Below are 216,118 nucleotides of genomic sequence, written 5' to 3' on the forward strand. Positions count from 1 at the left end.
TTTTATTGGCAACAACATCCGATTGGACCCCTGCAATGGCAGTATCAGTTCCGGCTTTGTTGGAATCAACCGTAGTTTGAACCGAATTGATATTCGTTTGCAAAGTGGTATCCGCTAAATCGCTTGCCGTTTTATTGGCAACAACATCCGATTGGACTCCTGTAATGGCGGTATCGGTTGCGGCTTTGTTTGAATCAACGGTAGTTTGAACTGTATTGATATTCGAATGCAAAGCAGTATCAGCTGAAGCTCTTGTTCCAGTTTCTGTTGCCAAGTTAGCGGCAATTGTAGTTTCTGCTGCGGTAGCTCTGGTTAATTCTGTAGTTAAATTTGTTCCTAACGCAGTATCAGCTGAAGTTCTTACTCCAGCTTCTGTTGCCAAGTTAGCACCGATTGTTGTTTCTTCAGATTTAGCTCGTGAGATTTCCGATTCTAAACCTAAATTATTTGTTGAAACATTAGCGTCTACATATTCTTTTACTGATTTTACACTTGGATATTTTACATCAGAATCACCGTCAACAATAACATTTGTACTTTTATTTGAACTATTTTCTTTTGAACTTAATGCATTTAGCTCTGCTAAACTAAGAGGTTTATTTAAATCACTTGTATTATCAATATTTTCAATAACTAAATTCTTTCTTGCATCCAGAAGAGTCGTTGCATTTGTACCACCATTTTCAATAGAAACAACACCTACGACATTAGTGGCATTTATCGATGAATAGGCAAAAGGAACATAAGTAAATGGTTGATTGCTTATTTCTGTAAATGAAGAACAATTTCCATTTGTACTTATACCAACTACTAAACTTTTTTTCATGGAATCCCATAAAATAGTTTCAAAAGAAGTCGCATAACCATCTGTTTGTGATCCGGTTCCTATGATTAAATTGACCATACCGTATTGATCTGTTTTCGTTTGAATAACTTCTTGATATTCTAATTTTGAATATTCATCATAGAATTTAAACAATATACAAACATCCTTACTAACAAGTGGTGTATTTGAATTTACATCTGGTAATTGTTTATCATTAGGATTTAAAATTACAGCTTGATAGGTAATCCCATTGGTTTGTGCAAAACTTTTGGCACCTAAAAAAAGTATAAAAAGTAAAATTATTTTTCTCATAATTTAAATGAATTATTGTTAAAATGAATGCCGTGATAAAGTTGATTGGTATTGAATAATAACCTTCCTTAATTGTTTTTAGGTATTCTAAACTTGTATATAAAGTCAAGAATAAATCAAAAGAAAATGTGAAATTACACCTCAAATCTTATTCATAATTAATAAGATTTCCAGAAATTAATTTCTAGTTGAGATAATTTTATCGGAAAAATAATCGGGTGCAGTAATCAAAATAGTAAGTGGAAAGTAGTTTTTTATCATCGTTTTATAATTTTAGTATAATAATTGAAGTTATCCGTATTTAATCGAACTAAATATTCTGAACTAGGTAGTGACGGTAAATGAATAGTCAAAATAGTATTATTGGGTTTAATCTTTTGTTCAAAAACCAAATGCCCACTTATATCAAAAACATTTATGTTTATTAATTGATTAATTGGTTTTGAAAATTCAAAACTAACAGTTTCAATAAATGAATTTGGGTAAGTTGTCGTCTTGATATCATCTAATAAATTTGAAGAAATATATTTGCCCCAAACACTTTGCTGAAATCCCTGCATAACCACATACTTGTTACTAGAAGTACCTATAAGACTTTGTTGACCAATAGTCTGTGTTACGATCAAACCGTCTGGTATTTTTTTAGAGATTCCTTGTGAGGAAAGCATTTGGTGATGCAATACTTGACCATGGAAAGTTATAGTAAAAAATATAAGTAAATACCTCATAAAAATTATTTTTATCAAATTTAAGCTATATTATTTGCCGTTCATCGATAAAAATAGAAATGACTGATAATAACCATAATCAGTAACAGTTTTTCAGTTTTTAGTAACTAAAAACTGAAAATAAGTAGTTTAAAGACTCTTTCTATATCTGAGAACATAAAAATTAGGCGATATTTCATCTGTCCTTCTTAAAATATATAGCTTTAAAATAATTAGATATTCATATATAAATTATCTATTTTTAAAACATTAAAATTAAATATTTAAAATGCTGACAAATTTACTTTTCATCATTACTGGCCTTATAGGTTTACTGACCATTACCTTAATTTACAATAATTACGAATCAAATAAGATTATGAACTTTTATATAGTCTTACTGATAATCATAATGTCTTTACGGTTTTTCTTAAATGGGTTGACCTATTTTGTATCAGACTCCTCTTTTAAAAACATCTACTTTACCTATTCTAACTTTTCATCAGTTGTAATCCCACTTTGTTATTTGTATTTCAAAAATTTATTTGCAAATGAAAAAGTATTTAATACTAAGGAGTTATATCATTTCATATTCCCTTTGTCTTTTTCCATATTAGGGATTATACTTAATAATCAAGGTTTTCCAATACTTGGTTTAAAACTTTTTCTATATGCCGTCTTTATTTCATTTGTTGTTTTTTATAATGTACTATCATATCGAATATTAAAAAAAAATATTTGGTCAAAAAAAGGTGTAGTAAAAGTAATTATGAAACAAAATAAAGTGATTAATAACTGGGCTTCCTTTTTACTTATTGCACTTGTATTGATATCAATTAGACTTATCACAGCTCTTTTTATAGATCTATATTACAATCAAAGTATGAAAGGATTTAACTACCAATGGATCTCCTCTTGTATTTGGTTATTAATTTTAATTAAAATACTAATTACTCCAGAAATACTATATGGCTACAATGCGCTTAACAAGAAAATAAATGAAAATAAAAAAACTGATTTAGTTCTAAATGAAATTTGGAAAATAACTCCTAATATCAATTTAAATAATAGTCAACATAGTATTTTAAAAGAAAAAATAGACAAAAATATTCTAACATATATAGATCATATTGAAAAGTTATCTTTTGAATATGAAACTTTTAGAGACTCAAAAATGACACTTACTGATTTTTCTAACAAACTGAATATCCCAAAAAGTCATATTTCTTATATATTTAAATACCATTCAACAATTTCCTTTTCTGAGTATAAAAAAGTAATCCGAATTCACGATGCCATAAAGCATATAGAATTAAACTATTTAAAAACCAACACCTTAGACTCCCTATCAAAAAAGGTTGGATTTACTTCATACAATCCATTTTTTACTAGTTTTAAAGAGATATCTGGTGTTTCACCATTAGAATATTATAAAATGGTAAAAGTCGAATTTAACGAATAAAAAAAAAGGTTCAACAATAAAGTTGAACCTTTTTTATAGAATTAATCCAATTCTTATTTCTTATAATACTTTCTGTATTTTGGATACGAAACAGCTCCAAATAAAGCAATTGTACCTAATGAATACCAAATCCAACTCAATGACTTAGCTTCACCACTTGCGTACGAATGCAATCCTACCAAGTGAAAATTAACGCCATAATACGTAAACAAAATGGATACAAAAGCAAACATACTCATCAGGTTAAAAATCCATTTACCTCTTAAAGAAGGAACAAATCTGGCATGAATCACAAAAGCGTAAACCATAATACTGATTAAAGCCCAAGTTTCTTTTGGATCCCATCCCCAGTAACGACCCCAACTTTCATTAGCCCATTGACCTCCAAGGAAGTTTCCAATGGTAAGCATGATTAAACCAATAGTTAAAGACATTTCATTGATATAGGTAATTTCCTGAATATTCAAGTCCATCTTAACTTTGTTTTTTTCATTGGTAAACAAAATCAACAGAAGAGAAACAGTTCCTAAAATCATTCCTAATGCAAATGGACCATAACTCGCAACGATTACCGCTACGTGAATCATCAACCAATATGAATTAAGAACGGGTTGTAAATTAGCTATTTCAGGATCAATCCAGTTCATAAAAGCCGCAAACAAAATCATAGAAGTTACAAAAGCCGAAGCAGCAACAGTAAGTTTTGATTTTCTGTCAAAAGCCAAACCAAAAAACATCGTCGCCCAAGCCACATATATAATCGATTCATAAGCATTACTCCAAGGTGCGTGACCAGAAATAAACCATCTGGCTATTAACCCAATAGTATGCAACCCAAATAATATCCCAATGATTATATGAAAAGAATTAATTACAATACGTAAGGTCTTTTTTTCGAAAATGATATTAAGAATCGTAAACACAAGCATTAAACAGCCAATTGTAAAATAAGCCATGAAAAGATTCTTGAAAATATCGGATTTATTATACAAGATTTCCAATGAAATTTTATATTCACTTGGTCTTACTTTAGCTCCAAATTTTTTCTGAAAACCGTTTATACTTTCTAATAGCTCATTTGCCGTTTTATAATCTTTAGTATCAGCCGCGGCGTTTAAAGTTCCAAAATATAATGGTAATACACTTTTAGTATAAGTGGCATCCATTCCTTTCATTCCAGATTCATTCAATTCTAAATAGGAAATCCATTTGTTATTCGCATTATTCGGAATAGGGAAAATCTTAAGAATTCTTCCACTCAAAGCTGATTCCATTAGATTTACTTTCTTATCCGTCTCGATAAAATCCTTTTGAAATTGATCTGGATTTGCAGTTTTGAATGCATCATCCAAATAAGAAGACAGTTTATAATTTCCTTTCTCATCGAAAAAAGAGATAAAAGGAGCGTATTTTGCTTCCTTATCAATTCCTATAATCTTACGAATGCTATCATTACCTGCTTTAATATAAATAATAGGAACTTCAATCCAAACTTTAGCATATTGTGTCATAGACAATAATACCTGATCAGAATTCATGCCTTTATAGGTTTCCATATGACTTACTTTTCGAAGCAATTCAGATGAAAAAGTATTCACCGGTTTCATTCTTCCTCCAGCATCCTGAATAATTAATCGTCCAAATTTAGCTGCATGATCTTCAGGAACTTTGTATTTATTCAATAACGAATCAATTTGTTTCTCATTTGGAACTTGATGTTGATGCTCCTCATGGTTTTGAGAAAAACCATTAAAACTGAATAGCAAAACCAAAATAGTCAATAGGGTAGCCTTCTTCGTTTTTATGCTTTCCAGTTTTCTTTTCAAATCAGCAAAACGAGAATATTTGGTAAACATAATCGACATCATTGCAAAAAACAACATAAAATAACCGCTGTAAGTGATGCAGGTTCCCCAGAAATCGTGGTTTACAGATAATATCGTTCCCTTCTCGTCAGGATCAAAACCCGATTGAAAAAAGCGAAACTGCTTATAATCTAGAACATGATTCATATAAATTTGGGCATCAAATGAGTTTGTGGAATCCTGAACAGTAACTTTACTTTCAAACGAAGAATAACTTTTTTCTGTTCCTGGATACTTCTTAGCAAGAAATTTATTCAGTTTTATCTTGAATGGCAAAACGTAAGCTTTGCTTCCATAGAAAAAAGTATAATCTATATTTCCTATTTTTACTGTTTTAGATTCACCTATTTTTCCTTTGGAACCTAAAATTGTAACTTCTTTTTCTTTTCCGTCAGCCGTAACACTTAAAACCAAAGCATCTTCATGATTCTTAGCTTTAAAATCATTTTTAGATTGATAATCTATTACTCCTTTAACTGCTGGATCAGGAAATACAAAACGCATTTCGCCAATAGTGTATAAAGAACGCATCATTAATGGCTGCGCATCACCTTTAGTTACTTTTCCTTGCATTTTATCAATCATACGCATAAAATTACCTTCAAATGGCGTTTGGATAGTGCTGGTATTACCAGTAATAGTGATGTTTATTGCACCCTCAGTATATTTATTCAATGAAAATAAAACGTTATGGATATTTTGTATTTCACCTTCTTTCAGCATGTGTTCATGACGTCCGCCATCACCGGCTTCAACAATTTTGAAATATAAAGAACCTTTAGGGTCCGGTTTAATATATTCAGTAGCGCCCATAATGAAGTTTTTGTATTTTACTTCAAAATTAGTGTTGGCAAATTTATCTGAAATTGTAAAATTATTATTGGTAACAGGCGAAAGCAACAATGATTTTTCAAAAACTCTACGTTTCATTTCCCCTTTGTAATCTCCGTCAACAAAAACAGTAAGAAAGGTTTTATCTGAAAAAACTTGATTTTCTGCTGCGCCTTCGCGAATGGGCATCATTCCTTCATAACTGATATATCGGGTTACGAAAGCTCCCAAAAGGATAAATACGAAAGACAAATGAAGCAATAATGTAGCCCATTTTTCTTTTTTCAACAATTGATATCTTTTAATATTTCCAATGAAATTAATCATGAAAAAGACCATTATAGCTTCAAACCACCAAGCATTATAAACCAAAATTTTAGCAGTATCAGTGTTGTATTTACTTTCGATAAAAGTTCCTGTACCCATTGCGATTGCAAATGTTAAGAAAAGCATGGCCATTAATCGAGTAGAAAACAAAATAGAGGATATTTTTTTAATCATTTGTAAGGGATTACGTTTTATTAAAGTGCGACAAAAGTACTTAAAAATGTTGACTTCTATATTCGTACAATTGTTAATTTAATCCAAAAATACCCCTTTCTGTTTTTTGATAAAAAAGCATATTTCATTGCTAATTTCGGTTTATAAGCTATCCCAAATTCGAATAAAACTCTTAATATTTTTTTGCTAATTTTGTCAAATGATTAAAGTAATAATTATTGGCTCTGGAAATGTAGCGCAACATTTGATTGCGGCATTTCAGGATTCTCAAAATTTGGGATCAGAAATCGAATTGGTTCAAGTCTTTTCAAGGCAGACTGCGAATTTGTCGCACGTACTTGATTATGATAAAATCGCTGATGATTGGAATGCTTTGGTAGAAGCTGATTTGTATATCATAGCCGTTTCGGATGATGCAATTGCCGAGGTTTCTTCCCAACTTCCGTTCAAAAATCGTTTGGTGGTTCATACTTCCGGAAGTGTTTCTTTGAATGCTTTGGATGATAATAATCGAAAAGGCGTTTTTTATCCCTTGCAAACATTCACCAAAAATAAAGCCGTTGATTTTAAAACTATTCCAATTTGTTTAGAAAGCGAAAATGCAACTGATTTTCAATTATTGGATAAAGTGGCAAAAGCAATTTCTGACAAAGTTTTCGCTATCAATTCAGAGCAACGCAAAGCATTACATGTTGCTGCAGTTTTTGTAAATAATTTCACCAATCATCTGTACCAAATAGGAAGCGAAATTTGCCAGGAACATCAAGTTCCATTTGAAATTTTAAAACCTCTTATTGCCGAAACTGCCCAGAAAATAATGGTACTTTCACCAGAGGAAGCGCAAACTGGACCTGCAAAACGTAATGATAGTGCTACTATTGAAGCGCATGAAGCCTTTTTATCCAATGAAAATTATCTAAAAATTTATAAAACACTAACACAATCAATACAGCATAATGGCAAAAAGTTATAAAGAAATAATGAATGATATTACTACGTTTATATTTGATGTAGATGGCGTCCTTACTGATAGCTCCGTTTTTGTAACCAATGAAGGAGAAATTCTGCGCACCATGAATATTCGTGATGGTTATGCCATGAAAGCAGCTGTAGAAAGCGGTTATAATGTTTGCATTATTTCAGGAGGAAGCAATGAAGGTGTCAGAGTTCGACTAAGAAATCTAGGGATTACTGACATTCATTTAGGGACACCAAATAAAGTGGAAACATTTGATGAATACACTGATGTTTACAATATAAAGCCTGAACATGTTTTATACATGGGAGATGATATTCCTGATTATCACGTCATGAAATTAGTGGGATTACCTGCTTGTCCACAAGATGCAAGTCCCGAAATTAAGGCCATTTCAAGGTATATTTCACATAAAAATGGTGGGAAAGGTGCCGCTCGTGATGTAATCGAGCAAGTGATGAAAGCGCAAGGAAAATGGATGGCACATTTTGATGGGAAACACGATTGATTAGTAATCAGTGATTAGTTTTTTAGTAATCAGTTGCGATGATTAATAAAAAGTAATTTATTTCAATTTTATATGAACAATAAAAACTGACCACTGAATACCAGCTCCTCCTATCTGGACACTAAAAAACTAATCACTGAACACTAATATGAAGTTCCTAAAACTCATTCGATACCAAAACCTACTCATGCTTGCTTTTATGCAGTTTGTTTTTAGGTATGCTTTTTTTAAATTTCAGAATATTTCTTTGACTCTAAATGATTGGCAATATGGATTATTAGTCCTGTCTACCATTTTACTAGCAGCCGGCGGATATGTTATTAATAATATATTTGACCAAGATACGGATACCATAAACAAACCCAATAACGTAATTGTTGGTAAAAGTATTTCTGAAGCAAAGGCTTACAATATATATGTTGTCCTTAATTGCATTGGTGTTGGTATTGGTTTTTATTTATCGAATGTTATACAGAAACCTGGCTTTGCTTCCATCTTTATTTTAATTGCCGCAACACTTTATTTTTATGCTACAAGTTTAAAAAAAATGATACTCATTGGGAATGTTATTGTTGCTTTATTACTCGCGTTTAGTGTAATTATCATTGGTATTTTCGATTTATATCCAGCAACTTATGAAGGCAATCAACAGGAAATGGCAGTGATTTTTTCCATTCTTCTTGATTATGCTTTGTTTACATTTATTCTTAATCTCATTAGGGAAATAGTGAAAGATTTAGAAGATGTAAATGGCGATTACAATCAAGGAATGAATACATTACCTATTGCAATAGGAATCAACCGAACTTCAAAAATAGTTTTTGCGTTAAGTTTCATTCCTGTTTTAGCTATTCTTTTTTATATAAACAATTATCTTTTTCAGTTGCAGTTTACCACACTTTATTTAATGCTTTCAGTATTAGGACCGCTTCTTTATTTTACTTTTAAAATTTGGAATGCAAAAACAAAAAAAGACTTTTCTCAATTGAGCTTATTACTAAAATGGATTCTCTTTTTCGGGATTGTATCCATTGTTATTATTACCATAAATATGAAATATAATGCTTAGAAATAAATTAAAAAAATACAACCTGATTCTAGCTTCCGGTTCTCCAAGACGCCAACAGTTTTTCAAAGATTTAGATTTAGATTTTGAAATCAAGTTAAAAGAAATCGAAGAAATTTATCCTCCTGAACTAAAAGCGGCGGAAATCACTGATTATTTGGCTGAATTGAAAGCCAGTGCTTTTGAAGGTGAATTGCAACCCGGAGATATTCTAATAACAAGTGATACGATTGTTTGGCATAATAATAAGGCTTTGGGTAAACCAAAAGATCAACAAGATGCTTTTGAAATCCTAAAATCATTATCCAATACTACCCATGAAGTAATTACCTCGGTTTGTTTCAAAACTACTTTAGCAACAACGGTTCTTAATGAACTGACAAAAGTTACTTTTAATGAATTAAGTGATGAAGCCATTCTCTATTATCTTGAAAATTACAAACCGTATGACAAAGCGGGTGCTTATGGAATTCAGGAATGGATTGGTTTTATTGGTGTTTCAAAAATTGAAGGATCCTATGCCAATGTTATGGGTATGCCAACCGATAAAGTTTATGAATATTTTTGTAAATTAGCATCAAAACCGGAAATATGATTTTTTTAAATGATTTTACACGAGAACTAATTGGAACTGGAATTGTTTTAGTTTTTTTAATTTCATTGCGAATTATCTCTACAAAACTGGTAAGACGCTATGCTAAATCTAGTCATACTATTGAGCATCGAACTAATTTAGTTATCAAATACATTCATTTATTAATTAATATCCTCACGGTAAGTGCTTTAATAATAATATGGGGAGTTCAAACTAAAGATATTTTCATTGCACTTTCCTCTGTTACAACCATTGTTGGAGTTGCAATGGTTGCCCAATGGTCCATTTTGAGTAACATCACATCTGGTATTATTTTGTTCTTTTCTTTTCCGTTTAAAATTGGTGATGTAATAAAAATTCATGATAAAGATTTTCCTATTGAAGCTGAAATTCAAGATATTGGGGCTTTTCATGTCTACTTAAGAACCCATGATGGAGAAATGGTCATCTTTCCTAATAATTTGCTTTTGCAAAAAGGAATTTCAATTATGAAAAATCATTTTGATGATAAAGAATTCATAGATTAATTTTACTTTAAATACTTCACTCTTATTCACTCTATTACTGAATTTATAGTTTTATAAGTGTAAATTATATAACTATTTTAAAAAAATCTATAATGCTTTAGATTTTTTATTCTATCATATTTGCTTGTTAAATTTAGAAATAGTTTTAACATCTATAAAAAACTAAAATATGAACGAAATAATAAAACTCCCTTTCTACGCAAAGCTTGCATTGGTATTATTAAGCTTAATAAGTCTTACCTATATTTTTTATATCGGCCAAAACATATTAATCCCAATATTGATGTCGTTTTTATTTGCTATATTATTAAGACCAATCGCTCTTTTTTTTAAAGTCAAATTACGTTTTCCTCATGTTTTAGCAGTAATGATTTCAGTACTTCTTTTTGTGGCTGTTATTATAGGTGTTTTTACATTTATATCTTTTCAAATAAGTACAATCATTGATGATTTTGATAAAATTGAAAAAAACATTACAATACATTTTAGCCATATTCAACAATTCATAAAAGAGAATTTTCAAATCAGTTCCAGAGAACAAAATAAGTACCTTGATAATGCTACTAAAGATTCAATGGAAAAAGGAAAAGAAATTATAGGAACGACCTTATTATCTTTTACTGATACCCTTTTGAATATAACTTTAATCCCTATTTATACTTTTTTAATCCTTTTGTATAGAACTCATTTTATGTTTTTTTTATCCAAATTATTTAAAAAAGAATATCATACTGAATTGCAGGACATCTTAAATCAAATTAAAGTTGCTGTAAAAGGGTATATCGTAGGTTTAATTTTAGAAATGATAGCTGTTTCTGCATTAACGACTTTAGGATTTATGATTATTGGTGTCAAATATGCTATTCTATTAGGAATTATTACTGGAATTCTAAATCTTATACCATATATAGGAATTCTTTTTGCCGGAGTTTTAAGCATTGTTGCCTCACTTACCGGCACTCCTGATTTGTCTATTATGATTGGTGTTATCGTTGTAAATATAATAGTTCAATTAATAGACAACAATATTCTTGTTCCAATGATTGTAAATTCAAAAGTAGAAATCAATGCTTTTGTTTCTATAATAGGCATTATCATTGGCGGTACAATTTCAGGGATTTCAGGAATGTTTTTAGCAATTCCAATATTAGCTATTTTAAAAGTAATTTTTGACAGAATTGAATCCTTAGAACCTTGGGGCTATTTAATGGGTGATCATTTACCCAAAACCTATACGTGGCGCAATATAAAATTACCCCTTTTTGATTCAGATTCATCGACAGAAACAATCATAATTAAAACAGATATTGCGGTTCCAATATTTACGGAAACAACGACAGAAACGACGACAGAATCTGATATAAATCGGACTGAAAACTAGGCGCTTAAATTTAAAAATCTATTTTAAAGTTAATTTTTTTAAGATGCTTCAAAAACAAAAACTGATTTTATTTTTTTTACTTTTTTGTAGCTTTCAGATTTCTTTTTCGCAGGTAAATAAGCCCAAAAAAGATTCTTCTGAAGTGTACAAGGATATTCAAACCTATTCCAAAAAAAGAAAGTTCACAAATATGTTGCATCATTTAATTTTTGAACCCGTTAATGTAAAAACTAAAAAGAAAAAAGTAATACACAAAAAGTACCTTGCTTTTGAAGGTAGAACCATTAGAAATATAAACATTACAACGCTTGATCCGTTTGGATTTTCAGAAATTGATTCTACCAGAGAAGCTCGAAATTGGGCAGAAAGAAGCGGAAACAGAATACACATTAAGACAAATAAACTGGCAATTCAAAATTTATTGCTCATCAGAGAAAATGAACCATTGGACTCCTTATTAGTAAAAGAATCAGAACGTTTGATTAGAACTCAAAGATTCGTTAGCAGAGTTAGTATAACGCCTCAATTAATTAAAAACAATCCTGATTCAGTTGATGTTTATATTCGGGTATTGGATACTTGGAGCATTATTCCAAAAGGATCCATTTCTAATTCCAGAGCAACTTTCGAATTAAATGAACGAAACTTTTTAGGATCTGGCCATGAAATTGACAATGAATATAAAACCAGGTTCAGCGATGGAAAAAAAGCTTATAGTTTAACTTATAGTATTCCCAACATTAAGAATACATTTATCAAAACTACTTTTAATTATCATATTGATTTAGATAATTATTATGGTAAAAGTGTGAATATTGATCGTCCATTTTATTCTCCTTTTGCAAAATGGGCCGCTGGAATTTACATTGATCAGCAATTTAGGAAAGATACACTTCAGGATTCCAATTTGATATATGCCAAACAAAATTTTAAATACAATTCACAAGATGTATGGGTGGGACACGCTTTTAAAATTTTTAAAGGAAACACTGAGGGAGACAGAACCACAAATCTAATTTTATCAGGGCGCTTTTTAAATATAAAATACATAGAAAGTCCTACAATAGTATATGATCCAATCGATTTCTATTCTGGAGAAAAATTTTTTCTTGCTGGAATCGGTGTTACTTCACGACTATTTGTTGAAGACAAATATATTTTTAAAAATGGAGTTATAGAGGATGTTCCCATTGGGAAAATTTATGGAATAACCGGCGGGTATCAATATAAAAATAACACTGGTCGATTCTATCTGGGTTGTCGAGCTGCTTTTGGGAATTTTTACAAATGGGGCTTTTTAAGTACCAATATGGAACTAGGTTCTTTTTTTGATAAATCGACCACAAACCAGACAGCTTTTTCTTTTCAGGCAAATTATTTCACTAATTTAATTGACATTGGAAAATGGAAATTAAGACAGTTTATTAAGCCTCAACTTATTTTAGGGATAAACCGGTTAAATTCTATTGGAGATAAGTTATCAATTAATGAAAATAATGGACTAATTGGTTTTACAAGTGCTGAATATGGTACTCAAAAAGCAGTGTTGACTTTACAAACTCAAGCGTATTCTCCCTGGGATTTATGGGGATTTCGGGTAAATCCATATTTTAACTATTCAATTGCTATGCTTGGAAATTCTCAAAAAAGACTTGGAGAAAATAAAGCATATTCAAAAATTGGGATTGGTTTTATTATAAATAATGATTATTTAGTATTTAGTTCTTTCCAAATATCACTTTCTTATTATCCATCAATTCCAGATATCGGAGAAAATGTGTTTAAAACTAATTCTTTTGAGACTACTGATTTTGGTTTTCAGGATTTTGAATTAGCAAAACCTCGCACTGTCATTTATAAATAATAAAAAACACAACCCACTAATTAAAAGGGAATTACAAAAATTAAATATTTCCATTTCTAAAGTGTGAATTATATAATTTAATACAATAATTCTATAAGTCCCTTATTTCAGTTTCGCTTTATCTTTACATTAATAAAAAACATATCAACTAATCCTAAAAAAAACAAGATGAAAAAAGTTACCTTTTATTTAATGATGATGGTATTATCATTAAGTGCAATTCCAACCACTACTTTTGCTGCTGAAAAAAATCCAATTACAGTAACAAGCAATACAAAAGAAATTCCAGAAAACGTTAAAACAATGCTTTCTCGTTTAGATGAAATTAAAGCAATGGATAAATCATCTATGAAATCATCAGAGAAAAAAGCCCTTCGTAAAGAAGTTCGTGCCATTAATGCTGAGTTAAGATCAACTGGAAACGGTGTTTATCTATCAGTTGGTGCAATTATAATCGTTATCCTTTTATTGATCCTTTTATTGTAATCCGGTTTCCAAAATAAAATTTAAAGAGAAGCTATATTACTTCTCTTTTTTTATGAAAACTAAAAATCCAATAATAGATTATCCATTTTAAACTGGCACAATTGTTGGATTTACACAAAAAGTATTGACTTAAATAGTGAATATAAAATAATTATTAATTAAATATTTGAAGAATGAAAACATTAAAATTAATTGCGGCAGGAATAATCCTTTTAGTAACAAGTTCGATACATGCACAAGTTTCAGTAAATGTAAATATAGGTACAGCTCCGTCATGGGGTCCCTCAGGATATTCTAATGTAGATTATTATTACTTACCTGATGTAGAAGCTTATTATGACATAAGAGCAACACAGTTTATTTATTTTAATGGAGGAAGATGGATCCGTTCAAGATACTTACCTGGACAATACAGAAACTACGATCTGTACAATGGATACAAAGTTGTATTGAATGATTATCATGGTTCAAGACCTTACAGTTACTTTAAAAATCATAAAGTAAAATATTACAAAGGATATCATGGTGCTCCTCAAAGAGCTATAGGTTCAAGAGGGAATAACAATAATAAAGCATATAAAAATAACGGTAATAATGGCAACCACGGAGATAACGGAAATCAAGGTGGCAGAGATGGTGGTCATGAAAAAGGAAATGGAAAAGGAAATGAAAAAGAAAATGGTGGCCATGGAAATGGGAAACATTAAGACTGATTCATACAATCAAAAAGAGAGTCCCAAATTGGGACTCTCTTTTTGATACAACCTCTAATAAAATGATTTAAAAGTGGTCCTTTAATTTTTAGCCTATTACTATCGATATTCTTTTTTTTAGTTTTGAAAATATTATTTTGACATACAATTATATGAAATTTATTATTAATTATTTTTTATATTTACAGGAACAATAGTGTTTAATCAAAAACAGAAACAAGATGAAAAAAGTTACCTTTTATTTAATGATAATGGTACTATCATTAACAGTTATTCCAACCAATAGTATTGCTGCCGAAAAAAATCCAATTGCAGTAACAAGCAATACAAAAGAAGTTCCTGAAAATGTTAAAACGTTGCTTTCTCGTTTAGATGAAATAAAAGCAATGGACAAATCTTCAATGAAATCTTCAGAGAAGAAAGTACTTAGAAAAGAAGTTAGAGCCATTAAAGCTGAGTTAAGATCAACTGGAAACGGTGTTTATTTATCAGTTGGAGCTATTATAATTATAATCCTTTTATTGATCCTTTTACTATAATTAAATTTTAAAAAATAGAATCAAAAGAGAAGCTTTACCGCTTCTCTTTTTTTTAGCAATCAAATCTTAATTAAATGTTAAAAAATCTATATTGGCACAGTTGTTGGCTTGACTAAAAAGTATTGACAAATTGAGTTAATATAAAATTATTACTAATTAAATATTTGAAAAATGAGAACATTAAAATTAATCGCCGTAGGAATTATACTTTTTGCATCCAGTACAATACATGCACAAGTTTCAGTAAGTTTAAACATTGGTACACGGCCAGATTGGGGTCCTTCAGGATATGCCGAAGCTGAGTATTATTATTTACCAGATGTTGAAGCTTATTATGATGTAAGAGCAACTCAGTTTATTTATTTTGGAGAAGGAAGATGGATTCGATCAAGATATTTACCGAGACAATATAGAAATTACGATTTATATGGTGGATACAAAGTAGTCTTAAATGATTATCACGGTTCAAGACCTTACAGAAACTTTGATAATGATAGATCAAGATATTACAGAGGGTACCGTGGTAATGATCAAAGAAATATAGGTTATAACAATAATCGCAGAGAATATGACAATCGCAGAGACGATGATAACAGAAGAGACGATCGTAGAGAACATGATAATCGCAGAGACCACGATAACCGTAGAGGTAATGAAGGTAATGGACGAGGAAATGGTAATGGACACGGAAGACACTAATACTTTATAAGTTATCAAAAAAATGATCAAAAAAGAGAGAGCCAAAATTGGTTCTCTTTTTTTTATTAAATCAAATTTTTATTTTAAAGAAAACCAAAAACATTTCAGAAAAAATTATTTAATTCCTACATTTGAAGCTATTGCAAATTAAATTCAAAATAATGCAAAAAAAACACCTGCAAGCGATTCTACTATTTCTTTTTTGTTTTCAAATAGCAATCGCTCAACAACCTCAAAAATTAAATTCTGTTGAAATTTATAATCAAATTCAAAAACTTAATTTTTTAGGCTCAGTACTTTATATAGCTGCTCATCCTGATGATGAAAATACCCGCTTGATTTCTTATTTATCAAATGAGACTAAAGCAAGAACTGGCTACTTATCACTAACGCGAGGTGATGGAGGGCAAAATTTAATAGGTCCACAATTGCGCGAATTATTAGGAGTAATAAGAACTCAAGAACTTATAGAAGCCAGAAAAATTGATGGTGGTGAACAATTCTTTTCCCGTGCCAATGACTTTGGTTTTTCTAAAAATCCAACTGAAACATTAGAAATTTGGGACAAACAAAAAGTACTCTCTGATATAGTTTGGGCTATTCGAAAATTTCAACCTGATGTAATCATCAATCGGTTTGATCATCGTTCTCCAGGAACTACACACGGTCATCATACTGCATCGGCAATGTTGAGCGTAGAAAGTTTTGATTTAGCCAATAATCCAACCATTTTTCCGGAACAATTAAAATTAGTGCAACCTTGGCAACCCAAACGCCAGTTTTTTAATACCTCATGGTGGTTTTATGGTAGCAAAGAAAAATTTGATGCCGCTGATAAATCAAATTTGATGGAGATGCAAATAGGCACTTATTTTCCATCAATTGGAAAATCAAATCAGGAAATTGCCGCTTTAAGCCGCAGTCGCCATCAATCACAGGGTTTTGGCAGTACCGGAAGTCGTGGTGAGGAAACCGAGTATTTAGAATTTATAAATGGCGAACCATTAAAAAATAAATCTTCAATTTTTGAAGGAATCGACACGAGTTGGAACCGTGTAAAAGGCGGGAAACCTATCGGAGAATTATTGACAACCATCGCCTCTCAGTTTGATTATACAAATCCTTCGGCCAGTATTCCAAATTTGGCGAAAGCCTATACGATGATGCAATCTTTAGACGAAAAGCATTGGACCACATTAAAATCTTCTGCAATAAAAGAAATTATTGCTGCTTGTTCCGGATTGTATCTTGAAGCAGTTGCCCAAAACCAGGAAGCAACTCCCGGTAGCATTGTAAAACTAAAAATTGAAGCAATAAATAGAAGTATTATTCCGATACAATTAATGAGTGTCACCACTTTACCGGAAGAGAAAAACACGCCTCAAAATGCAGCTTTAAATACTAATATTTTAAAAAACATCAACCTCGATTTACAATTACCGACAACAATAGCATACACACAACCATATTGGTTAAAAGATAATGGAACAGTAGGAATGTACACGGTAGATGATCAAAAGAACATTGGAATTCCTGATATCATTCGGGAAGTAAAAGTGGTTTTTAACATGCAAATCAATGGAATTGATATTCCTTTTGAGCGAACCGTTGTCTATAAATACAATGATGGCGTAAAAGGCGAAATGTATAATTATTTAGATATAGTTCCTGAAATAACCACCAGTATTCTGGATAAAGTAGCCCTTTTTAAGGATAACAAAAATAAAACTGTAGCAGTAAAAATCAAAGCTGGAAAAGATGCCGTAAAAGGTAATTTACAACTGGAATTACCAAGTAACTGGATGGTTTCTCCAAAAATAATTCCTTTTAATTTAGAAAAAAAGGGAATGGAGCAAATCGTTTATTTTGAGGTTACTCCACCAAATCAGCCCAGTGAAGCTGTCGCCAAAAGTATTGCTGTCATTGACAATACACAATATGATAAGGACCAAATCATAATCGATTACAATCATATTACCAAGCAACAAGTTTTGAAACCAGCTGAAGCAAAATTTATCAAACTGGATTTAAAAACGAATGAGGAACGCATTGGTTATATCATGGGAGCCGGCGATGAAGTTCCAAAAAGCTTATCGCAAATGGGCTATAAAGTAACACTGCTAAAACCCGAAGAAATAACTCCTGAAAAATTAGCTTATTTTGATGTAGTGATGACTGGAGTTCGTGCATATAATACAGTTAAATTATTGGCAAACAAACAAAGTATTCTTTTTGATTTTATCAAAGAAGGGAAAACAATGATTGTACAATACAATAACCCAAATGATCTTGTAACCCCAAACATAGCGCCTATCGCCCTAAAAATTTCTGGAGACAGAGTTACCGAGGAAAATGCTGAAGTTCGATTTTTAGCACCAAATCATCCTATAATGAATTTCCCAAATAAAATCACTTCAAAAGATTTTGAAGGCTGGAAACAGGAACAAGGATTGTATTATCCTAATGAATTTGATAAAGCCTTCACTCCTATTTTATCATCAAATGATAAAGGGGAAACACCAAAAGATGGCGCTTTATTAGTCGCTCCTTATGGAAAAGGGTATTATATTTATACCGGTTTAAGTTTGTTCAGAGAATTACCTGAAGGTGTTCCGGGCGCTTTTAGATTAGTATCAAATATGATTTCGCTGAAATCGCCCGTGACCATTCCTGCTCAAAAAATCAAGAATTAAAACAATCCAAAATGGAAACAAAAAAAATAAAAACTTGGAAAAAAAACTATACATGGGTTCTCGTAGCCAATGTTATCTATATTTTGATTTTTTATCTAATAATGGAAATATACTCTTAAACTATGCAACTATTTGATTGGATTGTACTTATAGTCACTTTACTATTTATTGTAATTTATGGCGCTTGGAAAACAAAAGGAAGTAAAAATGTAGAAGACTTTATTCTGGGCGGTAATGAAACACCTTGGTATGTGGTTGGTCTTTCGGTTATGGCCACACAAGCCAGCGCGATTACTTTTCTTTCAACTCCAGGGCAAGCCTATCATGACGGAATGGGATTTGTACAATTCTACTTTGGATTGCCAATTGCCATGGTGGTTATTTGTGTCACTTTTATCCCAATATACCACAAATACAAAGTCTATACTGCTTATGAATACCTCGAAAAACGATTTGATTTAAAAACCCGCTCGCTTGCCGCAATACTTTTTTTATTTCAAAGAGGTTTAGGAACTGGTTTAACCATTTATGCACCAGCTATCATTTTGTCCGCAATATTGGGTTGGAACCTTACCGTAATGAATATTATTATTGGTTTATTGGTAATCATATACACCTTTTCCGGAGGGACGAAAGCCGTAAACGTAACTCAAAAACAGCAAATGTTTGTGATTATGTCCGGAATGTTAATCACCTTTTTTCTGATTTTACATTATTTGCCAAATGATATGACTTTTAGTAATGCAATGCATATTGCTGGTGCAAATGATAAAATGAACATTGTTAGTTTTTCAACTGATCCAGAAGAAAAATACACATTTTGGAGTGGAATAACTGGAGGTTTTTTCTTGGCATTAGCCTATTTTGGCACCGATCAATCTCAGGTAGGACGTTATTTATCAGGAAAATCAGTTCGGGAAAGTCAAATGGGATTGATTATGAATGGGTTATTAAAAGTACCTATGCAATTTTTCATTTTGCTTACTGGAGTTATGGTTTTTGTTTTTTTCCAATTCAATCCAGTACCTTTGAATTTTAATCCAAACAATAAAATAATTGTTGAGAAATCCCAATACAAAGGCGAATATCATGTTTTAGAAAAAAAACTGGATGCTTTATCCGAAGATAAAAAGGTGATTAATTTATTGTATATCGATCAACTCAATCAGGATTATGATAACCCGATTCTTCGAAAAGAATTAGTAGCCTTATCTAATAAAGAAAAAGATTTGAGAGATCGCGCCAAAGAAATTATCCTAAAAGCTGATATTCATAGTGAGACCAACGATAAAGATTATGTGTTTTTTCACTTTATTCTTAATTATTTACCCAAAGGACTTATTGGTTTATTGCTTGCCGTGATTATTTCTGCAGCCATGTCATCTACAGCTTCTGGACTAAATGCATTAGCATCGACTACAGCGATAGATATTTACAAACGCAATTTAAAGGCAGAAAAATCAGAAAAGCATTATCTTAATGCTACGAAGTTTTTTACACTGGTTTGGGGAGTTATTGCCATTCTTTTTGCTTGTATAGGCACGTTATTCGAAAATTTAATTCAATTGGTAAATATCATTGGTTCCATATTTTACGGCACCGTTTTAGGGATTTTCTTAGTTGGTTTTTATATCAAACAAGTTCATGCTAAAGCCATTTTTAGCAGTGCCATTTTTAGTCAATTAACCATTTTTATAATTTATTATTTTGCTATTTACATTTACCCAAGTGGAGAAGAAAAACTCGGCTATTTATGGCTCAACTTCATTGGTGCGATGTTAACTATTGTGATTTCGTTACTTTTACAATGGACCATTTTCAGAAAGCAAAAAGAATTAGTTATTGATTAGCTCAAACAAAAAAATCCCGTCTAGAAATAATCAAGACGGGATTTTTTTATTAAACCGAGTGAAAATTTATTTCTTACTCCACTCTGTTATGCTTTCCTTATTCATTTTAACATAGTCTTGATTTTTAGCAATTTCAGCGGCAGCAAGTGAAACTTTAGCCGTTTCAATAGCACCTTTTTTATCCCCTTGTTTGGCTTGAATCAAAGATTTCAAACGATAATAATAGAATGGTTTATCTTGATTCATATCTAAAGCTTTATCAACATAAGTTCTTGCTTTTGTAATATCACCATTGGATTGAAATAAAAATTGTGCTGCAGAGAAATAATCTCCGGCAGTTGGACCTGCTAATGCCTTTTCTATGTTAGCAGTAGCCGTTTTTTGAGTAGGAACCTCAAATTTTAAAGCCGCATAAGAATTCTCCCAATATAATTCTAAAAAAGCAAAATTATTATCTAAATTACTTATTCCTAAAGTAAATGTTTCTACCTTTTTGGTTAACGTTTCTGGTTTAACAGTAGCTTTAAGGACCACATTAGCCTCATTCCACTCCGCTGGATTTCCCCAATTATCAGTAGTTTTATAAAAAATTATATCCCAACTTTCAATTTTAGGATTAGTATACAAAGCATATTTTCCTTTTTTCAAAGTCTTGCCATCAATAATCACATCATCACTAAATGATATCGTTGTGTTTTCATTTGCTCCAGTTCTCCATACTTTCCCAAAAGGAACCAAATCACCAAAAACTGCTCTTCCTCTGGCACTTGGTCTTGAATAATTAATCTCTACATCCGTCAAACCTATTGTTTGGCTGATTATAGCTCTTGGACTGGATTGTGGCGTTTTCACTTGAGCCTCAATCGTAAAATTTGCAATAATAATAGCAAATGCAATTAGAATATTTTTCATAGTATTGGTTTTATGTTTTCCAAATTTACAAATTCAGGTATTCTTAAATGTTAATTATTCCTTAATTTGGAATCAATATTTTTCACTTTATCAAAACCTAATTCATCGAAATTATTGATCACTACATCTGCTTCCGATAAATCCTGGTCTTTTGAATGAACGCTATTATAGCCCACACAAAAAATCCCCGCAGCTTTTGAAGCTTTAATCCCATTGGTACTGTCTTCAATTACAATACAGCTTTCTTTTGGAGCAATCGATAAACTCGCAGCGTGCTCAAAAATGGCAGGATGTGGTTTTGATTTAGGAAAATCTTCTCCACTCACAACATGAGTAAAATATTCATGCAGTTTAAAACGACTAAAAACACGCTCGATAGTCACTTTTGAAGCTGAGGAAGCCAAAATCAATTGGATTCCGTTTTCGTGTAGTTCTTTTATTAATTTTCCTACACCTTCTAATAATTCTAAATCTTCTTTACTATCAAAAGCATCATTAAAAATGGATCTTTTTCTCAAAATTAAATCCTCTACCTCTTGGTCAAGATTAAATTTTTCTTTTAATTTCTGGAATATATTCCGAGTGGAATTCCCTGTAAATGATGTATACAAGTCTTCCGAGACTGCAATATTCAATTCGTCAAATTGTTTGAAATAGGCATAACGGTGTACCGGTTCGGTGTCAACAATTACACCATCCATGTCGAAAATTACTGTTTGTATCATTTATTTTAGATTATTAGATTTTAAGACTTCTTAGATTTTTAGTTCTGAAGTTTCGGGATTAGATTTTTTTTTCTAGCTTTTAGAACTGAATACTACAAAACTGAAAACTGAAAACTATTTCTTAAGTAAATACCGAATCACGGTTTCTGCAGCATACAATCCAAATAATCCTGGCATATAGCTGTTCGTTCCGTAAAATGATTTTTTAAAATTAGAACCGTCAGTCATTTTTAAACTGGATTCATCTTGAATCTCAGAAGAAAATACCACTTTCAATTTGTCAATTTTCACTTCTTTCAATCGTCGTCTGATTGTTTTTGCAAAGAAACAATTGACAGTATTGGTAATATCGGTCACTTTTACTTTAGAAGCTTCCATCTTTCCGCCAGCACCCATACTGCTGATGATTTTAACTCTTTTTCTTTTGGCCGCAATAATCAAATTCAGTTTTGGGGTTACACTGTCAATACAATCCAAAACATAATCAAATTCCTCCGAAATAATTTCGAAAGCGCGCTCTGGCGAAAGAAATTCCTGCACGCGTGTCAATTTCAATTCTGGATTAATATCCATCAATCTGTCTCCTACTACGGTAACTTTGGGTTGCCCCACGGTAGAATGCAAAGCAGGCAATTGTCTGTTTATATTGGTAATATCAACTACATCGCCATCTACAATTGTCATTTTCCCCACTCCTGCTCTCGCCAAAAATTCGGCAGCAAAGGATCCTACACCACCAAGTCCTACGACTAATACATTTGCATTTTGCAATTTATTTAAACCTTCTTTTTTAAATAAAAGTTCGGCTCTTTCTGTCCACTCTGCCATAATAAAAGTTTATTCGTTAATTTGGTTATCTGTTTATTTGTTTAAAAATAGTATCAAAATTACTATTCACCTGTTTTTGAATTTCTTCTACTGAAACTCCTTTGTATTTTGCTGCCAAAGCATAAACGGTAGCCAAACTTTCTTCCGCAGTATCGGTTTCCAAGAAAAATCGATCATTCGGCATGCTTTTAAAAACCGTTTCCAGCTCGGGATTTAACAATAAATATTTCCCAAACGAAATATAAAATCCGTTTTCCAATAACTGTTTCGCTAACTGTTCACTTTTGGAAAACCCATGAATAAGTATTGGAACCGTTATATTCAATTTTTTTGTAATTTCAATCAATTCCTGAAAAGCGGCAACACAATGAATCACAACTGGTTTCTGATATTTCTGCGCTAAAATCAATTGCTTTTCGAAAACCAATTGTTGTAATTCCATTGGAATTGCTATTCGTTTATCCAATCCGCATTCGCCCACAGCAAGACAACTTGGCTCCTGTAATTGGCCCTCGATTATCGCAAAATCAGATTCCAATCGTTCTTCAACAATAAACCAAGGATGAATTCCAATAGAATAAAATGGAATCTCAGCATCAAATTCCCATGGGTATTGATTCACTAACTCCAGCACATCAGGTTGATTCGTGAATTTATGGGTATGTAAATTAAAGAACTGCATTAGTCGTGAAATTTTTTAACTCCTGCTTTTATTTCGATATTCAAATCGTTTTCCAAAGGTACTTTTGGACAGGAATATTTATGACTATAAGCACAATACGGATTATACGAAGTATTAAAATCGATTACAATTGCATCTCCTTTTGGGATTCTCAAATCGATATATTTTCCACCTATATAACTTTCATTTCCCGAAGTCAAATCAGAAAAGGGTAAAAATAAATAGTCTTTATAAGACGCTTTTTTCGAAAGTTCAATATTCCTGTACACATTCAATTTTAATTCTTTTCCATCAAGCGTAAAAAAAACTTCTCCATATTTTACATACAACGGTTTTCTGTCCGTCGAGGTTTTCATCTCAAATGGTTTTTCTTTTTTTGTCCTAACAAATTTAGCAATCACAAAAAAATGTTCATTCACAGGATAAAAATCCAACGCTTTAAATACAGCCAAATCTTCGGTTGTCAAAGGACTCTTTTTCACATCTGCATATTCTGTATTTAAATCCTTTTGAAATTTGGCAACAGCCGAAACATCGAATTGCTCCTGGCCAATGCCAAAATTAAACTGCACTAAAAAAAACAAAGCGAATAGTGTTCTCATATTTATATCTTTTTGACTTTCCGCTTTAATAATAATCGGATTATTTTTGTCATTAAAAATAAAGTTATTTTCTCTGGAACCATTAAGAAATTAAGGTTCATTAAGAATAAAACTTAATTTCTTAATGGTAAAAAAAAATATTTTGTCTTCTTTGCGGATAGTCCTATATAATTTTAAGCAAAAATAGTTTAAAAGTTACAATGCTACAAAGACGCATCGCTACAAAGTTTTCTACCTTTGCAAAATTAGAACTTTATATATGCTCCAAACCGCTTTCCAACGCTACATTAACAATTTTAAAGGATTCACAAGAGAAGTATGGATTCTTACCTTGATTACTTTTATCAATCGCGCTGGCACGATGGTTTTGCCTTTTTTATCCAAATATTTGAAAGAAGATTTACAATTTTCCTACGCTCAAGTAGGATGGATTATGGTTTCTTTTGGTTTTGGATCCATGTTGGGTTCCTGGCTTGGCGGTAAATTATCTGATAAAATTGGGTTTTATAAAATCATGGTTTTCAGTTTATTTACCAGTGGAATTCTGTTGTTCGTAGTGCAATACATCCGTACTTTTTGGGGCTTGTGTATTGGAATGTTTGTTATCATGACCGTAGCCGATATGTTTCGTCCAGCCATGTTTGTTTCCCTGGGTACATATGCAAAGCCCGAAAATCGCACCAGAGCATTGACTTTAGTACGATTAGCGGTTAATTTAGGTTTTACTGCCGGACCGGCTTTGGGAGGTTTAATCATCATGAATTTGGGATACAGCGGACTTTTTTGGGTCGATGGAAGTTCTTGTATTGTCTCCATTTTGATTTTTGCTTTATTGGTAAAAGAACGCAAAAAACCTGCTGATTTAAACACCCTTAGTAGTGAAACCGAAATACCTGCTTCGGTTTTTAAAGACAAAATATTTTGGATATTCCTGTTTGTATGTTTTGCCACAGCCATGCTATTTTTTCAACTTTTCACCACTTTACCCTTATACCACAATGAGAAATTTGGGCTTACGGAATTTCAAAGCGGACTTTTATTATCCCTGAACGGATTATTAATTTTCTTTTTGGAAATGCCTATTGTCAGTTTCAGCCAAAGAAAAGGCATTGAAAAACTCAAAATTATCCTTTGGGGCTGTTTACTCATGTCCATTAGTTTTTATCTCCTTTTGATCAACACTTGGGCGGGAATATTAGTAATCAGTATCATCATAATCACTTTTGGGGAAATGTTTATCTTTCCTTTCTCTAATTCTTTTGCGTTAAGCAGAGCTCCAAAAGGGCATGAAGGACGTTACATGGCGTTGTTTACCATGAGTTTTAGCTTAGCTCACATTGCAAGTTCCAAAACTGGACTGGAACTCATAGCCCATTTTGGTTACCAAACCAATTGGTTTTTCATGGGCAGCTTAGGCGTTCTTTCCGTTTTAGGTTGTGTTTGGCTGCAAAAACTCGTTCAAATAGAACATAAATAATCCTATTTTAAGACTTTGGGCGTGACAGCCTTGATAAAAGGGGCAAACTAACTAGATGGTTAAACTGCCCCTTTTATCAAGGCGGTCGGGCTATACGCGCTACTTTGGCAGCTAGCTTTTATCCCTCACGCAAACTCATTTTCAAAACAATTCCCCTGAAAATCAGTGATTTTATCTTTCCAAAAGAACTTGATAAACAAGTCAAAATAATTTAAAAACTAAAAAATTAGTTAAATAACTATATTCATAGTTGCGTAACTAAAAATATAGTTGTACGTTTGATTCAAATAAAAAACTCATGCAAAAGTTAACCAATAAAGAAGAAGAAATCATGCACATTATATGGAGGCTCAAAAAAGCTTTTGTAAAAGAAGTCATGGCCGAAATTACTGAAGAACAGCCTCATTACAACACGCTTTCCACTATTGTGCGTAATCTGGAAGAAAAAGGGTTTGTTTCTCATAATGCTTTTGGGAATACCCATCAATACTACCCTATCGTTAGTTTAGAAGAGTACAGAAAGCGTTTCATGAATACAGCAATCGACAATTACTTTAATAGTTCATATAAAAACATGGTATCCTTTTTTGCCAAAGAAGAGAAAATTTCTGCTGCCGAATTACGCGAGATTTTAACGATGATTGAAAATCAGGAAGAAGAGAAATAATTCTTTATCAAGAGCCATTTTATAACAGCAGAAAAAAGTAATAAACTAGAATAAAATATAATATATAGCGTATGGAAGCACTGTTTATTTATCTCATCAAATCCAGTGGACTAATCGTCCTATTTTATTTAGCCTATTTTTTAATGCTGCGAAAAGAAACCTTTTTCAACAGTAATCGTTGGTTTTTATTGGCTGGATTAATCACTTCAGTTCTTTTACCATTTGTTTTTATCACAAAAATAATCTGGATAGAACCAACTACAACTCCTATTAATTGGTCAAATGTCACCATGCCGAATTATACGCCAGAAAAAACATTTGAAGATTATTTACCCATGCTTACGACTCTTACTTATGGAATTGGAATACTTCTTTTACTAGGCAAATTTGCCTTTGATTTTTATAGTTTGAATGCTGTTCTAAAAGGAAAATCCATTCAGCAACAAGCTGATTTTAAATTTATAGATACTAAAGAAAATGTAGCTCCATTTTCCTATTTCAATACCATCGTTTACAATTCCGCTTTATACACCGCTTCCGAATTAGAAAATATTTTAGAGCATGAAAAAGTACACAGCGAACAAAATCATACCATTGATGTATTGATTTCGAGATTGTTTTGTATTGTATTTTGGTTCAATCCATTCATTTGGCTGTACAAAAAAGCGATTTTACAAAACCTTGAATTTATTGCAGACAGTGAAGCCACGAAGAAAATATCCGACAAAAAAGCCTATCAAATCACGCTTTTAAAAATAACAACACACGAGAATTGTGTTGCCATCACCAATCATTTTTATCAATCATTAATCAAAAAACGAATCGTTATGTTAAACAAAAATCAATCAAAAAAATGGAATTCCTGGAAGTATGCTTTAATGCTTCCTGTATTAGTCGCATTTGTATTTTTATTCCAAATCAAAACCATTGCGCAGGAAAAAACGAATGAGAATGTGTCAAAAAATGTACTGGATGTCGTGACAACGATCAACAAGAATTTTTCAGATGAAGAATTAAAAAAGAAAGCCGAATTTTTCAAAAAAGAATTTAATTGTGATTTAGTATTCTCTGAAATAGAACGCAATTCCAGTAATGAAATCACAGGAATAACGGTCAATTACAATGGGAATTTATATGGTAACGGAACATATAAGCAACATAGCACTAACACAATCAAAGATATCTACATCAAGTATGAAGGAGGTAAAATTAATATCAGCGATGCCAAAATCGATGCGAAAATTAAAAATGATAAAAGAACGGCATCATCAGATAAAACGCTTTCTATTGACAAAGAAATTTTCATTAATGGAGAAAAAGTAAGTCAAAATGATATGGATAAATTAGATCCTAATGAAATTGAGCGCATGGATGTAAATAAAAAAAATAATCAACAAGAAATCAGAATAGTTACAAAAAAATTCCACAAAACAATTACTGAAAATGACATTTATATCGATGGCGAAAAAGCAGATAAAAATGAATTATTACAATTAGACCAAAATACAATTGACAAAATGGATATCAATAAAAAAGAAAAAACAATCCATATTACAACCAAAAACAGAACGTATATTCAAGAAAAAAATATGCCAGTTCCGCCAGTACCTCCAACTCCTCCAGTAATGAAATTTAATGCTCCTGTTGCTCCTGCATTTCCAAAAGCACCCAAAGTTCCAAAAGGAGATCCTGTAAATGGAGATAAAAAAGCATGGAAAGAGTTTGAAAAGAAAATGGAAGATTATGATGCTAAAATGAAAAAACTAGAACCTCAAATGGAAGCTTTTGACAAACAAATGGCCGAATTTGATAAACAAATGGAACCGTTCAATAAAGAAATGGAAGCTTTTGATGAAAAAATGAAAATTTTTGATAAACAAATGGAAGAATATCAGTCCAATTTGGATAAAGAAAATAAATAATTACACAACTAATCAAAGAAAAGACGGTCACTCATCAAGACCGTCTTTTTTATATCTTTGAAAAAAAATTATCTATGTTTAAAATTTTAGCTCAAATTAACAAAGTCATCCTTCCAAGTTTCACCAAACAGCGATTGGACTTGGCAAAAGCCAAGAAATGGCAAATGGCAATTATTGGCTATAGATATTATGTAACAACCCGCGCTTTGGATTAATACCTAATTGCTGCAAAAATGGCATTACCCTTAATTTTTGCTCTTCCATTAAGAAAAGCCAATTCCATCAAGAAATTGCATTGTACAATTTCACCTCCCAATCTTTCTACCAATTCGCATACCGCTTTAGCCGTTCCTCCAGTTGCCAAAACATCATCGTGAATTAGAATTCGGTCTCCTTTTTGAATCGCGTCAACATGAATTTCTAAAGTATCCGTTCCATATTCTAAATCATAAGTAGCTGAAATGGTATCATAAGGCAACTTGTTAGGTTTTCGAACCGGAATAAAACCAACATTTAATTCTTGTGCGATAAGCATTCCAAAGAAAAAACCTCGACTCTCCACTCCTATTACCTTGTCTATTTTTTTATCTTTAAGTGCTGAAACCAATATTTCAAGGCATTTATTCCTTGCTTCGGGGTTAATTAGTAAAGGAGTAATGTCTTTAAATAAAATTCCTTCTTTTGGAAAACCCTGAATATCACGTATGTAATTATTAAGTGGCATATTTTTTTATTTTTTTATAAATTTAGACTTGCAAATTACACAATTATACCTATATTTGCACCCGCAATAAGGCGCTTTATTAAGCCCTTCAATAGCAAAAAAAGGCCTTGTGGCGCAACTGAATAGCGCACTTGATTACGGCTCAAGAGGTTACTGGTTTGAATCCAGTCAAGGTCACTTTACGGGACAAAGAAGAAAAATCTTCTTTTGTCCCTTTTTTTTTGCTGTTTAATTTATGTTAATCAAATAAATACGACTGGCAATTTCATTGACTCGAGCGGTTTGTAAATAGTTATTTCGAAAAATGAAATTTTCGGATAATTTAAACAAATCATCTCTCTTCTCTCAGATAAATTAGTATTTGTATAAGCAAAATTAAGCTGTGTTAATCTCTTGATCGCCATATTTAATAGGCCTTCAATACTTTGTTTGTCATCTGAGATATTGTTTAGCTGGATTTTTAAACGGTTTAAAATTTGTTATACTCCATTTTCATCTTTTGATAATCGTCTACATCGATCTATGAAGTTACAAGAAGTTCCCTGGCAATAGACTATCTCTTTTCATAATTATTAATCTGTGTCAATAATTCCCATTTTTCATCTTTAGCTGCTTTTGTATTACTCCTATAAGATTCCAAAATCAATGAAGCATATAATTCCATTTAATAACAAAATGAAATTATAAATAATAGAAACAATTACTGCTAAATTTAATAAATTAATTAAAAGAATGAAGCTTAACTTTACCTCTGCGTTTTGACTACAAAAAGTTTAACTAACAATGACAATGAAAGAATCTATAATATATCTTGATAATAATGCTACGACTCAACTTGACAGTCGTATCTTACAAAATATGCTGCCTTATTTTACAGAGAAATATGCTAATGCTTCAAGTGAACACCTGTTCGGTTTATCCGTAGGTGAAGTAGTTGATTTTTCTAGAGATCAAGTTGCAGATTTAATCAATGCAAAACCGAAAGAAATTACTTTTACTTCTGGTGCTACTGAAGCAATAAACTTAGCCTTTAAAGGATTAATACATCATAAGAAAAAGCACATAATTACAGTGTTAACCGAACATAAGGCTGTATTAGAAACCTGCAGTTTTATGGAAAGTTGTGGTTTTGATGTTACTTATCTAAATATAGATAAAGATGGCCACATAAATTTAGATATTCTAAAAGCAGCAATAAGAATTGATACATTAATAATTTGTATTATGCTAGCCAATAACGAAACTGGAGTCTTACAACCATTAAAAAAAATAGGTAAACTTGCTAAGTCTAAAGGTGTAATATTCATGACTGACGCAACGCAGGCAGTTGGTAAATTACCTATTAATGTTTCTGAATTAGGCATTGATATGATGCCTATTTCTGCCCATAAATTTTATGGCCCAAAAGGAATTGGTGCATTGTATGTTTCGGAAGCAGCCAAAATAAAATTAGACTCGCAGATACACGGTGGCGGACAAGAACGTAAAATGCGTAGCGGCACGCTCAATGTCCCAGGAATTGTAGGACTGGGAAAAGCCTGCGAAATAGCATCATTAGAAATGGACGGTAATAGAATTCAAATTACTATTTTAAGAAACCTTCTAGAGAATGAACTTTTAAAAATTGAAAATACTTTTGTAAATGGAAGTATTGAAGATAGATTATATAACACAACCAATATTTGTTTTCCTGGAGCAAATTCTGAAAGGCTGATAATTGGTTTGCAAAACATTGCTGTTTCGAGCGGTTCTACTTGTTCTTCTGTAACAAATGAACCATCATACGTTTTAAAAGAGCTAGGGTTGTCTGATGCTGATGCTTTGAGCTCAATACGTTTTAGCTTGGGGAAATTTACCACAAAGGAAGAAATCAATATTGTCATTGAAAAAGTAACAAAACTTGTTGCAATCTTAAGACAGGATAATTGTTAATGAGCTAGGTCTTGTAAAAAAAAGATTTGTTTTTCTGTTTTCTATTCATAAGCGACCGGTAAGTACAGCTTCGATTATCCAAATAACACTTATTTAAAGCTATGATATTTGATTAATAAGGTTATTATAATCGTCTAAAGTATCGATATCTATAGCTCCTTTTTCGAAAATTACAGATGCAACATCTTCTTTATAGTACTGAAGCATTTTTTTAGCTCCTTCATTTCCTTTAAGGTTTAAAAGTTCATTAAAATAGCGACTGCTAAATAATACTGGCGTACCTAATGTATCTGCATATTCCGAGGCCACAATGCCCTTTCCTGTTTTATTGTGCTGCTCAATCAAATCCTCAAAGACTCCCGCCGTGACATAGGGCTGATCACATACGGCAAAAATGCAAAAATTTAAATTTGGTTTCAGCATACATAATCTATCTAGTCCAACTGAAATTGATGAAGCCATACCCATTTCCCAATTCGGATTATGAACAACTTGAACCTCAAGTAAATCAAGATTTTTCTCTATAACTACTTTATAAGCACCTGTCACAACTAGTACAAAAGTATTGTGTAACAAATTTGCCTGCAGTAGTGTTTCCCGCAACAAAGTATTGCCATTATATTGTAATAATTGCTTAGGTTTTCCTAATCTCGAAGAATTACCAGCTGCCAGAATTATTATGCCAAAAGCTTTTTCCATATTGTCATCCAATAGTTATCTTGCTTTGGTTTTCTATACTAAGCGGTATTCTCAAATAATCGTGCACATGACGAAAGTTATTCTGAATCATATTTACTCTTTTAAACTACCATTGTTGCAGGGTGTATTTTTTCTTTTTTATATTTTAATGATAACCCCTCTTTTCCACTTATGACTGCTTTAATTTCTGATACTATAGAAAGTGCAATTTCTTCAGATGTTTCTGCTCCAATATCCAACCCAACAGGTCCGTAAATACGATTAAGTTGTTTTTCCGTTAGCACAATACCATTGTCTTTTAAGTCCGCAAGCATACGATTAAGCTTTGTTTTAGGTCCAAGAATTCCTATATAGACACAATCTGTTAGTACTAAAAATTTAAGCATAGCCAAATCATATTTGTAGTTATGGGTCATCAATACAAAGAATTTTCTATCATCTACAGATACGTTGTTTAACACTTCTTCTGGTTTTGCAATAGAAACAGCAGTAGCCTTTGGAAACCTTACGGCTGTAGCATGAGTTGCACGACCGTCAACCACAATAGTTTCCCATCCTAAAAGTGAAATCATTTCTACAAGTGGCTTTACGTCATTTCCAGCTCCGCATATTACTAAAGATATTGGTGGAGCAATAAAATCTATCAATGCTTCATAAGAAGCATTTTTAAACTCAACTTTTTTTATTATTGAAGTCTTATTTTCTAATACTTCCTTACTATAGGATGATAATATCGCGTAAGGATTATTTGCCTTTAATATTGCACTAGCTCTGTCAAACAAAACGGTTCCAGGTTGAAGCGAATTTCTATTTTGAGAAAACAGTGTTATAATAACGGCATCTTTTCTTTCTTTTTCTAATTCCTGTAAAAGTTCTATAGGGTTATTATTTTTAGCAGAATCTATATATTCAAAAAGAATATGCACTATACCATTACAACCTAGCTGAACACCAAATTCAATATCATCCTCATTACTGGTGTCATAGGTTATAAGCTTATTTTGTTGCTGATTGATGGCAAGTAATGCTTTTCGCAAGGCATCACCTTCAAGACAACCTCCACTGATAGCACCCGTTAATTCGCCATCTTCACTTACAAGCATTCGTGCTCCAGGTTGTCTGTATGAAGAACCTTCAACCTTTACTACTGTTGCAAGAGCAGTTTTTTTTCCTGCTTTGGTAGCTAAAAAATAGGCTCTAAGTATATCTTTGATTTCTTTCATGTACAAACTGATTTCCTATAATAAAACACAATTCTGTAAAGTATATTTTATAATAATTGAACTATACTTCATCCAAATTAAAAGGAAGTTTTCTAATTCTTTTTCCTGTCAAATCAAAAATTGCATTGGTCAGTGCTGGTGCAAAAGGAGGTAAAGCAGGCTCACCTACTCCTCCCGCGTCGGCATCATTTTCAATTATATGTACTTCCATTTCAGGCATATCATATATACGTGGCATGTTGTATTCGTAAAAATTCTTTTTATCTGCCATCCCATCGGTAAAGGTCATCTCATGGAATGCTGCTGCTCCTAGTCCCATTATTATAGAACCCTCTATTTGGGCTTGAATAATATCTGGGTTTACATACCAACCACAATCCATTACTGCCCATACCTTATCTATTTTTACCCCGCCGCCTTGCTTTGCAGAAACTTTTACAATCTGCCCAACTGTACTATCAAAACATTCTGTTATGGCGACGCCAAAACCTTCATTTTTCTTTCTAGACTTCCATCCTGATACTTCTTCTAGTTTATCAATAAGTTTTTGAAGGCGTTCCTCTATTAAATATTTTCTTCTAAAATCTAATGGATCTTTTCCTGCTTCATGCGCCATTTCGTCCATAAAACTCTCATAAGCAAAACCATTAGTAGATGCATAAACAGACCTCCACCACAGCACTGGTATGGGTGTTTCAAACGGAATATCCGAAAAACTTATATTTTTAATAGATTCAAAATAAGGAGCTAAAAAACCTTCTGTAGTACTTCCGTTAGGTTTTCCTCTTTTATCAGACATCCAGTGATCGATGTTTTGCCCAGCCATTCTGAATTTTATTGCAGCAATTTCACCATTTTCTATTACCCCTTCACCTCTATAAGAAATTCCTGGTCTAAAAGGTCCTTGTGTTGCATCATCTTCTCTTGACCAAACTACCTGTACTGGCCCATTTATCTCTTTTGATATTACAACGGCTTCATGACAAAAGTCTGTAAATGCTTTTCTTCCAAATCCACCACCTAAAAAGGTCATATTCACTATTACTGACTCTAAAGGCAATCCGAAACTTTTGCTTACACTTTCTTGCATCCAATCTGGTGCCTGTAAAGGACCCCAAATTTCAATTTTATTCCCTTGATAATGCGCTATGCAATTTACAGGTTCCATTGCATAATGCGATTGGTAAGGCGTCTCATAAACTACATCTAATTTTTTTTCAGCTGAAACAATAATTTTATTGGGATCGCCTTCTTTTTTAAAAATCAGTCCTTCTTCTTTTTGCAGTAATTCTAACTTTCGTTTAGCTATTTCTGGAGAACTTAAATGTTCAAATCCACTATCATCCCAAACAACTCTAAGTGCTTTTTTACCTTGTAAAGCAGCCCAGCTGTTATCTGCTACAACAGCAATCCCATCTCTCAAAGTGTTATGAACTTGCATTTGTATCTTAAATACTTTTTTAACACCCGCAATTTTTAAAGTTTGTGAATCATCATAACTGACTAATTTTCCTCTTAGTCTTGGATTACGTTCCACCGCTGCAAAAAGCATCCCATTAATTCTTTTATCAAGACCGAATATGGCTGCTCCATTGGTTTTTAACTTCGTGTCAATACGGCGAATACCTTTACCAATAAGCTTATAGTCTGAACGTTTTTTTAGTTTTACATCTTTAGGAGTAGGCAGTTTAGATGCTTTTTCGGCCAGCTCTCCATAATGTAAACTCTTTCCTGATGGTTTATGAATTATGTGACCTGATTGCGCGAAACATTCTGTCGCCGAAACAGACCAAACATTAGCCGCAGCAGTTATTAGCATTTCTCTGGCAGTGGCACTAAGTTTCAAAAGATTTTTATAAGAACCCCGTATCGTAGAGCTACCACCGGTTATCTGACCACCATATTTTTTACTTCCCTGAGCAAATATTACATTAATATCTTTTAAATCAACTTCAAGCTCTTCTGCTATAATCTGAGGTACTGAGTGATAGGAACCTTGTCCCATTTCTGCACGATGATCTACCAAAGTTACTTTTCCACTTTCCTCAATAATAATCCACGCATTCAACTCCACTTTATTGAGTGCCGTAAATTCTGGATTTACTATACTTGCTGAAGCACCTTCACTACTAAAAATACCCAGATAGAAAGCTGTTCCTCCTATACCTGCTAATTTAAGAAAACCTCTGCGTGAAACGTTTGGTACTATATTTGACTCTGACATGATTTTTAAATATTTTAGTGTAAATTTCAATATTATTATTTGGCTGGTGCATAAGCACCAGTTTTAATCCAGGTAATCCAAGCTTTCTTAAATTCGCTATGACTTATTGGCGGCATTGAATGCCCTTGTGCAGGTTTCCAGCCAGATAGTACTAATCCATCATCAGCATGCTCTAGGAGTTGTTTAATATTTTTATTCCCATTTTGTTTTAGGTTTACAAGTTGCTTGGCAAGCTCATGAGCAGATTTTCCTTGAAAAACCATTTTCATATTTGCTGGAGGTAAATGCCAATTTGGAGCTCCTGGAGGCGCGTGTGGACCAGCCGTATTCTCCAATTGATGACAATTCGCACACTTCATGGCATAAAGTCCCTTACCATCTACTCCACGTTTTGGAAACATTTTATGGATATGGCTGTCATCTCCTTGAAGAGGTACATTTCCTATTGGATGGCAATTGACACACCTTGGACTCATTAGCACAGAATAAACTTTCTCAAAAGCCTTTACAGAGACTATACTATCCTTCTTTACAATTGCTTTTGGAATAGCTGTGTATACATTATGCAAGTTGTATCTTTTGCTAAAACTAAATGCTACTATTGAAAGCAACATTAAGAGCAAAGCAGCAATTTTTACAGCTTTATTTCTAACAATATTTACCATCTTTTGTGAATACCAATTTTTCATCATAGTGAATTATTCAAAAGTTGTATGAATTTATAATCTTTATTATCTACTAGGATTTGTTTTCAGAATCGCGTTGTATTTCGGCCGCCATGTGTATGGCTTTTCGAATTCTTGGATACGTTCCGCAACGGCAAATATTACCTGACATTGCGTTATCTATATCCTCATCGGTAGGGTTCTTATTTTCTCGAAGTAATACCGCCGCCGACATTATTTGCCCTGAATGACAATAACCACACTGCGGAACATCAATATTCTGCCATGCCTGTTGTAAAGGGTGGTCATTATTTAAGGATAATCCTTCGATTGTAGTAATCTTTTTACCTTCAGCTCGGCTGACTTTCGTAACACAAGAACGCACAGCTTCTCCATCAAGATGCACAACACAGGCACCACATTGCGCCACACCACATCCATATTTTGTACCTGTTAATTGAAGAATATCACGTAAAGCCCAAAGCAGCGGCATGTCATTACTGATATCACAATCATAGGATTTATTGTTTACATTTAATTTAATCATTTTTAAATTAATTTATCGTTTACTCAAAATTAAGTATAAATAGCTTAGAATAATTTTTAATTTATAAAATTAATCCAACTGATGCATAGAAAATTACTGAATTCAAACTATTAGTTAAGATAATCAAACATAAAGAGTGAAAATGGCTTGGACGCTGCCATGTATTACAACTAAAATGCTCACCAAATCCCTAAGATAACTGGAAGATGATAAATTAATCATCCGGAAAATGTATCACAAGATTCCATCAAAAGTAGAATATTCACTTAGTAACACAAGTCTGGAATTAATACCGCTTATAGAGCATGTATATGAATGAGGAAAAAAGCAATTGGAAAATGAACCTTCAATTCGTTAATACGGACAACACGAACCATTATTAATAATTGCCAAGTTTCAAATCTCATAAGACAAAATTCTAAACTTTTACTTCAAGATTTGAAGCTTATGAATCAAATTCTTTAAAAAAATTTAATATTCTTATATTGTTTTCTATTGTAGTTCAAAAGTTATACTAAAATTTCCATTACCCAGTACCACAGTTAATCTTGTTGCATCATCAATACGACCCAACCTAGTATAACTATATGAGGTAGAAAATGTTTTGTGAAAAAGCACTTATGTTCTATTTCCATAGAGCATTAAATCTCCTGTTTGTATAATAGAAGAATTAGATGCATTGGTTGTTAAAGCATTGGCGAAATCATAAAACTTTTCATTGCTATTCAAATCGCTCATGTTAATTGTTATCGGCAACATTGCTTTAAATTCTGTTACAGTAGCATTGTTCGAAAGTGTAATATTAAAGGCACTTGAACCAATCTTAATTCGGATTTTTTCATTCATCATTTCATTAATATTTTCCGAAGAAGATTTATGAAACCTCAGGCAAAAGCCCAAAGTAGTGTACTATTCAAGTATGTTCAGTCCGTAAAAATTGCAATCTGAAGGATGTCTGACAGATAAAACACTTTTCAAGTTGCTATTTCTTACCAGATATAACCTATTTATACAAAAAATTACGTAAAAACCGAAACCATTATTCAGTTCTCATTAGAGTTTCCGAAATATATTTATTCTATATGTTTTAGAGATTCGAATCATAATAATTTACAAGCCTCACATTCCTAAATTCAATAGTCCGTTCCACTCAATTTTATCAAATCAGCTAAAAAAAAGGTTCGAAAATTGTCCGGCAAGGTCACAAAAATAGAATCCCATTTCTATTTCGTTTTGGGATTTTATTTTGTCTTTTTCAGTATATTCAACGACCTTTTTGTTAGATCAGATGCAAAACCCAATTGTACGGATGCAATAACTAACTTATTTTATCAGTACACTTCTATATTTAGGTATGTTTTTTAAGACAGTACCAGTACCTCTAACCACGGCTCTTAAAGGATCTTCAGCAATATAGACTGGCAAATCCGTCTTCAGCGAAATCCTTTTATCAAGACCGCGCAGCATTGCCCCTCCCCCTGCGAGATACAAACCCGTATTATAAATATCCGCAGCCAGCTCTGGTGGTGTCAATGAAAGCGTTACCATAATCGCGTCTTCAATTCTCTGTATTGATTTATCTAAAGCTCTTGCAATTTCTCTAAAGGTAATCCTGACCTCCTTAGGTTTCCCGGTAAGCAAATCCCTTCCACGAACCGTTATGTCATCAGGAGCCTCCTCAAGTTCTTCCATGGCCGCGCCAACATCAATTTTTATTCTCTCAGCAGAAGCATCTCCAATATACAAATTATGCTGCGTTCTCATATAAAATAATATATCATTGGTAAAAACATCTCCAGCAATTTTTATAGATTTGTCACAAACTATTCCTCCAAGGGCAATAACTGCAATTTCCGTAGTTCCTCCTCCAATATCAACGACGAGATTTCCCTTGGGTTCCATCACATCTAAACCAATTCCAATAGCGGCAGCCATAGGCTCATGAATTAAATACACTTCTTTCCCGTTTACCCGTTCGCAAGACTCCTTTACGGCTCTCATTTCCACCTCGGTAATACCACTGGGAATACATACAACCATTCGAAGTGCGGGAGTAAAGAAATTTTTCTTTATTTCAGGTATATTTTTTATAAACCAGCTGATCATTTTCTCTGATGCATCAAAATCTGCAATAACCCCGTCTTTAAGTGGCCGGATTGTTTTAATATTCTCGTGCGTCTTACCCTGCATTAAACTGGCCTCTTTACCTACCGCAATAATTTTCCCATTTCTAATATCCCTGGCCACCATAGAAGGGCTATCCACTACTATTTTTCCGTCATAAATTATTAAAGTATTAGCCGTCCCTAAATCCATAGCTATTTCCACTATCATAAAATCAAATAAGCCCATAATATAGTTTTGCTTTTAAGAACGTTATTGTTGCTGTTTTATTCTCTATAAAGATGAAAATACCCCGAAGAAGATGGAAGAAACCTCCGGCACAAGCCCAGAGTACTGTACTATTCAAGAATGCTCAGTCCATAAATAAAAATTATTTTTTCTTCAAATGTGGAAAGCCGTAAAAGAAAATTTTTTGGTACACGTAAGTTTACAACAAGTTTAAAATTCAATAAGAATATTAAAATTTTATCATGCTAAAAAACCTACTGTTGCTATCCATTATCTTAATTACAAATATAATTTACTGCAATCCTATCTTCGCATAATTACCAAACAAGTAACTTTTAAAGAAGAGTCTAGTACAAATGATACAATTATTAACTCCTAAAACCAAAAAACTTAAATCTTTATTATCTCTTGAAACTAAAAATGACTACTATAATTTTACATACATGGTTTAGAAGTTTTACATTGTTTCACAATAAAATTATTAATTCCTAAATATTCAGATTTGTTTTCACAATATTTTACATATATATATTCAAAAACCTCCAATTTATTTTAATTATTGCTGGGCGTTTTTTTTAAGATTCTCTTTCGTAAAAGAAAAAAAATAGAATTACTATATCTAAACTACAATACTGAATATATTTTTGAAAATTGTTTAATCATAATCAACTATAGATTTAGAAATGAATTATGGTATCGATTTGGAAAACATAAAACTTTAGATAAGCAAATCAAAATATTTAATCTCAATAACTTTGATCACGAATTTGATCTTGTTGTATATGGCTTTTTCAAAAGAAAGTATTCAAACTGAAATTTGAACAGAAAATTACTTTAGAAAGCTCCAATTTTAAAACGGATTTATTTAATCTTAAAAATGATTTTGAATTTAAAACCATTCCAAATTTATCGACTCAAAACTTTAAGGTTGAATTAGTAGAAATTGAAAAAGATAATATTGGTTATTTTATAATTAAGGGATTGGTTTTAATGAGCTTAGTCTTTTCTTTAATAACCATTTTTGAACATTTTTCACGATGGTTTAACCCTGTAGTTGACACCCCTTTTTATAATTAAAATCTAAGTAATAAATAATTCTATCATTAAAATTATTTTATCTATTCTACTAATGGCATGTCTTCTCTACATGCCATACGGTTATTATCAATTCGTGCGTTTTACCAAAATATTAAATCGAAAAACTCCATCTTTCCAAACATTCATAATAGTACTAAAACTTATATAATTTTGGTTTTCTGGCAATTAAAAATCCTACTCCCTTCCAAATAAGTTGTTTTGACTATCTTTAAAAAACTTTAAAAGAAAATCATGGAAACACAATCTTATAAAAATCATATTCGGTATTATCCGCCTCATCATTTTGTTTATTATCCCATAATAATGACATTTCTGGTCTTCAGTTTGTATTTTAGTTGCACCACCGAAGATAAACTGATTTGGGCTTTTATCAGCGGTATTTTTGTTGTTCTGTTTTGTCTGGCTTTCATGTTGCGCCAACATTATGCATTGACTTTGCAAAACCGAATTGTACGATTAGAGCTTCGGTACCGCTATTTTTCTATTACAGGAAAAAGATTGGAGGATTTTGAACACCAATTAAATGATGACCAATTGTTTGCCTTACGATTTGCGCCAGATGAAGAACTTTCTATACTTATGGAAAGAACGTTGAATGAAAATCTTTCGGGAAGAGCAATTAAAAAAGCCATTATTAATTGGAAAGCAGATTTCGACAGAGTTTAAATTTTTTAAAATAATTATTCCAAATTCTGAATTGTATAGCTATAGAATTTTGTTTCTTTGTTGCGCAAAATAATCGCCTTAAACCTGAATTTAAAACCCATAAATGCCAGAATATTTTCTAGATATTGAATACAACAACATCATTTACAGCGAAGAAGAAGTCAATTTTAAGGAATTTGAGTGTTGTACTTTTACGAATTGTAATTTCTCCCAATGCATATTTCTGGATGTCACTTTTATTGACTGCACCTTCAATGATTGTACTTTTAGCAAAGCAAAAATAAATTATGTCGCCTTTAGAACGGTAACTTTCAATCGCTGCGAAATCAAAGAAGTAAATTTTGCCATGTGCGATAAATTAATTTTCGAAATTACTTTTAATGATTGTATTCTGGATTTCTCCAAGTTTTACACTTTAAAAATTAAAGGAACATCCTTTACCAATTGTAGTTTAATTGCAGCCGATTTTATGGCTACTGATTTGACCGAAGTCCTATTTGAAAATTGCGATTTATACCGTTCTGAATTTGCAAAAGCAATTGCCAATAAAGCGAATTTTAAAACAAGCTACAACTACACTATTGATCCAACCAAGACAAGATTAAAAAAAGCTATTTTCTCTTTAGAAGGTCTAAAAGGATTGCTTTACAAACACGAAATTATAGTTAAATAAGCCGTTACTAAATTACTTTCCCATCTTCCATAGTAATGATTCTATTAGTCCGTTCAGCAAAATCAGTGTCGTGCGTAACAACTAATAAAGTCTGATTTTGTTCTTGAGTCAATTTATTAAAAACATCAAAAACCAAATCGCTATTTTTCTTATCTAAATTTCCTGTAGGCTCATCACCCATAATAATCAGCGGATCATTTATTAAAGCCCTGGCTATAGCCACACGTTGTTTTTGCCCTCCACTTAATTGATTTGGCATTTTTAAGGCTTGGTCTTCCATATCCAATGTTTTCAAATGTTTCATCGCTCGATGTTCGATTTCCTGATTAGAGTATTTACCCAATTTCATTCCCGGAAGCATGACATTTTTCAATACATTATATTCCGCAAGCAAATAATGAAACTGAAATACAAAACCTATCTTCTCATTCCGTATTAATGCTAGTTCTTTGTCGGTTTTTCCAGTAACAAGTTCATTATGAATAAATATTTTACCGTCATAATCCGTATCCATCGTAGAAAGCAAATACAACAAGGTCGATTTTCCGCAACCCGATTTTCCTACGATTGAAACAAACTCACCATGATTAATACTCATGTTAATTTCTTTTAGGACCTGAAATTTTACAGGGTCATAAAAATATTTGCTCAAACCAACCGCCTCTAAAACTTTATTATTCTCCATCGTTATTTTCCTCTGATTATTTCTACTGGATCAACTTTACTAGCTTTCAAAGCAGGAAAAAGTCCTGCAATTGTGGTGGTAAATAATGCAAAAGTAATTCCGATAACATAAAATAAGGGATTGTAATTTATGGGATAGGTCTTTATTGTGGGCAACGCAGCGGTTTCAAATGGAATTACATCTATAATGGAGGAGAAAATATAGCCAAATAACAATCCAAATAATCCTCCGGCAAGTCCAATAATAATAGAAAGTGAAACAAAAATCCATTTGACATCATTCCCTGAAAAACCTGTTGCTTTTAGAATTGCTATACTATCCATTTTTTCATAAATCATCATATTTAGGATATTATAAATCCCAAAACCTGCCACAATAAGTAACACTACACCTACTGCATAGGAAATAATACTCCGTATTGTACTTCCGGTTTCAAACTGTGAATTTGCTGTTTGGTAATCGATGGTGTCCAAGTTGAATTTATCCCTAAACTCTTTTGCAACAGCAGGAGCCGAAGTCATATCAAAAAGTTTAATTTGAATATCAGTAATATAATTTGTGGGTTCCCCTAAGATTTTTTGGGCTGTGGCCAATGACGTATAACTCATCGTATTATCAATTTCAGCAATACCAATTTCAGAGATTCCAACAATTTTTAAAGAGGCCAATTTTCCTTTAGAAGTAGTGATTTTAATAATATCTCCTTTGGAAAGCAACATCTTATCTGCCAATCCTTTTCCTATGATAATACTGTTATTCTGAAGCAAATCAGCTACTTTCCCTTCTATTATATAATCGCTGATTTTAAATAATTTTTCTTCCGGCAAAACATCAATACCGTTGACTATCCCTGAAATTTCAATAGTTCCAGAATTAAAAAAAACTGGAGTTGTCACTTTTGGCGCAACATCAATAATACGTACATCTTCTTTTAAAACTTTAATAATCGTTTTACCATTGTAAATTGATTTCCCTCTGTCTTTTGGTTTTATAGAATGAATAAAATTGACGTTATTTTTATAATCATCAGCTAATGAAACAGGTTGATTTTCAGAAGGTTTAATTTCGTTATACAAAAGAACATGAGGAGTTCTATTGAGCATTAATCCATCCAATAAATCATTTAAACCATGCATAAAACTAACCAAAGAAATAAACATGGCGATACCAAAAGTTACTCCAACGGCCGCAACAATTGTTTGTTTTAGTCTGGCTCGAAGCAAATGTAGCGCAATATTTAAAATTAATTTGAAGTTCATTATTTAGGCATATAAATTGTTTCATCCGCTTTTAATCCTTCTAGAATCTCCACTTTCTGATAATCACTCAAACCTATTTTTACTTCTCGTTTTTCATCTTTATTCACCAAAACATATTTGTTTTGAATTAAATAAGACTTAGGAATCGTGATTGTATTTTTCTTAATCTGAATGATAATATTCGCTTCAGCGGTAAGGTTAGGGTATAATTTATCAGGCGATTTTATAAAATGAGCTTCGATTTTAAAAGTACGGGAACGCTCATCCATGATAGGATAAATTTTATCGACAACTGCGTCAAAAACCTGACCTTTATAACTGTCCATCGTTACCAGTACTTTTTGCCCCAGCATAACGTGTACCATGTCATTTTCATCGACTTCTAATTCCAATAAAAAAGAATCCGCTTTACCTATGATTGCCAAAGGAGTTTGCGGAGTAATCAAACTTCCTTCTTTCACCAACACATCAAATAATTCTCCTGAAAAGGCACTTTTAACACTAAAATCGCTTTGTGATTTTTGATTGATTTTAAGATTAATGCGATTGCGATTTTGGTCGTTTTCTAATTGTGCTTTGAGTTGGCCCAATTGTTTTTTGGCAGATTCATAATTGATTTTAGAACTTTTAAAAGTTAATGCTACTCTTTCAAAATCAACTTCTGAAATTCCACCTTGATTTTTAATGTTCTTGTTCCTGTTATAAATTGATTCGTCTAAGGTTAATTTATCTTTGGCAGATTCTACTTTCATTTCCATTTCGGAAATTTTATCTTGAATGTAACGGTTACTTTGCTGGCTCAATTGATACGCTAATCGGGCATTTTCAGTATTCAATTCTGCTTTATCACTTTCCAGTTCAAATAATGATTGCCCTTTAATTATGGATTGACCCGCAACTACATTTACTTTTTGCAAGGTTCCGTTAACTGTAGAAAAAACGGTATATTGACCATCAGCTTTAATAACGCCTGATGCATAAACACTTTCCGTTACATTACCCAAAGTGGGTTTTGTTTCTTGATTCTCTTTTTTTGAACAGGATAGAATGGCAAAAAGCAATAAATAAAATAATGATATTGATTTAAAACTCATTTATTTTTTTATTTAACATTATAAGTTACTATAAATTCTTTCTATCAAATGTACGATAATATACATTTTAATATTAAATCACAGGTACTTAATTATATAATAAAAAGTGTTTTTTGTAAGAGAAAATCCAGCAATAAATTACAAGTCTTTTTGCATAATATAATCTTCCATCAAATAGCCGTTCCCAATTTCGGTATCATACTCATCTACAATTTTAAAACCTATTTTTTGATAAAAGGTAAATGCTTTATTAAATTTATTCACATTTAAGGAAATAGCAACCGAATGGTTTTCTTTTGCCAAATTTTCGATGGTATCAATCAATATTTTCCCTGCTCCTTTTCCTTGTGCTTCAGGAAGTAGATAGATTTTGTGCAGACGGGTTACATTTTTGTTTAAGTAATTGTGTTCGTATGAAGCAAATCCTAGGCAGACAGTTCCATCAAAAGCCAATAAAAAGAAATGTCCTTTATTAGTCATGTTATCAATCAAAACATCTGACGTATACCATAAATTAAGCATGAAATCGATTTGCTCCTGCGAAAGTATAGCGCCATAAGTATCGGGCCAAGATTTATAAGCAATCCCTTGAATTGCATTTAAGTCTGCTATTGAAGCTTCTTTTATTGTAATCATTATAATTTATTTATTGAAATTAAAGCAAATCCCCTTTAGGAATAAAAACATAAAATTTAGCCCCTACTCCAGGTTCTCCTTTTACTTTTATGAAACCTTTGTGGTTCTCTACAATTCTATTACAAATCGCCAGACCAAGTCCAGTTCCTGCGTATTTAGGATCCGTTTCTAAACGTTTGAACAAAAGAAATATTTTTTCGGCATACTCCTGTTTGAAACCAATTCCGTTATCTTCTATAACAATTTTATAATAATCCGCTGCATTCGTTATTTTATAATCCAATACTTCTTTTTCAGTAATTTCTTTAGAAGCGATACTTATTTGAGGTGGTATATCATCTTTACTGTATTTAAGAGAATTGGAAATTAAGTTTATAAAAAGCTGCTTCATCTGAAACGGTATTACTTTGATTGTTGGTAAATTTCCCGTTTGAATAGTAGCTTTTTTCTCTTCAATAGTAGAGGATAAATCTTGAAGCGTTTCATCTACCACTTTGTTTAAATCTGTTTCTACAAAAACCTTATCTCCTTTTATTGTTCTGGAATAATTGACTAAATCTATTAATAAGGTCTGCATTCTATTGGCCGCAACACGAATTTTAGAAAAATATTCTTTTCCTTGATGGGTCAGCAAATCCAATTCTTTTTCTTCTAATCTGGAAATAAACATTTGAATCTTACGAAGTGGTTCCTGCAAATCATGACTTACTATATTGTTAAAAGCTTCGAGTTCTTTATTGATATATTTAAGCTCTTTATTATTTTCCTCTAATTCAAGTGTTTTTTTGTATTGGTTTGTAATATCACAATTCACACCTATTTTAATTAAATTTCCATTTCCATCATTAGTGAAACTTCCTACACCTAAAATGTATTTCACTTCTCCTTTTGGTGTTAAAAATCTAAATACCATCGAAGTAGACTGGTGATTTATTAAAGAATCTTTATGTACTTTTGTTACATAAGCTAAATCATCAGGATGAATAAATTTAATTGTATTTTTTATATTGGGTTCAAATTCATTGGGTTCAACCCCCATTAGACGAAACAAATTATCTGAAAAAGTATAGGTATTGCTTTCCAGATTAACCATCCAATGCCCGAAACCAGCAGTCATTTCAGCAGTATTATACGACTCGTTAAGCAGTTTTAATTTATCATTTGCTTTTTTGAGTTCATCAATATCTACATTCATTTTATTGAACGATAACAACAATATTAAAAGAGAAAGGATAACTAATAAAAAAGCCGTTATTATGGAGTCCCGCAATTCAAATTGATGGCTGTCATTTTGAAATTTTGTTTTGGCACTTTCTGAAAAGATTATTTTAGTGACAAAAGATTTCATCCTATCAGTAACTTCACTACTTTCCAGCAACTTAGCGTTTAAGTATATTGGTCCTGAATTTTTACTTTTAGCAATAATTAAGGTTTGTCGGAACAGCTTGAATCGGTAATCAATAATTTTTTCAAGTCGGTAAATATCCTGATTTCTGGCTGGATTCTTCGAAGTCAACTTTTTTAATTTGGTTAAGTTTTCTTCGATTTTACCTCTGCTCAAAAACCGGTTTGCTATATACGATTCCTCTTTTGTGATAATATAACTTCGTAAACTCGTTTCATAAATACTAATTACCGATAAAAGTTTTTCTAATTCAAGTTGAGTCTCATTTGAATTCGCAATTAATTCAACCGTTGAGTCAAGATTTTTCATTTGGGAATAAAACATCGAAGCTATATAGCAAACCACGACAATTGCAATAGCTAAAGCTATTTTAAACACTTGAGAGTTTTTATATAGTCCAAGAATTTTCATTTATTCCCTGATTATACGCTAAAGAAAAAAGTTTCTATATTTAAACCCGAAGTATGAAATTGCCAATTCATATTTACCACTTCCTTAATTACTTTTTTCAACATAGAAAAATCGTTTGGTTTTTTGATGTAAATATTAGCGCCTTCTATAAACGTATCTTCAATATCTTTTTCTGATGAAGAAGTAGAATATATGGCAATTGAAACCTCTTTAAAACGAATATTTGCTCTGATTTCTTTTAGACAATCGATCCCCGTTTTTCCTGGCATATTTAAATCCAGAAATAAAACATGCGGCAGCCTAATATCGGGATGTACTAAATAATCCATTAGATCTTTACCATCTTTGAATAGAGTCAACTTATTATTCATTTTAAGCTCCTGTATAGCTTCACTAAAAAAGGTGCGATCATCTTCGTCATCGTCAGCTAAAAGAATATGCATTGAATCTTGGTGTGAAATCATAAAATATCGGGGTTATTTTGTCTTTTTACTACTTCATTATTACTTAACTCTCTTCTTTTACCTACAATTCTTTTAAACATCGAAGGCGTTAATCCTGTTACTTTTTTAAATTGAGTAGATAAATAAGCGACACTACTATAATTCAGTTCATGAGAAATCTCAGTTAAAGTCAGCTTCTCTTCAATTATTAATTTCTTTGCTCTTTCAATCTTTTGAATAATAATAAAATTCTCAATTGACGTATGTGTATATTCCGAAAAAACATTGGTGATATATCCGTATCGTAAGTTCAATTTATCCGATAGATACTGAGAAATTGTTATGTTAGGAAATTTATCTTTTTCATAGACAATTTCAATTATTGCATCTTTAATTTTTTGAATTAATTGCCCTTTTGGGTTATCTATAATATGAATCGCATATTTCTTTAAACTATCTTGAAGTGCTGTAAAATTCTCTTCCGAGACATCGTCACTAATTTCAATTTGTCCTAAATCCAACAGTTGATATTTAATATCTAATTTTTCTAATTGATCTTGCAATATCGCCCTGCAAGCAATATTTCCATCATAATTAAAATTGACCTTCATAGCATTAAGCAATTGTTAAAGTTAAAATTAAACGCTAAATGTAAATCAAAAATTATTAATGTGTAGCAAATAATTTACTTTAAATGTTAAACATTGTTTTCTTTAAAATACAAAAAACATAAAAACCTGATTATTAATACTCTTAAATAAATCCTGTTTATTCCAAAAAATAGCATACTTAAAGTTATCCGTGAATCGTTTCACTTTTACCGTAATTTGTTATAATATTTTCTTCGAATTCAAGCCATTCTCTCCACCGTTTTTCCACATCAATTCCTACGCCATATTTCCTTGCGTAGGTTATAAAAGTCGTATAATGACCCGCTTCACTTTCCATCAAATCTCTATAAAATATGGATAATTCTTCGTCTTGGATGTTTTCCGAAAGGACTTTGAACCGTTCACAACTTCTCGCTTCTATCATAGCTGAAAACAACAACCGTTCCACTAAACTGGAAACTCTGCTTCCGTTTCCGCTTTTTTTCATATACAAATACAATTCATTGACATAATCATCTTTTCGTTCGCGTCCTAACTTCAAGCCGCGTTTAATAATGATGTTGTGAACTTGCTCAAAATGGTCGATTTCTTCTTTGGCCAAAGCCAACAAATCCTTCACTAAATCCTGATGTTCCGAGTTGTTAGTGATAATTGTTATGGCATTTGTAGCTGCTTTTTGTTCACACCAAGCATGATCCGTCAAGATTTCCTCAATGTTTTTCTCAACAATATTCACCCATCTCGGATCGGTTGGCAATTTTAATCTCAGTACTGACATTACAAAATTTGTTTAAAGTTTGAAAATAGTTTACCGTTTAAAGTTCCGTTAAAAAAGAAAAAGTTTAAAGTTCAAAATTTTGTGATACCTTTTCGAAACACAAAACTTTAAACTTTAAACTTTAAACCTTTAAACTTTAAACTAAAAAAATTAATATACGAAAATAGCTCTTTCGCTCATCATTTCATTTACTTCAGCAGCTACCGCTTCGATAACATCTTCGTTAGTATGATCCACTAGCACTCTATCAATTAAAGCAACAATAGTTTCCATATCTTCTTCAAGCAAACCACGAGTGGTAATCGCTGCAGTTCCTACACGAATTCCTGAAGTTACAAATGGTGATTTATCATCAAATGGAACCATGTTTTTATTTACCGTAATTTCTGCTTTTACCAATGCATTTTCAGCATCTTTTCCAGAAATATTTTTGTTTCTTAAATCTATCAACATCATGTGGTTATCTGTCCCGCCTGAAATGATTTCATAGCCTCTTTTTACAAAAGCATCTGCCATTGCGTTAGCATTTTTTTGTAATTGTAAAGCATAAGTGAAAAATTCATCATTTAATGCTTCGCCAAATGCAACCGCTTTAGCAGCAATAATGTGCATTAATGGACCCCCTTGATTTCCAGGAAAAACAGCTAAGTCTAGTAAAGAAGACATCATTCTGATTTCTCCTTTTGGAGTCGTTAAACCAAATGGATTTTCGAAATCTTTACCCATTAAAATTAAACCGCCACGAGGACCACGTAATGTTTTGTGTGTTGTAGTCGTTACAATATGACAATGAGGCAATGGATCATTCATCAACCCTTTTGCAATAAGACCAGCAGGATGAGAAATATCCGCTAGTAAAATAGCGCCAACACTATCCGCAATTACTCTGAAACGCTCAAAATCCATATCACGAGAATAAGCCGAAGCTCCTGCGATAATTAATTTTGGTTGCTCTTTTGTTGCTATTTCTTGAATTTTATCGTAATCTAATCTTCCTGTTTCCTTGTCTACACCATAGAAAGAAGGTGTGTATAAACGTCCAGAAAAGTTTACAGGAGAACCATGCGTTAAGTGTCCACCATGTGATAAATCAAAACCTAAAATTTTATCTCCTGGTTTGATACAAGCATGATAAACCGCTGTATTCGCTTGTGAACCAGAATGTGGCTGCACATTTGCGTAAGCAGCACCAAATAATTCTTTGGCTCTGTCAATAGCAATTTGCTCAATAACATCAACTACTTCGCAACCGCCGTAGTATCTTTTGCCAGGATATCCTTCGGCATATTTATTGGTTAAAACAGAACCGGCTGCTTCCATTACTTCGTCACTTACGAAGTTTTCCGAAGCGATAAGTTCTAATCCGTGTATTTGTCTTTCTTGTTCTTCTAGAATAAGGTCAAAAATTTGTTCGTCGCGTTGCATTTCTTTGATTTTGGTTAATTTGATGCAAAAATACAAAAAAACGTTTGGTTAATAGTTAGATTATAATATATTTGATGAGTAATTTTCAACAAAATAATTAACATCAATATGCCTATAACAGCCAACAATACTAAAAGAAAATCATGGTTAGAAGTAGCTACAAGCAGCGATTTTCCCATTCAAAACATTCCTTTTGGTGTTTTTCTTACCAAAGAAAACATAGTGACTGTAGGGACTAGAATCGGAGATTTCGCTATTGATTTGGGAGCTTTACAGCAATTAAATTATTTCGAAGGTATTGAGCTGACGGATGATATGTTCATGCAAGACACTTTGAATGATTTTATTTCGGATGGCAAAAAAACATGGCGATTGGTTCGAAATCGTATCGCTGAAATTTTTGACGAAAAAAATCCAAAATTAAGAGATAATACAAAAGACAGAGATATTGTCATCTTCAAAATGGAAGATGTAGAAATGCAATTACCGGTACTAATAGGCGATTATACAGACTTTTATTCCAGCAAAGAGCATGCAACTAATGTAGGAAAAATGTTTCGCGACCCAGAAAACGCGTTATTACCTAACTGGCTTCACATCCCTGTGGGCTATCACGGAAGAAGTTCTACTATTGTTCCTTCTGGAATTCCAGTGCATAGACCAATGGGACAAACCTTGCCAAATGGCGAAACTACGCCTGTTTTTGGACCTTCCCGTTCGGTAGATTTTGAATTGGAAACTGCTTTTATAACAACCGATGTCAATATTATGGGAGAAAATATTCCTATAAATGAAGCCGAAGATTATATTTTCGGAATGGTTTTATTGAATGACTGGAGCGCCCGCGATATTCAAAAATGGGAATATGTTCCACTGGGGCCATTCTTGTCCAAAAACTTTGCTACCTCAATCTCACCTTGGATTGTTACGATGGATGCGTTGGAACCATTTAGAACCAAAGGTCCAAAACAAGAGCCTACTCCGTTACCGTATTTACAACAAAAAGGAAAGCATTCTTTCGATATTAATTTAGAAGTGGCAATTCAACCTGAAAATGCCGAAGAAACTGTTGTTTCTCATTCTAATTTTAAATATTTATATTGGTCAATGTGCCAACAATTAGCGCATCACACCTCTAATGGTTGTCGCGTAAATTCGGGTGACATGATGGGATCAGGAACAATCTCAGGACCAACCGAAGATAGTTTTGGCTCCATGCTGGAATTAACCTGGGGAGGGAAAAATCCAATAAAAATGAATGACGGGACAGAACGTAAATTCATCAATGATAACGACACTGTAATAATGAAAGGATTTTGTCAAAACGGACAGGTTCGCATTGGTTTTGGCGAAGTTTCCAGTAAGCTACTTCCACCATTCGTAAGAAAATAAAAAATTAAAAATATACTTTTAAAAACCTAACATTTGTTCTATTTTTGTTAGGTTTTTTTGTGGCATTATTTTTGAAATTTGAATATTAAAATAGGATTACAGCTTCAAATAAACACCTACTTACTTTTTTGCTTATGAAAAAAATTACTCTTTTATTATCGTTGTTTATTCTTGTTTCGTCTTGTGGCGTAAAGCAAACTCAAAACTTATTAAGCTCCGGAAATTACGATCCAGCAATTGATAATGCCATTTCAAATTTACAATCCAATAAAGATAAAAAAGGCAAGCAGGATTATGTTTATTTACTCGAAGAGGCTTTCGCCAAAGCCAAAGAGCGTGATTTAAACACCATAAACTTATTAGCGAAAGAGGCAAATCCAACGCAATTAGAAAAAACATACACTACTTATATCCAATTGAATAACCGTCAGGAAAAAATCAAACCGATACTACCTTTAAAATTAATTAAAGAAGGCAGGAACGCAATTTTTCCTTTTGACAATTATAACAACAAAATTGTAGACAGCAAAAATGCCTTATCCGCTTATTTATATGCTAATGCAAAAAAATTAATGCTGACTTCAGACAAGATGAATTTCCGCAAGGGGTATGATGATTTGGATTATTTGAATCAAATAAATCCAAATTACAAAAATGTTTTGCAACTCATGGACGAAGCTAAATTCAAAGGTTCTGATTATGTTTCGGTTTACACCAAAAATGAAACCAACATGATTATTCCAGCTCGTCTGCAAAATGATTTATTGGATTTTAGCACCTATGGGTTAAATGATAAATGGACCATTTACCACAGTAACAAACAAAGGGGAATTGATTATGATTATGGTATGATGATTAATTTTCGCCAAATTTATATTTCACCAGAACAAATCAAAGAAAGAGAATTTGTAAAAGAACGCATCATAAAGGATGGGGTAAAAAAACTGATTGACGCTAACGGAAGAGAAGTTTTAGACGAAAAAGGAAAAGTGGTTTTGGTTGATAATCTTAGAACCGTAAACGCCCGTATTTATGAATCGAGACAATTTAAATCCTGCCAGATTACCGCAAAAGTAGATTATGTAAACTTGAGAAGCAATCAACTCATCCAGTCCTTTCCTGTGACAAGTGAGTTTACTTTCGAAAATATCTATGCAACCTATAAAGGAGACCGACGCGCTTCTGACGATAATTATTACTCTTATTTTGATAAAAGAGCAGTCGCTTTTCCTAGCAGTGAACAAATGGTTTATGACACTGGAGAAGATTTGAAAGCCAAGTTAAAAGATATCATTAGTCGAAATAGATTTCGAAATTAATTAGATAAATTAACAGAAAAAGAACAACTCCTTGAAATTAAATTATTTCAGGGAGTTTTTTACTTGCATAAAACAAACATTGTATTAAAATTTTGTTACAAAAAACAAAAAAAGTATTCTGTTTCCAAAATAATTGTATTTTTGCACCCATGAATAATATAAGTGTACATATAACTTCTATATCACGGACAAACAGACCTACGGCTTCTCCCGAAGTACGGATGCTATAATATAGTACCCACAACGTGTTTTGTTTTTGTTTTTTATTCATTTCTCATTTATACCGTTTTGAAATTATCCCAGTTAACCATTGGATTAATATATCCTAAAAAAACTATATTTTCTTGTTCATTAGCCCACACAACGCTATGTTCAGGATCAATGTCTTTTTATGCATCTATTTTAATTGATTGGTATAACGCTGGTTTTTCGAAACTTGAATCCAACTCATTTTTTAACTCAAAATAATCTCTTGAAATGAACATTTCTATCATTGTAACTCAGGAAGAACATTATAAGTATTCGCAGGAAATATGCGATACTATTGAATCGTCCGCCTTATTGAGAGGTACTGGGATTGCTAAAAGAACTCCTGAATACATCCAAAAAAAGATGGAAAGCAAAGATGCTGTCATTGCATTAGACAATGGCAAATTTGCTGGTTTTTGCTATATCGAAAGTTGGCAACACGGGAAATTTGTGGCACATTCTGGTTTGATTGTACATCCTGATTACAGAAATTTAGGTTTAGCCAAAAAAATCAAATCATTTGTTTTTGATTATTCATTGGAAAAATATCCAGATGCTAAAGTATTTGGAATCACAACTGGTTTGGCGGTAATGAAAATCAATTCAGATTTAGGCTACAAACCTGTACCTTTTTCAGAATTGACCAGCGATCCAAGTTTTTGGAAAGGATGCCAAACGTGTACCAATTATGAAATCCTAAAAAGTAAAGACAACAAAATGTGCTTGTGTACCGGAATGCTTTATGACCCAAAAGAAAAGCCTAAAGACCCGCCTAAACACCCATTTAACGTTAGAGTGTTAAACAGATTAAAATCAATTAAAGAAGCCTTGTTCTTAAAAAAATAATATCATGAAAAAAGTTGTATTAGCTTATAGTGGAGGATTAGACACCTCTTATTGCCTAAAATATTTAAAAAACGAAAAAGGATATGAAGTTCATACCGTTCTTATAAATACAGGAGGATTTGATGAAGCTGAACTAGCCGCTATCGAAGAAAGAGCCTACGAATTAGGAAGTGCGCAACATGCAAATCTTACCATCGTTGATAAATATTACGATAAAGCCATTAAATATTTGATTTATGGAAATGTATTAAAAAACAATACCTACCCATTATCCGTAAGTGCAGAACGTGTTTTTCAAGCTATCGAAGCGATTAAATACGCAAAATCTGTTGGTGCCGAAGCAATTGCTCACGGAAGTACTGGTGCAGGAAATGACCAAATTCGTTTTGATTTAATTTTCCAAACCATCGCTCCCGAAATTGAAATCATCACTCCAATCAGAGATTTGAAATTATCAAGACAGGAAGAAGTGGATTATTTATCTAAAAATGGAGTTCATTATTCTTGGGAAAAAGCACAATATTCCATTAATAAAGGATTGTGGGGAACAAGCGTAGGCGGTAAAGAAACATTGACCTCAAATCAAACTTTACCAAGTGAAGCTTATCCTTCGCAATTGCAAAAAACGGGTGAAGAGAAAGTAACGCTACAATTTGAAAAAGGACAATTAGTAGGCATCAACGGGACATTGGACACCCCAATAAAAAACATCGTTGCATTAGAAAAACTGGCAAACGCTTATGCTATAGGTAGAGACACACACGTAGGCGACACCATTATCGGAATTAAAGGAAGAGTTGGTTTTGAAGCCGCTGCTCCTTTAATCATCATCAAAGCACACCATTTATTAGAGAAACATACGCTGGGTAAATGGCAACAATACTGGAAAGAACAACTAGGGAACTGGTACGGTATGTTGTTTCATGAAGGACAATTCTTGGACCCTGTGATGAGAAATATCGAGGCTTTCCTGGAAGACACTCAAACGACTGTAAACGGAACCGTTATCGTTTCTTTAAAACCATATCACTTTACATTGGACGGAATTGAATCTGAAAATGATTTGATGAATACCTCTTTTGGTCAATATGGAGAAATGAACAACGCCTGGACATCGGACGATGCCAAAGGATTTATCAAAATTCTTGGAAATGCCCAAAACATATTTTCATCTGTAAATAAACTGACACATGATTAATATTGGAATAATTGGTGGTTCGGGGTACACAGCGGGGGAACTCATCAGAATATTGATGTTTCATCCCAATGCTACACTTGATTTTGTTTACAGTACAACAAACGCCGGGAAACCACTTTCGGTTGCGCATCATGATTTAATGGGTGATATCGAAATGAATTTTACCGATACTGTAAATCCAAATGTGAATGTTGTTTTCTTATGCTTAGGACACGGTAAATCAAAATCATTTTTGGAGCAAAACCAATTTGCGAGCCATACCAAAATCATCGATTTAGGAAATGATTTCAGATTGACAAAAGACAAAGACTTAGAAGATAAATCTTTCGTCTACGGTTTACCTGAATTGAATAAAGCGACTATAAAAAACGCACAATTTATAGCAAATCCGGGTTGTTTTGCAACAGCGATTCAACTGGCTTTATTGCCATTGGCAAAACACGAAATGCTTACGACTGACGTTCATATCAATGCCACAACCGGAAGCACGGGAGCTGGAGTATCGCCTTCGGAAACGACGCATTTTAGTTGGAGATCGAATAATATGTCGCATTACAAAGCTTTTGAGCACCAACATTTGGGAGAAATAAACCAAAGTGTCAACCAATTGCAAGCGGATTATACCAACGAATTGATTTTTGTGCCTAACAGAGGTGATTTTGCCAGAGGGATTTTTGCAACATTATACACAACAATCGAAGAAAGCCTGGAAGATGTGGTTGCAAAATACGAGGCTTTTTACAAAGACCAACCTTTCGTAACCGTTACTACCAATGGGATCAACATGAAACAAGTGGTTCAAACCAATAAATGTATTATTAGTTTAATGAAAAAAGGAAACCGGTTATTGATTACTTCAGTAATTGATAATTTAACAAAAGGAGCCTCAGGACAAGCCATTCAAAACATGAATTTAATGTTTGGATTGGATGAAAGTACGGGATTGCATTTGAAACCAAGCGGATTCTAATTTTTCTGTTTTAAATGATAAATTTTAAATTCTAAATTTAAAAATCGATTCATTTAAAATTTAAAATTCAACATTTAAAATAATTAAAAAATGAACTTATTTGACGTTTACCCATTATACAACATCACTCCTGTAAAAGCACTGGATTGCACGATTACAGACGAAAACGGAGTGGAATATTTAGATTTATATGGTGGTCATGGAGTAATTTCCATCGGACACACACAACCTGATTATGTTGCCAAATTAAAAAATCAATTGGATAATATTGGTTTTTATTCCAATGCGATTCAGAATCCATTGCAAGTAGAATTAGCCGAAAAATTAGGAAAACTTTCCGGATTGGAAGACTACACTTTATTTTTATGCAGTTCTGGAGCTGAGGCCAATGAAAACGCCTTGAAATTAGCCTCTTTTCATAACAATAAATCTCGTGTAATTGCTTTTGATAATTCCTTTCACGGGAGAACTTCAGCGGCCGTTGCGGTGACAGATAACAAAAAAATTGTTGCGCCGATCAATGCCCAACAAATTGTTACTTTTTTGCCATTGAATAACATCGAATTGGTAGAAAACGAACTAAAAAAAGGTGATGTTTCTTCTGTTATTATTGAGGGAATTCAAGGAGTTGGTGGTTTAGACCAAGGAACAACTGAATTTTTTCAGGCATTAGAAAAAATGTGTGAGACTTACGATGCCGTTTTGATTTTGGACGAAGTGCAATCAGGATACGGAAGAAGCGGAAAGTTTTTTGCCCATCAACACCATAACATCAAAGCAGATATTATTTGCTTGGCCAAAGGAATGGGCAACGGATTTCCTATTGGTGGAATCTTGATTTCTCCAAAATTCACAGCGAGTTATGGATTATTGGGAACTACTTTTGGTGGAAACCATTTGGCTTGCGCTGCTGGAATAGCGGTTTTGGATGTGATTGAGAGCCAAAAATTAATGGATAACGTAAACGACGTTTACGCCTATTTTTTAGAGGCAATCCAACAAGTTCCTGAAGTTATTAAAGTAAAAGGAAAAGGATTAATGCTAGGTGTAGAATTTGATTTTGACGTAAGTGCTCTTCGTAAAAAAATGATTATGGACAAACATATTTTTACGGGAAATGCTAATAATAAAAACTTATTAAGAATCCTTCCTCCATTGACAATCAAGAAGGAAGCAATTGATACCTTTATTATAGCTTTAAAAGAAACATTGGCAGAATTGAAATGATTTTTTAAACATATAAGTCATCTAAGCTCCTAAACTTATGTGACTTATATACTTAGATTTTTTTCTAAAATAGTAAACCAAAAACTAATGAACCACGTATTACCAATAGAAAAACGAAATTCAGTTTTAAGCCATATGGCTGAACTTCTTGAACAAGAAAGAGCCAATCTTAAGACTATAAATCAACAGGATATTAATAATTATTCTGGAGATGACTTGGCCATGGAAAAACGTTTATTGGTTGATGACGCCAAAATTGACGGTATGATTTTATCCATGCAACAATTGGCCAGTCAAGAAGATCCTATTGGCGTAGAGCGTTTTAATTTCGACCATGAAAATGGAATGAAAGTAATCAATAAAACAGCGGCTTTTGGAACCATCATGATTATTTATGAATCCAGACCTGATGTTACTGTTGAAGCTGGTGGAATTGCTTTCAAATCCGGAAATAAAATTTTATTGAAAGGCGGAAAAGAATCTTTACAATCCAACTTGAAAATTGTAGAATTGTGGCATCAAGCTTTAACAGCTAACAATGTGGCTACAGAATGGGTGGAATACTTGAATTACAATCGGGAAGAAACGCAGGCATTTTTAGAGAAACCGACACAAAAAGTGGACTTAATCGTTCCTCGTGGTGGCGAAAAATTAATTGCTTTTGTAAAAAAACACGCCACCTGTCCAGTGATTATAAGTGGTCGAGGAAATAATTTTGTGTATGTAAATAAGGAAGCTGATTTAGAAAAAGCACTTGATATTATTATTAACGGAAAGACCTCAAATATATCGGTTTGCAATGCTTTAGATAAAGTTTTAATTGACACAAATCTTGAAAATTGGGAAGCTTTTGCTATCAAAATAGTTGAGGAATTACAACAAAGAAACGTTACCGTTTTAGGAGATGAAAGTATTTCGAGAGTAACAAACGTTCCTCAGATCGAATCTGATTTAATTTGGTATGAAGAGTTTTTAGATTATAAAATTGTTATTGGAACAACCAATTCGGATCAAGAAGCAATTGACAAAATAAATAAATATTGTGGCGGACATTCCGCTTCGATAATCACAAAAAATGATGCAATTGCCCAAGAATTCATGGAAAATGTAGATACGGCAGCCGTGTATCAAAATGCCTCTACCCGATTCACGGATGGTGGACAATTTGGTTTAGGTGGCGAATTGGCGATAAGCACAGACAAATTACACCAACGTGGACCAATTGGTTTGCAACATTTAGTTACTAATAAGTGGTATATTTACGGAAATGGACAAATCCGGTAAAAAGATTTTTGATTGAAGATTAACGATTTTTGATTGCAGATTGAAAGTAGAAATAATAAAAATGGCTAAAAAAAGAATTTTATTAAAGTTAGGAAGCAATACGTTAACCAAAGAAACCAATCACATTTCGAGAGGAAAGATTGAAGATATTGGAATGCAAATAGCAGCATTGAGAGACGATTATGAATTTGTAATTGTTAGTTCCGGTGCGATTGCAGCTGCCAAACAATTTGTTAAACTAGAAAGTCAAGACAAAGATGTTTTTGTAAAGCAAGCGTTGGCTTCAATTGGCCAGCCTCATTTGATGCGGATTTATCATGAAAATTTCAGCGATTTAGGATTGCTCATTTCGCAATGTTTACTTTCTTATTCTGATTTTGAAAAAGAGCAAGCCAAAGTAAATATCGTAAACACCATCAATGTGTTGGTCAAAAATAATTACATTCCGATTATCAATGAAAATGATACTGTGGCAACGGATGAGATTCAGTTTGGCGACAATGATAAATTAGCCGCTTTAACCGCCGTTTTATTAAATGTTGACATTCTGATTATTGCTACCAATACCAACGGGATTTACACCAAATCATCCATTCATGATGCCGTTCCTGAGACTATTTCTTTGGTAACCGATTTAAAAGTATTGGAAAAAGAGATTGGGGATTCTAAATCTTCGCACGGAACTGGCGGAATGCAATCTAAAATTGAAGCTACGGCAATTGCCAAAGCCGCCAATATCGAAACCTGGATTGTCAATGGATTGGAAGACAATTTTATTTTGAAAGCTTTAAAAAACGAAATCCCTTTTACTAAAATAATTTAATTCGAATATTGGATTTTTAGATTGTTAGATTTTTGGACAATTCATAATTCATAATTTATAATTCACAACTACAATGAACTACATCTCCATACAAAACATAGATTCGCTCAACAAATGGGTCAAAGAAGCATTAAAAATCAAGAAAAAACCCCTTAAAAACAAAAAACTGGGTAAGAACAAAACCTTAGGAATGTTGTTTTTTAATTCCAGTTTAAGAACACGTTTGAGTACACAAAAAGCAGCTTTGAATTTAGGAATGAACGTCATGGTAATGAATTTCACCAGTGAAGGTTGGACATTAGAATTTGAAGATGGTGCTATCATGAATTCCGGTGCTTCGGAACATATTAAAGAAGCGGCAGCAGTAGTTTCTCAATATTGCGATATTATTGCCATCAGAGCTTTTGCCGGATTGGTAGACAAAGAAAAAGACAATGCCGAAACCGTTCTTATGGGTTTCTTAAAATACGCCACGGTGCCTGTTGTTAATATGGAAAGTGCCACAGGACATCCTTTACAATCCCTTGCCGATGCCATTACAATGGCAGAACACAAAACAGAACACAGACCAAAAGTAGTTTTGACTTGGGCGCCGCATCCCAGAGCATTACCTCAGGCTGTTCCCAATTCCTTCGTGCAAATGATGCAGTTACAAGATGCAGATTTTGTCATTACGCATCCGGAAGGATACGAATTGAATCCTGAAATCACGAAAGATTCCAAGATTGAATACGACCAAGACAAAGCTTTCGAAAACGCCGATTTCATTTACGCCAAAAACTGGAGCAATTATAACGAGTATGGTCAGATTACAAATTCTGATCCAAACTGGACCGTAACTGCCGATAAAATGAAACTGACCAACAATGCTAAATTCATGCATTGTTTACCGGTAAGACGTAATGTAATTGTTACGGATGAAGTGATTGACAGCGAAAACTCCATTGTTATCGAACAAGCCAATAACAGAACCTATGCCGCGCAATTAGTGTTGCAAAAAATATTGGAAAATGGAAAATAAAAAACCGCTAACAATAATAAAAATTGGAGGAAACATCATTGATAACCCAACAGAATTATCACAGTTTTTAGCTGATTTTTCTAAGATTGAAGGTTATAAAATTCTCGTTCATGGCGGCGGAAAATTAGCTACTAAAATGGCGGAAAGCATTGGTTTATTCCCTCAAATGATTGATGGAAGACGCATCACCGATTCCGCTATGCTTGAGGTAGTTGTAATGACTTATGCAGGTCAAATCAATAAAAATATCGTTGCTCAATTGCAAGCAAATTCCACCAATGCGATGGGATTTTCTGGTGCGGATGGAAATTTAATTCAATCGGATAAAAGAAACCACCCAACAATCAATTATGGTTTTGTGGGCGATGTAAAAAAAGTTAATACGGAATTGTTGGAAACGTTACTTTCAAATGGAATAGTTCCTGTATTTTGCGCGATAACACACGACGGAAAAGGGCAATTATTAAACACAAATGCGGATACCATTGCCAGTGAATTGGCGATTGCTTTATCGGAAGTTTTTGATGTCACTTTGAATTATTGCTTCGAAAAACCGGGCGTTTTATATGATGCCGAAGATGATTCTTCGGTAATTGAGAACATCAATCCAGAATTATATTCCAAATTAAAAGCCGAAAAAGCGATACATTCCGGTATGATTCCTAAATTAGACAACTGTTTCAATAGTTTGTCCAAAGGAGTTCAAAAAATAAAAATTGGTCATCACCGCATGTTGCAAGACAAAACGGCATTGTACACTACAATTACACTATGAAGAGTATAGAAATCCTTACACAAGAAGCCATTTCGTTATTAAAAGCACTGATTGAAACGCCTTCATTTTCAAGTGAAGAAGACCAAACAGCACTTTTAATCGAAAATTGGTTTACACAAAATAGTATCTCTTTCGAAAGAGAGAATAATAACATTTGGGCTTTCAATAAACATTTTGACACCACCAAGCCAACACTTTTACTGAATTCACACCACGATACCGTAAAACCAAACCAAGGCTATACCAACGATCCATTTGAAGCCATCGTAAAAGACGGTAAATTATTTGGACTGGGAAGCAATGATGCGGGAGGTTGTCTGGTTTCGCTTTTAGCCACTTTTATTCATTTTTATTCGAATGAAAAGTTGCCTTACAATATTGTGATGGTCGCTTCAGCCGAAGAAGAAAGCAGCGGAAAAAACGGATTAAACAGCGTTTTAAAACATTTACCGGAACTGGAATGTGCCATTGTTGGCGAACCTACTTTAATGCAATTGGCCGTAGCCGAAAAAGGGTTATTAGTACTCGATGTCATCGTAAAAGGTACGGCAAGCCACGCCGCGCACAACAATCCGGATAATCCTATTTACAATGCGATACCCGTTATTGAATGGTTTAACAGCTATCAATTTGAAAAAATATCGGCCGTTTTAGGTCCAGTAAAAATGACCGTAACACAAGTAACCGCTGGAAAACAACACAACGTAGTTCCTGCCGAATGTCATTTGGTTGTTGATATTCGCGTGAATGATTGTTACAGCAATCCCGAAATTTTGGAAACCGTAAAAAGACATTTGACCGCCGAAATAAATCCGCGTTCCATGCATTTAAACGCCTCATCGATTCCCGTTGCACACGGATTAGTTCAAGCCGGAATCGCATTAGGAAGAACAACATACGGCTCGCCTACCCTTTCGGATCAATCGGTTTTGAGTTGTAAATCCTTAAAATTAGGCCCCGGAGAAACCTTGAGGTCACATTCGGCAGACGAATTTATATTTATAAACGAAATAGAAGAAGGAATTCAATTGTATATCAAAATACTTTCAGACTTCTTTATTCAGACTTCTTAGATTTTTAGACTCCTTAGAAGTCTAAAAATCTAACTGTCTAAAAATCTAAAAATCTAATTATGAAACTTTGGGAAAAAGGAATACCAACAGATAAACAAATCGAACATTTCACCGTTGGTAACGACAGAGAACTGGATTTAGTTCTGGCCAAATACGATGCTTTAGGCTCTATTGCTCACGCTAAAATGCTGCACCAAATCGGACTTTTGACAACTTCCGAAACGGATTCTTTAGTACTCGCTTTAGAAGATATTATTATTGATGCAGAAAAAGGAAATTTCGAAATCGAAGATAATTTTGAAGACGTACATTCTAAAATCGAGTATCTGTTAACTGTAAAACTAGGCGATGCCGGAAAAAAAATCCATACCGCTCGCTCTCGTAACGACCAAGTTTTAGTAGACGTTAATTTGTATCTAAAAGACGTCGTTAAAGAACTTAAGGAGCAAGTAAAGAACTTGTTTGATTTGCTAATGGAATCGGCCGAAAAACATCAAAATGTGTTATTACCAGGCTACACACACCTTCAAATTGCGATGCCTTCTTCTTTTGGAATGTGGTTTTCTGCTTACGCTGAAACTTTGATTGATGACATAACAATGCTAAATGCAGCTTTGAAAATCGTGGACCAAAATCCATTAGGTTCGGCTGCAGGTTATGGAAGTTCCTTCCCAATTAACAGAACATTCACCACAAAGGAATTAGGGTTTGAAACCTTAAAATTCAATTCTGTAGCGGCACAAATGAGCCGTGGAAAATCAGAAAAAACGGTTGCTTTTGCCATGAGTAGTGTTGCTGCAACTTTGGCAAAGTTTTCTATGGATGTTTGTTTGTATATGAGCCAGAATTTTGATTTCATCACTTTGCCTGCCCATCTTACAACAGGTTCGAGCATTATGCCACACAAGAAAAACCCGGATGTTTTTGAATTGATTCGTGGAAAATGTAACAAAATTCAAGCCTTGCCCTATGAAATTACTTTAATTACCAACAACTTGCCAAGCGGTTATCATAGAGATTTACAACTTTTGAAAGAAGGATTATTTCCAGCGATTCAAAACCTAAAAGCGTGTTTGGACATCGCTATTTTTGCTATAAAAGATATTAAAGTAAAAGAACACATATTAGACGATCCTAAATACAATTATCTGTTCACCGTTGATACTTTAAACGAAATGGTTGTTGCCGGAATGCCTTTTAGAGATGCCTACAAAGTAGTTGCAGAGCAACTGGAAAATGGCACTTTCAAATCGCCAAAAGAAACCAAACATACGCACGAAGGAAGTATTAACAATTTGTGTTTAAAGGAAATAAAAAGGAAGATGAGAGATTCTTATTAATTCAAAACCAAAATAGTTGTTGCAAAAAAATCCATTCGTTTAAGCGAATGGATTTTTTTGTTTTTAAAATTGCTCTATTAATTGCCGTTGGTTTTAACCAACGATAAAATGTAAAAGAAAGAATTGGCTTTAGCCAAAATGGTTGAACAATTTTGGCTATAGCCAATTCTTTCAAAATCTTAAATTCCGCTGGTTAAAACCAACGGCTATTGATACAACAGAATAACCATAAATTTAATACGATCAAAAAGAACACCTAGAACCTACTATTTACAACTTCCCTTTCAGTTCCTCCGCATCAATATCACTGTGCGAAACATTATAAATAGTTTTCCCTTCTTTAATTAATATCAATTGTGGCGATTGATGTGTCACTCCAAAACGAGTTGCAATTTCATTAGAAATATCGCGATGCGCTATTAAATCTAAAAAATAAGGCGTAACTTTATCTGCGCTATTAAACTCATTTTCAAATTGTTTCAGCGCCATCCTACTTACGCTGCATCGGGTACTGTGTTTAAAAATTGCTACTGGTTTTTCATTCGAAATAGCAATAATTTCATTCAGTTGACCTAAATCGGTTAGTTCATTCCAATTGATTTTATTTTCATTTAAATCCTTGTCGTCTGAACTGTTAAAAATATTTTGAAAAAAACTCATAATTGTCTTGTTTAAGGACATTTTGACTTTAAAGTATGATAAAAACCATGCAATTTCCGTCAATTTGTCTGTATTATTATATTGGAATATAAATTGAATATTGATTCGCAAAGTTAGTCAAATAACACCAAAACAATAACCATCATGAACATAAATAAATTTACAATCAAATCCCAGGAAGCTATTCAGCTTTCCCAACAATTGGCGCAAAGCCACGGGCAACAACAAATAGAAAACGAACATATTTTCAAGGCTATTTTTGAAGTAGATGAAAATGTGGCGCCTTTTATATTAAAGAAACTGAATGTAAACGTACCCCTGTTTCTTCAAATATTAGACAGCACCATTCAGAGTTTTCCAAAAGTTTCCGGCGGCGAAATTATGCTTTCCAGAACTGCTAACACAACGCTAAACGAAGCCGAGATTATTGCCAAAAAAATGAATGATGAATTTGTTTCTGTCGAGCATTTAATTTTAGCCATTTTTGATTCTAAAACAAAGGCTGCTCAAATATTAAAAGATCAGGGCGTAACCGGAAAAGGATTAAAAGCCGCCATAGAAGAATTGCGAAAAGGAGAACGGGTAACCTCTGCCTCTGCTGAGGAAACCTATAATTCTTTAAATAAATATGCCAAAAACCTCAACGAATTGGCACGCTCTGGCAAACTCGATCCAGTAATTGGCCGTGATGAGGAAATTCGCAGGGTATTACAAATTCTAACCCGCAGAACTAAAAACAACCCAATGCTCGTGGGAGAACCCGGAGTGGGAAAAACCGCTATTGCCGAAGGATTGGCACACCGAATTGTAGATGGAGATGTTCCTGACAATTTGAAAGATAAAATCGTGTATTCCCTTGATATGGGAGCACTAATTGCCGGTGCCAAATACAAAGGGGAATTTGAGGAACGATTAAAATCTGTGGTGAAAGAAGTGACTTCTGCCGAAGGTGATATTGTTTTATTCATTGACGAAATCCATACACTTGTGGGAGCCGGCGGTGGCGAAGGTGCCATGGATGCGGCAAATATTTTGAAACCGGCGTTGGCTCGTGGGGAACTGCGTGCCATTGGGGCAACAACATTAGACGAATATCAAAAATATTTTGAAAAAGATAAAGCGCTCGAAAGACGTTTCCAAAAAATAATGGTCGAAGAGCCCGATACCGAAAGTGCTATTTCGATTTTGCGTGGAATCAAAGAAAAATACGAAACGCACCATAAAGTCCAAATCAAAGACGATGCTATTATTGCCGCTGTCGAATTATCGCAACGCTATATTACGAACCGTTTTCTTCCGGATAAAGCTATCGATTTAATGGATGAAGCCGCTTCAAAATTGCGTATGGAAATCAATTCGAAACCGGAGGAACTCGATGTTTTGGATCGAAAAATCATGCAATTGGAAATTGAAATTGAAGCCATTAAACGAGAAAAAGATGAAAGCAAACTCAAAATTTTAGGAATGGATTTGGCGAATCTCAAAGAAGATCGCAACGAAATCTACGCCAAATGGAAATCAGAGAAAGATGTAGTCGATAACATTCAAAGCGTAAAAACGGAAATTGAAGACTTCAAATACGAAGCCGAACGTGCCGAACGGGATGGTGATTATGGAAAAGTAGCCGAAATTCGGTATGGTAAAATCAAAGAAGCGCAAGAACGTTTAGCTATTTTACTCAAGGAATTACAAGAAAACCAATCTGGAACTTCGTTGATAAAAGAAGAAGTTACCCGCGAAGACATTGCCGAAGTGGTAGCCAAATGGACTGGAATTCCGGTGATGAAAATGCTTCAGGGCGAACGAGAAAAACTACTAAAACTCGAAGATGAATTGCATCATAGAGTCGTAGGACAGGAAGAAGCCATTCAGGCGGTAAGTGATGCCGTGCGCAGAAGCCGAGCCGGACTGCAGGATATGAAAAAACCAGTGGGGACCTTTCTTTTCCTTGGCACAACGGGAGTCGGTAAAACCGAATTGGCAAAAGCCTTAGCCGAATACCTGTTTGACGATGAAAATGCGATGACCCGTATCGACATGAGCGAGTACCAAGAACGCCACAGCGTAAGTCGTTTGGTTGGTGCGCCTCCTGGATATGTGGGTTATGAGGAAGGCGGACAATTGACAGAAGCCGTTCGTAGAAAACCGTATTCCGTAATATTATTGGATGAGATTGAAAAAGCGCATCCTGATACGTTTAATATCTTGCTACAAGTTTTGGATGAAGGACGTCTGACAGATAACAAAGGACGTTTAGCCGATTTCAAAAACACAATTATCATCATGACTTCTAATATGGGAAGTCAGATTATTCAGGAGAAATTTGAAAATCTAAAAGGAAGCGTAGAAGCTGCAACCGAAGCTGCAAAAGTGGAAGTTCTTGGATTATTGAAACAAACGGTACGTCCGGAATTCATCAATCGTATTGACGAAATTGTAATGTTCACACCGCTTACCAATGAAAATATTGCTCAAATTGTAGGCTTACAACTGAAAAATGTGACCAAAATGCTGGCACAACAAGGTATTACGATGGACGCGACTCCGGAAGCCATTGCCTATTTATCGGAGAAAGGATATGATCCGCAATTTGGAGCAAGACCCGTGAAAAGAGTGATTCAAAGAGATGTGCTCAATGAATTATCCAAAGAAATTCTATCCGGAAAAATAACTACAGACAGCATCGTTTTAATAGATGCGTTTGATGGGAAACTCGTTTTTAGAAATCAAACCGAGTTAGTTTCTTAATCGGAATGATTTAAAAATAATGAAAACATCGGTCGAAAGGCTGGTGTTTTTTTATGCAATCCTGTTTTTTTTAGGAGCAGACGATTTGTTTTTTCATCACGAGTTGTCCCGCTGTCCGCAGTATCTTTTTTTAAACGTAACCCTAACCCCAGTTCAAAACTTTGATAAGGTTAAAAGCGTTTATAAAAAAGGATACTTGCTTCCATCGGGGCTAAGTCATTACAACCTTTTTTCCAAAATAAAATTTTGATAAACAAACTGCTTTGGTAACCATTTAGATTTTTTATTAACCCTTTCCAAATAAACGGTTACGTAATAATTTGTAGTATATTATTTATATCTTAGCAAAACTATAAAAAGGGTAATTTTGGAGGAGTACTGATATGGGCCGAGCCGATGGCTCTTTATGATGCTGGAGTTTCTTTATGTCAACTGGACTAAAGTCCAGCCTTACAAAATGAGTCGAGCCGATGGCTCTGAGACGTATGAAGAAGTTCCATAGGAACGGCTCATATTGTAGCAACGGATTTTAATCCGTTGATGTTAAAAACAAAACAAAACGCATCCAAAAGTTCCATAGGAACGGCTCATATTGTAGCAACGGATTTTAATCCGTTGGTTTTAAAAACAAAACAAAACGTATGTAAAAGTTTCATAGGAACGGCTCATATTGTAGCAACGGATTTTAATCCGTGGGTATCAAAAACAAAACGTATGTAAAAGTTCCATAGGAACGACACATATTCTAGCAACGGATTTTAATCCGTTGATGTTAAAAACAAAACAAAACGCATCCAAAAGTTCCATAGGAACGACACATATTCTAGCAACGGATTTTAATCCGTTGGTATCAAAAACAAAACGTATATAAAAGTTCCATAGGAACGACACATATTCTAGCATCGGATTTTAATCCGTTGGTTTTAAAAACAAAACAAAACGCATGCAAAAGTTCCATAGGAACGGCTCATATTGTAGCAACGGATTTTAATCCGTTGGTATTAAAATAAAAACGAATAAAGATTCAGCTAAAAATATGGCAAATACCTATCATCAAGTTTACATTCAAGCAGTTTTTGCAGTAAAGTATCGAGAAGCCGTGATTAGTAAGGAATGGAAATCTATATTAATGGGAGTAATTGGTAATTTGATTAATGAAACTGGGTGCAAAACCATTATTGTTAATGGTGCTGAAGATCACGTGCATTGTTTCATCGGATTGAAACCAGTGGTTTCTATTTCCGAATTGATGAAAACCATTAAAGCAAAATCATCCAAATATATCAATGACCATCAATTGACAAAATCAAGATTTGAATGGCAGGAAGGTTATGGCGTTTTTTCGTACAGCCATTCCCAAGTTGATAGTGTTTATAAATACATTGCCAATCAAGAAGAACATCATAAGAAACAAACCTTCAAAGAGGAATATTTGGCATTTTTAGATACGTTTGAAGTCCCGTTTGATGAAAGGTATATTTTTGAACATCTGAAATAAGCCAGACTGGACGAAATCTCCGCACTCCATACCCATTAGAAAATGCCCATTCGCTACTACATCAATCAAGTGGTATAAACCTATTATTAGCTTAACTTTACAGCTATAATTAATCCTATTACAACCGTTTAAAAAATATACCATGAATATTTTAGAATTAATAAAAAAAAGATACACAGCAAAGAGGTACATCGCTGACAAGGCAATACCACAAGAAAAAATTGAAGATTTGAAAGAGGTTTTACGCCTCACTCCTTCCTCTATAAATATTCAACCTTGGAAATTTACATTTGTACAGAATCCAGAAATTAAAGCAAAATTAGCTTCGGTTTCCATGCATAATGAAGAAAAAATAAATCAAGCGCAACTATTAGTGGTTTTTAGTGTGGCCGATGATTTGGATGCTTTTCAAAAAGTAGTAGAAAACGAATTACCGCAAGCCAGAAGGGATTGGTACAATCAAATGAAAGCAAGTATGCCAGAAGCCGATTTGAAAATATGGCTGTCCAAACAAGTGTACATCGCCTTGGGAGTTGGTTTGACGGCTAGTGTTGCATTAGGTCTGGATTCAACAGCAATGGAAGGTATTGAATCGGATAAATACAGGGACATTCTTAATATGGCAGCTTACAAACCACTCTTTGCTATGGCCGTAGGTTACGGTTCGGAAGATGATTTTAACCGAATTGAAATAACACCAAAATCCAGGAGATTACAAGAGAGTGTAATTGAAACTATTTAAACTAAAACGAATTAAACCAGCTTTACATTTTAAGAGACAAAAACAATATCCCTACCTTTGCCGCTGATACTAAAACAACAATCGAAAAACACATTCTTTCGATTGATTTAAAGAATATAAAATGAAATTTAAAGGAATTATTTTTGATTTAGACGGAACACTGGTGAATTCTCTGGAAGACATTGCAGATGCGATGAACAGTGTCCTTAAAGGCCTCAACTTCCCTACTCACAATTATGATGCTTATCAATATTTCATTGGTAGTGGCCTTAGAAATTTGGTCACTAAAGCCTTGCCGGCAACACATAATGAGGAAACACAAATTGATCATTGTTACCATTTGATGGTTGCAGTATATCGTGATAATTGTACGCGTAAAACAAAAGCCTATGATGGAATATTCGAATTATTAGACGAATTAAAATCACGCAATATAAAACTAAGTGTATTCTCGAATAAAGCGGATGACCTGACAAAGGAAATTACAACAGCCCTATTTCCTGATTATTTTAATCCAATAGTAGGTTTGACGACAGAATCACTAAAAAAACCAAATCCGTTTAAAACAGTGGAAATAAGTAAACACTTTGGATTAAAAGCCGAAGAAATCATTTTCATAGGGGATTCCGGTATTGATATGCAAACGGCTACGAATGCCAATATGTTTGCCGTCGGGGTTTCATGGGGCTACAGACCAGAAGAAGAATTGATTTCAAATGGCGCAAAATATGTATTAAACCAACCCGCTGATTTAATTGCTATTTTATAATCAGCATCCCAAAATAAAAGTGCGTAACCGCTTTAATCTATAGCTGCAATTTCACAAATGGGAAAGTGTAGAATTGGAAAATTACACGAATTAGCTATAAAACAGAGTTGGTTTGCTTTTTTATGCAAGCTAAGTGCTTCCTCAATTTTTCCTTTGTTGCTGATACGCACTTTAGGATTCAGTTTAATCATAGTAAAACGGCCGCTAGCGTCGGGCAAAACTTCGAGAGTTGCCTCCGCTTCGTCCGTGTAAGACACCACGTCAATACCATTTTGTTCACAAACATATAAGTAAGACATCATGTGACAGGAAACCACGCTGCTCAATAACAGGTCTTCAGGATTGTACAAAGCAGGATCTCCTTTGAAAGCTTTAGCAGCCGAAACATGTAGAACACCCTTACCGTCAATCGTAACGGTATGACTTTTAGTAAATGTTGTCACTTCCTTTTTAGAAAAAAGCCAATCTAATTTGGCTATAAATACATGTTTGAACCCCATATTATTTTTTTTCCAAAAGTAATCAAAAACAGTACTGCTACTACAGAAAAGTTTTGGGTGAATAGTGCCTAAAAATTCACTCGTTTTATAAAGAGTACATCAAAAAGTAGTAGCTTCGCACCAATAAACAATCAAAACGCGGAGATTAAATTTGGGTAATCAACCCAAAAATCCACGCAGTTTACAAAACAATCAAAATGGCATCAGGTTTTTTCGCACTATTAGATGATATCGCAGCAATTATGGATGATGTTGCAGTAATGAGTAAAATTGCAGCCAAAAAAACGGCAGGTATTTTAGGCGATGACTTGGCCGTAAATGCCGAAAAAGCTTCCGGATTTATTTCGTCAAGAGAACTTCCTGTATTGTGGGCAATTGCAAAAGGTTCTTTTGTTAATAAAGTAATCATTTTACCCATCGCTTTTCTGTTGAGTGCATTTTTACCTGTGGCTGTTATCGTAATCTTAGTGCTTGGCGGGCTTTATTTAGCCTACGAAGGTGCCGAAAAAATATACGAATACTTCTTTCCGCATGAGCATGCAAAGCACGAAATTTTAATGGAACCGATGACCGAAGAACAAATATTAGCTTTCGAAAAGGGAAAAATAAAATCAGCCATCGTAACCGATTTTATTTTATCAGTTGAAATCGTAATTATTGCACTGGGCACCGTAATTGGAAAGCCTATTTCATCACAAATACTTGTTGTTTCTATCATTGCAATAATCGCAACAGTTGGTGTTTACGGTATTGTAGCCCTAATTGTCCGAATGGATGAAGCAGGTTTAAAACTAATTCAACTGAGTTCCAAAGAAAAAAGTTTTACAAAAACGATCGGTACTGTTCTGGTACAAGCACTGCCAAAAGTCATCAAAAGTCTATCCGTAATAGGCACAATCGCCCTGATATTAGTGGCAGGTGGCATATTTGTACATAATATCGATTTCTTACATCATGTATTACCGCAATTGCCTTCCATCGTAACCGAATTTATAATCGGACTTCTAATCGGGGGAATTGTTTTGGGAATTGTAACCCTGTTCAAAAAGATAATTGGCAAAAAGTAAGCAGCAATTGAATACACTTTAGCAGTATACATAATTTAAAAACAAGGAGAACATCAGTCGAAAGGCTGGTGTTTTTTTATGCCTTTTATAGGAGCAGAACTATTCTAATTTTTCAAGACGAGTTGTCCCGCTGTCCGCAGTATCTTTTTATAAACGCAACCCTATCAGGTTACATTATAAAAAGAATACTTGCTCCCATCGGGGCTATTTGACAACGCGTTTTTTCCAGAATAAAGTTTCCAAAAAAAGTGCTTTATTAAAGTTTAGATTGTGTTATAAATCATATTGGGATAAAAAAGTTGAATACTAATTTGTAAGAAAATTTTAATATATTTGTTTACTATGTCGCTATAAAGTAGCGACAATCTACCCAACATATTTAAAAACTATCGTACAAATGAGACAACTTGACTCGAATGAATTACTAGACAAATTCAAAGACTATTCTTCAGATATTAAATATTCTGATGTAGACGATTTAACTATTAAAACATCTCAATTTTTAAATTTCCTTTCAAATCAAGATATTTCAAATAGAATATTAGAGCGAATTGAAGAAGATTTTAATGACTTAAAAACTTCTCTTTCCGTAGATTCAAATCAAAGATACGGTAGGTTTTATACTAATATGACAGAATCATTAGAAACTCGTGAACTTCAAGGCGCATTTGGATACTTCTATATCAAAAAATATTTTTTAATAAAACCACAGCATAGAACTCACTATTTAGATAGTATAACAAAATGGTATCGTGCTGCAGATTATAATGATCACAAGCAAAAGTTTAATACATATATCTTTGAACCTTTTGTTGAGCTATTTGAATGGTATATTTACGAAAGTGAAGCTAGGAGTAATAATGATTATTTTTCTACTGAAACACAAGATAAAATTTTTGATAAACTTGATGAAATGAAAGAATTATTAACTAAGCTTGGCTTCGGTCAAGAAATAGTTATTGATGAAATTCGTGATGCCAAAAAGCTTACTAAAAAATTAAATAGAAAAAACTGGACAGAAATCATTACTGGTAAACTCGTTGACTTAGGATTAAGTGAAGTAATTTCATTAGAAATGGCAAAAAAAGCAACTGATTTTTTAAGTGGAGAAGGAATTAAATTACTTCAATAATACATAGCCTAACAACCTGTAACCGCAATTGCGGGGATTTCAGTAGCTGAAAATTGTTCATTCACGAAGAAAGTTTTATCTTCTGCAGAGAGAACTAGGCTCGCTTTGATCCGCAAATGAGTTTAGCGCGAGAGCGTTACCTTTTACAAAATACGAAATGAAAATCTTAAAAGTAACATATGTATTGTCATCAATAATTGGAATTTCCCTCCTAATTGTTGGAATATTTATGAAACTTGGTAATATTGAATCTCATGGTTGGTTTTTTACAAAAAAAGGTACTTTAACAAATGGAGTATTAGATGCAAATGGAACTCTAATACTAGCGGTAATAATTTTACTTTTTTCTATTTGGAACAAAAAAATGTATAAACAAGAAAAACAAAATCATGATAGATTAAAAAATATTGAAAAGAATGAAAATATGTTAACGGGAAAATATAATATTTTTAAGATACGTAAAATTAATAAAAAATAATGTAAATGCTACATCTCCCGCTACCGAAGCGTACCACTCTTGTACACTAGTAAAAGCAAGCAACTTATTGATAAATATCAAAAAGGACTCTTGACTATTAAAATGTAAACTTCAACACAATAAATATGAAAACATTTAAACCAACCCATAAATTACTGACTGTAATAGTCACTTTATTTATACTTGCCTTTAGTACAAATACTGTGGCTCAGGAAAAAATTCAAATGGTACGATTAGCAAAAATTAAAGTTGATCCTTTGCAATTGGACAAATATAATAATGCGCTAAAAGAACAAATGACTACTGCAGTTCGTCTTGAGCCAGGAGTGCTAACTTATTACGCCGTTGCGGACAAAACCGAATCCTCACACATCACAATACTTGAAATATATGCGGATACAACGGCATACAAATCACACATAGAAACTACTCATTTTAAGAAATATAAGGAGACTGTTAAAGATATGGTCAAATCTTTGGAGCTTATAGATGTTACCCTAATTGGCTCAGCTAATAAGATGGGAAAATAACCTATGAAAAAACAATTCTTAACTTACTGCTAATGGTAAAAAAAACCGCTCCAAAGAATTAAAGAATTTACACTAAAACAACTTATATATTCTGTGAATTGGAATCATCACACCTTGTTTCAACAAAACATTTTTGTCTGTAACACCCCAAACCGTAGTATCTACTATTTTTTTAGATTCAATATCTTCAAAGAAAATTTTAATTTTTGAGTGTTCTAAATTACCCAATGATAACGCTCTATTGATCTCGCTTATTCTGGTTTTTATTTCCTCAACATCGGTAAGAACATCTGTTGTAGGAAATTTAAGAAGCGGGATGTCTTCTTTATCAATGATTGTGAATTCTTCTGTTATAATGGTAAAAATTTAATTAATTATAAATAAAACCTCCTTGACTTTGTTAATGCCAATTTTATATTAATTTTTTCTTTGCTCTACGAAGTCTCATGACTTCAGATTAGTTCTATTTAAATAGCAATAGATTTAAAGTCTTTCAACACTAAAAATTTCCATTAATTCAGATTTCAAACAACTCTAATAAATAGCTAAGTTTATTTTACCAAAATCTAAAAAATAAACAAATCAAAATAACTACCTTTGAAAGACTAAAAAACAAAGTAATCATGGGAGCTTTAGAGTTAAGAGACAGCATTTTAAAATCTATAAACACAGCTGATGAACGTCTTTTAAAAGTCGTAAAAGCTGTAATAGAAAGCTATCAAGAAGAAGAAATCGTAGCTTTTGCAGTTGATGGGAAACCAATAACCAGAGCGATGTATAAATCGGAATTAGTCGAAGCAAAAGCTGAAATAAAACGAGGAGAACACAGTACCCAGGAAGATTTGGAAAAAGAATCTAAGAATTGGTAATGGATAAATTAAAAATTATCTGGACACATACAGCCAAGGCACAATTAAAAGCTATCTTCGATTATTACAAGGAAAAATCAGTACAAGGAGCAACAAATGTAAAAGATGATATCCTAAAAATAACTAAAGAACTACGTTATATAGAACAATATCAGCAAGATGAAATAGAACCTGAATATAGGAGAATCATCATAAGAGATTATAAATTACTCTACAAGGAGGATGAAAAAGGAATTGTATTTATAGCACGTATATTTTGTACTAAGCAAAATCCAAATAAACAGTTAGAATAAAAAAGAGTTGAAAGACTCTTTTTTATGAAATAAATCTGCTCTCAGTAGTTTAGCGGCTTCCGAATAGTTCTTAAAAATCCTATTTAATAAACACAGACTATTTAAAACCTAAAAAACACAGTACCCCTATTTTCTACTGTTTATAAAATTCACTATTTTTGCAGTCTAAAATTTTAGTCATGCCAAACAAGAAATACAAAATAGCGGTCATTCAATTGAATCTTAATGATATTGCCGAAAACAACTTACAAAAATGTTTAAGTTGGGTTCGTGATGCCGCTAAACTTGGTGCCGAAGTTATTTCGTTGCCTGAATTATACAGCAGTCATTATTTTTGTCAAAGTGAAGATGTAGATAATTTTGCTTTAGCAGAACCACTATACAGTACTTCGTTTATTGCTTTTAGCGCTTTGGCAAAAGAATTAGGCGTAGTGATTATTGTTCCTTTCTTCGAAAAAAGAATGGCAGGAATTTACCACAATAGTGCGTACATCATTGACACGGATGGCTCAGAAGCGGGATTGTATCGCAAAATGCACATTCCGGATGATCCTCATTTTTATGAAAAATTCTATTTTACGCCTGGAGATTTAGGTTTTAAAACGATTCCGACTCAAAAAGGAAAAATTGGAACCTTAATTTGTTGGGATCAATGGTATCCGGAAGCGGCCCGTTTAACCGCTTTACAAGGTGCTGAAGTATTGTTTTACCCAACAGCAATTGGATGGCATCCACAAGAAAAAGAGCAATACGGTGAAAACCAACATGGTGCTTGGATGAGTGTTATGAAAGGACATGCGGTTGCAAATGGTGTATATGTAGCGGCAGCAAACAGAATCGGACTAGAACAATATTTACCTGATACTGCAGGAATTCAGTTTTGGGGATCTTCGTTTATTGCGGGACCACAAGGCGAAATTTTGGCGCAAGCCTCACACGATAAAGAAGAAATATTGATTGCCGAAGTGGATTTAGACTTACAAGAAAATGTGCGTCAGAACTGGCCATTTTTTAGAGACCGAAGAATAGACGCTTTTGGAGATATTACAAAAAGAGCGATTGACTAAATATTCTTTCCATCATTAAAAAATCCCTGCTTAGAAATAATTCTTAGCAGGGATTTTTATTTTAAAATAAACTTCTAATTCAAATCCGGTTGGAATATTTTAACGGTTCCGTCTCCTTCACTACTCACCACCACTAAACTTCTTTTAGTAGGACTTTTCGAAGCTGGAATAAAAAGTAATCCTTCAGGCGCATCACCCGTTTTTAAAATTTGTAAAAATTTTGGAGCAGCTGGATTGGTGACATCATATACCATCAGCGCATCTGCTCTTTCCAATCCAACGAAAAGAATCATTTTATCGCCCATTTTAGTAACCACAACAGATTCTGGTTCTACTGATTTATCATCACTTCTCGCATCATCATAGACCCCAAACTCTTGTGCTTTTTTATCCAATTCATTTTTACTGTCGAATACTATTTCTCCTGTATTTCCATTCCAAATAGAAAAAGAACGGGCTCCAAAAGAAACTAATTCGTCAAAATCACCATCACCGTCTGTATCGCCCATTTTGGTGTTGATATTCAACCTTCCCATACTTGTCTCTGCTTTTAAAGCAGCTGCATTAGGAAACGCTATTGGATCTAAAATAACAGACGAGCTGCTGATTCTTTTTACATCTGTAAAAGCACTATATTCTCTGGCATCTCCTTCATTTGCAGTAACGAAATAAGGGATTTTATTGATTTCAAAATTACTGATCGCATCCGGTTGAAACATTCCTTTGGCTTTCCAAGTATTCATAAAAACACCGCCGTCTTTATCGCTGATATCAATTGCATTTTCGGCAAGATTGTAGTCTTTGTACCCTAAAGGAAAAATATTTGTAATCGTTTTAGTTGCCAAATCAATTTTAGCCACTCCGTTATTTTCCTGTAAAGTCACCCAAGCCGTTTTAGAATCAGCAGAAATCGTGATGTATTCTGGTTCAATATCAGATGCGAAATTATTTGTTGGACTAGCAATTCTGAATCCTTTTGTTTTCAGTGTACTCAATTGACTGCTAAAACTTCCGAAATTCAAAGTCGTTACCGCATAATTATTATTAACCGCAATAATAGAAACAGAACCGTCTGGATCTATCGAATAGGTGTCATTTGGTTCCCCTTCATTAGCAGTCATGATATAGTTTCCATCTGGAGAAAACGTAATCATATCTGGCAAAGCACCAACCGTAATTTCTTTAATCACACTGTAATTAGCCGTATCGAAAACTATGACTTTTCCGGCGTCTTGTTTATTTGGTTTTGCTTCTAAAGCCACTGCTAACTTTCCATTATAGGTAGCAACACTGTTAGAAGCTCCATTAAACGGGGTTAAATCGATACTTGTTAGGAAAACCGGACTTGATGGATTAGATAAATCGATGACATCTATTCTATTCGTATTACTGTTATTAACCGTAAATAATTTTTTAGAAACTTCATCATACGTACTTATTTCAGCTGCTCCGGCCCCACCAATAGTTATCGAACCAATTTCTTTGAAAGTTGCTGCATTTTCATTTGCAGCCAATTCAGGAGATTCCTCCTTATTAGAGTCATTTTCGCAACTTGATAATATCATAATTGCCACTAATAATGTAATACTATATTTTTTCATAACTGTATTTTTATTTTTTTTCAAAAATAACTAGCTGAAGCCCGACAAGAATTAACTCAATATTATATAATCATTACCAAAACTATTCTTATAAAATTCATGAAATGTCCTAAATGAATGGTTGCTAACTATTTTAAAATCCTACTGAATGTTTATATTTGCAGTCTTTAAAATTAGAAACGCTGTATGACTACAAATAATAGAAGATTTCCTGCCGAATGGGAAAAGCAACAAGGAATTTTACTGTGTTTTCCTCATAATGGAAAAGACTGGCCGGGAAAATACGAAGCGGTTCAATGGGCTTTTGTGGAATTCATTAAAAAAGTAGCCACTTTTGAGCCCGTATTTTTAGTGGTTGCCGATGATAACCAAAAAGAAAAAGTCAATACGATGCTGGAAACAGCTCATGTTGTGCTTACAAATATCTCCTACATCATTCATAAAACCAATAGAAGTTGGATGCGTGATTCTGGTCCGATAATCGTTAAAAACGGAACCGAAAGAGAAGCATTGAACTTTAATTTTAATGGTTGGGCAAAATATAAAAACATTCAATTAGACAAATTTGTTCCTGCCATAGTAGGCGAATTTCTAAATATTCCTGTTACCCAAGTTTTATACAAAGGGAAACCGGTAATTGTTGAAGGTGGTGCGATTGACACCAATGGACGCGGCACTTTACTAACTTCGGAAGAATGCTTGATGCATCCTGATATTCAGGTTCGGAATCCAAATTTCACCAAAGCAGATTACGAAGCAGTTTTCAAGGAATACCTTGGAATTACAAATGTGATTTGGCTTGGTGACGGAATTGAAGGTGACGATACGCACGGACATATTGATGATTTATGCCGATTTGTAAACGAAGATACAATTGTGACCATTGTGGAAACCGATCCTAAAGACAACAATTATAAACCATTGCAAGACAATTTAAAACGCTTGCAAAATGCCAAACTGGAAAATGGTAAATCTCCAGTAATTGTAGTTTTACCAATGCCAAAACGTTTGGAATTTGACGGATTAAGATTGCCAGCCAGTTATGCTAATTTCCTGATTTTGAATAATTGTGTTTTGGTCCCTACTTTTAATGACAGTAATGACAGAAAAGCATTAAACATTCTTGCAGAATGTTTTCCTGATAGAGAAATCATCGGAATTAGTGCTACTGATTTCATTTGGGGTTTTGGAACTTTGCATTGTTTGAGTCAACAAATTCCAGAATAAAAATTAAAATAGTTACTTTTAAATATAAAGCAAAAAAAAACGCCAACTTCACAGTTGGCGTTTTTGTAAATAGTATTGTAGAATTATTTATCTCTTGTAAATAAGAAACTTTGACCATTAACTCCCAGTGTAAATTCACTTTTATTTTCATTAAACTGAATAGTAAGTCCCGCTGCATCAAAAACAAATTTATCTTTTCCAGCAGACACAAGACTTAAATTAGGTTGTCCTTTAGATTTCCCTACAAGAACTCCGTTATCTTCAGAAAAAACAATTTTTACCGGAATTTGTTTACTTGAAAATGATCCCAAGTAAGCATCTAAGATTACATCTTTCTCTAATTCTCCTTTACCTGAAGTCCAAGTATCATTATCAGTATTGACGTCAGGAAAAACATGACCTGGATCAAGTGTTATTGTATCAATTTCTTCAGTTGTATTTGATTTGAAAGACCAACTTTTATTACGTTCCCAAATCTCTACAGGAAGATTAACTCTAATCACTTTACCAGATTTAGACTTAATATCCAAAATTACAGGAAAAGGCATTTTCTCTAAATTATCTACAGTAATAATAGCTCCTTTAGCAGGATCATTTTTTATATACTTAACTTTAGAAACTGCTTGATCAAAACGCCAGTTATTAATAATCCAACCTCTCCAAAACCAGTTTAAATCCTCACCGGCAACATTTTCAATAGTACGGAAAAAGTCATCTGGAGTTGGGTGTTTGAAAGCCCAACGTTCTGTATACGTTCTAAAAGCATAATCAAAACGTTCTTTTCCAAGAATTTGTTCGCGCAACATAATTAATCCGGCACTTGGTTTAAAATAAGCCAAAACACCTAGATTTGCTTCTTTTAATGCATCTGGTGCAGAGAAAATAGGTTCAATTTCAGCATTTGTCATTCTATTTGCTGAACGATGCATGTCTGTAGCTGGTTGCTTGTATTCTCCATTATTAAAATCTACTGAACTCAATGAGTTGATAAATGTATTAAATCCTTCATCCATCCAAGCAAATAATCTTTCGTTTGAACCTACAATCATAGGAAACCAACCGTGACCAAATTCATGATCAGTAACTCCCCATAAATCATCTCCTTTAGATTCCCATCCACAAAAAACAATTCCAGGATATTCCATTCCTCCTTCATTACCGGCAACATTAGTGGCAGCAGGATAAGGAAACTCAAACCAACGTTTTGAATAATTTTCAATAGAAGTTTTAGTGTATTCAGTAGCACGACTCCATGCACCTTGACCATCACTTTCAACTGGATAAGCTGAAACTGCAATAGATTTTTTTCCGCTTGGTAAATTAATTTTGGCAGCATCAATAATAAAAGCGGCTGATGAAGCAAAAGCAACATCTCTAGAATTTTTAATTTTAAATTTCCATGTCAAAGTTGCTTTTCCTGCTGGACGAGAACTTGGATTTGTAACTTCAGCGGCAGTACGAATCATAACCGTTTTATCACTTGCAGCAGCTTGAGCCCAACGTTTTTGTTGTTCAACTGTATAAACCTCTGATGGATTTTGCAAATCACCGGAACAAACTACAACATGATTAGCAGGTGCTGTGATTGATACATCAAAATCTCCATATTCTAAATAAAACTCACCGGCACCTATATAAGGTAAAGTATTCCAACCCTTTACATCATCATACACACACATTCTAGGATACCATTGTGCAATAGTGAAAATTTTACCGTTTTTAGTATCTAAAACTCCTGTTCTGTCTGAACCGTATTTTGGTGAGATATAAGAGAAGTCAATTTTTACTTTAATTGAAGTACCGTTACCATTTAATTCTTGCGGCAAAATAATTTGCATACGCGTATCTACAACTGTAAATTTCGCTTCTTTTTCAATGGCTTTTCCTCCTACAGTTGCAATAACTTTAACTGATTTGATTTTGTGACCTCCGTCAAAAATTTCACCGTCAGCTCCGTTACGACTTCCGCTTACCGGAATAACGGCATTTCCACGGGAATCATTTTTAAATAAATTTTGGTCAACATTCATCCAAAGAAAAGCCAATTTATCTGGACTATTATTGGTATACGTTAGTGTTTCAGTTCCAATGATTTCACTGGTTTTATCATTTAAATTTGCCGTTAATTGATAATCAGCTCTGTTTTGCCAGTATTTTGAACCGGGTTGACCACTTGCAGAACGCGTTTCTGTTCCATTTTTTGTATAAAATCCTGGTGCAAAGGCATCATGATAATCATACTTTGACACATTTGCTTTTGTATCTTGTGCCTGAAGCGAAGAAACTCCACAAATGAAAGCTAAACACAATGTAGCTTTAATAAAATTGTTTTTCATAATTTGATTGATTTTTTACTTTTTATCTGTTTGATTAACAATAAGTATAAAAGTGAATACTTTTGTTACATTAAAAAAAATTATTGAATAATTTTATAACAAATAAATGAAAAATAACTCACATTGTAACATAAAAGCAATTTATTGAAAAGGTTACTATCAAATAGTATAGATTTTGGCTAATTTATACTATTAAACAAATTTTAAATATATTTACAATCTAAATTTAAACAGAAACTGCTTTGAATACTGTCATTAAAAATACATTTTTAACCGCTACAATAAATAACTTCGGTGCCGAATTATGTTCACTAAAAAACAACTTCAATAAAGAATACATTTGGGAGGGGGATCTAGATTTTTGGGGCAAGCATTCTCCTATTTTGTTTCCGATTGTGGGTACATTGAAAAATAATTCCTTTGATTATGATCATAAAAAGTATCATTTATCTCGTCATGGTTTTGCAAGAGAAATGGAATTTGAATTAATTGAAAAAAAGGAAAATAGCGCTACTTTTTCGATACAATCTTCTGAAGAAACGCTAAAAGTATATCCATTTGAATTTGAATTACAAATCATTTATACTTTAGAAAAAAATAATTTAAGCATCGCGTACAAAGTTATAAATAAAGGAAATTCACAAATACCATTTTCTATTGGGGCACATCCTGCTTTTGCTTTACCAGGAAATTTTGATAATTATTACATTCAATTTGAAAAAGAAGAACCTTTACAATATTATCTTCTTGAAAATGATTTGATTTCAAATGAAACAAAAAAACTGGAAACCCACGAAGGCCAGATTCCGTTGACTTATCAATTATTCGAAAATGACGCCTTGATTTTTAAAACATTAGAATCTAAATCATTAACTATTTTAGAAAATAAAAAACCATTCTTAAAAGTGAATTTTGAGGATTTCCCAAGTTTAGGAATTTGGACAAAAATGAATGCGTCTTTTCTTTGTATAGAGCCATGGTTTGGTTATTCGGATACAGACGAAAATTCAGGGAATATATTTGAAAAAGAAGGGATTCAAATTCTGAATGAAAATGAAATTTTCGATTCTGAATTTAGCATCGAAATCCTTTAATTTGTAAAAAGCAACAAAATATGTTAACTATAAATTTTGATCCATTTCCAATTTTAGAAACAGAGCGTCTCTTATTAAGACGTATTAATATTAATGATATAAATGAAATTTTCGCTTTACGTTCTAATCCGGAAACGATGAAATATATTCCAAGACCATTATTAAAAACAAATGAAGATGCCTTGGAACATATTGAAATGATTGATGCTAAAATCGAAAATAACGAAGGTATAAATTGGGGAATTACTTTGAAAAACGATCCAAAACTAATTGGAATTATTGGACATTACAGAATAAAACCGGAACATTTTCGTGCCGAAATTGGCTATATGCTACTTCCAGAATTTAATGGAAAAGGAATTATTCCTGAAGCTGTAAAAGAGGTTGTCGATTATGGTTTTAATGTAATGAAACTACATTCGATTGAAGCTATAATTGATCCTGAAAATTTTGGTTCTGAAAAAGTTTTACAAAAAAGTGGTTTTGTAAAAGAAGAACATTTGAAAGAAAATGAATTTTATGATGGGCGTTTTTTAGATACTGTTATTTATTCTCTTTTGAATAAAATATAACTTAAAAATTTCAATAAAGTATCAGCATAAAAACACCGAATTACTGGCTCCTTTGAAAGAATAATCTTTATATTTGCTGCCAAAATAAATGCTTCTCTAAAGCATTTGGAAAACTTCATCATGAAAAAATTATTTGTAATTGCAATTCTTTTCTTTTCAATTCAGTCACAAAGCCAAACGTATGTGAAGGTAAATGCATTTACCACTTTATTGACGCTTCCTAATGTGGGAATTGAAACTAGTATTGGAAAAAAATCTACCTTCCAATTTGACATTTTGGCTTCACCTTGGAAATCAATAAAAGGAAATCCTGGAGAATTTTATATTTTTATTCCAGAATACAGGTATCATTTTCATGAAAAATATAATGGCTTTTATGTTGGCGCTCACGTTGGCGGAACAATCTTTAATTTTCAAAAATGGAATTATTTAAACACTGGTAAATATGAAAAAGGGTTTGGTTATGTAATGGGCGTAACCATTGGATATCAAACAAAAATAAATGATAAGTTTGTATTGGATTGTTTTTTAGGAGGAGGTAATCAACAAGGGTTTTATAAAGGATATTATGTTGGCACTACCGAACGTTATGAAACAGCCAAACATTATAACAAAAGCGGGGAATGGTTGCCTTACAGAGGTGGAATTATGATTTCATATAAACTAAATTAAAACCTAGTTAGGAAATTTAGGCAATGATTTAATATATAAGTCTTCTACTTGTTTTCTGGCCCAGTCCGTTTTTCGTAAAAAGGTCAGACTGGATTTTACACTTGGATTATCCGTAAAACATTTAATTTTAATGAGTTCTCCCAAAGTATCAAATCCATAATATTCAACAAGTTTTTCCACAATTTTTTGAAGCGTTATTCCGTGTAAAGGGGCTTTTGATTTCGAATTTTCCATTCTGCAAATTTAAGTATTTATATAAAAACAATTGGTGTTTCGTAGATTTGTTTCTACCTTTGTATTCCTATGCTGAAAACAATAAATATCTACAATAAAAGAGCCAAATTCGACTATGAAATAATCGAGACATTTACTGCTGGAATTGTTTTGGCAGGAACTGAAATTAAATCCATTCGATTAGGAAAGGCTAATATTACCGAGAGTTTTTGTGAATTTAGTAACAATGAACTTTTCGCAATCAATACTTACATTGAAGAATATACTTTTGGCAATCAATTCAACCACAAAGCCAGAAGCGAGCGTAAATTACTTTTGAATAAAAGAGAATTGAAAGGATTAATCAAAAGCGTACAAGCCAAAGGATTAACCATTATTCCTTTGAAATTATTCACTAATGAAAAAGGAATGGCTAAACTGCAAATTGGTCTTTGTAAAGGAAAGAAAACCTATGACAAACGCGAATCGCTAAAAGAACAAGACACTAAACGCGACCTTGACAGAATAAAAAAATCATTTTAAATTAATTTTTAAGTCTAAATTGTGTGTTTTTATCAAATAAAAATGACTAAAATTGTCAAGACAATTTAAAGCATTCCCATGAAATGAAAACACTACTCAAAAATGCAAGAGAACTAAAAGGGTTCAAGACAAGAGAAGTGGCTCAACTTTTAGGAATTGACCAAGCCTTAATCAGTAAATTTGAAAGTGGCACCAGAAAACCTACTAGAGATCAAGTTTTAAAACTTGCAGCTTTACTTGAAATAGATTTAGAAACCATAATGGTAACTTGGCTTAAAGAAAAAATTCTTTATGAAATAGGTCAAGACGAATTTGCACTAAAAGCATTACAGGTTGCTGAGGAAGAAATAAGATACCAAAGTAAAACTACTAAGAAAAAGCTATCGACAACATTACAAAAAATGTTAGATGAAATAGATTACTTAAAGACAAAATTAGATTCTTTTAGAGCGTTTGACAGTTATCGTATTGCTCAGGCATTAGAATTAGAATATACTTTTGAAAGTAACCGTATCGAGGGAAACACCATGACGCTTCGGGAAACTGATTTGGTTATCAATGAAGGTTTGACAATTTCAGGGAAAAGTATGCGAGAACATCTTGAAGTCATTAATCATCAGGAAGCGATTGCTTATATCAAAGATTTGACACAAAAAAACACTTCTATAAATGAACGAGAAGTACTTTCTATTCACAATCTTATTTTAAGAGGGATCCATCCGGAAGACGCTGGACGCTATAGAAAAGTCCAAGTAATGATACAAGGAAGTAGTCATATGCCTCCGCAACCTTTTCTGGTTGCCAAAGAAATGGAAGATTTTTTCATTTGGTTTGAAACCAATAAAAACAGTCTTCATCCTATCGTTTTAGCTGCTGAAATGCACGAACGCTTAGTCACTATCCATCCATTTATAGATGGAAACAGCAGAACATCACGCTTGGTGATGAACTTGATTTTGTTGCAACATGGCTATATCATCGCCAATATAAAAGGGGATTATGAAAGTAGAATGCAATATTACCAAGCGTTGGAAGCAGCTCAAACTAAAAACAATAAAGAAGATTTTTTGTTATTTATAGCTCAAACAGAAAAAGAAAGTTTAGAACGGTATCTAAGTATTATTGTCCAATAAAAAAACATTTTCAGCTTCCTTCTTTTTAGTAAGGGCTGAGTATGGGATTTTAATTTCTATCTTCTAATAAAGGAACGAAACGAAACTCTCCAAACTCATGTTTTTCGAATTGCGTTTCATTTTTTCTGATTAGTAAAGTCATAATTTGAACATCTTCCCCTAACGGAATCACCAGCCTTCCTCCTATTTTTAATTGCGCCATCAATGGCTGGGGAATAAATGGAGCTCCCGCAGTTACAATAATACTATCAAAAGGTGCGTAGCTTGGCAACCCTTTGTATCCATCTCCAAAAGAAAGATGTTTGGGACGAATACCTAATTTTGGAAATAAAATAGAAGTTTGTTTAAACAATTCGTTTTGTCTTTCCACACTAAATACTTTTGCCCCCATGGTACACAAAACAGCCGTTTGATACCCCGAACCTGTTCCAATTTCTAAAATTTTATGCTCTTTTTTAACTTCTAATAATTGGGATTGAAAAGCCACTGTATACGGTTGAGAAATAGTTTGGCCTGCACCAATAGGAAATGCTTTATCTTGATAGGCATAATCTTCAAAACTGGAATTTAAAAATAAGTGTCTTGGGATTTTTTTTATCGCAGCCAGAACACTTTTATCAGTAATCCCTTTTTGTTCCAAAGTGCTTACTAACTGATTCCGAAGTCCTTGATGTTTGGCTGTGTCTTTCAAAATTTTCTATTTTATTTTGGCAAAAATAGAAAACAATTTCTAATATCAAATATTGAAAATTGAATTTAAAATACATTAAATAATTGTTCATTATCAATAAAAAATTAATCAATTAATTGCTATTTTTGTACAAATTACATAATTATGCTGAAAATTGGAGTATTAGGTGCCGGTCATCTAGGAAAAATACATTTGCGTTTATTACAACAATCAGAAAAATATGAATTGGTTGGTTTTTATGATGAAAATCTTGAAAATGGAGCCAAAATCGCTGCTGAATTTGGCTACAAACAATTTGAGACTATAGCCAAATTAATTCATGCTGTTGATGTTATAGACATCGTAACTCCTACCCTTTCTCATTACAAATGTGCTAAAGTTTCTATCAAATCAGGAAAACACGTTTTTATTGAAAAACCCATTTCTACAACTGTAGAAGAAGCGGAAGAAATAATCTCTTTAGCAAAAGAGTACAATATCAAAGGACAAGTAGGACATGTAGAACGTTTCAATCCAGCTTTTATTGCTACCAAAAACATGATTGAGAATCCTATGTTTATTGAAACACACCGTTTGGCTGAATTCAATCCTCGTGGTACGGATGTTCCCGTAGTGCTTGATTTGATGATTCATGATATTGATGCTATTTTGAGCGTTGTAAAATCTAAAGTAAAAAATATTAATGCAAGTGGCGTTTCCGTTATAAGTGAAACTCCGGATATTGCCAATGCCCGAATCGAATTCGAAAATGGCTGTGTTGCTAATTTAACAGCGAGCAGAATTTCGATGAAGAACATGCGTAAATCACGTTTCTTCCAGAAAGATGCCTATATCTCCGTTGATTTCCTCGAAAAGAAATGCGAAGTGGTAAAAATGAAAGATGCTCCTGAAGTTCCTGGTGATTTTGACATCATTTTACAAAATGCTGAAGGTGTAAAAAAACAAATCTATTTCTCCAATCCTGATGTGGAACAAAACAACGCTATTCTTGACGAATTAGAATCATTTGCTGATGCCATCAACAATAATACTACTCCTGTTGTAACATTAGAACAAGCAACAGAAGCTTTAAGAGTAGCATACCAAATCATCAATTGTTTTAAAAAATAAATTAAAAAATACGTTAAAAGTTTAAGGATTAAAGGATTAAATAGCACTTTAAACTTTAAATTTTTTTGACTTTAAACAAAAGACCAATGAAAACAATAGCTGTAATAGGTGCAGGAACAATGGGTAACGGAATTGCCCATACATTCGCCCAAAGTGGTTTTATCGTAAAATTAATTGATGTTTCCGAAAAATCTTTGGATAAAGGAATGGCAACTATTGCTGCTAATTTAGACCGAATGTTGACCAAAGGAACCATCACTCAAGAAGATGTAGCCAAAACAATTACCAATATAATCACATATACAGATATTAAAGATGGTGTCGTAGGTGTTGATTTAGTGATTGAAGCAGCTACGGAAAATGTTGAATTGAAACTGAATATTTTCAAGCAGTTAAACGAAGCTTGTACTCATAATACGATTTTGGCAACCAATACTTCTTCCATTTCCATTACACAAATTGGAGCGGTAGTAGCGCATCCGGAGCGCGTTATTGGAATGCACTTTATGAATCCGGTGCCAATTATGAAATTGGTGGAAATCATTCGTGGTTACAATACGAGCGATGAAGTGACTAAAATCATCATGGATTTATCCGAAAAATTAGGAAAAACTCCTGTTGAAGTAAACGATTATCCTGGTTTTGTTGCCAATAGAATTTTGATGCCCATGATTAATGAAGCCATCGAAACGTTATACAACAAAGTGGCGGGTGTTTATGAAATTGACACGGTTATGAAATTAGGAATGGGTCATCCTATGGGACCGTTACAACTAGCTGATTTTATTGGGCTTGATGTCTGTTTAGCCATTCTAAATGTAATGTACGACGGATTCAAAAACCCCAAATATGCCCCTTGTCCCTTATTGGTGAATATGGTTCGTGCTGGGAAAATGGGCGTAAAAACCGGTGAAGGTTTCTACGATTATTCAGAAAGCAAAAAAGCAGAAAAAATTGCTAAACAATTTATTTAATATGTCAATCGCTCAAAACCTCCTTAACATAAAATCCACTCTACCCGAACACGTAACCCTTGTTGCGGTTTCAAAAACCAAACCTGTTGCTGATTTAATGGAAGCCTATGAAGCCGGTCAACGCATTTTTGGGGAAAACAAAATTCAGGAAATGGCCGAGAAATGGGAACAAATGCCCAAAGACATTCAATGGCATATGATTGGTCACGTTCAGACTAATAAAGTCAAATTTATGGCACAATTTGTGAGCTTGATTCATGGAGTGGATAGTTTTAAATTAGTACAGGAAATCAACAAACAAGCACAAAAAAACAATAGAATTATCGATTGTTTGTTACAAATGCATATTGCCGAAGAGGAGACCAAATTTGGTCTTGATGAGAAAGAACTCACTTCTCTCCTATCTTCCAGTGAATTTCAGGAAATGAAAAACATTCGGATTGTAGGACTAATGGGAATGGCAACTTTTACTGATAATAAAGAGCAAATCAAGAAAGAATTCACTCATCTGAAATCCATTTTTGATGCAATTAGCCGTACAGACGCGATTCATCGCGTCTCAACATTATCAATGGGAATGTCTGGTGATTATCAACTCGCAATTGAATGCGGAAGCACGATGGTTCGAATAGGAAGTAGTATCTTTGGGGGAAGATAATTTGATTTTTGATTGAGGATTAACTATTTTTAATTTCAGATTTGAAAATTACATCTGAAAAACTGATTACTAAAAACGGAACACTGAAGACTAAAATTTGTACGCAATACTCGACATAGAAACCACTGGAGGACAATTCAACGAAGAAGGAATCACTGAAATCGCTATCTATAAATTTGACGGTCATGAAGTTGTGGATCAATTCATCAGTTTAGTCAATCCTGAAATTCCAATTCAGCCTTTTGTAGTGAAACTGACTGGGATTAATAATGCTATGTTGCGTTCTGCTCCCAAGTTTTTTGAAGTTGCCAAACGCATCATCGAAATGACGAATGATTGTGTTATTGTCGCCCATAATGCTTCCTTTGATTACAGAATATTAAGAACTGAATTCAGACGATTAGGCTATGATTTTGAAGCCAGAACGCTTTGTACGGTCGAATTGTCAAAAAAATTATTACCGGAGCAGCCTTCCCATAGTTTAGGCAAACTGGTTCGTGCCCTTGGAATTCCAATGGCTGATAGACACAGAGCTAGCGGTGATGCATTGGCAACCGTGAAATTATTCAAAATCCTTTTAGAGAAAGATGTAGAAAAAGAAATTGTCAAAGATTTCATTAAACTAGAAATAGAAAAAGGGATTGCTCCAAAATTATTGGATATTGTAGCAAGCTTACCTGCTAAAACTGGAACCTATTATATTCATAACGAAAAAGGAAATCTGATTTATATTGGCAAAAGCCGAAACATAAAAAAACGCATCAATCAACATTTTACAGGAACTTCTGTTAAATGCAAAAAAATTCAAGCCGAAGTTTTCACGGTAACATATGATGAAACCGGTAGTGAATTAATCGCACTTTTAAAAGAAAGTGAAGAAATAAAAGTCAATAAACCAATCCATAATCGGGCGCAAAGAAAAAGCATTTTCCAATGGGCTTTGTATGCCGAAAAAGACGAAAAGGGATATCTCAATTTAAAACTCCAAAAAGCGGACGGCCGAAAAAAAGAAATAACATCCTTTACTTCCTTACAAGAAGGAAAAGATGCCTTGTTCAGAATCACTTCCCATTATAATTTGTGCCAAAAATTGACTGGTTTGTATGTCTCAAAAACGAGCTGTTTTCAATACAATATAAAAGAATGTGATGGCGCTTGTATTGGCACTATTTCTGCAGAAGAATACAATGCGAGAGTTCAGGCATTCATCGACAAAAACAGTTTTGAAAATCAAAATATGGTGCTTATTGATCGGGGAAGAACCATCAACGAGCGCAGTGCGGTTTTAATCGAAAACGGGATTTATAAAGGATATGCTTTTTATGATTTAAATTATCAAATCAACAATATCGAAATCCTTAAAAACATTATAATTCCGATGCAAAACAACCGTGACACCCGAAATATTATCCAAAGTCATGTTCGAAAAAGCAAAACACTCAAAATCATTCGATTTTAATCCTATTTTATTTAGTATCAATCCAATATGAAAACAATAAAATCGAAATTTGACACTTTTAGACATCAAACCAATATTGTAATCTACGGAACAAATACAGCTTCTGGACGCTTATTTGACCTCGTTCTTTTAGGAATTATTGTACTGAGCGTCATTATAGTTATGCTTGAAACAGTTAAAGGTTTCGATAAAAAGTACCACCATGAACTTATTATACTGGAATGGATAATCACCATTTTCTTTACTTTAGAATACATTCTTCGAATTATATCCCTAAAAAAACCATTAAAATACATTTTCAGTTTCTACGGTATAATTGATTTGATTGCCACTTTACCTATGTATTTGTCCCTATTTTATTTTGGAACAAGCATATTAACCATTGTCCGCGCACTACGATTACTGAGATTATTCAAGATTTTGAAACACCCACAATTCTCCAGTCAATCTAATCACTTAAAAGAAGCCTTGATTGCCAGTAGGGGAAAAATATTGATTTTCATTTACTTTATGCTAATCAGCAGCATCGTAATAGGTTCTTTAATGTATGTCGTTGAAGGAAAAGAAGGTGGTTTTACCAGTATTCCAATTAGTATCTACTGGACTATAGTAACACTCACTACAGTAGGATACGGAGATATTTCTCCAATAACGCCATTAGGACAAGGCATTGCATCATTAGTAATGATAATGGGGTATGGCATTATTGCAGTCCCAACGGGAATTGTTACCGCTGAGTTTGCTAACAACAATCGAAAAAAAACTAATGCTAAAAATAGCAATCCATGTCCAAATTGTGGAACCGAAGGGCATGAATATAACGCAAAATATTGTTATCATTGTGGTGCAGATTTAAAATAATACTAATTTGAAGCTAATTCCAGTTGTACACTGCAACTCCTCGTTATGAAAGTTGTTTTTCTAAGGCATAAAAGGACCTTCCTTTGGTCGCTCTTTTACACCAAGAAAAAATAACTTTCATAACTCCGGGGTTTTCGTTTCCATCTGGGCTAAAAAATATGAAATACCTAATAACTATTATCGGACCTACGGCTATAGGAAAAACTTCCTTGAGTATTGTATTAGCCAATTATTTCAAATGTGATATTCTTTCCTGCGACAGCCGTCAGTTTTTTAAGGAAATGACTATTGGGACAGCTGTACCAAGTGCAATAGAATTGGCGGCAGCACCGCATCATTTTATCCAAAACAAATCCATCTTTGATAACTATACCGTAGGTGATTTCGAGAAAGAAGCAATTGCCAAACTCAACGAATTATTCTTCACAAATGATTATGCGATTCTCGTTGGCGGTTCCGGATTATACGTAGATGCAATTCTGAAAGGTTTTGATGAATTTCCTGAAATTGATGCTGTAGTCCGCTCAGAAATAACAGCTAATTACGAAAAATTAGGAATTGGATATTTACAGCAAAAACTAGAAACGCTAGATCCCGATTATTATAAAACTTTGACAATCGGAAATCCTCAAACATTGCAAAACCCACAACGAATGATGCGTTTTGTGGAAGTATGTTTGGGTTCGGGGAAACCGTATTCTTCTTTTTTAAATCAGAAGCAAAACACGCGTAATTTTACTCCTATTTTAATTGGTCTCGAAGCGGACAGAAAGATAATTTACAACCGAATCAATCAACGTGTTAACATCATGATGAACGAAGGTTTATTGGCGGAAGCAAAAACAGTATTCCCAAATAAAGAGTTGAATGCCTTACAAACCGTAGGATATAGAGAATTATTCAGTTATTTTGACAGAGAAATTTCATTGGAATTTGCCATTGAAGAAATAAAGAAAAACACCCGACGGTTTTCTAAACGACAACTCACTTGGTTCAAAAGAAATGAAAATACCAAATGGTTTGATTTTGAAACTCCGTATGAAACTATTGTGGATTATATTAATTCAAAAAAAATAAAATAATAAATCTTATATCCAAGATTAAAAATTCATAATTTATAATTCATAATTATTTACATGCCAATAGCTCCTAACTTCACATCCATTCTAAGCAAAGATTGGGAAATCAATTTCACGCAATGTGCACCAAATGGGTATTTAAAATATACTGATTTGTGTAATATTTTGCAGTTAACAGCTGCGGCACATTCGGAAATTGGTGGGATTAGTTTTTTGGATATGCAGCAATTCAACCAAGCTTGGGTTTTGAGCAGAATGCGTGTTGAAATTAGTAAATTACCCAAATGGGGCGATCTTGTAACTGTAAAAACATGGATCAATTCACTAGAAAATTCCCGTTCGGTGCGTGCTTTAGAAATGCATGTGAATGGCGAAAAAATTGTAGGTTCCGAGACTTTTTGGGCTGTTTTCAACACTAAAACCCGCAGACCGGAAGGTTTGGCTTTGCCGTTTGACCATTTTGAATTATATCCCGAAGAAAGAGCCACTCAGGAAGGTTTTTCTAAGATTAATTTCAATCATGAAAAAGAGATCGTTTTTGAAAAAACCGTATTCTTGTCGGATTTAGATATTGTAAATCATGTCAATAATGTAAAATACCTGGAATGGTGTTTGGATTTAGTTGATGAAAAATTAATTCTCAACCAAGCCGTTAAAAGTTTCGAAATGAATTTTCTAAAAGAATTGTCTTTAAAAGATGAAGTAATCATTCATGAAAATATTTCTGAAAATGAAACTATTTTTAGTATTACGAAAGAAGATAAAAATTGTTATGCTTTGCAGCTAAATTGGAGATGAGTAGTTTCTACTGTTTATTATTTTAGAATAAAAATACAATTCTTCCTTCTCAAAATGTGAAGGTCACTTAATTTCCGTAACGCAAGGCCCAAAATAGTTTTTAACACATAAAGGCTTCGATTTCTCGAAGCCTTTTGTTTATAATGCTTTTTTATTTTTTACTACTAATCTAAATCCTTCACCGTGAATGTTTAATATTTCAACATCTTCATCTAGTTTCAGATATTTTCTTAGTTTAGCGATGTAAACATCCATACTTCTGGAAGTAAAGTAGTTATCATCTCTCCATATTTTTGTCAAAGCTAATTCTCTTGGCATTAAATCATTTTCATGAAGAATCAACATTTTCAATAATTCATTCTCTTTTGGAGACAATTTTATAGGCTCTTCATTATCATATGTTAGAAAACGAAGTTTAGAATTTAAATGAAATTTACCAATATTAAATTCAAATTGAACTTGTTCCGCTTTTGTATCAGAAGATTTTCTTTGAATAATCGCTTTGATTTTCATCAACAATACTTCAGAATCAAAGGGTTTGTTCAAATAATCATCGGCACCAGCTTTATATCCTTTCAACACATCCTCTTTCATAGATTTTGCCGTCAAGAAAATAATAGGCACTTCATTATTCTTTTCTCTGATTTCTTTAGCTAGCGTATATCCATCTTTATAGGGCATCATTACATCTAGAATACACAAATCGTAAGTATCTTTTTTGAACTTTTCAAATCCTTCCATTCCATTTTTAGCCAAAGTGACATCAAAATCATTTAGCATTAAATAATCTTTTAGTACTGCACCAAAATTAAGGTCATCCTCCACTAAAAGTATTTTTTTATTTACATTTTCCATATTCCTAATTTATTAATGGTAATTTTATTATGAAGGTACTTCCTTTTCCCTTTTCACTTTCTACATAAATTTGACCGTTATGGTCTTCAACTATTCTTTTTACATACGCCAGACCTAATCCGTGGCCTTTAACATTATGTATGTCTCCGGTATGTTCTCTATAAAATTTCTCAAAAATCCTTTTTTGAGCCACTTTACTCATTCCCAAACCATTGTCTTTAACTTTGATAATAACTACGTCTTTAACATTTTCGGTATAAACATCAATCACCGGAACATTTGGGGAATATTTTATTGCATTTTCTAAAATATTAACAAGCACATTCGTAAAATGAACATCATTAATTAAAACAGTGGTTCTACTAGCGTCAAAATGACTCGTAATCGTTCCTTGGCGATCCTCTAAAATCAAATTAACATGCTCAATCGCATCGTTAATAACTTCATGAATATTATTAGAATCTTTATCAATATCTAATTCTTTTTTCTCCAGTTTTGAGATTCGTAGAACATTTTCAACCTGAGCGTGCATTCGTTTATTTTCATCCCTGATCATTTGGAGGTATCGAAACACTTTTTCCTTATCATCAATAATCTTTGGATTTTTAATAGCATCCAAAGCTAAATTAATCGTCGCAATGGGAGTTTTAAACTCATGCGTCATATTATTAATAAAATCCGTTTTTATTTCAGATATGTGACGCTGACGAATCAATTGGTTCAACGCACTTGAATAAGCTATAATAATAATAAGCGTAAATATGATCGAAAGGATGGTTATGCTAACGAGTTCCGATAATAAAAACTTCTTTTTGTGAGGGAAAGTAACCAATAATTGGTACTTACTGTTGCCCTCATTATCACTAAGTATAGGAATCGAATATGTGGCTTCCTTATCGTATATAAAATTATTTGACTTGATTTTAGTTGCCAAATTATTGTTGTATATACCAAACTCAAATTTTGTATTTACACCATATTCCTCTAATTCTTTTTTAATGAGTTTGTTTAATGTTTCTTTTGAAACTCTTTCTTCAAGAGGCATTGCAGAGGCAATATCCTTAAAGAAAATTTCAAATTGTGCATTGTCCAAAACATCTAAATTTCCAGATTTTTCAATCCTTACATCTGGTATCAAACTTTGCTGAACTCCCGGATTATCAATTTTATTATTGTTATAAACTTCAGTTACCCGTTTAGAATTAAAATTCTTAAACCTTTCGCTGTCAAATTTTTTATCAAAAAACGTTGAAGAGATATTATAATCCTCAGAGATAATACTATTGGAATATATTATGGTTTTATTTGTTTTTGGATTCTTTTGAACGTAATAAAACTCTAATAAATCATTCTTTTTTGGAATCTTCCCAGTACTGTCTTTATAATGATTGTATTTATCATAAAAACTATACGCTTCGTGTTGTTGCAATTTATCGGCTACGTTACCAATAACCTGTTTGACGTGAAATTTGAATTGTTCGTCATTATTTTTAAATGAGGTATTAAACCAATACACCTGAACAAGAATAATTCCTATCAGGGACAAACTCATCAACAATACAAGCAATCTAAAAAAAAGTTTATTCATCGAGACAAATTTAGTATTTTAACAATATATTAAATAATACATTAACCAAAGATTAACATCTAAGACACATTTTATTTAATCTTTAAAATTTTAAGAATTTTAAGAATTTCTACCTTTATAGTATCAATAGAAATATTTTCAATAACAAAATCACTTTTTGAAATGCGCTGTTGGTCAGTCCATTGCGAATTTATTCGTTTTAAAACAAGTTCCCGTGTAGTATTATCGCGCTCCATAACCCTTTGAATCCTCAATTCAACTGGAGCAGTAATCGATATAATTAAATCACAATTTTTATAGCTACCGCTTTCAAATAAAATAGCCGCTTCATAAATAATATAAGGTGCTGCTTCATGTTCCAAAAGCCATTGATCAAAATCTCTTTTTACGGCAGGATGAACTATTTTATTGAGTTCTTTTAATCTTTCAGGATCATTGAATACGATCTCCGCTAATTTTTCTCTATTCAATACCTCATTTTCAAAAATAGAATTACCAAATACTTTTTTAATAACTTCAATAATTGCTGCAGACTGCATAATTTTCCTTGCGGCATCATCGGCAATGTAAACCGGAATGCCAAAGGATTGAAAATAATTTGCAATGGTTGTTTTCCCACTTCCGATACCGCCTGTTAAACCAATTATTTTTGTCATATTATTTTTTGAAAAACAACTCCGGAAAAGCCTCTTGTGGTTTTTGCTTCAGAATGATAATTTTTATAAATGATTCCAAAAATCCAGTTCCATAACCATAAAATTGTTTCCAAACAGCTATTAAAGATAAATATCCTATTTTGAAGCTTTTATTTTGATAGGTTGACACCAAAAACAGTACCAAAAAATAAAAAAAATACAACTGAAGTAGCTGATCAAAATTGAAAACCAATAGTAGTAAGGATATGAAAAATCCGATTATAAAAAGAGAAGGGAAAAAAAAAGTGAGTTTATTGTATTGTGGGTACCAACTGTTAAGGATGGGTCTTGCTTTACCAAATTTATTCACCTGAATGGAGAACTTATCCCAATCAATTCTTCGTTTGTGATACACGAATGCTTTAGGAAAAAGTTTAGTCTCAAAACCTAAATTCCACAAACGAATTGATAAATCCGGATCTTCACCAGGATGAATGTTTCCAAAACCTTTCGACGCTTCAAAAGCTCTTCGAGACAATCCCATGTTAAAACTTCTGGGCTGAAACTTATCGATTTTTTCTGAACCACCTCTAATTCCTCCAGTAGTAAGAAACGAAGTCATTGCAAAATTGATTGCTTTTTGAATATCCGAAAAATTATCTAACGCTTTATCCGGACCTCCAAAACAATCCACATGATTTTGCTTTAAGGCATTATCGACTTCATTTAAATACCCTTCTGGAATAATGCAATCCGAGTCAAAAATGATAAAGTAATCTCCTCTTGCCTTTGTCATTCCGTAATTTCTTGAATCCCCTGGACCAGAATTTTCCTTGTAATAATAGGAAATATCGAGTCTGTCTCCATATTTTTCAGCAACATCCTTACAAGGTAAAGTGGAGCCATCTTCAATTATAACAATTTCAAAAATTTCATTGTAGGTTGAACGAGATAAACTTTCTAAAAGTTCATCAACTTCGTCCGGGCGATTGTAAACCGGTATGATAAGGGAAAATAACATAAATTAAGAATGTGGTATTAGAGATGTTTTTTAGACTCCAAAAATTTAACAAATATAATCTTTATCCATAAAAAAACCATCAACTATTAATTGATGGCTTTAAAAATATATAATTTGGTGCAGGATTACCCAATACTTTCGATGTTGACCACTTCGTTTGCATCTGCTTTGTAATCTACTCCTGAAACATCAAAACCAAACAGATTGTAAAAATCTTTTCTGTATCCATCTAAATCACCTATTTCAGCTAGATTTTCAGTAACAGCCTCAATCCACAATTTAGCTACTTTTTCTTGAACATCAGGACGCATTTCTAAATCGTCAATACGAATTCTTCCTTTCTCATCTACAGGAACTTCACTTCCGGTATACAACCTTTCTTGGAATAAACGTTGAATTTGCTCAATACAACCTTCATGAATTCCTTCTTCTTTCATTATTTTGTACAATAAAGAAATATACAATGGTATAACAGGAATCGCAGAACTTGCTTGCGTAACCAATGCTTTATTTACAGAAACATATGCTTTTCCATTAATATCAGCTAAACTGTCTGTGATAGCAAATGCGGTCGCTTCAAGATGATCTTTAGCACGACCTATTGTTCCTTTTCTATAAACCGCCTCAGTCAATGAGGGCCCAATATAAGAATAAGCAACAGTTGTAGCGCCAGGTGCCAATAAATTTTCTGCTTTTAAAGCGTCAATCCACATCTCCCAATCTTCACCGCCCATTACAGCAATTGTATTTTCAATATCATCACCACTACAAGGCTCAATAGAAATTTCGGAAACTTTACCCGAATGGAAATCAACCGTTTTATTTGTAAAAGTACTTCCAATTGGTTTCAAAACAGAACGATGCATTACACCTGTAACCGGATGAACACGAACTGGAGAAGCCAAACTATAAATTATTAAATCAATTTGACCTAAATCAGCCTTGATAAGATCTAATGTTTGTTTTTTTATTTCATTAGAAAATGCATCTCCATTGATACTTTTTGCATATAAACCCGCTTTATGCGCTTCGTTTTCGAAAGCTGCAGAATTATACCAACCTGGCGAAGCCGTTTTTCCTTCAGAAGGTGCTTTTTCAAAAAATATACCAATCGTTGCTGCATTAGAACCAAAAGCACTTGTAATTCTCGAAGCCAACCCAAAACCAGTTGAAGCTCCAATTACTAAGACTTTTTTAGCCCCATTAATATTTCCTTTTGATTGTATATATTCTATCTGATTTTTAACATTTTGTTCGCATCCTTTTGGGTGAGATGTCGTACAAATAAATCCTCTCATTCTAGGTTCTATAATCATATTTGGTTATTCTTTAATTTAATTTTTTGTATAATTGTTTGTAAGCTTTCGCAAAATGCTTCCTAAAAGGGAGCAAATATAAAGCAAAATATTAGTTCAACAAGGCTTTTGCGTGATTTAAGGCTGATTCAGAAACGATTGTTCCTGATAACATTTGCGCAATTTCCACTACTCTGTCTTCCTCGTTTAATAACTTTAATTCCGATTGTGTATCGTCACCAACGGTCGATTTAAATACTTTGAAATGTGCATTCCCTTTTGCAGCGATTTGAGGTAAATGCGTAATGGCAAAAATTTGCATTTCCTGACTCATTTCCTTCATAATTTCACCCATACGTATGGCAATTTCTCCGGAAACACCAGTATCAATTTCGTCAAAAATTAGTGTTGGCAATTTTGAATATTGCGCTAATATAGCTTTAACAGCCAGCATAATTCTTGACATTTCCCCACCGGAAGCCACTTTTTTCAATAAACCAAAATCAGTTCCTTTATTGGCAGAAAATAAAAATTGAAGTTCATCTTTCCCATTTTGAAAATACGTTTCAGCAGCATTAATGTCGATTTTGAAACGGACATTAGGCATTCCTAACGTTTCTAAAATCGAAACCAATTTTTGAGATAAAACCGGAATCGATACCAATCTATTATCATGAATTATAGTCGACATGGCGTCTAATGTCGTTGTTTTTTGTTCTATCGAATGCGTCAATGCGATAATTTCTTCTTCGATATTTCCTAATTCTAAAACTGAATTTTCTAAGTTACTTTGAATTTTCAGCAATTCATCAACCGTAGAAACCTGATGTTTCTTTTGCAAATTAAAAATAACCTGTAGCTTTTGGCTAATTAAGTCCAATTGCTCCGGATCATTAATAAGTTTTTCGGAACAACGATTCATCTCTTCTGAAATATCATCAAACTCAATCGTTACGCTTGTAATTCTATCTAATAAAGATTGATATTCAGTAGAAAAAGAGGCGATTTTTTGTAATGAAACCTTGATTTCATTCAAATTATGCATAACACCAATTTGTTCTTCATTGGCTATAGCCAAAGACCTATCGATAGACTCTTTAATAATCTCAACATTATTCAGTTTTTCAAAATCAGCTTCAAGAGTTTCTTGTTCACCTGATTTTAATTGCGCCGCAACCAATTCATCCAATAAAAAAGTATTATATTCCTGTTCCTTCTTAGATTCGATTTGTTTTTTCAACAGCGAATTCAATTTGGATTTATCAGATTTATAACTTTTCAAAAGCGATTGGTAATCCAAAATCGTCTCTTTATTATTGGCAATGGCATCGATAATATCGAACTGAACATTTTCATCCGAAAGTTCTTGAGTTTGCTGTTGCGAATGAATATCAATTAAGAACAAACTCAATTCCTGAAGTTCCTGAAGATTTACGGGACTGTCATTGATAAAAGCCCTGGATTTACCTGAAGGCAGGATTTCGCGTCTAATTATAGTTTCATTTTCATAGTCTAAATCATTGGCGTCAAAAAAAGGTAACAAATTATACTTTGAAATTTCAAAATGAGCTTCAATGATGCATTTTTCTTCCTTGTTCTTCAAAGAAGTCAAGTCGGCTCTTTTTCCTAAAACTAGTCCTAATGCTCCTAAAATTATTGATTTACCAGCTCCCGTTTCTCCTGTTATTGTTGAGAAACCTTTTGAAAAATCGATAGTCAATTTTTCTATTAAAGCATAGTTTTTTATCGAAAGTGACGTTATCATTTATATATTGTTTTGGGATGAGGAGCTAAAGATTAATTTAAAAAATTGAAAACCAATTAATATTTTATTAGCACCCATTTACTTGAATTCAAAGGAGAAATTTTATTCAGATTATCAACTAAATCTGATATTGTAATACTTGGACCACCAGAAAATATAGATACTATTTCATCTGATTTAGCATCAAAAAAGACACGCGTCAAAAAGGCATTAGGTCTTGAAGAATTTAATTTTGACAAATTAATTAACGATCCTTTTATTTTTTCTTTCGAAGCTTTTAAATCTTGACTCATTAAGTCTAATCCGGTATGATAGTCATACATAGTTTGTCTCACTAGTTTAAATGCAGGTGATAAAATATCGTTTATCAAAAAATATCTGTTTTGATTTCCATCTGTTTGTCCCCAACCTTTAGACCCTCCTTGTTGTGCCACATTGGAAATATTCTGGGCTATTTCAAAATTTGGATTTCCTGATTCCAAAACAAACGTATCTGAATCCATTCCTAAAATTACATAACTGTAAAAAGCAATTACTGAAACTAAATTAGAATCGAAAGTAGTTGGATTAAAAATTAAATTTTCGAACTCAGTATATCTAAAACTAAAGTCTTTATCATTAAAATTTAGTACTGGAGATGCGTAGGAGGAATTAAAAATAGGTCTTGATGATTGTACCTGAATAGTGGCAGTAAATTGATCCGAACTATTTGATGAAACGGTAATATACATCGAGCAATTAATCTTTTCATTTTGTTTAAAAGTCTGCCCTGTCCAATCCGTTTTATTTACAAATTCACTTATTGATGTTTCCAGCGTCTTGAAAACTTGCTGATTTGCATTACTTAATTTTTGTGCATTTACTGTCACAGTACAATTTAACTGTTGCGCTTGCGAAAGCCCAAAAGTCAGTAGTAAAAGAAAAGTAATTATTTTATGCATAAAAGTGTGCTATTACTTTGTTTAATATATCATCTGCAACTGCTTCTTTTGATTTTAATTCCATGGCTTCGATAGTAAAAAACTTATCTATAAAAGTAATTTTATTTGTTGTCTTTCCAAAACCGGCTCCTTCATCTTGCAATGAATTTAGAACTATCAAATCTAAGTTTTTTTTCTGAATTTTCAGCTTCGCATTTTCAATTTCATTTTCTGTTTCTAAAGCAAAACCAATTAAAAACTGATTTTTTTTACTTTCCCCAAAAGAAGCTAAAATATCTTTTGTTTTCTCCAGCTCAATAGTAAAATCATCTGCATTCTTTTTGATCTTTTGCAACGCTAGATTCTTAGGCTTATAATCCGCTACAGCAGCAGCAGCAATAGCAACATCTACAGCAGCATAATATTGATGACATGCATCATACATTTCCTGAGCAGAAACTACAGGAATCACTTTTATTAATGGATTAGTAGCTTTACAATGTGTAGGCCCAGTAACTAATACTACTGAAGCTCCCAAATTTGCAGCACTAGAGGCAATATCAAAACCCATTTTTCCTGAAGAATGATTTCCTATAAAACGTACAGGATCTATTGCTTCGTATGTGGGACCGGCAGTAATTAATATTTTTTTTCCTTTTAATGGCAATCTGCTTTCTAAATCAGCTTCAATAAATGCAGCAATATGTTCCGGTTCGGCCATTCTTCCTTCTCCTGAAAGTCCACTGGCTAATTCTCCGCTTTCAGCAGGAATTATAGTATCTCCAAATTCAGTAAGTGAGAAAAAATTAGCAACGGTGGATGGATGTTTGTACATATCCAAATCCATTGCGGGCACATAATAAACAGGACATTTTGCCGATAAATAGGCTGCAATCAGAAGATTATCACAAGTACCATTTGCCATTTTCGACAAGGTATTTGCAGTAGCTGGAGCAATAACCATCAAATCAGCCCAAAGTGCTAATTCAACATGATTGTTCCATTTCTCGTTCTCGTCGTCTTGATTGTAAAAACTGGAAAATACAGGATTTTTAGATAACGTAGATAACGTTAATGGAGTTATAAAATCCTTAGAAGCAGGTGTCATTATCACTTGGACATGTGCACCTGCTTTTATGAAAAGTCGTACTAATGAAGCTGTTTTATAGGCTGCAATTCCACCAGAAATACCTAGCAAAATTTTCTTACCGTTTAAAACTGACATTACTACTATTACTTATTTGAATCTCTGTGGTAGATTTTACCATCTAACCATTCTTGAACTGCTAAAGCGTGAGGCTTAGGCAATTTTTCGTAAAATTTTGAAACCTCAATTTGTTCTTTGTTTTCAAAAACTTCTTCAAGACTGTCATTATATGTAGCAAATTCTTCCAATTTCTCAGTCAATTCTTTTTTGATTTCAGAATTGATTTGGTTTGCTCTTTTAGCCATAATGGTTATCGCTTCATACACGTTACCAGTAGGTTCTTCAATAACATTCTTATTGTATGTTATTGTATTTACTGGAGCATTCGTCTTTTTTAAATCCATGACTTTATTTATTTAGTAAATTTTTGTAAATCTTTATCAATCCTAGCGAACATTTCGTCTGCTTTCTTTTTGTATTTTGTATTGGCATCAAATTTCACTAAATTTGAGTGTGCCACTTTTGCAACATTTAATCGCTCTTCCATTTTTGCAGGAATACTATTGATTGCCAGTTGATAAGCCGAATCATATTTGTAAAATAAGGCATCTTCCTTGAATTTTGTTCCGGGATAATCCGCTATAAAATTATCAAAAGCAATTATCGCTGATTTATAATCTGAAATAGTATTGTATCCTTTTGCATTTTCATAAACTTTCTTCTCTATTTTATCGCTTAGCACTTTTAAAGTTGCATTTGCGTCTGCTAAATATTCTGAATTAGGATACGAATCAATAAAAGATTGTAATTTATCTATCGCTTTCACAGTATCTGCCTGATCCAAGCTGTAAGCCGGTGATAATTTAGAATAACTCTTAGCACCTAAATAAGCAGCTTCCTGTATTTTTTCACTTTTTGGATAACCCGAAACAAAACTTTCAAATTGATATCCCGCTAAATAATATTGTTTGGTTTTATAATATGACTGAGAAAACATATAAAACAATTTTTCCGCCTGAGGTTTCCCTCTATATGCCGGAGCTATTTGCTCAAAAAGACGAATTGCTTTTGAATATTTCCCAGCATCGTACAATTTAGTAGCTATATCAAATTTTACAGCAACATCTTCGGTTTTTAATGCTTTTTGATATTCGTTACAAGAACTAAAAAGTGCAACAAGAAGCAATAGAGATATTATTTTTTTCATTTTTTTACTTTTTTTACGATTCCATAGTTGTATTCAACCTACAGAAAATCATACCGAAGTTTCGGTGGCAAATTTAGTTATTAATTTAGCTACTACAAAATATATTTTTGCATAAAAAAAGACGCAGCTTTTTAAGCTTGCTTATTCATTTTTTCAACAAATTGACCAATTCTGTTAGCCAACGATTCATCAACATTTACTAATGGTAGACGCACTGTATTTTCAGCGATTCCCAGTGAGAGAAACACTTGTTTGATTCCTGCAGGATTTCCCTGCTCAAAAATCATATCGATACAATCTGATAAAAGGTATTGTGTTTTGAACGCTTCATCTACTTTTTTATTTAAACCCAATCGAATCATTTCAGAGAATTCTTTTGGAAAACCTTGCCCAATTACGGATATAACGCCAGATCCACCCGCCAAAATCATTGGCAAAGCAATCATATCATCGCCAGAAATCACAAGAAAATCCTTTGGTTTATTTTTCAATATTTGCATCGCTTGAACAATGTCACCAGCCGCTTCCTTGATAGCAACTACATTTTCAAAATCATTTGCTAAACGCAAAACTGTTGACGACATCATATTACTTGCCGTTCTCCCTGGTACATTGTATAAAATCACAGGAATCGGAGAAGCTTCAGCAACAGCTTTAAAGTGTTGGTAAATCCCTTCCTGGGTTGGTTTATTATAATATGGCGAAACCGAAAGTATAGCCGCAAACTGTGATAAATCTCTAGTTTTAAGTTCCCCAACAACTTTCATTGTATTATTACCCCCAACACCTAATACCAATGGCAATCTTCCATTATTAGTTTCTATTACCGTCTTGATAACTAATTCTTTTTCATCTTGGGACAATGTTGCATTTTCAGCAGTTGTACCAAGTACGACAAGGTATTCAATTCCATTATCGATGGAAAAATTTACAATTCTTTTTAATGCTTCCGTATCAATTGAAAAATCCTTGTTAAATGGCGTTACAAGGGCAACACCTGTTCCTATTAATGATTGCATATGGGATTATAATTTGTTTAATATTTTTAAATATCTAAATAATTCGTGGGTGAAAACTTTATAATTTTCGGCATTGGTATTGATTATCAAATGATTTAATCTTTTATCTATCGATGAAAATCCAACTTTAAATTGTGCTTTTGAATTATGAGTCACCACCATTAAAATTGCTTTTTCAACATCGTAATAATTGATTAGTAAATCAAACTTTTCGTTTACAAATTCATTTGCCTGTTGATTCGAAATCTCCCCTTTCCAATTGAGATGTTTCGCTCCAAAAGCAGGATGAGTCTGCGCATCGCTTTTTTTAAATTTATCTTTGTAAACAATAACTTTAATATTGTCTGCTGGAATTCCATTTGCGATTAATTCGCTAATCAAAGCGTCTTTTTCCGAAAAAGAACTGGCATCTATAAGTAAACCTACAGTTTGTATTGTAGTTGAAAGCGGACTGCTCTTAACATTATGCAAACTGTTTTTTAATATTTTTTTTACAGAAAAATCCTTTATGTAATTTAAAAACATATTACTTTTACTTGTTTACAAAATTAATTAATTAAGTCGCATTTGAAATGGTAAATCTAAAAAAGTATAACGATGTTTTAAAACTTTTTGTTATATTCTTAACATTTGTTTTTATTACTTCCTGTAGTAAACAAAATTATTACGTAACAAAGATAGAAGGCAAAAAAATCCCAATTGCTGAAAAGAAAAACCAAGCTCCTGACCCGAAACTAGATAGCGAACAAACAAAGTTAATTGAAAACTTTATCAAACCCTACCGCGACCACATTAATAAAGATTTAGACAGCATTTTGGCGTATTGTCCGGTAACTTTAGATAAAAATTCCGGTAAATGGCAGACCACTATTGGAAATTTACTGGCCGATGTTACCTTGATGCGAGGCAATTTAGTTTTTAATGCCCGAGAACAAAAGAATATCGATATCTGTTTATTGAATCACGGCGGCATTCGTTCTATTCTTCCAAAAGGAAATGTAACAACAAGAACAGCATTTGAGATTATGCCTTTTGAAAACAGCATGGTTGTTATTGCTTTAAAAGGAGAACAAATTTTAGAATTAGTTGATTATTTTATCTCCGAAAAAAAACCACATCCTTTATCCGGTATAACCTTTACAATTGACAAAAATAACACAGCCAAAAACATCTTAGTTCAAGGAAAACCAATTGAAAAAGACAAAATTTATTATGTGGGTACCAATGATTATTTATCCAATGGTGGCGACAATATGAATTTCTTCAAAAAAGGCGTTCAGAAATATGTTTTAGATTATAAATTACGAAATATTCTGATTGATTATTTCAAAGAAGTGGATACCATCCCTGTTGTAAATGATACCAGAATTACTGTTGAATAAAAAAGGATTCATTTAAAAAGAAGAAAATAGTTCATAAATATATAGCCCTAGCCCTGATGAAAGCAGCATCCTTTATGTTTTTTCTTTAAAAACATAAAGATATAGCGTACAGCAGGAAATAGCTCCAAAAAAACAAAAATGAAAAGAAGAGATTTTATCGAAAAAACCGCTGCTAGTACCGCTTTATTAAGTTTAGGATTGCCTTTGACCAGCTTTTCATCTATAGAGACGAGACACCTGACGATTCTACATACGAATGATGTGCACAGTTATATTGATCCTTTTCCTGCGGATCATCCCAGAAATCCTAATATGGGCGGCGTTGTACGAAGAGCGGCTCTTATAGAATCAATCCGAAAAGGAAATCCAAATGTGCTGTTGCTTGATGCCGGTGATATTTTTCAGGGAACGCCGTATTTTAATTATTACGGCGGTGAATTAGAATTTAAATTGATGAGCATGATGCAATATGATGCTTCCACGATAGGAAATCATGATTTTGATAATGGCGTTGAGGGTTTGTATGCTCAAATGCCTCATGCGAAGTTTGAATTCTTATCAGCAAACTATGATTTTAAAAACACGGTGATGGATGGTTTTGTAAAACCGTATAAGATATTTAATAAAAACGGAATTAAAGTGGGTGTTTTTGGCCTTGGAATAGAACTCGACGGATTAGTGGACAAAGGAATGTATAAAGAAACTGTTTACAACAATCCTGTTGAGACGGCGCAAGATATGGTTCGGATTTTAAAAAAAGAACAACAATGCGATGTAGTGATTTGTTTGTCGCATTTAGGGTATCAATACAAAGACGAACCCAATAAAATTTGTGATATGAAACTAGCGGAACTGACCCAGGATATTGACTTAATAATAGGTGGTCACACGCATACTTTTCTTGACAAACCAACGGTCGCAAAAAATCTGGTTGGTAAAGACGTTTTAGTAAATCAAGTGGGTTGTTATGGAATTAACTTGGGTAGAATTGATTTTTATTTGGATAATAATAAACAGAATGCATACAAAGGAACATCAATTATTGTTTAATTTTTCGGGATCTGAAATTCTGGAATACTCAACATCGATAACAAATTTATAAAAAAGCATAATGCAATGTTATGTTTATCAGCATTACCAATGGTCTAAAAACTGTTGGTGCCATACTAGAAAGATAATATTTTTCAATAAAAACTATAAAATATTGCGTCACCGATAACAATCCAAAAATTAATAACCAGGTATTATTTTTAACATTATTCAACACATAATTGGACAAAGCAATTCCGCCTAGAATGGAAATCAATATATTTTGAATGATCAGTAAAGGAATGAAGTCCCTAAGTTCTGTCAATTTAATTATATAATAAATTATCAGCACTCGATGTATTAAAAAGGCTACTAACCCTAAAAAAAGTATCTTTTCAGTATTTAGAATAAAAAAACATTTGTTATTAATGAGAAGAATATTGTTGCGAAAAATAGTTTATTTCTTTCATTTGAAGTATTCCAATACAAAATCATCAATAGTATTGAAATAAGAGGCTTTAGAAAAAAAAGTAATGGTTTATATGCAAATAGCTCCACAACATCTTCAACCGAAGCAACTGTGAAATAAAAATCTATAATCCATTTTTCAAGGCTATCATTATTTTTTACTATTGCCATTTACAGTTTCTAGTCTTCATTTATCAGTTTCATAAAATCATCTTCAGAAATTATTGGGATGTTCAGTTTATTGGCTTTTTCAAGTTTAGCCGGTCCCATATTATCTCCGGCAACAACATAATCTGTTTTGGCAGAAATAGAACTTCCCACTTTCCCACCGTTATCTTCAATAGCTTTTTTTAAATCGTCTCTGGAAAATTTCTCAAAAACTCCTGAAACAACAAAAGTTTTTCCAGAGAGTTTATCTGTGGCATTTGGGTTTATTTTCTCAACAATTTCAAATTGTACGCCATGTTTTTTTAATCTTTCAATAATAATTCTATTTTCTTGGTTTTCGAAAAAGTCAATTACACTTTGCGCAATACGGTCCCCTATTTCATCCACCAAAATCAAATCCATCAATGTGGCCTGACTCAATGCGTCTATATTTTTATAATGCTTCGCTAATTTCTTAGCGACCGTTTCACCAACAAATCGGATTCCAAGAGCAAACAAAACACTCTCAAAAGGAATGTTTTTCGAATTGGCGACCCCTTTCACTAAATTTTCAGCCGATTTTTGAGCCATTCTTTCCAAAGGAAGAATTTGCTCGACGGTCAATTCATATAAATTAGCGTAATTGTGAACCAGTCCATTATTGAAAAGCAATGCTACTGTTTCTCCGCCAAGGCCTTCAATATCCATCGCTTTTCGAGAAATATAATGCTGAATTCGTCCAATAATCTGTGGAGGACAACCATAAAAATTCGGACAATAATGATTTGCCTCGCCTTCATTTCGCACTAACTCAGTATTGCATTCCGGACAATTAGTAATGTATTTTGTGGGTTTTGTATTTTCTGGACGTTTGCTTAAGTCAACGGCAATAATCTTAGGGATTATCTCTCCCCCTTTTTCCACAAAAACAGTATCTCCTACACGAATATCCAATTTCTCAATTTGATCCGCGTTATGCAAAGAAGCACGTTTCACAATGGTTCCTGCCAGTTGCACCGGCTCTAAATTAGCCACTGGCGTAATCGCCCCAGTTCGCCCCACCTGATAAGAAATCGAATTCAATTTTGTTGAGACTTGTTCTGATTTGAATTTATAGGCAATTGCCCAACGGGGAGATTTAGCTGTAAAACCCAATTCGTCCTGATAATGAAACGAATTTACTTTTACCACTACGCCATCCGTTTCATACGGAAGAGTATGTCTGTGGGTGTCCCAATAATCTATGAATTGGAAAACTTCTTCTAGATTTCGAGCCAGTTTTGCTTCTTTTGGCGCTTTAAATCCCCATTCCCTTGCCGTTTCTAATCCTTCATATTGGGATTTAAAAGGCAGATTATTTCCAATTAAAAAATACAACAAACAATCTAAAGGTCTTTTTGCAACTTCGGCGCTGTCCTGCAATTTCAAACTTCCCGAAGCCGTATTTCTAGGATTTGAATACGGTAATTCCCCAATTTCGATTAAGTCCTGATTCATTTTTTCGAAACCGGCAAAAGGCAAAATAATTTCACCCCGTACATCAAATTTATCAGGGAAATTTCCTTTAAGTTTGAGCGGAATTGATTTTATGGTTTTAATATTATTAGTCACATCATCACCTTGAAAACCATCACCACGAGTAACTGCGCGTTTTAATTTTCCGTTTTCGTAAGTTATACTGATTGATGCCCCATCATATTTTAATTCGCAAGTATATTCTAATGGAACTTCTCCGAGAACTTTTTGAATCCGTTTTTCCCAATCAACTAATTCTTCTTTAGAATAGGAATTATCAAGAGAATACATTCGGTGTTCGTGAGGAACAGTTTGGAAATTTTTTGTAATAGTACCACCTACCCGTTGCGTAGGGGAATTTTCATCAAAGTATTCTGGATATTTATTTTCTAAATCTTGGAGTTGTTTTAACTTCAAATCAAAATCATAATCGGATATTATTGCTTTATCCAACACATAATAATTATAATTGTGCTGATTTAATTCCTCTCTTAAAATTTGAATTGTATTTTGAATATCCATAGAAAATAAAAATTGGCTATTTTAGTTTTTGAAAAAGTGTACTAAAATAACCAAATTAAAAGAAACTGCAATACAATTATGACTCTATAATTGTATTTATTTGTTTGTATAAAAGGCCATCACTTAAAAAAGAACCTTGTTGTACTAAAGCAAAAATAGAGGTATTACGCTCATCGGTAAACTCTTTTTTTCCTACTTTCATTTCAATCGTATCGGTAAACATGTTATCGCTAAGCCATTGCAATCCTTCTTTGGTCAGAAAATCAGTTTCGGGAACCAATGATTTCAAAACAATCGATTGAACATAGGTATCAAAACAATGAAAAAGAAAAATATGATTTTTAGAAAAATGTTCTAAATATTCTGCTTTTGTTAGAACCCCTTCCCAAATCAAATCAGAAAAAACATCTAGTTCTTGTTCTGCCACTTCCGGTTTTTCCCTTTTAATTTTATCCCACTCTGCTTTATCAATTGCTTGAGTAGCCAAAAAATTAGTGAATTCAGGTACTAATTCTTCAAATTGTTCTTTTGTTAATCTTGAGTATTTCATTCGTGTATTTTGATTTTAACTTTTGACATTTTGTTCTCTTTTGGATTCGATAGCTCATAAAAAAGCCCTCTCAAAGGAGAGGGCAAATTTAATGTATTTTTTATCTTTTCTAGAAAATATATCTGATACCAAATTGCGCTTGCCATCTTGAAGCTAAACTGGCATCATAACTGAAGGTTTTGGTTTGTGTTCCATTGAATGTATAAGTAGGAATATTTGCAGCATTAACCTTTACACCTATTGGTTGCACACTGATTGGTTGCTGAATTAATCCCCAATCTGAGTTCAATAAATTCCCTAGATTCAGAACATCAACACTAAATTGGATTGTATTTTTCTTTTCGGAAGCTGATGAAATTTTAAAATTATAATCTTGCATTAATTTAAGATCCCATTTTCCTCTCCACGGAGATAAAGCTCCGTAACGTTCTGCATACTGACCTCTTCTTCCATTCAAATAATCATCTTGTTTGATAAAATTATCAAATGCTGCACCTTGACCTGCACCCGAAAAAATCATAGCACTGATTTCAGCTGTCGTCGGAATATAAATCAAGTCATTTCCTGAGGCTCCATCATTATTAATATCGCCTCCGTAAGTATAATTGAAACGACCTCCTTGAGCATATTCAAAGAAAGTAGAAACTGTAGTTGCCCATTTATCATTTCCATATTTCCATTTTTTTGAAGCTACACCAATAAAACGGTGTGTATCTCCATATTTAGAATTAGAAAGAACATCATTATTAACATTTCCTAAAGCTGGGTTAAAATTAAAGGCATCACCAGTAATTTCTGCTTCGATAGAATTCACATCTTGCGATTTCAGATAGTTGTAGGCTAAACTAGCAAACAATCCATTATCAAAAGTTTTTTGCACTTTAACAGAAGTATTAAATGCACTTCCTTTTTTTGAATTAGTCAATACATACGCATGCGCTCTTGCTGGAAAACCATATTCATTCCAAGTACCATAATCATTAGAACCATAAATTGGTCTGTTATCAACACCATTCAATTGACTTGTAGGTGTTTTTAATCCCCAATCCTGAACATGGACTGCATTGATATCTTTATTATAAGACATATCTACTGTTAAAATATAATTATTTTCAAATTTATGGTCGATACCTAAACTTGTTCTCCAAACTTGAGGAAATTTAAAATTATTATTAACAACTTCATAGAAAAATGGATCTGTACCACCTACTTGATTACCAATCCATACAAATGGTAGCTTTCCAGTAAAAACACCTGTTCCACCACGCAATTGTGTTACTTTATTTCCATTTACATCCCAATTGAAACCTACTCTAGGTGACCATAACAATGCATTTCCAGGTAGTTTTGTAGAATCGAAATTTACAGTACTACCATCTTTTGGATTATAATAATTGATAGTTGGAACATACCCTTCTGAATTATCAGTGTCAATAAATTTCTGTATTAATTTTGAGGTATTAAAATACAATGGCTTATCAGCCCTTAATCCATAAATTAATTTGAAATTATCATTTATATTCCATTCGTCCTGAACATAAAATGCTAGTTGACCAACAGTAGTTTCAGCTAAATTCCAACCGCCATTTGCTCCGTCCTGAAGCGCGTTTTTTGTATCAAATGTTGTTTGAGCTGCAGCAATCGCAGAAGCATAATATCCACTTGCAATATTAGCATCAAAACCAGCCAAATCTGTAGTTCCAAAAACATCAAATCCATATCCTTTTAGATTAAATGAATTTTTGAAAATGAATTTCTCAAAAGAAAAACCTGCCGTATAGGTATGATTCCCTCTTATAACATTTAAATTATCTGTAATTTGAATTACTTTTTGATCTAATTTATTGTTGATTGAGAACGGTTCATGTCCAGCAATAATATATGGAGAACCATCCTTAGTTATGCTGATAACTGGTGCAGGAGCAGAAAATGGTCTTCTGAAATCATTAAAATGAGTATAACCCGCTTGTAGTTTATTAGTAACAATCTCGCTAAATTTAGAGTTCAACTCCACTAAGAAAGAGCTAATTTGATTGTTTATTTGGTATCCAGAGTTTTGAAACTGCATTGTATTAACATCTGGTCCTCTACGAAGAATCGCTGTAGGATGTGCAGGTTTATCTTTGGATGCATCCAAGAAATTATAAATAAAAGCTAATTTGTGATTGTCATTAATATTCCAGTCAAATTTAATAATTCCTTTATTGGAATTTGAATTGTGTGTAAATCCTTGATAAGCTCCAGTATTGTAACCTAACTTTCCTAATTCAGTAGAAACATGCATTAAATCAGTAGCTAAAACTCTAGATTCATTTACACCTGTTGTCGCATTTCCATCATTGGCAACAACATTGGAACCTAAATCGCTTCTTTTGTCAATTTCATAATTGGCAAAGAAAAATAATTTGTTTTTAACTATTGGACCTCCAATACTCAAACCTGCTTGTGTTTGCTCTAAAGAAGGAACAAATATTTTCTCTCCATGCACTTTATTACCTGTTAAATCTTGGTTTCTGTAAAAAGTATAAGCAGTACCATGAAATTCATTTGTACCTGATTTAGTTACAGCATTTACAGAAGCCCCTGTAAAACCTGATAAAGTCACATCATAAGGAGCAGTGGCAACCTGAATTTGATCAATAGCATCTAATGAAATTGGCTGAGAACTCGTTTGTCCACCGGGAGTTGCGGCATCTAATCCAAAAGGGTTATTAAATACAGCTCCATTCAACGAATAATTATTATATTGATCATTTCTACCTCCAAAAGATCCTCCGCTGGCAGAAGGCTCCAAACGTGTAAAATCCTCAGCTGATCTTGAGATTGATGGCAATACTGCCAATTCTCTTCTACCTATAGTAGTTTCGGCACCAGTTCTCCCACTTTGAAAAACTTTATTTTTAGTCCCTACGACTTTTACTTCTTCTAACTTTTGGCTTTCATCTTGCAAAATGATATCTAAACCAAATGCTTTACCTAATTCAAGATAAACATCATTGAATTCTTGATTTTTAAAACCTACAAACGAAACTACAATTTTGTATGGTCCGCCAATTCTCATGTTCAACATGTTGAATCTTCCATCAGCATTCGATAATGCAGAATATTTAGTTCCAGATGGAGTATGAATTGCAAGTACCGTTGCACCTGAGAGCAACTCATTACCAGAGCTTTTCACTATTCCCTTAATACTCGATGTTGTAGTTTGGCCTACCATCATATGAAGACCAAACACAAAAAACAATAAAGTAATAATTTTTTTCATTTATTTGAGTGTTAGTTATTTTGGCCAAAATTAGCCAAAAAAAAATCACTCCTAAGAGTGATTTTTATATTTTATTAACAAATTGTTAACTAAATTTTATTTTTCAGCAACAATTTCATAAGGTAATTCAATAATTACTTCTCTGTGCAATCTAACGTTAGCAGCATATTTTCCTGTACGTTTAACGATTCCACTAGTAATAAATTTTCTGTCAATTACTTGACCTCCTTTTGCTAATGCTTCAGCGATATCAATGTTCGTGATTGAACCGAATAATTTTTCACCACCTGCTTTTGCGAAAATTTTAATTTCAATAGCTTTCAAAGCTTCAGCCAATGCTTTTGCATCGTTTACTACTTTTTCTTCTTTGTGCGCTCTTTGTTTTAGGTTTTCAGCTAATACTTTCTTTGCAGAAGAAGTAGCTAAATGTGCGTGCCCTTGTGGGATTAAAAAGTTACGACCGTATCCGTTTTTCACATTTACTACGTCATCTTTAAATCCTAAATTTTGAACATCTTTTCTTAAAATAAGTTCCATGTTGTTGTCCTTTTTTATAGAAGTTAGGTTTCATATTTCAGAAAACCAACAAACTGTTAATTTTTATTATTTTAGTAAATCAGCCACATATGGCATTAAAGCTAAGTGACGCGCTCTTTTTACAGCTACAGACACTTTTCTTTGATATTTCAATGAAGTTCCTGTTAAACGACGTGGAAGAATTTTTCCTTGTTCGTTTACAAATTTCAATAAGAAATCACCATCTTTATAATCAATATATTTGATACCTGATTTTTTGAAACGACAATACTTTTTAGTTTTGTTTGTTTCTATGTTTAAAGGTGTAAGATATCTGATATCTCCATCTTTTTTTCCTGAAGCCGATTGTTGTAATGTTGCCATGATAATTAAGCTTTTGTAGATTTTAATTTAGTTCTTCTTCTTTCAGCCCAAGAAATAGCGTGTTTGTCTAAACTTACAGTTAAGAAACGCATTACTCTTTCGTCACGTCTAAATTCAGTTTCAAAAGCAATAAGAACTTCTCCTGCTACTTTGAATTCGAATAAATGGTAAAAACCACTTTTTTTGTTTTGAATTTCGTAAGCCATCTTTTTTAGACCCCAGTCTTCTTTCGATACCATTTCAGCTCCACGACTAGTAAGAAAATCTTCAAATTTGCTTACTGTTTCCTTTACCTGAACTTCAGATAAAACGGGATTTAAAATGAAAACAGTTTCATAATGATTCATAAATATTTTATTTATTTGTTAATTTGGCTGCAAAAGTAAACAATTATTTTAAATTAACAACGGTAATTTTACTTTATTCGTTGTATGGTAAAAAAAACCGATAAAGATTAGTTTTTAAAATAAATCTTTGTTAAATTTACTATTCCAAATCTTAAAACACAAAAATTATGAAACTTAATTGTGTAGTAGTTGATGATAGTTCCATTCAAAGAATGATCATCGCAAAGTTAGTGAATAATCACCCAAATCTGCATTTAATTGGTGATTTTTCTAATGCAATTGAAGCTAAAAGTTGTATGTCCGTACATAATGTGGATTTAATATTTCTAGATATCGAAATGCCAGTAATAAGCGGTTTTGATTTTTTAGATGGTTTAAAAATTAAACCACAAATAATCTTCATTACTTCTAAAGCGGAGTATGCCATGAAGGCATTTGATTATGATGCTACCGACTATCTGCAAAAACCTATTGCAATAGATCGTTTCAATGCATCGGTAAGAAGAGCAATCGATTTATATTCTCTTAAAAAAGAGAATAAAGAAGAAGAAGGGGAACATATTTTTATTAAGAGCAATCTGAAAAAATTAAAAATCTTCACTTCTAAAATTAAATGGATTGAAGCTTTTGGTGACTACGTTAGAGTTGTTACTGAAGAAGACAGCAACTTAGTACTTTCTACGATGAAATCTTTTGAAAATGATTTGTCCAAAGAAAAATTCATCAGAGTTCATAAGTCCTATATTATAAATATAGACAAAGTAGAGCGCTTCAACAGTAAGTTTGCCGAAATTGGAATTACTAAAATACCTTTGAGTAGAAATAAAAAAGAAGATTTAGTTAAAGCCCTATCATTTGCCTAAAATTACTTTTAATAAAAATCAACGTTTAGCGTAACTTTTATAGCTCTGTATTGAGCAACAGCCTCAAAACTATTCAATATCTTTTGGATAGTTTTTTTTGTGTTCGCTATAGACGTATTTTGTGGAATTTTAATTATAATCGTTCGTATGTATTCATTTCTAATTCTATTAATAGCTGGTTCCTCAGGACCTAATACCGGCATAGTAAGATTTTGACTCATAACTTGATACAACCACATAGCACCTTCCTTTAGCTTATCGAAATCGCGCTGTTTCAATGTCAGTTTTATGATCCTGAAATAAGGAGGATATTTATAGATTTGCCTGTCATACAATTGTTCTTGATACATTGCCAGATAATCATTATTGGTTACCTGCTGTATGGTATTGTGATTGGGATTGTACGTTTGAATAATCACTTTTCCTTGTTTCTCCGAACGCCCCGCCCTACCCGCTACTTGAGTCATCATTTGAAAACTTCTTTCGAATGCTCTAAAATCAGGATGATACAACATATTATCCGCATTCAGGATTCCTACTAAACTTACATTGTCAAAATCCAATCCTTTGGCAAGCATTTGTGTTCCTACTAAAACATCAATTTCTCTATTCTTGAAACTATCGATAATTTTCTCGAAACCAAATTTTCCTCGCGTGGTATCCTGATCCATCCTTCCTATTTTTGAATTTGGAAAAATAGAAATCAATTCTTGCTCTATCTGCTCGGTTCCAAAGCCCTTTGTAGTCAAATCAACACTGGAACACGAATGACAATGCGTAGGTTTTGCCATTGTATAGCCACAATAATGACAACGCAACTGGTTTTTATGCTTGTGATAGGTCAAACTCACATCGCATTGCTGGCATTGCGGAACATTGCCACAGGTGATGCATTCAATTATAGGAGAATAGCCTCTTCTATTTTGAAATAAAATCACTTGTTCGCCTAATGAAAGTGCTATATTGATTTCTTCAATTAAAACATCACTAAAATGTCCCGTCATTTTTTTTCGAAAGTATTTGTCTTTCAAATCCACCAATTCAATTTTTGGCATCATGACGTTTCCAAATCGCTTCGAAATTTCGACTAAACCATATTTTTCTGATTTTGCATTAAAATAAGTTTCTAAACTTGGTGTTGCTGAACCCAATAAAACTTTTGCTTTATGCAAATTAGCCAAAACCACCGCAGCATCTCGCGCATGATAACGCGGTGCTGGATCGACTTGCTTGAAAGTTTGTTCATGCTCCTCATCTACAATTATAAATCCCAGATTATGAAAAGGGAGAAACAAAGCGGATCGCGCTCCTATTACTATTTGTGCTTTCTCCGAATTTGCCAAAACTTGGTTCCAAACCTCAATCCGTTCATTATTGTTATATTTCGAATGAAAAACGGCTACTTTATTTCCAAAATAAGCTCTCAATCTTCCCACTAATTGTGTGGTCAAAGCAATTTCGGGCAATAAATACAATACCTGCTTTCCCGTTTCCAGGTATTCTTCAATAAGCTTAATATAAATTTCGGTTTTCCCGCTGGAAGTTACACCATGCAACAAACAGACTTCTTTTTGAGTAAAACTGTCTTTAATTTCTTCAAAAGCCGTTTGCTGCGCTTCACTTAGTTGCAGTTCATCTTCTCTTATTTTTCCATTGAAATTCACTCGGTCTTCCTGAAGAAAATAATCCTCAAATATTTCTTTTTCAATTAATGCTTTTATAATTCCCGAAGAGGAATTAGCCGCTTCAACCAATTTTTTAACAGTTATCGGTTTTTTTTCGGTAGCACTCAATTGAAAATAAGTCAGCACAATTTCCTTTTGTTTGTTGGCACTTTTCAAAGTTTCCAACAATTCGCTCAAACCTGCATTCGAATCGTATTTAGAATGCAAACGCACGTAACGAACTAACTTTGGTTTGTAACTTTCTGAAATTTCTTCCTGAAGTACCAATATATTTTTGTCAATCAATTTTTGAATAACAGGAAATATATTTTTCTTGTTTAAAATAGCGATTATGTCTTGCACTTTGAGCGAACTTTGTTGTTGCAAGGCTTGATAAACTAGATATTCATCATCCGAAAGCAGGCTTTCATCCACAAACAAATCTTGCTTTTGAGAAATTATGGTTTCGCTTTCCAGCAAAAGTGCGCTTGGCATAGCACCTCGATACACATCACCAATAGCACACATATAATAAGAAGCGATCCATTGCCAATGCGCAATTTGGATTTCAGTAACGATGGATTTTTCATCCAGAATTTGGTGAATTTCTTTGGCTTCGTATAAAGTGGGTTCATTTTGATGAATTTCAATAACCAGCGCCGTGTACATTTTACTTTTACCAAAAGGTACCGCCATACGCATTCCTTTCTTGATATAATGAAATTCGGCTTCAGAAACGCTGTAGGTAAAGGTTTTGGTAAGAGAAAGAGGTAAAATTACTTCGACGAAATGCATTTTTAGATTTTAGGTATTTATTATTATTTGGACGGATATTAAATTCATTCAATGTGAATTAACTTTTTACTCTGTACCAATATTGTGTTCGCCCAAACAATGAAATCCCAATAAAACCACGGACTTTAAGTTTGTCTTTTGATTCTAAAGTGATGTAACATTTATAAAGCTTCCCGTTTTTAGGATCTAAGATTTTACCTCTTGTATATTGATTTCCTTCTTTAGTCAATCCTTTTATTACTATCATTCCAAGAATAGGTTTGTTTTTATCCTCACCTGAACAATTGCTGCAAACTTTTCTTCTATGTTCTTCTTCGAGAATCTCAATTACTTTACCATAAATCTTTCCAGATTTCTCATAAATTTCCACTATTGATTTGGCTTTTCCAGTTTCATCATCAATTGTTTTCCATTTACCAATAACCGTTTGATTTTGACCATAGAAAATAGTAACAAAAAACAGTGTTATAATAACTAATCTACTTTTTTTCATGATGCTTGATTTTTTGCTTTTGCAAATTAGAGACCTCAAATTAATTAATTGTAAAATTAAACATTAAAAAGGAAAAGACTGTAATGAATAACAGGAAATAGATTCATAACTTCATTGGATTAAATCCTAAAAATTATTATTTTTAAATTGTTATACCTGTTATTTCGAAAACGTTTGAAACTTTAAATTTTGCTTCTTTACGCCTTTGTCACCCGAAATAAAATCAATAAATTAGCCACTTGAAATTCAACACAAAATAACAATGAAAAACACTGCGCTTACGCACATACACGAGAGTTTGGGAGCGAAAATGCTTCCGTTTGCCGGATACAATATGCCTATTTTATATGAAGGTGTGAATGCTGAACATGAAACGGTTCGAAATGCCGTAGGTGTTTTTGATGTTTCACACATGGGTGAATTCTTGCTTACCGGACCAAATGCGTTGGCTTTGATACAAAAAGTAACTTCTAATGACGCGTCTACTTTGACCATTGGAAAAGCACAATACTCTTGTTTACCAAACAATTATGACGGAATTGTAGATGATTTAATTGTTTACAAAATGAAAGACGAGCAGTATTTATTAGTCGTAAATGCTTCAAATATTGATAAAGATTGGGATTGGATTTCTGCTCATAATGATTTGGGGGTCGAAATGAAAAATTTATCTGATGATTATTCGCTATTGGCTATTCAAGGTCCTAAAGCTGTTGAAGCTATGCGATCATTAACTTCTAAGGACTTATCAGCTATTCCTTACTACCATTTTGAAGTGGGTGATTTTGCAGGAATTGATAACGTAATTATTTCAGCTACAGGATATACTGGTTCTGGAGGATTTGAGATTTATTGCAAAAATTCAGAAGTAGAACAAATTTGGAATAAGGTTTTTGAAGCCGGAGCTCCTTTTGGAATTAAACCAATTGGTCTTGCCGCTCGTGATACGTTACGATTAGAAATGGGATTTTGTTTGTACGGAAATGACATCAACGATACCACTTCTCCACTTGAAGCTGGTTTAGGATGGATTACTAAATTTACAAAAGAATTCACGAATTCTGAAAATCTAAAAAAGCAAAAAGAAGCAGGAGTTTCTAAAAAATTAGTAGCTTTTGAAATGCAGGAACGTGCCGTCCCAAGACATGATTATGAAATCGTTGATGCATCAGGAAATCCAATAGGAATTGTAACTTCGGGAACCATGTCGCCATCAATGAATAAAGGAATTGGTTTGGGTTATGTAACTATAGAAAACAGTGTTTTAGACAGCGATATATTCATTAGAATACGTAAAAATGATGTTCCTGCCAAAGTGGTAAAATTACCTTTTTACAAGAAATAAAAATTGAAAAAAGTAGCCATCTTTTTATTCTTCCTTTTTTCAAAAGAGCTCATTGCTCAATCTGAAACGAATGCCTGCAAGACTTTATCCAAAATTAATGCATTGGTCAAAGAGTTTCATTACAAACCTAAACCGATAAATGACAGTTTATCGGTTTATGTTTTTAATCATTTCCTAAAAGCTTTAGACGGTAAAAACGATTTATTTTTAGAATCCGAAATTAATAATCTAAAAAAACTCAAATACAGATTAGATGACAATATCATCCATTCAAATTGCAGTTTTTTAAACGAATTTTACATTACTTATCAAAAAGCAGTTAATCGTCATACTGCTATTATTGAAACCCTAAAAAAAGAAAGTTTCCCACTGAGCAGCCCCGAAATCATTAAGTCTCATAAAAACCCCACTCCATATTTAACAACAGAAGCAGATTTAAAAAAAATCAATAAAAAACGAATGCTTTTTGATGTGCTTAGTGAAATAGCACAAAGCAGTTCTAATAAAGACTCCCTTATAGCAGTATTTCCAAGTATTTCAGCAAATATAAAGCAAAAAATATTTGACGATTATACTTGCGAAGCAACCAAATATAACCTTACAACCGAGGAGTTTTACAACCTCTTTTTTACTGTTTTTTGTTCTTATTTTGACCCTCATACCGAGTTCTTTTCAACCAATCAAAAATCAGATTTTTTATCATCGGTAAGTTCTGATAATTATACTTTAGGACTTATCCTTTCAGTAAAAGAAAAGAATGACATCTCTATAGATGAAATATTACCCGGTGGTCCAGCATACTTTTCGGAAAAAATAGAGATAGGAGATCAAGTCATTAAAATAAAATCGAAACAAGAAGAATACTTAGTAAATTGTTATAATTTTGAAAAAATAGAAAAAATTTTAAGCTCTAATGAATACAAAAATGTCTGGGTAACACTTAAGAAAAAAAGTGGAGAAGTTTACACCACAAACCTCTCCAAACAAGTCATGAAAGATTATCAAAATAGTGTTTATAGCTATGTCCTGGAACGAGATAATCAAAAAACGGGCTATATTAAAATCCCTAGTTTTTATTCGACTTTGGAAAATGGAAAAACAAATGTTAGCGATGATGTAGCCAAAGAAATAGCCAAACTAAAAGAAGATAAAATTACGGGACTAATCATTGATCTAGAAAACAACGGTGGTGGTTCTATGGAAGAAGCCATTATGCTTTGTGGTTTGTTTATAAACACTCCCTATTTAGCGCAAGTCATTACCAAAACAAATCAAAAAGAAATCATTGGCAATCAAAAACCTAAAAATAGCTATACTGGTCCAATTATTATCTTAATAAATGGCTTTTCAGCTTCAGCAAGTGAATTTTTTGCTAACGTTATGCAAGATTATAATTTAGCCTTGATTGTAGGAACCAAATCATTAGGAAAAGCTACTATGCAAGAAATAGTTCCATTAAAAGATGAAAAAAATCAATTTTTAAAAGTAACAATAGGAGAATTTTATCGAGTGACAGGAAAAACTAATCAATACAATGGTATTTCCCCCGATATTGAAATCCCTAGTTTATTTGATGATCAAATGCCTAAGGAAAGTACTTATCCAACCGCTTTAAAAAATGATAAAATTGAAAGCATTATCGACACCAATAGATTCCCGATGAATGAAAAACAAAAACAAGCTATTACAGAGTACACCCAAAAATCCAAAACGAATATAGAATTTCAAAAAAACACCCGACTAAAAGCTACTTTTAATGAGTTTTTCACACAAGCGACAGTGGCTATACCTTTACAATTTAGTGCTGTTTTTAATAAATCGATTGGTTTTTCGAAACATTGGAAAGAGATAGAAGCATTTGTCAAAACCGAATATCCTTTTATTATAAGTAATACGAGTAATGACACTAAAAAAATACAAACAAATGATTACCTAAAATCTATAAATAGTACCCAAATTAAAAATTTAAAAAACAACTTTCGAGTTTTTGAATCTATAAAAATCATGGCAAACTTAAAATAGTAAAATGCTAATTTTTTAAAATTTATCACAAAAAAAACGATAGAAACTATTTTAAAACAATTGAATAATTCTATTTTTGCACTTAAATAAAATAAACTCATAAAGTAATGGGAAGAGCGTTCGAATTCAGAAAAGGAAGAAAAATGAAACGTTGGTCAGCAATGGCCAAAGCATTTACCAGAATTGGTAAAGATATTGTAATGGCTGTAAAGGAAGGTGGCCCAAATCCTGATGCTAACTCAAGATTAAGAGCAGTTATCCAGAATTCCAAGGCAGTTAATATGCCAAAAGAAAATGTAGAACGTGCAATCAAAAAAGCAACCGATAAAGATACCGCTAACTATAAAGAAGTTTTATTTGAAGGATATGCACCTCATGGAATTGCAATCCTAGTTGAAACGGCTACTGATAATAATAACAGAACTGTAGCTAATGTTAGAAGTTATTTTAACAAATGTAACGGTGCAATGGGAACACAAGGTTCGGTTGAATTCATGTTTGACCATACGTGTAACTTTAGAATTCCGGCAGACGGAATTGACCCTGAAGAATTAGAATTAGAATTAATCGATTTTGGCGCAGAAGAAGTTTTTGAAGACGAAGACGGTATTTTGATTTATGCACCCTTTGGAAGTTTTGGAACCATTCAAAAAGAATTAGAAAATAGAGGATTGGAAATTCTTTCTTCAGGATTTGAAAGAATTCCTCAAATAACTAAAAAACTATCTGAAGCTGAAGTTGCCGATGTAGAAAAACTAATTGAAAAACTAGAAGATGATGATGACGTGATGAACGTATATCACACTATGGAAGAAGAATAGCTATCAGATTGCAGTTTTAAGATTGCAGTTTTAAACTCCAGAGAAATCTGGAGTTTTTTTGTTTTTAATACTTAACCTTTACCATAAGAAAAGGTAATGAACTATACGTTAAAAAAACTCCCTTTAAAACTGAAAACTCCATCAACTTAAAGCTGATGGAGTTTTTTATCTTAATACTTTGTACTAATTACTTAATACTTCTTATTTTATAAATTCAATTTTTTGAGCTTCTTCTTCGTTAATACTATCAAAGAAACCTTGTTCATTCATCCAATCATCGCTAAATACTTTACTCATATAACGAGAACCATGATCCGGGAATATGGCAATTACATTGCTGTTTTTATCAAATTCACCCTCATCCGCATATTGTTTTATTGCTTGTAAAACTGCTCCGGATGTATATCCTACAAATAAACCTTCTTTTCTGGTAATCTCTCTGGCAGAATGCGCACTTTCTTCATCGGTAACTTTCATGAACTTATCAATAAGATCAAAATCAGTAGCAGATGGAATTAAGTTTTTACCTAAACCTTCGATTCTATAAGGATAAATTTCATCGTTATCGAATTCTCTGGTCTCATGGTATTTTTTTAATACCGAACCAAAAGCATCAACTCCAAGAATTCTAATGTTAGGATTTTGTTCTTTTAAGTATTTTGCTGTTCCGGAAATAGTTCCTCCTGTTCCGCTACATGCAATTAGGTGTGTAATTTTACCATTTGTTTGTTTCCAAATTTCAGGACCAGTAGATTTATAATGTGCATCAATATTCAATTGATTGAAATATTGATTGATATAAACAGAACCTTTCGTCTCTTCATGCAAACGTTTGGCAACATTATAATACGAACGCTCATCATCAGCGGAGACATGTGCCGGACAAACATAAACTTTTGCTCCTAAACTACGTAGCATATCTATTTTGTCTTTAGATGATTTAGAACTTACGGCAAGAATACAGTTGTAGCCTTTTATGATGCTTACCATGGCTAAACTAAAACCAGTATTCCCGGATGTAGTTTCGATGATGGTGTCACCAGGAGATAAAATCCCTCTTTTTTCAGCTTCTTCGATTATATATAATGCTATTCTATCTTTAGAAGAATGTCCTGGATTAAAAGCTTCTACCTTTGCGTAAAAATTACCATCTAATTCTTCGGTGACTTTATTTAGCTTAATAAGTGGAGTGTTACCTATTAATTCTAAAACATTATTATAAGCGTTTATTTCTTCTTTCATAAAAAAATAGTTAGTCGAGGAGAATTTTTAATTTAACCCCGAACGTTGCAAATTTAACAAAAAAAATCTAATTACTTTTTAATTTTCTCTAAATCTAATAAAAAACTAAATTCTTTTGCTAATTCCTTCAAGGCTTCAAACCTCCCAGATGCTCCTCCGTGACCTGCATCCATGTTAGTATCAAGATATAAGATATTTTTATCCGTTTTCATGTCTCTCAATTTCGCAACCCATTTTGCAGGCTCCCAATATTGAACTTGTGAGTCATGGAGTCCGGTAGATACATACATATTAGGGTAATTTTGCTTTTTTACATTATCATAAGGGGAATAAGACAACATGTATTTATAATATTTCTTTTTATTTGGATTCCCCCATTCGTCATACTCACCAGTGGTAAGCGGAATACTATCATCCAGCATTGTTGTAATCACATCAACAAAAGGCACTTGAGCGATTATACCATGATACAATTCAGGTGCTAAATTCACCACAACTCCCATTAACAAACCTCCGGCAGAACCCCCTTCGGCATATAAATGTTCTGGTGAAGTGTATTTTTCATCAATCAAAAACTTAGAACAATCGATAAAATCAGTAAACGTATTTTTCTTTTTTAATAATTTTCCATCTTCATACCATTGTCGTCCCAAATCTTCACCGCCTCGAATGTGCGCTATCGCAAATATAAATCCTCTGTCCAATAACGTTAATCGTGTAGAAGAGAAAGTGGCATCCATTGAATGTCCATAAGATCCATACGCATATTGCAATAAAGGGTTTGTACCGTCTTTTTTCAACTCTTTTCTATAAACTAAAGAAATTGGCACTTTTACGCCGTCTTTAGCAGTTGCCCAAAGGCGTTCTTCTTTATAATTATTTTTATCAAATTTGCCTCCAAGAACCTGTTGCTCCTTTTTAATTTCTCTTTCTTTGGTTCGCATATTGAAATCAATGACCGAAGAAGGTGTTGCCAACGATTGGTATCCATAACGCAAAATTTCTGTTTCAAAATCTACATTGGTTGTGGAATAAGCGGTATAAGTTTCGCTTTCAAAAGGCAAATAATACTCCCCTTCTCCATTCCAAGGCATAATCCTGATTTTGTTCAAACCATTAGCACGTTCTTCAACTACTAAATAATTGGCAAAAATTTCAATATCTTCTAATAAAACATCTTCTCTATGCGCAATAACTTCTTTCCAATTTTCTTGTGATGTAGCCGTTTCCAGCGTTTTCATCAATTTAAAATTTTCGGCATCATCTTTATTGGTTAAAATATAAAAACTGTCTTTATAATGATTGATGCTATATTCAACTCCTCTGATTCGCTTCTGAAAGATTTCAAATTTTCCGTCCGGAGTGTCTGCATTTAAGATTCGATATTCTGTTGTAAGTGTACTTCCAGACTCAATTGCTAAGTATTTTCTAGATTTAGATTTTGCAACTTCAACATTATAGGTATCGTCTTTTTCAAAATAAACTAAAACATCATCCGCTTGTTTTGAGCCTAATTTATGTTTGAAAACTTTATCAGAGCGCAGGGTCACTTCATCTTGCGAAGAATAAAAAATAGTATGATTATCATTTGCCCAAACAGCAGTTCCGGTAACTTTTTCTATTTTATCTTCTAAAATTTCATTGGTTTCCAAGCTTTTAACTTGAATGTTATAAATTCGTCGCCCAACCGTATCAGTACTAAAAACAGCTAATTTATTATCTGGACTAATACTCAAACCGCCCAATTGAAAATACGATTGTCCTTTGGCCAATTCATTACAATCGAACATAATTTCTTCTTTTGCCGAAAGGCTTCCTTTTTTTCGGGAATAAATAGGATAATCTTTTCCAGTTTCAAAACGGGTGATGTAGTAATACCCATTGTATAAATAGGGAACAGATTCATCATCTTCCTTGATTCTACCTTTCATTTCTTCGAATAATTCCTTTTGAAAATCTTTGGTATGGTCCGTCATTTTATGATAATACTCATTCTCTTTATTCAGGTAATCAATCACTTCGGGATTCTCTCTGTCATTCAACCAAAAGTAATTATCAACTCTTGAATCTGCTAGGTTTTCTAATGTTTTAGAGATTATTTTGGCAACTGGTGGTTGTATGTTTTTTAGCATTATTTACGCTTTTATATTTTAGTAAAGTTACAAAAATAGCACAAACACATTTTAAAACGATTCTATTTTTCATCTAATTTAACATTGCTTATTACACCGAATGTAGTAATTTCGTAGTTCAATATTTAAAATTTATCAAAATGGATTTAATGGGAATGATGGGAAAACTTAAGGAAACCCAACAAAAAATAGAAGACACTAAAAAACGTTTAGACACTGTTCTTATTGATGAACAAAGCACCGATGGTTTGTTGAAAGTTACTTTGACAGCCAATAGAAAAATAAAATCAATCACAATTGACGATTCTTTATTAGAAGACAAAGAACAACTAGAAGATTATATCATTTTAGTCCTGAATAAAGCGATTGAAAAAGCGACTAAAACAAATGAAGCGGAACTTGATGCTGTTGCAAAAATGGATATGCCAATGATTCCGGGAATGGATAATCTTTTTAAATAAAAAAGTTTAAAGTTTAAGGTTTAACGTTTTTTGATCGTGATAAAAACATTAAACCTTAAACTTTAAACAAATTTTCCAAATAGAATTACACTAATTTTTGTAATGTTTCCAAAACATACGTATGCATCACTTCCCGATAATCAAGATGCGTTACTATTCTCAATTTTCCATGTCCCATAGAACTGATCGAAATATTTTTTTGTTTCAACAATTCAATTAAATTCTTTTCAATGCAATTTGGAACCAATGAGAAAATCAAAATATTAGTCTCCACCGGTTCTACCGAAGCGACCCAACTTACTTTTTTTAATACTTCGGCAATTTCTTTAGCCCTTCTATGGTCCTCGGCAAGACGCTCGATATTATTATCCAAGGCATAAATTCCGGCTGCCGCCAAATAACCTACCTGACGCATTCCCCCACCTAATATTTTTCGGATGCGCAACGCTCTGTGAATAGTTGCTTTATCGCCTAATAAAACCGAACCAATTGGCGCTCCCAAACCTTTCGACAAACAAACTGAAATCGTATCGAATAGTTTTCCAAATGCTTTAGGATCTTGCTTTTTGGCTACCAATGCATTCCAGATTCGGGCGCCATCCAGGTGAAACTTCAAATTATTGGCATCGCAAACCTGCTTTATTTTTTGTAAATCTTCCAATTCATAACAAGCTCCACCGCCTTTATTGGTTGTATTTTCCACACAAACTAAACTCGTTAACGGACTGTGATAAAACTCAGGATCATTAATTGCTCCAGCCACTTGTTCCGCAGTTATCATTCCGCGATTTCCGTCTAATAAACAGCAGGAAACGCCACTGTTGAAAGAAACACCACCACCTTCATAATGATAGACATGCGCATATTTATCAGCAATTAATTGCTCGCCTGGTTGTGTATGTAATTTTATCGCCGTTTGGTTTGCCATAGTTCCTGATGGAAAAAAAAGCCCTGCTTCCATCCCGAACATTTCGGCAACTTTAGCTTCGAGCTCAATAACAGTAGGGTCTTGTTTGTATACATCATCTCCTACTTTGGCATTCAACATATGCACTAACATTTCGCGAGAAGGTTTGGTAATCGTATCGCTAACTAAATTTATTTCCATATCTATTTTTATTTTCAGTACGGACAATTCGAGAATTGTCCCTTCGTAAAATTTTTCTATTTTTGTGCCACAAAATTACATAATACCGTTTGTTAATTCAAGCTAGTTCAGTTAAAACTAATTTAAATGAATGATATAACGGCATTTTATATAAATATTGGAAAACCGACCTATTTAATTTAATATAATTTATGACAACTACCGAACAAATAAAGGGTATTGTGGAGCGCCTTGGTGCGTTGAGGAGGTATCTTTGACGTTGATGCCAAACTAATTGAAATTTCAAACGAAGAAGAGAAAACTTTTGCTCCTGACTTTTGGAACAATGCAAAAGAAGCTGAAGTCATTGTAAAAAACCTTAGAAACAAAAAAAAGTGGATTGAAGATTACAACAAAGCAGTCGAAATGACTGACGAGTTACAACTGGCCTATGATTTTTATAAAGAAGGGGAACTTACGTCCGAAGAATTAGACGAGCAATATTCCCTAACTGCAAATCATATTGAAGCGATCGAATTCAAAAACATGCTTTCAGACGAAGGCGATACTTTGAGTGCTGTTGTACAAATAACCGCTGGTGCCGGTGGAACTGAAAGTTGCGATTGGGCCGAAATGCTCATGCGTATGTACATGATGTGGGGTGAAAAATACGGTTACAAAATAAAAGAACTGAATTTCCAAAAAGGAGAATCTGCGGGTATAAAGACTGTAACACTCGAATTTGAAGGCGATTATTCTTTTGGCTATTTAAAAGGAGAGAACGGCGTACACCGATTGGTGCGCATTTCCCCTTTTGACAGTAATGCCAAGCGTCACACTTCATTTGCTTCCGTTTATGTTTATCCGCTTGTAGATGACAGTATCGAAATTGATATTAATCCTGCAGATATTGAAATTACAACTTCAAGATCCAGCGGTGCGGGAGGGCAAAATGTAAATAAGGTAGAAACGAAAGTACAATTGTTTCATAAACCAACGGGAATTCAAATACAATGTTCCGAAACACGGTCGCAACAAGATAACAGACAACGTGCGATGCAAATGTTACGGTCTCAATTGTACGAAATTGAGTTAAAAAAGAAACAGGCACAACGCGCTGATATCGAAGCCGGTAAAATGAAAATTGAATGGGGTTCCCAAATCAGGAATTATGTAATGCAGCCTTATAAGCTGGTAAAAGATGTTCGTACCGGTTATGAAACCAGTAATGTTGACGGCGTAATGAATGGAGAAATTGACGAATTCCTGAAAGCCTATTTAATGATGATGGGACAAAGGGAAGAAGAATAGTTTACAGTTTTCAGTCTCTAATTAGTCATTTCTCCCGAAGCTTCGGGAACAGGAAAAATCTAAAATTTATATAAAAATCCTCTCAACTTTTGTTTATCGAAATATTTGAGAGGATTTTTTTAAATTTTTTTAATAGCTTATTTTTAGACGTTTAATGTTGTAATATTCACAAACCGCTTTTCAAAACATTAAAATTCCCCATAATAATTGTTGGGTTTCGTTTGGGATCTAACCAACTTACCATCAGCTTCATATTTTCTTCATCAATGGCAACACAGCCCGCAGTAAAAGAAGATTTTTTTACAGCCAGATGAAAAAATATTGCACTTCCTTTTCCTTTTATAATAGGATTTGTATTGTATTCAATAACCATACAATATTTGTACGCATCAGTCTTTAATAATAAGTTTTCATACGATTTTGCATTGGTAGCACCTTTAACAAACCTATTGTAGTCCTCTGAATTAGAATCATCAATCCATTTATCCTCGGCAGTAGTTTGTTGGTTTTCCAATAGTGTGTTTAGTTGTTTTTCATAGGTATATAATTTTCCTAAACGAAATATTCCTGTTGGAGACTTACCGTCACCTTCACGTTTATTAAGTTGTGTTGCAAAACCATTTTTACCAATACAAACTTGTACAGGTTCCTGTTTTACAATCCAACGATTATCTTTTTTTTCTAAGGCTACAAAAAAAGCGCTATAACTTTCTGGCTGATAATTGTACACTACCAATAATTGTTCGCTATTTTCTAACTTACTTTTATTATGGGCAGCAATTAATAATGCATCTTTAATCGTAGTAGTATTTGTTTGGGCCTGCAGATTAACACAAAAAAATAACGTTGAAGCCAAAAACAAAAAACGGTTTAAAAAATTCATTTTATTGTGGGGATATTATTTAATAGTCAGTAAGGAAAATCTTCTGACAATCTAAAGTCTATTTTACTCTCACATACAAACATAACAAAATTATCATTTAACCCTATATGAGTCGCGTTTTTTTGAAGGTATTAATTCTAAAACCTACAGCCACTCAATCAATGAAACCCCAACGCCAACAGTAGTTTGCAGATTATTATAATCGATTAGCGTTTCACCATAACCATGAGAAACTAACAAATATCCTTTTAAATTATTTTTAATGGGATACGACCAAGAAAATGAGGAATTGCCCCTTGCATTTGAACCGAAATTTAAATTATGACTCCCAATAAACGAAAATATATTCCCGTTTTTAGCATAAATTACATTCAAATCTCCTCGACCTACATATTCAGAAATATCCGGATTATCGTCTTTTGCAGCAGGCATTCGCAACCAAGGTCTAATATAAACAGTCCAATTATTACGTTCAAATCCTGCATGAAAAATAACCCTGTTCCAACTTCTGGAGAATGGATCACTTTTCCCATTGGATTCATGATTGAATGCGACACCAACCATTCGTGCTTTAAAACCAAAAATTTTAAAGTTTACGGGAATATTCAAAATCAGTTCCGGTTCGTAATTAACTTCTCTAAAAGGTCGCGAAAGATTATTATTATAAATTTGCCAATGCGATATTTGTGTATAAGCAACCCATAAATCACCTCGCCCCCAAAAAATACCTTGCAAAACTTTGGTCTTAAAACTCAATTGAAATTTAGTTTCAATAGTATTATAATCTACCCCAGGGGGTGCAATGTAATCAGGATCGATATTTCCTGAATGAGGTTGTTCATTTGGATTATTTGACCAGCGAACGGGTAAAACATACATAGGTTTATAAGGAGTAACTAAAAATGTTCCTCTTACGGAAGTTGTGTCTAATTCCCATCGTTCCGTTAGATTACGAAGTTGGGTTTTATTGTTAAATAAAGCCTGAATCTGAGCATTTACATTAAAATAAGAAAAGAATAGTATAAAAATCGAGAACTTTATTTGCAGTAATTTCATAATATATAATCATAAATTAACCTGCAAAACTAATTGTTTAAACCCCTCATTTGTTGCATATTTATTTTTATTAGTTACATAAATCCCACTTTTATTCCTGTTAAAGAATCCCGAAATATTAGGAATTATAATCTCAATTTGTTTTATTTGACGACTATAACAAAACCAAATCCAATCTACACTTAATGAAATCCTATTCTATCCAAGAAATAAATGAAATTTTAAAAGGAGTTATTGTAGGGAGTACTTCCCAAAACATAACTGCTCCTGAACAACTTGAAGCAGCTATTGAATCCGAAATTTCTTTTATTGGAAACAAAAAATACGAAAAATTTTGGGCAACTTCCAAAGCTGGGATCGCAGTTGTAAATGAAGATATTTCAATAGAACCGGGAGAAAACAGAGCGTTTATTAAGGTGAAAAATGCTGATTTGGCCATGTCGCAAGTTTTAGCTCTTTTTGCCCCTCCAACCCCGTTATTCCATATTGATATCCACCCAACTGCTGTTATAGATCAAACCGCGATTATTTGTAATGGTGTTAGAATTGGCGCAGGTTGTTATATAGGCCCTAAAGTTGTGCTTGGAGACAACACAACACTATATCCAAATGTTACTATTCTGGATGAATGTACTGTAGGAAAAAATACCGTAATCTGGTCTGGAGCCGTAATCAGAGAACGTTGTCATATAGGAAATGATTGTATTATACATCCCAATGCGACAATTGGGGCAGATGGTTTTGGTTTTCGTCCTGATCCCGAAAGAGGTTTGGTTAAAATCCCACAAATTGGAAATGTAATTATAGGCAATAGTGTTGAAATTGGTGCCAATACTTGCGTTGACCGAGGAAAATTCAGTTCTACCGTTTTAGGTGATGGCTGTAAAATTGATAATTTAGTCCAAATTGGGCATAACAGTAAATTAGGCCGTTTTTGTATCATGGCCGGAAATAGCGGATTGGCTGGTTCAGTAACGCTAGGAAACGGAGTTATTATTGGCGGAAGCGCTTCTATAAAAGACCATACCACTATTGGCGATGGAGCCATTGTAGGTGCTGGTTCAGGTGTCACAGGAGATATTCCTGCAGGGAAAACCATGTTAGGCTATCCCGCTGTTGAAGCTCGTGATGCATTAAAACAATGGGCAATTTTGAAAAGACTCGTAAATGAATCCAAAAGCAAATAATTACTTTTTTTATTAAATTCATAAAAAAACAGGAGGTAACTTCTGTTTTTTTGTTTTTATACCAAACTTATATTCGATTTACTTTCTATACCCATAAAATAATAAATTTTATTTCATTGGATTTTGTATTTTAGCCCAAACTATTTTTAACATTATTGCATCATGGATTTGAACTTCAACAAAAACGAAGACCACAATAAACTTTTACTTTCGGCATTGCGACAAAAATTGAGTCTGGTGAAATTAGGTGGTGGTGAAAAACGCATCCAAAAACTGCACGGAGAAGGCAAAATGACTGCCAGAGAGCGCATCGATTATTTGCTTGACGCCAAAGCTAAAAGCATAGAAATTGGAGCATTTGTTGGTGAAGGAATGTATGCAGAACACGGCGGATGCCCATCTGGTGGTGTTGTGGTTAAAATTGGGTATATCAAAGGAAAGCAATGTATTGTTGTGGCCAATGATGCTACCGTGAAAGCGGGCGCTTGGTTTCCTATTACTGCAAAGAAAAATCTTCGTGCGCAGGAAATTGCGATGGAAAATCGGTTGCCAATCATTTATTTAGTAGATAGCGCAGGTGTTTATTTGCCTTTGCAAGATGAAATTTTCCCGGACAAAGAACATTTTGGTCGGATTTTTAGAAATAATGCGCAAATGAGCAGCATGGGAATTACCCAAATAGCTGCCGTTATGGGAAGTTGTGTTGCTGGTGGTGCCTATTTGCCAATAATGAGCGATGAAGCTTTAATTGTCGAAAAAACGGGAAGTATTTTTCTTGCGGGAAGTTATTTGGTGAAAGCTGCCATTGGCGAAAGCATTGATAACGAAACATTGGGCGGAGCAACCACGCATTGTGAGATTTCGGGTGTGACGGATTATAAAGCCAAAGACGACAAAGACGCATTAGACAAAATAAAAAATATAGTCGACAAAATAGGTGATTTCGATAAGGCTGGTTACAGCAGAATCAAATCGGAAAAACCAGCTTTAGACGAAAATGAAATCTATGGCATTTTGCCAAAAGCTCGAAATGAACAATATGACATGATGGAAATCATCAATCGTTTGGTTGATAATTCTGATTTTGAAGCCTATAAAGACGGTTACGGACAAACTATCATTACTGGATATGCGCGAATTGACGGTTGGGCAGTGGGGATCGTTGCCAATCAACGAAAAGTGGTAAAAACTAAGAACGGTGAAATGCAGTTTGGAGGTGTAATCTATTCAGATAGCGCTGATAAAGCCACCCGATTTATTGCGAATTGCAACCAAAAGAAAATTCCTTTGGTATTTGTTCAAGATGTTACCGGTTTTATGGTAGGATCCAAATCAGAACATGGCGGAATTATTAAAGATGGTGCAAAAATGGTGAACGCTGTGAGTAATTCTGTTGTTCCAAAATTCACCGTTATTGTAGGAAACTCCTATGGTGCAGGAAATTATGCCATGTGCGGGAAAGCGTATGACCCAAGATTAATTTTTGCCTGGCCAAGTGCGGAATTAGCAGTTATGGGTGGAACGCAAGCAGCTAAAGTATTGACCCAAATTGAAGCTTCTTCGCTTAAAGCAAAAGGAGAAGTGGTAGATGAAACGAAAGAAAAAGAATTATTCGACAAAATAAAAGCGCGATATGACGAACAAGTTTCACCCTATTATGCAGCCTCCAGATTATGGACTGATGCCATAATTGATCCTTTAGAAACCAGAACTTGGATTTCCATGGGTATTGAAGCTGCTAACCATTCGCCTATTGAAAAGAAATTTAATTTAGGTGTTATTCAGGTTTAATCTCAAATGATAGATTTCAGAATTTAGATTGTAGTCATCAATGTTGAGAAAAAACCTAAGTAATTAAAATATGAGAAAAATAGTTCTATTTGGTTTTGCAATGTTATTCTTTGTTCAATGTGCTTCCATAAAAAAGCATAACAAGCATTTGAATGATTTGATAACCGAAGAGAAATTAAAATCGGATATTGATTTTACCTATCGAAAATTACAGGAATTACACCCCAATTTATACTGGTATATCAGTAAGGAAGCTTTAGATTATAAATTCGACAGTCTAAAAGCGACCATTACAAAACCAATGACTTCTTTTAATTTTTACAAAAAATTAAGTCCTGTGGTTGTTTCGGTGCGACAAGGACATTTAGTTGTATATCCACCAACGAAATTATTGTCAAAAGGAGAAACCAAAGCACTTATCAAAAGAGGAACCGGTCCTTTTTCGCAATTTGATTTCGATCTTTTTAATGGAAAATTATATGTTGTAAAAAACAAGTCTTATGACAAAACGATACAACCTGGAACTGAAGTCATTGCTGTAAACGGTACAAAACCAATAGATTTAATTACAGAATACAATCATTATTATAGTTCTGACGGTTATAATACCACTTACAAAACTAATTATTCAGGCAAACGTTTTTCCACACTATTCTCTAATGAAAATGGAATTAAGGATAGTCTAAAATTTGATTTCAAATATAACGACAGCCTAAAAACGATTACAATCAAACGAAAAGCAGAGGATACAACTGGGGAACATCTCAAAAAAATTCAAAAAAAACTAGCGCTGAAAGATAAAATCAAATCGAAAGCAATTAGAAAAAAGAAAAAGGTTAATGGTTATTATTCCGTTGAAAAAAATTACAATCGGAACCTACACTTTTTAGAAAAAGACAGCAGCGTAGCTATAATGAAAATTAGAAGTTTCAAAATTGGCGATTATAAAACTTTTTACAAAGAAAGCTTTTCTAAAATTGCTGGTTATCAATCTAAAACACTTATCATCGATTTGAGAAATAATGGAGGCGGACGAGTAACTGAAATTGCCGATTTATATTCTTATCTAGCAGACAGCACTTTTGTGTTTTTAGATAAATCTGAAGTAGTTTCAAAATCAAGCTTGTTCAAAGGAGCTTACTTTAATGGAGGTTCTTTTGGGTTTAAAGCTTTAAAAACGATTTTTTCTCCAATAATATATACCTATTTACTGTTGACTGTTCATAAAAACCAAAACGGTAAAAATTACTATGCAACCCAAACTACCCCTCATAAAGTGAGGAAAAATGCTTTCAAGGGAAAAATTTATGTTCTTATCAATGGCGGAAGTTTTTCGGCTTCAAGTATTATTTCTTCTAATTTAAAAGGTTCCAAAAGAGCCTATTTTGTAGGTGAAGAAACAGGTGGCGCATTTAATGGGACAGTTGCAGGTTTTATGCCCCGCGAAAAATTGCCAAATACTGGCATCCAAATTCGTATCGGATTAATGTATATAGCCGCTCCTTTCAAAACAATTATTGAAGGTCGTGGCATATTTCCTGACATGGAAATAATTCCTACGATTGAAGACCGTATAAAAGAAAATGATCCTGAAATGAATTGGATTTTGGATGACATTAAGATACGAAAAAAAGACATTTCTGAAATTCTTAAAAACAAAATGAGTTTATAAAATTATACATACAACATTTCAAACAAACCATATGGTATTGATTAATAGTTATTTGTATCTTTACTTACTCTTTATAAGCCAATAAATACTCATCCACTTTATAATATCATTTTTTTCAATTCAATAAAAATAGTCACTGAGATTTGAATTATTTAATTATAAGAAAAAATGAAAAAGATTCAGATAGTATTCCTAAATATAATGCTTTTGGCTGTACAGTTTGTTTCTGCGCAGGCAATTACCCAAGATAGTGTTTCATCCAAAAAAGATAAAACAATTTATCTCGAATCAGGTATTAACCTATCCATACCAGTACACATAGAAATGTATCGCTCCCATAGATTTGAAATTGGCATCAATATAAGAGCATGGAAAAAAGTTTCACCAAAATTGGACTTGGGTATTAAAGTCGATTATGACTATTGGCTCGTCAAACAAAACTTACCAAAAATAACACCTGAAAGTACATTAACAGAGAAAACATTATACAGTAACTTTAATATATTTTCTATAAAAATTAATACCCAATATAGCTTTAGCCATAAATGGTATTGGGGGGCAGAATCAGGGGTAGGTTATGCTCTTTCGGATGCAGACAAAAAATTTGGACTTGGTTTTGTATCTGAATATGGTGGAGGTGCCCAGCAATTTGGACTTTCTTCAGCGTTCTACTTAGGAAGGTATTTTATCATTGGCAATACTAAAAACAGATTAGGTTTGTCAATGGATTTTACTCAATTTTTAGCTCATGGTCATGCTGAAAATAGTCTTGGTCTAAAGCTAAAATACCGGTTCATACATTAAATAAATTCGTTTTATACTCCTTTATAAAAAAGAAAGTGTTTAGCTGTTGATTAAAATCACTAAAAAAATTTATAGACCCAAAAAATCGCTTATATCTTTAAAAATTAGTAACTTAGTGTTAAATATTTAAACTATACATTATGAGCAACGTAAAAAATTTAAATAAGTGGGCAAATACACACACTTATTTATCATTAGATTTGGTACGAATAGCACTTGGTGTTTTTTTGTTTATGAAAGGAATCTCTTTTATAACAAACATCCAATATTTACAAGACTTAATATCCCCAATTGACAAAATTGGCGGTGGAATGTTTCTGATTCATTATATTGCTCCGGCACATATGGTTGGAGGAATAATGATTGCTTTTGGTTTACTTACCAGATGGGCAATAATAGCACAATTACCCATACTGATTGGGGCAATTATTGTAAATTTTATGGGCGAAATGCATTCTCAAAACTTATTGTTAGCATTCCTAATACTTGGAATTTGTGTCTTTTTCTTATTTTATGGAAGCGGCAAACACTCTGCAGATTATTTTTTCAAAATGCAACAATAGTCAAAACTAAAAAAGCATCCTGTTCCTTCAAACGGGATGCTTTTTTATGTCTAGCTATTCTGAAACTAATTAAAGGCTCTCTTGAATTTCTTTCCTTTTTATTTTCCCATTTTGTGTTTCAATAAATTTTGAAACATAAAAGACTTCTTTAGGTTTTTCATATTTGTCTAAACCATCAAAAATAGTTTCGTCCAAAGTTTGTTTTTCGCCTTCAATAATCAGTACCAATTTTTCCCCTAAAGTAGAGTCCTCAACTCCTGTAACAAAAAATCTTGAATGAATTTTATTTGATAATTTCTCTTCGATTTGCTCGGGAATCAGTTTAATACCGCCGCTATTAATCACATTGTCAATACGACCCAAGAAAACAAATTCGTTTTCATTTACTAATTCAACTAAATCATTGGTTACAATAGTTTCTTCTGAAATATTTGGTGCATCAATCACTAAACAGTTTCTTTCGTCTTGAGAAATTTTTATATTCGGTAAAACTGAAAATGCCTTATCACCTATTTTCTTGGCAGCAATATGGGTGATTGTTTCTGTCATACCATACGTTTCATATCCTTTGGTACTTAATTTAGAAAGACTTTTTTCAAGTGATTTTCCCATTTTAGCGCCACCAACAATCATTTTTTTTACATTTTTTAATTCTACCAAAGAATTTTGAGCTTGCAAAGGTACCATAGAAACAAAATCATATTTAGTTTCATTAAGCAACATCGGATGCGAAGTTGGAGCTACAAAATCCATATCCAATCCTAAAATAAAGCCTCTGACAAACATCATTTTCCCAGCTATATATTTAGTTGGCAAACAATGTAATGCTTTATCTCCGGGACGTAAATCAAAAAAATCGCCGGTAGCTAAAGCTGAATTTACCATCGCTTGTTTATCCATTTGAATAATTTTTGGGCTTCCCGTAGTTCCGGAAGTATTCAATTCGATATAGCTTTTTTTATCAAACCAATCCAATATAAAATCTCCAACCGATTTTTCATGCTCTTCCCCTTCTTTTATAAAACTGTATGCCACTCTACATAAATCTTTTCGATTCAGATGAAATCCATTCAGTTTAAAATGATTGTTTACGTTTTTATAAGTAATTGTATTCATTGGTAATTATATTGAGTTTAAATCATTAAAATGCACTGGTTCTTCAATTTTTCCTGTTAATTTATCTTTCCAGTTTGTCCATTTGTATTTTTTACTAAAGATAAATAAAAGGATTGGGTAAATGATAACAACCGGGAATATAACATCAAAACCTGCTGAAGGCTCCGAAACATCTTTAAAAATAGAATGGGTTTGAAATGCTGACCAATCAGATGTTACTAATAAAGCACTCACTAAATTATTAGCCGCATGAAAACCTAAAGCTAATTCCATCCCTTCATCCATCAAGGTTATTATGCCCAGTAAAAATCCAGTTCCTACATAATAGACTAAAATAATATTCCCCATTTTAGAAACTTCAGGATTTGAAATGTGCATCGCTCCAAATATTACAGAAGTCATGATTAAAGGAAACCATTTATTTTTAGCGAGATTGGCAAAACCTTGCATCAAATAACCTCTAAAAATATATTCTTCGGTACTAGTTTGAATGGGGATTAATAGTGTCCCAATAACAACTAAAATAACAAATGGAATGGGTTTAAAATTGATTACAAAGTCACTTGGATTTGAAAAATAGAACAATAATGTTGACACAATTGTAAAAACTGACCAAATAGAAAACGAAAAAAGTACTCTTTTCCAATCCATTTTTGATCTGGATGTAGTTATAGAAAGCATCGTTTGATTGTGGATGTATTTAATGACAAAATAAATTCCCAGCATCGCAAAAACAAACGAAGCAAGAATCAAAAATAATGTCATATTAGGTTCAAAAAACGTCATAACATCTTCATTAGAAGATGGATATTTTTTCCCTTTTATAAATGTTTCATAAAGCAGTGCTAATAATAAAGGTATCTGACCTAAAAAAGAAGCAAAAATAATTACTAATGAACCTACAATATACTTCCAAAATTTATTCTCAGATTTCACTCCTTGTTCTATAAACATAGATTTTTGTTTTTTATATTATTAAAATTAGAGTAACAAATTTTACTTTTGTTACACTTATGAAACGAGATTAATACTCTATTTTCTTTATCAAAAAATTACTTATGATACAAATATACCACAATCCGCGTTGCGGAAAATCAAGAAACTGCCTGGCTTTTATAAAAGAATCTGAAAAAAAATTTGAAGTCATTAATTATCTTGACAACGTTCCCACTTTCGAAGAATTAAAAACACTTATTCAAAAACTAAATTTTGAACCGCTTGCATTAGTGCGCCAAAAAGAAAAAATTTGGATAGAAAATTTCAAAAATAAAACAATGACTAATGACGAAATCATTCAAGCAATGGTTACCTATCCTATTTTAATTGAAAGACCTATTGTAATCAAAGGAGATAAAGCAATCATAGGAAGAGTGCTAGATAATGTAAATGATTTCATATAATTAAATTAACACTTTTTTATGATTTACACATTAAACCTAACTTAGTTTTTGTAATCTAAAAAAGAAACTAAAACTATAAAAATGCCAAAAAAATTAAAAAATCTACTTGCTCTTGCATTTATATTTACAAGCTTAATAATTTTTGCACAGCAACCCGCTCCTTCCCAAAAAGTGAAAGTTAGTGGAAAAGTTATTGAAAAATTGAGCAAACAACCATTAGAGTATGCTACAATTACGTTTATGAGTGCCAAAAATCCAAAAGCACTTGCCGGCGGAATTACAAATGCAAAAGGAGAATATAGTATCGATGTGACACCAGGCATTTATGATGTAAAAATCGAATTCATTTCTTTCAAACCAACTGAAATCAAACAAAAAAGTATTCAAGGAAATATTGATTTAGGCACAACTGCTTTAGATGAAGATGCCAACCAACTGAATGAAGTTGTCGTTCGTGCTGAAAAATCTACAGTCGAAATCAAACTGGACAAAAAAGTCTATAATGTTGGCCAAGATATGATGGTCAAAGGCGGAACTGTTAGCGACGTTTTAGACAACGTTCCATCGGTTTCAGTTGATACCGAAGGAAATGTAAGCTTAAGAGGAAGCGATAACATTAGGATTTTAATTGACGGAAGACCTTCAAATGCTATAAACATTGCCGAAGCATTACGTCAAATCCCTGCTGATGCAATTGATAAAGTTGAAGTAATTACAAACCCATCTGCACGTTATGATGCCGAAGGAGGTTCAGGATTAATAAATATTATCCTTAAAAAAGGAAAAAATCAAGGTATAAACGGAACTTTTATCGCTTCAACTGGTCTTCCAGAAACGTACGGATTAAGTGCAAATTTGAATTATAAAACCGAAAAATTAAACTATTTTACCACTGCAGGATACAACCACAGAACAAATGAAGGTGGCGGTTTAACTAATTCTGAGTACTTTAATACTGACGGCACACCAAAAAGTTTTTTAGAGGAAAACCGTGATACTAAAAGAACCTCAGACGGATTTAATGGAAGAGCTGGTATCGAATGGGTGATATCTCCAACTACTTTTTGGACAAATTCCATTAACTACCAAAAGAATTCAGGTGATACCAGAGACTTAATCAATTATAATAGTTTTGATGCAGCTCATGCTTTTACAAACTCATCATTTCGATTGAATGATGGAAATACGGGCAGTCAAAACGTTGAATATGCTTCAAATTTAATACAAAACTTCAACGATAAAGGGCACAAACTTACCGTTGACGGATCGATTTCCCGAAACACCGATGATAGCAATAGTCTTATAACCGCTACAAATGATTTTAATAACACCTTAAATAACCAAGTTCAAAAACAAGTTCAATTTCAAGCTGACTACGTTCTTCCAATAGGCGAAGGAAGTCAGTTTGAAGCGGGTTACAAAGGAAGTTTTGGGGATTTAAATAATAAATATTACGTTCTTGATGACCAGGGCGCAACAATTCCGAGATTGTCAAACACTTTACAATATAAAGAAAACATAAATGCAATTTATACGCAGTATGGTTTCAAAGTAAATAAATTCTCCTATTTATTCGGGTTGCGTTGGGAAGATACCAATATCCAGGTTAATTTATTAGACACTAATGTATTCAATACTAAAAAGTACAACAACTTGTTTCCAAGTGCTTTTATTAGTTATGAAATATCTAAGCAAAGTAACTTCACTGCCAGTTATAGCAAACGTTTATCAAGACCAAGAGGGCGTTTCATGAACCCGGCAACGAATTACTCAAGTAATATTAATATTTTTCAAGGAAACCCTGATTTAGATCCGTCACTAACTGACAAATACGACATTGGATATATCAAGCGTTGGGATAAAGTAACTTTTAATACTTCCGCTTATTTTGAAGATACAAAAGATGTCTTTAGTTTTGTTCGATCTCCTACAGGTGAAGATGTAAACGGAATTCCAGTTATTTTGAGCAGACCAATCAACTTAGGAAAAGAACAAAAATTTGGTTTCGAATTCACTCTAAATTACACCCCTTTTAAATGGTGGAAATTAAATAGTAATTTTAATCTTTACAATGTAAAAACAACTGGAGAAAACAGTTATACAGATACAAATGGTGTCGTTGTAACTCAAAATCTTGATAATCAAGCAAATTCTTGGTTTGCAAGAATCAACTCAAAATTAACCTTACCCCACAAAATAGATTGGCAATTAACAGGAATGTATAATGGTCCACAAAATACTGCACAAGGTAAAAACTTAGGTCAATTTGGTATGAACACAGCTTTTAGCAAAGACATTCTAAAAGATAAAGCAACAGTAGCATTTAATATAAGTGACATTTTCAATTCCAGAATAATGAAGTCTTATACTCACCTTGAAGGTCAGACATCATATAGCGAAATGCAATTTCGTAAGCGACAGTTCAATCTTTCTTTTACTTATAGATTTAATAAGACTAAAAATGAAAGAGAAAAACAAGCACCTAAAAACGAAAATAATGATAATGGAGGAGAATTTCCAGGATAAGGATAAGTAACAAACAAAAAGGACTCGTGAAAACGGGTCCTTTTTTTGTAAAAAATTAAAATAAAAGCATAAAAAAAGGACTCGTTTTCACGGGTCCTAATTTTATAAAACAATTAGATTAAACTGATTGTTCTTGCTTCTTTTTTGCTCTTTTCTCTTTGAATGCTTCCCAAGTTGCTCCTCCTACCCAATAAGATACGAAACCAACAAGAAAAAACATTAACCAAAATCCTATTGTAAGAACGGTTAAGAAAAGTAAAAAGCCTAAGTACTGTGAAAATTCAAACATGTTTTCCGGAATTTTGAATGTAGCCACAAATGTAAGTTTAATTCCTTTTCTTACCAATAAAAATTAACAAAAACTATCAATCAATTTTTATAAAAAGGGAATTATCCGTATTTTTGAGCTCAGAATTTGGAGCTAATCCCGCTATTCGTTACAATCTTTTATGCCGAACACCGGCATAAAAGGATTTTCACTGCTATCGGGGCTAAAAATCTACTAAACTACTTAATACTTATAAATAACAACACAATGAAATTTAGAATAGAAAAAGACACGATGGGTGAAGTGCAGGTTCCTGCAGACAAATATTGGGGCGCACAAACAGAACGTTCCCGTAACAACTTCAAAATAGGTCCATCGGCTTCCATGCCAAAAGAAATTATTGAAGGTTTTGCTTTCTTAAAAAAAGCAGCTGCTTACGCTAATTGCGATTTAGGTGTTTTACCAGTAGAAAAACGGGATGCTATTGCTGCCGTTTGTGACGAAATCCTAGCAGGAAAATTAGATGACGAATTTCCATTGGTAATTTGGCAAACAGGTTCAGGTACACAAAGTAACATGAACGTAAATGAAGTGGTTGCTAATCGTGCACAAGTTCTAAAAGGATTCAACATTGGCGAAGGCGAGCAATTCATCAAAGCCAATGATGATGTAAACAAATCACAATCTTCTAATGATACATTCCCAACAGGAATGCATATTGCAGCTTACAAAGCAGTGGTTGAAGTAACCATTCCAGGAGTTGAAAAACTAAGAGATACACTTCATGCCAAAGCAGTTGAATTCAACAATGTGGTTAAAATAGGCCGTACGCATTTAATGGATGCTACACCATTGACATTAGGACAAGAAATTTCAGGTTATGTAGCGCAATTGAACTACGGATTAAAAGCGGTTAAAAATACTTTAGCTCACTTATCAGAAGTGGCTTTAGGTGGAACAGCTGTGGGAACCGGATTAAACACTCCCGAAGGATACGATGTAAAAGTAGCCGAATATATTGCTGAATTTACTGGTCATCCATTCGTAACTGCCGAAAACAAATTTGAAGCTTTAGCGGCACATGATGCTATTGTAGAATCGCATGGTGCATTGAAACAACTAGCGGTTTCATTGAATAAAATTGCCAATGATGTACGCATGTTGGCTTCCGGACCGCGTTCAGGAATTGGAGAAATCATTATTCCGGAAAACGAACCAGGTTCATCTATCATGCCTGGAAAAGTAAACCCTACACAATGTGAAGCATTAACAATGGTTTGCGCACAAGTTATGGGGAATGATGTAGCTATTGCTGTTGGAGGAATGCAAGGTCATTATGAATTGAATGTTTTCAAACCATTAATGGCTACAAACTTCTTGCAATCAGCGAGATTATTAGGTGATGCTTGCATGTCTTTTGATGAGCATTGCGCACAAGGTATCGAGCCAAATTACAAACGAATCAAAGAATTGGTAGACAATTCATTGATGTTAGTTACGGCTTTAAATACTAAAATTGGATATTACAAATCAGCTGAAATTGCTCAAACGGCACACAAAAACGGAACTACTTTAAAAGAGGAAGCTGTTCGTTTGGGATATGTAACTCCAGAGGATTTTGATGCTTGGGTTAAACCAGAAGATATGGTTGGAAGCTTGAAATAATTAATTATTAATGATGAATTTGTTAATCATTAATGATATAAATTAAAAACCCTGCAATGTAAGTTGCAGGGTTTCTTGTTTAAAATTTTCTCTATCGATAGCAAAATTTAATAATTGAACTTTCCCTAAATGAACTTACATGACTTATATGATTTAATTTTATCATAATATAAGTTCATTTAAATTTTAAAAAAGCATTGCAATAAATTTCATGTTTAATTCATAGAATCCATTACTTCTTTCATTATTCGAATGCTTTTCAATTTATCCTGATGATTGAAAATCGGACTTGTAATCATCAATTCGTCGATACGGGTATAATCAATAAACTGCTGTAATTCGGTAACTAATTTTTCTTTGCTTCCTACAAACGAACAAGAAGTCATTTGGTTTACATGAAAATGCTCTTCTTCACTCATAATTCCATCCATAGAATCTACAGGTGGTTGCAATGGTTTTCTATCATTCCGAATCAAATTCAGAAACATCTGAGTCAAACTGGTTGACAAAATCTGGGCTTCTTCATCTGTATCGGCAGCAATTGCATTGACACACGCCATTATTTTGGGTTGGTCTAAATATTCCGAAGGTTGAAAATTATCTCTATAAAATTCAAACGCCTGATGCATTTGTTTGGGAGCAAAATGCCCTGCAAATGCATATGGCAATCCTTTGGCTGCAGCCAAAGCAGCACTATCCATACTGGAACCTAAAATCCAAATAGGAACATTAGTCCCTTCGGCAGGAAAAGCGCGCACATTTGCAGTAGCATTGTCTTCAGAGAAAAATTCCTGAAGCGCAGCCACATTTTGCGGAAAGCGTTGCGATTGTTCAAAGAAATCTTTTCGAATGGCTTGCGCGGTTAACGAGTCGGTTCCCGGTGCTCTTCCTAATCCTAAATCAATCCGATTCGGATACAGTGTTTCTAATGTTCCAAATTGTTCCGCAATAATTAACGGCGCATGATTAGGCAGCATGATTCCGCCGGAACCTACTCGGATATTTTGAGTTTGACTGGCAATATAACCAATCAGCACCACCGTTGCTGTACTTGCGACGTGCGCCATATTATGATGTTCTGCTAACCAAAATCGGTTGTAGCCTAAACCGTCGGCAAGTTGTGCAAGTGCTGCTGTTTTTTGCAAAGTTTCGCTTGCATTGCTATCTTGGGTAATTATTGCTAATTCTAATAAGGAGACTGGAATATTTTTTGACATTATAAATTTTCTATTTAAACAAAATTAATCATTTCCATTTAAGCCCTAAATTCTTCGGTGTTAATTGATTTATAATGTTTGATATAAAAATTGGAATATTATGATGCAGCGCTTCTCTATCAAAAACCAAACCCGACGAATTACACAACCCTTTCATTTATAATTCCATAAAAAAAACCGTTCACCAGAGGCGAACGGTTTTCTTTATAGAATGCAAAGACGCGATACATCGCGTCTCTACTGGAAATTATTATTTTACTTCTTCGAATTCAACGTCTTCAACATTGTCTCCTTGAGCAGCATCCCCTTGAGGTTGTGCTTCACCTTGACCTTGTTCACCTTGAGCATACATCGCTTCAGTTGCTTTTTTCCAAGCAGCGTTGATGTTGTCAAGAGCAGTTTGAATTGCAGGAATGTCTTGAGATTGGTGTGCCATTCTCAATTCAGTTAATGCATATTCCACAGCAACTTTGTTTTCATCAGATAATTTAGAACCTAATTCTTTCAATTGAGTTTCAGTTTGGAAGATCATTCCGTCTGCTTCGTTCAATTTTTCAGCTCTTTCTCTTGCAATTTTGTCAGCATCAGCATTAGCTTCTGCATCTTTTTTCATTCTTTCGATTTCTTCAGCAGTTAAACCAGAAGAAGCTTCGATACGAATATCATGAGATTTACCAGTTCCTTTGTCTGTTGCCGAAACTTTGATGATACCATTCGCATCAATATCAAAAGTCACTTCAATTTGTGGAACACCTCTTGGTGCTGGTGGAATACCATCTAAATGGAAACGACCGATCGTTTTGTTATCAGCAGCCATTGCTCTAGCTCCTTGTAAAACGTGGATTTCAACTGTTGGTTGAGAATCTGCCGCTGTAGAGAAAACTTGAGATTTTTTAGTTGGAATAGTTGTATTAGACTCGATAAGAGTTGTCATAACACCACCCATAGTTTCGATACCTAAAGATAAAGGTGTAACGTCAAGTAACAATACATCTTTTACATCTCCAGAAAGAACTCCACCTTGAATAGCTGCTCCAATTGCAACAACCTCATCAGGGTTAACTCCTTTAGACGCTTTTTTACCAAAGAATTTTTCAACTTCTTCAGCAATTCTTGGCATACGAGTAGAACCTCCAACAAGAATAACTTCGTCAATATCAGAAACAGATAAACCTGCATCTTTCAACGCTTTAGCAACTGGTGCCATAGAACGTTTTACTAATGAATCAGTTAATTTTTCAAATTGTGCTCTAGTTAATTTTTTAACTAAGTGTTTTGGTCCTGAAGCTGTAGCAGTTACGTAAGGTAAGTTGATTTCAGTTTCAGTAGAAGAAGACAATTCAATTTTTGCTTTCTCAGCAGCTTCTTTCAAACGTTGCAAAGACATTGGATCTAAACGTAAATCAATACCTTCTTCAGTTAAAAATTCAGCAGCTAACCAGTCAATAATTTCGTGGTCAAAATCATCCCCACCTAAGTGAGTATCTCCGTTTGTAGACAATACTTCAAAAACTCCGTCTCCTAATTCAAGAACAGAAATATCAAATGTACCTCCACCTAAATCGTAAACAGCAATTTTTTGATCTTTACCTTTTTTATCAAGACCGTATGCCAAAGCTGCAGCAGTAGGTTCGTTGATAATACGCATTACTTTAAGACCTGCAATTTCACCCGCTTCTTTCGTAGCTTGACGTTGTGCATCATTAAAGTAAGCAGGAACAGTAATAACTGCTTCAGTAACTGTTTGACCTAAATAGTCTTCAGCAGTTTTTTTCATTTTTTGAAGAGTCATTGCTGACAATTCTTGTGCAGAGTATAAACGACCATCAATATCCACACGTGGTGTATTGTTGTCCCCTTTTACTACTGAATAAGAAACTCTTTTTGCTTCAGCAGAAACTTCTGAAAAAGAATGACCCATAAAACGTTTGATAGAAGCAATAGTCTTAGTTGGATTAGTTACCGCTTGTCTCTTAGCAGGATCTCCTACTTTAATTTCTCCACCTTCTACAAATGCAATGATAGATGGCGTTGTTCTTTTTCCTTCAGCATTAGGGATAACTACTGCTTCATTACCTTCCATTACAGAAACACAAGAGTTTGTTGTACCTAAATCAATTCCGATTATTTTACCCATTTTTAATATATTTAATTTTATTATATACTCATTTTAATAGCTCGAAGTCGATAAGTCAATCTTTGTGCCAATGCAATACACGTCCTTAAATTGTCAGTTTATGTTAAAATTGGCGGAAAAAAATCTGACAACATGACATTTTAGGCATGCTGTCATTACTTCTATAAAATAGCATTTCTTTTGATTCCGTAACTTATGCCTAAACTTATATCCTAAGTAAAATAGAATTCATATCGAAACAATGAACGTTTTTTTATATCTAAGAAATATAAGTTCGCTTCTATGAACTTATATTTCTATTATAATTATTTTTTTCAGGGTATAACGTCAAATTTATTATTTAAATACTTAATTGATCTCTATTACGGATAGTAATTTAGATTGTATCCTTTTAAAAAAGTATTTCAAAAAAAAACGGGAATAAATCCCGTTTTAATAATTGTCCTTTAATTCCCTTTTAAAATTTAAAGTTTAATCCCGCTGTAAATGTGGTTCCGCTAAAACCAAACTGGTTTACTTCCCATGCGTATTTAAAACGACCTCCTAAGTCAGTAACAACATCTCCTTTTGTATCTAGTTTGTCTGGATAAACATTTAATAGATTGTTTACCATTACATTGGCTGATATCGTGTTGGTAAATTTATAAGAAAGGCCTAAATCTGTAATAACTTTTCCTTTAAAAGTTTGATCTTTTGACACATCAGTAGCATGTTGCCAAGAAACTTTTCCAAAATAATTATTATTAAAAATGACACTCATTTTATTAATATCATAATTGATCCCTAACAATACTTTCGTATTGGGTCTGGAATTCAGTATTCTGCCTTGTTCTTTACGATTAAAAATATCATACCCATTTGCTTTTAAAATAGCTGGTGTAGCAATTTGCCCATCGATTTTAGTTTTAGAAATATTAGAGGCCAAACTAAATCCTAGTTTGCCATTTCCTAATGCTACATTTTTATAATTCATCACAATATCAACTCCGTTAGTTACAGTATTAACAGCATTGATGAAAAATTTCATACTTGTAATATCATTGCTGATTAACACTTCTTCAACCGGGTTTGTTGTTGTATTATCTCCATCAAAGCCAACCTCTCCAGAAAAAAGAACACGATCTTTTACTTTGATATGATAGAAATCAATTGAAGTCGAAAAATTTGCTCCTGATCTAAAAGTAAATCCAGTTGATAAATTTTGAGATTTCTCTGCATGTAATTGAGGAACTCCCAATCCTATAACCGCTGGATCAATATTGTTAAAAGTTCCTTGATTAGAAACTGTACCTCCAGAAACCAGAGTTTGTATATTACTCAAATAAATCTGATGCAATGCTGGAGCTCTAAATCCTGTGCTGTAAGAAGCTCTTACGGCAATATCATTTCCTATTTTGTAACGAGAATTCACTTTCCAAGAAAAATTATTCCCAAAATCAGAATAATTTTCATAACGCAAAGAACCGCCTATTAAAAAAGTTTCAGTCACGTCATAATCTAAAGTAGTATAAACACCTACATTATTACGATCTTTTTTTAATGCATTCGCCGGTTGCAATCCAGGAAAAGACTGTGCGCCTCCACCAACATACGACTCCTCTTGACCTGCTCTCGCTTCATATTGCTCTTTTCTCAATTCTGTACCAAAACCAAGTGTCACTTTGTCAAAAGTTCTAGAAAAATCGGCATTTCCTACAAACTGACTAAAGGTATATCCTCCAGATTTAAATTCAGTTGGACTATTAGCCCCTAAAGAAACATTTAATGTGTTTTTTACGGTATAATCAACCTTATTAGAACCCAATGTCAAACTGAAATCCGAATTAAAACCAAACAAAGTAGACCTCAACCCAATACTTCCCAGATTATCAAGCACATCTGTATTGAATGTAGGCTGAAAACCATTATAAGGAGTTCCTGCCTCATGTAATAAATTGTTAGGGTCCGAAACCCAATAAGGAGCTCTGTAAAGTGCAAAGCTGGTTCCTTTTCTTATATTGATATCTCCAAAAGCATAAAGCGTTGTTTTGTCTGAAAGAGGATATTCGGCATTGACAACCAAAGCACCCATTTTAGAATCAGGCTGTCCGATAGTCATTCCTAAGTCAGGATTATTTTTTAGCCAGTCTCCCCATTGAGGGTCGTTTGCAGCAATACCAAACAAATCATCTTTTCCTGGTTTTCCTGCTCTATTGGTTTTATTTTGATCCAAATAAGAAAGGTTGAAATTCACAAACCCTTTATCGGCAAATTTAAATCCCGAGTTTAGATCCGCTCCAAAATTAAAACCATCTCCTTTTGACGTTATTCCTGATGTAAGACTTACTTCAGTAAAGTTGGTTTGCTTTTTAAGGATAATATTTACTACCCCGGCAATAGCATCAGAACCGTATTGAGAAGATGCTCCATCACGCAAAACTTCCACTCTTTCGATTGCAGAAAACGGAATACTTTTCATATCTGTTCCTACTTCACCTTTCCCTGGAGTATCGTTTATATACACTAATGCACTTTGATTTTTTCTTTTCCCATTCACTAAAACTAAAGTACGACTGGGCCCTAAACCACGCAAATCTGCTGGGTCAAAATGAGCTGTAGCATCCGAAATAGCTTGATTACTAGAATTGAAAGAAGGAATTTTATAGGCCAACATTTTATCAAAGGTAACCTGACCACTTGATTTAAGATCTTCTGAGTAAATCTTATCGATAGGAACTGCAGACATCAGTACACTGCGCACTTTTGATCTGTTTCCTGTAACTACAACCTCATCCAAACTATTATTAGGCAGCAGCTTAAAAATAATGGGAGCGGTATCATTTGTCACCTCAATATTTTGATTTTGGTATCCCACATATTTGGCAGTTAATGTAACAGGCAATCCTTTTAGATTAATCTCAAAATTTCCATTTCCGTCCGTGGTTACCCCAAAGGATGTCTCTTTAACTATAACATTAGAATAAGGCAAAGCTTGCCCATTCTCGTCCGTCACAATCCCTTTGATTATTTGGGCATTCATAACTGTAGGTACTATTAACATAAATAATACACCTAAAACAAAACGGTTAAATCTCATAAATAGTTTTTTAATAATTTCACATCCTTAATACAGCAAACGTATGCATTATTGTTAAAATAATATTAAAAAAATTATATTTTTATTAAAAAAATTATGAACAATACATTTTTAATAAAAAGTCATACAAAAAATATTTTTATAAATTTAATCGCCAAATATTATTTCTGGTAATTGCCAAGTTTATACAAACTGATGAATATACGTTAAATTAAGGGTCACGTTTTTTCGTTTTCTAGAGCTATTTCCCGTTATTCACTATAACTTTTTTTTCTAAAAAAACAAATGGTTGCCTCTGCAAACGAAGTTCATTAAACACCAATTAAAATAAAAGTGAAGTAATCGGGGCTAGGGAATCTGATTCCTAAATTCCATTTGTTTCAATTCGATTAGTTTAGGAATTACAACACCAATAATTCGTAATAAACAAACTACATTAGCGGAACGATAAAAATATTATTTGTAGCGTAAAGCATCCCGATTTTGGGTGTATATGCGCTAGTTTGTAGCGTGTATACACAAGTTAGCCATCATTATGAGCAACCAACAAGAAACGAAAGACTCTATTTTGAAACTAAAAAGACAAGCAAAAGAAGTTAGAAAATTAATTCTATCACTCGATAGTCTTATAGATATTACAGAATTACCAATCAGACTTAATGTTGAGATTCTGACAGACCACAAAAATCTTAATTATGTTTGGGAAGAAGTCGGAGTAATTGCTATGAATAAAGTTTAATCGGTTTTTAGATTCTTGATGTAATTAGATAATTTATTAGATATTTCTTTTTGTTTTTTAGTACATTCCCAATCAAAACTAACAGGTAATCCTGTGTTATCAATTAAAGCTACAGTAGTATTTTGATATTTGAACCTAAAGTCTTCAACTTGTTCTTGAAAATTTTGATAAAGTAAGTCTTTGATGTTTTCATCATTTTTGTTTTCCTCGTAAAAACTATCTATTTGATTGGTAATAATATCACTTTCTTTTTGGACAACATTAAGGTAGTCATTACAGTTATATGTTTGCATTTTTATTTATTATTAAAGGTTAAAATAAGTTCTTTGAAATTTTTGAGAAAAAGTATTGTTTATTAGTCTGTTGTATTTATATTTGCACTATCGTAAAAGATAAAGATTATGAGAAGTCGCTGTCGTCGAAAACTAACGACCTCTCAAGTTGAACAAATACGACTAACGACTTTCGTTAGAAGAATCTAATTAAAAACTGTCTAACATCCGCAGTTTTTAATCTTCTTATCTAAGTGCTTTAAGTACTTCTTGTAACACTTGTAGATAAGGTAAACGGCTAAATAGATATAATGTTCTGTAAACTCCATTAGTTTAATTAGTGGTTTAAGGGTTAACACGGACAGAAACTAACGTCTGCCTCGGCAAAAAAGAGTGCTTCGCAAAAAAGCAACAAAAATCTTTAGCTACTCGAAATAGCTAATAAAAGGCAATAAAAAAAACGACTTCTAATTGCTACAGAAGAGTCGTGTGCGCTAAAAAATTACTACATCAATTACTTTTTCTCAAATTTTTCATTTTAGAGTACAAACTTACAAATTTTAATCAGTTTAACCAAAAACCAAACAGTTAATTGTTTGTTAAAAACTTGCGTAAGAAGTTGAAACTGGTTTATAAGAAAATAACTACGGATAACAGCGGTTTTGAGAGATTTAGGCATTGAGCTTAATCAAAAAACTGTCTTGTACTTGCCGAGAAGTAGATAAAACAGAAAATTGGGAAGGCTTTCCCCAAACCTCGCAAAGCCGCGGAACGTTAGTCTTCGATAGAGCAAATTTGCAATCCGTGCCCGCTAACACAAGTGACAATAACTAGAATACAAATTAAAAATGAAAGATTCACACATACTAGCCAGCACCACAAATTTTTTGGAAACCCTGGCAATAAATAACAATCGAGAATGGTTTGCTGAAAATAAGGAGAGGTATATTTCGGCACAAAATAATATTATTGCCTTTATAGACCGACTCATAATTCTAATGAATACCCATGACGCCATTGAAAATGAATCTGGTAAAAAAAGCCTTTTTCGTATTTATAATGATGTCCGATTTAGTAAAGACAAATCTCCTTACAAACCTCGATTTGCATTTAGTTTACAACGAGCTACTAAGTTAAAAAGAGGTGGCTATTATTTGAATATACAGCCCGGCAATAATTATTTAGCTTGTGGTTTTTTCTCCCCCAATCCCGATGACCTGAAAAGAATTAGAAAGGATATTGAGCTGAACTATAAAGATTGGCGCAAAATTTTAAACTCAAAACCAATCAAAGCTAATTTTGTGGAGTTGACAGGCAGCACAGTTCCCACTTTTCCAAAAGGTTTTCCTAAAGACCATGAAGCCATCGATTTAATTCGCCATAAACAATTTATCTTGAGACATGATTTTACAGATCAAGAAGTAATTGATCCGAAATTTGTTTATAATGTAAACGAAATTTTCAAATCCGTACGCCCCTTTTTTGACCACTTGAGTTTAGTCCTTACGACTGATTTAAATGGAGAAATTAAAATTTAAAACCGATAAAAATGGACATTGAAGACATAAGAATTATTTGCCTGCAAATGCCTGGAGTATTGGAAGATATTAAATAGGAACATGATCTTGCATTCACCATTGGCGGGAAAATGTTTTGCGTGGTAGGATTAGATCAATCACCAACCACCGCTTCATTTAAAGTAAAAGACCAGGAATTCGAAGAAATTAGCAATTGGCTTAGTTTTAAACCTGCTCCCTATGTAGTTAGGTACAAATGGGTTTTAATTGAAGATATCAATAAAATGAAAAAATTTGATTGGAAGAAATATATCAAACAGTCCTATAATCTGGTAAAAGATAAACTTCCCGCAAAATTGAGAAAGCAATTGAACTTGGAATAATTTATTTTACAAATCTAAAGGCTAACGCGAACGTCCCGCTCGTGACCAAATTCACAACATTAATTTTTTTATTTACCCTATTTTAATTAGAAATACTAATCCAAAGTCAATATGGCTGAATAACTCCAAACAAACAACAAATGAAGAATTTAGATTTAAAAGAAATAAAGGAAAGAGCGTTAAAAATCAGACAACAATACCATCAACTGGAAAAAACCCACCACGGCAGTGAATGGACGGTAGAAGAAGATGCTTTGGCTTTTCTTACTGATGCGGGATTAATAGGACGTTACACAATGTCACAACAAGGACGCTGGCCAAAAGGAAATACAAACCCTGAACTACAGCATAAATTAGGTGAATGTATATGGTGGCTCACAGTACTTGCAGACCGAATGGATATAGACATTAATGAATCAGTAGAAGCTTTTTTGACGAAAACTGAAAATTTATTAACCTGAGTTCGATTATTTATTAATATTTAATTTTCATTTATTGGTCTCAAAAATAGTTAAAACTATGCACTTTAGTGCATTTCCCTTTCAGGTCCTAAAAATATTCACCGCTAATTCGCTAATTATTTTTCGTTTTGCAATCCTTTAATTTGCGAATTTGCGGTTAATTTTACTTTCCAACCTTGTAGTATTGTAAACTACAATGCAAATCAGTACTTTAACAATCGAACTCAGGTTATTAGAATAAAAGCAGCACATAACTGCTCTAAAAATTGAAATCGCTACAAAATAAAAAAACTCATTTAAGTTCGATAGTGAATTTGTAATTTGTGCTATCGAACTTTGTTTTTACTCTCTTAAATTATTATTCCAGAAAAATAAAAAACACCTCGAAAATTACTTTTTAGAAAAACTATTGCCAGTTGAAAAAATAGATCTACATTTACTGACTGATTAATCAGTAATAAGTCTGTATTTATTTCAATTTCTTTAATTCTCTTATTCGCAATGAGTGTATTATCCTATTTAAAACAAGTAAAATTTGGTAAACTGCCAACAGGCAAAAGATTGGAAAGAATTAAACAATCTCCGAATTATAAAAACGGTACTTTTCAAAACCAAAGCATCACGCCTGACCTGACGGAAGGAGCAAGCTATTATACCGTTGGTAAAGAGTTCTTTTTTGGGCAGCATAAAAATGTCTCACCAGTAGACGAAATTCCATCTACAAAAACAGACCTTTTGAATGTAGACCTTAACGAAAATTTTTTGGTTTGGTTCGGGCATTCCTCTTACTACATTCAAATTGATGGAAAACGAATTTTAGTTGATCCTGTTTTAAGCGGTGTTGCTTCTCCATTTTCATTTTCAACAAAAGCTTTCAAAGGAACTGATCGTTATACAACGGATGATATTCCCGAAATTGATTACCTTTTTATTTCGCACGACCATTGGGATCATTTGGATTATAAAACCATTTTAAAACTAAAACCTAAAATCAAAAAAATAATCTGCGGACTTGGCACCGGCGAACACTTTGAATATTGGGGTTTTGACACCACTAAAATCATTGAAAAAGACTGGAACGAGAAAATAGTTTTGGACGAACGTTTTACGGCACATACGGTTCCTTCAAGACATTTTTCAGGTCGTGGACTAACTAGAAATAAAGCACTTTGGACCTCCTATGTTTTACAAACACCAACCATGCAAATTTTTCTTGGCGGCGACAGTGGGTACGACAAGCATTTTGCCGAAATCGGAAAAACGTTTGGAGCTTTTGATTTAGCCATTTTAGAAAACGGTCAGTATGACAAGAGTTGGAAATACATTCACCTGATGCCAAATGAAATTTTGCAAGCAGCAAAAGACTTAAACGCGAAACGAATTTTTCCCGTCCATTCTTCAAAATTTGCGCTCGGGAATCATCCTTGGTACGAACCTCTGGAATTGATTATAGAAAATAACAAACAAGAAAACCTAAACCTCATCACACCGATGATTGGTGAACAGGTAAATTTAAATGATACCACACAGCAATTTTCACAATGGTGGAAAGGTGTAAAATAAGGCCTTAAATTGGTAGTTAATATTGCGATTTACCCTTGGTAAAAATAAAATCTGAATAGTGGACAAGAGAGAAAAATTACTGGCGGCGGCGCTCAAACTATTTGTTGAGTTTGGCTTTCACGATACACCAACAAGTAAAATTGCAAAGGAAGCAGGTATTGCCAGCGGCACCTTATTTTACTTTTTTCCAACAAAAGACGAATTAGTCAAGGCCTTGTATATTGACCTTAAAAGCCGTCTGAATGAGTACATTTCGGAAGTAATTAAAGACGAAAAATCGTTGCAGGGAATCTTGAAAGTACATTATTCTACTACACTTCATTGGGCATTAAAGCACAAGACGGAGTTCCGTTTCATAGAACAATTCAACTCTTCGCCTTATTTAAAACAAATCGCAGAAGAAGAAATTCAGAAATATATTAAACCAATTATGGCGCTTTTAGAAAAAGGAGTCAAAGACAAAATCATAAAGCCGATAGATGTTAACCTCATTTTCTCACTAATCTGTGGGCACACTTTCAGCGTCAATCAATATTTAGTGGCAAACGAATTTTCAAAATCCAAACAAGACATGGTTATTAATGACACTTTTGACTTGCTTTGGGATATGATAACATAAAACAAGCAAATGAATCTAAAGCAACATTATACTGCGCTATACAACGAATCTATTGAAAAGATTGTGACGGACAGGTATCAAATTGACAATCAAATCGATTCGCTTTCAGACAATAGATTTGGTATTACTTTATTAATTCGACCTGACAGTCAAACCAAAAAAAACATTCAGACCTTTTTAGACGAACTGAAGCAAATCGATCCGGGGCAATATTACTATCCAAGTTCGGATATTCATATCACCGTACTATCTATTATTTCTTGTTATGATGGTTTTAATTTGGAAACAATTTCGATTCCCGATTATGTGGCAATTATCGAAAAAAGTCTTGTTGGAATACCGGATATTACAATTAATTTTCAAGGCATTACTGCATCTTCTTCGGCTATAATGCTTCAGGGTTTTACCAATTCTAATTCTCTGGATGATTTGAGAAACAACTTAAGAACAAATTTCACGAATTCAGGATTAGAGGAAAGTATTGACAAGCGCTATTCCATTAATACAGTTCATGCAACTGTAGCTCGATTTCGAAAAGAAATTAGCAATAAAGAAAAGTTAATTGAAATTTTAGAAAAGTATCGGAATTTTGATTTCGGAAAATTCAAAGTTAAAAAATACCACTTGGTTTATAACGATTGGTACCAACGAAAACAATTTGTCAAAGAATTGCACGAATTTCAGTCGGGATTATCATAAAAAAGCCTTAAAAAGAAAGGTCTATCGTTATAACTTTCCTTTTTATTAGTATTTTCGATTTTCTAAATCTATATGCTTTCACTAAAATTTAATCCAGAAAGTATCCTAAAATAACATAAAATGACTTCATTTATAAAAGAATTATCTTTCCGTTGGTCTGATCTTGACCCTAATTTTCATGTTCGACATAGCGCTTATTATGACTTTGGAGCACAACACCGTATCGAAATTCTGGAAAGCCTTGGATTAACGATGAAGGTGATGCAAACACAAAGTTTTGGTCCTATTCTTTTTAGGGAAGAATGTGTTTTTAGAAAAGAAATAAAAATTTCGGACAAAATTTTTATGCACACCAAAACCTCTAAAATGAAAGCCGATGCTTCGCGCTGGTCTATTGTACATGAGTTTTTGAATGAAGACAACAAAGTTTGTGCAACCATAACTGTTGATGGTGCTTGGATGGATACCAAACTTCGCAAATTAGCTTCTCCAACTCCTGAAATTGCAATTGAAGCCCTGAGTATTTTCCCAAAAAGTGATGATTTTGTAAGTCTTTAAAAGGAATTTAAATAGATAAACCCAAATTCCTCATTTTGGATACAACTATAAGAGATTGGGTTAGTTTTCAATTTAGTATCGTACTGACATTTGCATTGTTAATTTAAATCCACAATTAAATAAAAAAGTATGAATACTAATAAAAAAATCGAACTGGGAAGTCAAGGACTTTTTGTTCCAAAAGTAGGATTGGGTTGTATGGGAATGACCCAAATTGCAGGAATGGATATTTATGGAAGAGCGGATGAAGCCGAATCTATTACTACTATTCACCGTTCATTGGAACTTGGATACAACTTCCTGGATACGGCCGATTTATACGGCCCTTTACTAAATGAAAGGCTTGTCGCCAAAGCCATTAAAGGAAACAGAAATCAATATACCATTGCCACAAAATTTGGCTATGAAATTGATGACAAGGAACAACTGACTTGGCAATTCAACGGTACAAAAGATTATGTAAAAAAAGCCGTGGAGCGTTCGCTTAAAAACTTGGGAACTGATTATATTGACTTGTATTACTTGCATCGTTTAGACCCAAACACGCCAATTGAAGAAACTGTTGCAGCAATGGCCGAATTGGTAAAAGAAGGAAAAATTGGCCACATCGGACTTTCGGAAGTTTCATCGGAGACCATAAAAAAAGCCCATACTATTCATCCTTTGACTGCGGTACAAACAGAATATTCTTTGTTTGAGCGTGGCGTAGAAGAAACGGGGATTTTAAAAACACTTCAAGATCTTGGAATCGGATTTGTGGCTTACTCTCCATTAGGTCGAGGATTTATTTCTGGAGACATCAAAAGCCCTGATGATTTTCCTGATACTGATTTTAGAAAAAGTTTACCCCGTTTTCAAGGCGAACAATTTTACAAAAATATTGCCTTGGTAAATGAAATAAAAACATTGGCTACCGAAAAAGAAATAACACCTTCACAATTAGCCATTGCTTGGATTGTTTCAAAAGGTATTTTTCCAATTCCGGGAACAAAACGCGTGAAATATGTTGAAGAAAATAATGCTGCCGCCGAAATTAAATTAAGCGTTGAAGACCTAAACCGTTTAGAAACTATTATCCCTTTAGGAACCATCACAGGCGCTCGTTATGATGCTGCCAATATGGGAGCCATCGATCAATAAAACAATAGTATTCAGTAAGTAAAAGCTATCGTTACTATTCGCTTTTCCTACTGAATTTATAATTTCGAACCATGAAAAAAGAGACTAATTCTCCGTATATCATCAATTCCATATCTGAGTTGCATCGTTTATTGGAATTGCCTAAACCAAAACATCCGTTGGTTAGTGTCATTAATCTGAATGAAATAAAATGTCATTTTGATGAAAGCATAAAAAGTTTCGTTTATAATTTTTATTCGGTTTGTACCAAAAAGGATTTTAAAGGTAAATTGAAATATGGGCAAAACTATTATGATTTTGACGAAGGTATAATGACTTTTTTTTCACCGGGTCAGGTAATATCGACTGTCGTTGATGAAGATATAGCCCTTTCAGGGATTTGGTTAGTCATTCATCCTGATTTTATCCAAAATTATGCCTTGGCAAAAAACATCAAAGACTATGGATTTTTCTCCTATGCTGTAAATGAAGCGTTACACCTTTCGGATAAAGAAGAAGCAATGATTACGGACATTATGCAAAATATTGATACCGAATATTGCTCTATAATAGACGGTTTTAGTCAGGATGTTATACTTTCTCACATTGAATTATTACTCAATTATTCCAATCGATTCTATAACCGACAGTTTATTACCCGAAAAAATGCCAGTAATGATTTGTTGAGTAATCTGGAAAAACTGCTTTTGGATTATTTTAACGGTAACAAAGTTCAGGAATTTGGTCTTCCAACCGTTCTATACATCTCAGAGCAATTGAATGTCTCGCCAAATTATTTGAGTGATATGCTCCGATCACTCACCGGACAAAGTACGCAACAGCACATTCACGATAAGTTAATTGAAAAAGCCAAAGAAATTTTGACCACAACTTCTTTATCCGTTAGTGAAATTGCGTACCAATTGGGTTTTGAATACCCACAATCTTTTAGCAAATTATTCAAAAGTAAAACCAATTTTTCGCCTTTAGAATTTAAAAATTCGTTCAATTAAACATAAAAAAATGAAATTATTTCCATTAAAGAAAAGCATTTTAAGCCTGATTATTTTAAGTATTCTATCGTGTTCCTCCGTGAAAACAGCTACCGTTAATGGGAAAGTTTCGGCGATTCAAAAAGGGAAAGATGGCTACACTGCGACCATTGAAAACACAAAAGGACGCATTTATTTTGGAACAATTAGCATTCCCAATTTAAGCAACCCTCAATTGTTCAAACAAGCGGAAATTGGAGATACAATAACGGTGAAAGGAGAAGTTTGGAAAATGGAAAAAGAAAAACAAATTACTGTCAGAGAAATCTTGGAACTGAAACAGAAGAACAGTGCCGAAGCTAAAATCACCGGAATAGTACAATCTGTCGAAAAAGGAAAAGATGGCTATACTGCCAAAATAAAAACAACTGAGGGATCAATTTATTTTGCCGTAATTAGCATTCCTAACCTTGGAAGTACAAACAAATACCGTCAATTTGAAATGGGAGAAAACGTCACTCTGTTTGGAGAAATCTGGAAAATGGGAGACGACAACCGAATCACAGTTAGAAAAATTTTAGATTAAACTTCTTAAATAAACATTTAAGCGACAAAATTTCATTCATAAGAAATCGCTTTGGTATCAAGTTCAGAATTAAAAGGCTTAAAACCAGCTGTAGTAGTGGGATTGCATTCAATTTTCATGAATGTACAAGTAACATTCCCAAAGTAACTGGCTACAGCCACTTCTGAAGCATCTTTCCCATTCGCTATTTTTACTAATCCATTAGCAACCGCTAATTTAGTGGGATCAAAAAACAGCCATTGTCCACCAATATACGCTTCAAAATAAGCATGAAAATCTGGCGGATTAATATTATGGGCATATCCGGTAAAATAACGTGCCGGTATATCTAAAGCTCTGCACAGCGCAATCCCTAAATGGGCAAAATCTTTACAAACACCCACTTTTTCAAGCAACGTATCGCAGGCTGAAGTACTGGAATTGGTAACCCCTGATTTGTATTCGACGGTATTGAAAATCCATTCCTTTATGGCATTTGCTTTAGTGTATTCATTGGGCAAATATCCAAATTCATTCGTGGCAAATTCTGATAATTTATCCGACTCACAATGCCTGCTTGGAGAAATAAAGGGCAATACTTCGTTATCCAGATTTATAATTGGTGTTGATTTTAAAAGGACTTTTTCATCATAAATCGTATAGCGAACATCAATTTCTGTTTGGTAGATTATTGTAAAAAAAACGCCTTGCTTTACCTCCATTTTTACAAAGCGAGTACCTAAATTTTTCAAAGTAAATTCCTCAAACTTTATAGCGGGAGTGACAATAATGGATTCCGAATAATTATTTGGCTCGCTGATTTAGCTACCTGTATATTAAAAATAAAAGTAGTTGGAGCAAAGACTTCCTATGATAATTCACTGTATACTTTAAATTTCATATTCTAAATGTACCAATTTACAACTGGCACTAAATACGATTGTTTGGTTTATTCTCCACTGCTATTCGCTTTTATCAGATTCTTAAATCGGATGGAATCTATTTTTGAAATTCCAAAAAAGTGATACTTTTTTTGTACTTTTATAAACACAACAAGAATTACGATCTGTTTTTAAAAAAGGATTCTAAATCGACAAACAAAAATAAAAAAAGATGAAAACATTGGGACTTATTGGTGGGATTAGCTGGGTTTCTACCGCTGATTATTATAAACTTATTAATGAAGGAGTAAACGAGAAACTGGGAGGCATCAATTTTGCCAAATGCGTAATCCATTCTTTCAATTATGCCGATATTATAAGAAATAATAACAACAATGATTGGGAATCAACATTTATAATGCTCTCAGAAGCCTGTGAAAACCTGCAACAAAGTGGTGCGGAAGCTATTGTTTTATGCGCTAATACAATGCATCTTTTAGCCGATAGAATTGAGGAAAAAATGTCGATACCCGTAATTCATATTGCAACTGAAACTACTAAAGAAATAAAAAAACTGAATCTATCTAAAGTGGGGCTTTTAGGAACTAAATTCACAATGGAGTTAGATTTTTTTACCTCAAAACTCAGTAATGAAAATATTGAAACTTGCATCCCGGAGTCGGAAGACAGAGATTTTATTCAAGATACCATTTACCATGAACTGGGAAAAGGAATCATTAGCCCCAAAACAAAACAGCGTTACATCAGTATCATCAATAAATTAATAGAAAATGGTGCGGAAGGAATTATTCTGGGTTGCACTGAAATTCCATTATTAATTCAACAAGAGGATGTTACCGTTCCTATTTTTGACACCGCTATAATTCATTCGGCAGCTGCAGTGGAATTTGCTTTAAGCTAAAAATATATCGCTATAATTCTCAATTATTTTTAATTAAACCAGAATTAAATATACACCAAAAATAAAATATGAAAGCAACAAAATTACTATTCCTAGCGGTTATCGCCTTAGCCATTACCAGCTTTAAAACAATAACTTCTGACTCTAAAACCATGGCACCATCTAGGGAATTCTACCAGCTCAAAACGTACATTTTGAATACAGAGCAGCAAGTACAAACGACTGACAAATTTTTGAAAGAAGCCTATTTACCAGGATTGAAAAAACTGGGAATTAAAAATATTGGGGTTTTCAAACCAAAACCAAATGCAACTGATACGTTAAAAAAGATTATAGTGTTAATTCCATTTTCATCCCTGTCACAATTTCTGGGATTAGAAGAAAAACTGGCCAAAGACAAAACGTATTTGGCTGCCGGAGCTGATTATTTGAATGCTACTTATAAGCAAGCACCTTATGTGCGTATCGAATCTGTTTTATTGAAAGCATTTGCTGATCATCCCATGATGACAACTCCTGTTTTGAGTAGTCCAAGGGCAAATAGAGTATATGAATTAAGAAGTTATGAATCAGCAACCGAAGCAATTTATAGAAATAAAGTGGATATGTTTAATGCCGGTGGAGAAGTAAAACTCTTTGACCGACTTGCATTTAATCCTGTTTTTTATGGCGAAGTGATTTCGGGTGCCAAAATGCCAAACTTGATGTACATGACTACTTTTGCAGATCAGGAAAGTCGAGACGCACACTGGAAAGCCTTTGTAGATTCGCCGGAATGGAAAGGATTAATCGCTATGGAAAAATACAAAAACAATATTTCTCACATAGATATTACTTTTTTATACCCAACGGAATATTCTGATTACTAACCTCTTGATTTAGTAAGTCAAACTTTAAAACAAGTCACAAAAACTACTATTGTTATTTACTCATAACGCAAGGCTTCGATAGGATTTAATCTCGATGCTTTTAGGGCTGGATAATAACCAAAAAATACTCCTGTGACAAAACAAACTAAAAAAGAAAGCAACACCGAAGATTGCGTGATCAAGGTGGGCCAATTCATAAAGTAAGTAACTAGTTTGGTAGCACTAATTCCCAGAATAACCCCAATTAATCCCCCGGTTATACTGATCATAATGGCTTCAATCAAAAACTGCATAAGAATATCGATTCCTCTTGCGCCAAGGGACATTCGCAACCCAATTTCTTTGGTACGTTCCGTTACCGAAACATACATGATATTCATGATTCCGATACCGCCCACAATTAATGATATCCCCGCAATAACCGTCAGCAATACCGTCAAGGTTCGACTGGTTGATGAAAAAGTACTGATGAGTTCCGCTTGTGTTCTTACCGTAAAATCATCATCCATACCTTTCTGGATTTTGTGACTGATACGCAGCATTTTTTGAATTTCTAAAGACGCTTTATCTGTTGCATTTTCATTAACTGCTGACGCAAAAATAGTCTGATAATACGTAGTAGAAAGTATTCGTTTCTGGACCGTTGTAACTGGGGTAAGGATCACATCATCTTGGTCCTGACCAAAAGTATTCTCCCCTTTCTTACTCAACACTCCAATTATTTTGAAAGGAATTTTTTTGAAACGGATGTTTTTTCCCAACACCTCTTCTCCATCAGGAAAAAGATTATTCAATACGGTTTGTCCTATCAAACAAATTTTGGCAGCCGATTTCAAATCTTGATTGGTAAAAGAAATACCCTCCTGCAAAGGCCAGGCACGAATAAATAGATACTCCGGATATACGCCCTGCAAAGTTGTCGAACTATTATATGGACCATTAATAGCTTGTCCTCTGGAAGATACCATGGGGGAAACCGCGTTGATATATTCGGATTGATTTTGAACTGCTTTTACATCTTGTTCTGAAAGTGATTGTACGCTTGTATTGTCTATCCTAGCTCCTCCTATCACATTGCTGCTTGGTCGTATCGTAATCATATTACTACCCATGCCTTTGATCTGGCTTTGGATACTTTGTTTAGAACCTTCCCCGATAGCAATCATAGCAATAACGGAACCTACACCAATTATAATTCCCAGCATAGTAAGAAAGGAGCGCATCTTATTGCGTTGTATTGCCCTCAAGGCCAAGCGTAAAAGATTGGTTATTTTCATTTTACTTGAATTGGTAATTCACTAATTGGCGGAAGGCTCTGCAAAACTTCTTTTGCAGAGCGAACATTGGCATTGATACTGTCATTTATAATCTGACCATCTCGCAGTGTAATAGTTCGTTTACTGAACGTAGCAATATCCGGTTCATGGGTGATAAAAACAATTGTTTTTCCCTGAACATCATTTAGTTCCTGCATCAATGCCATAATACCGTAAGAATTTCTGGAATCCAGATTCCCGGTGGCTTCATCGGCAAGAATCAATATTGGATCATTTACCAAAGCTCTCGCAATGGCAACCCGTTGTTGCTGACCTCCTGATAATTGACTTGGAAGATAATTAATCCTATCTTTGAGATTAACTGCTTCCAGCGCTTTCGTGGCTTTATCTTTGCGTTCTTTTGATAATATTTTCGGGTTATATAACAGCGGTAATTCAACATTTTCGATTGCTGATGTTCTAGGCAATAAATTATACGATTGAAAAATAAAACCCAGTTTCAAATTGCGAAGTCTTGCCAACTCATTTTTAGAAAATGTACTGATATTAGTTCCATCCAAAAAATAATCCCCAAATGTAGGTTGGTCCAAACAGCCTAATATATTCAATAAGGTCGTTTTACCCGAACCGCTGCTGCCCATTATAGTGACGAACTCGCCAGAATTAATGGTAAAACTGACATTGTTAAGCGCTTTAACAACTTCGCCTCCCATTTTGAATTCCCGAGTCAGATTTTTTATTTTAACAATAATTGAGTTCATTACCCTTTTATTTTATTCGTTAATTTCTGGAACCGCCTAAGCTTCTTCTTCCTGGCATTTGCGGAATAAAAGGACTTTTTTGTGCATTATTTACATTATTGTTTCCCCCATTGGTTATCGCATTTATTATTACGTCGTCCTTTGGCGAAAGCCCTTTTATCACTTTTACAGAAGCATCATCATTCAAACCGATCATTATGCTTTTCTGTTTTAATGTATCTCCTTTTTTTATCCATACATATGCTTTTTGCATGGTTTCATTTAAACTATCCTTTCGAGATTTATTTATTTTGATACCACTTTTGTCGGTTCCGGTAAAACTTCTTTCCTCCTTTATAACAACATATTTAGTGGTCAAAGTGGAATCAGGTTTGAAATTCAATGATCTGGATGGAATTAATAAGGCATTATCGTCTTGTTCTGTACAAATATTGATGCTTGCGGTCATTCCTGGTTTAAGTTTCATTTCGGCATTTTCAACATTGATTAAAGTTTTATAAGTCACCACATTTGCCGATACCGAAGGATGCAGTAAAATTTCTTCAACGGTCCCTTCAAACGTGTCATTAGGGAAAGCATCTACCGTAAAAGTTACTTTTTGTCCCGCTTTGACTCCGCCTATATCAGCTTCATCGACGGCCGCACGAACCTGCATTTTGGTAAGGTCTTTGGCAATTACAAATAATGTAGGAGCGTTGAAACTGGAAGCAATGGTCTGGCCGGCACTCACATTTCTATTGAGTACAACTCCGTCAATAGGGGAATAAATATTGGTATAGTAAAGATTCTTGGTAGTAATATTTAATTGGGCACTGGCACTGGCAACCGAAGCTTTCGCACTATTATATTGATTTTGCGCCAACTGATAATCCGCTTTGCTAATGGCTCCCAAGTTGAACAATTGCTTTTGTCTTTCAAAAGTACTTTCCTGAAAAGTCAGATTGCTTCTGGCGGTCATAAGGTTTGCTTTTGATTGTTCGGTTTGTGCTGTAATGATTGACGGATCAATTTTCGCTAACAACTGCCCTTTCTTAACCACGCTATTAAAATCAACATAAATATTTTTTACCACACCAGAAACTTGTGCACCTACAGAAACAGTATCAACAGGCTGAACAGTTCCTGTTGCTGTAACACTTTTGGCAATTGCCCCATAATGCGCTTTACTGGTTACAAAAATAATTTCCTGTGTGTTTTTCCGCGACATGAAATATACAATGGCAACAACTCCAACAACAATTAAAACGGATAACCATAATATCTTTTTTTTCATCATAGTGGTTTTATAATTGTATTGGAATTCCTCTATAGAAATCATATATTTTTTGTTGCAAAACAGCCGTGTATTTTGCTTGCGTATACGACTGTACTGCCTGTACATATTGATTTCGCTGTTGTAATAAATCAAATGAATTTATACCGCCCAGCCGAAATTGTTCATTTACAATTCGGTAGGTTTCCGTCACGGCGCTCAATTGCTCTTTCGCCGCATTATAAGCCTGCAAGGCATTTGTAAAATTAAGATACGCCTGCTCCACCTCCTGCACTAAAACCAATTGGCTATTTTGCAGATTGAAATTAGCTTGTTTAAAACCAATATTAGCTTTTTCAAGATTGGTTTTATTGATTCGGTTTGAGAAAATTGGAATGGATAAATTAAGTCCAATACGTTGGTAAAAATTATTATCCAATTGGGTAAAATAGCTGGTTTTCGAGAAATTTGAATTGGAAATTACCGAAGTGTAACCCGTACCCAATGCACCATTTGCAGCAAGTGTTGGTTTAAAACCCGCTTTCGCTTTGGCAATATCCAAAGTAGCAATAGCAACTTCCAATTCTCCGATTTTTATTTCTGGGAAAATTTCAAAAGCAGTTTTTTGCACGCTCTGAAGTGAAGGAGCAACGGTAACAATTTCTATTGTTGTTGGTGTAAGAACATCAAATACCGTATCTGTTGGCAATTGCAATATTTGTTTTAAGGTTAGGATATTTTGTCTGATGGTATTTTGTGTTTGCACCAATAAGTATTTATCGCCAGCCAATTGTGCTTGTAACTGCAGCAAATTATTTTTTGGAATACTGCCGGCATCGTAAAATTGCTGCCCTTGTTTTACCTTCGCTTCTGATGTGGCAAAAAGATCAGAAAGATAGGTTAGGTTTTCTTTTGCCAATAAAATAGCTAAATAACTCTGCGTAATTAAAAGCGTAATTGCATTCTGGGACTGCTGCACCGAAAGTCCTGCGGATTGTCGTAGCAAATCTCTTTGCTTAATATTGTTTTTAATGTAATTAGCATTCCAAAGCACAATCGACGAATTAAACGAATAGTTTCCGCTGCTGGTTAATTGGTTTTCCAAATTTCCATTAGCAGAAGTTTCAATCTTACTATTATTGAATTGCTGGCTGGCTGAACCAAAAAGATTAGGAAATTGGCTCCCTATAGCCGTGTACAAATCTTGGGTAGAAGTTTGTTCCTTAAGCAATAATGTATTTATTTCAATATTATGCTCCATCGCATATTTGAAACACTCTTCGATACTCCATTTCCTATTAGAATCTGAAATTTGGGCATGAACAGGATTAAAAATTACAACCATTAAAAGACAAAATAAATATAATATCAAATATTTCATTTGAAAGATATTTAGCTATTATGGCAAAACAGATCTTCTATTCTACAAAATCAATATAATGCTGAAAAACAAATAGTTATAAAAAATTATTTATTGTTTATCCTACTAAATTACACTCAAATTTAAGATTTTGTTTCCGAAATATAGGTATATATCTTTAAAATTATTGTTTCAATTCCAATTTATTATTACCGAAAAAATATTAAGTTATTCTTTTGAAATAAAATGACAAATGGTTCAAAATATAGAAACTGATTCGTGACAAAATTTATTTAAGACTTTAGATTATTGTTAGATAACAGTTCCAACACGATTATACAATTAAATTATTTATCTTTATTTATCTTTATTTCTATATTCTGCTATGGAAAATCTCAATCATTTTTTCAAACTTGCAGCTGGGATTGGTTTATTCCTTTTCGCAATGTATCTACTGGAGGAATCCTTAAAAAATCTTTCAGGGCGGAGTTTCAAACTTTTTCTGCAACGCATTACCAAAAATAAATTGGGCGCTGTTGTCGGTGGTGTCATTATAACGGGTATTTTACAAAGTAGCTCTATGGTTACGCTGATGTTACTGGCTTTTGTAGGTGCAGGAATTTTCAGTATGCGAAATGCTATGGCAATTATCTTGGGCGCAAATCTGGGAACAACTGTGAATAGTTGGCTAATTACCAGTCTTGGTTTTAAAGTAGATATTGAAGTAATTGCTTATCCTGCAATATGTTTAGGAGGTATATTTCTTATCCTTTTTGGCAATCGCAAGTCAATGAAATACCTTGCCTATTTTCTTTTTGGTTTTGGTTTGCTATTCATTGGTCTTTCCTTTATGAAAACTGCAATGGAATCGCAGGTGCAGGATTTTGATTTTTCAAAATATGTCGAAATGCCTCAAGTTATTTTCATACTTATTGGTTTTCTCATTACTCTTATTGTACAATCTAGCTCCGTAACCATGGCCCTTACGCTCAGTGCGCTTCACGCCGGAGCAATCAGTTTTCCTATTGCGGCTATAATTGCACTAGGTTCAGAAACGGGTACAATTATCAAAATCGTATTGGGAGCGATTGGCGGCAATGCTTCAAAAAAACGAATCGTTCTTGGTAATTTATTTTTTAATATTTTCATTACAGCATTGGTTTTTCTATTTCTGAATCCAATTCTTTTTTTGATAACAGATGTTTTAAATATAAAAGATCCGTTAATTGGGTTGGCCACTTTTTCCAGTCTAATTAATTTTTTAGCCATCCTTATTTTCTTTCCAATACTCAATTCATTCACCAAGTTTCTAGAACTCTTTTTCAAAGATACTGATACTGCTACTGTGGCTTTTATAAGTCATGCTACAATCAAGGAACCAGAAACTGCTCTTGATTTACTCCGTATGGAAACAAAATATTTTATTCATAATTCAATGTTATTCAATCTGGAATTATTCAAGATTGACACCTTAATGCTTCGGGAAAATGTTAACTTTAAAACTATCAACGAAAAAAGAAATTTCTTTTCGAAAACCATAGAAGAAAAATATGGATTCATGAAACAATTACAAGGTGAGATTCAGTCGTTTTATTTAGACTTACGAACCAAATTAGAAGGAGAACAACAAGCGGAACTTAACCAACTCATTTCTGCAGTACGCAGTGCTATGCACTCAGTAAAAAGCGTGAAAGACATTGGCACAAATATTACAAACCTTAGAAATTCGTCAAAGGACATCAAGTACAATTTTTTTATTCACCATAAAAAAGAAACTGAAAACCTATATCTTGAATTGAATGCATTTCTTACCCAAGATAAAACAGCAAGTTTTGAAGAACTGCAACATCTATTTGATTCGATACAAAATAATTATAGTAGCGCTCTCAATACTTTTTACACCGAAGCCGTAAATGCACCTATTGAAAAAATTGACATAACGACCGTCATTAACTTTAACAGAGAATTATTTACCTCAAATAAAGCAATGCTAATGGCTATAAAAGAAATTTTATTGGAAGAAAAACAAGCGGAATATTTTAATGAGATTCCTGTTTACAAAACATAGAACTTGTTATGTTAACTCTCTTGAAATGCAATTATTAAGATGATTTTTAAGGATTAAATCCAAAGATTTTACAACTTTATATCTAAATTATATAAAGCATTTCTGATTTAAATTTTCATCTTTGTTTTTAATTCAATTTGGACTATAAATTGCTATTCTAGTCTAAATTGGCTAATTTTAGACCTAAAACAAGACCATTTGAAAAAATACTTACAAAAAAGTTTTAAAATTTTCCTATGGATAATAGGAACAATTCTACTATTGTTTCTATTATTAATTATTGTTATTCAATTCCCTTCCGTTCAAAATTATACTAAAGAAAAAGCGGTTACCTACCTTGAAGGAAAAATTCAAACCAAAGTTTCGATAGACAAATTAAAAATTGGTTTTCCTGAGAAAATAATTCTGGAAGGCGTTTATTTTCAGGATCAAAAAAAAGATACGCTTTTAGCGGGTAAAAAATTAGCAGTTGACATTAGTTTGTTACAATTGATAAATAATAAAGTCGAGATTAACTCCATGCAACTCGAAGGTATTACGACTCATTTAAATAGAAATTCTAATGGGGTTTTCAATTTTGATTATATCATCAAAGCTTTTGCTTCTCCTGAAAAACAAAAAGGAAATTCAAAACCGATGCAATTTTCTGTAGAAGAAATTGAATTGAACCAGATACAATTTAAATACATTGACGCCATTACAAAAAATAATATTGTTGCAAACCTAAATCATTTTGAAACAATAATAAAGACTTTTGATTTAGATCAAATGAACTTTGAAATTCCTAAAGCTAAAATCAAAGGATTAAAGTTTAAATTGAAACAAGGCTTGGTACAAGGCAAAGCAATTGCAGAAAAAAATACCTCTCAAACTGCCTTAAAATTAAAACTGGGTGAAATTGATTTATCTAAAATTGATATTGATTACCAAAGTGAGGAAACCAAGTTATCCACCACCTTTTATTTAAAAAAACTGTTAGCTAAAATTGATAAAATTGATTTCAATAATCAAATACTTTTAATCGACAGTATTGATTTGACTGGGGTTGAAGGTGCATTAGCTTTTGGAAAATTAGAAAAAGCAAAAAAAGAATCTGTTAATGCAGAACCTAGCAACTGGGAAGTAAAAGTAAACAAAACAGATTTTAAACGCGTGTATTTCCGTTATGACAATAATAATGTTGCAGCAGTACAAGAAGGTATCGATTACAACCATTTAAATCTTACTAAATTAAATTTACAAATTGACGCGCTGTATTACAATCCCGAAAACATTTCTGGAGATGCCAATTCTTTGACCCTTAAAGATAAAAGCGGTTTGAACATTCAATCGTTTAATGCGGAGTTTTTCTACGGTAAAAAAAATGCTTTTCTTAAAAAATTATATCTAAAAACACCTCAAACGGAGTTGAAAAATGAAATCCAGATAAGCTATCCCTCTATTGAATCTTTGGCAAAAAATCCTGGAGAACTAGGTCTTAAGGCCAATTTGAAGAAAAGTAAATTGGGTATTAAAGATATTTTACTTTTTGCTCCCACTTTAATAAACACGAATCCTTTTATGAGCAATCCTAATGCCATACTGCTAATAAATGGAGCTATTAAAGGAAAAATAAAGAATCTTGAGTTCCCGGATATTAAAATCAGCGGAATTGGAACAACTGAAGTTGCAGCCAGCGGAAGCATTACTGGTTTGCCTGATGTCAATAAAGCCTATTTTGATTTAAATATCAAAGACTTACAATCAGGTTCAAAAGATTTTAATGGCTTTTTACCTCCAGGAACTATTCCTAATTCGATTCAATTGCCTACAAAATTCAGTGCCATAGGAACTTTCAAAGGGACTATTGCTAATTTTAATACCAATATGAATGTGGTGAGTAATTTTGGCAAAGCAAAAATCAAAGGTTCATACGACCGCAGCATAAAAAATCAGGATAAATACGACGCCCAAATGGAGTTGGAAAATTTTGATTTAGGAAAATTCATTAAAAACGATTCTATTGGAAAAGTCACTTTAAAAGCCAACATAAAAGGAAATGGTTCCAATCTAAAAACTGCTACGGCTTCTTTCAATGGAATTATTCAAAAAGCCTATTACAATAAATATACGTATCAAAATTTAAGCGTAAAAGGAACTATTCGCAACGGAAGTTTCAACGCTACAGCTGTCGCAAAAGATCCAAATCTGACTTTTGATTTAGTCAGTAACGGAAGTTTTAGAGACAAATATCCAACTGGAAAATTAAAACTGAATGTTGATATCGCTGATTTGGAAAAACTAAATCTACATGCCGGCCCAATGAAAATAAGAGGCGTTTTAGATGCTGATATTCAGTCGGGTAATTTAGATTACCTCAACGGAAATATTAGCGCTCACAACATAAGTATCACTAATAAAAAAGAACAATTTGTAATTGATTCGATCAATGTAATAGCAACTTCAACTGCTGAAAAGAATACATTAGTATTGAAATCTTCGTTTTTGGATGGAGAAGTAAATGGAAAATACAAGTTGTCAAAAATAGCAACAGCTTTATCAAATTCTATTTCCAAGTATTATGATAGCAAACCTTATTCAAAAAAACTCGCTGTTGAAAAACAACAATTTGCTTTTAAAATTGGTGTAAAAGACAACCCTATTTTATTAAAATTAATCCCTGAATTGAAAAGTCTTGAACCCATAAACATCAGTGGAAGATACAATTCAGTTAACGATTCTATAATTCTGAATGGTACGATTCCAAAATTAATTTATGGAAAAAATACCGTTACAAATGCAGTTCTTAAAGTGGACACAAAAGACAATGCTCTTGTTTACAGTTTAATTGTAGACGACATTCTAAACAAACAAATTCAGTTGCCTTACACCAATATTTCAGGGAAAGTACAAGACAACATTGTGGATTATACATTACAATTAAAGGATTTAAAAGACAAAGAAAGATACTTAATTACCGGAACCCTAAAAGCAACAAACGGGAATAATGAAATGGTTCTTGATCCAAAGAATTTGCTGCTTAACTATGATTCCTGGAAAATAGCTCCAGACAATTTAATTCGTTTTGGAAAAAAAGGCATTTATGCTGATAATTTTGAGTTGAGCAAAGACGGAAACAGTATCAAAATACAATCACAATCAGAGGAAATGAATGCACCAATGGCAATTGATTTCAAAGATTTTGATATAAAAACCATTACAAGTATCGTCGAAAAAAACGATTTACAAATGAGTGGAAAAATCAACGGACACGCTCTTATTAAAAATGTAAATACAGCACCTCTTTTTACTTCAGATTTAAATATTGAAAATTTTACTTTCAAAAAAGACACTGTTGGGAACATTAGCATAAAAGTAAATAATGAAATTACCAATAGATATGATGCTATTATTTCGATTACTGGCCAAGGAAATCAAGTCAATTTAGATGGGAATTATAGAACAGCTGACAGCAGTTTTGATATGAATCTGGCAATTGAAAAACTAAACTTGAAAAGTATTCAGGGTTTTACATTGGATAATATCAAAGAAAGTACCGGCTTTTTTACTGGAAATTTCAAAATTACAGGTACTACAAAGCAGCCCAAAGTTATTGGAGAATTACAATTTAATGAAATTGGTTTCAAAGCGACGCAACTCAATTCTAAATTCAAGTCGGCAAATGATAAAATCGTATTTACAAGCGATGTTATTCTTTTCGATAACTTTATTATAAAAGATGAAAAAGACAATGATTTAACTATTAATGGAAAAATAGACAGTGCCAATTTCAGCAATTTTGGTTTTGATTTAAACTTAGATGCAGATAATTTCAAAGCCATCAATTCTAAAGCCAAAGACAATGATTTGTATTATGGCGAATTATACTTAGACAATCATTTAAAAATAACAGGCAATTTTGATAATCCTGTTGTGGAAGGAAACATCAAAATTAATAAAGACACTAAATTCACTATTGTTTTACCACAATCAGATCCATCAATAGCCGATAGAGAAGGAATTGTAGAATTTATTGACCAAGACCAACCACAATTAATTGAGACTATTGTTACCAATGAATTGAATAGCCAATCGGATATAAAAGGAATCAATGCTTCGGTAAATATTGAAATTGATAAAGAAGCTGAATTGTCTCTGGTTATTGACAAAGCCAACGGAGATTTCCTGAAATTAAAAGGAGAAGCACAATTGAATGGTGGAATTGATCCTTCCGGAAAAACAACTTTGACCGGAAGATATGAATTATCCGAAGGGAGTTATGAAATGAGTTTTAGTTCCATCAAAAGAAAATTTGATATCAAAAAAGGAAGTTATATTCTATGGACCGGAGAACCAACAACGGCTGATATTAATATTACAGCGATTTATAAAACAGAAGCTGCTCCAATAGATTTAGTCAATGATCAGCTAGGAACTGTTACCGCAGGAGTTAGAAATACGTACAAACAAAAAATCCCTTTTGAAACTGAATTAAAAATGACTGGTGAATTGATGAAACCTACCATTGCATTTAATATCGTTCTACCAGAAGGAAATAATAGCGTTTCAACTGAAATAATTAATACAACACAAGCCAAACTGACCCAATTGCGTCAGCAACCGGATGAATTGAATAAACAGGTTTTTGCCCTACTCTTACTGAATCGTTTCATTGGAGAAAATCCTTTTGCAAGTGAAGCCGGTGGAACGAATGTATCGTCTTTGGCCAGAGAAAGTGCCAGCAAAATCTTATCGCAACAGCTTAATAATCTAGCGGGTAATTTAATCAATGGTGTGGAACTTAGTTTTGATTTGAATGCATCCGATGATTATACAACTGGGCAACGAGAAAACAAAACCGACTTGAATGTAGGGATCTCTAAGAAACTGCTCAACGACCGATTGAAAGTTACTGTTGGAAGTAGTTTTGGAATTGAAGGTCCACAACAAGTCAATCAAAATGCAAATAACATAGCCGGTGATGTTTCTTTGGATTACCAACTTTCAAAAGATGGAAGGTATAAAATACGAGCCTATCGAATAAACAAATACCAAGTAGCGCTTCAAGGTGAAGTCGTAGAAACTGGAATTGCTTTTGTAATCACTTTGGACTATAATAAATTCAAGGAATTATTTCGCAAAAGTGAAGCTAAAAAAGCAGTTAAGAAAACAAAAAAAGAATCAAAAAATAAATCAAATGAATAAGCCCCATTTCCTATATATTCTTTTTTTAGCATTGTTTGCTACATCTTGCAGCAATACGAGATTTTTACCCGAAGGAGAATTACTGTACACTGGCGCAAAAATAAGAATAGAAGGAAACGATACATCCAATAAAGAAAATAAAGCATTAAAAACTGCCTTAAAAAATATCGTTAGACCCAAACCAAATTCTTCAATTCTGGGATTACGACCTAAATTGTATGTTTATAATATTGTGGGAACACCAAAAAAAGAAAAAGGATTGCGTTATTGGTTGAAAACTAAAGTAGGAGAACCACCTGTTTTATACAGCAAGGTAGATTTAGAATATAATAAAAGTGTTTTACAGAACTTTGTTGAAAACAACGGCTATTTCAACGCACATACTTCAGCAGATTCAACCCGACATGGTAAAAAAGCAACCGCAGAATATCGTGTAAAACCAAGAAAACAATACAAAATTCGAGAAGTAAAATTCCCAACAGATTCCTCAGCCATTTCCACTGCAGTTCGTAAAACCAGCAAAAGAAGTTTATTAAAAAAAGACCAAGCGTATAGTCTTGATGTTATAAAAGAGGAACGAATTCGTATCGATACAAGGCTAAAAGAAAAAGGCTTTTATTACTTTAATCCAGATTATCTTAAAGTACAGGTGGATAGCACTGTTGCTGATCATCAAGTTGATTTGATTGTCAAAGTAAAAGAGGAAGCCCCAAAACTGGCTGAAACACCATACAAAATCAATAAAATTATCGTTTATCCAAATTTTTCTATTGGCTCTGATAGTTTAAGCATTGAATCTGATTCGGTAGTAAAGTATAATGATTTTACTATTATTGATCAAGAAAATTTATTCAAGCCCCGAATTTTTGACCGTGCTTTGTATTTTAAAAAAGGAGACTTATACAATCGTACCAATCATAATTTATCTTTGAACAGATTAGTAAATTTAGGTACTTTCAAATTTGTTAAAAATCAATTTAAAACTTCAGACACTTTAGGTAATTATCTGGATGCCTATTATTACCTCACTCCTTTGCCTAAAAAATCACTCCGTTTAGAAGTATTGGCAAAAACTAATTCAGCTAATTATACCGGTACCGAATTGAATTTGAACTGGAGTAATCGAAATACTTTTAGAGGAGCTGAATTACTTACCATTTCTGCATTTGGTGGCGTTGAAGTACAAGTTTCAGGGCAAAACAATGGCTTTAATGTATACCGTTTTGGAACCGAAGCTAATCTAGTGTGGCCGAGATTTATTTCCCCTTTCAAACTAAAATCTTCAAGTGGTTTTGTGCCAAAAACAAAAGCTACGATAGGATATGAATTCCAAAACAGAACCAAATTATATTCCTTACAAACATTCAAAGGTTCGTTTGGTTATTTATGGAAAGCAAACGAAAGAACAGAACATCTATTAAATATTACAGAAATTACGTATGCCAGTCCACAAAATGTAACTCCTCTGTATCAAGAACAAATTGTGGCCAATCCTTCTTTGGGAAAAGTAATTGAGAAACAATTAATTTTTGGTCCAACTTACTCTTTTACGTACACTAATACATTAGAAAAAAGAAGAAAAAATACCTTTTACTACAAAGGAACTATTGATCTTGCGGGAAACATTGCGGGATTAGCTACTGGAGCAAACAGTAAAAAAGGAGATACCATTAAAGTGTTTGGTGTTCCATTTAGTCAATTTATAAAAATTGAAAATGAATTTAGACATTATTTAAAATTGGGTCAAGATTCACAACTTGCCAGTAGAATAATCGTAGGAGCAGGATTTGCTTATGGAAATTCTAAAGAAATGCCATTTATCAAACAGTTTTTTATTGGTGGAACCAATAGTTTAAGAGCATTTCGCGCCCGTTCTATAGGTCCGGGAAGTTATGATGGTTCTGCTACCGCGAGTTCTTTTTTAGCAGATCAATCAGGCGATTTAAAACTGGAATTTAATACGGAATATAGAGCCAAGATTTATGGCTTGGTGAAAGGGGCATTATTCTTAGATGCCGGGAACATTTGGCTCATGAACAATAATCCTGAAAAACCTGGTGCTCAATTTTCTAAAAAATTCTTGAATGAATTAGCCGTTGGAGCTGGTGCTGGATTGCGTTTTGATTTCTCTTTTCTTATTCTTAGAACAGACTTTGCCTTCCCTATTAGAAAAGCTTATTTACCGGATGGACAACGATGGGTTTTAGATCAAATCAATTTTGGAAATAGCTCATGGCGAAAAGAAAATTTAGTTTTCAATTTAGCTATTGGTTATCCATTTTAGCTCTAATAGAATTGATTTTATAAAATATTGAAACAACTTTTTATTGAAATTAAATTGCATGGTTGTACTTTTACTACACACTAAAATAAGCGGTTAGAAAATGAATGCCCGAAAAAAATCATCAACTAAGTTAGTGCGTTTTTGGAAACTTCTTGGTCCCGGATTAATAACTGGTGCCAGTGATGATGATCCATCCGGTATTGCCACTTATTCCCAAGCAGGAGCTGCATTTGGACTTTCAACATTATGGACTGCATTAATTGCATTCCCGCTTATGGCCTCTATCCAACAAATGTGTGCCAGGATTGGTTTAGTTACTTCGCAAGGCTTAACAGGAACACTTAAAAAAAACTATCCAAGACCTGTTTTGTATCTAATGTTATTATTTAGTTTCCCTGCAATTGTTATGAATATTGGTGCCGATATTGCAGGAATGGGAGCTGTGGGTAATTTATTATTTCCCGCTATTGATGCCACTTTTTTTAGTGTAGTTTTTACTATTATTTTGCTAATACTGATTGTCTATTTACCTTATCAAAAAATTGCCGCAACACTCAAATACCTATGTATTGTTCTTTTGGTATATTTAATAGTTCCCTTTTTATACAAACAAGATATAACCGAAATACTTCAGGCAACTTTTATCCCTACTATACAATTCAATAAAGAATACATTGGGATTCTTGTGGGAATCCTTGGAACAACTATTTCACCTTATTTATTCTTTTGGCAAGCTTCTATGGAAGTGGAAGAAATGAAACACAAGAAAAATCATTTGATGGTGAATAAAAAAATAATTAATGATATGAAGGAAGATGTTGATTTTGGTATGTCTTTTTCAGGCTTAGTTATGTTTTTTATTATTCTTACTACCGGTACCGTTTTATTTAAAAGTGGCATCCATCAAATTGACACTGTGGAACAAGCTGCATTAGCTTTGAAACCATTAGCAGGCAATTCAGCCTACCTCCTTTTTGCAATTGGAGTTATTGGAACTGGTCTTTTGGCTATTCCCGTTTTAAGTGGTTCCCTTTCTTATATTATCACCGAAACATTTGGTTGGGAACAAGGGTTAGATAAAAAGTTTCATGAAGCCAAAGCATTTTATATTGTCATTGCTATATCACTTATATTGGGTTTATCTTTGAATTACATCGGTATTTCACCAATTAAAGCCCTAATTTATACTGCCATTCTTTATGGTTTGACAGCACCAGTATTAATTGCAATTATTCTTCACATTTCAAACAACAAAAAAGTAATGGGAGAATTCACAAATAGCAAAACAGCTAATATTCTTGGGGTCTCGGCATTCGTTATTATGACAATTGCAGCAGTGACTTTAATTTACCTGCAAATATTGGGATAATTCAAACAAAAAAACTCTGAAAAGCAGTATTGCTTCATCAGAGTTTATAGGAATTGAATCGTCTGTATTTTATTTCATTTCTTCCATTTTAGCGCCACATTTTGGGCATTTACCAGATGTTTTACTTTTAATATGACAAGAGGAACAAATGTATACTTTTTTAGATTGCCCTTTCTCTCCATATTTTGTAATTTGTTTTCCACATTTGATGCATTTACCATCTTTCATCATGGTTTTTTCTTTGCACATTGGGCAATAGCCTTTAGTCATATTTTTAGATTCAACTAAATCCATTCCACACTTAGGGCATTTCCCAGGGTGATCTTGTAAAACATCGGAGTGCATGGGACAAGTATACATTTTTTCATGCATTCTCGTATGCATTCCATCATGCATTTTTCCATCCATCATTTCATGCATATCCCCTTTTTTACTTACAGTATCTTGGGCAAATCCTATAGAAGTAAATGCAACAGTTAATAGTATTAATAAAAAAAAATTCATTTTGTCAGCGTTTTAAATTAATTAAATATTTTTTAGTTTCATTCTAATCCAACTTATATAATAAAAAAATTGATCTTAAACTCGTAATATCCTACTCAAAATAAAAGCCTATTATCCTATACCATTTTCTCTATCAAAGTTATAAATTTTATTTGAAATATAATCTTTATTCATTTAAAAATGAACAATCTAAAAAAAAACTGAATTAATTAAAGTGAGTAAAATGTTTTTCATTCTTGTAAACTAAACACAATAAAGTAGGCAATACAATCAAAAGTAAAGGCATCGCAATTATAAATCCACCAATCACGGCAATGGCAAGCGGTTGATGCAATTCTGACCCCGTTCCAATTCCTATTGCAAGTGGAAACAAAGCTATAATTGCTCCAAGCGCGGTCATTAATTTGGGACGCAATCGAGTGGAAATTGAATAAATTATGGATTCATTTACATTTCGGGTCAATTTGAATGTTTCCCTAAATTGCAGAAAAGTAAAAATAGCATTCTCACTAATAATTCCAACAATCATAATAATTCCTGTATAACTCCCTACGTTTAAAGGTGTTTGCGTTATAAAAAGTAAGAGATAGCTTCCTGCAATTCCCAATACTGAAATTAAAAGGATAACCAATGCTATTCTAAAATCCCTAAATAAAAATAAAATAACACCAAAAACCAATAAAGAGGAAGCGATTAATATCATCAATAACTCCTTGAAGGATTGCTGCTGCTCTTTATAAGCACCCGCATACTCTATATAATAACCACTAGGTAAATGAATATTGCTTGTAACTTGTGTTTGAATATCCTTCATCACACTTCCTAAATCTCTATTATCCAATCTTCCGGTTACAACACTTATCATTTGAAGATTTTCACGTTCTATTTCAGCCACACCTTTTTGAGCTGAAATAGTAACTAAACTGGAAATAGGAATCGATTGTCCATTAGGCAAAAATAGCTGCAATTTTTTAATGTCTTCTAAGCTTCTTTTTTTTGAATTTTTATAGATTAATCGAATGGGAATTACACGTTCATTCTCTAATAAGTTGCCAATAACATTCCCTTCAAGCGCAGTCTGCAACTGAAATTGCAAGTCGGCCGGAGTGATTCCATACTGTGCTAACCGACTATAATTGGGCATAATATTTATAGATGGCCCAGCCAAAACAATACCATCAAATACATCAGCAGTACCTTTTACTTTTTCGACTATTGCATTTACTTTTTTGGCTATTTTTTGCAATTCTGCTTGATTATCCCCAAATATTTTTACTTCAATTGGCGAAACTGAACTCATTAAATCACCTAACATATCCCCTATTACCTGACCAAAATCAATACGTAATGCGGGCTGAGTCGCTTCTACTTTTTGTCTGATTTCATCAATAATATCATTGCTGGTTTTACTTCGGTCTTTTTTTAATTGAATCAAATAATCCCCACGATTGGGTTCCGTTATAAAAAATCCCATTTGCGTTCCTGTTCGGCGACTGTACGCTTCCACTTCAGGAATTTTTATAATTATTTTCTCTACTTCTTTGAGCATTCTGTCGGTTTCTTCAAGTGAAGTTCCTGGTGGACTTTCATAATCCAAAATGATACTGCCCTCATCCATTTCAGGTAAAAAACCGGTTTCTAAATTGGGCAAAATAATAAAAATAGAAAGCACCAGTATGATACAAAATGAAATACTAATTATTGGTTTTCCAATAAAATAAGCAACCCAAGTCTGAGTTTTCACATCATGGATTTCAATTTCTTTTTTCGTTTCCGAATTATTTTCTTTTTTGGAAAGCAATAAATAAACTACCGGAAGTAACAGCCAAGTCACAAAAAAGGAACAGACCAAAGTGATTATCATGGTGTCCGTTAACACTTTAAAATACGAACCCGCAACGCCACTCATTAAAACAAAAGGAATAAAAATCACAATCGTACTTATGGATGAACCCACCATTGCCGGAAATAAATAGTGAATCGCTTTTTGCAAAAGCGAAACAGTAGGCTCATCAGGATGTTCCTCGTGTGTTCTATGAATTTGTTCTACAACTACAATCGCATCATCAATTATTAATCCTAAAGCCGCCGCAATCGCGCCTAAAGTCATAATATTAAACGTTTGTCCGGTTAGGTACAAAACTATCAATGTTAATCCTAAAGTAACGGGAATAATAATCAAAATAGTGGCGCTGGCTTTCACCGATTTCAAAAATAAAACAGCTACAATTATGGCTAACAAAAGCCCTATTAACAAACTATCCGTTACACTTTTTACAGCATCATTTACAAAACTGGCCTGCTCATAAAATGGAGTTATTTTTATGTTTTTTGGAAGGATTTTTTTTAATGATTCCAGTTTATCATGCATCGCCTCTGATAGTGCAATCAAATTTGAATTGGGTTGTTTGAGAACGGCAATAAGAATACTCTCTTTACCATTCGCATTTACTTTTATGTATTCTTTAGCTTCCCGAATTTCAACAGCAGCAATATCTTTTAAGGTTACAATTCCTTTTCCGTTATTCCGAATAACCAAATTTTCCAGTTCGTCCTTTTTATCAACCTGGGCATCCGTAATCGTGAGATATAAATAGCGATAATCCGATAAATACCCATTGGATTTAATAAAATTAGTTTGGCTTAATACTTGTGTGATAGCATCTGGCGTAATTCCCAATGCGGTCATTTTAGTAAAATCAAGTGACAACCAATATTCTTTTTCTTTTCCGCCAATAATCCTAATCTCGGAAACACCATCAATTTGAGAAAGGAACGGTTTTATGGTATAATTAGCTATTTTTTTGAGTTCAATAGGCGAAATTCCTTTTGCTTCTATAGCATATCCAATCACCGGAAGAATGGAAGGATTCATTTTCTCGACAGAAATTTGAGTATCAGGCGGAAGATTATTTTTTATCTGGTTGATTTGCTCTTCTATTCTGGTTTTGCTCAAATCGATATCCGATTTCCAATCCATGAATGCCGAAATCTCGCAACTTCCTCTGCTGGTTGTACTTCTGACCGTTTTTAAATCCTGCACTTTTTTAATGGCATTTTCCAAAGGTTTTGTAACCGTAATCATCATTTTATCGATGGGCTGTTGTCCGGCATCAGCGATGATTTTTATTTTTGGGAAAGTAATCTCCGGAAATAAACTGGTTTGCATTTTAGAATACGCAAAAAAACCTCCCAGAATAATTAGAAAAATTATGGCACTCAGTCCGTTTTTATGTTTGACAAAAAAGTTATTCATTTCAATCCGCTTTTATCACTTTTACTTTAATTGTATCTGCAACGCCATAATTTCCTGAAAGTAAAATTCTATCTTCAGGAGTTAAAACAGGTGCTAGAATTTCTACTTTATCTTGAGTTTCTACTCCTTTTTTTATCGGGATTTTTATCGCAGTATTGTTATTAATCAGCTTCATAATCCAAAAATCAGTTTCCGTTTCATTACTTAAAACAGCTGCTTTTGGCAACGAAATCGTTTTTGGATTGGAACTTTTATTAATTCTGACTTTTACAATTAAATTCTCTGGAATATCGTGTTTACCAATGACTTTTAGAATCACACTTTGTGTTTGTGAAGTGGCATCAACGGTAGGCATGTATTTTTGAACTTTCGTTTTTATCAAAGTACTATCCGGTAAAATTACCGTTAGTTGTTCACTTATTGAAACATATTTTTTGAACTCATAAGGCAAACTCAGAACGATGGCAAAACTATTGGCGTCATTAATCGTTACTAAGGCATCCCCATCCTGAACATAATCACCTTGTTGCACATTTACGGAAGTTACAAAGCCATTTGTATTTGCTCTAACTTTTATGGCTCCGCCAAAGTTTAAACTGGGATCAATTTTATTAATCGTATTGCCTAACACTTTTGCCTCACGGGTTTTTATCGAAAATAATGCTGCCCCATTAGAAACATAATCATTGGGAGCTACATTAACTGAATTCAAATACCCAGTAGCATTTGCTTTTATAACATTTTTAACCAAATAAGTTGCGGTAGCATTCAGATCAATATAACTTTGAATTGAACTGGTATCAATAGTCGTTAAAGTCACAGGAACACTCGCGTCAATTATTTTTTCGGCTTCGTTGCTATTTTTACAGGAAATAAAAAAAAGCGCTATCAGGATAAAAAATAGAATTGGTTTCTTCATAGAATTAGTCATTAAAACTCCAATAATTAATTTCATTTATGATTTGGAGTTTGTTGCTATTATTTTGGGAAATGGCATTTTTGATTGCTATTAAATTGCCAACAGCAATACTATATTCGGTAATTTGTGCATCTCCAGTAAGCAATAATTTTTTATTGGCTTCAATTAATGCGTCAGCGATAAGAAGCTGCGATTGCAACTGATTTTCTACAGCTGCTGCTTGTTTGAGTTTCAAATTCAACATCAATAATTGTTGTTTGTATTGTTTATTGAAATTGTTTTTATAGGCTAAATTAGTAGCTAATGCCGCATCATTTTTTTGATGTTGCAAAGTACGTTGGTTTCCATCATAAATAGGAATTGACAGTCCTAAACCCACACTAAATCCAAAATTTTTATACGCCTGATAGGCAAAACTGGAATTGTAACCTGCATCACCTAATAAAGACAAGGAAGGTTTATAGCTGTAATCAATGAATTTATTTTGATTCTGAAGTTTTAGACTGTCCACTTCAAATTGTTTCAAAAAAACTATTTTATCCGAAGGTTGAATATTTTTCAAAGTAATTTCAGGCTTTTTTAAATTAATAAAAGTCGTATCGGTTTCTCCTGAAAGGTAATTCAACAAAGCCAAATCATTTTGATATTGCTGTTTTAATTGTAATAAAACCAAATCCTGTTGCTTCACTGTTGCGCTAAAAATCAAATAATCCGTTTGTTTGTAAACTGCATTTTGGGTTAATTTTTTTAGGATGCTTGTTTCCTGTTTTAAAAGAGTTGCAATTTTCTGGTTGAAACCAATTTGTTCTGAACTTGCTGAAGCCGAAATGTATTGAGCAACAATGGTTTTATTTAAATCTTTTAAAGTAATTTTTTTATTCAAAACCAAAGCTTCTTTTATCAATTGGAACGAATCTGATTGCGAATTGATTCTTTTTTTTCCAATTATCTTCTGGTTAACACCCACCAAACCCGAAACGGATTGCCCGTTACTTAAAGCTGAATCATAGCCAAAACCATTTATTATAGGGGCATAATTAGCATTAAGATTTCCGGTAACTTGTGGTTTGTAAACTGCCCGATTCAATAAACTATCCAGCGTAGCTGATTTTATTTGGTTGCTGTAATCTTTAATTAAAGGAGAATTATTTTGTGCTTTAGTAATAAAGTAATTCAAATCCTTTTCTTGCGAAAAAGATTTGAAACAAATAAAAATAAGTAGTAAAAGCTTCCATTTCATTGGATAAATTTAGATAAAAAGAATGAAACTATTTAGAAATTGGTTCAACAACTAAAACAACGAAAGAATTAGGTACTATTCCTGCTCGTGGTTTCGGGTTTTCTGTTGTTGGTTCTGGTTTTGCACCAAAATCTGCCGTAGACAAATACAATTGATTCGTAGTTTTGTTCAGCGCAATGGTTCTGGCTCCTTTTTGAGTTTTTACAGTTTCAAGAACTGAAAAAGTATTAGCATTACTTTCTTTTACAACAGTAATCGTTCCTTCGCCATTAGAACTGAAAATAAGATTCTTTTTGGCATCAAAAGCAACGCCGTCACAACCATTACCAATGGGTAAAGTCTTTATTATTTTTCCATTTGTAGCATTAACAACGATCATTAAATTATTGCTGCAAACAGAAAATAATCGGTTCGTAACTAAATCTATTGCCAATCCTGATGGTTCATCTCCGGGAGCAATACTCCAGGTATTTGTAACTTTTAACGTTGAAGCATTTATCGTTTTTATTTCGTTTTTATCTTCAATATTCACATAAATTAACCCTTTAGTATTGGTTACTGAAAACTCTGGTTTTCCACCCAATGGAATTGTTTTTAATACTTTATTTGTTTTGGCATCAATAACCGTTGCATCATTACTTTCTGCATTGTAAACAAACACTTTTTGAGAAAATTGATCGTATAAAATGGCATCTGGTTTTACTCCTGCAATTTTTACTTTTTCAAGTAATTCAAATGTTTTCAAATTGACAATTGTAATAGAATTGTCTTTTCCGTTGCTGATAAATGCTTTATTGAGATCATTTGCAACAGCAATTCCATGAACTCCTTTTGTATCTGGAATAGTAGCTATTGTTTTATCTGATTTTAAATCAATCACATTGACCCTATTTCCGTGTGAAACAAATAAATGTTGCGCCACATTATCAACAGCGAGATAATCCCATCCGTCATTGCCAGAAGTGCTGATTTTCTTGGATAATTTATAGGTTTGACTGTAACTATTAGAAATAGAAGCAATAATTATAAATGATAGTAGTATTTTTTTCATTTTAAAGAACTTTAAAGTTTATTGTAATTTAATTTTATAAGACAAATTTTAGCTGTAATTCTATAGAAACCACAACTCTTTACATAATTAAAAAGAGTTGGATATAAAAGTCCAACTCTCTATGATGGTTAATTAATTTAAAAAATTATTCTTTTATCGAGGTACCATCTTCTTTAAAAGCAAGACTTTTACTCTTCATTCCTTTTTTTAAATCTACTTCATAAATAGTTCCATGTTTTGAACTCTCTGTTTTATCAGCTTCTGCAATTTTCCAATCGCTATATTTCGATTTTACAGCTGTTAAAACCGCTTTTGGCAAATTGGCAACTTTAATTTCTCTTTCCGTTTCCAACCAGGTTCCATCTTGTGAAAAATTAGCAGAAATCTTGTTTCCTTCCAATGTGAATTCTGCTTCCCATTCTTTTGGACCTTCAACTCCCCAACTTACTTTTGTTGCAGTAGGAAATTTTTTAGCGAAGGATTTTTTTACTACATCTGGCGGGGTTCCAGCAAATGCGCAACTGCAAATGAATACAATTGACATAATCATAACTAATTTTTTCATTTTTTTTTAGATTTAAAAGTTAATTGTAAATAATTTCATAGTACAAATATCAAATACAATTCTATTTTAATTCTATGCAAAAATCATAGCAATTCAGTTTTTTTAAACGCCAATAAAATTCAACTATTTATTACATCTGATCAATTATTTGCAAAAATACTTCCTGCCAATAATTAGGATGATACGAGGTTTGCGTATCTCCAAAACGGACTATAATAATGTTCTTTTCAGGATACATATAGAGATATTGACCAAACAAACCAACCGCAAAATAACTGCCATATTTAAAAGGTCCTATCCCCCAATTATTATTATAAAAGTGCTTATTATTTCCGGATGGATCAGAATGTGTCGAATATTCAACCCATTTTTCGGATACAATTTGCTTCCCATTCCAGTTCCCCCCATTCAGATAAAGTCTGCCTAATTTAGCAAAATCAATAGCTCTTGCTTGCAAACAGCAAAAGGATTTTTCGATAGCTTTTGCATCTTTTCGGTCTAAACTCCATGCCGCAGGTGCCTCCATTCCTAATGGTTTCCAAATTTTATCTTCTAAATATTTTGAAATCGTACCTCCCGTAACCTTCTCAATGATGTATCCTAAAAGCAATGTATTCTCGCTGCTATATCGAAATTTAGTATTGGGCGGACATTCGAGCGTTAAATGAAGCATTCGCTCTCTTAGATTATCACCCCAATAAAACTCCGCATTATCCGATGCAGGATCTAATTCCCGATCCGTAAACCGGATGCCTGAAGTATGTTGCAATAAATTTTTAATGGTGATTTTCTCCCAACCTATTTTATCTTTAAATTCCGGTAAATAATCAACGATGAAATCGTTCTCACTTTTTATTTTCCCTTCATCAATTGCTATTCCTATTAATGTTGAGACAAATGGTTTGGCCATTGAAAAGGAGGAAACAAATGAATTTGAGGTATAGCCTTTATTATATTTTTCGTAAACAATTGTGTCATTCCGAATAATTAAAAATGTGATCGTTTTATGTAATGTCGTAAAACTATCCAAGCTGACATTTGTAGAATTAAAATCCCGATTGATTACTCCTATTTTTGTTCCTAACTGATATTCTTTATTGGATTTATAAAAATTATAAACAGGACCTTGATTATTAACTATTCTTTGCGGAAAATGTTTGTAATCGCTTTGGCTGGGAATTCCCCCGTATCTCAAGGATCGAAATACGTCACAAGAAAATAAGCAACAAAACAATAGAACAAGAAAAAAATATTTAAACAGCTGTTTTGATTTCATTACACTGACTCTTTTTTATTATAATTCAATAGTATCATCTTTTGTCAAAATAAAACAATGCTTACCATTGGTAAATTTATAATTAAATACCAATCCGCTTACATCCGCAATTTCTTTTACGATAGACAGCCCAAGCCCCAATGATTGTTGTGAAGTAGAGTTTTTATGAAAACGCTCAAACAACTGACTATCAATTGGGCTATCAACCCCCAAATTTGAGATTATAATTTTGTTTTTCGCTATAAAAATTTCAATATTTCCACTATTAATATTATGCCTAATCGCATTTTGCAATAAATTATTAACCAGTACTAAACACAAATCAGCATTCATCAAAACACAAAAATCGCTTTCAATATTTTTTATTATCTCAATTTTATTGGCTTGAATATGTTCTTCAAAAAAAACTAAAGAGTTATCAACTGTATTTTCAAAAGATACTTTTTCTGTGGCATTAAATTGTCTGTTTTCAATTTTGGTAAGTAATAAAAATGTTTTGTTCAATCGAATTATTTTCGAGCAGGCATAATCAATCGCTACTATTAATTTCACTTCATTCTCTTTCAAATTTTCAGATTGAATAAGTAAATCAATCTTCGATTTTATAACGGCTAATGGCGTTTGGATTTCATGTGAAGCATTTTCAGTGAATTTCTTTTGGCTATTAAAATCAACTATCATTTTCTGCATCATAACATTTAAAGAAAGATTCAATTCATTAAATTCGGTTACAGAAGTATTTGCCAAAAATGGAATTTCGTTATCACTGGCTCGAAATTTCTTTAAATTGGATACTGTTTGATAAAAGGGTTTCCATACGGTTTTTGAAATCCAAAAATTTATTATCAAGTAGGTCACAAAAAGCAAAATCAATAAAATAACTAACGAAGTAAAAATGCCTCTGAATAAATCGTTATATTCTAATGTGCTTCTCCATATTTTAATGGAATAATTAGTATTCCCAACTTTAAAAACAGAAGAAAGTAATCTGTTTTCTGCCAGTTCATTTTCTTTTTTATCAAAAATTAAAGTGTCCGAAAAAATAGTTGCAGGTATTTTGGAAGCATTTTTTTTAGCCATTTTTTTTATTGTGGCTTCATTGCTTTTAGTAATTATTTTCAAAGAAATCGTGTCCTTCTCTTTTAAATAATTCTCAATTAGTTCTTTGCGATTTAGCAATAGTTCATTATTACTTTCTCTAACCTCTCTTGTAATGATATGAAAACAAATAAATCCGGATAGAATTAATATCGGGATACTCAAAATCAAATAGTACAAACTTGTTTTAGTTAATAATTTCATTCTTGAGTTTTAAAATTGTAACCTATTCCATAAATAGTTTGCAAATAATCTTCACATTTTTTTTCTAATAACTTTTTACGTAGATTTTTTACGTGATTGTATATAAAATCGAAGTTGTCTAATCGATCCGAATTATCACCCCAAAGATGTTCTGCAAGCGCACTTTTACTCACTACTCTATTTTTATTAGATATAAAATAAAGCAATAAATCATATTCTTTTGACGTCAAAATTATATCTTTATTATGAACCAAAACACGTCTTTCGTTAGGCAAAATTTTTATTTCATTGATACTAATTTCTAAATTTCCATCAAAACTTTTTCTTCTAATCAAAGCTTTAATTCGTGAATTAAGTTCCGACAAATGAAAGGGTTTTGGCAAATAATCATCAGCACCCAAGTCCAAACCATTTACTTTATCATCAAGAGAATTTTTTGCAGAAATTATTATAATACCCGCTTTAGCTTTTTTTAGTTTAATTTCTTTGAGCAAATCTAAACCAGAGCCGTTTGGCAAAGTAATATCAACCAAAATACAATCATAATCGTAAATCGCAATTTTCTGTTGTGCATGATGGAAATCAGGAGAAATCTCAACAATATTCCCTTCCATTTCAAGATATTGCTCAATGCTTTTTTGCAATTCTGGCTCGTCTTCTATTAGTAGTATTTTCATAGGTAATGTAAAAATAGAGCTAAAATCTATTCTAATTCTGTTTTTAAATTAAATTTAAGTGATTTCAATAGCTCATTAGTTCAAATTAGCCCAACTACCCAAAATTTCAGAAAGACCTATTGCACTCCAATCTTAACCTCTTATTTATTTACGTTATTGAATGATTAGAATATAACGTGATATCTTGCCAAATATTTAATAAAACTCTACTTTTAAACCTTTTCATTGCTACATTCTATTATCTTTGTTTTTAAATAAACCTACTAATAAAATTATGGAAGAATGTATCTCTGTTTTTGATATGCTTAAAATTGGTGTTGGACCCTCTAGTTCACACACACTTGGGCCTTGGCGTGCAGCTGAACGTTTTCTGGGTGAATTGCGAGATGAAAATTTAATCCATACTGTAAACAGAGTAAAAGTAGATTTATATGGTTCCCTTTCGCTTACGGGAAAAGGGCATGCTACTGATTTGGCAATTATGCTGGGCTTGAGCGGACAAGATCCTGAATATATTCCTATTCCGGATATCGATAAAATTATAAAATTAATCAAGGATAAAAATGAAATCAATCTTGGTAATGAAAACCCGATTCCTTTCCATTTTTCACAAGACATTGTTTTTAATAAAAACTTCCTTCCTTTTCATGCTAATGCTCTGACTTTTACAGCCTACATAACGGATGATAAAGAATATATTTCCACCTTCTACTCGATTGGTGGAGGTTTTGTTGTGAAAGAAGAACGCATCAATGCCAAGAAAAAAATTGCCATAAAATGTGCTTTTCCATTTCCAATCAATAAAGCTGCTGAACTCTTGAATTATTGCACTAACGAGCATAAAAAGATTTCGGAAATCGTTTATGAAAATGAAAAATCAATGCGCTCCGAAGAAGTTATTCATCACGAATTAATGCGCATTTGGAACACCATGCTAGAGTCTATGTATATTGGTTGCCATTCCGAAGGAATTTTACCCGGTGGATTGCATGTACGACGAAGAGCCTTTGATATGCATCAAAAACTAATTGGTTTATCCAATTATAATTCGCCTCAAACTTGGTTAGAACAAATTAGATTGACCGAAGTGAAATTTCGCCAAATCCTAAAATGGGTGAGCTGTTTTGCACTTGCGGTAAATGAAGTAAATGCTGCTCTAGGTCGTGTGGTTACTGCTCCAACTAACGGAAGTGCCGGTGTTATTCCAGCTGTTTTAATGTATTATTTAGTTATCGAAAACCATAATGCTGGCGAAAAAGAAATCAAACAATTCCTGATGGTAGCCAGCGAAATAGGAAGTGTTTTCAAAAAAGGTTCTACTATTTCAGCCGCAATGGGCGGTTGTCAGGCAGAAATTGGGGTTTCTTCATCAATGGCAGCAGCAGCTTTATGCGAATTGATGGGTGGAACTCCGGAACAGGTTTTAATGGCTGCTGAAATTGCCATGGAACATCACCTTGGTTTAACGTGCGATCCTATTGGTGGATTAGTCCAAATTCCTTGTATTGAAAGAAATACGATGGGAGCCATAAAAGCGATTAATGCCGCCGAATTAGCATTAGAAACAGATCCTAAAAATGCAAAAGTTCCCTTAGATAAAGTGGTTGATACCATGTGGCAAACTGCCAAAGACATGAACAATAAATACAAAGAAACCTCCGAAGGAGGTTTAGCAATCGCTGTGAATATGGCCGATTGTTAAGAAAGTATTCAGTGTTCAATCGCAGCTCACAGTAACTGCGATTGAACACTGAATACTTATTTTTAAATCTTTTTTCTTTCTAATTCAAGTTTAAGAATCGGTTGGTATACAAAAGGTATCTCTTCAATTTCAACATCACTTTTATCAAGCCCAAATGCTCTAATATCTGAAAGGGACCAATTTTTAAGCATATAATAGGAATTCAACAGTAAAGCATCTTTAACGGCAAATTCGTTTTCGACAGAAAGAAATTTTTCCAAGATAATGAATTTGAAATCAGGTTCGGTATTGTATTTTGTAGAACCGTCCGGACGAATATGCAAATTCAATTCTTTATTTTGGACCAGATTTTGAACAATTTTTTTGAAATACAATTCAACTTTTGGTTGGATTCTAAAACCAATATTCAAAACAATTTTGATGACTTTGTCGTCTAATAATTCAATTACTTCATAATTTAAAGTAAAAGGATCATTGGTTCTGTTGATGTGAAAAAACCAGTAGACATCAGCTCTTTTTGGTTTTTTGGAAAAAATGGATTTTAATATTTTTTCTTCAATTTCATAATTTCTATCTGCCTTAGAAAGATAAATCAAATGGGTGGAATATTTTGGGATACTGTCGTCATTACTCAATTCTTGAAGTTGCTGTGTATGCTCCGCTAAATTGGTGAATTTTAGAAATTTATTATTAATTTTTCTTGCAAAAAACCAAGTATACATAGTCATGAAAATGAAAAGCTCAAAGAACAAGAACATCCAACGTTCTTTGATTTTTATAATATTGGCAACAAAAAATGCTATTTCAATAATACCAAAAACGGTAATAATTATGGCTATCAAAACCCTGTTCATTTTTTTGATATAAATCAAATAATAATTCAAAAGAACAGTAGTCATCAGCATGGCAATAGTAATGGAAAACCCGTAAGCCGCTTCCATATTGGAGGAGTTTTTAAAATATAAAATCATCAAAATACAGCCTGCCCAAAGAATTGTATTTACTGAAGGAATATAGATTTGTCCTTTCAAATTGGTTGGATTTCTCATCGCAACTCTTGGCCAAAAGTTAAGTGACATTGCTTCATTTATCAACGTATAAGAACCGCTTATCAAAGCTTGTGAAGCAATGATTGCTGCAAAAGTGGCAATGATAACACCTGAAAAAAGAAACCATTGTGGCATAATCGTATAAAAAGGATTTCTTCCTTCAAGAAATCTATTTCCTTGAGTCATAAGCCAAGATGCTTGCCCTAAATAATTCACAACTAGAGCAATTTTGACAAAAATCCATGTGATTCTGATATTCTGTTTTCCACAATGCCCTAAATCCGAATACAAAGCCTCTGCTCCGGTTGTACATAAAAAAACGGCTCCCAACAGCCAGAATCCATGAGGATATTCAACCAGCAATTGATAGGCATACATTGGGTTTAATGCAGTCAAAATAGCAGGATGATCCAGTATTTGTACAAATCCTAGAACAAAAAGCATCGAAAACCAAACTACCATAGCCGGTCCAAAAAAGAAACCTACTTTTTGAGTTCCAAATCGTTGAAAAAAGAACAATCCAGATAAAATTACAATCACAATGGGAAGTGTTGGAATACCGGGAACCACATCTCCTAATCCTTCAACAGCAGAAGCAACGGAAATGGGAGGCGTAATAATTCCATCCGCCAAAAGTGTAGTTGCTCCAAGTATTGTTGGAATAACTAATTTGCCTTTACCAAACCTTTTTACCAATGCATAAAGTGAAAAAACACCACCTTCGCCATGATTGTCTGCCGAAAGAGTCAAGAAAATATATTTGAATGTAGTTTGAAATGTAAGTGTCCAAAAGATACAGGAAATACCGCCATAAACAAGCAGTTTTGATATTTCTCTTTGTCCAATAATAGCTTTCATAACATATAATGGACTGGTTCCTATGTCTCCATAAATAATTCCTAGCGCCACTAAAAGCGATGCTGCACTGACTTTTTGAATAGTTGATTTATTCATTTTAATTTTAATTTTTTAAATTGTAAAACGTATTAATTATTAGACAAAAGAAATTCTTATCGTGATGTTTAGAACATACAATTCAATATTTTTTTTGTCATTTTTTGATTATTACTTAAGCATTAAGGGTTTTAGCTGGTGTTAAAGCGATAACCAACTCCGGATTCTGTGATGATATATTTAGGTCGGTTTGGGTCTTCTTCAATTTTTTTACGAAGTTGAGCCACAAAAACACGCAGGTATTGTGTTTGGTCAGAATAGCTGTTGCCCCAAACTTGTTTGAGTAAATACTGATGCGTGAGTACTCTGCCTTCATTTTTAATCAAAATAGAAAGCAAATTATATTCCGTTGCTGTTAATTTTAGAATTTCATTTTTTAACTTCACGATTCTTGAAGTAAAATCAATCGAAATTTCTCCAAACTCAATTATTGGTTCATTTTCATCTTGGTTTAAATTCCTTAAAGCGGTTCGAATTCTAGCCAATAATTCTTGGGTTCTAAATGGTTTTGCCAAATAATCATTGGCACCATTATCGAGTGCTTTTACAATTTCTTCTTCGGTATTTTTTACCGTTAAGATTAGAATAGGCTTTTTATACCATTCTCTCAATCTTTTTAAAATGATCTGTCCATCTTCGTCTGGCAAACCTAAATCCAAGATGATTAAATCCGGCTGATAATTTGCGGCAAGCGATATCCCTTCCTTTCCATTTACTGCAAAAATAGTTTTATATCCATTTGAATCTAAAGCGATTTCGAGTAGTTTCCTAATTGGGATTTCATCGTCTATGATTAATATTTCGGCTGAATTATTCATTTGAAATGGCTGCTGTATTCATTACTAATGTTGGGAAATATATTTTAAAAGCGGAACCGCCTTCTTCTTTATTTTCTAAAGTTATTTTACCATTTTGGGCTTCCACAAAACCTTTAACAATAGACAATCCTAATCCGGTTCCTCCCGTTTTAGAATTTTGCAGTCTGTAAAACTTATCAAAGACTTTATCTATTTCAGCTTCCGGAAAACCGCCTCCATCATCGGAAATAGTGATGACACATGGCATTAATTTATCTGGATTATATTCAAAATCAATATCCGGATTATATTCTACTTTGATCTCTATTTTAGCACCTTTTGGAGTATACTGTGAGGCATTAAAAACCAAGTTGTAAATAATTTGTTCCATTAAACCATAATCTAATTTGAAAAGCGGTAAATTTTCATCGGCAACAACAACAACTTTATGAAATTGCAGATCATCTTTCAGGGTATCCAAAACATTATAAACCAATTCTTTTAAATCACACCAATCCATTTTTGGTTGTATTACCCCCGATTCTAACCTGGACATATTCAATAAATTCTCCACTTGATGATTTAAACGTAAAGATGCTTTTTCGATTTCTGAATATAATTTTTGTTTATTTTCCTCAGAAATAGTTAACGTTTTACTTTGTATCGTATCTATGGAACCCATAATTGTAGAAATGGGAGTCCGTAATTCATGTGATAATGAATCCAATAAAGCATCGTATAGCTTCATTGTATTTATCCTAAGTTCTTTTATTTGCAATATTTTTTCGGCTTTTCTAATTCTATAGGTCAAAACTCCGTTGATGAGTGCAATTAGAAAGAATAAAAACAATAATAAAGAATCTTCGGCATTACTGATATGAAATGTATAATAGGGTTTCAAAAAGAAAAAATTCATGATTAAAGCACTTAAAATAGCACTTAACAATACTGGCAAAATATCTAAAAATGTAGCTAATAAAGAAACTACAACCAGCAATAAATAACCCACAATTTTATAATCCAAATAATCTCTGGTGAACAAACATAGCGAAGCAACTATGCTTACTGACAATATACATATCAGGTATTGGTTTTCTCTTTTTATTTGGTTTAAAATACTTCTCACAATTATCTTTCTTATTAAGACTACAAAGTTAAATGATCTGCTGTAAGTATTTTATAATATATCGAAACATGATATAAAGATTTTATAAAGATTTCTTTTGCTGGTTTCTTAAAACGTTTCCGGTTAGTAATTTTTATTCGCGGTCAATGATGAAAATATAAATGCACTCCTTCAACAAGTTAAAACTGCTACCACCCTTCATTTAATCCATTTTTAAGTGCTAATCGGTATTTCTCTAAATCAAATTTATATAAATCCGGTGCTTTGTGCGCGCCTCCTTTTCTGCTTTCTTCTAATTTTTCGAGAATATCATACCGCAGCATCTTTCTATAAAAATTACCGCGATTCAACTTCTTTGCCAAAATAATTTCATACAATTTTTGAAGTTCGGGCATCGTAAATTTTTCAGGCAATAAACTGTAGCCAATCGGTTTATGGTTCAATTGTCTGCGCAGCGTTTCTAATGCTTTATCAAAAATACTTCTGTGATCCATCATAAAATCTGGTAATTCATCAATTGATTTCCATTCGAGCGCATCAGAAAAATCATCCATAACTAAATTTACATGATGAAAATCGACTAAGGCATAAAATCCAACGGATAGAAATCGCTGTTTGTTCCATAACGTATCCGGAAAATCATCAAAAATCCCATCAGAGCGATTCAAATCACTAAAAACTTTAAATTCTTGCAAATAAATATTTTCTGCTCCTGTTCTACTAAATAAAATTCTATTGGCCGCCTCTTTAAGATTTTCTATTTTTAAAACATATCCTCCAGGAAGAGCCCAAAGATCTACTTCTTTTAGTCTTGTAACCAATACTTTTAAGGTCGTGTCATGAAATCCAAAAACGACACAATCCACGGATAAATTTGGGATATATATGTCCCAAGCTTCCGCTGATTTTCCCTCTATTATTTTATTAAATTCCATTGTTTTATATTGATCGCGAAAATACGAAATTGATTATAATTTTTACTTTAAAAACTGATACTCAAAAAATAAACTGTCTTTTTTTGCAAATATTAAAAAAAATAATTAATATTGCTTCATAATGAAGCAATAAAAAACTATTTACTAAAAAAACCAAATGAAGAACAATTCAATTTCAAAAATCGCAAAGACTTCGCTGCTGTCAGCGCTTGTCATTTCTGGAATTTCTTGGGCAAAAAACCCTGAAATAAAAGAGACTACACCCAACCCAATAATCACTGTTAATGGATTTACCTTTTCTGATTTAAATAAAAATGGAAAGTTAGACCGATATGAAGATTACCGTCTTTCAAGTCAAGACCGAATTCAAGATTTAATCAATCAAATGACTGATGACGAAAAAGCGAGTATGCTTATTGGAATTGGAATGCCTGGTTTTGATTGGGCAAAAATGCAGTTCACTACTGGAAAAGACACCGCAAAAGTTCCCGGTTCCGCAGGAGGAACAACAGCTATTTCTCGTTTAGGAATTCCTTCCGTAATTGTATCTGATGGTCCTGCTGGTTTACGTATCAAATCCATTAGAGAAGAGGATCCGAATACGTATTATGCTACCGCATTCCCTGTGGGAACAGCATTAGCTTCTACTTGGAATGTAGCACTTATCAACACTGTTGGTAAAGCAATGGGGAATGAGGTAAAAGAATATGGAGTAGATGTTTTATTAGGTCCGGGAATGAATATTCACAGAAACCCATTATGTGGAAGAAATTTTGAATACTATTCTGAAGATCCATTAATAGCCGGGAAAATTGCAGCTGCAATGGTAAATGGTATACAATCTAATGGCGTAGGAACTTCAATAAAACACTTTGCTGCCAATAATCAGGAAAGAAACAGAATGGGTGTTAATGCACATGTTAGTGAAAGAGCGTTACGTGAAATATACCTAAGAGGATTTGAAATTACTGTTAAAGAAGCACAACCATGGACGGTAATGTCCTCTTATAACTTATTAAATGGCACATACACATCAGCACGTAAAGATCTATTGACTACCGTACTTCGTGACGAATGGGGTTTTAAAGGATTAGTAATGACCGACTGGTTTGGAGGTTATAATGGATTTGGAGCTATTATGAATAAAGACGTTGTTAGTGATGTGGCCAAACAACTTACAGCAGGAAATGATTTATTGATGCCTGGTTTACCTTCACAACAAAAAGTAATTGCTGCAGATATAAAAAGCGGAAAATTATCTAAAGAAGCAATCAATATCAATTTAAGAAGAGTATTAGAATTGGTTATGAGATCTCCGGCAATGAGCAATTATAAATATTCTAACAAACCAAACTTAAAAGAAAATGCAGAAGTTACCAGACAAGCTGCCGCAGAAGGGGTTGTTTTATTAAAAAACAATAACAATGTATTGCCTTTTACTTCAAAATCAGCTCCTTTAGCCGTTTTTGGTGTAACCTCTTATGATTTTATTTCTGGGGGAACTGGTAGTGGTGATGTTAACGAAGCCTATTCTGTTTCATTAATTGATGGCTTAACGAACTCCGGATTCTCTATTGACAAAGAATTAGAAGGATTATACAAACCTTATACGGCTACTCAAAAAGAGATTGAAACAAAAAGACGTGAAAAAGAAGGTTTATTGGCAACTCCAAAAAGACTTCCTGAATTAGAATTAAATTCAGAAATCGTTAAAAATAAAGCGAACACTTCTGAATTGGCATTAATCACAATTGGAAGAAATGCTGGTGAAGGCGATGACCGTAAAGTAGATGAAGATTTTAATTTAGCTCAAGATGAAATTAACTTAATCAATAAGGTCTCAACAGCTTTTCATGCTCAAGGCAAAAAAGTGGTGGTCGTTTTAAACATTGGTGGTGTAATCGAAACGGCAAGCTGGAAAGATAAAGTAGATGCTATCCTTTTACCTTGGCAACCGGGTCAGGAAGGTGGAAATTCTGTTGCAGATGTTTTCTCTGGAAAAGTAACTCCTTCTGGAAAATTAACTATGACTTTCCCAATAAAATATGAAGATACACCATCCGCTAAAAACTGGATTGGAACACCTGCTGAAAATCCTACAAGTGTAACTTATGAAGAAGGAATTTATGTTGGATACCGTTATTTCAACACATTTCAAGTAAAACCATCTTATGAATTTGGTTATGGATTATCGTATACCACATTTGATATATCTAATTTAAAATTGAGTTCAAGCACATTTTCAGACAAAATGAATGTTACCGTAACCGTAAAAAATACCGGTAAAATAGCAGGTAAAGAAGTAGTAGAATTATATCTTTCTGCGCCAGCAAAAACAATTGACAAACCAACTGAAGAATTAAAAGCTTTTGGTAAAACTAATTTATTACAAGCTGGAGAAAGTCAAACGATTGTATTGACACTAAATTCAAAAGATTTGGCTTCATTTATTCCAAACAAAAATGCTTGGATTGCTGAAGCAGGCTCTTATAAAGTGTCAATTGGAACGTCATCATTAAATATTAAGCAAACAGCAAATTTTACTTTAGCAAAAGAAAAAATTGTTGAAAAAACAAATGCTGCGTTTGCTCCGGACACAAAATTTGCAGACTTGAAACACTAATTTATACCTTTCAATTATTAAATTATTGATGCAGCTTCTGCAAAGAAGTAGTACTTAAAAGCCTGACAGTAATGTTGGGCTTTTAAAACAAAAATTAAGTGCTGTTTCAGTTTTTGCATCTTATGCTAATTGGAAAGAAGTTTGATAAATTTATTTACCCTTTAACTATTTTAACGATCAAGTAGAAAAAATGCTTTTTTAAGAAGAGAAATAGATACTTTTGAAACCCAATACTAACTTACGACAAAACACAAGATAAAAAACATGAATATAAGCACTTTAAAATCAAAACCCCATTATCCTATTTTAGATGGTTTGCGTGGCGTAGCCGCATTGATGGTGGTTGCTTTTCACATTTTTGAGGCACATGCTACAAGTCATCTGGACCAAATAATAAACCACGGGTATCTTGCAGTTGATTTTTTCTTTTTATTATCTGGTTTTGTTATTGGCTATGCCTATGATGACCGATGGGAAACTATGTCGATTGGGAATTTTTTCAAACGCCGATTGATTCGGCTTCAGCCCATGGTGATTATGGGAATGATTATCGGAGCTTTGTTATTCTATTTTCAAGATTCGGTATTGTGGCCTACTATTCATGATGTCCCGGTATGGAAAATGCTATTGGTAATGTTCATTGGATTTACGCTGATTCCTGTCCCACCGTCTTTAGATATTCGTGGCTGGACAGAACTGCATCCGTTAAATGGCCCAGGCTGGTCTTTGTTTTATGAATATATTGCCAATATTTTGTATGCGCTTTTTGTCAGAAAATTTTCAAAAACAGCGCTTTCGATACTCGTATTTCTTGCCGGTTGTGCATTAATTCATCTTGCTGTTACAAGTCCAAATGGAGATATTATTGGAGGATGGTCGTTAGAACCAACGCAAATACATATTGGTTTTGCTCGAATGATGTATCCGTTTTTTGCAGGATTATTGCTTTTCCGTATGGGAAAATTAATTCATGTAAAAAATGCTTTTTTTTGGTGTAGTTTACTAGTTATAATAACCTTAGCTATGCCAAGGATTGGTGGAAGCGAGCATTTATGGTTGAATGGTATTTATGATTCAGCAGTTGTAATTTTATTTTTCCCTCTGATTATTTTCTTGGCGGCAAGCGGAGCCATTACAAGTAAATTTTCTTCACGGATATGCAAATTTTTCGGTGATATTTCGTATCCAATATACATTACGCACTATCCAATAATATACATCTATACAGGATGGGTAGCAGATCATAAAATACCTTTTAGTGAAGCATTTCCGGTGAGTATCTTAGTTTTAGTATCGTGTGTTGCGCTTGCTTACATTTGCTTGAAATTATACGACATACCTGTAAGACAATGGATCAATAAAAAAACAGCTTAGATTATGTTGGAAATGGTTTTTTAGTAATAAAAAAATCACTTACATAACTTTAAATATTTTAAATTTAACAACAGTTAAAAATGGATTTGAATTATTTCAAGTCCATTTTTTTGTTTAAAACTAATCGATTTTACTACTTTTACAAACTAAATCTGAAATCTAATATTAAATGTCTGTAGCAAAAAAAGATTACAAAAGAATTACAACAAAGTCACTAATTGAAATGAAAGCCAATGGAGAGAAAATTTCCATGCTGACCGCTTATGATTATACCATGGCTAAAATTGTTGATACTGCTGGAATCGATGTAATCCTTGTTGGTGATTCAGCTTCAAATGTAATGGCTGGACACGAAACGACTTTGCCTATTACTTTGGACCAAATGATATACCACGCATCCTCTGTAGTAAGAGCTATAGAAAGAGCTTTGGTTGTGGTTGATTTACCTTTTGGAAGCTACCAATCAGACCCAAAAGAAGCGTTGCGTTCTGCTATCAGAATCATGAAGGAAAGTGGCGGGCATGCCGTAAAACTGGAAGGTGGAAAAGAAATTAAAGATTCTATCAAGAAAATATTAAACGCCGGAATTCCAGTGATGGGACATTTGGGTTTAACCCCACAATCTATTTATAAATTTGGAACCTATACGGTTCGTGCCAAAGAAGAGGAAGAAGCTGAAAAATTGATGGAAGATGCCAAATTATTAGAAAAATTAGGCTGTTTCGGATTAGTTTTAGAGAAAATTCCGGCTCATTTAGCCGAGAAAGTAGCTAAAAGTATTTCGATTCCGGTTATTGGTATTGGTGCCGGTGGCGGCGTTGACGGACAAGTTTTGGTTATTCACGACATGCTTGGAATGAACAATGAATTTAGCCCGCGTTTCTTGAGAAGATACATGAATTTATACGAAGGAATGACAACTGCGATCAGTCAATATGTTGCTGATGTGAAATCCAGTGATTTTCCAAATGCTAATGAGCAATATTAATTTAGACATCATAGATTTTTGGATAGTTAGACCATTTAGATCTAAGAAGTCTAACAATCTAAAAATCCAACCATCTAAAAATCCAAATGAAAATAATTTCGAATAAAAACAATCTCCAAATTCTTCACGAAGACAACCACCTTATTGTGGTCAATAAACGCGTGGGGGATATTGTGCAAGGCGATAAAACTGGCGATAAACCTTTGAGTGAAGTTGTCAAAGAATATATCAAAGACAAATACAACAAACCCGGGGAAGTTTTTCTGGGTGTTGTACATCGCTTAGACAGACCGACAACTGGAATTGTCGTTTTTGCCAGAACCAGTAAGGCTTTAACCCGAATGAATGAACTGTTCAGCAATCGGGAGACTCAAAAAACGTATTGGGCAATCGTAAAAAACAAGCCTTCAAAAGATGAAGATAATCTCGTTCATTATATAAAAAGAAACGAAAAAAACAACACTTCCAAGGCGCATCTAAAAGAAGTTCCTGAAAGTAAATTAGCCAGTTTGGATTATAAAGTATTTCAGGCACTCACTAACTATTTTGCATTAGAAATCAATCTCCACACCGGAAGACATCACCAAATCAGAGCCCAACTTTCTGCCATAGGTTCCCCAATAAAAGGGGATTTAAAATATGGTTTTGACCGCAGTAATCCAGACGGTGGAATTCATTTACACGCTCGGAAATTAACATTCATACATCCCGTTACAAAAGAAGCGCTCACTATAACTGCTCCCACTCCATCTGACTCAATCTGGGATGCGTTGTGATTTTTTTAAAAGAATAATTCATTATGTAAATTATAAAAATTAACTTGCATAGCACTAAATAAATTGTGCGTGCCTAATGAATTATAAAACGACTATAGGATTTAGAAAAGAAACGTTACTAAAGTTACTCGATGTAATTATTACTCATGAAAATGAGATTATTCAGGCTTTATACGATGATTTTAAGAAACCGGCTTTTGAAGCGGTACTCACAGAAACCAATTACGTTATTTCTGAATTAAAAGACACTATAAAGAATTTATATAAATGGACTAAACCAAAAAAAGTCTTCCCTTCCATTCTCAATTTTCCTTCCACCGATTATATTTACAACGAACCTTACGGCAAAGTATTGATTATAGCACCCTGGAATTATCCGTTTCAACTGGCGCTTTGTCCTTTAATTTCAGCTGTCGCAGCAGGAAATCAAGTCGTTCTTAAACCTTCGGAACTCACTCCAAAAACAGCTGAAATAATTACAAAAATTATTGAAAAAACATTCCAAATCAGTCATGTAGCAGTTGTAGAAGGCGGAGTTGAAGTCACTCAGAAGCTGCTTTCACAACGTTGGGATTATATCTTTTTTACAGGAAGTGTTCCCGTAGGCAAAATTGTTGCAAAAGCGGCAGCCGAACACTTAACTCCCGTAACCTTGGAACTTGGCGGAAAAAATCCTTGTATCATTGATGAAACTGCCAATTTAAAACTTGCAGCCAAAAGAATCGTTTGGGGAAAATTTATAAACGCTGGCCAAACCTGTATTGCACCGGATTATATTTTAATTCAAAAAAACATGAAAAGCCATTTCATAGAATTTATGAAAGACGAAATCACCAAAGCTTACGGTGAAAATCCTAAACAATCGCCCGATTATGCCCGAATTATAAATCAAAAAAACTGGCTTCGGTTGGTCAATATGATTGATAGTAACAAAGTAGTTTTTGGCGGCCAATCTGAAATTGAAAATTGTTACATCTCCCCCACTCTTATTGATGAATCGAGTGTTGATAGTCTGATCATGAAAGAGGAAATTTTTGGTCCTTTGCTTCCCATTCTTTCCTATGAAAATGAGACAGAAATAAATGCCATAATCTCTAATTTCGAGAAACCATTAGCTTTATATATTTTTACGGAAAATCATTCGTTTGCACAAAAGATCATACACAAATACCCTTTTGGAGGTGGCTGTATCAATGATACCGTAATTCACTTTTCTAATAAAAGATTACCTTTTGGAGGTGTTGGACATAGCGGAATAGGCGCGTATCATGGTAGTTTTAGTTTTGACACTTTTTCGCATAAAAAAGGAATCGTAAAAAAAGCAAACTGGTTGGATTTACCCATGCGTTACGCTCCTTACCATGATAAATTAAAAACAATAAAAAAAATATTAAAATGGTTGTAACCAATGAAAAACAGGTAAGTTAAGTCTTTAAATACCGACGGTCCGTTCAGCTTTTTAAAAACGAACCCATTGATGCACAAAAAGTAAAAGAATGCATTCAATTAGCAACACTGGCAGCTACGAGCAGTAATATGTAACTTTGGGAATTTTATCATGTCGTTTCTCCTGAAATTATACAAAAAATAACAGGAGCGAGTTTTGGCCAAAATGCAGCAAAAACAGCACAACAAATGGTTATAGTTGTCGCCAGAAAAGATTTATGGAGAAAAAGAGTACAGTCAAATATTGATTATTTAAAATCACTGTATGGAAACAAACCAGAATCCACTTACTCGAAAAGAGAAAAATTTGCTTTGAATTATTATAAAAAAATTATTCCAACGCTATATTTTGATTTTCTGGGGATTATTGGAATAGTAAAATTCATTGCTTTTCAAATCATTGGACTATTTAAACACATTTACAGAGAAGCAAGAAAAAGTGATATGCGTATTGTCGCTCATAAAAGCGCTGGACTTGCTGCTCAAAACTTTATGATAATTAAGGCAGCAATAAATTATGATACTTGCCCTATGGAAGGTTTTGATTCGCTAAGAATAAAAAAAATATTACATTTACCTGCTTCATCCGAAATAAATATGATTATAGGATGTGGACTTCGGGAGGAACAGGGCGTTTATGGAGAACGTTTTAGAATTCCTTTTGAAGAAGTCTATTTTAAAATATAAATACATTTAATTCACATAATAAAAACTAACAAACCAATTAATGAGAACTACAAAAGAAAAAATTGAAGAAATAAAAAACAATGGATACCAATTAGATTTTGCAAACGTTTTTAATTTGGCATTTGAAAACTATAAAAAAATTGCTGTATATGCTGGCTTAATGATATTTGTTTTCTCCGTATTGATAGGAATACTGACTGCTGGAATTATAATTTATACTTTTGGAATGTCTGGTATGAATCAACAGTTTTTACAAAATTTAAAAAACGAAAATTTCACAGGAATTTCTCTTTTGATATATATTGTTAGTGCAATAATTTTTACTTGCCTATTAAGCCCTTTTCCAGCAGGATTAATCAAAATGGCTCATTGCGCTGAAAAAGATGAAGAATTTCACGTTTCAACAGTTTTCGAATATTACAAGGCTCCCTATTTTAAAGAATTAGTCATTTCAACTTTAACAATTTCTATTTTAAGTTCAATACTATCATCCCTTTTTGATTATAGTGGAATTAAATTTATAGGAACTTTGTTATCTATGATACTATCGTTTTTTACTTTCCTAACTATTCCGCTTATTATTTTTGGCAATCTAAAAGCAATCGATGCTATTAAATCTAGTGCCATCATTATTGTAAAACAACCATTAGTAATTTTAGGATTAATTATTGTAGCTATTATAGCATCAATGGTAGGATTTATAGGATGTTGTATTGGTGTGTTCTTCACTATTCCTTTTATGTATTCTATGTATTATTCCATTTACATTTCTATCATAGGAATTGATTCAGAAAGTGAATTGGAATAAATTACTATAAATATTTAATTTTTATAATCAAAAAAACAACTAAAAAATTTATGTTGTGTTTTTTGATTAAAAAAATCATTATATTACTTGACCAAAAGGTAGAAACCCAAATCGAGTCTTTCAAACCTAAGCAAAATATATTCTATGGTATCCTACTATAGCTCCTTATTATTAACTAAACTTAAACTTACTTTTTTTAGTTCGTTTAATGATTTAATAATTTTCAATCATTTTTTATTAATTAAAAAACTGATTAATAGCGACCTAAAATTTTGGTTAGTAATTACTATTTTACTTTTTTTTATTTTTTTGTTAGTCTACAATTTTTTTAAAATCAAAAAAAATTTAAACAGCACATTTATAGAAAAAAACCATTTTAGTGATTCAAAAAATAAAGAATATCAAATCTATCTTTTATTTTTAGGACTTATACTGCCCATCATAGAAATTAATTTTGAACTTTTTGATATAAGACCAAAAAGTTTATTAATTACAAACGGTCTTATTGGTTTTTCTTTATTGATTATGTATTTTATTAGTACAAAATCTATCTATGTTTTAAAAAATATTAAGCATTTTTTCATTGTAGTTTTTATATTATATTTTGGTTTAATCTGTAGAAATTTAATTTTCACCCCTTCTGACATTATTCCAATTATAGCATTTATAGTCACTTTTTTCTTTTCCTATAGTGTTCTCAAACCTTTAAAATTGTATTGGTTTTTTGTTCTATCTGTTATTCTTTATTTGATTACAGTTACGATCTTAGAATTAATTCCATTTAAAACAAGTATTCTATTATTCAACTATTGCCTTATAACATTCATCATAAACTACATTCGATATGTATCATCATTAAAAATCAAAGACAAATTTCGTTTTAATGATCAAATTATAAATAAGGGAAATTCTCTTATTATTGCTACAAATAGAAAAAGAGAGGTTTCGTTTTGTAGTGAAACTATTACTTCAATTTTAGGATATTCCATAAATGAAGTTTTGGGATTAGGATATTGGGAACTTACTGAAGACAATGAGTTTATTGGCGAAGCATACCAAACTGATTTCAATGAAGAAGCAATGTTTATAAGGAAACTTAAATGCAAAAATGGAGAATACAAATACATCCAGTGGAAAGATAAAAAATTTACAGATGATCTAATTATAGGTATTGGACAAGATGTAACTAATGAAGTTCAAATTCAAAATCAATATAAAAATTTAATTCAAACCGCTACTGATATTATTTTTGAGGTAGATGATGATGGCAATTTTATATTTATTAATGACTTTACCATTAAAATTTTAGGTTACGCAGAAGAAGAGATTTTAACTAGAAATTATTCAGAATTTATTCGAACTGATTACATCGATGAAATGATGCAATTTTATCAAAACTTAGAAGAAAACGAAAATGATTTTCCTACAATCGAAATTCCTTTATTAAAAAAGAATGGAGAAATAATATGGATTTCCCAAAAAGTAATTATTCGTAGAAATGATTCTAATAAAATAGTAGGCTACTCTGGTATTGCAAGAGACATTACTAAACTTAAAAATATTGAAGCCGAAAATAAAATTCGTCAAGAAAAAACGGAAGAGTATAACAAAATAATCAAAAAATTATCCACTACAAATTTCAGCAGTTATAGCAATTTAGAAATTAGTATTAAATTAATACTTGAAGCTGCCGCAAAAGCTTCAAAATGCAATCGCGTCAGTTATTGGAAATACACTGATGACCTAATTAGTTGTGAGAATTTGTATCATTTAGATGCTAATCAATTTAGTATTGGAAATACTTTAAAAAGAGAAAAATTTCCAATTTATTTTGAATCCATAAAAAATAAAAAACAAATTTGTGCCCCGGATGTTTTAAATAAAATGGAGATTTCAGAATTTACAGAAAGCTATTTTTTAAAAAACAATATCAAGTCATTGCTTGATATACCCATTTTTACAAATGGTGAATTATTTGGAACCATCAGCTTTGAAACTACTGGAACTATTAGAAATTGGGATAATGAAGACATCAATTTTGCTCGAACAATATCTGATATTATTTCCTTAGCTATAGCATCACAACTGAGACATGAAACGGATAAAAAATTAGAATATAAAAGTGATCTTTTATCGGCAATGGCACTTTGCACAGATAAATTTTTAAATAGTAAAGATATTAATGCTATTTTTTCGGATGTTCTTATAATCATAGGTAAAGCCACTAAATCACATCGTGCCTATTATTATGAAAATGATGCAAATACAGGATTAATAAACCAAAAATACCGTTGGATAATTAACAATATTAAATTAACTGAAAACAATGTCAAGCTTCAAAATTTACCCCATGCCTATTTTGAGGAATTGTTAACGCCACTTTTAAATAATAAAATTTTTGAAGCTGTAGTTCCAAAAATAGAAAATGAATCCTTAAGAACTAAACTATCTCATGTTCATGTAGTTTCATTAATTCTTTTTCCAATTTTTGTAAAAAACAAATTTCATGGATTTTTAGGATTTGATGACACCGAAAAAGAAAGAATATGGAGTGAAGATGAAGTCAATATTCTACAAACATTAGCAAAAAATATTGCTGCCTCCATTGAGCGAATCACAAATGAAACTGTAATATATGAAAGTGAAGAAAAATTTCGATTATTAGCTAACAATATTCCGGGTACTGTTTATTTATCTAAATATGACAAATACGCCACTAAAATTTACATCAACGATGAAATTGAAAAACTGACAGGTTATCCTAAATCAGATTTCCTTACTAAAAAACTGTCTTTCATTGATTTAATCCATCCCGAAGACAAAGAACGAACTTTGCTGGAGGAACAAGATGCTATAGAAAACGGAAGACCTATACATTCTATTTATCGAATTCTTCATAAAAACAAGGAAATTATATGGGTAGAAGAATTTGGTGATGCTATTTATAAAGACGGAAAAATTGCATTCATAGAAGGTATTTTTATTGATATTACAGAGAGGAAACAAACCGAAACTTTTATAAAAGCAAAAGAATTAGCTGAAGCTTCCAACAAAGCAAAATCAGAATTTCTTGCAAATATGAGTCATGAAATTAGAACACCTTTGAATGGAATTATTGGTTTTACTGATTTATTGATGAAAACTAATTTGGGAAGAACACAGGAAAAATACATGACAACTGTAAATCAATCTGCTCATTCCTTGTTAGAAATCATAAATGACATTCTTGATTTTTCAAAAATAGAAGCCGGAAAACTAGATTTATTTATTGAAAAACATGATGTTAAGGAAATACTAAGTCAAATCATTGATTTAATTTTATATGAATCCAATCAAAAAAAATTAGGTTTAGAATTAAATATATTACCAGATGTCCCTAAATATTTTTGGATTGACAGTGTTCGTTTGAAACAAATCCTAATTAATCTTTTAGCAAATGCAGTAAAATTTACAGAAAAAGGGAATATCAAATTAGATGTTTCTGTTATCGAAAAAACAGCTGTTTACAGAGCAAAAATTCGTTTTGCAGTTACAGATACTGGAATTGGAATTTTAGAGGAAAACCAAAAGAAAATCTTTCAGGCTTTTTCTCAGGAGGATAGTTCTACAACCAGAAAATTTGGTGGAACCGGTTTGGGTTTAACAATTTCAAATCAATTATTAGGTTTGATGGATAGTCAATTACAACTAGAAAGTATTATCAACACAGGAAGTACTTTTTATTTCGATTTAGATTTAGCGATTAGCGATCAAACATCCGAAAATGAAATTGAGACATTGATTGATAAAAAAGAGTCTCCGGTTAAGACCAATAAAATTCCTAAAAAAATAAAAATTATGATTGTTGAGGATAATAAAGTTAACATGTTATTGCTTAAAACAATAATTAAAAATTTATATTCTGATGTTATCATTTCTGAAGTTTTCAATGGTAAAGATGCTGTAGATCAGTTTGAAACCCTAAATCCTGATATTATTTTCATGGACATACAAATGCCGATTATGAATGGATATGAAGCAACTAATGAGATTCGTAATTTAAAAGCTGGTGAAAAAATTCCTATTATCGCAATAACTGCCGGTACTGAGAAAGATGAAAAAGACAAGTGTATCAATGCTGGAATGAATGATTATATTTCAAAACCAATAATAAAAGGAATTATTGAAGAGACTCTTTCTAAATGGATAGATTAATTCTAGTGAAATTTACTCTTATTTTTAAAAAATATTTTAAATTAGAGTCAGTTTTATAAAGGGAGTAACTAAAAAAACATAAAATTATGAAATGGATAGGAAGACGCCAAAGTGACAATGTTGAAGATAGAAGAGGTATGTCGTCAGGAGGCAAGACCATTGTTGGCGGCGGAATAATAGGAATAATAATTTTATTATTGAATATTTTTGGAGGTGAAAATGGTCAAATGCTAACTCCTATTTTAGAACAAATGAATCAAGGACAAAATGCTCCTACTGAACAAAGAGAATTATCTGTCGAAGAAAAAAAATTAGCTGAATTCCCTAAAACAGTTTTTGCCGATACCGAAGATATTTGGGGACAGATATTTAGTGAAAATAATATGACGTACAAAAAACCTGGAATGGTCTTATTCACTGGAGCTGTAGAAACAGCATGTGGAGGTGCATCCTCAGCTTCTGGTCCTTTTTATTGTCCTAGAGATCAAAAAGTATATATGGATTTAGATTTTTTTAATGAATTACAAACTAAATTTGGAGCTAAAGGGGGTGACTTTGCAGTAGCCTATGTAATTGCACATGAAGTTGGACATCATATACAAAATCTACTAGGAACTTCAAATAAAATGAGAGAAATACAAGAAGGAAAAAGTGAGGCTGAAGGCAATAAATTATCTGTAGCATTGGAACTGCAAGCTGATTTTTATGCCGGAGTATGGGCAAAACACAATCAAGAAAACCTTGACATTGATGATATTGATGAAGCCTTAAGCGCAGCGCAGGCTGTAGGAGATGATGCCATTCAAAGTAAAATGCAAGGACATATTGTACCCGAATCTTTTACACACGGTACTTCTGAACAGCGTAAATTTTGGTTTATGAAAGGATATAAAACTGGAGATATCAAACAAGGAGATACTTTTGCAGGGTTAGAATAAAAAGTATTCAGACCGAATGAATACTGAACAACTAAATCATCCCAACCAACCATATTTGTCTCGACATTGGTTTGTAATGGATTAAAATCGAGTACTATCTTTTATTTAAACAAAGTCAAGCAATCAAAAGCACATCGAAAAAATTAACTGTACCTTTGCGCCCAATTAAAAAAGTAACCTAAATAATAGTGTTTACTTTATAAACACCATTTATGTCATTCAACTCATTAGGCTTATCTGATGCTTTACTTAAAGCCATCAGCAAAAAAGGATATACAACTCCTTCTCCAATACAACAAAAAGCAATTCCCTCAATATTAGAAGGCAAAGATGTTTTAGCATCCGCACAAACAGGAACAGGAAAAACTGCCGGTTTTACACTACCCATATTACAATTATTATCGCAAGGTCAACAATTGCGACAAAGACCTATTCGTGCCTTAATATTGACTCCAACCAGAGAATTAGCAGCACAAATATTGGCCAATATAAAAGAATACAGTGAGTTCTTAGACCTAAAAAGTACCGTTATTTTTGGAGGTGTAAACCAAAATCCACAAGTAACTCAATTGCGTCAAGGTGTCGATATTTTAGTCGCCACTCCAGGTCGATTAATCGATTTGCAAAATCAAGGATTAATATCGCTAGCCAAAGTTGAAATCTTAGTTTTGGATGAAGCAGACCGTATGCTGGACATGGGTTTTGTACGTGACATTGAGCGCATCATAAAAGTATTACCTACAAAAAGGCAAAATTTGATGTTTTCGGCAACCTTTTCAACAGATATCAAGAAATTGGCCATGGGCATTTTGCACCACCCCGTTCATGTTGAAGCAACTCCGGAAAACACAACCGTGGATGCTATCATTCAAAAAGTATATCCTGTTGCCAAAGAGAAAAAAACAGAACTGATCATTAAATTGATAACGGAAGGAAACTGGAAACAAATTTTGGTTTTTACCCGTACCAAACAAGGCGCCAATAAATTGACGGAAAGCATGATTAGTGCCGGAATCAAAGCATCTGCAATTCATGGAAATAAAGGGCAAGGTGCACGCACCAAAGCCTTAGCGGGTTTCAAAGACGGAAGCCTAACCGCTTTAGTGGCTACAGATATTGCAGCGCGAGGTTTAGACATCCCGTTATTACCGCATGTGGTCAATTTTGAATTGCCTAACATTCCTGAAGACTACGTTCACCGCATTGGTAGAACTGGTAGAGCCGGAGCAAGCGGAGAAGCTATTTCGTTATTTAGTCCAGACGAAACTGTCTTTTTACGTGATATAGAAAAATTGGTGGGTTTGAAATTGCCTAAAGAAAACATTAGAGGTTTTGAGCCAGATCCTAACGCTTCAACGGAACCAATTAAGCAAGGTCAAGGAAGACAACAACGGAATTCAACTCCTAAGCAACCAAAAACCGAAACTACAAACCGCACCAGCAACAATAGTTTTGGTCCAAGACGTCCAAGTCAAAATAACGACAGACGTTTTAATAGATAATTAATTTTTATTTTTTTTTAGGAGCAGAATATTTTCGTTTTTTAAGAACGTATTTTCCCGCTATACACTACAAACCTAGTGAGAGTTGAACGCCAGCTCTCACTAGGTTTTTCATTTCTATCGGGGCTATTTAGAGCGTTTTTACTTTCATAATACCATTTTGTAAATTCATACCATGAAACTACAATATCCAGCTAACTTGTAAGAAAAAATCAATATATTTGAAATAAATACTATAACTGTTGTCATATATATCTACCCCATATTGGGTGGCTTTGTGTGATTTTGTCATACATAAATGCAAGTTACCTATAATTATAAAAAACTACATTTAGAAAAAATCAATCAAAAAAATGAAGAAATCAATTTTAGTTTTAAGTTTTTTGTCTCTAACTATTTCTTGTTTTAGTCAAAAAATAGAAAATTCAAAAAAAGAGTTAAAACAAAAAATAGATAATTATCTAAAAGAAACAATTGTAGTTAATGAAATTCCAGGTTCAGCAATTGCCGTTATCAAAAATGGAAAAGTTATCTTCGAGAAATATTATGGAAAAGGTTCAATAGAAGAAAATACGTTTTCAGATGAAAATAGCATTTTTAGATTATATTCCACGACTAAATTAATTTCAGCAGTTGGTGTTTTTCAACTTATTGAGAAAAATAAACTATCGTTAGAAGATAAAATTTCTAAATATTTGGATAATCTTCCTAAAGAATGGCAAGATGTTAAAATCAAAAATCTCGTAACACATTCATCAGGATTACCTGATATTGTAAAATTTGAAGATATTCCATATACTTTAGATGAAAATGAAAAATGGGTTCGATTATACAAAAAACCAATAGAGTTTGAAACGGGAGATCATTACAGTTACAATCAAACCAATTATTGCTTACTCACAAAAATTATTGAAAAAATAACTGGGTTAACATTTGAAGATTATGTTTTGAAAAATCAATTTCCCTCTGTAAAAAAAGGTGTGGTTTTTTCAGCAAATGCTTCAGATTTCATTTCGGATAGAGTTATTCATCACGTATTTAATTTTAAAAAGAAAAAATACGAAAGATTTAATGCTGACCACGGTAAAATTCACAATTCAGGAAGCGGATTAAATATTACTCTCAAAGAATTTATAGCTTGGAATGAGAGATTAGATAAAAATATTCTTTTAAGCAAAACAACAAAAAATTCAATGTGGAGCCAATTTGAATTTAAAAATAAGAAAGATGACTTTCTTTATGGTTGGAGCGTATATTCAACAAACAATCTAAAATCATTTGGGTTTAGTGGCGGATATATGACTGCATTTAGAAAATTTACTGCTAATGATTTGACAATTATTTTTCTATCAAATGGCTACAAATACTTTAATGTTGAAGAAAAAGTTATCAATCATATAGCAGGAATTGTTGATGAAAGATTGATGGATAAAAAATTATTAGTTGAAGAAGAAATAACTGCTGCCTTTTTTAAAAATGATATCGAAAAAGCAAAACAAACCTACTTTGTATTAAAAAGTAAAAATTCAATATTACATTTTGAAGATGTGTTGAATATGATTGGATACACTTTGATGAATAATGATAGATTAAACGACGCAATCAAAGTTTTAGAATTTAATTTAGAAGAAAATCCGAAATCATTCAATGCTTTTGATAGTTTGGCAGAGAGTTATTTTAATAATGGACAACTGGAAATTTCAAAACAGAACTATCAAAAATCATTCGAATTAAATCCCGAAAATGCAAACGCTAAAGAGATGATTAATAAAATTGATGGAATGTTAATACAAAAATAATACTATTATTGGGACTTTTACCGCTACCCAAAGTCTTCGACTTTGAGTCTGTATTTTTCAGTCTCCCCGCTGGCGCGAGCGTCCCGCTCGTGAACACTAACAAAAGTAAATCATTAAAAATTTATAATAGGCACGAGCGGGACGCTCGCGCTAGCAATCCAATCATCGATTTTGCAGAGGTTAAAATCAAAAATCTTTAATCAAAAATCTGCGATCTGCTCATTTTTATACTGAAAACTATTGTTTCCAAATACAACAATAATGTAAAGCATTACTTTACAAATTAGTATTCTATTCATACGTACTCAAATCTAGATTAAGAATAGTACCCACTCTGCTAAACTCTTCATTAATCTTTGCATTCAAAATAAGTTGTTCATTTGTTATGGGATGATTAAAAATTAACTGATGTGCATGAAGCATCATTCCTTTCAGTTCAAAATGCTCCAACCATAATTTATTTTGTTTGTTACAACCATGTGGACGACTTCCTAAAATGGGATGAAAAATATGTTTGAAATGTTTTCGTAATTGATGCATCCGTCCAGTTTCAGGAATCGCTTCTACCAGACAATATCGTGACGTAGGTTTATTGTTAAATTCTAACTCAATTTCGGTACTTTGCAATAGATGAAAGTAGGTTATTGAATTTTGTATAATGCCATCATCATTGGTTAAATCATAATCAATCGTTAGTTCTTCGGGTGACCAACCCCGTAAAATGGCTAAATATTTTTTTTCGACTTCACGTGTGGCAAAACGATCATTCATAATTTTTAAAACGGCTGTATCCAACGCAAATAACAAGACACCAGAGGTTTTGCGATCTAACCGATGAACAGGATAAACGTGTTGCCCTCCTATTTGATTTCTCAATTCTTGAATAGCAAACACTTTTGCATCGCGCGCATAAAATGATTTGTGAACTAACAATCCACTTGGTTTATTAATTGCAATAATATATTCGTCTTGGTAAAGAATTTCTAACATTTGGCAAAAATAAAAGAGATTTCTATCGAAAACTCTTTTTTGACTTATTTATTTCTATACTTTTCTTTTTTAATTTTAGTTCGAAAACAAAATAGAAGATTACGATTGCTAAAGCGGTTATTAAAATGGTATCCCAATACTCTTTTACACTGTTGATTCTAGTACACGCTACGCAAAGTCTCCGACTTTGAGAATGTGACAAAAGGTCTCCGACCTTCGTTACCAATTATAAATAGTGCTAATTGATTGTGGTTTCAAAACATCTATTACCGGATTATCAACTTTTGTAACTGCTATAATTCCACTATCTTCAACATAATTAGAAGCACTAGAATAAACATAATGAGAAGCTCTAGCAACAATTCCTGCTCGAACAGGATTCAAATGAATATAATCCAATTTCGACCAAAAGAACTTTTCTGAAAAAATTTCTTCAGGATGACTTCCATATTGCCAAAACTGATATTTTTCATTTCGGCTATGACTTTTGCAAGCAAATTCAAAACGTTTCAGCATCCAATCGGCTCTACTTTCTGGCTCAGTTTCTATTTTATTCAAAATGGTGTTTGCCGTAAACTTCTTGAAATCCCGAATCAAATCAGATAATTTACTGTTTTCTGACTGAATGATTAAATGAATGTGATTGGACATAATTACAAATCCATACAAAATCATTCCTTTGTTTTTTATACAAAAAACCAGACTTTCGATGATGCAATCTTTATAGGTTTTTCTAGAAAAAACATCAACCCAGTCCACAACCGTTGCAGTTATAAAATGCGCTTTGGATTGATCTCGAATTATGAATCCTTCTTTCTCTTTCATTTTGTTTTGTTAAGGTCAGTCAGAGACTGAAAATCACTACCTCAAAGTCGGAGACTTTGCGGAGCTTCGGCAGAGGTTAAATAGATGCAATCAAAAATCGTTAATCAAATATCTGAAATCTAATTCACCCCAACCAACCATCACGATCCAAACTTCTATACTGAATGGCTTCGGCAATATGGCTGGAAATTACTGTAGGCGCCGCATCAAGATCGGCGATCGTGCGTGCCACCTTCAAAATCCTGTCGTAGGCCCTAGCGGAAAGATTCAATCGTTCCATAGCCGTTTTCAATAATTGCTTAGAAACATCGTCAAGAGCGCAATATTCCCGAATGTGTTTGGTATTCATTTGAGCATTGTAATGGATATTCTCCATTTGCTCAAAACGTTCTGTTTGAATCTCTCGAGCCGCAGTAACTCGTTTTCGAATGTCAACGCTACTCTCTGCTTTTCTATCATCTGATAATTTTTCGAAAGGAACTGGAGTTACTTCAATATGAATATCAATTCGATCTAATAAAGGCCCTGAAATTTTACTCAAATACCGTTGCATTTCATGTGGGGAAGAAGTTTGTGGCGAATCAGGGTCATTAAAAAAACCGCTTGGACTAGGATTCATACTAGCCACCAGCATAAAAGATGATGGATAGGTCACGGTAAACTTAGCTCTGGAAATGGTCACTTCTCTATCTTCAAGTGGCTGCCGCATCACTTCCAAAACATCACGTTTAAATTCCGGTAACTCATCCAAAAATAAAACGCCGTTGTGCGCCATAGAAATTTCGCCAGGCTGCGGATAACTTCCTCCTCCCACAAGCGCCACATTTGAAATCGTATGATGCGGGCTTCGAAAGGGACGTTGATTCATCAAGCCCACTTCTTTTAGTTTTCCAGCTACGCTATGAATTTTAGTAGTTTCTAATGCTTCACGCAAAGTCATGGGCGGCAAAATACTGGGTAAACGTTTGGCTAGCATTGTTTTTCCTGCACCTGGGGGACCAATCAAAATGATATTATGTCCTCCGGCAGCAGCAATTTCCATACACCGCTTAATACTCTCTTGTCCTTTGACATCTGAAAAATCAAATTCAGGAAAATCTAAATCTTTATAAAACTCAGCTCTAGTGTCTATTTTTGTTGGTTCCAAAGTCCCTTTCCCTTCAAAAAAATCAATGACTTCTTGTATATTTTCTATTCCATAAACATCTAAACCAGCAACAATTGCCGCTTCTTTTACATTTTGCTTTGGAAGAAAAAAACCTTTAAAACCTTCCTCTTTAGCTTTTATGGCTATTGGTAAAGCTCCGCGAATGGGTTGCAATCCTCCATCAAGAGAAAGTTCACCCATAATTATGTATTTATCAACATCATCCGCTTTAATTTGCCCTGAAGCAACTAAGATCCCAATAGTCAAAGTCAAATCATAAGCTGATCCTTCCTTACGTAAATCGGCTGGAGCCATATTGATGGTAATTTTTTTACCAGGCATCGCATACCCATTATTTTTGAGTGCGGCAGCAATTCTATAACTACTCTCTTTTATGGCATTATCGGGCAATCCTACCAGATGATATCCTATACCTTTATCAATATTTACTTCGACGGTAATCGTTGTTGCTTCGACTCCAAAAACGGCACTTCCAAAAACTTTAATCAGCATGTATGTTAATTTTGTATGAAAATTAGTAAAATATTGGCATTAATAACACTGAAATTAATTTATTTTTGAAAATTATAAATTCTAAAAAATTATGGGACTATTTAATGCCATTTTAGGCAACGCATCAGAAGTTAGTATTGAAAATGTTTCAAAAGAATTTGAACCTATTTTAATTAACGGTGAAATAATCGAAAAAGCATATAAAGTAATTAAAGACATCTTTATTTTCACCAATAAAAGGTTGATTTTAGTGGAGAAACAATTAGTTGGCACTAAAGTCGACTATATGTCAATTCCTTATTCTAGTATCAAAAAGTTTTCAAAAGAAAGTGCTGGAATACTGGACATGGATGCTGAATTAAAAATTTGGTTAAAAAGTGAAGACACTCCTATCTCAAAACAATTTGGTAAGGGAGGGAACAATATCAATGAAGTTTATAAAATTTTAAGTGAACACATTTTAAAATAATAACTTCTAAAATTAAAAAAAAACGAGGTTGTCTGAAAAGATAGCCTCTACTTGTTTTAAGGAATACCTGATTTAGCAGAAATTTATTAAAAATTGAAAATATTGCCTTAATAATTGTTCTAAAAGTTTGTTTATTGCCTT

General features: G+C 33.1%; 190 protein-coding genes, 1 tRNA gene and 2 pseudogenes. 107 read left to right on the forward strand and 86 right to left on the reverse strand.

Translation table 11 applies throughout. The features are described 5' to 3' along the window. Both ACM55I_RS01990 and ACM55I_RS01995 read right to left on the reverse strand, forming a co-directional pair. Positions 1-1,138: hypothetical protein (locus tag ACM55I_RS01990; RefSeq protein WP_416845109.1), on the reverse strand; the 1,138-nt coding region annotated here is incomplete at its 3' end. Positions 1,139-1,395: 257 nt separating this feature from the next. Next, entirely contained in the window at positions 1,396-1,866 is a 471-nt protein-coding gene (locus tag ACM55I_RS01995; protein ID WP_416845110.1) for a T9SS type A sorting domain-containing protein, read from the reverse strand. A gap of 748 nt (positions 1,867-2,614) precedes the next feature. Here ACM55I_RS01995 and ACM55I_RS02000 point away from each other — a divergent pair. After that, a complete protein-coding gene (locus ACM55I_RS02000; protein WP_416845111.1) occupies positions 2,615-3,307 on the forward strand; it encodes a helix-turn-helix domain-containing protein in 693 nt (230 codons plus the stop codon). Positions 3,308-3,360: 53 nt separating this feature from the next. Here ACM55I_RS02000 and ACM55I_RS02005 read toward each other — a convergent pair whose 3' ends face one another. Beyond that, a complete protein-coding gene (locus ACM55I_RS02005; RefSeq protein WP_416845112.1) occupies positions 3,361-6,504 on the reverse strand; it encodes a cytochrome c biogenesis protein CcsA in 3,144 nt (1,047 codons plus the stop codon). 199 nt (positions 6,505-6,703) lie between these two features. Here ACM55I_RS02005 and ACM55I_RS02010 point away from each other — a divergent pair, with 199 nt between their 5' ends. The 13 genes from ACM55I_RS02010 to ACM55I_RS02070 all read left to right on the forward strand — a co-directional run bounded on the left by ACM55I_RS02010 (position 6,704) and on the right by ACM55I_RS02070 (position 20,401). Continuing rightward, positions 6,704-7,477 (forward strand): Rossmann-like and DUF2520 domain-containing protein, encoded by a 774-nt coding sequence (locus tag ACM55I_RS02010; protein ID WP_416845113.1) that lies wholly within the window; start codon positions 6,704-6,706, stop codon positions 7,475-7,477. Further along, a complete protein-coding gene (locus tag ACM55I_RS02015) occupies positions 7,461-7,988 on the forward strand; it encodes a KdsC family phosphatase (protein WP_416836894.1) in 528 nt (175 codons plus the stop codon). The genes ACM55I_RS02010 and ACM55I_RS02015 overlap by 17 nt, the downstream gene beginning before the upstream one ends. Before the next feature lie 148 nt (positions 7,989-8,136). Further along, positions 8,137-9,057 carry a geranylgeranylglycerol-phosphate geranylgeranyltransferase gene (locus tag ACM55I_RS02020; RefSeq protein WP_416845114.1) on the forward strand — a complete coding sequence of 307 codons (921 nt, stop codon included), beginning with the start codon at positions 8,137-8,139 and terminating at the stop codon, positions 9,055-9,057. Then, on the forward strand, positions 9,050-9,649 hold the full coding sequence (locus ACM55I_RS02025) for a Maf-like protein (protein WP_416845115.1): 600 nt from the start codon (positions 9,050-9,052) through the stop codon (positions 9,647-9,649). Before ACM55I_RS02020 ends, ACM55I_RS02025 begins: the two co-directional genes overlap by 8 nt. Then, positions 9,646-10,176, forward strand: a complete 531-nt coding sequence (locus tag ACM55I_RS02030; RefSeq protein WP_416845116.1) for a mechanosensitive ion channel domain-containing protein — start codon at positions 9,646-9,648, stop codon at positions 10,174-10,176. Before ACM55I_RS02025 ends, ACM55I_RS02030 begins: the two co-directional genes overlap by 4 nt. A gap of 169 nt (positions 10,177-10,345) precedes the next feature. Then, positions 10,346-11,557: an AI-2E family transporter gene (locus tag ACM55I_RS02035; protein WP_416845117.1), complete on the forward strand. Its 1,212-nt coding sequence runs from the start codon at positions 10,346-10,348 to the stop codon at positions 11,555-11,557. A gap of 43 nt (positions 11,558-11,600) precedes the next feature. Next, positions 11,601-13,421: a BamA/TamA family outer membrane protein gene (locus tag ACM55I_RS02040; protein WP_416845118.1), complete on the forward strand. Its 1,821-nt coding sequence runs from the start codon at positions 11,601-11,603 to the stop codon at positions 13,419-13,421. 168 nt (positions 13,422-13,589) lie between these two features. Further along, on the forward strand, positions 13,590-13,907 hold the full coding sequence (locus ACM55I_RS02045; protein WP_416836888.1) for a hypothetical protein: 318 nt from the start codon (positions 13,590-13,592) through the stop codon (positions 13,905-13,907). 173 nt (positions 13,908-14,080) lie between these two features. Beyond that, the gene (locus ACM55I_RS02050; RefSeq protein WP_416845119.1) at positions 14,081-14,614 is read left to right on the forward strand and encodes a hypothetical protein; all 534 of its coding nucleotides are present in this window, start codon (positions 14,081-14,083) and stop codon (positions 14,612-14,614) included. A 227-nt stretch (positions 14,615-14,841) separates the two neighbouring features. Further along, positions 14,842-15,159: a hypothetical protein gene (locus tag ACM55I_RS02055; protein WP_416845120.1), complete on the forward strand. Its 318-nt coding sequence runs from the start codon at positions 14,842-14,844 to the stop codon at positions 15,157-15,159. A gap of 171 nt (positions 15,160-15,330) precedes the next feature. Continuing rightward, complete coding sequence (locus ACM55I_RS02060) at positions 15,331-15,858, forward strand: hypothetical protein (protein WP_416845121.1); 528 nt, start codon at positions 15,331-15,333, stop codon at positions 15,856-15,858. 161 nt (positions 15,859-16,019) lie between these two features. Beyond that, complete coding sequence (locus tag ACM55I_RS02065) at positions 16,020-18,551, forward strand: PIG-L family deacetylase (protein WP_416845122.1); 2,532 nt, start codon at positions 16,020-16,022, stop codon at positions 18,549-18,551. A 122-nt stretch (positions 18,552-18,673) separates the two neighbouring features. Then, complete coding sequence (locus tag ACM55I_RS02070) at positions 18,674-20,401, forward strand: sodium:solute symporter family transporter (protein ID WP_416845123.1); 1,728 nt, start codon at positions 18,674-18,676, stop codon at positions 20,399-20,401. Positions 20,402-20,467: 66 nt separating this feature from the next. Here ACM55I_RS02070 and ACM55I_RS02075 read toward each other — a convergent pair whose 3' ends face one another. The 5 genes from ACM55I_RS02075 to ACM55I_RS02095 form a co-directional block, all read right to left on the reverse strand. After that, complete coding sequence (locus ACM55I_RS02075) at positions 20,468-21,313, reverse strand: DUF2911 domain-containing protein (RefSeq protein ID WP_416845124.1); 846 nt, start codon at positions 21,311-21,313, stop codon at positions 20,468-20,470. A 50-nt stretch (positions 21,314-21,363) separates the two neighbouring features. Then, the gene (locus tag ACM55I_RS02080; RefSeq protein ID WP_416845125.1) at positions 21,364-22,038 is read right to left on the reverse strand and encodes an HAD family hydrolase; all 675 of its coding nucleotides are present in this window, start codon (positions 22,036-22,038) and stop codon (positions 21,364-21,366) included. A gap of 114 nt (positions 22,039-22,152) precedes the next feature. After that, positions 22,153-22,866, reverse strand: coding sequence for a tRNA threonylcarbamoyladenosine dehydratase (locus ACM55I_RS02085; RefSeq protein ID WP_416845126.1), 714 nt, complete (start codon positions 22,864-22,866; stop codon positions 22,153-22,155). A 25-nt stretch (positions 22,867-22,891) separates the two neighbouring features. Continuing rightward, positions 22,892-23,548 (reverse strand): TatD family hydrolase, encoded by a 657-nt coding sequence (locus tag ACM55I_RS02090; protein ID WP_416845127.1) that lies wholly within the window; start codon positions 23,546-23,548, stop codon positions 22,892-22,894. Continuing rightward, entirely contained in the window at positions 23,548-24,150 is a 603-nt protein-coding gene (locus ACM55I_RS02095) for a DUF1684 domain-containing protein (protein WP_416845128.1), read from the reverse strand. The genes ACM55I_RS02090 and ACM55I_RS02095 overlap by 1 nt, the downstream gene beginning before the upstream one ends. Positions 24,151-24,409: 259 nt before the next feature. Here ACM55I_RS02095 and ACM55I_RS02100 point away from each other — a divergent pair, with 259 nt between their 5' ends. The 4 genes from ACM55I_RS02100 (at position 24,410) to ACM55I_RS02115 (ending at position 28,431) form a co-directional block, all read left to right on the forward strand. After that, positions 24,410-25,627 (forward strand): MFS transporter, encoded by a 1,218-nt coding sequence (locus tag ACM55I_RS02100; protein ID WP_416845129.1) that lies wholly within the window; start codon positions 24,410-24,412, stop codon positions 25,625-25,627. A gap of 298 nt (positions 25,628-25,925) precedes the next feature. Further along, entirely contained in the window at positions 25,926-26,294 is a 369-nt protein-coding gene (locus ACM55I_RS02105) for a BlaI/MecI/CopY family transcriptional regulator (RefSeq protein WP_416845130.1), read from the forward strand. Between the two features lie 71 nt (positions 26,295-26,365). Continuing rightward, entirely contained in the window at positions 26,366-28,216 is a 1,851-nt protein-coding gene (locus ACM55I_RS02110) for a M56 family metallopeptidase (protein ID WP_416845131.1), read from the forward strand. Positions 28,217-28,290: 74 nt separating this feature from the next. After that, positions 28,291-28,431: an SsrA-binding protein gene (locus tag ACM55I_RS02115; protein ID WP_416836875.1), complete on the forward strand. Its 141-nt coding sequence runs from the start codon at positions 28,291-28,293 to the stop codon at positions 28,429-28,431. Here ACM55I_RS02115 and ACM55I_RS02120 read toward each other — a convergent pair. Further along, the gene (locus tag ACM55I_RS02120) at positions 28,428-28,940 is read right to left on the reverse strand and encodes an adenine phosphoribosyltransferase (RefSeq protein WP_416845132.1); all 513 of its coding nucleotides are present in this window, start codon (positions 28,938-28,940) and stop codon (positions 28,428-28,430) included. The genes ACM55I_RS02115 and ACM55I_RS02120 overlap by 4 nt on opposite strands. A gap of 103 nt (positions 28,941-29,043) precedes the next feature. Between ACM55I_RS02120 and ACM55I_RS02125 the strand changes: the two genes are divergently transcribed. Then, a tRNA-Arg gene (locus ACM55I_RS02125) sits at positions 29,044-29,117 on the forward strand. 612 nt (positions 29,118-29,729) lie between these two features. Then, positions 29,730-30,872, forward strand: a complete 1,143-nt coding sequence (locus ACM55I_RS02130) for a cysteine desulfurase family protein (RefSeq protein ID WP_416845133.1) — start codon at positions 29,730-29,732, stop codon at positions 30,870-30,872. Positions 30,873-30,971: 99 nt separating this feature from the next. Here ACM55I_RS02130 and ACM55I_RS02135 read toward each other — a convergent pair whose 3' ends face one another. The 5 genes from ACM55I_RS02135 to ACM55I_RS02155 form a co-directional block, all read right to left on the reverse strand. Next, complete coding sequence (locus ACM55I_RS02135; RefSeq protein ID WP_416845134.1) at positions 30,972-31,571, reverse strand: nucleotidyltransferase family protein; 600 nt, start codon at positions 31,569-31,571, stop codon at positions 30,972-30,974. A 101-nt stretch (positions 31,572-31,672) separates the two neighbouring features. Then, positions 31,673-32,794, reverse strand: coding sequence for an XdhC family protein (locus ACM55I_RS02140; protein ID WP_416845135.1), 1,122 nt, complete (start codon positions 32,792-32,794; stop codon positions 31,673-31,675). A gap of 61 nt (positions 32,795-32,855) precedes the next feature. After that, positions 32,856-35,018, reverse strand: coding sequence for a xanthine dehydrogenase family protein molybdopterin-binding subunit (locus ACM55I_RS02145; protein WP_416845136.1), 2,163 nt, complete (start codon positions 35,016-35,018; stop codon positions 32,856-32,858). Positions 35,019-35,053: 35 nt separating this feature from the next. Then, positions 35,054-35,683, reverse strand: coding sequence for a hypothetical protein (locus tag ACM55I_RS02150; RefSeq protein ID WP_416845137.1), 630 nt, complete (start codon positions 35,681-35,683; stop codon positions 35,054-35,056). Between the two features lie 73 nt (positions 35,684-35,756). After that, entirely contained in the window at positions 35,757-36,230 is a 474-nt protein-coding gene (locus ACM55I_RS02155) for a (2Fe-2S)-binding protein (protein WP_416845138.1), read from the reverse strand. 199 nt (positions 36,231-36,429) lie between these two features. On the opposite strand from ACM55I_RS02155, the gene ACM55I_RS02160 reads away from it, so the two are divergent. Continuing rightward, a complete protein-coding gene (locus ACM55I_RS02160) occupies positions 36,430-36,549 on the forward strand; it encodes a winged helix-turn-helix transcriptional regulator (protein WP_416845282.1) in 120 nt (39 codons plus the stop codon). Positions 36,550-36,722: 173 nt separating this feature from the next. Here the strand turns inward: ACM55I_RS02160 and ACM55I_RS02165 are convergent. Both ACM55I_RS02165 and ACM55I_RS02170 read right to left on the reverse strand, forming a co-directional pair. Then, positions 36,723-37,079, reverse strand: a pseudogene (locus ACM55I_RS02165) (cyclophilin-like fold protein). 474 nt (positions 37,080-37,553) lie between these two features. Next, complete coding sequence (locus ACM55I_RS02170; RefSeq protein ID WP_416845139.1) at positions 37,554-38,582, reverse strand: rod shape-determining protein; 1,029 nt, start codon at positions 38,580-38,582, stop codon at positions 37,554-37,556. Positions 38,583-39,684: 1,102 nt separating this feature from the next. On the opposite strand from ACM55I_RS02170, the gene ACM55I_RS02175 reads away from it, so the two are divergent. The 3 genes from ACM55I_RS02175 (at position 39,685) to ACM55I_RS02185 (ending at position 41,019) form a co-directional block, all read left to right on the forward strand. After that, positions 39,685-39,828 (forward strand): DUF6804 family protein, encoded by a 144-nt coding sequence (locus ACM55I_RS02175; protein ID WP_416845283.1) that lies wholly within the window; start codon positions 39,685-39,687, stop codon positions 39,826-39,828. An 83-nt stretch (positions 39,829-39,911) separates the two neighbouring features. Further along, positions 39,912-40,346, forward strand: coding sequence for a DUF6526 family protein (locus ACM55I_RS02180; protein WP_416845140.1), 435 nt, complete (start codon positions 39,912-39,914; stop codon positions 40,344-40,346). Positions 40,347-40,449: 103 nt separating this feature from the next. Beyond that, positions 40,450-41,019 carry a pentapeptide repeat-containing protein gene (locus ACM55I_RS02185; protein WP_416845141.1) on the forward strand — a complete coding sequence of 190 codons (570 nt, stop codon included), beginning with the start codon at positions 40,450-40,452 and terminating at the stop codon, positions 41,017-41,019. Between the two features lie 7 nt (positions 41,020-41,026). Here ACM55I_RS02185 and ACM55I_RS02190 read toward each other — a convergent pair whose 3' ends face one another. The 9 genes from ACM55I_RS02190 to glyA all read right to left on the reverse strand — a co-directional run bounded on the left by ACM55I_RS02190 (position 41,027) and on the right by glyA (position 49,766). Beyond that, the gene (locus tag ACM55I_RS02190) at positions 41,027-41,704 is read right to left on the reverse strand and encodes an ABC transporter ATP-binding protein (RefSeq protein WP_416845142.1); all 678 of its coding nucleotides are present in this window, start codon (positions 41,702-41,704) and stop codon (positions 41,027-41,029) included. Between the two features lie 2 nt (positions 41,705-41,706). Then, positions 41,707-42,963 (reverse strand): ABC transporter permease, encoded by a 1,257-nt coding sequence (locus tag ACM55I_RS02195; RefSeq protein ID WP_416845143.1) that lies wholly within the window; start codon positions 42,961-42,963, stop codon positions 41,707-41,709. Beyond that, positions 42,963-44,057, reverse strand: a complete 1,095-nt coding sequence (locus ACM55I_RS02200) for an efflux RND transporter periplasmic adaptor subunit (protein ID WP_416845144.1) — start codon at positions 44,055-44,057, stop codon at positions 42,963-42,965. The genes ACM55I_RS02195 and ACM55I_RS02200 overlap by 1 nt, the downstream gene beginning before the upstream one ends. Before the next feature lie 138 nt (positions 44,058-44,195). Beyond that, positions 44,196-44,693 (reverse strand): GNAT family N-acetyltransferase, encoded by a 498-nt coding sequence (locus tag ACM55I_RS02205; protein ID WP_416845145.1) that lies wholly within the window; start codon positions 44,691-44,693, stop codon positions 44,196-44,198. 19 nt (positions 44,694-44,712) lie between these two features. Next, positions 44,713-46,509, reverse strand: a complete 1,797-nt coding sequence (locus tag ACM55I_RS02210) for an ATP-binding protein (protein ID WP_416845146.1) — start codon at positions 46,507-46,509, stop codon at positions 44,713-44,715. Between the two features lie 11 nt (positions 46,510-46,520). Further along, positions 46,521-46,973, reverse strand: a complete 453-nt coding sequence (locus ACM55I_RS02215; protein ID WP_416845147.1) for a response regulator — start codon at positions 46,971-46,973, stop codon at positions 46,521-46,523. Next, positions 46,970-47,563, reverse strand: a complete 594-nt coding sequence (locus ACM55I_RS02220) for a helix-turn-helix domain-containing protein (protein WP_416845148.1) — start codon at positions 47,561-47,563, stop codon at positions 46,970-46,972. Before ACM55I_RS02220 ends, ACM55I_RS02215 begins: the two co-directional genes overlap by 4 nt. A gap of 184 nt (positions 47,564-47,747) precedes the next feature. After that, positions 47,748-48,341, reverse strand: a complete 594-nt coding sequence (locus ACM55I_RS02225; RefSeq protein WP_416845149.1) for a MiaE family protein — start codon at positions 48,339-48,341, stop codon at positions 47,748-47,750. A 150-nt stretch (positions 48,342-48,491) separates the two neighbouring features. After that, positions 48,492-49,766, reverse strand: coding sequence for a serine hydroxymethyltransferase (glyA, locus tag ACM55I_RS02230; RefSeq protein WP_039110650.1), 1,275 nt, complete (start codon positions 49,764-49,766; stop codon positions 48,492-48,494). Between the two features lie 108 nt (positions 49,767-49,874). Here glyA and fahA point away from each other — a divergent pair, with 108 nt between their 5' ends. From fahA to argH, 12 genes are all read left to right on the forward strand, one after another. Beyond that, positions 49,875-51,158 (forward strand): fumarylacetoacetase, encoded by a 1,284-nt coding sequence (fahA, locus tag ACM55I_RS02235; protein ID WP_416845150.1) that lies wholly within the window; start codon positions 49,875-49,877, stop codon positions 51,156-51,158. 134 nt (positions 51,159-51,292) lie between these two features. After that, complete coding sequence (locus ACM55I_RS02240) at positions 51,293-52,477, forward strand: hypothetical protein (RefSeq protein WP_416845151.1); 1,185 nt, start codon at positions 51,293-51,295, stop codon at positions 52,475-52,477. 477 nt (positions 52,478-52,954) lie between these two features. Beyond that, the gene (locus ACM55I_RS02245; protein WP_416845152.1) at positions 52,955-53,572 is read left to right on the forward strand and encodes a GNAT family N-acetyltransferase; all 618 of its coding nucleotides are present in this window, start codon (positions 52,955-52,957) and stop codon (positions 53,570-53,572) included. A 4-nt stretch (positions 53,573-53,576) separates the two neighbouring features. Beyond that, on the forward strand, positions 53,577-54,770 hold the full coding sequence (locus ACM55I_RS02250; protein WP_416845153.1) for an argininosuccinate synthase: 1,194 nt from the start codon (positions 53,577-53,579) through the stop codon (positions 54,768-54,770). Further along, positions 54,763-55,740, forward strand: a complete 978-nt coding sequence (gene argC / locus ACM55I_RS02255; protein ID WP_416845154.1) for an N-acetyl-gamma-glutamyl-phosphate reductase — start codon at positions 54,763-54,765, stop codon at positions 55,738-55,740. The genes ACM55I_RS02250 and argC overlap by 8 nt, the downstream gene beginning before the upstream one ends. Before the next feature lie 90 nt (positions 55,741-55,830). Beyond that, a complete protein-coding gene (locus tag ACM55I_RS02260) occupies positions 55,831-56,967 on the forward strand; it encodes an aspartate aminotransferase family protein (protein ID WP_416845155.1) in 1,137 nt (378 codons plus the stop codon). Between the two features lie 87 nt (positions 56,968-57,054). Then, positions 57,055-58,251 (forward strand): glutamate-5-semialdehyde dehydrogenase, encoded by a 1,197-nt coding sequence (locus ACM55I_RS02265; RefSeq protein ID WP_416845156.1) that lies wholly within the window; start codon positions 57,055-57,057, stop codon positions 58,249-58,251. A gap of 61 nt (positions 58,252-58,312) precedes the next feature. Beyond that, complete coding sequence (gene proB / locus ACM55I_RS02270; protein WP_416845157.1) at positions 58,313-59,074, forward strand: glutamate 5-kinase; 762 nt, start codon at positions 58,313-58,315, stop codon at positions 59,072-59,074. A gap of 73 nt (positions 59,075-59,147) precedes the next feature. Then, positions 59,148-60,095 carry an N-acetylornithine carbamoyltransferase gene (locus ACM55I_RS02275; protein ID WP_416845158.1) on the forward strand — a complete coding sequence of 316 codons (948 nt, stop codon included), beginning with the start codon at positions 59,148-59,150 and terminating at the stop codon, positions 60,093-60,095. Continuing rightward, positions 60,085-60,870, forward strand: a complete 786-nt coding sequence (gene argB, locus ACM55I_RS02280) for an acetylglutamate kinase (protein ID WP_416845159.1) — start codon at positions 60,085-60,087, stop codon at positions 60,868-60,870. The genes ACM55I_RS02275 and argB overlap by 11 nt, the downstream gene beginning before the upstream one ends. Beyond that, positions 60,867-61,943 carry a M20 family metallo-hydrolase gene (locus tag ACM55I_RS02285; RefSeq protein ID WP_416845160.1) on the forward strand — a complete coding sequence of 359 codons (1,077 nt, stop codon included), beginning with the start codon at positions 60,867-60,869 and terminating at the stop codon, positions 61,941-61,943. Before argB ends, ACM55I_RS02285 begins: the two co-directional genes overlap by 4 nt. 59 nt (positions 61,944-62,002) lie before the next feature. After that, a complete protein-coding gene (gene argH / locus ACM55I_RS02290; protein WP_416845161.1) occupies positions 62,003-63,283 on the forward strand; it encodes an argininosuccinate lyase in 1,281 nt (426 codons plus the stop codon). Between the two features lie 270 nt (positions 63,284-63,553). Here argH and ytxJ read toward each other — a convergent pair whose 3' ends face one another. After that, on the reverse strand, positions 63,554-63,943 hold the full coding sequence (ytxJ, locus tag ACM55I_RS02295) for a bacillithiol system redox-active protein YtxJ (protein WP_416845162.1): 390 nt from the start codon (positions 63,941-63,943) through the stop codon (positions 63,554-63,556). A 144-nt stretch (positions 63,944-64,087) separates the two neighbouring features. Here ytxJ and clpB point away from each other — a divergent pair, with 144 nt between their 5' ends. The 5 genes from clpB to ACM55I_RS02320 all read left to right on the forward strand — a co-directional run bounded on the left by clpB (position 64,088) and on the right by ACM55I_RS02320 (position 69,700). Then, entirely contained in the window at positions 64,088-66,691 is a 2,604-nt protein-coding gene (clpB, locus tag ACM55I_RS02300; RefSeq protein WP_416845163.1) for an ATP-dependent chaperone ClpB, read from the forward strand. Positions 66,692-67,231: 540 nt separating this feature from the next. Continuing rightward, complete coding sequence (locus tag ACM55I_RS02305; protein WP_416845164.1) at positions 67,232-67,411, forward strand: hypothetical protein; 180 nt, start codon at positions 67,232-67,234, stop codon at positions 67,409-67,411. A gap of 316 nt (positions 67,412-67,727) precedes the next feature. Then, positions 67,728-68,189: an IS200/IS605 family transposase gene (tnpA, locus tag ACM55I_RS02310; protein ID WP_416845165.1), complete on the forward strand. Its 462-nt coding sequence runs from the start codon at positions 67,728-67,730 to the stop codon at positions 68,187-68,189. 142 nt (positions 68,190-68,331) lie between these two features. After that, a complete protein-coding gene (locus ACM55I_RS02315; RefSeq protein WP_416845166.1) occupies positions 68,332-68,931 on the forward strand; it encodes a nitroreductase family protein in 600 nt (199 codons plus the stop codon). A gap of 121 nt (positions 68,932-69,052) precedes the next feature. Continuing rightward, a complete protein-coding gene (locus ACM55I_RS02320) occupies positions 69,053-69,700 on the forward strand; it encodes an HAD family hydrolase (RefSeq protein ID WP_416845167.1) in 648 nt (215 codons plus the stop codon). Positions 69,701-69,732: 32 nt separating this feature from the next. On the opposite strand, the gene ACM55I_RS02325 is transcribed toward ACM55I_RS02320, so the two are convergent. Further along, entirely contained in the window at positions 69,733-70,200 is a 468-nt protein-coding gene (locus tag ACM55I_RS02325; RefSeq protein ID WP_416845168.1) for an OsmC family protein, read from the reverse strand. Between the two features lie 197 nt (positions 70,201-70,397). Between ACM55I_RS02325 and ACM55I_RS02330 the strand changes: the two genes are divergently transcribed. From ACM55I_RS02330 to ACM55I_RS02360, 7 genes are all read left to right on the forward strand, one after another. Continuing rightward, positions 70,398-71,267: a DUF808 domain-containing protein gene (locus ACM55I_RS02330; RefSeq protein ID WP_416845169.1), complete on the forward strand. Its 870-nt coding sequence runs from the start codon at positions 70,398-70,400 to the stop codon at positions 71,265-71,267. Between the two features lie 397 nt (positions 71,268-71,664). Then, complete coding sequence (locus ACM55I_RS02335) at positions 71,665-72,399, forward strand: hypothetical protein (protein ID WP_416845170.1); 735 nt, start codon at positions 71,665-71,667, stop codon at positions 72,397-72,399. 157 nt (positions 72,400-72,556) lie between these two features. After that, positions 72,557-72,877, forward strand: a complete 321-nt coding sequence (locus tag ACM55I_RS02340; RefSeq protein WP_416845171.1) for a hypothetical protein — start codon at positions 72,557-72,559, stop codon at positions 72,875-72,877. A gap of 125 nt (positions 72,878-73,002) precedes the next feature. Further along, positions 73,003-73,407: a putative quinol monooxygenase gene (locus ACM55I_RS02345; RefSeq protein WP_416845172.1), complete on the forward strand. Its 405-nt coding sequence runs from the start codon at positions 73,003-73,005 to the stop codon at positions 73,405-73,407. Positions 73,408-74,030: 623 nt separating this feature from the next. Then, the gene (locus ACM55I_RS02350) at positions 74,031-74,276 is read left to right on the forward strand and encodes a hypothetical protein (RefSeq protein WP_416845173.1); all 246 of its coding nucleotides are present in this window, start codon (positions 74,031-74,033) and stop codon (positions 74,274-74,276) included. Next, complete coding sequence (locus ACM55I_RS02355) at positions 74,276-74,569, forward strand: type II toxin-antitoxin system RelE/ParE family toxin (protein WP_416845174.1); 294 nt, start codon at positions 74,276-74,278, stop codon at positions 74,567-74,569. Before ACM55I_RS02350 ends, ACM55I_RS02355 begins: the two co-directional genes overlap by 1 nt. 179 nt (positions 74,570-74,748) lie before the next feature. Continuing rightward, positions 74,749-75,636 (forward strand): carbon-nitrogen hydrolase, encoded by an 888-nt coding sequence (locus ACM55I_RS02360; RefSeq protein WP_416845175.1) that lies wholly within the window; start codon positions 74,749-74,751, stop codon positions 75,634-75,636. Between the two features lie 74 nt (positions 75,637-75,710). Here ACM55I_RS02360 and ACM55I_RS02365 read toward each other — a convergent pair whose 3' ends face one another. After that, positions 75,711-77,237 carry a choice-of-anchor I family protein gene (locus tag ACM55I_RS02365; RefSeq protein WP_416845176.1) on the reverse strand — a complete coding sequence of 509 codons (1,527 nt, stop codon included), beginning with the start codon at positions 77,235-77,237 and terminating at the stop codon, positions 75,711-75,713. Between the two features lie 186 nt (positions 77,238-77,423). On the opposite strand from ACM55I_RS02365, the gene ACM55I_RS02370 reads away from it, so the two are divergent. Continuing rightward, complete coding sequence (locus tag ACM55I_RS02370; protein ID WP_416845177.1) at positions 77,424-78,464, forward strand: agmatine deiminase family protein; 1,041 nt, start codon at positions 77,424-77,426, stop codon at positions 78,462-78,464. Between the two features lie 83 nt (positions 78,465-78,547). Here the strand turns inward: ACM55I_RS02370 and ACM55I_RS02375 are convergent, their stop codons facing one another. Then, the gene (locus tag ACM55I_RS02375; protein WP_416845178.1) at positions 78,548-80,800 is read right to left on the reverse strand and encodes a M1 family metallopeptidase; all 2,253 of its coding nucleotides are present in this window, start codon (positions 80,798-80,800) and stop codon (positions 78,548-78,550) included. A gap of 242 nt (positions 80,801-81,042) precedes the next feature. Here ACM55I_RS02375 and ACM55I_RS02380 point away from each other — a divergent pair, with 242 nt between their 5' ends. From ACM55I_RS02380 to ACM55I_RS02390, 3 genes are all read left to right on the forward strand, one after another. Next, positions 81,043-81,894 carry an aldose 1-epimerase family protein gene (locus ACM55I_RS02380; protein ID WP_416845179.1) on the forward strand — a complete coding sequence of 284 codons (852 nt, stop codon included), beginning with the start codon at positions 81,043-81,045 and terminating at the stop codon, positions 81,892-81,894. Between the two features lie 20 nt (positions 81,895-81,914). Further along, positions 81,915-82,466, forward strand: a complete 552-nt coding sequence (locus tag ACM55I_RS02385) for a GNAT family N-acetyltransferase (protein WP_416845180.1) — start codon at positions 81,915-81,917, stop codon at positions 82,464-82,466. Between the two features lie 120 nt (positions 82,467-82,586). After that, positions 82,587-83,138, forward strand: coding sequence for a DUF3575 domain-containing protein (locus tag ACM55I_RS02390; protein WP_416845181.1), 552 nt, complete (start codon positions 82,587-82,589; stop codon positions 83,136-83,138). Positions 83,139-83,141: 3 nt separating this feature from the next. Here the strand turns inward: ACM55I_RS02390 and ACM55I_RS02395 are convergent, their stop codons facing one another. Next, positions 83,142-83,372 (reverse strand): VF530 family protein, encoded by a 231-nt coding sequence (locus tag ACM55I_RS02395; protein ID WP_416845182.1) that lies wholly within the window; start codon positions 83,370-83,372, stop codon positions 83,142-83,144. Between the two features lie 69 nt (positions 83,373-83,441). Between ACM55I_RS02395 and smpB the strand changes: the two genes are divergently transcribed. Both smpB and ACM55I_RS02405 read left to right on the forward strand, forming a co-directional pair. Beyond that, positions 83,442-83,894 (forward strand): SsrA-binding protein SmpB, encoded by a 453-nt coding sequence (gene smpB / locus ACM55I_RS02400; RefSeq protein WP_035671685.1) that lies wholly within the window; start codon positions 83,442-83,444, stop codon positions 83,892-83,894. Between the two features lie 83 nt (positions 83,895-83,977). After that, positions 83,978-85,027 carry a Fic family protein gene (locus ACM55I_RS02405; protein WP_416845183.1) on the forward strand — a complete coding sequence of 350 codons (1,050 nt, stop codon included), beginning with the start codon at positions 83,978-83,980 and terminating at the stop codon, positions 85,025-85,027. Between the two features lie 49 nt (positions 85,028-85,076). Here ACM55I_RS02405 and ACM55I_RS02410 read toward each other — a convergent pair whose 3' ends face one another. Further along, positions 85,077-85,718: a protein-L-isoaspartate(D-aspartate) O-methyltransferase gene (locus ACM55I_RS02410; protein WP_039110623.1), complete on the reverse strand. Its 642-nt coding sequence runs from the start codon at positions 85,716-85,718 to the stop codon at positions 85,077-85,079. Positions 85,719-85,862: 144 nt separating this feature from the next. On the opposite strand from ACM55I_RS02410, the gene ACM55I_RS02415 reads away from it, so the two are divergent. The 7 genes from ACM55I_RS02415 (at position 85,863) to ACM55I_RS02445 (ending at position 92,657) form a co-directional block, all read left to right on the forward strand. Then, positions 85,863-86,828: a Gfo/Idh/MocA family protein gene (locus ACM55I_RS02415; protein ID WP_416845184.1), complete on the forward strand. Its 966-nt coding sequence runs from the start codon at positions 85,863-85,865 to the stop codon at positions 86,826-86,828. Between the two features lie 86 nt (positions 86,829-86,914). Continuing rightward, positions 86,915-87,802 carry a 3-hydroxyacyl-CoA dehydrogenase family protein gene (locus ACM55I_RS02420; protein WP_416845185.1) on the forward strand — a complete coding sequence of 296 codons (888 nt, stop codon included), beginning with the start codon at positions 86,915-86,917 and terminating at the stop codon, positions 87,800-87,802. 1 nt (position 87,803) lies between these two features. Next, the gene (locus ACM55I_RS02425) at positions 87,804-88,460 is read left to right on the forward strand and encodes a YggS family pyridoxal phosphate-dependent enzyme (protein ID WP_416845186.1); all 657 of its coding nucleotides are present in this window, start codon (positions 87,804-87,806) and stop codon (positions 88,458-88,460) included. A 97-nt stretch (positions 88,461-88,557) separates the two neighbouring features. Then, complete coding sequence (locus ACM55I_RS02430) at positions 88,558-89,919, forward strand: exonuclease domain-containing protein (RefSeq protein WP_416845187.1); 1,362 nt, start codon at positions 88,558-88,560, stop codon at positions 89,917-89,919. Between the two features lie 27 nt (positions 89,920-89,946). After that, the gene (locus ACM55I_RS02435) at positions 89,947-90,780 is read left to right on the forward strand and encodes an ion transporter (RefSeq protein ID WP_416845188.1); all 834 of its coding nucleotides are present in this window, start codon (positions 89,947-89,949) and stop codon (positions 90,778-90,780) included. A gap of 158 nt (positions 90,781-90,938) precedes the next feature. Beyond that, positions 90,939-91,862: a tRNA (adenosine(37)-N6)-dimethylallyltransferase MiaA gene (gene miaA, locus ACM55I_RS02440; protein WP_416845189.1), complete on the forward strand. Its 924-nt coding sequence runs from the start codon at positions 90,939-90,941 to the stop codon at positions 91,860-91,862. Between the two features lie 54 nt (positions 91,863-91,916). Next, entirely contained in the window at positions 91,917-92,657 is a 741-nt protein-coding gene (locus tag ACM55I_RS02445) for an acyl-[acyl-carrier-protein] thioesterase (RefSeq protein WP_416845190.1), read from the forward strand. 138 nt (positions 92,658-92,795) lie between these two features. Here ACM55I_RS02445 and ACM55I_RS02450 read toward each other — a convergent pair whose 3' ends face one another. The 12 genes from ACM55I_RS02450 to ACM55I_RS02505 form a co-directional block, all read right to left on the reverse strand. Next, positions 92,796-93,512, reverse strand: coding sequence for a response regulator transcription factor (locus tag ACM55I_RS02450; RefSeq protein WP_416845191.1), 717 nt, complete (start codon positions 93,510-93,512; stop codon positions 92,796-92,798). A gap of 4 nt (positions 93,513-93,516) precedes the next feature. Continuing rightward, positions 93,517-95,100 (reverse strand): sensor histidine kinase, encoded by a 1,584-nt coding sequence (locus ACM55I_RS02455; protein WP_416845192.1) that lies wholly within the window; start codon positions 95,098-95,100, stop codon positions 93,517-93,519. Positions 95,101-95,171: 71 nt separating this feature from the next. Continuing rightward, positions 95,172-95,756 (reverse strand): dephospho-CoA kinase, encoded by a 585-nt coding sequence (gene coaE / locus ACM55I_RS02460; RefSeq protein WP_416845193.1) that lies wholly within the window; start codon positions 95,754-95,756, stop codon positions 95,172-95,174. 1 nt (position 95,757) lies between these two features. Then, complete coding sequence (locus ACM55I_RS02465; protein ID WP_416845194.1) at positions 95,758-96,756, reverse strand: glycosyltransferase family 2 protein; 999 nt, start codon at positions 96,754-96,756, stop codon at positions 95,758-95,760. A 125-nt stretch (positions 96,757-96,881) separates the two neighbouring features. Further along, positions 96,882-98,072, reverse strand: coding sequence for an enoyl-ACP reductase FabV (fabV, locus tag ACM55I_RS02470; protein WP_416845195.1), 1,191 nt, complete (start codon positions 98,070-98,072; stop codon positions 96,882-96,884). A 91-nt stretch (positions 98,073-98,163) separates the two neighbouring features. Next, a complete protein-coding gene (recN, locus tag ACM55I_RS02475) occupies positions 98,164-99,816 on the reverse strand; it encodes a DNA repair protein RecN (protein ID WP_416845196.1) in 1,653 nt (550 codons plus the stop codon). 56 nt (positions 99,817-99,872) lie between these two features. Beyond that, positions 99,873-100,757, reverse strand: coding sequence for a type IX secretion system protein PorD (gene porD / locus ACM55I_RS02480; protein ID WP_416845197.1), 885 nt, complete (start codon positions 100,755-100,757; stop codon positions 99,873-99,875). Beyond that, positions 100,750-101,961 (reverse strand): bifunctional phosphopantothenoylcysteine decarboxylase/phosphopantothenate--cysteine ligase CoaBC, encoded by a 1,212-nt coding sequence (coaBC, locus tag ACM55I_RS02485; RefSeq protein WP_416845198.1) that lies wholly within the window; start codon positions 101,959-101,961, stop codon positions 100,750-100,752. Before coaBC ends, porD begins: the two co-directional genes overlap by 8 nt. An 8-nt stretch (positions 101,962-101,969) precedes the next feature. Beyond that, entirely contained in the window at positions 101,970-102,287 is a 318-nt protein-coding gene (locus ACM55I_RS02490) for a DNA-directed RNA polymerase subunit omega (protein WP_035671643.1), read from the reverse strand. Between the two features lie 8 nt (positions 102,288-102,295). Then, on the reverse strand, positions 102,296-103,090 hold the full coding sequence (locus tag ACM55I_RS02495) for an outer membrane protein assembly factor BamD (protein ID WP_416845199.1): 795 nt from the start codon (positions 103,088-103,090) through the stop codon (positions 102,296-102,298). Between the two features lie 131 nt (positions 103,091-103,221). Further along, entirely contained in the window at positions 103,222-104,109 is an 888-nt protein-coding gene (dapA, locus tag ACM55I_RS02500; protein WP_416845200.1) for a 4-hydroxy-tetrahydrodipicolinate synthase, read from the reverse strand. A gap of 6 nt (positions 104,110-104,115) precedes the next feature. Next, positions 104,116-104,634, reverse strand: a complete 519-nt coding sequence (locus ACM55I_RS02505) for a DUF6913 domain-containing protein (protein WP_416845201.1) — start codon at positions 104,632-104,634, stop codon at positions 104,116-104,118. A 47-nt stretch (positions 104,635-104,681) separates the two neighbouring features. On the opposite strand from ACM55I_RS02505, the gene ACM55I_RS02510 reads away from it, so the two are divergent. Together ACM55I_RS02510 and ACM55I_RS02515 are read left to right on the forward strand one after the other, a co-directional pair. After that, on the forward strand, positions 104,682-105,491 hold the full coding sequence (locus ACM55I_RS02510) for a 5'-nucleotidase C-terminal domain-containing protein (RefSeq protein ID WP_416845202.1): 810 nt from the start codon (positions 104,682-104,684) through the stop codon (positions 105,489-105,491). A gap of 138 nt (positions 105,492-105,629) precedes the next feature. Continuing rightward, positions 105,630-106,541, forward strand: a complete 912-nt coding sequence (locus tag ACM55I_RS02515; protein WP_416845203.1) for a bifunctional metallophosphatase/5'-nucleotidase — start codon at positions 105,630-105,632, stop codon at positions 106,539-106,541. 46 nt (positions 106,542-106,587) lie between these two features. On the opposite strand, the gene ACM55I_RS02520 is transcribed toward ACM55I_RS02515, so the two are convergent. The 8 genes from ACM55I_RS02520 to rpsF form a co-directional block, all read right to left on the reverse strand. Continuing rightward, positions 106,588-106,845 (reverse strand): hypothetical protein, encoded by a 258-nt coding sequence (locus ACM55I_RS02520; RefSeq protein WP_416845204.1) that lies wholly within the window; start codon positions 106,843-106,845, stop codon positions 106,588-106,590. 77 nt (positions 106,846-106,922) lie between these two features. Next, positions 106,923-107,159, reverse strand: coding sequence for a hypothetical protein (locus tag ACM55I_RS02525; RefSeq protein WP_416845205.1), 237 nt, complete (start codon positions 107,157-107,159; stop codon positions 106,923-106,925). A gap of 9 nt (positions 107,160-107,168) precedes the next feature. Further along, entirely contained in the window at positions 107,169-109,172 is a 2,004-nt protein-coding gene (gene ligA, locus ACM55I_RS02530) for an NAD-dependent DNA ligase LigA (protein ID WP_416845206.1), read from the reverse strand. Between the two features lie 76 nt (positions 109,173-109,248). Next, positions 109,249-109,722: a DUF6495 family protein gene (locus ACM55I_RS02535; RefSeq protein WP_416845207.1), complete on the reverse strand. Its 474-nt coding sequence runs from the start codon at positions 109,720-109,722 to the stop codon at positions 109,249-109,251. Positions 109,723-109,831: 109 nt separating this feature from the next. Further along, entirely contained in the window at positions 109,832-112,987 is a 3,156-nt protein-coding gene (locus tag ACM55I_RS02540; protein ID WP_416845208.1) for a TonB-dependent receptor, read from the reverse strand. A gap of 96 nt (positions 112,988-113,083) precedes the next feature. Beyond that, positions 113,084-113,524, reverse strand: a complete 441-nt coding sequence (gene rplI / locus ACM55I_RS02545; protein WP_039110588.1) for a 50S ribosomal protein L9 — start codon at positions 113,522-113,524, stop codon at positions 113,084-113,086. Positions 113,525-113,590: 66 nt separating this feature from the next. Continuing rightward, positions 113,591-113,887, reverse strand: a complete 297-nt coding sequence (gene rpsR / locus ACM55I_RS02550) for a 30S ribosomal protein S18 (RefSeq protein WP_331577917.1) — start codon at positions 113,885-113,887, stop codon at positions 113,591-113,593. Positions 113,888-113,892: 5 nt separating this feature from the next. Next, on the reverse strand, positions 113,893-114,234 hold the full coding sequence (rpsF, locus tag ACM55I_RS02555) for a 30S ribosomal protein S6 (RefSeq protein ID WP_035671622.1): 342 nt from the start codon (positions 114,232-114,234) through the stop codon (positions 113,893-113,895). 167 nt (positions 114,235-114,401) lie between these two features. Between rpsF and ACM55I_RS02560 the strand changes: the two genes are divergently transcribed. Then, a complete protein-coding gene (locus ACM55I_RS02560) occupies positions 114,402-115,097 on the forward strand; it encodes a LytR/AlgR family response regulator transcription factor (protein ID WP_416845209.1) in 696 nt (231 codons plus the stop codon). Between the two features lie 8 nt (positions 115,098-115,105). Here the strand turns inward: ACM55I_RS02560 and priA are convergent, their stop codons facing one another. Both priA and ACM55I_RS02570 read right to left on the reverse strand, forming a co-directional pair. Further along, a complete protein-coding gene (priA, locus tag ACM55I_RS02565) occupies positions 115,106-117,556 on the reverse strand; it encodes a replication restart helicase PriA (protein WP_416845210.1) in 2,451 nt (816 codons plus the stop codon). A 58-nt stretch (positions 117,557-117,614) separates the two neighbouring features. After that, positions 117,615-118,049: a DUF2147 domain-containing protein gene (locus ACM55I_RS02570; RefSeq protein WP_416845211.1), complete on the reverse strand. Its 435-nt coding sequence runs from the start codon at positions 118,047-118,049 to the stop codon at positions 117,615-117,617. A 262-nt stretch (positions 118,050-118,311) separates the two neighbouring features. Here ACM55I_RS02570 and gcvT point away from each other — a divergent pair, with 262 nt between their 5' ends. From gcvT to ACM55I_RS02585, 3 genes are all read left to right on the forward strand, one after another. After that, positions 118,312-119,394 (forward strand): glycine cleavage system aminomethyltransferase GcvT, encoded by a 1,083-nt coding sequence (gene gcvT, locus ACM55I_RS02575; protein ID WP_416845212.1) that lies wholly within the window; start codon positions 118,312-118,314, stop codon positions 119,392-119,394. A 3-nt stretch (positions 119,395-119,397) separates the two neighbouring features. Beyond that, positions 119,398-121,416 carry a S41 family peptidase gene (locus tag ACM55I_RS02580; RefSeq protein ID WP_416845213.1) on the forward strand — a complete coding sequence of 673 codons (2,019 nt, stop codon included), beginning with the start codon at positions 119,398-119,400 and terminating at the stop codon, positions 121,414-121,416. A 107-nt stretch (positions 121,417-121,523) separates the two neighbouring features. Continuing rightward, positions 121,524-122,237, forward strand: a complete 714-nt coding sequence (locus ACM55I_RS02585; protein WP_416845214.1) for a YebC/PmpR family DNA-binding transcriptional regulator — start codon at positions 121,524-121,526, stop codon at positions 122,235-122,237. 201 nt (positions 122,238-122,438) lie between these two features. Here ACM55I_RS02585 and ACM55I_RS02590 read toward each other — a convergent pair whose 3' ends face one another. Both ACM55I_RS02590 and ACM55I_RS02595 read right to left on the reverse strand, forming a co-directional pair. Next, entirely contained in the window at positions 122,439-123,479 is a 1,041-nt protein-coding gene (locus ACM55I_RS02590; protein WP_416845215.1) for a PLP-dependent cysteine synthase family protein, read from the reverse strand. 71 nt (positions 123,480-123,550) lie between these two features. Then, positions 123,551-125,611 (reverse strand): S9 family peptidase, encoded by a 2,061-nt coding sequence (locus ACM55I_RS02595; protein WP_416845216.1) that lies wholly within the window; start codon positions 125,609-125,611, stop codon positions 123,551-123,553. A gap of 140 nt (positions 125,612-125,751) precedes the next feature. Here ACM55I_RS02595 and ACM55I_RS02600 point away from each other — a divergent pair, with 140 nt between their 5' ends. Then, positions 125,752-126,072, forward strand: a complete 321-nt coding sequence (locus ACM55I_RS02600) for a YbaB/EbfC family nucleoid-associated protein (protein WP_416845217.1) — start codon at positions 125,752-125,754, stop codon at positions 126,070-126,072. 85 nt (positions 126,073-126,157) lie between these two features. Here ACM55I_RS02600 and ACM55I_RS02605 read toward each other — a convergent pair whose 3' ends face one another. After that, the gene (locus ACM55I_RS02605; protein WP_416845218.1) at positions 126,158-127,180 is read right to left on the reverse strand and encodes a threonine aldolase family protein; all 1,023 of its coding nucleotides are present in this window, start codon (positions 127,178-127,180) and stop codon (positions 126,158-126,160) included. 191 nt (positions 127,181-127,371) lie between these two features. Between ACM55I_RS02605 and prfB the strand changes: the two genes are divergently transcribed. Next, positions 127,372-128,470, forward strand: a protein-coding gene (gene prfB / locus ACM55I_RS02610; RefSeq protein ID WP_416845219.1) for a peptide chain release factor 2 whose coding sequence is annotated in 2 segments (ribosomal slippage) — positions 127,372-127,434 and positions 127,436-128,470 — 1,098 coding nt in all. Because the reading frame shifts where the segments join, the coding sequence is not laid out codon by codon here. 166 nt (positions 128,471-128,636) lie between these two features. On the opposite strand, the gene ACM55I_RS02615 is transcribed toward prfB, so the two are convergent. Both ACM55I_RS02615 and ACM55I_RS02620 read right to left on the reverse strand, forming a co-directional pair. Further along, positions 128,637-129,326, reverse strand: coding sequence for a L,D-transpeptidase family protein (locus ACM55I_RS02615; RefSeq protein ID WP_416845220.1), 690 nt, complete (start codon positions 129,324-129,326; stop codon positions 128,637-128,639). 171 nt (positions 129,327-129,497) lie between these two features. Continuing rightward, on the reverse strand, positions 129,498-130,409 hold the full coding sequence (locus ACM55I_RS02620) for a phospholipase A (protein ID WP_416845221.1): 912 nt from the start codon (positions 130,407-130,409) through the stop codon (positions 129,498-129,500). A gap of 185 nt (positions 130,410-130,594) precedes the next feature. On the opposite strand from ACM55I_RS02620, the gene lpxD reads away from it, so the two are divergent. The 5 genes from lpxD (at position 130,595) to ACM55I_RS02645 (ending at position 136,426) form a co-directional block, all read left to right on the forward strand. After that, positions 130,595-131,596 (forward strand): UDP-3-O-(3-hydroxymyristoyl)glucosamine N-acyltransferase, encoded by a 1,002-nt coding sequence (gene lpxD, locus ACM55I_RS02625; RefSeq protein WP_416845222.1) that lies wholly within the window; start codon positions 130,595-130,597, stop codon positions 131,594-131,596. A 162-nt stretch (positions 131,597-131,758) separates the two neighbouring features. Continuing rightward, on the forward strand, positions 131,759-133,387 hold the full coding sequence (locus tag ACM55I_RS02630) for an acyl-CoA carboxylase subunit beta (protein WP_416845223.1): 1,629 nt from the start codon (positions 131,759-131,761) through the stop codon (positions 133,385-133,387). 70 nt (positions 133,388-133,457) lie between these two features. After that, positions 133,458-135,059: a S41 family peptidase gene (locus ACM55I_RS02635; RefSeq protein WP_416845224.1), complete on the forward strand. Its 1,602-nt coding sequence runs from the start codon at positions 133,458-133,460 to the stop codon at positions 135,057-135,059. Between the two features lie 168 nt (positions 135,060-135,227). Then, positions 135,228-135,863, forward strand: a complete 636-nt coding sequence (locus ACM55I_RS02640; protein ID WP_416845225.1) for a hypothetical protein — start codon at positions 135,228-135,230, stop codon at positions 135,861-135,863. A 140-nt stretch (positions 135,864-136,003) separates the two neighbouring features. Beyond that, positions 136,004-136,426: a DoxX family protein gene (locus ACM55I_RS02645; RefSeq protein ID WP_039110562.1), complete on the forward strand. Its 423-nt coding sequence runs from the start codon at positions 136,004-136,006 to the stop codon at positions 136,424-136,426. A 69-nt stretch (positions 136,427-136,495) separates the two neighbouring features. Here ACM55I_RS02645 and ACM55I_RS02650 read toward each other — a convergent pair whose 3' ends face one another. Both ACM55I_RS02650 and ACM55I_RS02655 read right to left on the reverse strand, forming a co-directional pair. Next, entirely contained in the window at positions 136,496-137,542 is a 1,047-nt protein-coding gene (locus ACM55I_RS02650) for an AMP-binding protein (protein ID WP_416845226.1), read from the reverse strand. Between the two features lie 6 nt (positions 137,543-137,548). Continuing rightward, complete coding sequence (locus tag ACM55I_RS02655; protein ID WP_416845227.1) at positions 137,549-138,496, reverse strand: CPBP family intramembrane glutamic endopeptidase; 948 nt, start codon at positions 138,494-138,496, stop codon at positions 137,549-137,551. A gap of 104 nt (positions 138,497-138,600) precedes the next feature. On the opposite strand from ACM55I_RS02655, the gene arsC reads away from it, so the two are divergent. After that, entirely contained in the window at positions 138,601-138,942 is a 342-nt protein-coding gene (arsC, locus tag ACM55I_RS02660; protein ID WP_416845228.1) for an arsenate reductase (glutaredoxin), read from the forward strand. Positions 138,943-139,023: 81 nt separating this feature from the next. Next, entirely contained in the window at positions 139,024-141,468 is a 2,445-nt protein-coding gene (locus ACM55I_RS02665; RefSeq protein WP_416845229.1) for a TonB-dependent receptor domain-containing protein, read from the forward strand. 118 nt (positions 141,469-141,586) lie between these two features. Here ACM55I_RS02665 and ACM55I_RS02670 read toward each other — a convergent pair whose 3' ends face one another. Then, a complete protein-coding gene (locus ACM55I_RS02670) occupies positions 141,587-141,784 on the reverse strand; it encodes a hypothetical protein (RefSeq protein WP_156129472.1) in 198 nt (65 codons plus the stop codon). Positions 141,785-142,003: 219 nt separating this feature from the next. Between ACM55I_RS02670 and fumC the strand changes: the two genes are divergently transcribed. Continuing rightward, on the forward strand, positions 142,004-143,401 hold the full coding sequence (gene fumC / locus ACM55I_RS02675; RefSeq protein ID WP_416845230.1) for a class II fumarate hydratase: 1,398 nt from the start codon (positions 142,004-142,006) through the stop codon (positions 143,399-143,401). A gap of 215 nt (positions 143,402-143,616) precedes the next feature. Here fumC and ACM55I_RS02680 read toward each other — a convergent pair whose 3' ends face one another. The 3 genes from ACM55I_RS02680 to ACM55I_RS02690 form a co-directional block, all read right to left on the reverse strand. Further along, the gene (locus tag ACM55I_RS02680) at positions 143,617-144,618 is read right to left on the reverse strand and encodes an LLM class flavin-dependent oxidoreductase (protein ID WP_416845231.1); all 1,002 of its coding nucleotides are present in this window, start codon (positions 144,616-144,618) and stop codon (positions 143,617-143,619) included. 250 nt (positions 144,619-144,868) lie between these two features. After that, entirely contained in the window at positions 144,869-146,755 is a 1,887-nt protein-coding gene (gene dnaK / locus ACM55I_RS02685; protein WP_416844343.1) for a molecular chaperone DnaK, read from the reverse strand. A gap of 457 nt (positions 146,756-147,212) precedes the next feature. Then, positions 147,213-149,831 carry a TonB-dependent receptor gene (locus ACM55I_RS02690; RefSeq protein ID WP_416845232.1) on the reverse strand — a complete coding sequence of 873 codons (2,619 nt, stop codon included), beginning with the start codon at positions 149,829-149,831 and terminating at the stop codon, positions 147,213-147,215. A 535-nt stretch (positions 149,832-150,366) separates the two neighbouring features. On the opposite strand from ACM55I_RS02690, the gene ACM55I_RS02695 reads away from it, so the two are divergent. Beyond that, positions 150,367-150,570: a hypothetical protein gene (locus ACM55I_RS02695; protein WP_416845233.1), complete on the forward strand. Its 204-nt coding sequence runs from the start codon at positions 150,367-150,369 to the stop codon at positions 150,568-150,570. Here the strand turns inward: ACM55I_RS02695 and ACM55I_RS02700 are convergent. Next, the gene (locus ACM55I_RS02700; protein WP_416845234.1) at positions 150,567-150,863 is read right to left on the reverse strand and encodes a hypothetical protein; all 297 of its coding nucleotides are present in this window, start codon (positions 150,861-150,863) and stop codon (positions 150,567-150,569) included. The genes ACM55I_RS02695 and ACM55I_RS02700 overlap by 4 nt on opposite strands. A gap of 827 nt (positions 150,864-151,690) precedes the next feature. Between ACM55I_RS02700 and ACM55I_RS02705 the strand changes: the two genes are divergently transcribed. From ACM55I_RS02705 to ACM55I_RS02750, 10 genes are all read left to right on the forward strand, one after another. Then, positions 151,691-152,380, forward strand: coding sequence for a DUF2461 domain-containing protein (locus ACM55I_RS02705; RefSeq protein WP_416845235.1), 690 nt, complete (start codon positions 151,691-151,693; stop codon positions 152,378-152,380). Between the two features lie 98 nt (positions 152,381-152,478). Then, positions 152,479-152,742: an MmcQ/YjbR family DNA-binding protein gene (locus ACM55I_RS02710; protein ID WP_416845284.1), complete on the forward strand. Its 264-nt coding sequence runs from the start codon at positions 152,479-152,481 to the stop codon at positions 152,740-152,742. Between the two features lie 140 nt (positions 152,743-152,882). Next, entirely contained in the window at positions 152,883-153,203 is a 321-nt protein-coding gene (locus tag ACM55I_RS02715; RefSeq protein WP_416845236.1) for a nucleoside triphosphate pyrophosphohydrolase family protein, read from the forward strand. 501 nt (positions 153,204-153,704) lie between these two features. Beyond that, positions 153,705-154,766, forward strand: a complete 1,062-nt coding sequence (locus ACM55I_RS02720; protein WP_416845237.1) for an MBL fold metallo-hydrolase — start codon at positions 153,705-153,707, stop codon at positions 154,764-154,766. 58 nt (positions 154,767-154,824) lie between these two features. Further along, entirely contained in the window at positions 154,825-155,385 is a 561-nt protein-coding gene (locus ACM55I_RS02725) for a TetR/AcrR family transcriptional regulator (protein WP_416845238.1), read from the forward strand. 9 nt (positions 155,386-155,394) lie between these two features. Beyond that, positions 155,395-156,084, forward strand: a complete 690-nt coding sequence (locus tag ACM55I_RS02730; RefSeq protein ID WP_416845239.1) for a 2'-5' RNA ligase family protein — start codon at positions 155,395-155,397, stop codon at positions 156,082-156,084. A 120-nt stretch (positions 156,085-156,204) separates the two neighbouring features. After that, complete coding sequence (locus tag ACM55I_RS02735) at positions 156,205-156,642, forward strand: acyl-CoA thioesterase (protein WP_416845240.1); 438 nt, start codon at positions 156,205-156,207, stop codon at positions 156,640-156,642. A 129-nt stretch (positions 156,643-156,771) separates the two neighbouring features. Next, positions 156,772-157,782, forward strand: a complete 1,011-nt coding sequence (locus tag ACM55I_RS02740; protein ID WP_416845241.1) for an aldo/keto reductase — start codon at positions 156,772-156,774, stop codon at positions 157,780-157,782. 71 nt (positions 157,783-157,853) lie between these two features. Then, positions 157,854-158,774, forward strand: coding sequence for a helix-turn-helix domain-containing protein (locus ACM55I_RS02745; protein WP_416845242.1), 921 nt, complete (start codon positions 157,854-157,856; stop codon positions 158,772-158,774). A 10-nt stretch (positions 158,775-158,784) separates the two neighbouring features. Beyond that, entirely contained in the window at positions 158,785-159,339 is a 555-nt protein-coding gene (locus ACM55I_RS02750) for an OB-fold nucleic acid binding domain-containing protein (RefSeq protein ID WP_416845243.1), read from the forward strand. 32 nt (positions 159,340-159,371) lie between these two features. Here ACM55I_RS02750 and ACM55I_RS02755 read toward each other — a convergent pair whose 3' ends face one another. Further along, on the reverse strand, positions 159,372-160,139 hold the full coding sequence (locus tag ACM55I_RS02755; protein ID WP_416845285.1) for a transglutaminase-like domain-containing protein: 768 nt from the start codon (positions 160,137-160,139) through the stop codon (positions 159,372-159,374). A gap of 292 nt (positions 160,140-160,431) precedes the next feature. Here ACM55I_RS02755 and ACM55I_RS02760 point away from each other — a divergent pair, with 292 nt between their 5' ends. Beyond that, positions 160,432-161,121, forward strand: coding sequence for an aspartate/glutamate racemase family protein (locus ACM55I_RS02760; protein ID WP_416845244.1), 690 nt, complete (start codon positions 160,432-160,434; stop codon positions 161,119-161,121). A gap of 68 nt (positions 161,122-161,189) precedes the next feature. Continuing rightward, positions 161,190-161,990 carry an NIPSNAP family protein gene (locus ACM55I_RS02765; protein ID WP_416845245.1) on the forward strand — a complete coding sequence of 267 codons (801 nt, stop codon included), beginning with the start codon at positions 161,190-161,192 and terminating at the stop codon, positions 161,988-161,990. Positions 161,991-162,046: 56 nt separating this feature from the next. On the opposite strand, the gene ACM55I_RS02770 is transcribed toward ACM55I_RS02765, so the two are convergent. Genes ACM55I_RS02770 through ACM55I_RS02785 form a run of 4 tightly spaced genes read right to left on the reverse strand, consistent with a single transcriptional unit; the run spans position 162,047 to position 166,661 of the window. Then, positions 162,047-163,267, reverse strand: coding sequence for an ABC transporter permease (locus ACM55I_RS02770; RefSeq protein WP_416845246.1), 1,221 nt, complete (start codon positions 163,265-163,267; stop codon positions 162,047-162,049). After that, positions 163,264-164,028 (reverse strand): ABC transporter ATP-binding protein, encoded by a 765-nt coding sequence (locus tag ACM55I_RS02775; protein ID WP_416845247.1) that lies wholly within the window; start codon positions 164,026-164,028, stop codon positions 163,264-163,266. The genes ACM55I_RS02770 and ACM55I_RS02775 overlap by 4 nt, the downstream gene beginning before the upstream one ends. A 19-nt stretch (positions 164,029-164,047) precedes the next feature. Further along, positions 164,048-165,301 carry an efflux RND transporter periplasmic adaptor subunit gene (locus ACM55I_RS02780; protein ID WP_416845248.1) on the reverse strand — a complete coding sequence of 418 codons (1,254 nt, stop codon included), beginning with the start codon at positions 165,299-165,301 and terminating at the stop codon, positions 164,048-164,050. A 10-nt stretch (positions 165,302-165,311) separates the two neighbouring features. Beyond that, the gene (locus tag ACM55I_RS02785) at positions 165,312-166,661 is read right to left on the reverse strand and encodes a TolC family protein (RefSeq protein WP_416845249.1); all 1,350 of its coding nucleotides are present in this window, start codon (positions 166,659-166,661) and stop codon (positions 165,312-165,314) included. Between the two features lie 364 nt (positions 166,662-167,025). On the opposite strand from ACM55I_RS02785, the gene ACM55I_RS02790 reads away from it, so the two are divergent. From ACM55I_RS02790 to ACM55I_RS02805, 4 genes are all read left to right on the forward strand, one after another. Beyond that, on the forward strand, positions 167,026-168,708 hold the full coding sequence (locus ACM55I_RS02790) for a Na/Pi cotransporter family protein (RefSeq protein WP_416845250.1): 1,683 nt from the start codon (positions 167,026-167,028) through the stop codon (positions 168,706-168,708). Between the two features lie 198 nt (positions 168,709-168,906). Beyond that, a complete protein-coding gene (locus ACM55I_RS02795) occupies positions 168,907-173,892 on the forward strand; it encodes a translocation/assembly module TamB domain-containing protein (RefSeq protein ID WP_416845251.1) in 4,986 nt (1,661 codons plus the stop codon). Beyond that, positions 173,885-176,176: a translocation and assembly module lipoprotein TamL gene (gene tamL, locus ACM55I_RS02800; RefSeq protein ID WP_416845252.1), complete on the forward strand. Its 2,292-nt coding sequence runs from the start codon at positions 173,885-173,887 to the stop codon at positions 176,174-176,176. Before ACM55I_RS02795 ends, tamL begins: the two co-directional genes overlap by 8 nt. 100 nt (positions 176,177-176,276) lie before the next feature. Next, the gene (locus ACM55I_RS02805) at positions 176,277-177,545 is read left to right on the forward strand and encodes an NRAMP family divalent metal transporter (RefSeq protein WP_416845253.1); all 1,269 of its coding nucleotides are present in this window, start codon (positions 176,277-176,279) and stop codon (positions 177,543-177,545) included. 69 nt (positions 177,546-177,614) lie between these two features. Here the strand turns inward: ACM55I_RS02805 and ACM55I_RS02810 are convergent, their stop codons facing one another. From ACM55I_RS02810 to ACM55I_RS02850, 9 genes are all read right to left on the reverse strand, one after another. Next, on the reverse strand, positions 177,615-178,049 hold the full coding sequence (locus tag ACM55I_RS02810) for a heavy metal-binding domain-containing protein (RefSeq protein WP_416845254.1): 435 nt from the start codon (positions 178,047-178,049) through the stop codon (positions 177,615-177,617). A gap of 205 nt (positions 178,050-178,254) precedes the next feature. After that, on the reverse strand, positions 178,255-181,305 hold the full coding sequence (locus ACM55I_RS02815) for an efflux RND transporter permease subunit (protein ID WP_416845255.1): 3,051 nt from the start codon (positions 181,303-181,305) through the stop codon (positions 178,255-178,257). A gap of 1 nt (position 181,306) precedes the next feature. After that, positions 181,307-182,260, reverse strand: a complete 954-nt coding sequence (locus tag ACM55I_RS02820) for an efflux RND transporter periplasmic adaptor subunit (protein ID WP_416845256.1) — start codon at positions 182,258-182,260, stop codon at positions 181,307-181,309. Next, a complete protein-coding gene (locus ACM55I_RS02825; RefSeq protein WP_416845257.1) occupies positions 182,229-183,464 on the reverse strand; it encodes a TolC family protein in 1,236 nt (411 codons plus the stop codon). Before ACM55I_RS02825 ends, ACM55I_RS02820 begins: the two co-directional genes overlap by 32 nt. Positions 183,465-183,492: 28 nt before the next feature. Beyond that, on the reverse strand, positions 183,493-184,515 hold the full coding sequence (locus ACM55I_RS02830; protein WP_416845258.1) for a YncE family protein: 1,023 nt from the start codon (positions 184,513-184,515) through the stop codon (positions 183,493-183,495). A 145-nt stretch (positions 184,516-184,660) separates the two neighbouring features. Next, positions 184,661-185,080 (reverse strand): PepSY-like domain-containing protein, encoded by a 420-nt coding sequence (locus ACM55I_RS02835; RefSeq protein ID WP_416845259.1) that lies wholly within the window; start codon positions 185,078-185,080, stop codon positions 184,661-184,663. A 130-nt stretch (positions 185,081-185,210) separates the two neighbouring features. Beyond that, on the reverse strand, positions 185,211-186,275 hold the full coding sequence (locus ACM55I_RS02840; RefSeq protein WP_416845260.1) for a serine hydrolase domain-containing protein: 1,065 nt from the start codon (positions 186,273-186,275) through the stop codon (positions 185,211-185,213). 99 nt (positions 186,276-186,374) lie between these two features. After that, positions 186,375-187,658 (reverse strand): sensor histidine kinase, encoded by a 1,284-nt coding sequence (locus ACM55I_RS02845; RefSeq protein WP_416845261.1) that lies wholly within the window; start codon positions 187,656-187,658, stop codon positions 186,375-186,377. Then, positions 187,655-188,335: a response regulator transcription factor gene (locus ACM55I_RS02850; protein ID WP_416845262.1), complete on the reverse strand. Its 681-nt coding sequence runs from the start codon at positions 188,333-188,335 to the stop codon at positions 187,655-187,657. The genes ACM55I_RS02845 and ACM55I_RS02850 overlap by 4 nt, the downstream gene beginning before the upstream one ends. 274 nt (positions 188,336-188,609) lie before the next feature. Between ACM55I_RS02850 and ACM55I_RS02855 the strand changes: the two genes are divergently transcribed. Continuing rightward, positions 188,610-190,037 carry an L-serine ammonia-lyase gene (locus ACM55I_RS02855; RefSeq protein WP_416845263.1) on the forward strand — a complete coding sequence of 476 codons (1,428 nt, stop codon included), beginning with the start codon at positions 188,610-188,612 and terminating at the stop codon, positions 190,035-190,037. A 62-nt stretch (positions 190,038-190,099) separates the two neighbouring features. Here ACM55I_RS02855 and ACM55I_RS02860 read toward each other — a convergent pair whose 3' ends face one another. The 4 genes from ACM55I_RS02860 to ACM55I_RS02875 form a co-directional block, all read right to left on the reverse strand. Next, complete coding sequence (locus tag ACM55I_RS02860) at positions 190,100-192,040, reverse strand: KUP/HAK/KT family potassium transporter (protein ID WP_416845264.1); 1,941 nt, start codon at positions 192,038-192,040, stop codon at positions 190,100-190,102. A gap of 131 nt (positions 192,041-192,171) precedes the next feature. After that, entirely contained in the window at positions 192,172-192,858 is a 687-nt protein-coding gene (locus ACM55I_RS02865; RefSeq protein ID WP_416845265.1) for a response regulator, read from the reverse strand. After that, the gene (locus tag ACM55I_RS02870; RefSeq protein ID WP_416845266.1) at positions 192,851-193,963 is read right to left on the reverse strand and encodes a sensor histidine kinase; all 1,113 of its coding nucleotides are present in this window, start codon (positions 193,961-193,963) and stop codon (positions 192,851-192,853) included. The genes ACM55I_RS02865 and ACM55I_RS02870 overlap by 8 nt, the downstream gene beginning before the upstream one ends. A 188-nt stretch (positions 193,964-194,151) precedes the next feature. After that, complete coding sequence (locus ACM55I_RS02875; protein WP_416845267.1) at positions 194,152-194,898, reverse strand: NUDIX domain-containing protein; 747 nt, start codon at positions 194,896-194,898, stop codon at positions 194,152-194,154. 157 nt (positions 194,899-195,055) lie between these two features. On the opposite strand from ACM55I_RS02875, the gene ACM55I_RS02880 reads away from it, so the two are divergent. The 11 genes and pseudogenes from ACM55I_RS02880 (at position 195,056) to ACM55I_RS02930 (ending at position 212,033) form a co-directional block, all read left to right on the forward strand. Continuing rightward, positions 195,056-197,521 (forward strand): glycoside hydrolase family 3 N-terminal domain-containing protein, encoded by a 2,466-nt coding sequence (locus ACM55I_RS02880; RefSeq protein ID WP_416845268.1) that lies wholly within the window; start codon positions 195,056-195,058, stop codon positions 197,519-197,521. Positions 197,522-197,785: 264 nt separating this feature from the next. Continuing rightward, a complete protein-coding gene (locus ACM55I_RS02885) occupies positions 197,786-198,895 on the forward strand; it encodes an acyltransferase family protein (RefSeq protein WP_416845269.1) in 1,110 nt (369 codons plus the stop codon). A 169-nt stretch (positions 198,896-199,064) separates the two neighbouring features. Beyond that, a complete protein-coding gene (gene panB, locus ACM55I_RS02890; RefSeq protein WP_416845270.1) occupies positions 199,065-199,883 on the forward strand; it encodes a 3-methyl-2-oxobutanoate hydroxymethyltransferase in 819 nt (272 codons plus the stop codon). An 86-nt stretch (positions 199,884-199,969) separates the two neighbouring features. Next, positions 199,970-200,659 (forward strand): RluA family pseudouridine synthase, encoded by a 690-nt coding sequence (locus ACM55I_RS02895; protein ID WP_416845271.1) that lies wholly within the window; start codon positions 199,970-199,972, stop codon positions 200,657-200,659. 76 nt (positions 200,660-200,735) lie between these two features. Further along, entirely contained in the window at positions 200,736-202,064 is a 1,329-nt protein-coding gene (locus ACM55I_RS02900; RefSeq protein ID WP_416845272.1) for an aldehyde dehydrogenase, read from the forward strand. Positions 202,065-202,105: 41 nt separating this feature from the next. Then, positions 202,106-202,792 (forward strand): annotated as a pseudogene (locus ACM55I_RS02905) (nitroreductase family protein); the annotation flags it as partial. Between the two features lie 40 nt (positions 202,793-202,832). After that, positions 202,833-203,600, forward strand: a complete 768-nt coding sequence (locus ACM55I_RS02910; protein WP_416845273.1) for a hypothetical protein — start codon at positions 202,833-202,835, stop codon at positions 203,598-203,600. A 711-nt stretch (positions 203,601-204,311) separates the two neighbouring features. Continuing rightward, positions 204,312-207,794, forward strand: coding sequence for a PAS domain S-box protein (locus ACM55I_RS02915; RefSeq protein WP_416845274.1), 3,483 nt, complete (start codon positions 204,312-204,314; stop codon positions 207,792-207,794). 86 nt (positions 207,795-207,880) lie between these two features. After that, positions 207,881-208,732, forward strand: a complete 852-nt coding sequence (gene ypfJ / locus ACM55I_RS02920) for a KPN_02809 family neutral zinc metallopeptidase (protein ID WP_416845275.1) — start codon at positions 207,881-207,883, stop codon at positions 208,730-208,732. A gap of 212 nt (positions 208,733-208,944) precedes the next feature. Next, complete coding sequence (locus ACM55I_RS02925; RefSeq protein ID WP_416845276.1) at positions 208,945-210,234, forward strand: DEAD/DEAH box helicase; 1,290 nt, start codon at positions 208,945-208,947, stop codon at positions 210,232-210,234. A 353-nt stretch (positions 210,235-210,587) separates the two neighbouring features. Next, positions 210,588-212,033 (forward strand): serine hydrolase, encoded by a 1,446-nt coding sequence (locus ACM55I_RS02930; protein ID WP_416845277.1) that lies wholly within the window; start codon positions 210,588-210,590, stop codon positions 212,031-212,033. Positions 212,034-212,324: 291 nt separating this feature from the next. Here the strand turns inward: ACM55I_RS02930 and ACM55I_RS02935 are convergent, their stop codons facing one another. From ACM55I_RS02935 to ACM55I_RS02945, 3 genes are all read right to left on the reverse strand, one after another. Next, positions 212,325-213,023: a pseudouridine synthase gene (locus ACM55I_RS02935; protein WP_416845278.1), complete on the reverse strand. Its 699-nt coding sequence runs from the start codon at positions 213,021-213,023 to the stop codon at positions 212,325-212,327. Positions 213,024-213,242: 219 nt separating this feature from the next. Further along, a complete protein-coding gene (locus ACM55I_RS02940) occupies positions 213,243-213,848 on the reverse strand; it encodes an REP-associated tyrosine transposase (RefSeq protein WP_416845279.1) in 606 nt (201 codons plus the stop codon). Between the two features lie 124 nt (positions 213,849-213,972). After that, complete coding sequence (locus tag ACM55I_RS02945) at positions 213,973-215,508, reverse strand: YifB family Mg chelatase-like AAA ATPase (RefSeq protein ID WP_416845280.1); 1,536 nt, start codon at positions 215,506-215,508, stop codon at positions 213,973-213,975. A 91-nt stretch (positions 215,509-215,599) separates the two neighbouring features. Between ACM55I_RS02945 and ACM55I_RS02950 the strand changes: the two genes are divergently transcribed. After that, positions 215,600-215,977, forward strand: coding sequence for a PH domain-containing protein (locus tag ACM55I_RS02950; RefSeq protein ID WP_416845281.1), 378 nt, complete (start codon positions 215,600-215,602; stop codon positions 215,975-215,977). Positions 215,978-216,118 lie beyond the last annotated feature (141 nt).

This window comes from Flavobacterium algoris (genome assembly GCF_048158525.1).
Classification (GTDB): Bacteria; Bacteroidota; Bacteroidia; order Flavobacteriales; family Flavobacteriaceae; genus Flavobacterium; species Flavobacterium algoris.

What these genes read in the sequence shown, in the direction of transcription:
- ACM55I_RS01995 (WP_416845110.1), bottom strand. Translation starts at nt 1,866, where the DNA reads ATGAGGTATTTACTTATATTTTTTACTATAACTTTCCATGGTCAAGTA.
- ACM55I_RS02000 (WP_416845111.1), top strand. Translation starts at nt 2,615, where the DNA reads ATGAAACAAAATAAAGTGATTAATAACTGGGCTTCCTTTTTACTTATT.
- ACM55I_RS02005 (WP_416845112.1), bottom strand. Translation starts at nt 6,504, where the DNA reads ATGATTAAAAAAATATCCTCTATTTTGTTTTCTACTCGATTAATGGCC.
- ACM55I_RS02010 (WP_416845113.1), top strand. Translation starts at nt 6,704, where the DNA reads ATGATTAAAGTAATAATTATTGGCTCTGGAAATGTAGCGCAACATTTG.
- ACM55I_RS02015 (WP_416836894.1), top strand. Translation starts at nt 7,461, where the DNA reads ATGGCAAAAAGTTATAAAGAAATAATGAATGATATTACTACGTTTATA.
- ACM55I_RS02020 (WP_416845114.1), top strand. Translation starts at nt 8,137, where the DNA reads ATGAAGTTCCTAAAACTCATTCGATACCAAAACCTACTCATGCTTGCT.
- ACM55I_RS02025 (WP_416845115.1), top strand. Translation starts at nt 9,050, where the DNA reads ATGCTTAGAAATAAATTAAAAAAATACAACCTGATTCTAGCTTCCGGT.
- ACM55I_RS02030 (WP_416845116.1), top strand. Translation starts at nt 9,646, where the DNA reads ATGATTTTTTTAAATGATTTTACACGAGAACTAATTGGAACTGGAATT.
- ACM55I_RS02035 (WP_416845117.1), top strand. Translation starts at nt 10,346, where the DNA reads ATGAACGAAATAATAAAACTCCCTTTCTACGCAAAGCTTGCATTGGTA.
- ACM55I_RS02040 (WP_416845118.1), top strand. Translation starts at nt 11,601, where the DNA reads ATGCTTCAAAAACAAAAACTGATTTTATTTTTTTTACTTTTTTGTAGC.
- ACM55I_RS02045 (WP_416836888.1), top strand. Translation starts at nt 13,590, where the DNA reads ATGAAAAAAGTTACCTTTTATTTAATGATGATGGTATTATCATTAAGT.
- ACM55I_RS02050 (WP_416845119.1), top strand. Translation starts at nt 14,081, where the DNA reads ATGAAAACATTAAAATTAATTGCGGCAGGAATAATCCTTTTAGTAACA.
- ACM55I_RS02055 (WP_416845120.1), top strand. Translation starts at nt 14,842, where the DNA reads ATGAAAAAAGTTACCTTTTATTTAATGATAATGGTACTATCATTAACA.
- ACM55I_RS02060 (WP_416845121.1), top strand. Translation starts at nt 15,331, where the DNA reads ATGAGAACATTAAAATTAATCGCCGTAGGAATTATACTTTTTGCATCC.
- ACM55I_RS02065 (WP_416845122.1), top strand. Translation starts at nt 16,020, where the DNA reads ATGCAAAAAAAACACCTGCAAGCGATTCTACTATTTCTTTTTTGTTTT.
- ACM55I_RS02070 (WP_416845123.1), top strand. Translation starts at nt 18,674, where the DNA reads ATGCAACTATTTGATTGGATTGTACTTATAGTCACTTTACTATTTATT.
- ACM55I_RS02075 (WP_416845124.1), bottom strand. Translation starts at nt 21,313, where the DNA reads ATGAAAAATATTCTAATTGCATTTGCTATTATTATTGCAAATTTTACG.
- ACM55I_RS02080 (WP_416845125.1), bottom strand. Translation starts at nt 22,038, where the DNA reads ATGATACAAACAGTAATTTTCGACATGGATGGTGTAATTGTTGACACC.
- ACM55I_RS02085 (WP_416845126.1), bottom strand. Translation starts at nt 22,866, where the DNA reads ATGGCAGAGTGGACAGAAAGAGCCGAACTTTTATTTAAAAAAGAAGGT.
- ACM55I_RS02090 (WP_416845127.1), bottom strand. Translation starts at nt 23,548, where the DNA reads ATGCAGTTCTTTAATTTACATACCCATAAATTCACGAATCAACCTGAT.
- ACM55I_RS02095 (WP_416845128.1), bottom strand. Translation starts at nt 24,150, where the DNA reads ATGAGAACACTATTCGCTTTGTTTTTTTTAGTGCAGTTTAATTTTGGC.
- ACM55I_RS02100 (WP_416845129.1), top strand. Translation starts at nt 24,410, where the DNA reads ATGCTCCAAACCGCTTTCCAACGCTACATTAACAATTTTAAAGGATTC.
- ACM55I_RS02105 (WP_416845130.1), top strand. Translation starts at nt 25,926, where the DNA reads ATGCAAAAGTTAACCAATAAAGAAGAAGAAATCATGCACATTATATGG.
- ACM55I_RS02110 (WP_416845131.1), top strand. Translation starts at nt 26,366, where the DNA reads ATGGAAGCACTGTTTATTTATCTCATCAAATCCAGTGGACTAATCGTC.
- ACM55I_RS02115 (WP_416836875.1), top strand. Translation starts at nt 28,291, where the DNA reads ATGTTTAAAATTTTAGCTCAAATTAACAAAGTCATCCTTCCAAGTTTC.
- ACM55I_RS02120 (WP_416845132.1), bottom strand. Translation starts at nt 28,940, where the DNA reads ATGCCACTTAATAATTACATACGTGATATTCAGGGTTTTCCAAAAGAA.
- ACM55I_RS02130 (WP_416845133.1), top strand. Translation starts at nt 29,730, where the DNA reads ATGAAAGAATCTATAATATATCTTGATAATAATGCTACGACTCAACTT.
- ACM55I_RS02135 (WP_416845134.1), bottom strand. Translation starts at nt 31,571, where the DNA reads ATGGAAAAAGCTTTTGGCATAATAATTCTGGCAGCTGGTAATTCTTCG.
- ACM55I_RS02140 (WP_416845135.1), bottom strand. Translation starts at nt 32,794, where the DNA reads ATGAAAGAAATCAAAGATATACTTAGAGCCTATTTTTTAGCTACCAAA.
- ACM55I_RS02145 (WP_416845136.1), bottom strand. Translation starts at nt 35,018, where the DNA reads ATGTCAGAGTCAAATATAGTACCAAACGTTTCACGCAGAGGTTTTCTT.
- ACM55I_RS02150 (WP_416845137.1), bottom strand. Translation starts at nt 35,683, where the DNA reads ATGGTAAATATTGTTAGAAATAAAGCTGTAAAAATTGCTGCTTTGCTC.
- ACM55I_RS02155 (WP_416845138.1), bottom strand. Translation starts at nt 36,230, where the DNA reads ATGATTAAATTAAATGTAAACAATAAATCCTATGATTGTGATATCAGT.
- ACM55I_RS02170 (WP_416845139.1), bottom strand. Translation starts at nt 38,582, where the DNA reads ATGGGCTTATTTGATTTTATGATAGTGGAAATAGCTATGGATTTAGGG.
- ACM55I_RS02180 (WP_416845140.1), top strand. Translation starts at nt 39,912, where the DNA reads ATGGAAACACAATCTTATAAAAATCATATTCGGTATTATCCGCCTCAT.
- ACM55I_RS02185 (WP_416845141.1), top strand. Translation starts at nt 40,450, where the DNA reads ATGCCAGAATATTTTCTAGATATTGAATACAACAACATCATTTACAGC.
- ACM55I_RS02190 (WP_416845142.1), bottom strand. Translation starts at nt 41,704, where the DNA reads ATGGAGAATAATAAAGTTTTAGAGGCGGTTGGTTTGAGCAAATATTTT.
- ACM55I_RS02195 (WP_416845143.1), bottom strand. Translation starts at nt 42,963, where the DNA reads ATGAACTTCAAATTAATTTTAAATATTGCGCTACATTTGCTTCGAGCC.
- ACM55I_RS02200 (WP_416845144.1), bottom strand. Translation starts at nt 44,057, where the DNA reads ATGAGTTTTAAATCAATATCATTATTTTATTTATTGCTTTTTGCCATT.
- ACM55I_RS02205 (WP_416845145.1), bottom strand. Translation starts at nt 44,693, where the DNA reads ATGATTACAATAAAAGAAGCTTCAATAGCAGACTTAAATGCAATTCAA.
- ACM55I_RS02210 (WP_416845146.1), bottom strand. Translation starts at nt 46,509, where the DNA reads ATGAAAATTCTTGGACTATATAAAAACTCTCAAGTGTTTAAAATAGCT.
- ACM55I_RS02215 (WP_416845147.1), bottom strand. Translation starts at nt 46,973, where the DNA reads ATGATTTCACACCAAGATTCAATGCATATTCTTTTAGCTGACGATGAC.
- ACM55I_RS02220 (WP_416845148.1), bottom strand. Translation starts at nt 47,563, where the DNA reads ATGAAGGTCAATTTTAATTATGATGGAAATATTGCTTGCAGGGCGATA.
- ACM55I_RS02225 (WP_416845149.1), bottom strand. Translation starts at nt 48,341, where the DNA reads ATGTCAGTACTGAGATTAAAATTGCCAACCGATCCGAGATGGGTGAAT.
- glyA (WP_039110650.1), bottom strand. Translation starts at nt 49,766, where the DNA reads ATGCAACGCGACGAACAAATTTTTGACCTTATTCTAGAAGAACAAGAA.
- fahA (WP_416845150.1), top strand. Translation starts at nt 49,875, where the DNA reads ATGCCTATAACAGCCAACAATACTAAAAGAAAATCATGGTTAGAAGTA.
- ACM55I_RS02240 (WP_416845151.1), top strand. Translation starts at nt 51,293, where the DNA reads ATGAAAAAAATTACTCTTTTATTATCGTTGTTTATTCTTGTTTCGTCT.
- ACM55I_RS02245 (WP_416845152.1), top strand. Translation starts at nt 52,955, where the DNA reads ATGAACATTTCTATCATTGTAACTCAGGAAGAACATTATAAGTATTCG.
- ACM55I_RS02250 (WP_416845153.1), top strand. Translation starts at nt 53,577, where the DNA reads ATGAAAAAAGTTGTATTAGCTTATAGTGGAGGATTAGACACCTCTTAT.
- argC (WP_416845154.1), top strand. Translation starts at nt 54,763, where the DNA reads ATGATTAATATTGGAATAATTGGTGGTTCGGGGTACACAGCGGGGGAA.
- ACM55I_RS02260 (WP_416845155.1), top strand. Translation starts at nt 55,831, where the DNA reads ATGAACTTATTTGACGTTTACCCATTATACAACATCACTCCTGTAAAA.
- ACM55I_RS02265 (WP_416845156.1), top strand. Translation starts at nt 57,055, where the DNA reads ATGAACCACGTATTACCAATAGAAAAACGAAATTCAGTTTTAAGCCAT.
- proB (WP_416845157.1), top strand. Translation starts at nt 58,313, where the DNA reads ATGGCTAAAAAAAGAATTTTATTAAAGTTAGGAAGCAATACGTTAACC.
- ACM55I_RS02275 (WP_416845158.1), top strand. Translation starts at nt 59,148, where the DNA reads ATGAACTACATCTCCATACAAAACATAGATTCGCTCAACAAATGGGTC.
- argB (WP_416845159.1), top strand. Translation starts at nt 60,085, where the DNA reads ATGGAAAATAAAAAACCGCTAACAATAATAAAAATTGGAGGAAACATC.
- ACM55I_RS02285 (WP_416845160.1), top strand. Translation starts at nt 60,867, where the DNA reads ATGAAGAGTATAGAAATCCTTACACAAGAAGCCATTTCGTTATTAAAA.
- argH (WP_416845161.1), top strand. Translation starts at nt 62,003, where the DNA reads ATGAAACTTTGGGAAAAAGGAATACCAACAGATAAACAAATCGAACAT.
- ytxJ (WP_416845162.1), bottom strand. Translation starts at nt 63,943, where the DNA reads ATGAGTTTTTTTCAAAATATTTTTAACAGTTCAGACGACAAGGATTTA.
- clpB (WP_416845163.1), top strand. Translation starts at nt 64,088, where the DNA reads ATGAACATAAATAAATTTACAATCAAATCCCAGGAAGCTATTCAGCTT.
- ACM55I_RS02305 (WP_416845164.1), top strand. Translation starts at nt 67,232, where the DNA reads ATGTTAAAAACAAAACAAAACGCATCCAAAAGTTCCATAGGAACGGCT.
- tnpA (WP_416845165.1), top strand. Translation starts at nt 67,728, where the DNA reads ATGGCAAATACCTATCATCAAGTTTACATTCAAGCAGTTTTTGCAGTA.
- ACM55I_RS02315 (WP_416845166.1), top strand. Translation starts at nt 68,332, where the DNA reads ATGAATATTTTAGAATTAATAAAAAAAAGATACACAGCAAAGAGGTAC.
- ACM55I_RS02320 (WP_416845167.1), top strand. Translation starts at nt 69,053, where the DNA reads ATGAAATTTAAAGGAATTATTTTTGATTTAGACGGAACACTGGTGAAT.
- ACM55I_RS02325 (WP_416845168.1), bottom strand. Translation starts at nt 70,200, where the DNA reads ATGGGGTTCAAACATGTATTTATAGCCAAATTAGATTGGCTTTTTTCT.
- ACM55I_RS02330 (WP_416845169.1), top strand. Translation starts at nt 70,398, where the DNA reads ATGGCATCAGGTTTTTTCGCACTATTAGATGATATCGCAGCAATTATG.
- ACM55I_RS02335 (WP_416845170.1), top strand. Translation starts at nt 71,665, where the DNA reads ATGAGACAACTTGACTCGAATGAATTACTAGACAAATTCAAAGACTAT.
- ACM55I_RS02340 (WP_416845171.1), top strand. Translation starts at nt 72,557, where the DNA reads ATGAAAATCTTAAAAGTAACATATGTATTGTCATCAATAATTGGAATT.
- ACM55I_RS02345 (WP_416845172.1), top strand. Translation starts at nt 73,003, where the DNA reads ATGAAAACATTTAAACCAACCCATAAATTACTGACTGTAATAGTCACT.
- ACM55I_RS02350 (WP_416845173.1), top strand. Translation starts at nt 74,031, where the DNA reads ATGGGAGCTTTAGAGTTAAGAGACAGCATTTTAAAATCTATAAACACA.
- ACM55I_RS02355 (WP_416845174.1), top strand. Translation starts at nt 74,276, where the DNA reads ATGGATAAATTAAAAATTATCTGGACACATACAGCCAAGGCACAATTA.
- ACM55I_RS02360 (WP_416845175.1), top strand. Translation starts at nt 74,749, where the DNA reads ATGCCAAACAAGAAATACAAAATAGCGGTCATTCAATTGAATCTTAAT.
- ACM55I_RS02365 (WP_416845176.1), bottom strand. Translation starts at nt 77,237, where the DNA reads ATGAAAAAATATAGTATTACATTATTAGTGGCAATTATGATATTATCA.
- ACM55I_RS02370 (WP_416845177.1), top strand. Translation starts at nt 77,424, where the DNA reads ATGACTACAAATAATAGAAGATTTCCTGCCGAATGGGAAAAGCAACAA.
- ACM55I_RS02375 (WP_416845178.1), bottom strand. Translation starts at nt 80,800, where the DNA reads ATGAAAAACAATTTTATTAAAGCTACATTGTGTTTAGCTTTCATTTGT.
- ACM55I_RS02385 (WP_416845180.1), top strand. Translation starts at nt 81,915, where the DNA reads ATGTTAACTATAAATTTTGATCCATTTCCAATTTTAGAAACAGAGCGT.
- ACM55I_RS02390 (WP_416845181.1), top strand. Translation starts at nt 82,587, where the DNA reads ATGAAAAAATTATTTGTAATTGCAATTCTTTTCTTTTCAATTCAGTCA.
- ACM55I_RS02395 (WP_416845182.1), bottom strand. Translation starts at nt 83,372, where the DNA reads ATGGAAAATTCGAAATCAAAAGCCCCTTTACACGGAATAACGCTTCAA.
- smpB (WP_035671685.1), top strand. Translation starts at nt 83,442, where the DNA reads ATGCTGAAAACAATAAATATCTACAATAAAAGAGCCAAATTCGACTAT.
- ACM55I_RS02405 (WP_416845183.1), top strand. Translation starts at nt 83,978, where the DNA reads ATGAAAACACTACTCAAAAATGCAAGAGAACTAAAAGGGTTCAAGACA.
- ACM55I_RS02415 (WP_416845184.1), top strand. Translation starts at nt 85,863, where the DNA reads ATGCTGAAAATTGGAGTATTAGGTGCCGGTCATCTAGGAAAAATACAT.
- ACM55I_RS02420 (WP_416845185.1), top strand. Translation starts at nt 86,915, where the DNA reads ATGAAAACAATAGCTGTAATAGGTGCAGGAACAATGGGTAACGGAATT.
- ACM55I_RS02425 (WP_416845186.1), top strand. Translation starts at nt 87,804, where the DNA reads ATGTCAATCGCTCAAAACCTCCTTAACATAAAATCCACTCTACCCGAA.
- ACM55I_RS02435 (WP_416845188.1), top strand. Translation starts at nt 89,947, where the DNA reads ATGAAAACAATAAAATCGAAATTTGACACTTTTAGACATCAAACCAAT.
- miaA (WP_416845189.1), top strand. Translation starts at nt 90,939, where the DNA reads ATGAAATACCTAATAACTATTATCGGACCTACGGCTATAGGAAAAACT.
- ACM55I_RS02445 (WP_416845190.1), top strand. Translation starts at nt 91,917, where the DNA reads ATGCCAATAGCTCCTAACTTCACATCCATTCTAAGCAAAGATTGGGAA.
- ACM55I_RS02450 (WP_416845191.1), bottom strand. Translation starts at nt 93,512, where the DNA reads ATGGAAAATGTAAATAAAAAAATACTTTTAGTGGAGGATGACCTTAAT.
- ACM55I_RS02455 (WP_416845192.1), bottom strand. Translation starts at nt 95,100, where the DNA reads ATGAATAAACTTTTTTTTAGATTGCTTGTATTGTTGATGAGTTTGTCC.
- coaE (WP_416845193.1), bottom strand. Translation starts at nt 95,756, where the DNA reads ATGACAAAAATAATTGGTTTAACAGGCGGTATCGGAAGTGGGAAAACA.
- ACM55I_RS02465 (WP_416845194.1), bottom strand. Translation starts at nt 96,756, where the DNA reads ATGTTATTTTCCCTTATCATACCGGTTTACAATCGCCCGGACGAAGTT.
- fabV (WP_416845195.1), bottom strand. Translation starts at nt 98,072, where the DNA reads ATGATTATAGAACCTAGAATGAGAGGATTTATTTGTACGACATCTCAC.
- recN (WP_416845196.1), bottom strand. Translation starts at nt 99,816, where the DNA reads ATGATAACGTCACTTTCGATAAAAAACTATGCTTTAATAGAAAAATTG.
- porD (WP_416845197.1), bottom strand. Translation starts at nt 100,757, where the DNA reads ATGCATAAAATAATTACTTTTCTTTTACTACTGACTTTTGGGCTTTCG.
- coaBC (WP_416845198.1), bottom strand. Translation starts at nt 101,961, where the DNA reads ATGTCAGTTTTAAACGGTAAGAAAATTTTGCTAGGTATTTCTGGTGGA.
- ACM55I_RS02490 (WP_035671643.1), bottom strand. Translation starts at nt 102,287, where the DNA reads ATGGATTTAAAAAAGACGAATGCTCCAGTAAATACAATAACATACAAT.
- ACM55I_RS02495 (WP_416845199.1), bottom strand. Translation starts at nt 103,090, where the DNA reads ATGAAAAAAATAATATCTCTATTGCTTCTTGTTGCACTTTTTAGTTCT.
- dapA (WP_416845200.1), bottom strand. Translation starts at nt 104,109, where the DNA reads ATGCAATCATTAATAGGAACAGGTGTTGCCCTTGTAACGCCATTTAAC.
- ACM55I_RS02505 (WP_416845201.1), bottom strand. Translation starts at nt 104,634, where the DNA reads ATGTTTTTAAATTACATAAAGGATTTTTCTGTAAAAAAAATATTAAAA.
- ACM55I_RS02510 (WP_416845202.1), top strand. Translation starts at nt 104,682, where the DNA reads ATGGTAAATCTAAAAAAGTATAACGATGTTTTAAAACTTTTTGTTATA.
- ACM55I_RS02515 (WP_416845203.1), top strand. Translation starts at nt 105,630, where the DNA reads ATGAAAAGAAGAGATTTTATCGAAAAAACCGCTGCTAGTACCGCTTTA.
- ACM55I_RS02525 (WP_416845205.1), bottom strand. Translation starts at nt 107,159, where the DNA reads ATGGCAATAGTAAAAAATAATGATAGCCTTGAAAAATGGATTATAGAT.
- ligA (WP_416845206.1), bottom strand. Translation starts at nt 109,172, where the DNA reads ATGGATATTCAAAATACAATTCAAATTTTAAGAGAGGAATTAAATCAG.
- ACM55I_RS02535 (WP_416845207.1), bottom strand. Translation starts at nt 109,722, where the DNA reads ATGAAATACTCAAGATTAACAAAAGAACAATTTGAAGAATTAGTACCT.
- ACM55I_RS02540 (WP_416845208.1), bottom strand. Translation starts at nt 112,987, where the DNA reads ATGAAAAAAATTATTACTTTATTGTTTTTTGTGTTTGGTCTTCATATG.
- rplI (WP_039110588.1), bottom strand. Translation starts at nt 113,524, where the DNA reads ATGGAACTTATTTTAAGAAAAGATGTTCAAAATTTAGGATTTAAAGAT.
- rpsR (WP_331577917.1), bottom strand. Translation starts at nt 113,887, where the DNA reads ATGGCAACATTACAACAATCGGCTTCAGGAAAAAAAGATGGAGATATC.
- rpsF (WP_035671622.1), bottom strand. Translation starts at nt 114,234, where the DNA reads ATGAATCATTATGAAACTGTTTTCATTTTAAATCCCGTTTTATCTGAA.
- ACM55I_RS02560 (WP_416845209.1), top strand. Translation starts at nt 114,402, where the DNA reads ATGAAACTTAATTGTGTAGTAGTTGATGATAGTTCCATTCAAAGAATG.
- priA (WP_416845210.1), bottom strand. Translation starts at nt 117,556, where the DNA reads ATGCATTTCGTCGAAGTAATTTTACCTCTTTCTCTTACCAAAACCTTT.
- ACM55I_RS02570 (WP_416845211.1), bottom strand. Translation starts at nt 118,049, where the DNA reads ATGAAAAAAAGTAGATTAGTTATTATAACACTGTTTTTTGTTACTATT.
- gcvT (WP_416845212.1), top strand. Translation starts at nt 118,312, where the DNA reads ATGAAAAACACTGCGCTTACGCACATACACGAGAGTTTGGGAGCGAAA.
- ACM55I_RS02585 (WP_416845214.1), top strand. Translation starts at nt 121,524, where the DNA reads ATGGGAAGAGCGTTCGAATTCAGAAAAGGAAGAAAAATGAAACGTTGG.
- ACM55I_RS02590 (WP_416845215.1), bottom strand. Translation starts at nt 123,479, where the DNA reads ATGAAAGAAGAAATAAACGCTTATAATAATGTTTTAGAATTAATAGGT.
- ACM55I_RS02595 (WP_416845216.1), bottom strand. Translation starts at nt 125,611, where the DNA reads ATGCTAAAAAACATACAACCACCAGTTGCCAAAATAATCTCTAAAACA.
- ACM55I_RS02600 (WP_416845217.1), top strand. Translation starts at nt 125,752, where the DNA reads ATGGATTTAATGGGAATGATGGGAAAACTTAAGGAAACCCAACAAAAA.
- ACM55I_RS02605 (WP_416845218.1), bottom strand. Translation starts at nt 127,180, where the DNA reads ATGGAAATAAATTTAGTTAGCGATACGATTACCAAACCTTCTCGCGAA.
- ACM55I_RS02620 (WP_416845221.1), bottom strand. Translation starts at nt 130,409, where the DNA reads ATGAAATTACTGCAAATAAAGTTCTCGATTTTTATACTATTCTTTTCT.
- lpxD (WP_416845222.1), top strand. Translation starts at nt 130,595, where the DNA reads ATGAAATCCTATTCTATCCAAGAAATAAATGAAATTTTAAAAGGAGTT.
- ACM55I_RS02630 (WP_416845223.1), top strand. Translation starts at nt 131,759, where the DNA reads ATGGATTTGAACTTCAACAAAAACGAAGACCACAATAAACTTTTACTT.
- ACM55I_RS02635 (WP_416845224.1), top strand. Translation starts at nt 133,458, where the DNA reads ATGAGAAAAATAGTTCTATTTGGTTTTGCAATGTTATTCTTTGTTCAA.
- ACM55I_RS02640 (WP_416845225.1), top strand. Translation starts at nt 135,228, where the DNA reads ATGAAAAAGATTCAGATAGTATTCCTAAATATAATGCTTTTGGCTGTA.
- ACM55I_RS02645 (WP_039110562.1), top strand. Translation starts at nt 136,004, where the DNA reads ATGAGCAACGTAAAAAATTTAAATAAGTGGGCAAATACACACACTTAT.
- ACM55I_RS02650 (WP_416845226.1), bottom strand. Translation starts at nt 137,542, where the DNA reads ATGAATACAATTACTTATAAAAACGTAAACAATCATTTTAAACTGAAT.
- ACM55I_RS02655 (WP_416845227.1), bottom strand. Translation starts at nt 138,496, where the DNA reads ATGTTTATAGAACAAGGAGTGAAATCTGAGAATAAATTTTGGAAGTAT.
- arsC (WP_416845228.1), top strand. Translation starts at nt 138,601, where the DNA reads ATGATACAAATATACCACAATCCGCGTTGCGGAAAATCAAGAAACTGC.
- ACM55I_RS02665 (WP_416845229.1), top strand. Translation starts at nt 139,024, where the DNA reads ATGCCAAAAAAATTAAAAAATCTACTTGCTCTTGCATTTATATTTACA.
- fumC (WP_416845230.1), top strand. Translation starts at nt 142,004, where the DNA reads ATGAAATTTAGAATAGAAAAAGACACGATGGGTGAAGTGCAGGTTCCT.
- ACM55I_RS02680 (WP_416845231.1), bottom strand. Translation starts at nt 144,618, where the DNA reads ATGTCAAAAAATATTCCAGTCTCCTTATTAGAATTAGCAATAATTACC.
- dnaK (WP_416844343.1), bottom strand. Translation starts at nt 146,755, where the DNA reads ATGGGTAAAATAATCGGAATTGATTTAGGTACAACAAACTCTTGTGTT.
- ACM55I_RS02690 (WP_416845232.1), bottom strand. Translation starts at nt 149,831, where the DNA reads ATGAGATTTAACCGTTTTGTTTTAGGTGTATTATTTATGTTAATAGTA.
- ACM55I_RS02695 (WP_416845233.1), top strand. Translation starts at nt 150,367, where the DNA reads ATGAGCAACCAACAAGAAACGAAAGACTCTATTTTGAAACTAAAAAGA.
- ACM55I_RS02700 (WP_416845234.1), bottom strand. Translation starts at nt 150,863, where the DNA reads ATGCAAACATATAACTGTAATGACTACCTTAATGTTGTCCAAAAAGAA.
- ACM55I_RS02705 (WP_416845235.1), top strand. Translation starts at nt 151,691, where the DNA reads ATGAAAGATTCACACATACTAGCCAGCACCACAAATTTTTTGGAAACC.
- ACM55I_RS02715 (WP_416845236.1), top strand. Translation starts at nt 152,883, where the DNA reads ATGAAGAATTTAGATTTAAAAGAAATAAAGGAAAGAGCGTTAAAAATC.
- ACM55I_RS02720 (WP_416845237.1), top strand. Translation starts at nt 153,705, where the DNA reads ATGAGTGTATTATCCTATTTAAAACAAGTAAAATTTGGTAAACTGCCA.
- ACM55I_RS02730 (WP_416845239.1), top strand. Translation starts at nt 155,395, where the DNA reads ATGAATCTAAAGCAACATTATACTGCGCTATACAACGAATCTATTGAA.
- ACM55I_RS02735 (WP_416845240.1), top strand. Translation starts at nt 156,205, where the DNA reads ATGACTTCATTTATAAAAGAATTATCTTTCCGTTGGTCTGATCTTGAC.
- ACM55I_RS02740 (WP_416845241.1), top strand. Translation starts at nt 156,772, where the DNA reads ATGAATACTAATAAAAAAATCGAACTGGGAAGTCAAGGACTTTTTGTT.
- ACM55I_RS02745 (WP_416845242.1), top strand. Translation starts at nt 157,854, where the DNA reads ATGAAAAAAGAGACTAATTCTCCGTATATCATCAATTCCATATCTGAG.
- ACM55I_RS02750 (WP_416845243.1), top strand. Translation starts at nt 158,785, where the DNA reads ATGAAATTATTTCCATTAAAGAAAAGCATTTTAAGCCTGATTATTTTA.
- ACM55I_RS02760 (WP_416845244.1), top strand. Translation starts at nt 160,432, where the DNA reads ATGAAAACATTGGGACTTATTGGTGGGATTAGCTGGGTTTCTACCGCT.
- ACM55I_RS02765 (WP_416845245.1), top strand. Translation starts at nt 161,190, where the DNA reads ATGAAAGCAACAAAATTACTATTCCTAGCGGTTATCGCCTTAGCCATT.
- ACM55I_RS02770 (WP_416845246.1), bottom strand. Translation starts at nt 163,267, where the DNA reads ATGAAAATAACCAATCTTTTACGCTTGGCCTTGAGGGCAATACAACGC.
- ACM55I_RS02775 (WP_416845247.1), bottom strand. Translation starts at nt 164,028, where the DNA reads ATGAACTCAATTATTGTTAAAATAAAAAATCTGACTCGGGAATTCAAA.
- ACM55I_RS02780 (WP_416845248.1), bottom strand. Translation starts at nt 165,301, where the DNA reads ATGAAAAAAAAGATATTATGGTTATCCGTTTTAATTGTTGTTGGAGTT.
- ACM55I_RS02785 (WP_416845249.1), bottom strand. Translation starts at nt 166,661, where the DNA reads ATGAAATATTTGATATTATATTTATTTTGTCTTTTAATGGTTGTAATT.
- ACM55I_RS02790 (WP_416845250.1), top strand. Translation starts at nt 167,026, where the DNA reads ATGGAAAATCTCAATCATTTTTTCAAACTTGCAGCTGGGATTGGTTTA.
- tamL (WP_416845252.1), top strand. Translation starts at nt 173,885, where the DNA reads ATGAATAAGCCCCATTTCCTATATATTCTTTTTTTAGCATTGTTTGCT.
- ACM55I_RS02805 (WP_416845253.1), top strand. Translation starts at nt 176,277, where the DNA reads ATGAATGCCCGAAAAAAATCATCAACTAAGTTAGTGCGTTTTTGGAAA.
- ACM55I_RS02810 (WP_416845254.1), bottom strand. Translation starts at nt 178,049, where the DNA reads ATGAATTTTTTTTTATTAATACTATTAACTGTTGCATTTACTTCTATA.
- ACM55I_RS02815 (WP_416845255.1), bottom strand. Translation starts at nt 181,305, where the DNA reads ATGAATAACTTTTTTGTCAAACATAAAAACGGACTGAGTGCCATAATT.
- ACM55I_RS02820 (WP_416845256.1), bottom strand. Translation starts at nt 182,260, where the DNA reads ATGAAATTAATTATTGGAGTTTTAATGACTAATTCTATGAAGAAACCA.
- ACM55I_RS02825 (WP_416845257.1), bottom strand. Translation starts at nt 183,464, where the DNA reads ATGAAATGGAAGCTTTTACTACTTATTTTTATTTGTTTCAAATCTTTT.
- ACM55I_RS02830 (WP_416845258.1), bottom strand. Translation starts at nt 184,515, where the DNA reads ATGAAAAAAATACTACTATCATTTATAATTATTGCTTCTATTTCTAAT.
- ACM55I_RS02835 (WP_416845259.1), bottom strand. Translation starts at nt 185,080, where the DNA reads ATGAAAAAATTAGTTATGATTATGTCAATTGTATTCATTTGCAGTTGC.
- ACM55I_RS02845 (WP_416845261.1), bottom strand. Translation starts at nt 187,658, where the DNA reads ATGAAATTATTAACTAAAACAAGTTTGTACTATTTGATTTTGAGTATC.
- ACM55I_RS02850 (WP_416845262.1), bottom strand. Translation starts at nt 188,335, where the DNA reads ATGAAAATACTACTAATAGAAGACGAGCCAGAATTGCAAAAAAGCATT.
- ACM55I_RS02855 (WP_416845263.1), top strand. Translation starts at nt 188,610, where the DNA reads ATGGAAGAATGTATCTCTGTTTTTGATATGCTTAAAATTGGTGTTGGA.
- ACM55I_RS02860 (WP_416845264.1), bottom strand. Translation starts at nt 192,040, where the DNA reads ATGAATAAATCAACTATTCAAAAAGTCAGTGCAGCATCGCTTTTAGTG.
- ACM55I_RS02865 (WP_416845265.1), bottom strand. Translation starts at nt 192,858, where the DNA reads ATGAATAATTCAGCCGAAATATTAATCATAGACGATGAAATCCCAATT.
- ACM55I_RS02875 (WP_416845267.1), bottom strand. Translation starts at nt 194,898, where the DNA reads ATGGAATTTAATAAAATAATAGAGGGAAAATCAGCGGAAGCTTGGGAC.
- ACM55I_RS02880 (WP_416845268.1), top strand. Translation starts at nt 195,056, where the DNA reads ATGAAGAACAATTCAATTTCAAAAATCGCAAAGACTTCGCTGCTGTCA.
- ACM55I_RS02885 (WP_416845269.1), top strand. Translation starts at nt 197,786, where the DNA reads ATGAATATAAGCACTTTAAAATCAAAACCCCATTATCCTATTTTAGAT.
- panB (WP_416845270.1), top strand. Translation starts at nt 199,065, where the DNA reads ATGTCTGTAGCAAAAAAAGATTACAAAAGAATTACAACAAAGTCACTA.
- ACM55I_RS02895 (WP_416845271.1), top strand. Translation starts at nt 199,970, where the DNA reads ATGAAAATAATTTCGAATAAAAACAATCTCCAAATTCTTCACGAAGAC.
- ACM55I_RS02900 (WP_416845272.1), top strand. Translation starts at nt 200,736, where the DNA reads ATGAATTATAAAACGACTATAGGATTTAGAAAAGAAACGTTACTAAAG.
- ACM55I_RS02910 (WP_416845273.1), top strand. Translation starts at nt 202,833, where the DNA reads ATGAGAACTACAAAAGAAAAAATTGAAGAAATAAAAAACAATGGATAC.
- ypfJ (WP_416845275.1), top strand. Translation starts at nt 207,881, where the DNA reads ATGAAATGGATAGGAAGACGCCAAAGTGACAATGTTGAAGATAGAAGA.
- ACM55I_RS02925 (WP_416845276.1), top strand. Translation starts at nt 208,945, where the DNA reads ATGTCATTCAACTCATTAGGCTTATCTGATGCTTTACTTAAAGCCATC.
- ACM55I_RS02930 (WP_416845277.1), top strand. Translation starts at nt 210,588, where the DNA reads ATGAAGAAATCAATTTTAGTTTTAAGTTTTTTGTCTCTAACTATTTCT.
- ACM55I_RS02935 (WP_416845278.1), bottom strand. Translation starts at nt 213,023, where the DNA reads ATGTTAGAAATTCTTTACCAAGACGAATATATTATTGCAATTAATAAA.
- ACM55I_RS02940 (WP_416845279.1), bottom strand. Translation starts at nt 213,848, where the DNA reads ATGAAAGAGAAAGAAGGATTCATAATTCGAGATCAATCCAAAGCGCAT.
- ACM55I_RS02945 (WP_416845280.1), bottom strand. Translation starts at nt 215,508, where the DNA reads ATGCTGATTAAAGTTTTTGGAAGTGCCGTTTTTGGAGTCGAAGCAACA.
- ACM55I_RS02950 (WP_416845281.1), top strand. Translation starts at nt 215,600, where the DNA reads ATGGGACTATTTAATGCCATTTTAGGCAACGCATCAGAAGTTAGTATT.